186 protein-coding genes, 5 tRNA genes and 1 pseudogene (1 of these 192 running past the window's edge) are annotated in these 208,964 nt (G+C 60.7%); 97 read left to right on the top strand and 95 right to left on the bottom strand.

From position 1 onward, the window contains the following. The 3 genes from ASE80_RS24945 to ASE80_RS24955 form a co-directional block, all read right to left on the bottom strand. A protein-coding gene (locus tag ASE80_RS24945) for an endonuclease (RefSeq protein ID WP_056861270.1) crosses the window boundary here: on the bottom strand, window positions 1-313 show its beginning. It extends 377 nt beyond the left edge of the window; 313 of the gene's 690 nt are visible here — the first part of the coding sequence; it begins with the start codon at window positions 311-313; its stop codon lies beyond the left edge, outside the window. Window positions 314-317: 4 nt separating this feature from the next. Beyond that, window positions 318-566 (bottom strand): DUF1654 domain-containing protein, encoded by a 249-nt coding sequence (locus tag ASE80_RS24950; RefSeq protein ID WP_017138765.1) that lies wholly within the window; start codon window positions 564-566, stop codon window positions 318-320. A 186-nt stretch (window positions 567-752) separates the two neighbouring features. Further along, window positions 753-1,841 carry an asparaginase gene (locus tag ASE80_RS24955; protein WP_056861272.1) on the bottom strand — a complete coding sequence of 363 codons (1,089 nt, stop codon included), beginning with the start codon at window positions 1,839-1,841 and terminating at the stop codon, window positions 753-755. A gap of 494 nt (window positions 1,842-2,335) precedes the next feature. Between ASE80_RS24955 and ASE80_RS24960 the strand changes: the two genes are divergently transcribed. The 7 genes from ASE80_RS24960 to ASE80_RS24990 are packed head-to-tail and all read left to right on the top strand — an operon-like array spanning window position 2,336 to window position 9,303. Beyond that, window positions 2,336-3,295 carry a sugar ABC transporter substrate-binding protein gene (locus ASE80_RS24960; RefSeq protein ID WP_056861273.1) on the top strand — a complete coding sequence of 320 codons (960 nt, stop codon included), beginning with the start codon at window positions 2,336-2,338 and terminating at the stop codon, window positions 3,293-3,295. Window positions 3,296-3,352: 57 nt separating this feature from the next. Then, window positions 3,353-4,906: a sugar ABC transporter ATP-binding protein gene (locus ASE80_RS24965; RefSeq protein ID WP_017138768.1), complete on the top strand. Its 1,554-nt coding sequence runs from the start codon at window positions 3,353-3,355 to the stop codon at window positions 4,904-4,906. Next, window positions 4,903-5,880 (top strand): ABC transporter permease, encoded by a 978-nt coding sequence (locus ASE80_RS24970; RefSeq protein ID WP_017138769.1) that lies wholly within the window; start codon window positions 4,903-4,905, stop codon window positions 5,878-5,880. Before ASE80_RS24965 ends, ASE80_RS24970 begins: the two co-directional genes overlap by 4 nt. 3 nt (window positions 5,881-5,883) lie before the next feature. Next, window positions 5,884-6,906, top strand: a complete 1,023-nt coding sequence (locus tag ASE80_RS24975; protein ID WP_056861274.1) for a LacI family DNA-binding transcriptional regulator — start codon at window positions 5,884-5,886, stop codon at window positions 6,904-6,906. Window positions 6,907-6,929: 23 nt separating this feature from the next. After that, window positions 6,930-7,847, top strand: a complete 918-nt coding sequence (rbsK, locus tag ASE80_RS24980; protein ID WP_056861275.1) for a ribokinase — start codon at window positions 6,930-6,932, stop codon at window positions 7,845-7,847. Beyond that, the gene (gene rbsD / locus ASE80_RS24985; RefSeq protein ID WP_056861276.1) at window positions 7,844-8,248 is read left to right on the top strand and encodes a D-ribose pyranase; all 405 of its coding nucleotides are present in this window, start codon (window positions 7,844-7,846) and stop codon (window positions 8,246-8,248) included. The genes rbsK and rbsD overlap by 4 nt, the downstream gene beginning before the upstream one ends. 26 nt (window positions 8,249-8,274) lie before the next feature. After that, window positions 8,275-9,303: a nucleoside hydrolase gene (locus tag ASE80_RS24990; RefSeq protein WP_017138773.1), complete on the top strand. Its 1,029-nt coding sequence runs from the start codon at window positions 8,275-8,277 to the stop codon at window positions 9,301-9,303. A 33-nt stretch (window positions 9,304-9,336) separates the two neighbouring features. On the opposite strand, the gene ASE80_RS24995 is transcribed toward ASE80_RS24990, so the two are convergent. Then, complete coding sequence (locus tag ASE80_RS24995; protein ID WP_056861277.1) at window positions 9,337-9,549, bottom strand: hypothetical protein; 213 nt, start codon at window positions 9,547-9,549, stop codon at window positions 9,337-9,339. Between the two features lie 172 nt (window positions 9,550-9,721). On the opposite strand from ASE80_RS24995, the gene ASE80_RS25000 reads away from it, so the two are divergent. Together ASE80_RS25000 and ASE80_RS25005 are read left to right on the top strand one after the other, a co-directional pair. After that, window positions 9,722-10,030 (top strand): hypothetical protein, encoded by a 309-nt coding sequence (locus ASE80_RS25000; RefSeq protein ID WP_056861424.1) that lies wholly within the window; start codon window positions 9,722-9,724, stop codon window positions 10,028-10,030. Between the two features lie 143 nt (window positions 10,031-10,173). After that, window positions 10,174-10,494: an I78 family peptidase inhibitor gene (locus ASE80_RS25005; RefSeq protein ID WP_017138776.1), complete on the top strand. Its 321-nt coding sequence runs from the start codon at window positions 10,174-10,176 to the stop codon at window positions 10,492-10,494. Window positions 10,495-10,567: 73 nt separating this feature from the next. Here ASE80_RS25005 and ASE80_RS25010 read toward each other — a convergent pair whose 3' ends face one another. Beyond that, the gene (locus ASE80_RS25010; RefSeq protein ID WP_003234260.1) at window positions 10,568-10,780 is read right to left on the bottom strand and encodes a cold-shock protein; all 213 of its coding nucleotides are present in this window, start codon (window positions 10,778-10,780) and stop codon (window positions 10,568-10,570) included. A 289-nt stretch (window positions 10,781-11,069) separates the two neighbouring features. Continuing rightward, complete coding sequence (locus ASE80_RS25015) at window positions 11,070-11,384, bottom strand: hypothetical protein (protein ID WP_081321440.1); 315 nt, start codon at window positions 11,382-11,384, stop codon at window positions 11,070-11,072. Between the two features lie 365 nt (window positions 11,385-11,749). Here ASE80_RS25015 and thrS point away from each other — a divergent pair, with 365 nt between their 5' ends. From thrS to ASE80_RS25065, 10 genes are all read left to right on the top strand, one after another. Then, complete coding sequence (thrS, locus tag ASE80_RS25020) at window positions 11,750-13,672, top strand: threonine--tRNA ligase (RefSeq protein WP_056861278.1); 1,923 nt, start codon at window positions 11,750-11,752, stop codon at window positions 13,670-13,672. Next, a complete protein-coding gene (infC, locus tag ASE80_RS25025; protein ID WP_015884933.1) occupies window positions 13,672-14,223 on the top strand; it encodes a translation initiation factor IF-3 in 552 nt (183 codons plus the stop codon). Before thrS ends, infC begins: the two co-directional genes overlap by 1 nt. Before the next feature lie 59 nt (window positions 14,224-14,282). Next, a complete protein-coding gene (rpmI, locus tag ASE80_RS25030; protein ID WP_002553160.1) occupies window positions 14,283-14,477 on the top strand; it encodes a 50S ribosomal protein L35 in 195 nt (64 codons plus the stop codon). Between the two features lie 27 nt (window positions 14,478-14,504). After that, window positions 14,505-14,861, top strand: a complete 357-nt coding sequence (gene rplT / locus ASE80_RS25035; protein ID WP_003174975.1) for a 50S ribosomal protein L20 — start codon at window positions 14,505-14,507, stop codon at window positions 14,859-14,861. Window positions 14,862-14,970: 109 nt separating this feature from the next. After that, window positions 14,971-15,987 carry a phenylalanine--tRNA ligase subunit alpha gene (gene pheS / locus ASE80_RS25040; RefSeq protein WP_034117607.1) on the top strand — a complete coding sequence of 339 codons (1,017 nt, stop codon included), beginning with the start codon at window positions 14,971-14,973 and terminating at the stop codon, window positions 15,985-15,987. A gap of 26 nt (window positions 15,988-16,013) precedes the next feature. After that, on the top strand, window positions 16,014-18,392 hold the full coding sequence (gene pheT, locus ASE80_RS25045) for a phenylalanine--tRNA ligase subunit beta (protein ID WP_056861279.1): 2,379 nt from the start codon (window positions 16,014-16,016) through the stop codon (window positions 18,390-18,392). Between the two features lie 3 nt (window positions 18,393-18,395). Further along, complete coding sequence (gene ihfA / locus ASE80_RS25050; RefSeq protein WP_002553164.1) at window positions 18,396-18,698, top strand: integration host factor subunit alpha; 303 nt, start codon at window positions 18,396-18,398, stop codon at window positions 18,696-18,698. Continuing rightward, entirely contained in the window at window positions 18,679-19,035 is a 357-nt protein-coding gene (locus ASE80_RS25055) for a MerR family transcriptional regulator (protein ID WP_003174972.1), read from the top strand. Before ihfA ends, ASE80_RS25055 begins: the two co-directional genes overlap by 20 nt. Before the next feature lie 90 nt (window positions 19,036-19,125). Next, window positions 19,126-19,202 (top strand) — tRNA-Pro (locus ASE80_RS25060). A 212-nt stretch (window positions 19,203-19,414) separates the two neighbouring features. Then, entirely contained in the window at window positions 19,415-20,056 is a 642-nt protein-coding gene (locus ASE80_RS25065) for a glycoside hydrolase family 25 protein (protein WP_056861280.1), read from the top strand. 5 nt (window positions 20,057-20,061) lie between these two features. On the opposite strand, the gene ASE80_RS25070 is transcribed toward ASE80_RS25065, so the two are convergent. Further along, window positions 20,062-20,691, bottom strand: a complete 630-nt coding sequence (locus tag ASE80_RS25070) for a CatB-related O-acetyltransferase (RefSeq protein ID WP_056861281.1) — start codon at window positions 20,689-20,691, stop codon at window positions 20,062-20,064. A gap of 167 nt (window positions 20,692-20,858) precedes the next feature. Here ASE80_RS25070 and ASE80_RS25075 point away from each other — a divergent pair, with 167 nt between their 5' ends. The 13 genes and pseudogenes from ASE80_RS25075 (at window position 20,859) to ASE80_RS25130 (ending at window position 36,741) form a co-directional block, all read left to right on the top strand. Continuing rightward, on the top strand, window positions 20,859-23,264 hold the full coding sequence (locus ASE80_RS25075) for a TonB-dependent receptor (RefSeq protein WP_056861282.1): 2,406 nt from the start codon (window positions 20,859-20,861) through the stop codon (window positions 23,262-23,264). Window positions 23,265-23,530: 266 nt separating this feature from the next. Beyond that, window positions 23,531-24,445 (top strand): Fe(3+) dicitrate ABC transporter substrate-binding protein FecB, encoded by a 915-nt coding sequence (locus ASE80_RS25080; RefSeq protein WP_371920503.1) that lies wholly within the window; start codon window positions 23,531-23,533, stop codon window positions 24,443-24,445. Between the two features lie 2 nt (window positions 24,446-24,447). Continuing rightward, window positions 24,448-25,437 carry an iron-dicitrate ABC transporter permease FecC gene (fecC, locus tag ASE80_RS25085; protein WP_056861284.1) on the top strand — a complete coding sequence of 330 codons (990 nt, stop codon included), beginning with the start codon at window positions 24,448-24,450 and terminating at the stop codon, window positions 25,435-25,437. Continuing rightward, the gene (locus ASE80_RS25090; RefSeq protein WP_056861285.1) at window positions 25,434-26,402 is read left to right on the top strand and encodes a FecCD family ABC transporter permease; all 969 of its coding nucleotides are present in this window, start codon (window positions 25,434-25,436) and stop codon (window positions 26,400-26,402) included. The genes fecC and ASE80_RS25090 overlap by 4 nt, the downstream gene beginning before the upstream one ends. A gap of 4 nt (window positions 26,403-26,406) precedes the next feature. After that, complete coding sequence (fecE, locus tag ASE80_RS25095; protein WP_056861286.1) at window positions 26,407-27,192, top strand: Fe(3+) dicitrate ABC transporter ATP-binding protein FecE; 786 nt, start codon at window positions 26,407-26,409, stop codon at window positions 27,190-27,192. Between the two features lie 503 nt (window positions 27,193-27,695). Then, complete coding sequence (locus ASE80_RS25100; RefSeq protein ID WP_056861287.1) at window positions 27,696-30,089, top strand: TonB-dependent receptor plug domain-containing protein; 2,394 nt, start codon at window positions 27,696-27,698, stop codon at window positions 30,087-30,089. Between the two features lie 25 nt (window positions 30,090-30,114). Further along, on the top strand, window positions 30,115-31,080 hold the full coding sequence (locus ASE80_RS25105; protein WP_056861288.1) for an amino acid ABC transporter permease: 966 nt from the start codon (window positions 30,115-30,117) through the stop codon (window positions 31,078-31,080). Next, window positions 31,073-31,846 carry an amino acid ABC transporter ATP-binding protein gene (locus tag ASE80_RS25110; RefSeq protein WP_056861289.1) on the top strand — a complete coding sequence of 258 codons (774 nt, stop codon included), beginning with the start codon at window positions 31,073-31,075 and terminating at the stop codon, window positions 31,844-31,846. Before ASE80_RS25105 ends, ASE80_RS25110 begins: the two co-directional genes overlap by 8 nt. Window positions 31,847-31,864: 18 nt before the next feature. Then, window positions 31,865-32,788, top strand: coding sequence for an ABC transporter substrate-binding protein (locus ASE80_RS25115; protein ID WP_056861290.1), 924 nt, complete (start codon window positions 31,865-31,867; stop codon window positions 32,786-32,788). 10 nt (window positions 32,789-32,798) lie between these two features. Then, the gene (locus ASE80_RS25120) at window positions 32,799-34,382 is read left to right on the top strand and encodes a flavin monoamine oxidase family protein (protein ID WP_056861291.1); all 1,584 of its coding nucleotides are present in this window, start codon (window positions 32,799-32,801) and stop codon (window positions 34,380-34,382) included. Between the two features lie 11 nt (window positions 34,383-34,393). Further along, window positions 34,394-34,816 carry a RidA family protein gene (locus ASE80_RS25125; protein ID WP_056861292.1) on the top strand — a complete coding sequence of 141 codons (423 nt, stop codon included), beginning with the start codon at window positions 34,394-34,396 and terminating at the stop codon, window positions 34,814-34,816. A gap of 740 nt (window positions 34,817-35,556) precedes the next feature. Further along, a pseudogene (locus ASE80_RS31570) lies at window positions 35,557-35,760 on the top strand (response regulator); the annotation flags it as partial. 78 nt (window positions 35,761-35,838) lie between these two features. Beyond that, window positions 35,839-36,741, top strand: a complete 903-nt coding sequence (locus tag ASE80_RS25130) for an EAL domain-containing protein (protein ID WP_236708869.1) — start codon at window positions 35,839-35,841, stop codon at window positions 36,739-36,741. Between the two features lie 32 nt (window positions 36,742-36,773). Here ASE80_RS25130 and ASE80_RS25135 read toward each other — a convergent pair whose 3' ends face one another. Continuing rightward, complete coding sequence (locus ASE80_RS25135) at window positions 36,774-37,280, bottom strand: hypothetical protein (protein WP_056861294.1); 507 nt, start codon at window positions 37,278-37,280, stop codon at window positions 36,774-36,776. Between the two features lie 397 nt (window positions 37,281-37,677). Between ASE80_RS25135 and ASE80_RS25140 the strand changes: the two genes are divergently transcribed. Then, complete coding sequence (locus ASE80_RS25140) at window positions 37,678-38,166, top strand: Hcp family type VI secretion system effector (RefSeq protein WP_056861295.1); 489 nt, start codon at window positions 37,678-37,680, stop codon at window positions 38,164-38,166. A 15-nt stretch (window positions 38,167-38,181) separates the two neighbouring features. Here the strand turns inward: ASE80_RS25140 and ASE80_RS25145 are convergent, their stop codons facing one another. The 10 genes from ASE80_RS25145 to ASE80_RS25190 form a co-directional block, all read right to left on the bottom strand. Continuing rightward, a complete protein-coding gene (locus ASE80_RS25145; protein ID WP_056861296.1) occupies window positions 38,182-39,018 on the bottom strand; it encodes a 5'-nucleotidase, lipoprotein e(P4) family in 837 nt (278 codons plus the stop codon). Between the two features lie 195 nt (window positions 39,019-39,213). Next, window positions 39,214-41,724 carry a fimbria/pilus outer membrane usher protein gene (locus ASE80_RS25150; RefSeq protein WP_056861297.1) on the bottom strand — a complete coding sequence of 837 codons (2,511 nt, stop codon included), beginning with the start codon at window positions 41,722-41,724 and terminating at the stop codon, window positions 39,214-39,216. A gap of 85 nt (window positions 41,725-41,809) precedes the next feature. Continuing rightward, the gene (locus tag ASE80_RS25155) at window positions 41,810-42,550 is read right to left on the bottom strand and encodes a fimbrial biogenesis chaperone (RefSeq protein WP_056861298.1); all 741 of its coding nucleotides are present in this window, start codon (window positions 42,548-42,550) and stop codon (window positions 41,810-41,812) included. A gap of 75 nt (window positions 42,551-42,625) precedes the next feature. Next, window positions 42,626-43,228: a fimbrial protein gene (locus ASE80_RS25160; RefSeq protein WP_017139590.1), complete on the bottom strand. Its 603-nt coding sequence runs from the start codon at window positions 43,226-43,228 to the stop codon at window positions 42,626-42,628. Between the two features lie 193 nt (window positions 43,229-43,421). Continuing rightward, window positions 43,422-44,069 (bottom strand): response regulator, encoded by a 648-nt coding sequence (locus ASE80_RS25165; protein WP_056861299.1) that lies wholly within the window; start codon window positions 44,067-44,069, stop codon window positions 43,422-43,424. 23 nt (window positions 44,070-44,092) lie between these two features. Beyond that, window positions 44,093-47,266, bottom strand: coding sequence for a response regulator (locus tag ASE80_RS25170; protein WP_056861300.1), 3,174 nt, complete (start codon window positions 47,264-47,266; stop codon window positions 44,093-44,095). 83 nt (window positions 47,267-47,349) lie between these two features. After that, window positions 47,350-48,543, bottom strand: a complete 1,194-nt coding sequence (locus ASE80_RS25175) for an EAL domain-containing response regulator (protein ID WP_056861301.1) — start codon at window positions 48,541-48,543, stop codon at window positions 47,350-47,352. Further along, window positions 48,530-51,328: an ATP-binding protein gene (locus tag ASE80_RS25180; protein WP_056861426.1), complete on the bottom strand. Its 2,799-nt coding sequence runs from the start codon at window positions 51,326-51,328 to the stop codon at window positions 48,530-48,532. The genes ASE80_RS25175 and ASE80_RS25180 overlap by 14 nt, the downstream gene beginning before the upstream one ends. A gap of 59 nt (window positions 51,329-51,387) precedes the next feature. Continuing rightward, a complete protein-coding gene (locus tag ASE80_RS25185) occupies window positions 51,388-52,371 on the bottom strand; it encodes a fimbrial protein (RefSeq protein WP_026013883.1) in 984 nt (327 codons plus the stop codon). Between the two features lie 23 nt (window positions 52,372-52,394). After that, window positions 52,395-53,078, bottom strand: coding sequence for a fimbrial biogenesis chaperone (locus tag ASE80_RS25190; RefSeq protein ID WP_305891259.1), 684 nt, complete (start codon window positions 53,076-53,078; stop codon window positions 52,395-52,397). A 194-nt stretch (window positions 53,079-53,272) separates the two neighbouring features. Between ASE80_RS25190 and ASE80_RS25195 the strand changes: the two genes are divergently transcribed. Next, window positions 53,273-53,794 carry a hypothetical protein gene (locus ASE80_RS25195; RefSeq protein ID WP_056861303.1) on the top strand — a complete coding sequence of 174 codons (522 nt, stop codon included), beginning with the start codon at window positions 53,273-53,275 and terminating at the stop codon, window positions 53,792-53,794. A gap of 7 nt (window positions 53,795-53,801) precedes the next feature. On the opposite strand, the gene ASE80_RS25200 is transcribed toward ASE80_RS25195, so the two are convergent. After that, window positions 53,802-55,007, bottom strand: a complete 1,206-nt coding sequence (locus tag ASE80_RS25200) for a DUF1835 domain-containing protein (protein WP_056861304.1) — start codon at window positions 55,005-55,007, stop codon at window positions 53,802-53,804. Window positions 55,008-55,181: 174 nt separating this feature from the next. Here ASE80_RS25200 and ASE80_RS25205 point away from each other — a divergent pair, with 174 nt between their 5' ends. Together ASE80_RS25205 and ASE80_RS25210 are read left to right on the top strand one after the other, a co-directional pair. Beyond that, window positions 55,182-55,865: an ABC transporter ATP-binding protein gene (locus tag ASE80_RS25205; RefSeq protein WP_056861427.1), complete on the top strand. Its 684-nt coding sequence runs from the start codon at window positions 55,182-55,184 to the stop codon at window positions 55,863-55,865. Further along, window positions 55,862-56,656 (top strand): ABC transporter permease, encoded by a 795-nt coding sequence (locus tag ASE80_RS25210; protein ID WP_056861305.1) that lies wholly within the window; start codon window positions 55,862-55,864, stop codon window positions 56,654-56,656. The genes ASE80_RS25205 and ASE80_RS25210 overlap by 4 nt, the downstream gene beginning before the upstream one ends. A gap of 143 nt (window positions 56,657-56,799) precedes the next feature. Here the strand turns inward: ASE80_RS25210 and ASE80_RS25215 are convergent, their stop codons facing one another. Both ASE80_RS25215 and ASE80_RS25220 read right to left on the bottom strand, forming a co-directional pair. After that, window positions 56,800-57,846 (bottom strand): L-idonate 5-dehydrogenase, encoded by a 1,047-nt coding sequence (locus ASE80_RS25215; protein ID WP_056861306.1) that lies wholly within the window; start codon window positions 57,844-57,846, stop codon window positions 56,800-56,802. A gap of 13 nt (window positions 57,847-57,859) precedes the next feature. Next, the gene (locus ASE80_RS25220) at window positions 57,860-58,633 is read right to left on the bottom strand and encodes a glucose 1-dehydrogenase (RefSeq protein ID WP_056861307.1); all 774 of its coding nucleotides are present in this window, start codon (window positions 58,631-58,633) and stop codon (window positions 57,860-57,862) included. A gap of 293 nt (window positions 58,634-58,926) precedes the next feature. On the opposite strand from ASE80_RS25220, the gene ASE80_RS25225 reads away from it, so the two are divergent. The 9 genes from ASE80_RS25225 (at window position 58,927) to ASE80_RS25265 (ending at window position 65,802) form a co-directional block, all read left to right on the top strand. Further along, window positions 58,927-59,799 carry a LysR family transcriptional regulator gene (locus tag ASE80_RS25225; protein WP_056861308.1) on the top strand — a complete coding sequence of 291 codons (873 nt, stop codon included), beginning with the start codon at window positions 58,927-58,929 and terminating at the stop codon, window positions 59,797-59,799. 104 nt (window positions 59,800-59,903) lie between these two features. Further along, window positions 59,904-60,536, top strand: coding sequence for a glutathione S-transferase family protein (locus ASE80_RS25230; RefSeq protein ID WP_056861309.1), 633 nt, complete (start codon window positions 59,904-59,906; stop codon window positions 60,534-60,536). 18 nt (window positions 60,537-60,554) lie between these two features. Further along, window positions 60,555-61,475 carry a LysR family transcriptional regulator gene (locus ASE80_RS25235; RefSeq protein ID WP_056861310.1) on the top strand — a complete coding sequence of 307 codons (921 nt, stop codon included), beginning with the start codon at window positions 60,555-60,557 and terminating at the stop codon, window positions 61,473-61,475. Continuing rightward, window positions 61,475-62,362 (top strand): LysR family transcriptional regulator, encoded by an 888-nt coding sequence (locus tag ASE80_RS25240; protein WP_056861311.1) that lies wholly within the window; start codon window positions 61,475-61,477, stop codon window positions 62,360-62,362. The genes ASE80_RS25235 and ASE80_RS25240 overlap by 1 nt, the downstream gene beginning before the upstream one ends. A gap of 76 nt (window positions 62,363-62,438) precedes the next feature. Beyond that, a complete protein-coding gene (locus ASE80_RS25245) occupies window positions 62,439-63,332 on the top strand; it encodes a pyridoxamine 5'-phosphate oxidase family protein (protein WP_056861428.1) in 894 nt (297 codons plus the stop codon). Between the two features lie 222 nt (window positions 63,333-63,554). Continuing rightward, a complete protein-coding gene (locus ASE80_RS25250; RefSeq protein ID WP_056861312.1) occupies window positions 63,555-63,950 on the top strand; it encodes a RidA family protein in 396 nt (131 codons plus the stop codon). 207 nt (window positions 63,951-64,157) lie between these two features. Then, the gene (locus tag ASE80_RS25255; RefSeq protein ID WP_236708866.1) at window positions 64,158-64,784 is read left to right on the top strand and encodes a hypothetical protein; all 627 of its coding nucleotides are present in this window, start codon (window positions 64,158-64,160) and stop codon (window positions 64,782-64,784) included. Continuing rightward, window positions 64,781-65,299, top strand: a complete 519-nt coding sequence (locus ASE80_RS25260; RefSeq protein ID WP_056861314.1) for a hypothetical protein — start codon at window positions 64,781-64,783, stop codon at window positions 65,297-65,299. The genes ASE80_RS25255 and ASE80_RS25260 overlap by 4 nt, the downstream gene beginning before the upstream one ends. Then, the gene (locus tag ASE80_RS25265) at window positions 65,296-65,802 is read left to right on the top strand and encodes a hypothetical protein (protein ID WP_056861315.1); all 507 of its coding nucleotides are present in this window, start codon (window positions 65,296-65,298) and stop codon (window positions 65,800-65,802) included. Before ASE80_RS25260 ends, ASE80_RS25265 begins: the two co-directional genes overlap by 4 nt. A 42-nt stretch (window positions 65,803-65,844) precedes the next feature. On the opposite strand, the gene adeC is transcribed toward ASE80_RS25265, so the two are convergent. Continuing rightward, entirely contained in the window at window positions 65,845-67,314 is a 1,470-nt protein-coding gene (adeC, locus tag ASE80_RS25270) for an AdeC/AdeK/OprM family multidrug efflux complex outer membrane factor (RefSeq protein WP_056861429.1), read from the bottom strand. Then, the gene (locus ASE80_RS25275) at window positions 67,314-68,108 is read right to left on the bottom strand and encodes a helix-turn-helix transcriptional regulator (protein ID WP_056861316.1); all 795 of its coding nucleotides are present in this window, start codon (window positions 68,106-68,108) and stop codon (window positions 67,314-67,316) included. The genes adeC and ASE80_RS25275 overlap by 1 nt, the downstream gene beginning before the upstream one ends. A gap of 504 nt (window positions 68,109-68,612) precedes the next feature. Here ASE80_RS25275 and ASE80_RS25280 point away from each other — a divergent pair. Further along, window positions 68,613-74,870, top strand: coding sequence for a non-ribosomal peptide synthetase (locus tag ASE80_RS25280; protein WP_056861317.1), 6,258 nt, complete (start codon window positions 68,613-68,615; stop codon window positions 74,868-74,870). A 149-nt stretch (window positions 74,871-75,019) separates the two neighbouring features. On the opposite strand, the gene ASE80_RS25285 is transcribed toward ASE80_RS25280, so the two are convergent. Both ASE80_RS25285 and ASE80_RS25290 read right to left on the bottom strand, forming a co-directional pair. Further along, window positions 75,020-75,325 carry a DUF6124 family protein gene (locus ASE80_RS25285; RefSeq protein ID WP_056861318.1) on the bottom strand — a complete coding sequence of 102 codons (306 nt, stop codon included), beginning with the start codon at window positions 75,323-75,325 and terminating at the stop codon, window positions 75,020-75,022. A gap of 641 nt (window positions 75,326-75,966) precedes the next feature. Beyond that, entirely contained in the window at window positions 75,967-76,269 is a 303-nt protein-coding gene (locus ASE80_RS25290; RefSeq protein WP_056861319.1) for a DUF6124 family protein, read from the bottom strand. Window positions 76,270-76,765: 496 nt separating this feature from the next. Between ASE80_RS25290 and ASE80_RS25295 the strand changes: the two genes are divergently transcribed. After that, window positions 76,766-77,662, top strand: a complete 897-nt coding sequence (locus ASE80_RS25295) for a hypothetical protein (protein WP_133257314.1) — start codon at window positions 76,766-76,768, stop codon at window positions 77,660-77,662. 34 nt (window positions 77,663-77,696) lie between these two features. On the opposite strand, the gene ASE80_RS25300 is transcribed toward ASE80_RS25295, so the two are convergent. From ASE80_RS25300 to ASE80_RS25310, 3 genes are all read right to left on the bottom strand, one after another. Next, entirely contained in the window at window positions 77,697-79,214 is a 1,518-nt protein-coding gene (locus ASE80_RS25300; protein ID WP_056861321.1) for an ArnT family glycosyltransferase, read from the bottom strand. Window positions 79,215-79,240: 26 nt separating this feature from the next. Continuing rightward, the gene (gene arnT / locus ASE80_RS25305; RefSeq protein ID WP_056861322.1) at window positions 79,241-80,899 is read right to left on the bottom strand and encodes a lipid IV(A) 4-amino-4-deoxy-L-arabinosyltransferase; all 1,659 of its coding nucleotides are present in this window, start codon (window positions 80,897-80,899) and stop codon (window positions 79,241-79,243) included. A 187-nt stretch (window positions 80,900-81,086) separates the two neighbouring features. Then, entirely contained in the window at window positions 81,087-81,761 is a 675-nt protein-coding gene (locus ASE80_RS25310; RefSeq protein WP_056861323.1) for an Ais protein, read from the bottom strand. A gap of 275 nt (window positions 81,762-82,036) precedes the next feature. Between ASE80_RS25310 and ASE80_RS25315 the strand changes: the two genes are divergently transcribed. From ASE80_RS25315 to ASE80_RS25330, 4 genes are all read left to right on the top strand, one after another. Further along, the gene (locus ASE80_RS25315; protein WP_056861324.1) at window positions 82,037-82,693 is read left to right on the top strand and encodes an ABC transporter ATP-binding protein; all 657 of its coding nucleotides are present in this window, start codon (window positions 82,037-82,039) and stop codon (window positions 82,691-82,693) included. Between the two features lies 1 nt (window position 82,694). Continuing rightward, complete coding sequence (locus ASE80_RS25320) at window positions 82,695-85,157, top strand: ABC transporter permease (protein WP_056861325.1); 2,463 nt, start codon at window positions 82,695-82,697, stop codon at window positions 85,155-85,157. Further along, window positions 85,147-86,211: a lipocalin-like domain-containing protein gene (locus tag ASE80_RS25325; protein WP_056861326.1), complete on the top strand. Its 1,065-nt coding sequence runs from the start codon at window positions 85,147-85,149 to the stop codon at window positions 86,209-86,211. Before ASE80_RS25320 ends, ASE80_RS25325 begins: the two co-directional genes overlap by 11 nt. Before the next feature lie 218 nt (window positions 86,212-86,429). Beyond that, window positions 86,430-87,872, top strand: coding sequence for a hypothetical protein (locus ASE80_RS25330; protein WP_056861327.1), 1,443 nt, complete (start codon window positions 86,430-86,432; stop codon window positions 87,870-87,872). Window positions 87,873-87,922: 50 nt separating this feature from the next. On the opposite strand, the gene ASE80_RS25335 is transcribed toward ASE80_RS25330, so the two are convergent. Together ASE80_RS25335 and ASE80_RS25340 are read right to left on the bottom strand one after the other, a co-directional pair. Then, window positions 87,923-89,023, bottom strand: a complete 1,101-nt coding sequence (locus ASE80_RS25335; RefSeq protein WP_056861328.1) for an SMP-30/gluconolactonase/LRE family protein — start codon at window positions 89,021-89,023, stop codon at window positions 87,923-87,925. A 2-nt stretch (window positions 89,024-89,025) separates the two neighbouring features. After that, window positions 89,026-89,697, bottom strand: a complete 672-nt coding sequence (locus ASE80_RS25340; RefSeq protein WP_056861329.1) for a sterol desaturase family protein — start codon at window positions 89,695-89,697, stop codon at window positions 89,026-89,028. A gap of 338 nt (window positions 89,698-90,035) precedes the next feature. Here ASE80_RS25340 and ASE80_RS25345 point away from each other — a divergent pair, with 338 nt between their 5' ends. The 6 genes from ASE80_RS25345 (at window position 90,036) to ASE80_RS25370 (ending at window position 96,994) form a co-directional block, all read left to right on the top strand. Then, window positions 90,036-90,959 (top strand): substrate-binding domain-containing protein, encoded by a 924-nt coding sequence (locus tag ASE80_RS25345; protein ID WP_056861330.1) that lies wholly within the window; start codon window positions 90,036-90,038, stop codon window positions 90,957-90,959. 63 nt (window positions 90,960-91,022) lie between these two features. Then, complete coding sequence (locus ASE80_RS25350) at window positions 91,023-92,531, top strand: sugar ABC transporter ATP-binding protein (protein ID WP_056861331.1); 1,509 nt, start codon at window positions 91,023-91,025, stop codon at window positions 92,529-92,531. Beyond that, complete coding sequence (locus ASE80_RS25355) at window positions 92,497-93,489, top strand: ABC transporter permease (RefSeq protein WP_056861430.1); 993 nt, start codon at window positions 92,497-92,499, stop codon at window positions 93,487-93,489. Before ASE80_RS25350 ends, ASE80_RS25355 begins: the two co-directional genes overlap by 35 nt. Window positions 93,490-93,515: 26 nt before the next feature. Continuing rightward, window positions 93,516-94,595: an alcohol dehydrogenase catalytic domain-containing protein gene (locus ASE80_RS25360; protein ID WP_056861332.1), complete on the top strand. Its 1,080-nt coding sequence runs from the start codon at window positions 93,516-93,518 to the stop codon at window positions 94,593-94,595. Window positions 94,596-94,598: 3 nt separating this feature from the next. After that, complete coding sequence (locus ASE80_RS25365) at window positions 94,599-96,131, top strand: FGGY-family carbohydrate kinase (protein ID WP_056861333.1); 1,533 nt, start codon at window positions 94,599-94,601, stop codon at window positions 96,129-96,131. Between the two features lie 137 nt (window positions 96,132-96,268). Then, window positions 96,269-96,994 carry an SDR family oxidoreductase gene (locus ASE80_RS25370; protein ID WP_056861334.1) on the top strand — a complete coding sequence of 242 codons (726 nt, stop codon included), beginning with the start codon at window positions 96,269-96,271 and terminating at the stop codon, window positions 96,992-96,994. On the opposite strand, the gene ASE80_RS25375 is transcribed toward ASE80_RS25370, so the two are convergent. The 15 genes from ASE80_RS25375 to ASE80_RS25445 all read right to left on the bottom strand — a co-directional run bounded on the left by ASE80_RS25375 (window position 96,991) and on the right by ASE80_RS25445 (window position 114,172). Further along, window positions 96,991-97,995: a LacI family DNA-binding transcriptional regulator gene (locus tag ASE80_RS25375; protein WP_056861335.1), complete on the bottom strand. Its 1,005-nt coding sequence runs from the start codon at window positions 97,993-97,995 to the stop codon at window positions 96,991-96,993. The two genes, ASE80_RS25370 and ASE80_RS25375, sit on opposite strands and share 4 nt — an antisense overlap. Window positions 97,996-98,053: 58 nt before the next feature. Next, the gene (locus ASE80_RS25380; RefSeq protein WP_056861336.1) at window positions 98,054-98,917 is read right to left on the bottom strand and encodes a LysR family transcriptional regulator; all 864 of its coding nucleotides are present in this window, start codon (window positions 98,915-98,917) and stop codon (window positions 98,054-98,056) included. Between the two features lie 1,132 nt (window positions 98,918-100,049). After that, window positions 100,050-100,292, bottom strand: a complete 243-nt coding sequence (locus tag ASE80_RS25385) for a hypothetical protein (RefSeq protein WP_177336540.1) — start codon at window positions 100,290-100,292, stop codon at window positions 100,050-100,052. Between the two features lie 101 nt (window positions 100,293-100,393). Next, the gene (locus ASE80_RS25390; RefSeq protein WP_056861337.1) at window positions 100,394-101,794 is read right to left on the bottom strand and encodes an amidase; all 1,401 of its coding nucleotides are present in this window, start codon (window positions 101,792-101,794) and stop codon (window positions 100,394-100,396) included. Beyond that, window positions 101,791-103,059, bottom strand: coding sequence for a Zn-dependent hydrolase (locus ASE80_RS25395; protein ID WP_056861338.1), 1,269 nt, complete (start codon window positions 103,057-103,059; stop codon window positions 101,791-101,793). The genes ASE80_RS25390 and ASE80_RS25395 overlap by 4 nt, the downstream gene beginning before the upstream one ends. Window positions 103,060-103,073: 14 nt before the next feature. After that, window positions 103,074-103,769: an ABC transporter ATP-binding protein gene (locus tag ASE80_RS25400; protein WP_017136278.1), complete on the bottom strand. Its 696-nt coding sequence runs from the start codon at window positions 103,767-103,769 to the stop codon at window positions 103,074-103,076. Further along, window positions 103,769-104,518 carry an ABC transporter ATP-binding protein gene (locus tag ASE80_RS25405; protein WP_056861339.1) on the bottom strand — a complete coding sequence of 250 codons (750 nt, stop codon included), beginning with the start codon at window positions 104,516-104,518 and terminating at the stop codon, window positions 103,769-103,771. The genes ASE80_RS25400 and ASE80_RS25405 overlap by 1 nt, the downstream gene beginning before the upstream one ends. Continuing rightward, complete coding sequence (locus ASE80_RS25410; protein WP_056861340.1) at window positions 104,515-105,525, bottom strand: branched-chain amino acid ABC transporter permease; 1,011 nt, start codon at window positions 105,523-105,525, stop codon at window positions 104,515-104,517. Before ASE80_RS25410 ends, ASE80_RS25405 begins: the two co-directional genes overlap by 4 nt. Window position 105,526: 1 nt before the next feature. Beyond that, window positions 105,527-106,387 (bottom strand): branched-chain amino acid ABC transporter permease, encoded by an 861-nt coding sequence (locus ASE80_RS25415; RefSeq protein ID WP_056861341.1) that lies wholly within the window; start codon window positions 106,385-106,387, stop codon window positions 105,527-105,529. Window positions 106,388-106,444: 57 nt separating this feature from the next. Continuing rightward, on the bottom strand, window positions 106,445-107,647 hold the full coding sequence (locus ASE80_RS25420) for an ABC transporter substrate-binding protein (protein WP_056861342.1): 1,203 nt from the start codon (window positions 107,645-107,647) through the stop codon (window positions 106,445-106,447). Between the two features lie 245 nt (window positions 107,648-107,892). After that, window positions 107,893-108,660, bottom strand: a complete 768-nt coding sequence (locus tag ASE80_RS25425) for a FadR/GntR family transcriptional regulator (protein ID WP_017136273.1) — start codon at window positions 108,658-108,660, stop codon at window positions 107,893-107,895. Between the two features lie 109 nt (window positions 108,661-108,769). Beyond that, entirely contained in the window at window positions 108,770-109,528 is a 759-nt protein-coding gene (locus ASE80_RS25430) for an alpha/beta fold hydrolase (protein WP_056861343.1), read from the bottom strand. Between the two features lie 100 nt (window positions 109,529-109,628). Beyond that, window positions 109,629-111,032 carry an efflux transporter outer membrane subunit gene (locus ASE80_RS25435; protein ID WP_056861344.1) on the bottom strand — a complete coding sequence of 468 codons (1,404 nt, stop codon included), beginning with the start codon at window positions 111,030-111,032 and terminating at the stop codon, window positions 109,629-109,631. Continuing rightward, the gene (locus ASE80_RS25440) at window positions 111,025-112,998 is read right to left on the bottom strand and encodes a MacB family efflux pump subunit (protein WP_056861345.1); all 1,974 of its coding nucleotides are present in this window, start codon (window positions 112,996-112,998) and stop codon (window positions 111,025-111,027) included. Before ASE80_RS25440 ends, ASE80_RS25435 begins: the two co-directional genes overlap by 8 nt. Before the next feature lies 1 nt (window position 112,999). Continuing rightward, a complete protein-coding gene (locus ASE80_RS25445; RefSeq protein WP_056861346.1) occupies window positions 113,000-114,172 on the bottom strand; it encodes an efflux RND transporter periplasmic adaptor subunit in 1,173 nt (390 codons plus the stop codon). A gap of 256 nt (window positions 114,173-114,428) precedes the next feature. Between ASE80_RS25445 and ASE80_RS25450 the strand changes: the two genes are divergently transcribed. From ASE80_RS25450 to ASE80_RS25465, 4 genes are all read left to right on the top strand, one after another. Beyond that, entirely contained in the window at window positions 114,429-114,911 is a 483-nt protein-coding gene (locus tag ASE80_RS25450; protein WP_056861347.1) for a sigma-70 family RNA polymerase sigma factor, read from the top strand. A gap of 119 nt (window positions 114,912-115,030) precedes the next feature. After that, window positions 115,031-116,368 (top strand): lysine N(6)-hydroxylase/L-ornithine N(5)-oxygenase family protein, encoded by a 1,338-nt coding sequence (locus tag ASE80_RS25455; protein ID WP_056861348.1) that lies wholly within the window; start codon window positions 115,031-115,033, stop codon window positions 116,366-116,368. A 66-nt stretch (window positions 116,369-116,434) separates the two neighbouring features. After that, window positions 116,435-117,655: a putative DNA modification/repair radical SAM protein gene (locus ASE80_RS25460; protein WP_056861349.1), complete on the top strand. Its 1,221-nt coding sequence runs from the start codon at window positions 116,435-116,437 to the stop codon at window positions 117,653-117,655. Then, entirely contained in the window at window positions 117,652-118,485 is an 834-nt protein-coding gene (locus ASE80_RS25465; protein WP_056861350.1) for a TIGR03915 family putative DNA repair protein, read from the top strand. The genes ASE80_RS25460 and ASE80_RS25465 overlap by 4 nt, the downstream gene beginning before the upstream one ends. A gap of 521 nt (window positions 118,486-119,006) precedes the next feature. Here the strand turns inward: ASE80_RS25465 and ASE80_RS25470 are convergent. The 7 genes from ASE80_RS25470 to ctlX all read right to left on the bottom strand — a co-directional run bounded on the left by ASE80_RS25470 (window position 119,007) and on the right by ctlX (window position 124,836). Further along, window positions 119,007-119,504: an Lrp/AsnC family transcriptional regulator gene (locus ASE80_RS25470; protein WP_056861351.1), complete on the bottom strand. Its 498-nt coding sequence runs from the start codon at window positions 119,502-119,504 to the stop codon at window positions 119,007-119,009. 4 nt (window positions 119,505-119,508) lie between these two features. Beyond that, a complete protein-coding gene (locus tag ASE80_RS25475; RefSeq protein WP_056861352.1) occupies window positions 119,509-120,339 on the bottom strand; it encodes an ABC transporter ATP-binding protein in 831 nt (276 codons plus the stop codon). A 3-nt stretch (window positions 120,340-120,342) separates the two neighbouring features. Next, entirely contained in the window at window positions 120,343-121,056 is a 714-nt protein-coding gene (locus ASE80_RS25480) for an ABC transporter permease (RefSeq protein WP_056861353.1), read from the bottom strand. Then, entirely contained in the window at window positions 121,053-121,754 is a 702-nt protein-coding gene (locus tag ASE80_RS25485; protein ID WP_056861354.1) for an ABC transporter permease, read from the bottom strand. The genes ASE80_RS25480 and ASE80_RS25485 overlap by 4 nt, the downstream gene beginning before the upstream one ends. Before the next feature lie 91 nt (window positions 121,755-121,845). Beyond that, the gene (locus ASE80_RS25490; RefSeq protein ID WP_056861355.1) at window positions 121,846-122,625 is read right to left on the bottom strand and encodes an ABC transporter substrate-binding protein; all 780 of its coding nucleotides are present in this window, start codon (window positions 122,623-122,625) and stop codon (window positions 121,846-121,848) included. Window positions 122,626-122,851: 226 nt separating this feature from the next. Continuing rightward, window positions 122,852-123,898, bottom strand: coding sequence for an ornithine cyclodeaminase (locus tag ASE80_RS25495; RefSeq protein ID WP_056861356.1), 1,047 nt, complete (start codon window positions 123,896-123,898; stop codon window positions 122,852-122,854). Window positions 123,899-123,909: 11 nt separating this feature from the next. Further along, a complete protein-coding gene (gene ctlX, locus ASE80_RS25500; RefSeq protein ID WP_056861357.1) occupies window positions 123,910-124,836 on the bottom strand; it encodes a citrulline utilization hydrolase CtlX in 927 nt (308 codons plus the stop codon). Between the two features lie 284 nt (window positions 124,837-125,120). Here ctlX and ASE80_RS30470 point away from each other — a divergent pair, with 284 nt between their 5' ends. Next, the gene (locus ASE80_RS30470; RefSeq protein ID WP_082463678.1) at window positions 125,121-126,014 is read left to right on the top strand and encodes a GNAT family acetyltransferase; all 894 of its coding nucleotides are present in this window, start codon (window positions 125,121-125,123) and stop codon (window positions 126,012-126,014) included. A gap of 57 nt (window positions 126,015-126,071) precedes the next feature. Here ASE80_RS30470 and ASE80_RS25515 read toward each other — a convergent pair whose 3' ends face one another. The 5 genes from ASE80_RS25515 to ASE80_RS25535 form a co-directional block, all read right to left on the bottom strand. Continuing rightward, window positions 126,072-127,091 (bottom strand): branched-chain amino acid aminotransferase, encoded by a 1,020-nt coding sequence (locus ASE80_RS25515; protein WP_056861358.1) that lies wholly within the window; start codon window positions 127,089-127,091, stop codon window positions 126,072-126,074. 195 nt (window positions 127,092-127,286) lie between these two features. Next, a complete protein-coding gene (gene lpdA / locus ASE80_RS25520) occupies window positions 127,287-128,666 on the bottom strand; it encodes a dihydrolipoyl dehydrogenase (RefSeq protein ID WP_056861359.1) in 1,380 nt (459 codons plus the stop codon). Window positions 128,667-128,669: 3 nt separating this feature from the next. Next, a complete protein-coding gene (locus ASE80_RS25525) occupies window positions 128,670-129,929 on the bottom strand; it encodes a dihydrolipoamide acetyltransferase family protein (RefSeq protein WP_056861360.1) in 1,260 nt (419 codons plus the stop codon). Continuing rightward, the gene (locus ASE80_RS25530) at window positions 129,930-130,988 is read right to left on the bottom strand and encodes an alpha-ketoacid dehydrogenase subunit beta (RefSeq protein ID WP_017136257.1); all 1,059 of its coding nucleotides are present in this window, start codon (window positions 130,986-130,988) and stop codon (window positions 129,930-129,932) included. Between the two features lies 1 nt (window position 130,989). After that, window positions 130,990-132,225, bottom strand: coding sequence for a 3-methyl-2-oxobutanoate dehydrogenase (2-methylpropanoyl-transferring) subunit alpha (locus ASE80_RS25535; RefSeq protein WP_017136256.1), 1,236 nt, complete (start codon window positions 132,223-132,225; stop codon window positions 130,990-130,992). A 195-nt stretch (window positions 132,226-132,420) separates the two neighbouring features. Here ASE80_RS25535 and bkdR point away from each other — a divergent pair, with 195 nt between their 5' ends. Then, complete coding sequence (gene bkdR, locus ASE80_RS25540) at window positions 132,421-132,909, top strand: Bkd operon transcriptional regulator BkdR (protein ID WP_056861361.1); 489 nt, start codon at window positions 132,421-132,423, stop codon at window positions 132,907-132,909. A 119-nt stretch (window positions 132,910-133,028) separates the two neighbouring features. Here the strand turns inward: bkdR and ASE80_RS25545 are convergent, their stop codons facing one another. Continuing rightward, window positions 133,029-133,892 (bottom strand): MBL fold metallo-hydrolase, encoded by an 864-nt coding sequence (locus ASE80_RS25545; RefSeq protein WP_056861362.1) that lies wholly within the window; start codon window positions 133,890-133,892, stop codon window positions 133,029-133,031. A 94-nt stretch (window positions 133,893-133,986) separates the two neighbouring features. Here ASE80_RS25545 and ASE80_RS25550 point away from each other — a divergent pair, with 94 nt between their 5' ends. From ASE80_RS25550 to ASE80_RS25570, 5 genes are all read left to right on the top strand, one after another. Then, on the top strand, window positions 133,987-134,322 hold the full coding sequence (locus ASE80_RS25550; RefSeq protein ID WP_056861363.1) for an ArsR/SmtB family transcription factor: 336 nt from the start codon (window positions 133,987-133,989) through the stop codon (window positions 134,320-134,322). A gap of 51 nt (window positions 134,323-134,373) precedes the next feature. After that, window positions 134,374-135,618, top strand: coding sequence for an NAD(P)/FAD-dependent oxidoreductase (locus ASE80_RS25555; RefSeq protein WP_056861364.1), 1,245 nt, complete (start codon window positions 134,374-134,376; stop codon window positions 135,616-135,618). Beyond that, a complete protein-coding gene (locus ASE80_RS25560) occupies window positions 135,619-136,425 on the top strand; it encodes a sulfite exporter TauE/SafE family protein (RefSeq protein ID WP_017136251.1) in 807 nt (268 codons plus the stop codon). A gap of 1,299 nt (window positions 136,426-137,724) precedes the next feature. Next, window positions 137,725-139,371 carry an MFS transporter gene (locus ASE80_RS25565; protein WP_056861365.1) on the top strand — a complete coding sequence of 549 codons (1,647 nt, stop codon included), beginning with the start codon at window positions 137,725-137,727 and terminating at the stop codon, window positions 139,369-139,371. Then, window positions 139,368-140,516, top strand: a complete 1,149-nt coding sequence (locus tag ASE80_RS25570; protein ID WP_056861366.1) for an HlyD family secretion protein — start codon at window positions 139,368-139,370, stop codon at window positions 140,514-140,516. The genes ASE80_RS25565 and ASE80_RS25570 overlap by 4 nt, the downstream gene beginning before the upstream one ends. 121 nt (window positions 140,517-140,637) lie before the next feature. On the opposite strand, the gene ASE80_RS25575 is transcribed toward ASE80_RS25570, so the two are convergent. From ASE80_RS25575 to ASE80_RS25625, 11 genes are all read right to left on the bottom strand, one after another. After that, window positions 140,638-141,495, bottom strand: a complete 858-nt coding sequence (locus tag ASE80_RS25575; RefSeq protein WP_056861367.1) for an aldose 1-epimerase — start codon at window positions 141,493-141,495, stop codon at window positions 140,638-140,640. Next, a complete protein-coding gene (locus ASE80_RS25580) occupies window positions 141,495-142,775 on the bottom strand; it encodes a TRAP transporter large permease (RefSeq protein ID WP_056861368.1) in 1,281 nt (426 codons plus the stop codon). The genes ASE80_RS25575 and ASE80_RS25580 overlap by 1 nt, the downstream gene beginning before the upstream one ends. Further along, window positions 142,775-143,302 carry a TRAP transporter small permease gene (locus tag ASE80_RS25585; protein ID WP_056861369.1) on the bottom strand — a complete coding sequence of 176 codons (528 nt, stop codon included), beginning with the start codon at window positions 143,300-143,302 and terminating at the stop codon, window positions 142,775-142,777. Before ASE80_RS25585 ends, ASE80_RS25580 begins: the two co-directional genes overlap by 1 nt. A gap of 64 nt (window positions 143,303-143,366) precedes the next feature. Next, window positions 143,367-144,329 (bottom strand): TRAP transporter substrate-binding protein, encoded by a 963-nt coding sequence (locus ASE80_RS25590; protein WP_056861370.1) that lies wholly within the window; start codon window positions 144,327-144,329, stop codon window positions 143,367-143,369. A 51-nt stretch (window positions 144,330-144,380) separates the two neighbouring features. Further along, window positions 144,381-145,256: an SMP-30/gluconolactonase/LRE family protein gene (locus ASE80_RS25595; protein ID WP_056861371.1), complete on the bottom strand. Its 876-nt coding sequence runs from the start codon at window positions 145,254-145,256 to the stop codon at window positions 144,381-144,383. 30 nt (window positions 145,257-145,286) lie between these two features. Then, entirely contained in the window at window positions 145,287-146,105 is an 819-nt protein-coding gene (locus ASE80_RS25600; RefSeq protein WP_056861372.1) for an NAD-dependent epimerase/dehydratase family protein, read from the bottom strand. A 231-nt stretch (window positions 146,106-146,336) separates the two neighbouring features. Next, window positions 146,337-147,599, bottom strand: a complete 1,263-nt coding sequence (locus ASE80_RS25605) for an OprD family porin (protein ID WP_056861373.1) — start codon at window positions 147,597-147,599, stop codon at window positions 146,337-146,339. Window positions 147,600-147,859: 260 nt separating this feature from the next. Beyond that, window positions 147,860-148,717 (bottom strand): copper homeostasis membrane protein CopD, encoded by an 858-nt coding sequence (gene copD / locus ASE80_RS25610; RefSeq protein ID WP_056861374.1) that lies wholly within the window; start codon window positions 148,715-148,717, stop codon window positions 147,860-147,862. Window positions 148,718-148,720: 3 nt separating this feature from the next. After that, a complete protein-coding gene (gene copC / locus ASE80_RS25615; protein ID WP_056861375.1) occupies window positions 148,721-149,086 on the bottom strand; it encodes a copper homeostasis periplasmic binding protein CopC in 366 nt (121 codons plus the stop codon). A 17-nt stretch (window positions 149,087-149,103) separates the two neighbouring features. Further along, on the bottom strand, window positions 149,104-149,547 hold the full coding sequence (locus tag ASE80_RS25620) for a GNAT family N-acetyltransferase (RefSeq protein WP_056861376.1): 444 nt from the start codon (window positions 149,545-149,547) through the stop codon (window positions 149,104-149,106). A gap of 75 nt (window positions 149,548-149,622) precedes the next feature. After that, window positions 149,623-150,486 (bottom strand): GGDEF domain-containing protein, encoded by an 864-nt coding sequence (locus ASE80_RS25625; protein ID WP_056861377.1) that lies wholly within the window; start codon window positions 150,484-150,486, stop codon window positions 149,623-149,625. Window positions 150,487-150,674: 188 nt separating this feature from the next. Between ASE80_RS25625 and ASE80_RS25630 the strand changes: the two genes are divergently transcribed. Beyond that, window positions 150,675-151,295 (top strand): TetR/AcrR family transcriptional regulator, encoded by a 621-nt coding sequence (locus ASE80_RS25630; RefSeq protein WP_056861378.1) that lies wholly within the window; start codon window positions 150,675-150,677, stop codon window positions 151,293-151,295. Window positions 151,296-151,418: 123 nt separating this feature from the next. Here the strand turns inward: ASE80_RS25630 and preA are convergent, their stop codons facing one another. The 3 genes from preA to hydA all read right to left on the bottom strand — a co-directional run bounded on the left by preA (window position 151,419) and on the right by hydA (window position 155,645). Next, window positions 151,419-152,693, bottom strand: a complete 1,275-nt coding sequence (gene preA / locus ASE80_RS25635; protein ID WP_056861379.1) for an NAD-dependent dihydropyrimidine dehydrogenase subunit PreA — start codon at window positions 152,691-152,693, stop codon at window positions 151,419-151,421. Beyond that, window positions 152,693-154,060 carry an NAD(P)-dependent oxidoreductase gene (locus tag ASE80_RS25640; RefSeq protein WP_056861380.1) on the bottom strand — a complete coding sequence of 456 codons (1,368 nt, stop codon included), beginning with the start codon at window positions 154,058-154,060 and terminating at the stop codon, window positions 152,693-152,695. Before ASE80_RS25640 ends, preA begins: the two co-directional genes overlap by 1 nt. Window positions 154,061-154,205: 145 nt before the next feature. After that, window positions 154,206-155,645, bottom strand: a complete 1,440-nt coding sequence (gene hydA, locus ASE80_RS25645) for a dihydropyrimidinase (RefSeq protein WP_056861381.1) — start codon at window positions 155,643-155,645, stop codon at window positions 154,206-154,208. Window positions 155,646-156,238: 593 nt separating this feature from the next. On the opposite strand from hydA, the gene ASE80_RS25650 reads away from it, so the two are divergent. Beyond that, complete coding sequence (locus ASE80_RS25650) at window positions 156,239-157,726, top strand: NCS1 family nucleobase:cation symporter-1 (RefSeq protein ID WP_056861382.1); 1,488 nt, start codon at window positions 156,239-156,241, stop codon at window positions 157,724-157,726. 172 nt (window positions 157,727-157,898) lie between these two features. Further along, on the top strand, window positions 157,899-159,182 hold the full coding sequence (locus ASE80_RS25655) for a Zn-dependent hydrolase (RefSeq protein WP_056861383.1): 1,284 nt from the start codon (window positions 157,899-157,901) through the stop codon (window positions 159,180-159,182). Between the two features lie 344 nt (window positions 159,183-159,526). Here ASE80_RS25655 and ASE80_RS25660 read toward each other — a convergent pair whose 3' ends face one another. The 4 genes from ASE80_RS25660 to ASE80_RS25675 form a co-directional block, all read right to left on the bottom strand. After that, window positions 159,527-159,781: a DUF6124 family protein gene (locus ASE80_RS25660; RefSeq protein ID WP_056861384.1), complete on the bottom strand. Its 255-nt coding sequence runs from the start codon at window positions 159,779-159,781 to the stop codon at window positions 159,527-159,529. A gap of 429 nt (window positions 159,782-160,210) precedes the next feature. Continuing rightward, window positions 160,211-161,629 carry an efflux transporter outer membrane subunit gene (locus tag ASE80_RS25665; RefSeq protein ID WP_056861385.1) on the bottom strand — a complete coding sequence of 473 codons (1,419 nt, stop codon included), beginning with the start codon at window positions 161,627-161,629 and terminating at the stop codon, window positions 160,211-160,213. After that, window positions 161,613-162,779, bottom strand: coding sequence for an efflux RND transporter periplasmic adaptor subunit (locus ASE80_RS25670; protein WP_056861386.1), 1,167 nt, complete (start codon window positions 162,777-162,779; stop codon window positions 161,613-161,615). Before ASE80_RS25670 ends, ASE80_RS25665 begins: the two co-directional genes overlap by 17 nt. After that, window positions 162,769-165,990 carry an efflux RND transporter permease subunit gene (locus ASE80_RS25675; RefSeq protein ID WP_056861387.1) on the bottom strand — a complete coding sequence of 1,074 codons (3,222 nt, stop codon included), beginning with the start codon at window positions 165,988-165,990 and terminating at the stop codon, window positions 162,769-162,771. Before ASE80_RS25675 ends, ASE80_RS25670 begins: the two co-directional genes overlap by 11 nt. A 225-nt stretch (window positions 165,991-166,215) precedes the next feature. On the opposite strand from ASE80_RS25675, the gene ASE80_RS25680 reads away from it, so the two are divergent. After that, the gene (locus ASE80_RS25680; RefSeq protein ID WP_056861388.1) at window positions 166,216-166,626 is read left to right on the top strand and encodes a PA0061/PA0062 family lipoprotein; all 411 of its coding nucleotides are present in this window, start codon (window positions 166,216-166,218) and stop codon (window positions 166,624-166,626) included. Here the strand turns inward: ASE80_RS25680 and ASE80_RS31175 are convergent. Then, window positions 166,623-166,784, bottom strand: a complete 162-nt coding sequence (locus ASE80_RS31175; RefSeq protein ID WP_164488410.1) for a hypothetical protein — start codon at window positions 166,782-166,784, stop codon at window positions 166,623-166,625. The two genes, ASE80_RS25680 and ASE80_RS31175, sit on opposite strands and share 4 nt — an antisense overlap. Window positions 166,785-166,981: 197 nt before the next feature. Between ASE80_RS31175 and ASE80_RS25685 the strand changes: the two genes are divergently transcribed. Continuing rightward, complete coding sequence (locus ASE80_RS25685) at window positions 166,982-167,644, top strand: peptidase C39 family protein (RefSeq protein ID WP_056861389.1); 663 nt, start codon at window positions 166,982-166,984, stop codon at window positions 167,642-167,644. A 44-nt stretch (window positions 167,645-167,688) separates the two neighbouring features. Here the strand turns inward: ASE80_RS25685 and pbpG are convergent, their stop codons facing one another. After that, window positions 167,689-168,612: a D-alanyl-D-alanine endopeptidase gene (gene pbpG, locus ASE80_RS25690; protein WP_056861390.1), complete on the bottom strand. Its 924-nt coding sequence runs from the start codon at window positions 168,610-168,612 to the stop codon at window positions 167,689-167,691. 209 nt (window positions 168,613-168,821) lie between these two features. Next, entirely contained in the window at window positions 168,822-169,676 is an 855-nt protein-coding gene (gene folD / locus ASE80_RS25695) for a bifunctional methylenetetrahydrofolate dehydrogenase/methenyltetrahydrofolate cyclohydrolase FolD (protein ID WP_056861391.1), read from the bottom strand. 276 nt (window positions 169,677-169,952) lie between these two features. Here folD and ASE80_RS25700 point away from each other — a divergent pair. From ASE80_RS25700 to ASE80_RS25720, 5 genes are all read left to right on the top strand, one after another. Further along, window positions 169,953-170,029, top strand: a tRNA-Arg gene (locus ASE80_RS25700). 32 nt (window positions 170,030-170,061) lie between these two features. After that, window positions 170,062-170,137, top strand: a tRNA-His gene (locus tag ASE80_RS25705). A 55-nt stretch (window positions 170,138-170,192) separates the two neighbouring features. Next, a tRNA-Leu gene (locus tag ASE80_RS25710) sits at window positions 170,193-170,277 on the top strand. Between the two features lie 76 nt (window positions 170,278-170,353). After that, a tRNA-His gene (locus tag ASE80_RS25715) sits at window positions 170,354-170,429 on the top strand. A gap of 168 nt (window positions 170,430-170,597) precedes the next feature. Next, window positions 170,598-171,191: an RNA polymerase sigma factor gene (locus tag ASE80_RS25720; protein ID WP_056861392.1), complete on the top strand. Its 594-nt coding sequence runs from the start codon at window positions 170,598-170,600 to the stop codon at window positions 171,189-171,191. 2 nt (window positions 171,192-171,193) lie between these two features. On the opposite strand, the gene ASE80_RS25725 is transcribed toward ASE80_RS25720, so the two are convergent. Next, window positions 171,194-171,454, bottom strand: coding sequence for a hypothetical protein (locus ASE80_RS25725; RefSeq protein WP_056861393.1), 261 nt, complete (start codon window positions 171,452-171,454; stop codon window positions 171,194-171,196). A gap of 222 nt (window positions 171,455-171,676) precedes the next feature. Between ASE80_RS25725 and tig the strand changes: the two genes are divergently transcribed. From tig to ASE80_RS25755, 6 genes are all read left to right on the top strand, one after another. Further along, complete coding sequence (tig, locus tag ASE80_RS25730) at window positions 171,677-172,987, top strand: trigger factor (RefSeq protein WP_056861394.1); 1,311 nt, start codon at window positions 171,677-171,679, stop codon at window positions 172,985-172,987. Window positions 172,988-173,078: 91 nt separating this feature from the next. Beyond that, entirely contained in the window at window positions 173,079-173,714 is a 636-nt protein-coding gene (clpP, locus tag ASE80_RS25735; RefSeq protein ID WP_003174822.1) for an ATP-dependent Clp endopeptidase proteolytic subunit ClpP, read from the top strand. Between the two features lie 112 nt (window positions 173,715-173,826). Then, entirely contained in the window at window positions 173,827-175,110 is a 1,284-nt protein-coding gene (gene clpX, locus ASE80_RS25740; protein ID WP_017136464.1) for an ATP-dependent Clp protease ATP-binding subunit ClpX, read from the top strand. 199 nt (window positions 175,111-175,309) lie between these two features. Next, window positions 175,310-177,706, top strand: a complete 2,397-nt coding sequence (gene lon, locus ASE80_RS25745) for an endopeptidase La (RefSeq protein WP_017136465.1) — start codon at window positions 175,310-175,312, stop codon at window positions 177,704-177,706. Between the two features lie 148 nt (window positions 177,707-177,854). Beyond that, window positions 177,855-178,127 carry an HU family DNA-binding protein gene (locus ASE80_RS25750; RefSeq protein ID WP_003174819.1) on the top strand — a complete coding sequence of 91 codons (273 nt, stop codon included), beginning with the start codon at window positions 177,855-177,857 and terminating at the stop codon, window positions 178,125-178,127. Window positions 178,128-178,358: 231 nt separating this feature from the next. Next, window positions 178,359-180,233 carry a SurA N-terminal domain-containing protein gene (locus ASE80_RS25755; RefSeq protein ID WP_056861395.1) on the top strand — a complete coding sequence of 625 codons (1,875 nt, stop codon included), beginning with the start codon at window positions 178,359-178,361 and terminating at the stop codon, window positions 180,231-180,233. Window positions 180,234-180,396: 163 nt separating this feature from the next. Here the strand turns inward: ASE80_RS25755 and nhaA are convergent, their stop codons facing one another. From nhaA to ASE80_RS25770, 3 genes are all read right to left on the bottom strand, one after another. After that, window positions 180,397-181,725, bottom strand: a complete 1,329-nt coding sequence (gene nhaA / locus ASE80_RS25760) for a Na+/H+ antiporter NhaA (RefSeq protein ID WP_056861396.1) — start codon at window positions 181,723-181,725, stop codon at window positions 180,397-180,399. A gap of 122 nt (window positions 181,726-181,847) precedes the next feature. Next, on the bottom strand, window positions 181,848-183,149 hold the full coding sequence (locus ASE80_RS25765) for a chloride channel protein (RefSeq protein WP_056861433.1): 1,302 nt from the start codon (window positions 183,147-183,149) through the stop codon (window positions 181,848-181,850). A gap of 22 nt (window positions 183,150-183,171) precedes the next feature. Next, window positions 183,172-184,386, bottom strand: coding sequence for an MFS transporter (locus ASE80_RS25770; protein ID WP_056861397.1), 1,215 nt, complete (start codon window positions 184,384-184,386; stop codon window positions 183,172-183,174). A 116-nt stretch (window positions 184,387-184,502) separates the two neighbouring features. Here ASE80_RS25770 and ASE80_RS25775 point away from each other — a divergent pair, with 116 nt between their 5' ends. Both ASE80_RS25775 and ASE80_RS25780 read left to right on the top strand, forming a co-directional pair. Beyond that, window positions 184,503-185,399, top strand: coding sequence for a LysR family transcriptional regulator (locus ASE80_RS25775; protein WP_056861398.1), 897 nt, complete (start codon window positions 184,503-184,505; stop codon window positions 185,397-185,399). Window positions 185,400-185,491: 92 nt separating this feature from the next. Further along, entirely contained in the window at window positions 185,492-186,352 is an 861-nt protein-coding gene (locus tag ASE80_RS25780) for a DUF2242 domain-containing protein (RefSeq protein ID WP_056861399.1), read from the top strand. Window position 186,353: 1 nt separating this feature from the next. Here the strand turns inward: ASE80_RS25780 and aceE are convergent, their stop codons facing one another. After that, window positions 186,354-189,014 (bottom strand): pyruvate dehydrogenase (acetyl-transferring), homodimeric type, encoded by a 2,661-nt coding sequence (aceE, locus tag ASE80_RS25785; protein ID WP_056861400.1) that lies wholly within the window; start codon window positions 189,012-189,014, stop codon window positions 186,354-186,356. Between the two features lie 145 nt (window positions 189,015-189,159). Here aceE and ASE80_RS25790 point away from each other — a divergent pair, with 145 nt between their 5' ends. Then, window positions 189,160-189,633, top strand: coding sequence for a MarR family winged helix-turn-helix transcriptional regulator (locus ASE80_RS25790; protein WP_056861401.1), 474 nt, complete (start codon window positions 189,160-189,162; stop codon window positions 189,631-189,633). A gap of 125 nt (window positions 189,634-189,758) precedes the next feature. Here ASE80_RS25790 and ASE80_RS25795 read toward each other — a convergent pair whose 3' ends face one another. The 5 genes from ASE80_RS25795 to ASE80_RS30485 all read right to left on the bottom strand — a co-directional run bounded on the left by ASE80_RS25795 (window position 189,759) and on the right by ASE80_RS30485 (window position 194,295). After that, window positions 189,759-190,760, bottom strand: coding sequence for a transketolase-like TK C-terminal-containing protein (locus tag ASE80_RS25795; protein ID WP_056861402.1), 1,002 nt, complete (start codon window positions 190,758-190,760; stop codon window positions 189,759-189,761). Window positions 190,761-191,092: 332 nt separating this feature from the next. After that, a complete protein-coding gene (locus ASE80_RS25800) occupies window positions 191,093-192,127 on the bottom strand; it encodes an AraC family transcriptional regulator (protein ID WP_056861403.1) in 1,035 nt (344 codons plus the stop codon). 4 nt (window positions 192,128-192,131) lie between these two features. Then, entirely contained in the window at window positions 192,132-193,262 is a 1,131-nt protein-coding gene (locus ASE80_RS25805; RefSeq protein WP_056861404.1) for a carbon-nitrogen hydrolase family protein, read from the bottom strand. A 337-nt stretch (window positions 193,263-193,599) separates the two neighbouring features. Next, on the bottom strand, window positions 193,600-193,917 hold the full coding sequence (locus ASE80_RS25810) for a hypothetical protein (RefSeq protein WP_056861405.1): 318 nt from the start codon (window positions 193,915-193,917) through the stop codon (window positions 193,600-193,602). Between the two features lie 63 nt (window positions 193,918-193,980). Further along, window positions 193,981-194,295, bottom strand: a complete 315-nt coding sequence (locus ASE80_RS30485; RefSeq protein WP_236708867.1) for a zinc-binding dehydrogenase — start codon at window positions 194,293-194,295, stop codon at window positions 193,981-193,983. A 461-nt stretch (window positions 194,296-194,756) separates the two neighbouring features. Between ASE80_RS30485 and ASE80_RS25815 the strand changes: the two genes are divergently transcribed. Continuing rightward, on the top strand, window positions 194,757-195,194 hold the full coding sequence (locus ASE80_RS25815; RefSeq protein WP_056861406.1) for a GNAT family N-acetyltransferase: 438 nt from the start codon (window positions 194,757-194,759) through the stop codon (window positions 195,192-195,194). A gap of 71 nt (window positions 195,195-195,265) precedes the next feature. Here the strand turns inward: ASE80_RS25815 and ASE80_RS31975 are convergent, their stop codons facing one another. Beyond that, complete coding sequence (locus ASE80_RS31975) at window positions 195,266-195,562, bottom strand: hypothetical protein (protein WP_256577107.1); 297 nt, start codon at window positions 195,560-195,562, stop codon at window positions 195,266-195,268. On the opposite strand from ASE80_RS31975, the gene ASE80_RS25820 reads away from it, so the two are divergent. Next, window positions 195,542-196,249 (top strand): efflux RND transporter permease subunit, encoded by a 708-nt coding sequence (locus ASE80_RS25820; protein ID WP_056861407.1) that lies wholly within the window; start codon window positions 195,542-195,544, stop codon window positions 196,247-196,249. The two genes, ASE80_RS31975 and ASE80_RS25820, sit on opposite strands and share 21 nt — an antisense overlap. A 193-nt stretch (window positions 196,250-196,442) precedes the next feature. On the opposite strand, the gene ASE80_RS30490 is transcribed toward ASE80_RS25820, so the two are convergent. The 4 genes from ASE80_RS30490 to ASE80_RS25835 form a co-directional block, all read right to left on the bottom strand. Next, entirely contained in the window at window positions 196,443-196,811 is a 369-nt protein-coding gene (locus ASE80_RS30490) for a hypothetical protein (RefSeq protein WP_082463679.1), read from the bottom strand. A gap of 279 nt (window positions 196,812-197,090) precedes the next feature. Then, on the bottom strand, window positions 197,091-197,837 hold the full coding sequence (locus ASE80_RS25825; RefSeq protein ID WP_056861408.1) for an AAA family ATPase: 747 nt from the start codon (window positions 197,835-197,837) through the stop codon (window positions 197,091-197,093). A gap of 324 nt (window positions 197,838-198,161) precedes the next feature. Then, window positions 198,162-199,805 (bottom strand): GMC family oxidoreductase, encoded by a 1,644-nt coding sequence (locus ASE80_RS25830; RefSeq protein ID WP_056861409.1) that lies wholly within the window; start codon window positions 199,803-199,805, stop codon window positions 198,162-198,164. A gap of 256 nt (window positions 199,806-200,061) precedes the next feature. Next, window positions 200,062-201,021 (bottom strand): LysR substrate-binding domain-containing protein, encoded by a 960-nt coding sequence (locus tag ASE80_RS25835; RefSeq protein WP_236708868.1) that lies wholly within the window; start codon window positions 201,019-201,021, stop codon window positions 200,062-200,064. Between the two features lie 149 nt (window positions 201,022-201,170). On the opposite strand from ASE80_RS25835, the gene ASE80_RS25840 reads away from it, so the two are divergent. The 3 genes from ASE80_RS25840 (at window position 201,171) to ASE80_RS25850 (ending at window position 203,478) form a co-directional block, all read left to right on the top strand. Next, entirely contained in the window at window positions 201,171-202,028 is an 858-nt protein-coding gene (locus tag ASE80_RS25840; RefSeq protein WP_056861411.1) for an SDR family NAD(P)-dependent oxidoreductase, read from the top strand. Window positions 202,029-202,030: 2 nt separating this feature from the next. Continuing rightward, a complete protein-coding gene (locus ASE80_RS25845; protein ID WP_056861412.1) occupies window positions 202,031-202,774 on the top strand; it encodes an SDR family NAD(P)-dependent oxidoreductase in 744 nt (247 codons plus the stop codon). A gap of 122 nt (window positions 202,775-202,896) precedes the next feature. Beyond that, the gene (locus ASE80_RS25850; RefSeq protein WP_177336541.1) at window positions 202,897-203,478 is read left to right on the top strand and encodes an NADPH-dependent FMN reductase; all 582 of its coding nucleotides are present in this window, start codon (window positions 202,897-202,899) and stop codon (window positions 203,476-203,478) included. Window positions 203,479-203,725: 247 nt separating this feature from the next. Here the strand turns inward: ASE80_RS25850 and ASE80_RS25855 are convergent, their stop codons facing one another. Beyond that, window positions 203,726-205,345, bottom strand: a complete 1,620-nt coding sequence (locus ASE80_RS25855; RefSeq protein WP_056861413.1) for a methyl-accepting chemotaxis protein — start codon at window positions 205,343-205,345, stop codon at window positions 203,726-203,728. A 467-nt stretch (window positions 205,346-205,812) separates the two neighbouring features. Here ASE80_RS25855 and ASE80_RS25860 point away from each other — a divergent pair, with 467 nt between their 5' ends. From ASE80_RS25860 to ASE80_RS25880, 5 genes are all read left to right on the top strand, one after another. Next, the gene (locus tag ASE80_RS25860) at window positions 205,813-206,418 is read left to right on the top strand and encodes an RNA polymerase sigma factor (RefSeq protein ID WP_056861435.1); all 606 of its coding nucleotides are present in this window, start codon (window positions 205,813-205,815) and stop codon (window positions 206,416-206,418) included. A 247-nt stretch (window positions 206,419-206,665) separates the two neighbouring features. Continuing rightward, window positions 206,666-207,268, top strand: a complete 603-nt coding sequence (locus ASE80_RS25865; protein ID WP_015371108.1) for a hypothetical protein — start codon at window positions 206,666-206,668, stop codon at window positions 207,266-207,268. A gap of 29 nt (window positions 207,269-207,297) precedes the next feature. Beyond that, window positions 207,298-207,612, top strand: coding sequence for a hypothetical protein (locus tag ASE80_RS25870; RefSeq protein ID WP_015371109.1), 315 nt, complete (start codon window positions 207,298-207,300; stop codon window positions 207,610-207,612). A 99-nt stretch (window positions 207,613-207,711) separates the two neighbouring features. Then, on the top strand, window positions 207,712-207,918 hold the full coding sequence (locus ASE80_RS25875; protein WP_032883549.1) for a hypothetical protein: 207 nt from the start codon (window positions 207,712-207,714) through the stop codon (window positions 207,916-207,918). Between the two features lie 413 nt (window positions 207,919-208,331). Beyond that, on the top strand, window positions 208,332-208,889 hold the full coding sequence (locus ASE80_RS25880) for a hypothetical protein (RefSeq protein WP_082463683.1): 558 nt from the start codon (window positions 208,332-208,334) through the stop codon (window positions 208,887-208,889). The last annotated feature ends 75 nt before the right edge of the window (window positions 208,890-208,964 follow it).

Genomic DNA, 208,964 nt, shown 5'->3' on the forward strand with positions numbered 1-208,964 from the left:
CATCATCATGACGCGTGCAGTTTTTGCGCCCGCCGGCTTGCCAGCACTGGCGTTGATGCCCGATCTGCCAGGCCGGGACGATATGTTCCCATTCGATGCGTGCGGCACGGTTGGCATTTTTGCGCGGTACGTAACCGCAGGCTTTCAAATCCACGCGGTTGCCGGTGTATTTGCAGCCACAGTAGAACTCCGTGGATTGCGGGGCGTAGAGCTTCCAGGCGACTTTCTTGGCCTCGCTGAAGGTTCGAGGCGCCTGGGCGTGGGCTGTAACGGCAAAAAACAGGCAAAAAACAGCAATAAAACGGCCACTCATTGAATCAATCTTCCTTCGGCACAACCCAGAAAATCTGCACGCCGCCGTCATCCCGGTAGGCGAGGGTGACGTTGTCGTTCTCCGCAATCTCCTCCAGCAAGCGCGCCCATTCCTCCTCAGGCTCATCCGGCAAGCGAAAGATCAAGGCTGCCTTGGCTTTTTGGGCATTGGTCGAATTGATGATTTTTTGCACGCGAACGGCAAGGCGTGCGTACGCATCAGGGGTTGGCGCTGCAGAAGAGGACGTTGCCACGGAGTATTCCTTAGTGTGCTGTACGGGCATACAGTATTTAACTGTTACGATTTTCGCAACTGCTTAAAATTCAGGAGGTTTGTCTGGCAGCGTTTTCAGCGAGGTGGTGCAGCGCGGGGAGTTGTATCGAAGTGTAAGAGCAAAGGTAGAAGCGGGTGAGCCCGCCTCTACCTGTGTTTGCGGGGATCAGTATTCCCAGAACATCCGTTGCAGCTCTTTGCTGTCCTGGGTCTTGGTCAGGGCAACCATCGCCAGAATCCGGGCTTTTTGTGGGTTCAGGTCATGTGCGGCGACCCAGTCGTACTTGTCGTCAGGCTGTTCGGCATTGCGCAGAACGAAACCGCCGGCATTCACGTGGGAAGAACGAATGATCTGCACGCCTTGCTTGCGCAGTTCCTGCAGGGCCGGCACTACCTTGGAAGACACCGAACCATTGCCGGTACCGGCGTGGATGATGGCTTTGGCACCTGCCTGGGCCAGGGCTTTGACGGCGGTGTCGCTCACGTTGCCGTAACCGTAGGCGATTTCAACGTCCGGCAGGCTCTTGATGGTCTTGATGTCGAATTCGGAATCCATGGTGTGACGCTTGGCAGGCAAGCGGAACCAGTAGGATTTGCCTTCAACCACCATGCCCAGCGGGCCCCATGGGCTCTTGAACGCTTCAGTCTTGATGTTGATCATTTTGCTGACGTCGCGACCCGATTGGATCTCGTCGTTCATGGTCACCAGCACGCCCTTGCCGCGCGCGTCTTTGCTGCCGGCAACGGCCACGGCGTTGTACAGGTTGAGCATGCCGTCCGCCGACATGGCGGTGCCTGGGCGCATGGAGCCGACCACCACGATTGGCTTGTCGGTTTTTTCCACCAGGTTGAGGAAGTAAGCGGTTTCTTCCAGGGTGTCGGTGCCGTGGGTGATCACGATACCGTCCACGTCCTTGCTGTCGGCCAGCTCGGCAACACGGCGGCCCAGTTGCAGCAGGTTTTCGTTGTTGATGCTTTCGGACGCAATTTGCATCACTTGTTCGCCGCGTACGTTGGCGATCTGACTAAGCTCAGGAACGCCGGCGATCAGTTGTTCGATGCCGACTTTGGCCGCCTGGTACGTGGCACTGTTGGCCGCACTGGCGCCGGCGCCAGCAATGGTGCCGCCGGTGGCGAGGATCACCACGTTGGACAGTTTGGTCTTGGTTTCAACTTCCTTTGCCTGGGCGGCAACGGGGAACAGCAGCAGAAGGGCGAGGGCGCCCGGAACAAAAGTCTTCAGTGCAGATTTCATTATTTTTCTCTCTGGTTTTTGATGAGTGCTGTAGCAGGTTCATCGAGAACACCCGGGCCGTTCTGAATGCCGCGAGGTGCTTGGAAAGAGCAGGATTTGTACCAAGCCCATGATGTTCGCGGTCATAAATTAACGTGTTGATTTAAAACAACTTATATTGAATTTTAAGATGAGTGGGCAGCCTGCTCGTCCGGCATTCCGAACAGCAGGGTGGTATTGCGTTCGGTTGTCCGAAAACCATGATGGAATATCAACGGTGGGTGTGTGACTTGGGCGCCATAGCCTGTCGTTTTAGACAGCGACCGGGAGAAGCTGAGGTTCAATCCTGCGACCCGCAGGGTGTAAGGGAAGGTAACCGAGCGCCTGGATGAAAGACGCTTTTCACCCGTTGACAAATCTCGACAAGGTTCTCATAGTTTGAACAACGCAAACGTTTGCGAGATGTTTCACAGTGCAAGCGTTGCTCACAATAATCATAAGATCGGAGTGAACCCATGAAGCTGCCATTTGCTGGACGTCTTCTTGCTGTCGCTGTGCTTGCCGCCGCATCCGCTGCTCTGCCCCTTTCCTCTGCCTTTGCCGATGACGCCGCCGCCAAACCCAAGGTCGGCCTGGTGATGAAGTCCCTGGCCAACGAATTTTTCGTGACCATGCAGGACGGCGCCAAGACTTATCAGAAAGAACACGCTGCCGATTTCGACATGATCACCAACGGGATCAAGAACGAAACCGACACCAGCGCGCAGATCGATATCGTCAACCAGATGATCCTCGCCAAAGTGAACGCCATCGTGATCGCGCCGGCGGATTCCAAGGCGCTGGTCACCGTGTTGAAGAAAGCTTCCGATGCCGGCATCAAGGTCGTCAACATCGACAACCGCCTTGACCCGGACGTGCTCAAAAGCAAAAACCTCGATATTCCGTTCGTAGGTCCGGACAACCGTAAAGGCTCCAGGCTGGTGGGTGACTACCTGGCCAAGCAACTGACCTCGGGCGACAAAGTCGGCATCATCGAAGGCGTGCCGACCACCACCAATGCCCAGCAGCGCACCGCAGGCTACAAGGATGCGATGGACGCGGCAGGCATGAAGATTGTTTCCACCCAATCGGGTAACTGGGAAATCGACCAGGGCCAGAAAGTGGCGTCCGCCATGCTGAGCGAATACCCGGACCTCAAGGCGCTGTTGGCGGGTAACGACAACATGGCCCTGGGCGCTGTCTCCGCCGTACGTGCGGCAGGCAAGGCCGGCAAGGTACTGGTTGTTGGCTACGACAATATCGAAGCCATCAAGCCTATGCTGCAAGACGGTCGTGTGCTGGCGACCGCGGACCAAGCCGCCGCGCAGCAAGCGGTGTTCGGTATCCAGAACGCGCTCAAGCTGGTCAAGGGTGAAAAAGTCGAGTCCAAAGACGGCGTGATCGAAACCCCGGTCGAACTCGTCCTCAAGAAGTAATCCTGGCAGCACCCAACAGCGCCCGCTCGTCCTGAGCGGGCGCCCGGAGATTTTCCTATGTCATCTTCCGCCCCGAACGCTGTCCTCTCGGTCAGCGGTATCGGCAAGACCTATGCCCAACCGGTGCTGTCCGACATCACCCTGACGCTCAATCGTGGGGAAGTGCTGGCGCTGACCGGTGAGAACGGCGCAGGTAAAAGCACCTTGTCGAAAATCATCGGCGGGCTGGTCACGCCGACCACCGGGCACATGCAGTTCAATGGCCAGGATTACCGGCCCGGCAGCCGCACCCAGGCTGAAGAGCTGGGCGTGCGCATGGTCATGCAGGAACTAAACCTGCTGCCGACCCTGACCGTGGCCGAAAACCTGTTCCTGGACAACCTGCCCCGCAACTGTGGCTGGATCAACCGCAAGCAGCTGCGCAAGGCCGCGATCGAAGCCATGGCCCAGGTGGGCCTGGATGCGATCGACCCGGACACCCTGGTGGGGACGCTGGGCATTGGCCATCAACAGATGGTCGAGATCGCCCGCAACCTGATCGGCGACTGCCATGTACTGATTCTCGACGAGCCCACGGCCATGCTCACGGCCCGTGAAGTCGAGATGCTTTTTGAACAAATCACCCGCCTGCAGGCTCGGGGCGTGGCGATCATTTATATTTCCCACCGGCTCGAAGAACTCGCCCGTGTTGCCCAGCGCATTGCAGTACTGCGCGACGGCAAGCTGGTGTGCGTCGAGCCGATGGCCAACTACAACAGCGAGCAGTTGGTGACCTTGATGGTCGGCCGCGAGCTGGGTGAGCAGATCGACCTGGGGCCGCGCACCATCGGCGGCCCGGCCCTGACGGTCAAAGGCTTGACCCGCTCGGACAAGGTTCGCGATGTGTCCTTTGAGGTGCGTGCCGGTGAGATCTATGGCATTTCCGGCCTGATCGGCGCCGGCCGCACTGAATTGCTGCGTCTTATCTTCGGTGCCGACCTGGCCGACAGCGGCACCGTGGCCCTGGGTTCGCCAGCCCAGGTGGTGAGCATTCGCTCGCCGGTGGACGCAGTGGGCCATGGCATCGCGCTGATTACCGAAGACCGCAAGGGCGAAGGCCTGCTGCTGACCCAATCCATCAGCGCCAATATTGCCTTGGGCAACATGCCGGAAATCTCCGGTGGCGGCGTGGTCAACAGCCGCGACGAAACCGCCCTGGCCAAGCGCCAGATCGACGCCATGCGCATCCGCAGTTCCAGCCCGGCGCAGTTGGTGTCCGAGTTGTCGGGCGGCAACCAGCAGAAGGTCGTGATTGGCCGCTGGCTGGAGCGCGACTGCGCGGTCATGCTGTTCGATGAGCCAACCCGTGGCATCGACGTCGGCGCCAAGTTCGACATTTATGCCTTGCTCGGCGAATTGACGCGCCAGGGCAAAGCGCTGGTGGTGGTATCGAGTGACCTGCGCGAATTGATGCTGATCTGTGATCGCATCGGTGTGCTGTCCGCCGGGCGCCTGATCGAGACCTTTGAGCGCGACAGCTGGACCCAGGACGAATTGCTCGCCGCCGCCTTTGCCGGCTATCAGAAACGTGACGCGCTGCTCAACGACGCAGTGCTTAGGGAAACCCCATGAAAACCACCTCTTCCCCGGGCAAAACCGGCGGCAACTTCTACGGCCTGGGCACCTACCTGGGGCTGGCCGGCGCCTTGCTCGCGATGATTGCGCTGTTCTCGGTGCTCAGCGACCACTTCCTGTCCTATGACACCTTCAGCACCCTGGCCAACCAGATCCCGGACCTGATGGTGCTGGCCGTGGGCATGACGTTCATCCTGATCATCGGCGGCATCGACCTGTCGGTGGGCTCGGTACTGGCATTGGCTGCCTCGGCGGTCAGCGTGGCGATTCTCGGCTGGGGCTGGAGTGTGTTGCCGGCCGCGCTGCTGGGGATGGGCTGCGCCGCGCTGGCAGGTACCATCACCGGTTCGATTACCGTGGCGTGGCGCATCCCGTCGTTTATCGTGTCCCTTGGCGTGCTGGAAATGGCGCGTGGCGTGGCCTACCAGATGACCGGCTCGCGCACCGCCTATATCGGTGATTCCTATGCCTGGCTGTCGAACCCGGTGGCTTTCGGGATTTCGCCGTCGTTCATCATTGCCTTGTTGGTGATCATCGCCGCTCAGCTGGTGTTGACCCGAACCGTATTCGGCCGTTACCTGATCGGCATCGGCACCAACGAAGAAGCCGTGCGCCTGGCCGGTATCAACCCCAAGCCCTACAAGATCCTGGTGTTCAGCCTGATGGGCCTGTTGGCCGGGGTGGCGGCACTGTTCCAGATTTCCCGCCTGGAAGCGGCGGACCCGAATGCCGGCTCCGGCCTGGAGCTGCAAGTGATCGCCGCCGTGGTGATCGGCGGCACCAGCCTGATGGGTGGACGTGGTTCGGTTATCAGCACCTTCTTCGGTGTGCTGATTATTTCGGTGCTGGCCGCCGGCCTTGCGCAGATCGGTGCCACGGAGCCGACCAAACGCATCATTACCGGCGCCGTCATCGTGATTGCCGTGGTCCTCGACACCTACCGCAGCCAGCGCGCCAGTCGGCGGGGCTGAACCATGGCAACGATCAAGGATGTGGCCGCGCTTGCAGGTATTTCCTACACCACCGTGTCCCATGTGGTGAACAAGACGCGGCCGGTCAGCGAGCCTGTGCGCATCAAGGTGGAAGCGGCGATCAAGCAACTGGACTACGTGCCGAGTGCCGTCGCGCGCTCGCTCAAGGCCAAGACCACTGCGACCATCGGCCTACTGGTGCCCAACAGCCTCAACCCGTATTTTGCCGAGCTGGCGCGGGGTATCGAGGATTACTGCGAGCGTAATGGCTATTGCGTGATCCTCTGCAACTCCGACGATAACGCCGAAAAGCAGCGCAGCTACCTGCGCGTATTGCTCGAAAAGCGCATCGACGGCCTGATCGTAACCTCGGTGGGCGGCGACGACAGTGGCCTTGCCGCAGGCTTGAGCGCGGTGCGCACCCCCATGGTAATTGTCGACCGAGCACTGGACGGCATTGATGTCGACCTGGTGCGTATCGACCACGAACAAGGCGCCTACCTGGCGACCCGGCATTTGCTGGAGCTCGGTCACCGCGACATCGCCTGCATTGGCGGCCCCAGTCATACCCGCGTGGCGCAAATGCGCCTGGCCGGCTATCACCGCGCGCTGCGTGAGGCGGGGGTGGAAGTGGCAGCCAATCGCACCGAGGAAAGTGATTTCACCAGCATCGGTGGTTATGCCGCAGCGGTACAGCTGCTGTCGGAAAACCCGCCCAGCGCGATTTTCGCCAGTAACGATATGATTGGTTTCGGCGTGTTGCGTGCAGCAGCCGAACGCAATATCCGTGTGCCTGGCGAGCTGTCGGTGATTGGTTTTGATGACATTCAAATGGGCCGTTACGTGTACCCGGCGCTGACGACGGTCGGGCAGTCGATCGTGCAACTGGGCGAGACGGCGGCCGAGCTTTTACTGCGACGAATTGCAACACCCCAACTGCCGATCGATCAGCGCATCGTGACGCCGAGCATTGTTTTGCGTGAGTCGACGGCGCCGTTTGCCGGTGTGTTCGCCCAATACCGCTGAACCGAATTGATGAGTACTGATGTATGCCAGCAAAAGTAGTGGTAATAGGCAGCTTGAACATGGACCTGGTCACCCGCGCCAGTCGCTTGCCGCGCGCCGGTGAAACCCTGATCGGCCAGACGTTCTCCACCGTTCCGGGTGGCAAGGGCGCCAACCAGGCGGTGGCCTCTGCACGCCTTGGCGCTGAGGTGGCGATGATCGGCTGTGTGGGCACCGATGCCTACGGCGCGCAATTGCGTGATGCGCTGCTGGTGGAGGGTATCGATTGCCAGGCCGTCAGCACCGTGGATGGCTCCAGCGGCGTGGCGTTGATCGTGGTGGATGACAGCAGCCAGAACGCGATTGTGATCGTGGCCGGCAGCAACGGTGAGCTCACGCCTGCGTCGTTGCAGGCAGCTGATGCGGTCGTGCAGGCGGCAGACGTCATCGTCTGTCAGCTGGAAGTGCCGATGGACACGGTTGGTCAGGCGCTCAAGCGCGGTCGTGAACTGGGCAAGACCGTGATTCTCAACCCGGCACCGGCCAGTGGCCCGCTGCCGGAGGAATGGTATGCCTCGATCGATTACCTGATCCCCAACGAAAGCGAAGCCAGCGCCCTGAGCGGTGTGACGGTCGATTCCCTCGACAGCGCCAAGGTGGCTGCGACGCAGCTGCTCAAGGCGGGTGCCGGTAAAGTCATCATCACCCTGGGTGCCCAGGGCGCGTTGTTTGCCGATGGCAAAGGCTTCGAGCATTTGCAGGCGCCCAAGGTCAAGGCGGTGGACACCACGGCTGCCGGTGACACCTTTGTCGGTGGTTTTGCCGCGGCGCTGGCCAACGGCAAAAGCGAAGCCGAGGCCATCCGGTTCGGCCAGGTGGCTGCCGCGCTTTCGGTCACGCGGGCCGGTGCGCAACCCTCTATTCCTACGCTGCAGGACGTACAAGGTTTTATGCCCTCATGAAAAAGACACCATTGCTCAATATTGCGCTGTCGCGCGTGATCGCATCCCTCGGCCACGGTGACATCCTGGTGATCGGTGATGCCGGCTTGCCGGTGCCGCCAGGTGTCGAGTTGATCGACCTGGCGCTGACCCAGGGCATTCCGGATTTCATCAGCACCCTGCGCATTGTGCTCAGCGAGATGCAGGTGGAAAGCCACGTGCTGGCCGAGGAAATCCTGCTCAAGCAGCCGCCTGCGCTGACGCCACTCAATGTGTTGACCGAACAGGCCGCCCTGGGCGAGCGCCGTTTGGTCAGCCATGAAGACTTCAAGCAGCTCAGCCGCAAGGCCCGCGCGGTGGTGCGCACGGGCGAATGCCAGCCGTATTGCAATATCGCGCTGGTGTCCGGCGTTACCTTCTAGAGTTTCCCTACGACAAGGAGTGTTTCATGCAACGTGGTCTTCCAACCCTGAAGAATCTATTTCGGAGTGTCCTGCTTTTGTCCGCACTCACCGCAGCCAGCGCCCACGCGGCGGAAAAAATCGACCTGATCATCGACACCGACCCAGGCGCCGATGACGTCGTGGCGTTGCTGTTTGCCATGGCTTCCCCGCAGGAGCTGAGCATTCGTGCGCTGACCACCGTCGCCGGTAACGTGCGCCTCGACAAGACCTCCCGCAACGCGCGCCTGGCCCGCGAGTGGGCAGGGCGCGAGGACATCCCGGTATACGCCGGCGCGCCGAAACCCATGCTGCGCACGCCGATCTATGCGGAGAACATCCACGGCAAGGAAGGCATTTCCGGGGTCGCCGTGCATGAGCCGAAAAAAGGCCTGGCCGAAGGCAATGCCGTTGACTACCTGATCAAGACCCTGAGCACCGCCAAGCCTCACAGCATCACTATCGCCATGCTCGGTCCACAGACCAATCTGGCACTGGCGTTGACCCAGGCGCCGGAGATCACCCAAGGCATCAAGGAAGTGGTGGTGATGGGCGGGGCGCATTTTAATGGCGGCAATATCACCCCGGTGGCTGAGTTCAACCTGTTCGCAGACCCTGTCGCGGCTGAAATCGTGCTCAAGAGTGGCGTCAAGCTGACTTACCTGCCGCTGGACGTGACCCACAAGGTGCTGACCAGTGACGCGCGCCTGAAACAGATTGCCGACATCAAGAACAATGCGAGCAAGGTGGTGGGCGATATTCTCAATGAATACGTCAAGGGTGACATGGAGCACTACGGCATCCCCGGTGGCCCGGTGCATGACGCTACCGTGATTGCCTACCTGCTCAAGCCTTCCCTGTTCAGCGGCCGTGAAGTCAACGTGGTGATCGACAGCCGCGAAGGCCCTACCTTCGGCCAGACCGTCGTCGACTGGTATGACGGCCTCAAGCAGCCGAAGAACGCATTCTGGGTTGAGAACGGCGACGCCCAAGGCTTCTTCGATCTGCTGACCGAGCGCCTGGCACGTCTGAAGTAAGCTGTTTGCCGGTCGGCGTTCGCCGGCCGGGTCTTATTCGCGCTCGGGGTTGTGGGCGCCCATGTGGTCGGCCGGGTATTTCTCGAATACCTGGCCGATGAAGGCCTGTGCGGCCTGCGTGCCGAGTTCCTTGACCAGCAGGTCGATTCCGATGATGGCCAACTCCTCCGTGCTTCCGGGGCTGTAGGAGCTTTGTCCTTGAGGCCACTTGGCTTTGATGTCGGCTTGGAGGGTTACGGTACTCATGGTCGGGGCTCACGGGGCTGGAATGCTGGGCAGTGCGCTGGAGCGCGCTTTTAACCGGGGCAGTTAACCATTTTTGCGCGGCGTTTGGCAGTGCTACTTAGGCATGAGACGTTTCGGGATGAGGCCGATGCTGTGCGACACTGTTGGCCTATTCAACTACCGGGGACACCAGGTGCAGATCGATTTGAACAACCCCGAGAACCTCACGCTTAAGGCCGTGCGCGAATTGCTCGCGAGTGCCAGTGACGATGAACATACCCAACTGCGGGTGACCAAGGGCGGTATCGCCTATATCTCGTCCGGGAAGGCCGTAGGCGGAGTCGACATCGATGGCCTGCTGTTTCGCCTCGAGACCTGGGCCAAAGGTTCGGGTTATGTCGGTAACGTCGCCGCCAGTGATGAAGTCTGGGTCCGGCAGATTTTCAATGCGCTGCAGCAGAACTGGCCAAAGCCACCGTTTGACTACATCGACATCTACTGAATTCGTTCATATCTGGTGACGATTGATCGAGCGAATGCTCGCCGTGAGTCAGGCAGACTTACCCTTCGGCGATTTACGTCTTGAAACCAAACCGCCAGATCGCTGTCGCACGATCTCTGTCCATTTTTTTCATAGGAGGCTTCATGCCTTGGAAGCTCGCATCATTCGGTACTTTGTTGGCAGCACTCGCGTTGGCGGGTTGCAGCACCCCGGGTGCACCTGAGCCAGGCAAAGATGCCGCCGTTGCCGATGCAGGTCACACCCGCTGCGAATCGAAGGCCGCCGAATTCGCCATCGGCCAGAAAGCCTCGCCTCAATTGCTGGAGCAGGCGCGTACCCGTGCCGGCGCGCAGAACGCACGGATCCTCAAGCCTAACGACATGATCACCCTGGAGTACCGCTCCGACCGTCTGAACCTGAACACCGACGACAACCTGGTGATCACGCGGGTCAACTGCGGCTGATCGCCTTGCGGCTTTTGCAGCGCCCATAAAAAACCCCGTCACATGGACGGGGTTTTTTTAGCTCAGCGGAGAATTACTCGCCGCGAACCTGTGCAGCTTGCATACCCTTTTGGCCTTTCTCAGCCACGAAGGAAACGGTTTGGCCTTCTTTCAGGCTTTTGAAACCGTCGCTTTCGATAGCTTTGAAGTGTACGAACAGGTCGTCACCGCCACCTTGAGGAGTGATGAAGCCGAAGCCTTTTTCATCGTTGAACCATTTAACGGTGCCGGTTTGGCGATTAGACATGGTGTATCTCCAAGAAACATATATTTTCAGTAGTGCTGTGCTGCTCAGGCCAACTGGGCACACCGGGGTATCATAGTCGAAATGTTCGGCTTGTAAGCCCCCCCAAGGCATTGTTTGCTAATCAATAGCGTTGCGTTTAGTGCCTTGGTCGGCTGAAAGCCCCGATCTACGGGGCTTTGCTGCGAAATATCAGCTGTTAAAAAAAGCCGTAAAAGCTGCGTAATTTGTGCGAAATGGCAGTTTTCAGGCTGTTTTTTCAGTCAAATGGCCGTCTGATCAGGGGTCGTAGTTATTTTTTCTTCACGACTTTGCAGGACGAAATAGCGGTGACCGCTTTGGTTTTCAGCGCCTGACTGGCGTTCGGGTTGGTCATCAGTTCCTTGATTTCAGCAGTGCTCAATTCGGCATTGAGCTTGTCCGCGCCACATTCGCAATGGTCTTTGGCAGTTTTGGCATCAACGCTCTGCTGGGCTGATGAACTGCAGTCTGCGATAAAGCTGTCGCGCGCACCGGCTGGCCAGTTCGACGGGGCGGCAGCCTGTGCGCCAAGGGAAAGGAGGGTCAGGGAAGCGGCGAGAGCGAGGGTCGAGGTAAAGCGCATCATGAAGTGCTCCTTTGATTCGTGGGCAAACAGCGATTCTCAGCGGGTTTGAGGGCTTTCGTACAGCCCAAGTTCACTTTTGCAGGCATCAAACACGGGAATTTATGTTTCGCAGGGCAGGGCAGGCGCGATGACCGTTCATCTGTGCTAGCATCACCCGCTTGGCTATTTCCAGGCGCGCCCATTGCCGCCTTGCCACGTTTTTTGAGTTCACTCCAGTCACTCTGGTTCGATTATCGGTTGGCCGAAAGGCTCCTGCCGCTGTAAGGCAGGCGTTCATCACTGAACGGCCTGGTGTTGGATCTTGTACTGGCTCATCCCAACCCACGTGACCTTTGGTAGGGGTCACCACTAGGAGAGGAGGCGCCATGCCAACTATTACTCTTCCCGACGGCAGTCAACGTTCATTCGATCATTCGGTTTCCGTAGCCGAGGTCGCCGCATCCATTGGTGCAGGTCTTGCCAAGGCCACCGTGGCCGGCAAGGTCGACGGCAAGCTGGTGGACGCCAGCGACCTGATCACCGCTGATGCCAGCCTGCAAATCATCACGCCCAAGGATCAAGAGGGGCTGGAGATCATTCGCCACTCTTGCGCGCACCTGATTGGCCATGCGGTCAAGCAACTGTACCCGACGGCAAAAATGGTGATCGGCCCGGTCATTGACGAAGGCTTTTACTACGATATCGCCTATGAGCGTCCTTTCACTCCGGACGACCTGGCCGCTATCGAAGCGCGCATGCACGCGCTGATCGAAAAAGATTACGACGTGATCAAGAAGGTCACACCGCGCGCCGAAGTGATCGACGTGTTCACCGCCCGTGGCGAAGACTACAAGCTGCGTCTGGTGGAAGACATGCCGGACGAACAGGCCATGGGCCTGTATTACCACGAAGAATATGTCGACATGTGCCGTGGCCCGCACGTGCCGAACACACGCTTTCTCAAGTCGTTCAAGCTGACCAAGCTGTCGGGTGCCTACTGGCGCGGTGACGCGAAGAACGAACAATTGCAGCGGATCTACGGCACGGCCTGGGCTGACAAGAAGCAGCTGGCGGCCTACATCCAGCGCATCGAAGAAGCTGAAAAGCGCGACCACCGCAAGATCGGCAAGCGCCTGAACCTGTTTCACCTCCAGGAAGAAGCGCCGGGCATGGTGTTCTGGCACCCGAACGGCTGGACCCTGTACCAGGTGCTCGAGCAGTACATGCGCAAGGTTCAGCGAGACAACGGCTACCTGGAGATCAAGACGCCTCAGGTTGTTGACCGTAGCCTGTGGGAGAAATCCGGGCACTGGGCCAACTACGCCGACAACATGTTCACCACTCAGTCGGAAAACCGCGACTACGCCATCAAGCCGATGAACTGCCCGTGCCACGTGCAGGTGTTCAATCAGGGCCTGAAGAGCTACCGCGAGTTGCCGATGCGCCTGGCCGAGTTCGGTGCCTGCCACCGTAACGAGCCATCGGGTGCGCTGCACGGCATCATGCGTGTGCGTGGCTTCACCCAGGACGACGCCCACATTTTCTGCACCGAAGAGCAGATGCAGGCCGAATCCGCCGCGTTCATCAAGCTGACCATGGACGTTTACCGCGATTTCGGCTTCACCGAAGTCGAAATGAAGCTGTCCACTCGTCCGGAAAAACGTGTTGGCTCCGACGAGCTGTGGGATCGCGCTGAATCTGCACTGGCCGCTGCGCTAGACAGCGCGGGCCTTGCGTACGATCTGCAGCCGGGTGAGGGCGCCTTCTACGGTCCGAAGATCGAGTTCTCGCTGAAAGATTGCCTTGGTCGCGTCTGGCAGTGTGGTACCCTGCAGCTCGATTTTAACCTGCCGATCCGTTTGGGAGCCGAATACGTCTCCGAAGATAACAGCCGTAAGCACCCGGTTATGCTGCACCGGGCGATCCTCGGCTCGTTCGAACGGTTCGTCGGTATCCTGATCGAGCACTACGAGGGTGCATTCCCTGCGTGGCTGGCTCCGACCCAGGCAGTGATCATGAATATCACTGATAAACAGGCCGATTTTGCCGCTGAAGTTGAAAAAACTCTCAACGAAAGCGGATTTCGTGCCAAGTCCGACTTGAGAAATGAAAAGATCGGCTTTAAAATCCGTGAGCATACTTTGCTCAAGGTTCCCTATCTTTTGGTTATCGGAGATCGGGAAGTCGAGATGCAGACTGTCGCTGTGCGTACTCGTGAAGGTGCTGACCTGGGCTCGATGCCCGTCGCCCAGTTCGCTGAGTTCCTCGCGCAAGCGGTTTCCCGGCGTGGTCGCCCAGATTCGGAGTAATTATTATTAAGCGTGAAATGAGACAAGATAAACGAGCTGCACCGAAAGCCCCGATCAACGAGAATATCTCGGCACGCGAGGTTCGGTTAATTGGCGCTGACGGCGAGCAGATTGGCATCGTCTCGATTGATGAAGCGCTTCGTATTGCTGAAGAGTCCAAATTGGACCTGGTGGAAATCTCCGCCGATGCAATCCCACCTGTTTGTCGGGTGATGGACTACGGCAAATCGATCTTCGAGAAGAAGAAACAGGTTGCCGCAGCGAAGAAGAACCAGAAGCAGATTCAAGTAAAAGAAATCAAGTTTCGTCCAGGGACGGAGGAAGGGGATTACCAGGTAAAACTGCGCAACCTGGTACGTTTCCTGAGTGATGGGGACAGGGCCAAGGTATCCTTGCGATTCCGCGGCCGTGAGATGGCCCACCAGGAGCTGGGGATGGAACTCCTCAAGCGGGTTGAAGCTGACCTGCTCGAGTACGGTTCTGTCGAACAGCATCCTAAGATGGAAGGACGCCAGCTTATTATGGTCATCGCCCCGAAAAAGAAGAAGTAATCAACAGGGCACGGCAGGCCTTCTGATTATGTTTATCAACTGAATGCGGAGTACCGAACATGCCAAAGATGAAAACTAAAAGTGGTGCTGCTAAGCGGTTTCTGAAAACTGCTAACGGTATCAAGCACAAGCACGCTTTCAAGAGCCACATTCTGACCAAAATGTCGACCAAGCGTAAGCGTCAACTGCGCGGTAGCAGCTTGCTGCATCCGTCTGACGTGGCAAAAGTCGAGCGCATGCTGCGCCTTCGTTAATTTTAGTCAAGAATAGAGGAATAACTCATGGCTCGTGTAAAGCGTGGCGTCATTGCCCGTAAGCGTCACAAAAAAATTCTGAAACTTGCTAAAGGCTACTACGGCGCGCGTTCACGCGTATTCCGTGTTGCCAAGCAAGCGGTAATCAAGGCAGGCCAATACGCCTACCGCGACCGTCGTCAGAAAAAACGTCAGTTCCGCGCTCTGTGGATCGCTCGTATCAATGCTGGTGCACGTGTTAACGGTCTGTCCTACAGCCGTTTCATCGCTGGCCTGAAAAAAGCGTCCATCGAAATCGACCGTAAGGTTCTGGCTGAACTGGCCGTGAACGAAAAAGCGGTGTTTGCTGCGATTGTCGAGAAAGCTAAAGCCACCTTGGCTTAAGTACCCCCGACAGTCACCCTGGGCTGCTCCTGTAGCCCAAGGTGGTAAACGTCATAAATAGGGGAAGAGCCTTCAAGCTCTTCCCCTATTTTGTATCTGGAGTCTGTACATGGAAAACCTGGATGCGCTCGTTGCCCAAGCTCTTGAGGCTGTGCATAGCGCTGAAGATGTAAATGCCCTGGAGCAAATCCGGGTTCACTACCTTGGCAAAAAAGGTGAATTGACTCAGGTGATGAAGACCCTGGGGAATTTGCCGGCTGAAGAGCGCCCGCAAGTCGGCGCGCTGATCAACGTCGCCAAGGAGCGTGTCACCGAGGTGCTCAATGCGCGCAAGGCGTCGCTCGAGGAGGCCGATCTTGCGGCCAAGCTCGCCGCCGAGTCCATTGACGTCACCCTGCCTGGTCGTGGCCAGGCCTCGGGCGGTCTGCATCCGATCACCCGGACTCTGGAACGTATCGAGCAGTTCTTTACCCACATCGGCTACGGCATTGCCGAAGGCCCCGAGGTCGAAGACGACTATCACAACTTCGAGGCGCTCAACATCCCAGGCCATCACCCGGCCCGGTCGATGCACGACACCTTCTATTTCAACGCGAACATGCTGCTGCGCACCCATACCTCGCCGGTACAGGTCCGCACCATGGAAGCGAACAAGCCGCCGATCCGCATCGTCTGCCCAGGCCGTGTGTACCGTAGCGACTCGGATATCACTCACTCGCCGATGTTCCACCAGGTCGAAGGCCTGCTGGTCGATCGCGACATCAATTTCGCCGACCTCAAAGGCACCATCGAAGAGTTCCTGCGGGTGTTCTTCGAGAAAGAGCTGGCGGTGCGTTTCCGTCCATCGTTCTTCCCGTTCACTGAGCCATCTGCTGAAGTCGACATGGAATGCGTGATGTGCAGCGGCAAAGGCTGCCGCGTCTGCAAGCAGACCGGCTGGCTGGAAGTGATGGGCTGCGGCATGGTTCACCCTAACGTGCTGCGCATGTCCGGGATCGACCCGGAAGAGTTCTCGGGCTTTGCCTTCGGCATGGGCGTTGAGCGCCTGGCCATGCTGCGTTACGGCGTGAACGACTTGCGTCTGTTCTTCGACAACGACTTGCGGTTCCTCGCGCAATTTCGCTAGTCGTAACGAATCTTTAGGAGAGCAGGATGAAATTCAGTGAACAATGGCTGCGTGGCTGGGTAAGCCCGCAGGTAGATCGCGACGAGCTGGTTGCTCGTCTGTCGATGGCCGGCCTTGAGGTCGATAGCGTAACGCCGGCCGCCGGTGTTTTCACCGGCGTGGTGGTGGGTGAAGTGCTGAGCACCGAACAGCACCCCGATGCCGACAAGCTGCGCGTGTGCCAGGTCAGCAATGGCGTGGAAACCTTCCAGGTCGTGTGCGGAGCGCCAAACGTGCGCCCGGGCCTGAAGATTCCGTTTGCCATGATCGGCGCCGAACTGCCGGGCGACTTCAAGATCAAGAAAGCCAAGCTGCGTGGCGTTGAGTCCAACGGCATGCTGTGTTCCCAGGCCGAGCTGCAAGTCGGCGAGGGCAATGATGGCCTGATGGAACTGCCGGCCGATGCGCCAGTGGGCCAGGACATTCGCGTTTACCTGGAACTGGAAGATGCCAGCATCGAGGTCGACCTGACCCCGAACCGGGGTGACTGCCTGTCCCTCGCTGGCCTGGCCCGTGAAGTGGGCGCGCTGTACAACGCCCCGGTCACCCGCCCAGTGGTTGCCGCAGTCGCCGCAGTGCATGACGAAGTGCGCCCTGTCGACGTACTGGCGCCAAACGCCTGCCCACGCTATCTCGGTCGTGTGATCCGCAACGTCGACCTATCCAGGCCAACCCCGCTGTGGATGGTTGAGCGCCTGCGTCGCGCTGACGTGCGCAGCATCGATGCCGCCGTGGACATCACCAACTACGTGATGCTGGAGTTGGGCCAACCGCTGCACGCCTTCGATCTCGCCGAAATCAATGGCGGCATCCGCGTGCGCATGGCCGAAGAAGGCGAGAAGCTGGTATTGCTCGACGGCCAGGAAGTCAGCCTGCGCGCCGACACCCTGGTCATTGCCGACCATTCCCGCGCCCTGGCGATTGCCGGCGTGATGGGTGGCGAGCACAGCGGCGTGTCCGAAACCACCCGCGATATTTTCCTTGAGAGCGCGTTCTTCGACCAGATCGCCATCGCTGGCAAGGCCCGTTCCTACGGCCTGCACACCGATGCCTCGCACCGCTACGAGCGTGGCGTGGACTGGAAACTGGCCCGTGAAGCCATGGAGCGCGCCACTGGCCTGCTGCTGGAAATCACTGGCGGCGAAGCCGGCCCGATCACCGAAACCGTCAACGAGCAGTTCCTGCCGTCGATTGCACCGATTACCCTGCGTGCCAAAAGCGTCGAGCAAATGCTTGGCCTGGTGATTGAACCTGCGCAGATCGAGCAACTGCTGTCCGCACTCGGCCTGGGTATTTCCGCCGGTGGGGAAGGGCAGTGGCACGTAGAAGTGCCAAGCCATCGTTTCGACATCAGCCTGGAAGTCGACCTGATCGAAGAGCTGGCCCGCCTGTACGGCTACAACCGCCTGCCGGTTCGCTACCCGCAAGCGCGTCTGGCACCGCAACCCAAGGCCGAGGCGCGTGCGCACCTGCCGGAATTGCGTCGCCTGCTGGTTGCCCGTGGCTACCAGGAAGCGGTGACTTACAGCTTCATCGATCCAAAGCAGTTTGAGCTGTTCAACCCAGGCGTTGAGCCGTTGCTGCTGGCTAACCCGATCTCCAATGACATGGCGGCCATGCGTTCGTCGCTGTGGCCGGGTCTGGTCAAGGCACTGTCCCATAACCTGAACCGTCAGCAAGACCGCGTGCGCATGTTCGAAAGCGGCCTGCGTTTTGTCGGCCAACTCGACGGCCTCAAGCAAGAGCCGATGCTGGCGGGTGTTGTCTGCGGTAGCCGCCTGCCCGAAGGCTGGGCACAGGGCCGCGATGGCGTGGACTTCTTCGACGTTAAAGCCGATGTGGAAGCGGTGCTGGGCTTTGCCGGTGCACTGGATGACTTCACGTTTGTGCCGGGTAGCCACCCGGCGTTGCACCCGGGCCAGACTGCACGTATCGAGCGCGAAGGGCGTTTGGTGGGTTTTGTCGGTGCTATCCACCCTGAGCTGTCGAAAACCCTGGGTCTGGACCGTCCGGTCTTTGTTTTTGAGCTGGTTCTGGCTGAAGTGGCGTCGGGCAAGATGCCTAAATTCAGCGAGTTGTCGCGCTTCCCTGAAGTGCGTCGTGACCTCGCGCTGATCGCCGACCGTGAAGTGGCCGCCACTGCCGTTCTGGACGTAATCCGTGAAAATGCAGGGGAATGGCTGACAGACCTCAGGCTATTTGACGTCTATCAGGGTAAAGGCATTGATCCGCATAGAAAAAGCCTTGCAGTTGGCTTGACCTGGCAGCATCCATCGCGCACTCTTAATGACGATGAGGTGAATACCACGACACAAAATATCCTCACCTCGCTCGAACAAAGGTTGAACGCCACGTTAAGGAAGTGACGTATGGGGGCTTTGACGAAAGCTGAGATGGCGGAACGTCTGTACGAAGAGTTGGGTCTGAACAAACGCGAAGCCAAGGAATTGGTCGAGCTGTTCTTTGAAGAAATTCGGCACGCTCTGGAAGACAACGAACAGGTCAAATTGTCCGGTTTCGGCAATTTTGACCTGCGGGACAAACGCCAGCGGCCTGGCCGCAATCCAAAAACGGGAGAAGAAATCCCGATCACGGCTCGCCGTGTGGTCACCTTTCGTCCAGGGCAGAAGTTGAAGGCCCGAGTTGAGGCTTATGCTGGAACCAAGTCATAACGACGAACTACCCGTCATCCCAGGCAAACGCTACTTCACCATCGGTGAAGTCAGCGAGCTCTGTGCGGTCAAACCGCACGTGCTGCGCTATTGGGAGCAGGAGTTTCCTCAACTCAACCCCGTCAAACGCACCGGGAACCGTCGGTATTATCAGCGCCAGGACGTGCTGATGATCCGACAGATCCGTGCGTTGCTGTACGATCAGGGGTTCACCATCAGCGGCGCGCGCCAGCGTATGTCCGGTGATGAAGCCAAAGACGACACCACCCAATACAAACAACTGATCCGCCAGATGATCTCCGAACTCGAAGATGTGCTGGTGGTGTTGAAGAAGTGATACGAGCTTTTAAAATACTTCCACATTTCAAAAGCTTGCGGTATATTCCGGATCGCTTCATTACGAAGCAAACCCAGTAACACGCCTAGTCGGGGCGTAGCGCAGTCCGGTAGCGCACTAGCATGGGGTGCTAGGGGTCGAGTGTTCGAATCACTCCGTCCCGACCATATTATTCAATGACTTAGCCCAATCTGAAAAGGTTGGGCTTTTTCATGTGCGCGTTTTTTGGGGAACGCCCCAATTTTTCACCCTTGTACCGTCTGCCATACCCAAGCGTATCCCTAAGCAGGCAGTACTCTTATACGGTTTTTCGGCGCTTTAGAATGAAAGTATCCGAGATGAAAGGTTGCATAACGCACCCAGCGTCTTGGAGAAACTCATGAGTTGTGAACAGCAAACCCCTACCGCCCATGCACGTGGCATTGATGTATCGCGCTGGCAAGGAGAGATCGACTGGCGCCGCGTCGCGTCAGCCGGTGTCACCCATGCCATTGTGAAGATGACCGAAGGGGGCACCTACACTGACCCTCGGTTTGCAACAAACTTTGCCGGGATGCTGGCCCACGGTTTGACTGCGGGGGTTTACCACTACTTTCGTGCACTGAGCAGTACCCCTGGCGAACAACTGGCCAATATTCGGCAGCGGCTCTGCGAGGCCAACTTCGAGGTCGGGAAGCACATCCTGGCCATTGATGTAGAAACCTCGCGCAACGAAACGGCGAGCCCGGATCAGATGGCCGATGCCTTGCACGAACTGGTCACGCTGCTCAGCACGCAGGTGCTCGATGGCTCCCATCCCTACATCTACACGTCACCCAGCATCTGGGCTGACCGTGTGGCGTGGCGAAAGTACGATTTCAGCCCGTGCCCGTTGTGGATCGCCCACTGGGATGCCAAGCAGCCGACGGTGCCCGAAACCTGGAGTAGCCACGGCAAAAGCTGGCACTGGTGGCAGCACAGCAGTAAAGGTCAGGTTGATGGCATTCAAGGGGCGGTGGATCTGGATTGGATCAAGCGCTGAAGGCTTCAGCCAGCCGAACGCGCTCGCTGGCTGAGGTACTCTACAAACGGCCCGATATCCGTACTGCAGAGCAAATGCGCGACCTCACGCACCTCAGCCTCCGGCCAGTCCCACCAGCCGGATTGCTCAAGGATCAGCCGAGTCGGTTCATCAAAACGCCAGCGGATATGTTTGGCCGGGTTGCCGCCGACGATGGCGTAAGGCGCCACATCCTTGGTCACAATCGCGCCTGCCGCCACGACTGCGCCATTGCCGATGGTCACGCCCGACAGAATTTTCGCGTGGGAGCTGATCCAGCAATCATTGCCAATGATCACGTCGCCTTTGCTGCCACCAAAGTCGGTAATGTGCGCGAGGCTTTTCATCTTGGCGGGGAAGGGGTAACAACTGAGCCAGTCGGTGCGATGATGGCCGCCCAAATACACTTCCACATTGCCGGCAATCGAGGTGTAGGCGCCGACACGCAGCGTCGTGCCTTCATGCCAGTCGTGCACCTTCAAATCGCCGTAGGTGCCTATGCCAAAGCTGTAGTTTGGATAGCGGTTGCGCAGTTTTTGCGTAGAGCGCTCCAGCGGGGAGAGCGCGCGTATTGCCTTGCGCGCTTTTTTTTCGCGCCATTTACGCAATAACTTCATGCGGTGAGCCTTTATGCAGAGATTGAAATCAGGCGACATCGTGAGCAATGGCTGCTCTCTATGCAAGACGAAGGCTTTATCTGCTGAAAAAAATCGCCAACCCCTGTCCCTTTTTTGCGCCTCGCCTGTCATTCCAGGCAAGTGAACAAAATCGAGAGCTTCTCCCCATGCCCGCAGTCCGACCCATGCGCTTGCGCCCGTTGCTGAACCTGAGCCTGATGCTGAGCCTCAGTGCCAGCCCGTTATTTGTCCCGCTCAGCTATGCCGAAGACAGCACCGCCCGCCGCAGTTACCAGGTGCCGGCCGGTAGCCTGAGCGCCGCATTGACGCGCTTCGCCGGGCTCGCCGGGGTCAACCTGTCGGTAGACCCGGCGCTGGTCAGCGGTCGCAGCAGCGCCGGCTTGTCGGGTGAATACGGCGTGGAGGAGGGCTTTGCCCAGTTGCTGACGGGCTCGGGCCTGCAATTGCAACCGATGGGCGCGCAGGCCTATAGGCTGATGCCGGCGCCGGAAAGCGGCAGCCTGCAATTGGCTCCCACGTCCATCGTCGGCACTACTGGGTTGGCCGATGGCGATACCTACGCCGGTGGTCAGCTGGCGCGGCGTGGCTCGCAAGGCCTGCTCGGCTCGCGGGACTTTATGGAAACGCCGTTCAGCATGACCACCTACACCGCCGAGGCGGTCAAGAACCAACAGGCGCGTACCCTCGGCGACCTTGTCGCCAGCGACCCGTCGGTGCGCGCCACCAATCCGGCGGGCGGGCGCTACGAGCAGTTCACCATTCGCGGGTTCAGCCTGTTCAACAGTGATGTGGCCTACAACGGCCTCTATGGCGTACTGCCGACGTACACCATCGACATGGAAATGGCCGAGCGCGTCGACATCCTCAAAGGCCCGAGCCAGTTGATCAACGGCATCTCGCCGCGCGGCAGCGTGGGCGGCGGGATCAACGTGGTGCCCAAGCGCGCTACCGACAAGGACATCACCTCGCTGACCGGCACCTGGGCCTCCGGCAGCCAGGCCGGTGGCGCAGTAGATGTGGGGCGGCGCTTTGGTGAGGACAACAAATTCGGCATCCGTTTCAATGGCGTGAAGCAGTCCGGCGATACCGAATGGGATCACCAGAGCGTCGACCGTGAAATGGCGGTGCTGGGCCTGGATTTTCGCGGTGAGCGCCTGCGCCTTTCCACGGATGTCGGCCACACCGAGCGTGACACCGATGCGCCGCAGGAACGTGTACAAGTCGGCGCCAATGCCAGGGTGCCGAGCGCCAATGACGTACGGCATAACTACGCACAGCCCTGGAGCAAAGCCCGTACCGATGACACCTTCGGCACGGTTAACGGCGAGTTCGACCTCAGCGACAGCGTCATGCTGTATGGCGGCGTCGGCGCACGTAAAAGCAACCACGACTTCTTGCGTCACGCGGTGTCCGTCACCAACAACGCCGGGGATTTCAGCGTATTGCCACGGGATTTCACCCGCGATGAAAACGTGCGCACCGCCACCGCCGGGGTGCGCAGTTGGTTGCATACCGGGCCGGTCAGCCATGAGATCAACCTGGCGGCCAGCTACTTCTACATGGACTTTGAAAACGGCGGCTCCCGTTACGCGGCGGCGCCGAGCAACCTGTACAACCCGGTAGAAACCCCAACCCCTTCACGGCCAACACGCCTGGATTCCAAGGTCTACACCGAGAACCGCTTCAGTGGCGTGGCGCTGTCCGATACCCTGGGCTTTTTCGACGAGCGTTTATTGCTGACCCTCGGCGCGCGCTGGCAGCGGGTCAAGGTCGACGACTGGACCGACAACGTCAAAGGCGCTACGGCCTACGATGAGGAAAAAGTCTCGCCCTCCGGCGGCATCCTGTTTAAAGCCACCGACAAACTGTCGCTGTACGCCAACTACATGGAAGGCCTGAGCCAAGGCAAAATCGCGCCGTCGACCTCGATCAACGAAGATGAAATCTTCCCGCCGTTTGTCAGCCGCCAGGTTGAAGTGGGTGCCAAATACGACGCCGGCGCGTTTGCCGTGACGGCAGCGGTGTTCCGAATCAAGCAACCGGCCTACGAAACCAACGCCACTACGCGGGTGTTCGGGCCCAATGGCAAACGCCAGAACGACGGCGTAGAGCTGAGCGTGTTCGGCGAGCCGCTCAAGGGCGTGCGCCTGCTGGGTGGTGTGATGGTTATCGACAGCGAACTGACCCACACCACCAACGGTACTTTCGACGGCAACCGCGCCCCGGCCACGCCCAAGTACAACGTCAACCTGGGCGCCGAATGGGATGTGCCGACGGTGGAGGGCCTGACCCTGACCAGCCGGGGTATCTATTCCAGCTCGCAGTACCTTGACCAGTCCAACGTCAAGGAGATCGACGCGTGGACCCGCCTTGACGTCGGTGCGCGCTATGCCTTCAAGGTCGACGATAAGCACATCACTTTGCGAGCGAATGTCGAGAACGTCGCCGATAAACGCTACTGGAGTTCGGCCGGTGCTTCGGATGACAGTGAGCCGGGCCTGACCCTGTCCACGCCGCGCACCTATTTGCTGTCGGCCACGGTGGACTTCTAAACGCAGGGATTATGTGGGGAAGGCCAATGTTGGAGGGCCAATGTGGGAGCTGGCTTGCCTGCGATACAGACACCTCGGTCTGTCAGTAAGACCCGGTCGATGCTATCGCAGGCAAGCCAGCTCCCACACAAGCCAGACCACACCCTAAAATCGCTGCGTTAATAAGAATGTTTTTTGATTGCATCGCCTCAATATGGAATAGTACCCGCCGTTTTCCCCAGCCCGTCCAGCCGGGGTGTTTTAACGCCGAGGTCTTTGTCATGCGAATGCTGCGCTCCATCCCGACCCTTGCCGCCTGCCTCCTGGCGTTGTCTTGCAGCGTATTGAACGCCGCGCCCATCGACGTTAATGACGGCCAGCACACGGTGCACCTGCCGGATGCGCCCAAGCGCGTGGTGGTGCTGGAGTTTTCCTTTCTCGACAGCCTCGCCGCCGTTGACGTCACGCCAGTCGGTGCTGCGGACGATGGCGATGCCAACCGCGTACTGCCGCGTGTGCGCCAGGCCATCGGCCAATGGAAGTCGGTGGGCCTGCGTTCGCAACCGAGCATCGAAGAAATCGCCCGGCTCAAGCCGGACCTGATCGTTGCCGACCTCAATCGTCATCAGGCCCTGTACAGCGACTTGGCGAGCATCGCGCCGACCTTGTTGCTGCCATCACGTGGGGAAGATTACGAAGGCAGCCTCAAATCCGCCGAACTGATCGGCACGGCCCTGGGCAAAAGCCCGCAGATGCACGCGCGTATCGCCCAGAACCGTGAGCACTTGCAGGCGATTGCCAAGCAGATTCCGGCAGGTGCCAGCGTGTTGTTCGGGGTTGCCCGTGAAGACAGCTTTTCCGTGCACGGGCCCGACTCCTACGCCGGCAGCGTGCTGCAAGCCATCGGCCTGAAAGTGCCTTTGGTACGCGCAAAGGCCGCGCCGACTGAATTTGTCAGCCTGGAACAATTGCTCGCGCTTGACCCTGGCTGGTTGCTGGTCGGTCACTATCGCCGCCCAAGCATCGTCGACACCTGGAGCAAGCAGCCGTTGTGGCAAGTGCTCGGCGCGGTGCGTAATCATCAAGTGGCCGAGGTCGATGGCGACAGTTGGGCGCGTAACCGAGGTGTATTGGCGTCGGAGCAAATCGCTGAAGACACCCTGGCGATTCTCAAGGGCGGCAAAGCCGTATTGAGCCAATAACCGTGCAGCGCAGTTTCGCGGCGGCAAGCATTGTGCTGCTGGGGGCCGTGTTGTTCTGGTACTCGCTGTACAGCTGGTCGCCGTTCACCATCACTGCGACGGATGCCTGGAACGGCCTGGTTCATCAGGGCAGCGTGGGCGGCAATATGGCCTATATCGTGGCGCAGCTGCGCGTGCCCCGAGCGTTGTGCGCGGCGTTGGTCGGTGCCTGCCTGGGCCTGGCCGGAGCATTGATGCAAGGCATCACCCGCAACCGCTTGGCATCGCCTTCATTGTTTGGCGTGACGGCCGGCGCGGCATTGGGATTGGCCTTGTTTTCCACCGGTTTGGTCGCGCCGCCCTTTGCCGGTGGCGCCCTGTTGATGACCTGCCTGGGCGGCGCGCTGGCCTGGGTCACGGTGTTCAGCCTGGGCGGCGCGTGGTCGCCGACCACCGCGCAAGGTCGGTTGGTATTGGCCGGTGTGGCGGTTGCGGCGCTGTGTGCGGCCTTGACCCGGCTCACGGTGATTCTGGTCGAGGCCCAGGCCCAAAGCGTGCTGAACTGGCTGGCCGGGTCGCTGGCCAATGTGGGTGCGGCCCAGGTGCAACTGCTCTGGCCGTGCACGCTGATCGGCGGCGTGTGGGCGCTGTGGTGTGCGCCGCGCCTGAACCTGATCAACCTCGGCGAAGACGCCGCGCGCTCGTTGGGCGTCGGTATCGCCAGCCTGCGCTTGCAGGTGTTTGTCGCCAGCTTGCTGCTGGTGGGCGCCAGCGTGTGCGCGATCGGCCCCATTGGCTTTGTCGGGCTGATCGCGCCCAATATCATTCGCCAGTTTCTCGGTAACGACTACCGCTGGCTGATTCCGCTCAGCGCGGTGTTGGGCGCGGTGATCGTGCTGGGCGCCGACTTGCTCAGTCGCGCTGTGGCCTTTCCAGTGGAAACCCCGGCGGGCGTGGTCACTGCATTGATCGGCGCACCGTTCTTCCTGTTTCTTGCCAGGCGCACCCTATGATTCGGCCACGATTGCGCTTATGGCTGCTGCTGGGCTTGCTGCTGGTGGCACTGCTGGCGAGCCTCAGCGCCGGCACGGTGTGGCTTAAACCCGGCACCGTGCTGGAGCGCCTGCTGGCCCACGACGCCCTCGATTTTGAAGTGTGGAACCACCGCCTGCCACGCAGCCTGATCGCCATTCTGGCTGGCTGCGCCTTCGGCCTGGCCGGTGCGATTGTGCAGGGCGTGATCCGCAACCCGCTGGCCTCGCCGGAGATTCTCGGCGTGACCCAGGGCGCCGGGCTGGCGCTGACCGTGGCGATCATCAGTTGGCCACACCTACCGATGGCCTGGCTGCCACTGGTGGCCTGTCTGGGCGGCGCCGGTGGGGCCTTGCTGCTGGCGCTGTACAACACCGGCGTGAGTTTTTCCGGGGTGCGTTTTGCGCTGTCAGGTGTGGCGATTGCGGTGACCTTGTCCAGCGTCACCGAGTTTTTGATCCTGTCCCATCCGTTGGATATCAACACCGCGTTGCTCGCGCTGACGGGCAGTTTGTGGAGCCGCAATTGGCACCATGTGGCGCTGGTGCTGCCGTTCCTGCTGTTGATCCCGCTGGGCCTGTGCCTGGCTAAACCCCTGAACCTCATTGCTCTCGGCGATGAGGCCGCCCACAGCCTGGGCACTGCGCTGGGCCGCACCCGCTGGTGGGCGATGGCCTGTGCGGTGCTGCTCACCAGCCTGGGTGTCGGCGTGATCGGGCCGATTGGTTTTATCGGCCTGGTCGCACCGCACATGGCGCGGCGTCTGGTGGGTGGGCATCACCAGTACCTGCTGCCGGCTGCGATGCTGATTGGCGCGTTATTGCTGGTGCTGGCCGACACGCTTGGACGCACGTTGATTGCGCCCAGCGAAATCCCGGCGGGCGTGCTTACGGCGGTGATTGGTGCGCCGTATTTTCTTTGGTTGCTGGCACGGTTCAAGGGTTGATGACATGAGTATTTTGCAGGCACACCAACTCGACATCGGCTACGGCGCCACGCGCATTGTGCAGGGCCTTTCGTTCGCACCGCCGACAGGTCGCGTCACCGCGCTGATCGGCCCTAACGGCTGCGGCAAGTCGACTTTGCTCAAGGCGTTTGCGCGGATCCTCAAGCCGACCCAGGGCGAGTTGACCCTGGATGGCCACGCCTACGCCAGCTTGTCCGCACGCCAACTGGCGCGGCAGATCGCATTTTTACCGCAGGTATTGCCGGTGCCGGAAGGTGTCAGCGTGCGCCAGTTGGTCGCCTACGGCCGCAGCCCGCATAACTCGTTGTGGGGGCGCCTGAGTGGCAATGATCAAGCCCAGGTGACCCAAGCCATGCAGCGCCTGGAGCTGGACAGCCTGGGCGACCGCGTGTTGGCGGATTTGTCCGGCGGCCAGCGCCAACGAGCCTGGCTGGCCATGGTGCTGGCACAGAATGCGCCAGTGGTACTGCTCGACGAACCCACCACTTACCTCGACATCAGCCATCAGGTGGAACTGCTCGACCTGATGGGCGAACTGGCCGCCGAGGGCAAAACCGTGATCACCGTACTGCACGATATCAACCAGGCCTGCCGCTACGCCGATCACCTGGCGGTGATGCACGCCGGCAAGTTGGTGGCCGATGGCGCGCCAGCCCAGGTGATCAGCGCCGAGCTGATGCGCCAGGTGTTCGACGTGCAAGTGCAGATCCTGCAGGAGCCGGTTTCCGGCACGCCGATGTGCCTGGTGGAAAGAAGCACCCGCACCTGAACCTGCTCGCTCTCACGCACTAATGCTCGTTGCTCGTTCCCACGCTCCGCGTGGGAATGCCTCATGGGACGCTCCGCGTCCCGCCCTACGACAGGGAACCTTGCGACGCGGAGCGTCACGGGCTGCATTCCCACGCGGAGCGTGGGAACGATCAGTAAAAAAACATTATTTATATGAATAAAGTTATTAATTAATAATGAAAGTAGAGAATATTAGCTTATGCCCAAATAGCATTATATTTTTGAAATCCATTCCGTTATGTTTGATCGCAACAGCCTACCCCTGACCTCGGATGGTACCCAGCGTGATTCAGATTCTGCGCGCCATAACCGGGTAAAGACCCCGCGGCAGAATCGTTGGAAGGGAGATCAACGTATGTTGCCAATTCAAAACCCTCGCTCACTCCACATCTAGTTCCCCATCGCAGCGACACCCTTAAAAACGAGCACCGCGCCCGCCCGCGCGACTGCCCGACTTCGCGATTCGGAAAGCCTGGAGTGGTCATGAAGCAAGTTTTACCCCCCACCGCCGCACTCACGCTGGCCCTGTTTGCCGGCACTGCATCCGCCCAGGACGACAGCACCTTGTCCACCGTGGTGGTCACCGGCAACCGTGGCGCCGAGCAGCGCACCGTCACCAGCAGCCCGGTGCCGATCGACGTGGTCAGCGCCAGGCAACTGCAAAGCACCGGCAAGCCGGGCTTGATGGAAGCCTTGAGCGCGGTGATCCCGTCACTGACCCTGCCGGAAAAAACCGGCTGGGACGCCAGCGGCATTGCCCGTGCCCCCAACCTGCGCGGCTTGAGCGCCGCCGAAGTGCTGGTGCTGGTCAACGGCAAACGTCGTCACACCAGCGCCACGCTGAACATCAACGGCATCAACACCGGCGCGGCACCGGCTGACCTGGATCTGATCCCCATCAGTGCCATCGACCATGTGGAAGTGCTGCGCGACGGCGCCGCCGCCCAGTACGGCTCGGATGCCATCGCCGGGGTCATCAATGTGATCCTCAAGGCCGATACCAGCGGCACCGCCGTCACCAACGTCGGCCAGGGCTACGACGGCAAGAAGCAAACCGTGCAACAAAGCCTCAACAAGGGTTTTGAAATCGGCAACGGCGGCGTCGTGCAATTGGCCCTGGATGCCCGCAGCCAGAATGACGACAACAAAGCCAGCGCCAACGGCTACACCTATGAGCAAGCCTATAACCAGGCCGGCAGGTCGACCTACGGCGGTTACGGCACGCCCAAGACCAACCTGCTGACCCTGGGCTACAACGCCGAGCTGCCGATCGATGACAGCCTCAGCCTGTATTCCTTCACTACCTATTCGCGGCGCAAGGCCGAGCAGGGGCAGAACTACCGCCTGCCGACCATCACCAACACCATCACCACCGGGCCGAATGGTTATCCGGCCGGCTACACGCCGACCTGGTCCATCGACGAGGACGATTTCCAGGCCGCGTTCGGCGGCAAAGGCACCGTCGGCGCGTGGGACTGGGACCTGTCCACCACCTACGGGCGCAACGAGGCGGAGCAGGGCACTACCCACAACCAGAACCCGTCACTGGGCGAGTACACGCCCAACAGCTTCACCTCCGGCACCTGGATTTCCACCGAGCTGACCACCAACCTCGACTTCAAGCGCGGCTTTGATGTGGGCCTGCAAAAACCGTTGGACCTGTCCTACGGCTTCGAGCATCGGCGCGACACCTATGAGGTGCAGGCCGGTGACTACGCGTCCTATGCCAATGGCGGCTACTGCGTGGCGCCGGGCAACTGCGCGTCATCCGGGGCGCAAGTCACCAACGGCATTTCGCCGGATGAAGAAAGCAGCGCCTCGCGCAACAGTCTCGCCAGTTATGTCGATGTGGGCTTCAACCCGCTGCCGGACTGGTACATCGGCACGGCCTTTCGCTACGAGCATTACAACGAAGGCGTCGGCGCCACCCGCAGCGGCAAGCTGACCACGCGCTACGATTTCACCCCGCAATTTGCCGTGCGCGCCACCGTCAGCAATGGCTTCCGTGCGCCGTCCCTGGCCAACAGCCTGTTCAGCGCGCGCTCCACCACGTATGGCGTGGTCGATGGCGTGTATCAGTCGATCAACTACGGCGTATTGCCGGTGGGTTCGGCGGCGGCCAAGGCCCTCGGCGCCCAGGAGTTGAAACCCGAGCGCTCGACCAACTTCAGCCTGGGGTTCACCCTCACGCCCACTGACCGCCTGAACTTCACCGCCGATGCCTACGTGATCAACCTGCGCGACCGCATCACCCTGACCGGCACCTTGCTCGGCCCCGAAGTCAGCCAGGTACTGCAAAGCAACGGCATCAACTCCACCTCCGGCGGCCAGTACTTTATCAACGGCGCCGACACCCGCACCAAGGGCGTGGATCTGGTCAGCAACTACAACCAGGACCTCGGCCAGTTCGGCGCCTTGAAGTGGACCGCCGCGTTCAACTGGAACCAGACCAAGATCCTCAACTACAAGGCCTCCACCGACATCCTCGGCACGCCCTATGACCTGATGGACCGCCAGGCCCGTGGCCTGATCACCGATGTGCAGCCCAAGACCAAACTCATCCTCGGCGGCGACTGGAGCATCGACCGCTTCAACCTCAACCTGGCCCTGACCCGTTACGGTTCTTACAAAGAGGTCAACGTTTCTGCCGACCGCAGCCTCGACCGCGTCTACAGCGCCAAATGGATCACCGACCTCGACCTTGGCTACAACCTCACCAAAGCCCTCAACATTGCCGTCGGCGCCAAGAACCTGTTCGACCTTTACCCCAAGAAACAAGGCGTGCCGAGCAGCACCATGGTCGCCAGCTACGGCACTTATTCGCCCTACGGTTTTACCGGCGGGTACTACTACACCCGGCTGACTTACGCCTTCTAAGGCCGCAACCCGCGAGGAATAGAACATGCCCATTGTCGCCAAATCCTATGACCTGATCGACGAGGTCAGCCCGGTTCGCCAGCGCCGCGTCGCAACGCCGATCAAGGCCCTGCAAGTGGTGCCCGCCCGCCACCCGTGGCGCTGGGCCGGGTCGATCTTCGCCGCGCTGGTGCTGCTCGCCATCGTGCATTCACTGGCCACCAACCCGCGTTGGGAGTGGGGCGTGTTCGGCCAGTGGTTCTTTTCTGCCTCGGTGCTGCGCGGCCTCGGCCAGACGCTGCTGCTGACGCTGCTCAGCACCGTGTTCAGCATCCTCTTCGGTACGGCATTGGCGCTGGCAAGGCTGTCGGGTTCGCCATTGCTGGCGGCGTTGGCCTGGGGCTATATCTGGTTTTTCCGCTCGATGCCGGCGCTGCTGGTGCTGATCATCCTCTACAACTTTGCCTACCTGTATGACCACATCGTGCTCGGCGTACCGTTCACCAGCGTGGTGTTCGCCGAGTGGTCGACCGTGGATGTGCTCAGCCAATTCACCGTGGCGGTGTTGGGCCTGAGCCTGATGCAGGCCGCCTACGCGGCGGAGATCATTCGCGGCGGTTTGATAGGCGTGGACGCCGGCCAGCATGAAGCGGCGGCGGCCCTCGGTTTGCCGGCTTCGCGACGGATTTTTCGCATCATCCTGCCCCAGGCGCTGCGCTCGATTTTGCCGTCGGGTTTCAACGAAATCATCGGCCTGGTCAAGGGCACGTCCATCGTCTATGTGCTGGCCTTGCCGGAGCTGTTCTACACCGTGCAGGTCATCTACAACCGCACCCAGGCGGTGATCCCGCTGCTGGTGGTGGCGACCGTGTGGTACCTGATCATCACCACGGTGCTGACCAGCGCCCAGTACTACGTCGAGCGCCACTTTGCGCGCGGTACGGCGCGGGTGCTGCCGCCCACACCGCTGCAACGCCTGCGCGGCTGGCTAAAGGAGAAAACCCATGGCTGAAGCACGCGCCGGGCGCATTCAGATCCAGGGCGTGGGCAAACGCTTTGGCAACCAGCAGGTGTTGAAAGACATCGACCTGACCATCGACCCAGGCAAGGTCACGGTGATTCTCGGGCCGTCCGGCTCGGGCAAATCCACCTTGCTGCGCACCATCAACCACCTGGAAAAAATCGACAGCGGGCACATCACCATCGACGGTGAATACGTCGGCTATCGGCGCAAGGGTGACCTGCTCTACGAATTGAAAGAACGCGAGATTCTCAAGCGCCGCATCGACGTGGGTTTTGTGTTCCAGAACTTCAACCTGTTCCCGCACCTCACCGCCTGGGAAAACGTCGCCGAAGCACCGCTGGCCCACAAGCGCTGGAGCAAGGCCGAGGCACAGACCAAGGCATCCGAGCTGCTGGCCAAGGTCGGCCTGGCCGACAAGGTCGATGCCTACCCACGCCAGCTCTCCGGCGGCCAGCAACAGCGCGTGGCCATCGCCCGCGCCCTGGCGCTGGACCCCAAAGTGCTGCTGTTCGATGAACCCACCTCAGCCCTCGACCCGGAGCTGGTGGGCGAAGTACTCGACGTGATCAAGGGCCTGACCCAACTGGGCGTGACCCTGGTGATCGTCACCCACGAAATCGGGTTTGCCCGCGAAGTGGCCGACCACGTGGTGTTCCTGTGTGACGGCCAACTGATCGAAGAAGGCCCGCCCGAACAGATTTTTCGCCAACCCCGACATCCTCGCACCGTGGCCTTTCTGGGCAAGGTGCTTTAGTTCAAGGAGTGACTGCCCATGTTCATCAATACTGCCCGCGTGGCCTTGCTGACGCTTGCCGTCGGTGCTGCGCAAACCGCGTTCGCCGTGCAACAGGTGGATTTCAGCCCCGACCGCGTGCGCATCCATGTGCCGCGCAATGAAGCGGCGATCGCGCAGATCCCGCCGGGCTTCAAGTTCGCCCAGCCCGGTAAATTCACCGTCGCCGTGTCCGGCGTTGCCGGGCCGCCGCTGGCGCTGTTGGCCAACGACGACAAGACCACCATCGGCAGCGAAGCCGATACCGCGCAGCTGGTGGCCGACAGCCTCGGTCTGCAACTCAATGTGGTGCAGACCAGTTGGGAAGACTGGCCGCTGGGCGTCAGCTCCGGCAAGTACGACGCGGTGATCAGCAACGTCACCGTGACCGAGGCGCGCAAGAAGCGTTTTGACTTCGCCACCTATCGCCAGGATGTGCTCGGCTTTTACGTCAAGAGCACCAACAAAATTACCGAGATCAAACAGGCCGCCGACATTGCCGGGCTGAAGATCATCGTCGGCTCCGGCACCAACCAGGAGAAGGTGCTGCTGGCCTGGAACGAGGCCAATGAAAAGGCCGGTATCAAGCCTGCGCTCCTGCAATACATCGATGACCAGGCCGCCGCGCAACTGGCGGTGCAATCGGGTCGCAGCGATGCGCTGTTCGGGCCTAACTCGGTGTATGCCTATTCGGCGGCGGTCACTGGCGGCATCAAGTTGGTGGGCACGGTGAATGGCGGCTGGCCGTTGAAGGCGGATATCGCCGTGACCACCCGCAAGGACAACGGCCTGATCCAACCGATTCACACCGCCCTGCAAGGCGCGATTGCCGGCGGCCAGTACGAGCAGGTGCTGCAACGCTGGGGCCTGGACATCGAGCGCGTCGACACCTCGCTGATCAACCCACCGGGCCTGCCGGACTAGGAGAATCGACATGGGACTGACACGCCGTGAAGCGCTGTCGAGCATCGCCGCTGTAGGCGGTGAAAAGGCCGTCAAGGATGCACTGGCGGTATTGGGGTTGGGGCCGTCGTCACATCGACGCCCGCAGCCGCTGAAACTCAAGCCTGGTCTGGGGCAGGGCACTCGTGTACTGGTGCTGGGCGCCGGGATTGCCGGGTTGGTGACGGCGCTGGAACTGAGCCGCGCCGGCTTCAGCGTGCAAGTACTGGAGGCCCGCAACCGCGTGGGCGGGCGTACCTGGACCCTGCGTAATGGCGACCGTGTGGACTACAAGGATGGCCGTACGCAAACCGTAGCGTTTGATACAGGCCTGTATTTCAACGCCGGCCCCGCCAGGATTCCGAGCCAGCACCGCACGATTCTCGACTATTGCAGCGAACTGGGTGTGCCGCTGGAAGTGCTGGTCAACAGCAGCCACGGCGCCCAGGTGCGGCCCGATCTGCAACAGTCTGCGTTTACCGTCGGCCAGGCGATCAATGACACGCGCGGGCATCTGTCCGGCTTGCTGGCCAAAGCCGTGCAGCGCGATGCCCTCGATGATGTGTTGAGCAGTGAAGAGCGCACGCGTTTGCTGGCGTTCTTGCAGGTGTATGGCGACCTGTCCCAGGAATTGGCCTATGAAGGCAGCCTGCGCTCCGGCCACCTGGAATCGCCTGCCCACCCCGGCGCGCTGCCCGCCAGCCGCAGCCCGCTGGCGCTGGACCGGCTGCTGCATCCGGAGTTGTGGGGCGCGTTATTGCACACCGAATTCCCGGAATTTTCCGCCACCATGTTCCAACCCGTCGGCGGCATGGACCGCATCACCGATGCCTTCTACCAACGCGTGCGCGACCACGTGCAACTGGGCGCCCAGGTGCGGCAGATCCGCCAGCTTGAAGACGGCGTGGCGGTGACCTACCACGACCAGTTCAGCGGCCGCGAACAAGTGGTGCGCGCCGATTACCTGGTCTCGACCTTGCCGTTGCCGCTGCTGGCCAAACTCGACACCGACTTCAGCGACCCGGTCAAAGCCGCCTTGCTCAGCACCCGCAGTGATCAGGCGACCAAAGTGGCCTGGCAATCGCCGCGCTTCTGGGAAACCGACTACCGCACCTATGGCGGCCTGTCGTGGATCGAACACCCGGCGCGCCTGCTGTGGTACCCCAGCAACGACCTCAACACCCGCGACGGTTTGCTGGTGGCCGGCTACGTGACCGGGGAGGGCGCCGACGTGTTTGGCGCCAAGCCGTTCGACCAGCAGTACGCCACGTCCAAAGAAGCCGTGGAACTGCTGCATCCGGGTTATTCAAAACACCTGCGCCACCCGCTGGCGGTGTCCTGGGAACAGATCCCCTACAGCGAAGGCCCATGGCTGCAACGCGAACACTTCCCGGCCGATGCCAGTGCCTTGCTGGAGCAGGCTCACGGCCGCGTGTACTTCGCCGGCGACGGCCTGGTGCAAAGCGGCGTAGGCATCTGGCAGGAATCGGCGGCCAACTCGGCGCGCCATGTGATTGCGCAACTGGCTGAGCGCGTTACCCAACAACAACAGCGTGCGGCACTCGCCGCCTCCTGAGGAGCATCACCATGAGCGACAGTATTCAACGCACCAGCGTCGGCGATTTTCCCATCTCGCAAACCGTCACCGTACCGGCCTCGGCCAGCCTGATTTTCGTCAGCGGCACCTTGCCCGACCTGCTCGACCCGAACGTGCCTGGGGTTTACGGCAACACCGAAGTGCAGACGGTGTCGGTGTTCAACAAACTGCGCAAGATCCTCCAGCAGCAAGACCTGGACCTGGGCGATATCGTGCAATTGCGCGTGTTTCTGGTGGGTGCCGAAGAGACCGACGGCAAGCTCGATTTTGCCGGGTTGCAACGCGGTTACACGCAGTTCTTCGCCACGCCCGAGCAACCGAACAAGCCCACGCGCACGGCGTTGCAGGTGGTGGCATTGCCGTTGCCGGGGGCGCTGGTGGAAGTGGAGGCGATTGCGGCCAGAACGGCCTGATCCTGTTGAGTGCGCTGTTGTGGTGAACAGGCATGCTGTGGAGAGCAGGCTTGTTGCGGCCAGTGGGCTTGTTGTGGCGAGCAGGCTTGCCCTGCGTTGGGGCGCGCAGCGGCCCTGAAACCAGGCGCTGAGTTCCTTCAGGAGAACTCCAGTGTCTTTACTGGGGCTGCTGCGCAGCCCAACGCAGGGCAAGCCTGCTCGCCACAACAAGCCCACAGCCCACAACCAGCCCACAGCCCACAACAAGCTGCTTGCCACAATCAGCGATAGGCCTGTAAACAGATCATCGGATTGTCAGTAACCTGATGTCACTTTTTCGTCGCATGCAGTCTCTTCCTTGTCTTGAGCGTTTTTATCTCAAGCTCCCCAGGGATCGAACAGTGCCATGCCAACTCTCACGCGCCGCACCCTGCTGAAGGCCGCCGCCAGTTCGACCACTACTTCGGCACCTTGCCCGGTGTGCGCGGTTTCAGCGAGGGCGCAAGGTCTGGGAGCAACAGGGCAAAGGGCGTCGCGTAGCGGGGCGGGTGGAGACGGGGGCGCACAGTATCAGTGACCCGTTGATGGGCAAGCCGGTGTAGCAAACCCTGAGGCGGCGGATAGCGTTGAACCGATCCGCTGCCTTTGGCCGGCTGTTAGTATTTTGAGAAATATCCTACGTTCATAAAGGATTAAACATCCGCGCTTTTCCCTGGCAGTTTTAGACAATCGTTGGGTCCACCACCCACGAGCCCACGCCAATGACGAGCCAGCCTTTACGCATCCTGATCCTTGAGGAACACGCCTTTCAGCGCGCCGTCGTCGTGAGCCAGTTCAAACGGTTGGGGCATACGGTAATCGAGGCGACGCATGCCATTGAAGCCTTGGCCCTCCTGGAAGGTGTGGGTGGGGTGGATGTCGTATTGTGCGACTTGTCCATGTCCGGCATGGATGGTCTGGAGTTTTTGCAACATGCTGCGCAACGAGGGTGGCTGCATAGCGTGATTGTCAGCGGCCATCAGCCGCCTGGAATCAGCCAAGCCTTGCAACAGTTCACCCGCTTGCTCGGCGTGCGTTTGCTGGGCCATGTCGAAAAGCTGGCGCCCCTCAATCAGCTCGAAGCGGTCGTGCATCGTCATCAGTCTGCTGGGGCGATCGTGCCTGCGGTTTCACCTGCGCTGCCATTGTTTACTCAAACGCAAGTGTGTGACGCATTAGCTGCCGGCCAGTTGCACGCGTACTACCAACCCAAATTCAGCTTGTGGACCAACGAGATGACCGGTGTGGAAGTGTTGAGCCGCTGGCAGCACCCGCTCTATGGTCTGTTACCGGCAATGGCCTTCATGCCGGTGCTGGAGCGTTGCGGGCGGCTCGACGAATTGTTGTTTGCGCAGATGCACCAGGCCTTGACCCTGCAACAACACGTCAGGGCAAGCGGCATGGCCTTGAACCTGGCGTTCAACCTGCACGCTCAGCAACTGGCTCAGGGCGGCTTGAGCTTGCAGATCAAAGACATCATGGCGCCGTTCAAGGCTCCGCGCTCCAGCGTGACTTTCGAGCTGACCGAAAGCGGCATGCTGGAAGCCTCGGCGAGCAGCCTGGCATGCCTGATGCGTTTGCGCATGCTCGGTTGCAACCTGTCCCTGGATGACTTCGGCGCCGGGTTTTCATCCTTGCAGCGCCTGTGTCAGCTGCCGTTCAACGAGATCAAGCTGGATGCCGAGTTTGTGCGCGGCATGACCGCCGACCCACGTTGCCGCGCGGTGATCCACAGCACCCTGGCGCTGGGCGACCGCCTGGGCATGGCCGTAGTGGTGGAAGGCATCGAAACCCAGGAGCAGCAGCGGCAATTGCTGGCGATGGGCTGCAGGGTGGGCCAGGGTTATGTGTATGCGCAGGCGATGAGTGGCGAGCAGTTGTTGTGGCGGTTGCAGAACGTGGCTTGATGGGGGTTGAGCGAATGCAGGTGGCAGGGCGCTTACCACCATTTCCAGCGGCCCTGTTTTTTCAGGTTGGCGATGATGTTTTCGCGCTTGTGGCGGATTTCTAGCATCTTGTGGCGCAGTTCGCGGCAGCGGTTGCTGTTGAGGATCAGCAGGCCGGTCAGGGGGCCGAGAAGGGTCATGGAGTAGAGGTGGACGTTGGGGCGGTACGCGATCGCGGGAAGTGATACCAGCAGACATATGAGGTATATCGCGACGTTTAGCCAGACCCAGTGTATGCGGCCGTACAGCACTTGGTATTTGGCAATGGCATATACAGCGCCAAGCCCGGTCGCGCTGAAAAAAAATGTCTTGGCCGCAAAGCTTATGGGGTACGACGAAAGGTAAGTGAGCATTGTCAGGGTAGCCGTCAATGCTATCGAGGCGCATGCGACGAGAAGGTCGGCACTGATTACCAGCGTGTACCGTTTGATGATTTTCCAAGGGTTTTCAATAAAAGCACTGGAGTAATACGGGTTTTTCACTTCGCCCTTTTCGCTCACGGGTTGACCTCCTCGTAGACGCCGACTGCCAACGTCTTGAGATTTCCGCTGGTTGCACTGCTGGTAAAGCTGAGCGATGCAGCCAATACATCCATGATGTGGGTAGCGGTTGCATGCTGCATTTACTTACGCAGATCAATACTGCTTTCAATCCGCTGACGCGTGGTGCGGTGGGCCGAAGGGAATCCATCTTTGAGCAGGGAAGCCGTCATCCTTAACTCCTGTTTTTGCCGGAGTCGAGAGCGTAAAGATGAAGAGGTGCCGCTGAATGTCGGAAGGTTCGCCATTTAACGTCGGGTGCGTCTCTAACGGCTTTCTGCGTCTTGCGTGTACCGCTGCGGCTGAGGAAAAGTGCGCCCCACGTCACTACCGACGTATACCAAGGCAGGGAGCAAACATGGCAGTCGATATGTTTTTGAAGCTGGGTGATATCAAGGGCGAATCAAGGGACCAGGCCCATCGCGACGAGATAGACATTACCCAGTGGGCGTGGGGCATGTCGCAGTCGGGTTCGATGCACAGCGGTACGGGCGGCGGTGCGGGCAAGGTCAATATTGCCAACCTGAACCTGACCAAACCACTGGACAAATCCAGCCCCAACCTGATGATGGCCTGCGCCAGCGGCAAGCATTACCCCGAGGCCAGGTTGGTGGTACGCAAGGCCGGCGGTGCCAGCCCGGTGGAGTATCTGGTGATGACCCTGAAGGAAGTCATGGTGGTGTCCTACAGCACGAATGCTGAACACACCACCGACGTCGTACATGATAGCTTTGCCCTCAATTTTGCCACCGTCGACGTCAGCTACCAGCCGCAGAAGGCCGACGGCGCCAAGGACGGCGGGCCGGTGAAGTTTGGCTGGAACATTCGGCAGAACATCAAAGCCTGAGCCCCAGCCAGCCTCTTATTCTTCCAACTGCAATGCCTGCTGTTTGAGCTTGCGTTTTTGTTCAAACGGCAACTTCTCATCATCCCCATACGGCGCGCTGTACCAGTTGCCGTAACTCGGGTTCGGCAGCAGGAACCAGCGCTGCCCCAGCCAGCTCACATAGGGTTCCACCGCCTTGCGTTGGGCGGTGAGGGTATTGTGTTCGGCCTGCACGAAATCACCCAGCGAGTCCCCGGCCATCAGCAATACGCGGGCATGGCTGGCGACCCACTGGCGGCGACATGTCTTGCCGTAGCCGGCGCTTTCGCAATGGCCGATGGGCGTGCTGGCGGCCAGAACCTGTGCGTCGCTGGCCACCGGAAACCCGCGCAGGCGCAGGTTGGCGACAGTGGCCGCGACCTGGCTGTGTTCGCGGTTGGTGAGGTAGTAAACCTTGATGCCTTTTTGCTCGGCGGCGTGCAGGAAAGCCACTGCGCCCGGCAATGCCTGGGCCTTGGCCTGGTCGACCCAGGTGTTCCAGCGATCATAGGAATAGACTTGATTGTTGATGACGTCGCGAGCGTTCAGCGGCACGTTGTCCAGCAGGGTTTCGTCGATATCCACCACCACCGCTGGAGGTAAACCGTTCAGATTGCGGGGTGGAAAGGGCAGGGCATCCCAGGTCGGGTCGGCCAGGGCCACGTCGAGTTGGCGGGTGGCGTTGGCGAACAGCTGGCGGTAGATCAACTCGTGTTCGATGGAGGTCTGGGTCCAGAGCACGGCGTCGAGTTGGTCGTTGGCCGGCGGGGTCTGCTGGCAGCCGGTCAGGGCGGTGGTGAGCAGGCAGACGCTGGCGAAAATCAGGTGGCGCATGGGATGTCTCGGCGGTGGAAGCGTGTGGGCAGCACCTTAGCCTAATCAGGCTATACATCAATCCCGAATGTGGGAGCTGGCTTGTCGAATCGTCGCACCGCTGCGATGGCATCAACTCGGTGTACCTGATGCACCGAGGTGTCTGCATCGCAGGCAAGCCAGCTCCCACAGAAAAGCAGACTAGCCGCCACCCCCTCAAGGCCCACATACCAACGCCTGCCGCTCATAGTTCAGCGCCTTGTTCTGCGGCGGTAGCGCATAGCTTGCACTGCAACGCTGCTCGCCCCACTTGATGATCAGCGTGCCCTGATCCTGCTCCACCAGCGCCAGCGCATTCCCGTTCGGGTCTGCAATCGCCAGTTGCTTACCTGCCGAGTCTTCCAGCGAAGCCCCGAACGACAACGGTTTGTGCTGCGCATCAAACAGCTCGAACAACACCCGTCGCCCGGTGGTGCCGCTGTAACGCGCCACCACGATAGCGCCACGGCGCGGCACCAGTTGCTGGGTGGCGTTGGTGATTTCCACATCGCCGCCCAGGTCGCGGGTGTCCAGGCTAATCCAGTTCACCCGGTAAGGCTGCGCCGTGGGTATCACCGCATAGCCGTTGTAGCCGGTCTCGACGCCGCTGTAGCTGCCGATTTTAGCCCCCGAGATACCCGGCACTTCGGCCAGGGCGAAGGTTTCGCTGACGGTCTGCCCCAGGTTGATGCCGCCTGCGTGGGCAACCACCGAACCTGCGAGGTTAAGGTTCTGCGAGTTGTAGCCCTGTCCCTGGCTGTAGCCCAGGCTCACGTCCGCCATGGAGGTGCGGCTGTTGATATTCACCGAGCCGGAGTCGCCACTCGCATCACTATGGCCCGCCTGCACCGAATAGAAGGTGTCGCTGGTATCGGCGACGTAACCGTTGATACCGGCTTGTGTGGTGGTGTCGCCGCGCTGATGGCTGGTGGTGACAAAGGCTCGCGGCGCACGGGCCTGGCTGCCCAGCGGGAACGAGACGGACAGGTTCACCTGGGTGTCGCTGCTGGGCTCGCCATAGGTGACGATTTGCTGGGTGCGCGTCACGCCAAGGTTGTAGCTCAGGTCGCCCCAGTTACCGGTGTAACCCGCCGACAAACTGCGCGAGCCGCCACGGTTCCAGTAGCGCTGGTCGCTGGCGTTGACGTACAGGCTGCCGAACTGGCTGTTACGCCCCAGGCTCTGGTTGATGGTCAGGTCGGTACGGGTTTTCGAGTGGCCGGTGCGCACGCGCACGTCTTCACTGTTGTCTTCCACGTGGTCGGTGAGGGTGCGGTAGCCCTCGGTGGAATAACGGTAGGCGGCCAAAGTGAAGTTGGTGTCAGTGCCGGCAAAGGTCTTCGCGTACAACGCCCGCACGCTGCTGCCCTGGTGGGTTTGCCCGCGGGCCTTGCTGGACGAGTGTGTGGTGTCCAGGGAAAAGGCGCCGAACGCGGTGTTCCTGCCGGCGCCGATCGACAGCGCACTGTAGTCCTCGCTGGCTTGCATACCGACGATGCCGCTGAGGTTGCTGGTCAAGCCATACGCCAGCGTGCCGCTGAGAAAGCGCGGGCTGCCCAGGCCGTCGGCATTGCTTTTGAACGTGCCCGCCGAGAGGCTGTACTTGACCTGACCTTCACGCACCATGATCGGCAAACTGGAGAATGCCTGCATCGTCACTCGCCGGCTGCCGTCGGCTTCGATCACGGTGATTTGCAAGTCGCCGTTGGAGCCGCTGGGGTAGATGTCGTTGATCTCGAACGGGCCGGGCGCGACGTTGGCGGTGTAGAGGATGTAGTCGTTCTGGCGGATCTCTACGGTCGCGTTGGTCTGCGCCACGCCACGGATCACCGGCGCGTAGCCGCGCTCGCTGTCGGCGCGCATGCCGTCGTCGGAGGCCAGTTTGAGGCCGCGATAGCGCACGCTGTCGAACAGGTCGGTGTCGGAGAAAATCTCACCGGCGCTGAATTGGCCCTTGATCGCCGTCATGTCGTGCTGCACGTAAGTGCGGTTACTGGTGAAGGTGTTCGAGCGGTCGGTGCCGCTGCTCATGTTCGATTCGTTGCGCAGGCGCCAGGCGCCCAGGTTGATGCCGTTGCGCAGCCCGAGGTTATTAGCGATGCGGGTTTTATAGTCGCCGGCGGTGCGGCTGCTGTTGAGCTGGTAGTTGATGAACGCGGCCGGCACGCCGTCGTCCCACAACTGCGGGTCGACATACCCGCGCAGGCCGCGCTGCATGGCCACTTGCGGAATGCTCGCCAGCAGGCGCAGGCGGCTGCTGTCGTAACGCACGCTGGCGTCTTCGATCATGTCCGCGAGGGCATAACACTCTTGCGGCTGTTGCGGGTCGAGTTTGCCTTCGGCCTGCAAACGACTTATGTCGACGCCCAGTTGCTTGAGCAGGTCGAGGGTCAGGCAGGCTTCGACCCGGCCGTTTTTCGGGTTGCGCTTGAAGTCGATATCACGTCGGCCCACCAGAACTTCGTTGCTGTACAGGTCGACCCGGTAATTGCCCGGCAGCACGCTGTTGGCCGAGAGCAGTTGCTGCAAATCGACCGGCGACTGCGAGCCCTGCAGGAACGTGGTGTTGAAGCTTTGCGCTGCGTCATCGGCCACCGCCCAGGCCGGCAGGCTGGCAGCCATCGCGAGCGACAGCGTCTTCAACTTCAGTACGCCACGTGCGGGCCTGTTGCTGGAAAGAAAAGACATGCGAGGACCTATGACATCCCTGATTGACGGACAGCCGGGCACGCAAACACGCACGCGAAGTGAGCCTGTAGGTAGGCGAAAGTGCTTAGGGTTTCAGGCGCGATTCAGTCGCGTGCGCAGGTAGCGCAGCGCCGCTGGACAGGGGCGCGCTGTAGTGGTTTTGCGCGCCATAGTCATTGATGCTGGAAAACGACAGCTGCACCGGGCCGTTGGTAATTGCCGCGCTCAGCGGGAACTGTTTTTGCTCGCCAGGCGCGATCATGGTGGAATCGCTGGCCAGCACCGACTGCACTTTTATGTCGGCCATGGACACGTGGTACAGCGTCGGGTTTTTCACCTGCAACAGGTTCTGGCCGCCGTGTTTGGCCAGTGTCCACTCAAGTTGCGCAGGCGCTTGCAGCGCGCTGCCGGTAAGGCCGGCAGGGCGGTAAAAAATCTTGATGCGCTGGCGGATAGCTAACTGCAAGGTGTTCTCGGCGGCGCTGGCCTTGGGAATTTCCTGCACGTTAAGCCACACCACCGACTCTCGGTCCGTGGGCATGCCTTTGCCTTCGTACAGAATGCGCAGCAATTGCTGTTCCTTGGCGAATACCCGCGCCAGCGGCGGTGTGACGGCAAACGGCGCGCGGCTGGCGCTGGCGTCGTTCATGTCGACCCAGGATTGAATCAACACATCCTGGTTGCCGTTGCGCACGGTGATATTGGCTTCCTTGTGGTCGCCATCAAACACGATGCGGGTGGCATTCAATGAAATGCTGGCGGCGGCCTGGGCAGCCATAAGCAAGCCCAGCAGCCCCAAGCATGCGGCGATAGAACGAGGCGGCATGAGGGTTATCCGGTGTAATCAAAAGACAATGGCGAGGCCGCAGGGCCTCGCGCGTTCGGTGCCGGGGGCGCCGAGTTATTCGTATTGCAGGATGAACGGCAGGGTGGCATCACCGCGACCTGCGGTGGACGAACCGGCGGCTGCGGTGGTGACGTAGGCGGCCGCGAAGCTCAGGGTGGCGTCGCCGCCAGTAGTGCCGGCGCCGTGCATGGTGCTTTCGATGCGCGCGGTGCTGGAGGAGCTGAGGTCGATCAGGCTGCCTTTGCTGTCGAGCAGGGCGATACCGACGTTCTGTGCAGTGGCCGAACCCGGGTTCAGGGCCAGGACTTTTTTGCCGGTGACCAGGCCCGAACCGCCGTTGTTGGCGTCAAAGATCATCGCGACTTTGGTGCCCTGATTGCAGTTGACGTTCAGGTTGAAGTCTTTGGCGGTGACACGGCCTGCGGTTGGGTTTTCGGCAGTGCCCATGTCCTTGATCGACACATTGCCCATGTCCACCGAAATGGTGCGGTCGGAGTTGGCGCCGTCGACGGAGCAGGCATCGTTGTTGATCACGCCGGTGAAGGTGATTTTACCGCTGCCGCCCAGGGTCGGCGTCGGTGCCGGGTCGACGGCAAACGCACTGCCGGAAGCGGCGATAATGGCCGAGGCGATAACAGCCAGGGAAAACTTCTTCATGATGATGTCCGTTAGTGTTAGTTGGAAAAATGCTGTTGTTGAACTGCGAGAGGAGAATAGGCGGCGAGGGCGGGCAAGCGAATAAGACGATTCTTATAAGTCAGGAAGCAGTCGGTTTAGAGCGGCGGTAAGGCGCGTAAGGCACTGAAAATAAAGGACGAAGCCATTTTTTAAATGGCTTGCTAGTTGTGGGTTAGTTGAAGATATTACGCGCCAGGCAATAAGCGAGCAGGTCCTGGTCGCTGCTCACTTCAAGTTTGCGCATGGCCGATATTTTTTGCGCGCTGATGGTCTTTGAACTGCGGTTCTGACGACGAGCTATATCACTGACGCTCATGCCGGAAATAAATAAACGCAGGATCTCGAACTCTTTGGGCGACAAACTGGTAAAGCGCTCGTCAATAGCCGTAAGGGTCTCGACCACCGAGGTTTTTGGCGGTTCCAGGCTGCGATAGGCGCTTTGCTGGGCGATCGCCTTGAGCGCCAGTTGAATCTCGGTGTGCAACTGGCTTTTCTGGATGATGCCGACCACGCCCAGCTCTTGCAGGCGGGTGAGGATCAGGTGATTGGAAATCATCGTCAGGATCAGGATCTGCACCTGCGGAAAATGCCGCTTCAGGTACTCCACCAATTTGAGCCCGTCGCCGTAGGGTGAGTCGCCCGGCATGTTGTAGTCGGTGATCACGATGTCGGCACCCTGGTGCTGCAACAGCGCGATCAGGCCGGCCGAACACACGGCCTCGCCGACCACCTGGAAGCGTGTGTCGCGCTCCACCAACTCGCGAACACCCAGCAATACGATCGGGTGATCGTCCGCGATTACCACGTTGAATTTTTTCATAGAGGGCCGTCCGTAGTGCCAGTTCAAGTGAGTGAAGAGTGCCCGGGCTGGAGAGTCTCCAGAACGGCCGACAGACGCTGCATCACAGCCTTCACCTTGAGCTCAAGCGTTGTGTCGAGGCTGCCGCGGTTAAGTGCGCTTTCCAGTTCGATGCATGCCTGGGCCAGGCTGAGCGCCTGGACTGCGCCCAGGGCGCCGGCGACCGAATGCAGCAACTGGCCCAGGCAGTGGGCATCACGTTGCACCAGCGCGGCATCGATACGCTGCAAGTCCTGCTGCACGCTGCTGATGAACAGCGGGCGCATTTTGTCCGACAGTCGCACGCTGTCGTCGCAAGGCGCAGTGGCAGGCTCCGGCGCCGGCTTGACCTTGCACAGCTTGATCAGCTGGCCACGCAGGGTTTGCAGGCTTAACGGCTTGACGATCCAGGCCTTCATGCCCACCGCCAGGCAGCGCACGCCTTCCTCGCGCATGGCATTGGCGGTCACGCCGATAATCGGCAGGTGCGGGTCATGCTCGCGCAGCGTCCTGGCCAGTTCATAGCCATTCATTAGCGGCATGTTCACGTCGGTGAGCACCAGGTCAAAGGCCTGTGGTTGCCACAGTTGCAGCGCCTGCTCGCCGTTGGCGGCCAGGCTCACCGAACAGCCGAGGGCTTCGAGCTGTTCCTTGATGATCGCCTGGTTGACCGGGTTGTCCTCGGCCACCAGGATGCGTAACCCCAGCTGCCCGGCGAGTTGTGGCCGGGCCGCTGCGGGTTGCTCATGTTTGCCGTGCTGCGCCAGGGACACGGTGCTGGCGATGCTGCGCACATCGTGCAGGTCGACCACCCAGCCTTGCGCCGTGTGCAGCGGCGGGCTGTGTGCGCCCGGCAGGCACAGCACGCGCTGGCCGGCCCACGGTTTGGCGGGCTCGCCGGGCAGCAGGTCCACCAGCACCGCATGGCGGCTGTCTGGTTCCTGAGTGGTCGCTGCCAGCGCCGCCTCGATGCCCAGGCGATTGAGCCAGTCACTCATCGACTGCGCCAGTTCGCGCACCGGCGCCTGCACATACACCGGCGTCGGGCTGGGCTCGATCAACGGCAAATTGGTCAGCGCGCCGCAGCACAGCGGCAGGCGCATTTTCAGGGTGAAGCTGCTGCCCAGCCCCGGCTCGCTGACCACGCGGATTTCGCCGTCCATCATCTGCGCCAGCCAGCGGCAAATCGGCAACCCCAGCCCGGCGCCGCCTTCGCTGGCGGTGTCCGGCGCCTGGTAGAACAGGTCGAACAGCTTGGCTTGCTGTGCTTCGGGAATGCCGACGCCGGAGTCGGTCACTTGCCATTCCAGGTCGACATGCTCGGCCTCCAGCGCCATGACCCGGGCACGGATTACCACGCGCCCGATGTCGGTGAACTTGATCGCGTTGCTCACCAGGTTATTGAGGATCTGGCGAATGCGCATCGGGTCGCCCATCAGGCAGTCCGGTAAGCGCGGATCGATGCAGCTGTAGAGCTGCAAACCCTTGCGCTGGGCGAAAGCGGCGTAGGTGTGCAGGGTGTCTTCGAGCATGTCCAGCGGGCAGAAGTCCACGGCTTCTATCGCCATTTGCCCGGACTCGATCTTCGACACATCCAGCACATCGCTGATCAGCTGGAACAGCGTGGCGGACGAGCGCTGGATGGTGTGCAGGTAGGTTTTCTGAGGCGCGTCCAGGTCGGTCAGGCCGAGCAGTTCCAGGGTGCCGAGCACGCCATACAGCGGCGTGCGGATCTCGTGGCTCATGGTCGCCAGGAACAACGTCTTGGCCTCGTTGGCGGTATCGGCGGCGTGACGTGCCTCTTCCAGCGCCTGGGCGTCTTCGATGTGCCGGGTAATGTCGTTGAAGGCATACAGGCGCACGTTTTCGGCCTGATAGCGGGTCGATACAAAACCGATTTGCAGGTGCCGGCCTTCGATCTCCAAGTGGCTTTCGCCGCTCTCGGCGCTGTCATGTTGACCGGCCATGGCCGCCACCAGGCGTGCGGTGCCCGGCCATTGCTGGGCGCGCTGGTTTTCGATCAGGACCTTGCCGTCGCTGCGGCGCACCACGCACAAACCGGTGGGCGCGGTGTCGATGATCACGCGGCTGAACGCCACGCTTTCGGCTATGCGCTCGTGGGCCAGGCGCGCCGGGGTGATCACTTGGCGCCGATACCAGCGGCTGCCGGCCCAGCCCAGGGTTATCAGGCTGACCAGCAGCAGCGCCAGGGTGCTCAGCGGCCACAAAGCCGAGTGGAAGAAGTGCGAGTAGTTCAGGCCATAGACCGCGCTCCAGGGTTGGTCGCCGGCCTGGGTAATCTTGAATTCAAAGCCATTGGCCGTGAAGTGCACGCCATCGCTGAGCGACGCCTCGGTGGCTGGCCCGACCAAACGGCTGCCGTCGGGCGCAAACAGGGTGAAGCGATCAAAGGCCGAGTGATCCAGCGCGCGCTGCACATCGTCCACCTGCGACAGGTCGAGCAAGGTGCCGATCACCGACGGGCCTTGGCCGTCGAGTGACAGGCCGATGTAGGCCAGCAAATGTTCGGGCTCCGGCCCTGCTTTCCAGTACACCCAATCCTGCTCCAGCGGCTGCGGCGTCTGCGCGAGGGTTTGCTGCACAGCGTTGACCAGCGCCACCTGGTTGCCGGTCTCTTCAGTGTTTTCGCGACGCTGATAGCCCACGGAGGGAATGGTGATGGTGTAGTTCGTCTGACGATTGAACAGATACGTTTGCGGTGCCTCGTACGGTGACGAGGACCAGAAGGCGCTGTAGTAGCTGGTCAGGTGCGCGCCCAGGGCAAAAATCGGTGGCCGGGCAGCAACGCCGACCTGCTGCTCATCGAACTTGACGTCAAACGGTACCGAAAACGAGTACTTCTGACCTTCGTATAACGTGCGGCGGTTCTCGACCATGCGGCTCTTGAGGCTGACCTGCACGTGGGTGGCCCGCAGCAATTCGGCCTGGATGCCTGGGTGTGTCAGGCTCTTGAGATAGGTTTGCTGCTCGCTGAGGTTTTCCATCAGCCGCGCAAAATGAAAGCGCGTGGCGCCATAACGGGTTTCGATCCCGCGTTGCAGTGACCAGTAGTTGGTGAGGAGCAAAAGCAACGCGATTCCGATCAGCACCATCAGGCCTTTGTTCAGGCGTACGGAACTGCGGGTAAAGGCTTCGAGTATCGCGTTGTTGTGCTTCATCAGGGGTTTCCGCAGGCGCAGGACAAATCGGCACTGGATGCAGCTTGCTCCGTGTAAAAGAGCAAATAATCCGGGGCCTCCAGCTAGTGAGATGTCGCGGGGCCATCATTGTTCAGTAGCTGCTGAAATTGGTCCGAAGAGACCGCGTGGGAAATCAGGAAGCCTTGCACCTGATTGCAGTCGATTTTGCGCAGCAACGCCAATTGTTGAGGCGTTTCCACGCCTTCGGCGACCACCGTGAGGCCGAGTTTGCGGCCCAGCGCGATGATGCTCGCCAGCGCCTGGGCGATGCCTTCGTTGTCGTGGCTGCCCTGCACCAGCGCCTGGTCGATCTTCAGTTCGGTAAACGGTGTGGAGACCAGGTTGAGGTACGAGCTGTAGCCCTTGCCAAAATCATCCTGGGACAAGCCGAAGCCTTTGATGCGCAAGCGACAGGCGCCGGCGTAGAAGTTGCTGATGTCCTGGGGCACCGAGCATTCCATCAACTCGAAGCAGATCATCCCCGGGATGCCGTCGTGGTGCAGCACGAACTCCAGCAAGCGGTCCGCCAGGTCATGGCTGTTGAGCAGGTGCGTGGGCAAGTTGATCGCCACCGGGATTTCATAGCCGCGCTGGCGCCACTGCTCCTGGGCGTGAATCGCCTGTTTGAGTACCAGCCACAACAGCCGTTCTTCCAGCTCGAAGGCCTTGATCGCCGGCAGGAACGCGGCCGGCAGCATCACGCCTTGCTCGGGGTGCAACCAGCGCACCAGGGCTTCGGCGGCGACGATACGCCCGTTGGCGAGGGATTTTTTTGGCTGGAACCAGGCTTGCAGCTGGCCACTGCTCATGGCCTGCACCAGCGTCTGGCGGTCGATGTCCAGGTGTTCGGGCAGTTCGGGGGAGGGTTTGCGCACGGTGTTCCTGAGCTGATCGACCAGGTTGCGTAACGCGTCGGCGTTAACCGGCTTGGAGATCAGCCCGATCACTTGCACATCGAGGTTTTTCGCCACCAGGCTGGCGGCCATCAGCATGCGCCGCGAGGCGGCGCTCATGATCGCCAGGGCCGGCTTGCAGCGCAGGTTGGCCAGGCACTGGATAAATTGCACGCCGTCCATGCCGGGCATCAGCAGGTCGGTCAGGACCAGGTCGAAATCGCGCTGGCGCAAATGCTCCAGCGCTTGCTTGCCGTCCTCGGCGGTTTCCAGCCTGAAATCCCCCAACTCACTGAGCAAGTGCTGCAGGTAGATGTGCTGCAGGGGATGGTCCTCAACAATCAAAATACTAAGGGGCTTCATGGGTGATCCGTGCATAAGGCGCCAGGGAGTTGAATAGAGCCCGCAACGCAAAGGGTTTGACCAGGCAATGGTTCATGCCGGCGGCCAGGCACAGGTCGGCCTCGCCGCGCATGGCGTTGGCGGTGGCCCCGATAATCGGCAACGGGCAGCCTTGGCGGCGCAGTTCGCGCGCCAGTTCATAGCCGTTGATGTGGGGCATGTTCACGTCCGTCAACACCACGTCGAAGTTACCGGCGGTGTACAGCTGCAACGCTTCCTGACCATCGGCCGCCAGCTCCACGGTGCAGCCGAGTTCTTCGAGTTGGTCACGCAAAATCAGCTGGTTGATGATGTTGTCTTCGGCCACCAGCAGGTGCAGGTTGAGTTTGTTCAGGTCACGCTGGCGCGTGTGCTCATCGGCGCGGGCCACCCACAGCCCTTGCGCCTGGCTCACGGCCTGATGAATCGCACCCAGGTGGTTGAGGTTGACGTGCCAGGCACCGCCTTCGGCTTCCACGCTGGTGCAGGCATTGCTGCTCACGTGAATCACCGGCCCCGGCCATTCGGGCGCCAGCAGCGGGTCGACGCTGCCGGGGTGCACTTGCAGCAGCAGATGGGTGTCCGGCAATGTCGGCAGGCCGGCCTGGGCCCTGGCGCCCCAGCGGCGCAGCCAGCCGCTGACCGAGTTGGCCAGTTCCGGGATCGGCGACGTCACGTAGATGGTCTCGGGCAACAGCGCGGTCATCGGCGTGGTCGGCGCTTCTTCCAGCGGCAGGATCAGGCTGAAACTGCTGCCCAGGCCCAGTTCGCTGACCATGCGGATGTTGCCGTTCATCAACTCGGTCAGGCGCTGACAGATCGGCAGGCCCAGGCCGGTGCCGGCCACCACATTGGTGTTGCCTTCACTCTGGTAAAACGGCTCGAAAATCATCGCCTGGTCTTCCTGGGCGATGCCTTTGCCGGTGTCCGAGACCTGCCACAACAGGCTGGAGCGTTCACCGTCACGGCCCAGCACCTTGACCCGCAATACCACGCGGCCATAGTCGGTGAACTTCACCGCATTATTGAGCAGGTTATTCAGAATCTGGCGGATGCGCGTCACGTCGCCGATCAGCCGTTCGGGCAGCTTCGGGTCGAAGCAGGCATACAGCTGCAAACCTTTGCCCTGGGCGGCTGCGGCATAGCCCTGAATGATTTCATGCACCAGCTCCAGCGGTGAAAACTCGCTCATTTCCAACGCCAGCTGCCCGGCTTCGATCTTCGACACATCGAGCACGTCGCAGATCAGCTGCAACAAGGTCGACGACGAGCCTTCGATGGCATGCAAGTAGTCCCTTTGCTGCGCATCCAGTTGTGTGCGCGCCAGCAGTTCGAGGGTGCCGAGCACGCCATACAGCGGCGTGCGGATTTCATGGCTCATGGTCGCCAGGAACAGGGTCTTGGCGGCGTTGGCGGCGTCCGCCGACTGGCGTGCTTCTTCCAGCGCCGCTTCGACCTGCTTGCGCGCACTGATATCGCTGAATGCGCAAAACAACACGTCTTCGCCTTTATAGCGGGTGGGCGCACTGCTCAGGTACAGGTGGCGGCCGTCGATGGTTTCAAAGTAATCACTGCGTTCGCACGGGCCTTGGGTGAAGGCTTGCTCGATCCAGCCGGCCCGCAGCGCCTCGCGCTCGGGGCCGTTGCCCAGCCATTGCTGGGCCAGGGTATTTTCCAGCACCACCTGGCCGTCGGTGCGGCGCAGCACGCAAAGGGCCACGGGCGCGATCTGGATCACATCGCGGCCAAAGGCTTCGCTTTCGATCAACGCCTGGATGCGATGAATCGACGGAATAATGAAACGCTGGTCGACGCGGCGCATCACCAGCCAGATCAGGGTCAGGCTCATCAGGCAGAACAACAGCGAGCCGAGCAGCTGTTTCCACAGGCCGGTGACCACCGCACGCAGGTCGATGGAATACATCAGTTGCCATTCCGAGGACTTCAAGTGTTTGCGGATCACCAGGTGGTCGGGCAGCAAGCCGTTGCCGACAAAACCGAAAAAGCTTTCTTCGCCGGGCCGCAAATGTTGCTGTTTGAGCTGGGTGTCGGTGCTGTTGGTGAACACCAGCATGCCTTGGGAGTTGAGCATCATGAACTCACCGGCACTCTGGTCGCTGAGGGTGATGGACACTTCACGGCTCTCCATCTCCAGGCCCAGCCAGCCGGAGTCGGGGTCGTGTTCGTCGAGGCGGCTGAAGAGGTACAGGTGCGAATGGCCTTCGGTGTTGTCGCTCAGCCACAACTCGTTGAGCGTCGCCGTGTCGTTGTGCTGCAAGGCCTTGAGGCGGTTGAGCATGCACTTGGAAATCGGCAGTACCTGTGGGGTGGCGTCATACAGCCGCGTCACCTGTGGGCTGGGGCCGGCGTTCACATACAGCAGGTTGAGCTGCTTGGCCTTGAGGTAGTCGCGCATGCGTGCGGTCAGCCAGATGCTCCACTGGTTGCCGGGTGTGTTGCCCAGTTCCAGGTGTTGTTCTTCCGCGGAGGAGGGGTAGAGCCTGGACTGCTTGCGCACCGCCGACAGGCTCAAGCTTTGCAGCAGGGCCTCGCGGTTGGTGAAAAAGGTGTGGGCTTCGGCGATGGCGCTGCTCATGTAGCCGCGGCGCTGGGAAATGTCGTTGTTGAAGGTCGACAGCAGAAAGGTATAGACCCCGCTCAAGATGCCTACCAGCAGCACGCTCGCAAAAATACGAAGCAGCCTTCTGGCTGCTTCGGGTCGGGAGAGGACGGGGTTGATCTGGAGCAGGTAACTTTTCAATCGCATCGGCACAGAGTAGTGGCATATCGATGCCAACGGCATAAGACGATCCTTAAAGTCGTCGGCTACTTGTAAAACATGTCCACCACCACTGCGGCTTCAAAGGCCCCTGGAATCGGCAGGGTGCGCCAGCTCAGGTCGGCGCGAAAATCATTGCGTGCCTGGCCGGAGCCCATCAGTGTCTGCAACGTAAACCAGTCATTGAAGGGCAGGCGCTGATCGCTGTCGGCGCGAGACAATGAGATACCCACCGAGCTGTTGTTGGCCGGCACCAGCAAGCCGTTGATGACACTGCCGCCCCCCGGGGTGGTGGCGAAGCGTGCATTGACGGTGTAGGGCGTATCACAGACTTTGCGCAGGCTGAGGTTGAAGTTCGCGGTGCTGGCCACGGCGCCGACCTGCGCTTTGCGTGAGGGCGTGGGGAAGTTGACCACACTGGGGGTAATGGTCAGTTCCGGGGCGCAGGGCACGAAGCGGATGTCGTTCATGCCGGTGACGATGTAGTTGAGGTTGCTGTTGGGGTTGGTGTTGAGCCCGCGTACGCCGTCGAGCTGGAACACGCGATATTGCGCCAGGGTGCTGGCTTGACCGCTGGGCGGTGTCTTGCCGTATTTTTCGATGAATACACTGAAGTTCAGGGTAAAGCGTGCCTTGTCCCAGCCTGTGCAATTGGACCAGTTGCAACCGCGGTCCGAGTAAAAACCGGTGCCGACCTTGCCGGTGCTTTGGGTGATGGGCGCGTTGTTGTACCGGATGCCTACGCGGATGCCTTGGCCGATGCTGACGTTGGCCGGGTTGACGTAGAAATACACTTCTTCGCGGCCGTGATTGCGGTCGTCCTTGCACAACACATTCGTGGAGCGTGGGCCCGACTCCCAGATGATCGTGCCGTCCGGTGCATCAGCCGCAACCGCCAGTGAGGTGCCAAGCGGGTTGATATCGACATAGGCGCCGCTGCCATCTTCGACGCACGACAGCGCATAGCTTGTGGCGGGGAGGGCCGCGCAGCCGCACAGCAGCAGGGGCAGTAAACGTTTGGTGAGCGACATAAATGCAAGTTTCCTGCGATTGATCACTTGAGCACCGCGCTATGGCGGGCCTGCAAACCGATATCGTTGATGTCGGTGAAGTGAAGGGTGGACCCGGTAGGCAAGGCGGTCGCTGTACTCAGGCGCTTGCTCTCATGGGGTTTGAGCAGCAGGTAATCGCTGAGCGGCTGGGTGTCCGTTTGCACATTGATCAACGACAGGTGGAATGCGCTTGGGTTGTGGGCGATGACGCTGTGCCCATCGCTGCTCCACACCAACTGCTGCAGCGCCTCGGCCGAGCCACCCTTGAGCGCGGGTGGCCGATAGAACAGCTTGAGCCGTTGGCGTATCGCAAACTGCACGCTGTTGGGGTCGGCGGATTTGAGCGGAATCTCCATGATATTGAGCCAGAACAGCGATTCTCGATCGGCGGGCAGGCCTTCACCGGCATACAAGATGCGCAGCCTGTGATGCTCGCCGGCGCCCAGTTGCGCCAACGGCTCGGTGGCAGCAAACGGCACAGGGTTGCCAGGCGATTCGTCTTCAGCGGTGATCCAGGTTTGCACCACCACTTCTTGTGAGGCCGGGTTGACCACACTGATGCCGGCGGCCTTGTCCTGGCCGTAATAAATCAGGCGTGTGCCTTCGATCTTCAGCGCCGCGCTGGCCGGCGGTGGCGCGAGCACCAGCAGCCCGCCGGCCAGCAGCATCATTCTGAGTAAAAACATGAACACAAAAATTCCATGGCAGCGTGTGGGAACGCAGGCATGGTAGGGGCGGGTGAGTGCGAGGGCTTTGAGGCGATTCTTAAAAGTGCACAGTGGCCGTTTCAGAATCGCCTTAAAGGCATGTTCGAGCCCCGACAGTTACCGTGTTCGACGTTGAATGATCGACGCTGATGCCCAACTGTCAGGTTTACCCTATGTCCAATAAAGCCTTACGCCTTTTGATTGCCGATGCAGACCTGCTGCAGCGGATCAAGCTGGAGAATATGCTCAACCAGCTGGGCTACCACCGCATCGCCCCCTTGAGTTCGTTCGACGAATTGCAGGCGTTGACGCGCTCCGGTTGCGTGGCGTTCGACCTGTTGATCATCAATACGGCGCTGGTGCGTTCGCGGCAGGTCAACCTGTTGAAGTACTGCCATGACAACCCATTGATTCGCCATACGCTGATCTACGACGGGCAATGCGCACTGAGCTCGGTGGTGTCGGTGTCGGTGAGCCAGACCTTGCACCTGTCGCTGTCGCAATCGCCGGACTTCAACTCGCTGCGCCGCTGCATGGAGATTGTCGACCCCCAGCATAGCCTGCCGACGGTTGAGCGACCGATGTTGCGCGCCGTCGACAGCCGGGTCGCTGCACCCACGACGGCTGCGCGTAGCGTTTACCTGGGCGACCCGGCAGTGATGGCGTGCGCCGTCGGGTTATCGCCCAAGCGCTGAGCCGGCCTCAGGTGCGCCACACCGGCAGGTTGTCGTGGGCCAGTGCCCAATGCGGTTGACCAGGCTTGAGGCACACGCCGCCGACCCAGCGCTCATGCCCGGCATGGTCCAACCAATAAGCCTCGCCGCCCAGCACTCGATGCCCCAATGGCGTCAACGCCAACTCGCGGCGCGGCCAGTCGCGCTCGGTTGCGGTTTCGACCAGCAATGGGCCGGGGCCGTCGATCAATGGCCGCAACAGTGCATGGAACATCATGTCGCCCAGGAACGGCAGCGGCTCACGCTTGGCCATCAATTCGGCGAACACCCGGCCGAACGGTACCGGCCCGGCCTCGGCGATGTAGCGCAGCGACAAGCGTTCAGTCAGTGACAAGCCATCTTCAATGCCCGGCAATTCCTGTAGCTGACGCAGTAGCGCCGGGGCGAGAAGGGGCAGGGCCGGGTGGTTGCCTTGAGCCAATTGCGCAAGCTTGACCGGCGAGCTGTCGCAGTAAGCCGCCCAGGCCTGTCGGGCCAATTGCACCGCTGCGTCGTCGATCAAGCGACGCTGCGGCCATAACCACGCCAAGACATCGGGCGCCAGTTGGCCGATGCCGATAAAGCGTTCGACACCCGGAATACGGTCGACTTCGATCAGCTCGAGCTTTTTCGGCGCGCGCTCAAGACCGGCCAGCGCGCGGACCAGAAACAGCTGATCATAGGCGTCCGCTTCGCACCACAACACGCTGTGATCGGCGCTGGCCAGGACTTGCAGGTGGTTGTATTCATCATCGACGCGGTGCGCGACTTCAGCAGCGTCCAGCGCAAAGGCCTGGCTGATAAAGGCACTGCGCATCGCGCGGAAATCTTCACTGGGCAAATCGCGCACCGGCCCCATGCACAACGGATCGGTGAGCATGCGCAACTGCCCCTTGAACCCGGCCAGTTGCAGGCTGTGGGCAATGTCGCTGCCGCAGCGCCAGTGGGTGGTGCGGGCTTCATCGCTGGCCGCAAAGTCAGGGTGGCGGGCGGCGAAGTCGATGGCGTCGACATGCGCCTTGAGCTTGGGCCAACTGCTTAAGCCCAGCTGTTTGGCGACCTGCCATTGGGCCTGGGACAAGGTGGCGAGCGGGTCGAGGGTTTTCAGTTGCGACAACAGCTCCTTGGCGCGCTTGCGCTGCTGCTCAAGGTTGAGGCGGCCGTCGGTAGTCGAGGATGAGAGGCGTTGCGACATACGATCTCCTTGCACAAACCTTTTCCGCTTTCAGGTTGGGAGTCGTAGAAATGTGATATTCAGTCAGGATCCTGGGCGCAGCCCTTTCCGCGGAAGGTGGCGTGGAGTGCGCCAGGCACGAAATATAGGCAGTGGAGTTGTGGATTGCAAGCCGTCGAGCCGAGTACCGAGTTGATGACAGACACCGTATTGATTGAAACCCGCGCCCTCACGCGCAGGGACGAGCGGCGCCAAGTCGCGTTGCTGCAACCCACGGATTTCAGCCTGAAGCGCGCCGACCGCGTGTCCATCACCGGCTCCTCCGGCTCCGGTAAAAGCGTGTTCCTGCGCGCGCTGGCGTTGCTGGATGCACCCACTTCGGGGCAGATCCTGTGGAACCACCAGCCGATTGCGAATGCGCAGATTCCCCACTATCGCAGCCACATCAGCTACCTGTCGCAACGCCCGGCGCTGCTGGAGGGCACGGTGGAGGACAACCTGCGCTTTCCTTTCAGCCTCAAGACCCTGCGCACGCGCCGCTTCGACCTGCAAGCGGTGACGAAGCTGCTGGAACATGCCGGTAAAAGCCCGGACTTCCTGGGCAAAAACGCTGGCGACCTGTCCGGCGGAGAATCCCAGGTGGTGTCATTGATCCGCACCTTGCAACTGAACCCCGAAGTGCTGTTGCTGGATGAACCGACGGCCGCTCTAGACCCCACGTCCTCGCGCGATGTCGAGGCACTGATCAGCGCCTGGTATGCCGCCGACAACGCCCGCGCCTATATCTGGGTATCCCACGACCTCGACCAGGCCCGGCGCATGAGCGATATCCACCTGCACATGAGCGCCGGCGTTTTGAGTGGAGCGGGCCAGCCATGAATTATCAAAACCTCACCGCGCTCGACATGGGCATCGCCGCCTCGCTGATCCTCATCAACGGCGCGCTGTCGCTGTTGCTGCGTCTGGGCCTGGGCCGCCAATTGTTGTGGGCGGCCGTGCGTACCGTGGTGCAGCTGCTGGCCATCGGTTATCTGTTGGGCTGGGTGTTCGAGTTCGCCTACTGGTATGTGGTGCTGCCGCTGATGTGTGCGATGACCCTGATCGCCGGGCTTTCGGCAGCGGGGCGCGGGCGCCGCACTTACCGTGGGCAACGGGTCGACAGCATACTGTCGGTGTGGGGCAGTTCGTGGCTGGTCACCGCGGTGGGGTTGTTCGCGGTGATCCGCATCCACCCGTGGTACGAGCCGCAGTATGCGATTCCGATCCTCGGCATGATCCTCGGCAATACCCTCACCGGTGTGTCCTTGGGCATTGAGCGCATGACCCAGGAACTGACCTCGGGGCGCAATTGCATCGAGATGATCCTGGCGCTTGGCGGTTCACGCTGGGAAGCCGCCCAGGAGGCGATCCGCCAGGCCGTGCGCGCCGGGATGATCCCGACGCTGAACCAGATGACCGTGGTCGGCATCGTCAGCCTGCCCGGCATGATGACCGGCCAGGTGCTGGCCGGCGAAAGCCCGGTGGACGCGGTGCGTTACCAGATCGTGATCATGTTTCTGATCGCCGCCTCCTCGGCCTTGGGCACGGTAGGTGCGGTGCTGCTCACCTACCGTCGGTTGTTTTCCAGCAGCCATCGGTTCTTGCGCGATCGGCTAGAGGAACGCGCTTGAGCTTCAGGTGTTGGTCTGGCCGTCCTTCACATGGCGCTTTTCTGTGGGAGCTGGCTTGCCTGCGATACAGGCACCTCGGTACATCAGGTGCACAGAGGTGATGCCATCGCAGGCAAGCCAGCTCCCACATTTGCGAATCAAGCTCAGTCAGTCACACCAAAATCCAGCACCACTTTCATCGTCTGGGTCTTGTCCGCCGCCAGTTCAAACGCCTGCACCGCCTGTTCAAACGGCACGGTGTGGGAGATCACCGGTTTCACATCGATGATCCCGCGATTGAGCAAATCCACCGCCTGGGCAAACTCGCTGTGGAAACGGAAAGTACCGCGCAAGTCGATCTCGCGACTGACCAGCAGGTTCAACGGCAACGACACATCGCCGCCGAGTCCGACCGTCACCAACACACCCCGTGGCGCGATGCATTCCAGGCCATTGCGCAAGGCCTGGGCACTGCCGGAGACTTCGAACATCACCTCGAAATAGCCTTTTTCGGCGGTGTAGCGCTTGAGCGCATCCGCGCCGTCGGCAATGTTGTGAGTGCGCGTGGCGCCCATTTTTTCGGCGCAGGCGAGGGCGCTGGCGGACAGGTCCACGGCGACGATTTCACCGGCACCGGCGGCGCGCAGGCTGCCGATCAGCAGGTTGCCGATGGGGCCGCAACCGGTCACCAACACGCGTTTGCCGAACACCGCGCCGGCACGTTGAATTGCGTGCAAACCTACCGACAGTGGCTCGGCCAGCGCACCTTCGGCCAGGCTCACGTGGTCGGCCAGCCGATGCGCCTGATGCGTCTCGATCAGCAGGCTCTGGCGAAACGCGCCCTGAATATGCGGAAACGGCATCGCACTGCCGTAGAAGCGCATGTTCAGGCAATGATTCGGCAGGCCTTGATGGCAGTAGCGGCAACCGCCGCACGGGCGCGACGGCGATACGCTGATGCGCTGGCCAACCTTGAACAGCCCGGCGTCCGCACCCACGGCATCGATCACCGCTGACACTTCATGGCCGAGCACCATCGGTTCGCGCAGGCGCACGGTGCCGAAGCCGCCGTGCTGGTAGTAATGCAGGTCCGAGCCGCAGATGCCGCCACGCGCAATGCGCACGCGCAGTTGATCGGGGGCGAGGGTTTGCGGTTCGTCCTGGGGGTCGACCCGCAGGTCTTTGGAGGCGTGACAAACGATAGCGTGCATACAGTTCTCCGGTTTACAGCGACGCGGTGATACCACCGTCGACGTACAGAATATGGCCGTTGACGAAGCTGGCAGCGTCACTGGCAAGGAACACGGCGGCACCGGCCAGTTCGGCCACGTCGCCCCAACGACGACTCGGCGTGCGTTGCATCAGCCAGTCGCTGAACTCGGGGTTAGCCACCAGGTTGGCGTTCAACTCCGTTTTGAAATAGCCGGGGCCAATGCCATTGACCGTCAACCCATGGGGGCCCCAATCGATGGCCATGCCCTTGGTGAGCATCTTCAACGCGCCTTTGCTGGCCGCATACGGCGCGATGCCGGGGCGGCCCAGCTCACTTTGCACCGAACAGATATTGATAATGCGCCCACGCTTGCGCGGGATCATCGCCCGTGCCACGGCCTGGCCAACCAGAAAGGCGCTGTCCAGGTTCGTGCTGATCAACTCGCGCCAGTGTTGTTCGCTGTAGTCTTCCAGCGGCCCACGCCGTTGCATGCCGGCGTTGTTCACCAGAATCTCCAGTGGGCCGAGGCGCGCTTCGATATCCGCCACGGCGGCCTGGATCGCCGCGCTGTCGGTTACATCAAACGCCTGGGTGTGCACCGTCAACCCTTCGGCCGCCAGCAGCGCCGCCGCATCGCGCAAGGTGCTGCGGTTGCGCCCGTTGAGCACCACCTGCGCCCCGGCCTGGGCCAGGCCGCGGGCAATTGCCAGGCCGATACCGGCACTGGAACCGGTGACCAGCGCCAGCCGGCCATCAAGGCGGAAGTTGTCTAGAACGCTTTGCATGAGCTACCTCTCCTAACGCTTCACACTACCAACGACAGCAGCATGATGAACTCCAGGGCGACAAAGGGATGGACCTTGAGGTGGGTGATCAACAATATCTATCCGATAATCGTGACCCGCGCGACCAGCAGCCGATACGTGGGGTCCTTGTTCGGATTGTTATAGGCCACGCCCCGTCATATCGTGTATGAATTGGGCTTACTTCACCCCAGGCGCTGGGCAGCGTCCAATTTTCATTTGTGATCGGGTGATCACTCTTTGTGATAACCATTGCTGATAGCTGAGAGAATTTAATGGAGTTAAAGCACTTGCGCGCCTTCGTGGTGCTCGCCCAGGAGCTGCATTTCGGCCGGGCGGCGGCGCAGTTGTCGATCGTGCAGCCGGCGTTGAGCATGCAGATCAAGGTGCTGGAAAGCGGCCTGGGCGTGCGCCTGCTGGACCGTAACCGCCACTCGGTCACACTGACCGACGCGGGCCGTGCGTTTCTGCCTGAAGCCCAGGCCACCTTGCACCAGGCCGCTCGGGCGGCAGAGGCGGCGCGGGCGTCCAGCCGCGGTGAAATCGGCCGGGTGCGCCTGGGGTTTGTGTCATCGGTGCTGCCGCAATTGCTGCCGCAACTGATCCGTGCCGTGCACCAGCGTTACCCGCGTATCGAACTGGAACTCAAGGACATGCCCGGCCCCGACCAAGCAGCGGCGTTAAAAAATGGCCAGCTGGATTTCGGCCTGATGCGCCTGCCGGCCGCCCACCCCGGCGTGCAGACACGGGCGGTATTGCGTGAAAGTTTTTGCGTTGCGCTGCCGATGGATCACCCGTTGGCGGCCCTGGAATCCATCCAGCCTGCCGACCTGCTCGCGTTGCCGGTGTATATCCTCGCCAGGCGTTACGCGCCGGGGTTCTACGATGAGTTTATCCAGGCGGTCGGCATGCCCTTGGACATCGCCAGCGAACTGGGCGAGTTCACTACCATGCTCGCGCTGGTCTCCGCCGGGTTGGGCATCGGCGTATTGCCGCAGCAGGCGGCGCGGGCGTTGCCGGGCAATTGTGTGTCGCGGCCTTTGCAATTGGGCGGGTTTGAGGCCAGCACCGGGTTGGCCTGGATCGACTTGGACAGCGCGGTGAAGACCACCTTGTTCAACCTGATCGTGGAATTGTTTGGCGAGTGATTGTTTCATTGGGTGAAATGCTTGATTGTAAAGTCTGGTGATTCCATCGATCCGGGCAGCGGTGGAGTATGCGTGGTGTCAACCCCACCACTTTGGAGCCTCTCATGTCCCAGCCTGCGATCAAGCTTTATGGTTTCCCCTTGTCCGGCCATTCCCACCGGGTCGAGCTGATGTTGTCGCTGCTGGGTTTGCCCAGTGAATTTATCCTGGTCGACCTCAAGCAGGGCGCGCAGAAAGCGCCGGACTTTATTGCCAACCTCAACCGCTTCGGCCAGGTGCCGGTGATAGACGATAACGGCACGGTGTTGGCCGACGCCAACGCGATTCTGCTGTACCTCGCCAACCAATATGGCCACGGCCAATGGCTGCCGAGCGACCCCGTCGGCCAGGCTCGCGTGCAGCGCTGGCTATCGGCGGCTGCCGGGCAACTGCACGCCGGGCCCGCTGCTGCGCGGCTGGCGCTGGTGTTTGGTGCCGAAGTCGATACCGTCACGGCCATCAGCCGTTCCCATGCGCTGCTCAAGCTGGTGGAGGAGCAACTGAGCCAAAGCCGCTTTTTGGTCGGCGAGCGGCCGAGCATTGCCGATGTGGCGTTCTACACCTACGTGGCCCATGCGCCGGAAGGCAATGTCTCGCTGGCCGACTACCCTCATGTGCGGGCCTGGCTTGCCGGCATCGAGGCATTGCCGGGGTTTGTCGGCATGCCGCGCAGCGCCGTGGGTCTGCAATCAACGTAGTGTTCAAGAGGCGTGCCGATGGATCGATTTCATGAGATGCAAGTGTTCCTGGCGGTGGCCGAGGAAGAGGGTTTCGCCGCAGCTGCGCGGCGCCTGAACACCTCGCCGCCCAGCGTGACCCGAGCGATTGCCGCCATGGAGCAACGTATCGGCACGCAGTTGCTGGCACGCACCACCCGCAGCCTGCACCTGACCGAGGCCGGCCAGCGTTACCTGGAAGATTGCCGCCGTATCCTCGCCGAGCTCGATGAGGCCGAGGAAGCGGCGGCGGGCAGCTATGCCATCCCCGGCGGGCACTTGACGGTGACCGCGCCAGTGCTGTTCGGCGAGCTGTATGTGGCGCCGGTGCTGGGGGATTATCTGGATCGCTTTCCCTTGGTGAATATCAACGCCTTGCTGGTCGACCGCGTGGTCAACATGACCGACGAAGGCGTTGACGTGGCCGTGCGCATCGGCCATCTGCAGGCGCCGGGGCAGCAGGCGATAAAGGTCGGAGAAGTGCGGCGGGTGGTGTGTGCGTCGCCCGGTTACCTCGACCAGCACGGTCGGCCGCAGCGGCCTGAGCAATTGCGTGAAGCCAGGATTGTCACCTCATCATCCAGCCAACTGGTGAGTGAATGGGCCTTCGTCGACGCCGGGCGGCCATTGACGGTGCCCATCGAGCCGCGTCTGGTGGTCACGGCGAATAACGCGGCGATCAACCTGGCGCGCCTCGGCTGGGGCATGACACGGGTGCTGTCTTATCAGGTGGCGGCTGCGGTGGCGGCGGGGGAGTTGGAGGTTGTGCTGGAGGCTTTTGAGGCGCCACCGCTGCCGATCCAGGTGGTGTTCCAGAAAAGCGCCCGTGTGCCGGCCAAGGTCCACACCTTTGTGGATTTCCTCACCCATCGCCTCGGGCAGGACGCTGCTCTGAACCCGGCGATGAAGCGGCGCGGCTGATGCAACGCTATCGCGACATGCAGCTGTTTGCCGCGCTGGCCGATCAGCCCAGCCTGGCTTCGGCGGCGCGCCAGGCCCAGGTCTCCGGGCCGACCCTGATCCGCGCGGTTGCGCGCCTGGAAGCCCGCCTGCGGGTGCCGCTGTTGCAACGCAGCACACGCGGCGTGAGCCTGACCGCAGCAGGCAGCGCCTATCTGGCTGACTGTGTACGGTTGCTGGCAGCCGTCGATACCGCCGAGGCATCGGCCAAGGGCTTGCACGTGCAGGCCCAGGGCAACTTGCAGGTGTTCTTGCCGTTTCTGTTCAGCCGTTATGTGATGGCGCCGATATTGGCCAGCTACATGGACAGTTACCCCGACGTGCGCCTGGTGGCGCGCTACCACGACTATTACCCGAACCTGCACGAAGAAGGCTTGGACGTGGCGGTCCTGGTGGGCGAATTGCCCAGCTCATCGCTGATCGCCCGGCCGGTGGGGCAGGTGCGGCATATCCTGTGTGCCAGCCCCGGTTACCTCACCGCCCATGGCGAACCCCGGCATCCGGGTGAGCTTAAACAGCATCGGCTGATTGCCGGTGCCGACCCGGTGGCCTGGGATTTTCAAGGCTTGCAGCTCAAGGCCCGTGCGCGCTTGAGCTGCACCACCGTGCAAGGTGCAATCAATGCGGCGGTGCAGGGTGCAGGGGTGATTCGTTGCTTGAGTTACCCGGTTCACCAGCACCTGCTGAGTGGTGAGTTGCGCCGTGTGTTGCGTGACTTTGAACCGCCTCCGTTACCGGTGCATGTGGTGTACCGAGAGGGCCGCAACGCATCGATGCGCGTGCGCAGTTTTGTCGACCACTGTGTGGCGGCGCTGCGTGAGCATCCGGCATTTCAGTCGGTGAAATAGTGGATTGCCCAGTGTGGGCATTCTCACCCTGGCAGACAGGGCGCAGCATGGGCACATCCAACCCGAGGTGCTGACCATGAACCCCGTCGAACAATCTCCCTGGCACGCCGGCGAAAGGCATTTGCAAGCAAGCGCCGGCGCGGCTGAGCGTATGGCCGTGGTCGGGCTCAAGGTGATTCGCGATCACTTGCCGGAGCAGCATCGGGACTTTTACCCGCTATTGCCCTACCTGATACTCGGCGTGGTGGATGCCCAGGGCATGCCTTGGGCGACCATGCTTGAAGGCGCGCCGGGCTTTGCGCATTCACCCGACCCACACACCTTGCAGGTCGACAGCTTGCCGTCCAAAAGCGACCCGGCGCTTGCCGCCTTGCACACCGGCGCCAGCGTAGGTTTGCTCGGCATTGACCTGAATACCCGGCGGCGCAACCGCATGAACGGCCGCATCGGTGGTTTGGACCACGAAGGCTTTTCGGTCGACGTGGTGCACACCTATGGCAACTGCCCCAAATACATCCAGCTGCGCCCCGTCGACGGCATTGCTCGCAAGCCCGGCACCACGGTCGAGCGCCTCAGCGACCTGGACGCTGCGGCCCAAACACTGATCCGCAAGGCCGACACCTTCTTCGTCGCCAGTTACGCCGACGTGGATGGCGCACGCTCGGTGGACGTTTCACACAGAGGCGGCAATACCGGGTTTGTGCGGGTTGAAGGCAACCTGCTGACCATCCCGGATTTTGCCGGCAACCTGTTCTTCAATACCTTGGGCAATTTGCAGCTCAACCCGGTAGCGGGTTTGCTGTTTATCGATTTCGAGTCGGGCGATGTGTTGCAGGTTGCCGGGCGTACTTCGCTGATGCTTGAGGGGCCCGAGGTCGCTCGTTTCGAGGGTGCGCAGCGCTTGTGGACGGTGACGGTGGAGCAGGTCATACGCCGCCCGGCAGCATTGGCGTTGCGCTGGCAGAACTGATCGTTCCCACGCTCTGCGTGGGAATGCCGCCCCGGACGCTCCGCGTCCCGACGTCTGCGCATAGCTGAGCCTTGCGCGGTGTGACGCGGAGCGTCACGGGATGCATTCCCACGCGGAGCGTGGGAACGATCGGTCCGCCGAAATGTTGCTGGATGTTGAACTACCAGATTGAGCAGCATTCTTGGGTTAGCTTTGTTTGCCTACCGACAACAAGGACCTGTCATGCAACGCAAAGTCATCAATCCCACCTCCGTGTTCAACTCCCTGCAATACGGCTTCAGCCAGGCCCTTGAAGTGCCGCCAGGCCGGCGCATCATGCTCTCCGGGCAAGTGGGGGTGGACGCCGAGGAGCGTACCGTCGGCCCTGGCATCGCCGAGCAGACCACCACTGCCTTGGACAATATCGAAAAGGTGCTGGCCGAGGTCGGCGGCAAGCTGGCCGATGTGATCATGCTGCGCCTGTACATCGTCGAGTCCGCGCGTGAGCAGCAGGAGCCCATAGCCCAGGCGCTGCGTGAGCGCTTCCCGCACAACCCGCCGCCGTCTTCGTGGATTATCGTCAGCGGGTTGTCGTTGCCTGAGTGGTTGATCGAGATCGAGGCGGAAGCGGTGATTTGACAACGGTTTTTCGAATGGCGAGCGCTGTTGCTCGTCAGCAGTAGTCAAACCGCGAATGCCCCCGTACCATTCGCCCCCTCGCAGTGACGCGAGGTGCAGCGCCAGGAAGGCTCATCCCATGTTTGCCCTGACCGCCTGCAGTTATCTTTTTGCCCGTGTTCAGGATCCGACATGTTTTGTTTCCCCAGGCCTCAGGCCTTGTTCTTAATGGCATTAGCCTTGACGGGGTGCGGCACTCAGTCCGCGTCGCTGGTCAGTCAACCGCTGCAACCTGGCCCTCAGGAACCGGTGGCTTATCTGGTCGGGTCAATCGGCCCACAGAACTTCAACGCTTCCCCCGCACCTAACCAGCGCCTGCTGTTTCGCAAGCGCGGTTCTGAGTTCGGCGCTGCGGCGGTATGGGTCGGTATGGGGCAGCAAACGCCTCAGGATGTGAGAGACGCAGCCGGTGCCGCCAGCGTGTTCGTGCTGGCGCTCAAACCTGGAGATTATGAATTTTACGATTTTCAGTTCTTCTCCAGTAGCTATTCCCCCACCCTTGGCACCACCTACACCTCGGTCCAGGCGCGAGAAAAGTTCAACCTGCCGCTGCGCTTGCAGGCCGGCAAGGCCTATTACCTCGGAGAATTTCGTTCGCTGTGCCTCGGTGCTTCCCTGTGCGCCTTTCGTTGGCGCGATCAACAAGGCCGCGATGAACCCCTCGCGCGCCAATACGTTCCGGGCTTGCCGAGCCTGGAGGTAATGGCCCTGGATTATCGCAGCGCCGCCCCTTATATCATCGCGCCGTTACCTGTCGGCGCGGGCCAGAACACCCTGCACGAGACTCGTCCATGAACCGCCTTGTTACCCTCAGCGCCGTGGCGCTGCTGACGGGGTGTGCAACCACCCACACGCTGCCTGAGCGAGCTTTGCCTGACGGCAAGGAATACCTCAAGCCGATCCACGTCATGATCGATGACCCGCTCAATGCTGCGCAATTTCGTAACCAGCTGCGTGAAACCGGGGTGTTTCGCACCGTCGAAAGTGGCCGGGGCAACCCCGAGGACTACTCGGTGTGGGTCCGGTTCAATGTTCAGCGCGACATGCCGCCTTTTCCTCTGGTACTGCTGAGCGCGGCAACCCTGTTCCTGCTGCCCTTGTCGGTTAGCGTCGACACCACCACCGAGTTTTCCCTGCAACATAATGGCAAGCAGCTCAAGCAATACAGTTACCGCAACGTCACCCATAAATACTCTTGGCTGCTGGACGGCCCCGGCGCAATGGAGCAGCAAAACGTCCACCGCGTCGCACGCGCCTTTGCCGAAGATGTACAGCGCGACGGCCTGCTGCCTGAGGAGCATGCACAATGATCAGAGCTTCTGTGTTGGCTGTCGTGCTCGTGCTTGGCGGTTGCAGCACCGCCCTCAAACCATTGGATTACAAGGCCGAGCGCGCCTATGTACCGATGAGCGTCACTATGCCATCGCCCAAGTCGCGGTTTGAGCAGCAACAGCAGCGCGAAGTCATACAGCTCTTGCGTGATACCGGTGCCTTCAGCTTCCTTGATGGCGGCTTCAGCAAGACCGGCTATAGCCTGTTGGTGGATCAGGGCGGCGGTAAAGGGGCCGGCGTGCTACCGGCACTGCTCGGTGCGTTAACGCTGCTGACCGTGCCTGTGCCTTACACCTACGAGCGTCAGTTGCACGGCTCGTTGTACAAGGACGGTCAGCTGTTGAAGACCTACGCCTACAAGCGTGGTGGTTGGACGGCTACGACCTGGTACATCCCCATGACCGAGCCGCGCAGCGAAAGTGAAATGCTCAGTGAAATGATGCGCGACCTGGATCGGGATCACCTGATTCCCTATCAGTAATAACCGTTCGCTCGCACCACACCCGAACAACGACAGCGTATTTCAGCCGGCCTTTCCTTGGTTATGCGCAGGTGACACCGGGGGAATATCGGCTGCGACAGTCGGGCTTGGGTTAACGCTCCAGGCGCCGCCCAGTGCCGTGTACAGGTTGACCTCCGCGACCAGTTGCGCCAGCCGATCGACGATCAGCGCCTGCTGCGAACTGAATAACGAACGCTGTGCATCGAGGAACGTCAGGTTGCTGTCCACGCCGCTGCGGTACCGGTGCTGGGCCAGGTCGTAATAGGCCTGGTTGGCGGCGACGAAATCCCGTTGCGCGTCCAGCTGGTCGTTAAAGGTTTGCCGGGCGGCGAGGCCGTCGGCGACCTCCTGAAACGCCGTCTGGATCGATTTTTCGTACTGCGCCACCGTCATGTCTTTTTGCAGTTTGGCGTAGTCGAGGCTGGCGCGCAGGCTGCCGGCGTTGAAAATCGGCAGGTTGATCTGCGGCTGAAAGGTCCAGGTGCCCGCGCCGCCCTTGAACAAGCCCGACAACTCCTTGCTGGTGCTGCCGGCGTTGGCGGTGAGCGTCACCGACGGGAAAAACGCCGCCCGCGCCGCGCCGATATTGGCGTTGGCGGCTTGCAGCTGGTATTCGGCCTGGAGGATATCCGGGCGCCGTTGCAGCAGGTCGGAGGGCAAGCCTGCGGGCACGCGGGCCACCAAGTCATCGGCCAAAGGGCGCGACGGCAGATTTTCATCCACCGGGCCGCCCACCAGCAGGGCGAGGCTGTTGACGTCCTGGGCGACCTGGCGCTCATAGCGCGCCACGCTGGCGCGGGTGCTTTCCACCGCCGTGCGCGCTTGCACCACGTCCAGTGCCGAGGCCTTGCCTGCGGTTTTGCTGCGGCGGGTGAGCTGCCAGCTGTGGTCGTTGGCGGCCAGGGTCTGCTGCGCCAGGCTCAGCAACTCCTGGTCGGCGCGCCAGGTCAGGTAGGCATTGGCGACGTTGGCCACCAGGCTCAGTTGCGCACTGCGCCGCGCCTCTTCGGTGCCCAGGTACGTGAGCATCGCCTGCTCGCTGAGGCTGCGCACGCGCCCGAACAGGTCCAGCTCATAGGCGCTCAGGCCCAGGGTGGCCGAATAGTTGGAGGTGATCGCCGACTTGCCGGTGCCGGTCAGGTCGCCCGGTACTTTCTGGCGCTTGCCGGCGCCGCTGGCCGATATTGCCGGGAACAGGTCTGCCCGCTGGATACGGTACTGCGCCTGAAACGCCTGCACATTCAGCGCCGCGACCCGCAAGTCGCGGTTATTGGCCAGCGCTGCGCCAATCAGCTGTTGCAGCGCAGGGTCGTGAAACAGCTGCTGCCAGTCCGGTTTAACCGCCACAGTGCCGGCCTGTGCCAGGCTGTAGACGCCGCCCTGTGGGTACTGCAGCGGCACGGGCGCGGTGGGCCGCTGGTACTCGGGGATCAGCGAGCAACCGCCGAGCATCCAGGCCATGCCAACGGTGGTTAGGGTGAGTTTTTTCATCAGGCGCCAACCATCCATTTGGCCAGGCCATGGCGCCCACTCACGCCGAGCTTGGCGGCGGCGCGCTTGAGGTAGGTTTCGATCGAGCTGTTTTTCACACTGAGCTTTTCCGCCATTTGCGGCACGGTGCCGCCGGTCAACAGGCCCAGGCACACCTCCTGCTCACGCGCCGACAGGGTGATATCGCTGAGGGACAGACGTTTGTAGAACTCGCGCTGCAAGTGTGACTGTTCCAGCTGGCTGTGGGCCGGCTCGGCCTGGCTGTGGGGCGTCTGGCGCAAAATCTGCGCATGCCGTTCCATCAACGGCAACAGGGTGTCGGACAAGCACTTGAGAAACGACAGCTCAGCCAGGGAAAAGCCTTGTTGGGTCGGCGGGCGGTAGAACGAAATCACGCAGCGTCGGTTGCCCTGGCGCGACACCAGGTTGCACTGGTGCGAGGTGCCGCGCGGGTGCGCGCTGTTGGCCTTGGCCTTCATCTGGATCAGCAACGGGTCTTGCATGCGCAGCATTTCCCGCAGCAGCGGGTGGTCATTCAGCGCATGCACCGGCTGGGGCGCCGGCAGGTGTTTTTTCAACCCGGCGCTGCCCAGCAGCTGGATATCGACCGCGCTGTCACGCAGTTCGTCGAGGGTCCATTCACTCAGGTCGACCAAATGGATCGGTACCCATTTATCCACCAGATGCAGCATATTGGCGGCGAAAGTTTCCTGGCCGCTGTTTGAAATCAATTCACCCATTTCGGCGTAAAACTGCGGGCTGTGGGTGCCGTCAATACTAGAAGTCAGACTCATAGCCATCTCATCCTTGATGTCGAAAACCGTCAACGGGTGCCCTGGGTCTGTGTGGGGCGGCCCGTAATCCTTGAACGTGACTTTTCTTTAACGTCATTCGGCGTTCGAGATTTCATTTAGCCATAGCGATTTATCCTACGTATGTAGCGGAAACGAGGGACACAAGCTGCCATAAAAACCACGTCACTAATTCGACGTTTCACACAAGGTTTTCCGCCTACGAACAACCGGCGCTAAACATTAGATTTTTTTAACTAACTGATATTTAAAGTAAAAATAAATTATCCGCGACTTTCAGAAAACACTGACTACGAGCAGATGTAGCCAATTTCCTACAGCGCTTTAATCGTTTCAGCCGTCAACCATCAGCCAAGCCCGTTTCCACTCATTTGAATGTCCGGGTTTCGGGTGACAGACACCCTCGAACCTGCATGCTCAAATCCGGCAATTTTGGCGAAATGGGCCCGTGCGCGGCCGTGCCTGACTCCTATTGAGAAGGATCTTATGAAGCATTCCCCAAGCTTCCCCCTGACTGCCGCCCAGCAGGACATCTGGCTCGACCAACTGCGAACGGGCGACTCACCGTTGTACAACATTGGCGGCTATGTCGATTTTGCCGGCCCCTTGGTGCCGGAGCTGGTCCAGCGCGCCGTCGAGTTGCTGGTGGCCAGGCACGATGCCTTGCGCACCCAACTGCACAGCGATGCCGACGGCTTGCCGCGACAGACCTTCGACGCTGCGCTGACGGTGCAGGTACAGCTGCACGACTTCTGCGCGCTGCAAGACCCACAGGCGGCGAGCCAGGCGCTGATGCAGGCGCAAATGGCCCGGCCCTATGCAATGAGTGGCGAACCGCTGTTCCGGTTTTTCCTGGTCAAGCTCGATGATGATCACTACCGCCTCGGCACCCAGGCCCATCACCTGATCCTCGATGGCTGGGGGTTTGGCCAGATGCTGCAATCCCTGGCCCGCCTGTACACCGACCTCGAGCAGGGGCGGCAACCGGAGTCGTACGCACCGTCGTATATCGACTTTATCGACACCGACCAGCGTTACCAGGAGTCGGCCCGTTACGCCCGTGACCGCGCTTACTGGCTGGACAAATACCAGGTGTTGCCCGAGCCGTTACTGACGCCGCGCCACAACGCCCCGGCGCCGAGCAACACCTGGGTGGAGCCGTTTCCTGTGACGCTGCTCAATCGCATGGAACAAGTCGCCAACCGTTACCAGGCCTCGGCTTTCCATGTGCTGCTGGCGGCGCTTTACGTGTATTTCACCCGCACCAGCCAGCGTGATGAATGGGTGGTGGGGCTGCCGATCCTCAACCGTTCCAACGCACGTTTTCGTTCCACCGTGGGCTTGTTCACCCAGGTCAGTGCGGTGCGCTTTCAGTTCGCCGCGCACTTGCCGTTCAGCGCGCTGGTGCGCGGTGTGCGTGACCAGCTCAAGCAGGACTTTCGCCACCAGCGCTTTCCCCTGAGCGAGATGAACCGTGAGCTGGGCCTGCGCCGTACGGATCGCGGCCAGTTGTTTGATTTGTCGGTGTCCTTTGAGCAGGACGATCACGACCTGCGCTTCGGCCAGGTCCAGGCCCGCGCGATCAAGGTCTCCAACCACCACGAGCCACTGCCGATTGCCTTTCACCTACGCAGCAACCGTTATCAGGACACCGCTTGCCTGCACTGCGTGTACAACGAGGCGTGGTTTCGCGAGGACGAGGTGCAGGCGCTGGCGCAGCGCTTCACCTGGCTGCTGGAGCAGGGGTTGGCCAATACCGCGTTGCCACTGGCTGAATTCACTTTGGTGACGCCGGCCGAGCAGGCCCGGTTGCAGCAATGGAATGCCACCGCACACGCGCCTGCCAGCCCACAAACCCTGCATCGGCGCATCGAGGCGCAAGCGGTGCGCACGCCCGACGCCATCGCGGTGGCGCATCTGGGCCGGCAATTGACCTACGCCCAGCTCGATCAACAGGCCAATGCCCTGGCCCACCAACTGCTTGAACATGGCGTGCAGCCGGATGACCGCGTGGCGATTGTGGCGCGGCGCGGGCTCGACACCGTGGCCGGGTTGCTGGCGATCCTCAAGTCCGGCGCCTGCTACGTGCCGGTGGACCCGGCCCATCCGGCCGAGCGCCTGCACTACCTGCTGCACGACAGTTCCCCGGTGGCGGTGCTGACCCAGCACGACTTGCTGGCGCGCCTGCCGATGCTCGACGTGCCGATAATCCGCCTGGACCTGCCGACCCATGGCCGCAGCGACAGCCCACCGGTGGCGGTCACGCCGTCGAACCTGGCGTATGTGATCTACACCTCAGGCTCCACCGGTTTGCCCAAAGGCGTGATGGTCGAGCACCACACCGTGTCGAACCTGGTGGACTGGCACTGCCGCGCCTTCAACCTGCACGCGGGCAGCCATACGGCCAGCGTGGCCGGCTTCGGTTTTGACGCAATGGCCTGGGAAGTCTGGCCCGCGTTGTGCGTGGGCGCGACCTTGCACCTGGCGCCGGCCCAGGACGACGCCCAGGACATTGACGCGCTGCTCAACTGGTGGCGGGCGCAGCCGTTGGACGTGTGCTTCCTGCCGACCCCGGTGGCCGAGTACGCCTTCAGCCAGCGCCTGCAACACCCGACCTTGCACACCCTGCTGATCGGCGGCGACCGCCTGCGCAGCTTCAGCCGCGCGCAAACCTATGACGTGATCAACAACTACGGCCCCACCGAAGCCACGGTGGTCGCCACTTCCGGGCGTGTCGCGGCGGGCCAGGCGCTGCACATCGGCACGCCCATCGACAATGCCACGGTGTACGTGCTCGATGAGCAGCAGCGCCCGGTGCCGATTGGCGTGGCAGGGGAGCTGTATATCGGCGGCAAGGGTGTGGCGCGGGGTTACCTGAACCAGCCTGAACTGAGCGCCGAGCGCTTTGTGGATGACCCCTTCAACGCGGGCCGCATGTACCGCACCGGCGATTTGGCGCGCTGGCTGCCGGAGGGCAATATCGAGTACCTGGGCCGCAATGACGACCAGGTAAAAATTCGTGGCGTGCGCATCGAACTGGGGGAAATCGAAACCGCGCTGGCCAGCCATCCGGCGGTCCAGGAAGCCGTGGTGCAGTGTCGCGAAGGCCAACTATTGGCCTGGTTTGTGGCCCGGCACCGCGTCGAAATCGAAGTGTTGCGTGCCCATCTGCAAGCCTCGCTACCCGATTACATGCTGCCGGCGGCCTATGTGCAGTTGGACGCGATGCCGCTGACCGCCAACGGCAAGCTCGACCGCAAGGCGCTTCCCGCGCCCACGCAACACGCCTTTGCCACGCGTCAATTCGAGGCACCGTACGAAGGCGCGGAAACCCTGCTGGCGCAGATCTGGGCTGAGCTATTGCAGGTGCAGCACGTGGGGCGCCATGACCATTTCTTCGAACTGGGCGGCCACTCGCTGTTGGCGGTGCAGTTGGTGCAGCGCATGCGCCAGGTCGGCTTGCATGCCGATGTGCAGGTGTTGTTCGGCCAGCCGACGCTCGCCGCGCTGGCGGCGGTCAGTGGCGGCAGCGACGTCCAGGTGCCGGGCAATCGTATTGCGCCAGGTTGCAGCCACATCACGCCGGACATGCTCGCACTCGCCGAACTCGACCCGCCGAGCCTGGATCGTATCGTCGCCGGTATCCCCGGAGGCGCGGCCAATGTGCAGGAAATCTACCCGCTGGCGCCGTTGCAGGAGGGCTTGCTGTACCACCACCTCACGGACGAGCGCGACCCGTACCAGCAACATGCGCTGTTCAGTTTTGCCCGTCGCGAACAGGTGGAGGCGTTTGCCCAGGCGTTGCAGCAGGTGATCAACCGTCATGACATCCTGCGCACCAGCCTGGTGTGGGATGCGCTGGAACAGCCGATGCAAGTGGTGTGGCGCCAGGCGCAGTTGCGCGTCGGGCCGCTGCACGATCAGCACGCACCGCTGGATTTACGCCAGGCGCCGTTGATGGCCCTGGATTACGCCGAAGAGCCGCACAACCAGCGCTGGGTCGCCAAGTTGCGCTTCCATCACCTGGTCAATGACGCCACCTCGACCACCGTGCTGGTGGATGAGATTCGCGCCCACCTGCTGGGCCAGCAGGCGCAATTGCCGGAACCGGTGCCTTACCGCAACGTGGTCGCGCAAACCCGTTCGGCAGCGCGCCAGGCGGCCCATGAGGCGTTCTTTCGCGAGCGCCTGGCAGACGTTGACGAGCCGACCCTGGCGTTCGGCTTGCAGGAGCGCCAAGCCAATCGCGCCGACATCGAAGCGGCCGAACGGCCCCTGGCAGACGCCCTCAACCTGCGCCTGCGCGCTCTAGCGCGAGCGCTGGGGGTAAGTGCCGCGAGCCTGTTTCACCTGGCCTGGGCCCAGGTACTCAGCCGGGTCGCGGGCCGCGATGATGTGGTGTTCGGCACCGTTTTACTCGGCCGTTTACAAGCCGGCGAGGGCGCCGACCGGGCCTTGGGCATGTTCATCAACACCTTGCCGTTGCGCGTGCGCCTGGCCGGGCAAAGCGTGGTCGCGGCGCTGGCAGACACCCATGCGCAACTGAGCGCGCTGGTCGCCCACGAACAGGCTTCCCTGGCCCTGGCCCAGCGTTGCAGCGGGGCATCGCCGCTGTTCAACAGCCTGCTCAACTACCGGCACACGGCGGCCGATCGCGATTTGAACCTGGTGCCGGGCATTGCCCTGCTCAGCAGCGAAGACATCCTCAGCTACCCGCTGATGCTCACGGTCGACGACGTCGCCAGCGGCTTTCGCCTCACGGCCAAAGCGCCGCGCAAGGTCGGTGCCGAGCGGTTGCTGGATTACCTCGAGACGGTATTACATGGCCTGGCGGAAGCCCTTGAACAGGCGCCGACCACACCCCTGCGCGAGGTACAGGTGCTGCCGGCCAGCGAACTGAAAACGCTGTTGCTGGACTTTAATGCGACCCACACCGACTACCCCGAAACCCTCACCGTCCAAGCCCTGTTCGAAGCCCATGCGCGGCAGATCCCCGATGACATTGCGGTGCAGGCCGGCGAACGGCAGTTGACCTACCGCGAGCTCAACGAGCGTGCCAACCAGCTTGCCTTTCACCTGCGCGAGCGCGGCGTCCAGCCGGATTCGCGTGTGGCCCTGTGCGTCGAGCGCGGGCTGGAGCTGGTGGTGGGTTTGCTGGCGATCCTCAAGGCGGGTGGCGCCTATGTGCCGCTGGACCCGGGCTATCCGCGCGAACGCCTGGCCTACATGCTCAGCGACAGCCAGCCCGTGGCGTTACTGGTGCACGCGGCCACCCGTGACTTGCCCGGCGAGGTGTCGATGCCCGTAATCGACTTCGACCGCTGCGCCTGGAACCAGGCGCCTGGCGGCAACCCGTTGGTGCCCGGTTTGAGCGTCGCCAACCTGGCCTACGTGATGTACACCTCCGGCTCCACCGGCACGCCCAAAGGCGTGATGATCGAGCATCGCGGCCTAAGCAACCTCATGCACTGGGGCTCCCGGCTATGCCCGCATGCCCAGGGCGGCGCCTTGTTGCAACGTGCGCCGTTCAGCTTCGATGGCTCGGTGTGGGAGCTGTTCTGGCCGCTGACCAATGGCATGCGTCTGGTGCTCGCACGGCCCGATGGGCACCGTGAACCGGCGTACCTGGCCCAGGTGATCCGCGAGCAACAGATCAGCGTGATCAAGTTTGTGCCGGCGATGTTGCAGCAGTTTCTGGAGCTGGAAGAATCGGCGCTGTGCACCAGCCTCACCGACGTGCTGTGTGGCGGCGGTGAACTCACGGAAGCCCTGGCCCGAGGCGTGCAGGCGCGGCTGCCCAAGGTGCGCTTGCATAACGTCTACGGCCCCACCGAAGCCACGGTGGACAGCAGCGCCTGGACCCTGGAGCCCGGCGCTGCCGTGCCGGCCGTGCAACTGCCGATTGGTCGGGCGATCGACAACACCCGCCTGTATGTGCTGGATGAACATGACACGCCGGTGCCCATGGGCGTCAGCGGCCAACTGCACATCGGCGGCGTCGGTGTTGCGCGGGGGTATCTGGGCCTGGAGCAGATGACCGCCGAGCGCTTTATCGACAGCCCGTTTGTGGCCGGTGATCGGCTGTACCGCAGCGGCGATCTGGTGCGGTACTTGCCCGATGGCAACCTTGAGTTCCTGGGGCGCAATGACTTCCAGGTCAAGCTGCGGGGCGTGCGCCTGGAGCTGGGCGAAATCGAATCGCGCCTGGCCGCGCACCCGTCGCTGCGGGACGTGGCGGTGCTGATTCGTGATGAGCGTTTGGTGGCGTACTTTACCTTGCGTGGGCAAGCGCCCGGCCTGGAAGCCTTGCGTGCGTATGTGCTGGAACAGTTGCCTGAATACATGGTGCCGGCGGCGTTTGTGCAGCTGGAAGAATGGCCGCTTAACCCGGCTGGCAAGCTCGACCGCAAGGCCCTGCCGGCGCCCGGGTTGGAGGCGGTGGTGAGTCGCGCCTATGAGGCGCCGCTGGGTGAGGTGGAAACCCTGATGGCGGGCATCTGGGCCGACGTATTGAAGCTTGCGCGGGTAGGGCGTCACGACCACTTCTTCGAACTGGGCGGGCATTCATTGCTGGCGGTGACCCTGGTGGCGCGGATGCGCAAGGCAGGGTTGGAGGTGGATGCGCGCACCCTGTTCAGCCAGCCGACGTTGGCGCAATTGGCCGCCTGCACCACCGCCCAGGTACAGCGCGTGGAAGTGCCGCAAACCGCCATCCCCCAACTCAACCGCCGCCGCCGGATCTGATCGTGCCCACGCATGGGACCGATCTCAAAAGGGCAAATGCGGACAAATGTGGGAGCGGGCTTGCTCGCGAATGCGGTGCATCAGTTACAGATAAGTTGACTGACCCACCGCATTCGCGAGCAAGCCCGCTCCCACAGGGCTAATCGAGTTTATTCAGAGCGATGTTTTGGCGGGTTCAGGCACTCGATAGAGCGGTCCACCGTGGTCTTGGCCACTTCCAGCAAATGCCACACCGCCAGAATCTTCGCCCGCTGGGGGCTGGCCAGCAGATCACCGCAATTGAGCGCGGTCGCTGAAGCGCTGTCGAGCAAGCTGGCGGTGTAGAGCAGGGCATCTTCGAAGCTCAGGTCTTCGATTTGAACACCTTTGGAGGGCAGGTAATGGTCGATGGCGCGATTGAAGGCGGCGCGGTCTTTGTTGGCGTTGCGGGGTGGATCGGGGACGACTTTTTTCATGGTGTAACTCCGTGATGATTAGGAGTCGACACCCGTCGCGACTAAACGAATGGGTGGCGACTGTGCGCAGGTTAGTCGACCGGTCATCACGAAACCCGGCGCACCCGAAGGCGCCCCACGCACAGCCACCATAAAAATCGGCGGAAGACCGTGCGCGTGATGTTAGCGGGCGACTAAACCCGATCACTGATAAGCAGTGACGGATCGCAGACTAGCCATCGATTCCAACAGGCACAAGGCGGCAGGGATTGTCTAGGAAACGTCCTGCAAACGCCATCAACCGCAGTCTGATCGTTCCCATGCGCGTGGGAACGATCACTATGTGGGAGCCGGGCTTGCCCGCGATAGCGGTAGTTCAGGCAACGCCTCTGTTGCTGATACACCGCTATCGCAGCATGGGTAACTACACAACGTTTGAAGGCAGCCAATTTTTCCTGTGGCGAGCAGGCTTGTCCTGCGTTGGGCTGCGAAGCAGCCCCTAATCCAGGCGCTGAGTTCTTTCAGGAAAACTGCAGTGCCTTTACTGGGGCCGCTTCGCAGCCCAACGCAGGACAAGCCTGCTCGCCACAACAGCCCTAACCGGTTGTGTGGAAACCTATAGCTATCGCAGGCAAGCCAGCTCCCACACTTTTAGATCACAGTCAGACAGTTGGTTTTGAGGGGTTCAGGCACTCGATAGAGCGGTCCACCGTGGTCTTGGCCACTTCAAGCAAATGCCACACCGCCAGAATCTTCGCTCGCTGGGGGCTGGCCAGCAGATCACCGCAATTGAGCGCGGTCGCTGAAGCGCTGTCGAGCAAGCTGGCGGTGTAGAGCAGGGCGTCTTCGAAGCTCAAATCTTCGATTTGAACACCTTTGGAGGGCAGGTAATGGTCGATGGCGCGATTGAAGGCGGCGCGGTCTTTGGTGCTATTGCGAGGTGGGTCTGGAACAGTTTTTTTCATGGTGTAACTCCACATGGTTGGAGCTGACACCCGTCGCGACTAAACGAGGGTGGCGGCTGTACGCAGGTTAGTCGACCGGCCATATGGAAAACCGGCGCACCCGTAGGTGCCCTACGCACAGCCACCATAAAACTTCACGGAGGACCATGCGCCATATGAGACCCGAGCGACTAAACCCGATCACTGATAAGCAGTGACGGATCGCAGACTAGCCATCGATTCCAACAGGCACAAGGCGGCAGGGATTGTCTAGGAAACGTCCTGCACGCTCCGCGTGGGAATGCAGCCCGCGACGCTCCGCGTCGCACGTGCGCAATGGTGGAGGGACGCAGAGCGTCCCAATAGGCGTTCCTTTGCTGCGCGTGGGAACGATCGCCATCAACCGCAGGTTCCGATGGAACCTTTTGTGCCGTCACCACCAACACACTGTGCAGTTTCGCCTTAAACGTCGGTGTCAGCGTTTCGACGCCGTTGGATTTTGATGGACACCTGGCTCATGACCCCAACGCTTGGACACTTTCAGCCTTTCATACAGACGCGCGTGCCGACGTTGCCAGCCCCGCGCACTGAGGCCGACACCTCCAGCCTGCCGACGCGCGGGCAAACACGGCCGGCGGATGATCAACGCTCAGCGACGCAGATCTACAAGGACAACCCCATGCTGGGCACGGGCATCATGTCCCGCGCCTTTGGCTGGAACCCGCAAAGGCGTGAACGCCAAACCCGATTGATCACCCACTTGAAGCGACAGGTCGGCGACTTTACCGCCGCCAACCCGGACCCGGTGTCACGTGCCAACGCCATGTATCGCCTGGCGCGGGTGATTCACCACATTGACAACGACCCCTGCCTGCGCCGGGTCAAAGGCAGTTACCCAGGTGATGGGCGCCTGGACGTTCAGGGTGTAAAGGGTTATGCGTCCGAGGTGGACCGCCTGACTCAATTCGCCGAGCAAGGCTACCGCGTGCTCGGGGAGGGCGGTCGCGGGGTCATCTGGCCAAGGCCTTCCCGCCACGGCCGCGCAGCAGGTGACCGACGCTCGGTGCAGGCAATCACGGTGAATCCCTTGTTCAAGGCACTTGATAACGTGCTCGACGCGAACGAACGGCTCGCCTTCAAAGCGCTCGTAGGCGGTGACTGGAACGACCCCCGGTTACCCGCCGATGTTCGCGCAGCCAGTGCCGCGAATGCTGAACACGTCCTTGAATTCATCGACCAGCAAGGCGGCGCCCATTCCACAGCCAGTAACGGCGAAATAGACGGAAAGGTGGAAGACGTTCCTGATCTTCCTGCGCCTTACCTGACGCGTGAGCATTTCACGTACCCCGGCTCCGAAGCACGGCGGTTGTCGGATTTTGCTTATGTCGGTTATGCCGTGTTTGAGAAGCGCTAGCGGCATTCCAGGCAGGGTGACGCCGATAATGCCGTCAGCGTGGCGTGGGAACAAACGCCACACTGCCCCCCGAGCGCTTCTGGAACAACCGCTCGCCATTGTCCGGCTGCGTGGTAATCACCGTGTGATCCGCGCCCAGGTAGGCCAGCGGCGTCGGGTCTTCCTTGGAATACTGCGCGACGATAATGGTGCGTTGCGGGTCGAAGCCCTGGCCGCTGGTTTTTTCCAGCCAGGCCATCAAGGCGGCGCTGTCGCCCTGGTGGGGGAAGTCCTGGGTTTCGCTGACGTAGTAGAACGGTTTGCCGCCATTTTGCAGGTACATGGGTACCTTGTTGTCGACTTCTACCATCACCATCTGCCAGTGATTCCACGGTGCGCTTTTGGTCGCCTCGGCCTGTACATCGTCGGCGAAGCGGGTCACGCCGCCATTGCCGCTGACCCAGGGATAGATACCGCCGAGCACCAGCAACAGCAAGCCTGCGGTGAAGCCAAAGCCTTTTTGCCAACGTGGCCAACTGGCGGTTTTTTGCTCCAGGCGTTCACTCAACCACCAGGCGGCGAGGAGTTGGGCAAAGGGCACCAGCGGCAGCACGTAGTAGCTGCGCCGGCTGCCACTGGCGGTGAAGAACACGAACAGCAGGCCCAGGCCCCACACCAGCCAGCGCACGTTCGGTGGCGTTTGGCGCCAGTTGCGCAGTGCCAGCCACAGGCCCAGCAACCAGCACGGTGCCCAGGGCAAGGTGTAGGCGGGCAGGTAGATCAGGTAGGTGTAGATCGGCCCCATGTGGTCGAACGGGTCGAAGAAGCGCACCACGTTCTCCTTGAACACCAGTTCAAGGCCACTCTCGCCGTAAGTCGGCGCGCCGTAGAGGTGGGACAGCACGAAGGGAATCGCATAAAACGCCGCTGCAATCAGCATGGCCAGCAGCAGGCGCAGGTTGAGGTGGCGTTTGTAGCAGTGTTCGCTGAGCAGGTGCGGCAGCAGCACCAGGCCCGGCAGCACAAAACCGATCAGCCCTTTGAACAGCGAAGTGGCCGCCAGCAGCAGGAAAAATACCGTGTAACGCCCCAGCCGTGTGTCGTCCGGCCCGCGCCAATACCACCACACCGCCGCCAGCACGCCGCACACGGTGAGGATGTCGGCCGTGGCCACGCGCGCCCAGAACAGAAAGTAGAAGGTGGTGGCGAGCATCCAGCCGGCAATCAGCCCGGTGCCTTTGCGAAACAGGCGTTCGCCGATCAGATACACCAGCCAGATGCTCAGCCACGCTGCAATCACCGACGACAAGCGCAGTGACCAGGGGCCAAGCCCGCCCATCAGGTTGGCGAAGCCGGTGATCAGCCAGTAGGAGGGCAGGGGTTTGTCGTAGTAGGGCGCGCCCTTGAGGTAGGGGTCGAAGTAATCACCGCTTTGCAGCATCTGCAACGCGATGTTGGCCCAGCGGGTTTCCGGCCCCCACAAGTCGCGACTGCCCAGGCCCAGCAGCAGGAGCAGCGCCGAGACGCCCAGCAGCAACACCAGGGCGCCGCGTTCGGTTTTGAAGACACTCATGGGCGGCTCTCAAGGCAGACGTAACATTAAGGAAGCTGCGGATAAATAATCAAGAGCAGGGCGCCTTTGCGATAGCGTTTGCCCCCCGGTGGCAGTTGCCCTTCTTCGCGGTGTTCGCTGGTGCTGCGCACGCGCATCAGCACGCCGACCGAACCTTGCTGGCGCGCCTGCGCAAGCCAGCTCTGCACGCTGTCCAGGTCGACCTTGCGGTGCACCGAGTCGGCGTACTGGAGGCCATAACGCAGCTCGCCTTCGGTGTCGTAAAACGCCACTTCCGGGCGGCCCAGGCGCCAGGACAAGGCCGACGCCGAGCCCAGCTCGTTGCTGATCAAAGCATGGGTTTGTTGCAATTCATCCAGATGCTCAAGCACGAACTGGTCGGGCATTTCGGTGTCGGTGATCATCGCCGGCATGCCCGCCGGCAGTAACGCCACCAGCAAGCCGATGCCCAGCGCCGGCATTGCCCACAGGGTCAGCGGTCGCAGCGCTTGCAGCAGGTTGGCGAGGATCCACGCCAGCAACACGATAAACGCCAGGGACAGGCTGAACATCTCCGCGTGGCTGTTGCCGTACATCGGGTTGCTGATTTGCAGGTAGATCAACGCCACCATCGCGGCCAGGCCAATCACGGCGTTGACCAGCCCGTTGATCAGGATCGCGCGGGCCTTGCCTTGCTCGATCAAGTCGATCAGCGCATGGCCCATCAACAACGCCAATGGCAGCAGGCACGGCATGATGTAGGTCGGTAATTTGCCGCGGCTCATGCTGAAGAAGGCCAGGGGCAACAGCAACCACAGGGCCAGGAACACGATGGCCGGCTGGGCTTTGTCTTTCCAGGTCTTGATCAGTGTGGTCGGCAGCAACGCTGCCCAGGGCAGGCAGGCAACCACCATGATCGGCAGGAAGAACCACCAGGCCCGCGCATGCTGGGCATTGGCGGAAGAGAATCGACGGATATGCTCGTGCCAGAAGAAGAAGCGCCAGTAATCGGGCTCCTGCACGTGAATGGCCAGGGCCCACGGCACACACACGATGGCGGCGACCACAATCGCCAGCGGGCCGTAGCGCAGCAGTTCACCCAGGCGGCGCTGCCAGAGGATGTAGGGCACGGCGATCAGCACAGGCAACAGCCAGGCCAGAAAGCCCTTGGTCATAAAGCCCATGCCGCAGGCCATGCCCAGCACTGCCCAGGCACCCAGACGAGCACGCGGCGTGCGGCTGTCGAGGGCAAACCACAACGCCACCAGGCTGAGGTTGACCCAGAAGGTGAATTGCGGATCGAGGTTGGAATAACCTGCTTGCCCAGCCACCAGCCCGAAGCTCATGTAGAGCAGGGCGCAGGCGAAACTTTTGCGTGGGTCGTTCCACAAGCGGCGGGCGATGAGGTAGGCCAGCACCACGCTCAGGCCGGTGGTCAAGGCCGAAGCCACACGCACGCCGAACAGGTTTTCGCCGAACACCGCCTGCCCGAGGGCGATCAGCCAATAGCCGGCGGCGGGTTTTTCGAAATAGCGCACACCCATGAAGTGCGGTGCGACCCAATTGCCGCTCTGCAGCATTTCCTGGCTGATCTGGGCATAGCGGGTTTCATCCGGGATCCATAAACCATGCAGGCCCATGGGCAGTAGATAGAACACCGCGAAAGCCAGTAGCAACAGAGGTAAGGGTTTAAGCAGTCGAGTCATGAAAACGTCGCTCCTTGACGTTTAATGGTGAAGTAAGCAGGCATGTAAAAGTTTGTAGGAAGAATCACAAAGTTCACTAAGTCGATGAAAGTATTCATGACGTCCAATAGTAGCGGGCGCAGTTGAACATGCCAGAAAAGGGCTGTCGTTTTGCTGAACATGAAGAAAGTTATAGGTAAAAAAGTGTCTATAGCTTTTTAAGTACGGCGGACCAGGCGGGGCCTTTCATGATGCCAAGCGTCTCGAATTTGCCGTTGCCCAGTACGCGCACGAACAGGGCGCTGCCGTACTCGGCAAACGTTGCGCGGGGGTAGCCCAGGGCGCTTTCGAAGTCGGCAATACAGCCACTGTGGGTGACAAAAACGAGGTTGCGACCCGGTCGTTTGCGGCTGAGCAGTTCTTCATCGATGTCCTCGCCGCAGATGGTCTTTTCCCCTGGGGTCAGCTCGGCTTTGCCGAACATGAAGTGCGAGGTCTGTACCGTGCGCAAGGCCGGGCTGGCAACGATGTCGGTGTTTTCCAGGCCCATGAGTTTGAAGGCCTTGCCCACTTCTTCGGCACGTTGGGTGCCGACGGTCGTCAGGCCTTCAGGTGCGCCGAAGCAGGCATTGGCCGAGCGGTCGCAGCGCTCTTCGTGACGCACCAGCACGATCAGGTCGCCATCACGCCAGGCCGGCAGCACTTGCGAGGTCAGCAGGCGATTGCTGACGCTCAGGTCGCGCGGCGAGAACGGCCATAACAGGAAACCGGCGAGCAGCAAGCCGATAACGGCAAGGCCCGCCCACCACTTTCGCAGGCGCTTGAAATAGCCCCGGCGTGAGCGCGGTTTGGTCAGGGTAAGGTCAACCACATCATTCACCATGGGCACTGTCTTCAGTGTTTTATTCAAATAGGCGTAACGCACTGACGGATGCCCGTAGTTGAAGCGGAGCGTGTCATAGCGCTGCTGTCTTTTGGCTGAACATCCGACGGTTAAAAGTTGCCGTGGGCGGTAACTAACAAGTTGCCGTCTATCGACGCATGGCGGGCAATTTAGAGGGGCGAGGGTGGGCAAGCAGTGAAATCCATGTGAAAAATTTGCATGGGGCCGTCAACCAGCCGTTATGCTCGTTTGCAGTCCTTTAAACGAGCGTGTTTATGTTGCAGGTGCAAGGTGTTGTTAAAAGCTACGCCACCCCGCAAGGTCCACTGCCGGTGCTGGCGGGTGTCGACCTGTACCTGGGCGAACGTAGCAGCCTGGCGCTGATGGGCGAGTCGGGCAGTGGCAAAAGCACGTTGTTGCATCTGGTCGCCGGGCTCGACCGCGTGGACAGCGGCACTGTCCAGGTGGGCGAGCAGCGCCTGGACCAACTGAGCGAGGCGCAACTGGCCCATTGGCGGCGTACCCAAATCGGCCTGGTGTTCCAGCAGTTCAACCTGATCGGCAGCTTGCGTGTCGACGACAACCTGGCGTTCCAGGCCCGTCTGGCCGGGCGCTTCGACCCGCAATGGCAGGCGCAACTGGTGGAGCGCCTGGGCCTGGGCGACTTGCTCAAGCGTTATCCCGAACAACTCTCCGGCGGCCAACAGCAGCGGGTTGCGGTGGGCCGTGCGTTGGCCTCGCGCCCCGGCTTGTTGCTGGCGGATGAACCCACCGGCAACCTCGACGAGGCCACCAGCGATGACGTGCTGCAATTGCTGCTGGACCTGCTGCGAGACAGCCCCACCAGCCTGCTGATGGTGACCCACAGCCCGCGCATCGCCGCGCGCCTGGACCGCCAGGTGGTGTTGCGGCGTGGCCGTGTGGTCGCGTGAGATGAGGGTATTTTATTGGGCATTGCGCGCACTGTTGAGCCATTGGCGGCGGCACCCGGTGCAGTTCTTCAGCGTGCTCACCGGCTTGTGGCTGGCCACCGCACTGTTGACCGGCGTGCAAGCCCTTAACAGCCAGGCGCGCGACAGCTATGCACGTGCCAGCCAACTGATCGGCGGTGAACCCCAAGCCAGCCTGAGTGCGCCGGACGGTGCGAGTTTCCCCCAAGCGCTGTTTGCCGAACTGCGCCGTGCCGGCTGGCCGGTGTCGCCGGTGGTGCAGGGGCGGCTGCTGCTCAAGGGGCATGAAGAGCTGCGCTTGCAATTGATGGGCATCGAGCCGTTGTCGTTGCCCGGTGGCGGCGCGGTGGCGGGGCAGCGCTTGAGCCAGGCGCAGATGCTCGGGTTTTTCAACCCGCCGGGGCAAACCTGGATCGCTGCGCAAACCTTGCAGGCGTTGGGGGTGCAGGCCGGTGAGCAACCGCTGACAACCAGCGGGCAACGGCTGCCGCCGTTACAGGTTCAGCCCGACATGGCGCCCGGCCTGTTGCTGACCGATATCGGCTTCGCCCAGCCACTGTTGGATATGCCGGGGCGCCTGTCGCGCCTGCTGGTGGACAAGGCCTTTGCCGCCACCCATCCCACGCCGCCCGCCGCGCTGCAACTCAAGCAAGGCGAGGACAATAACCTCTCGCGCCTCACCGAAAGTTTTCACCTGAACCTTGATGCCTTGGGCTTTTTATCCTTTGTGGTCGGCCTGTTTATTGTCCACGCCGCCATCGGCCTGGCCCTGGAGCAACGCCGTGGATTGCTGCGCACCTTGCGTGCCTGTGGGGTCAGCGCGCGCCTGCTGATCGTCAGCCTGGCGGTTGAGCTGGGCGTGTTGTCGTTGCTGGGCGGCGTGCTGGGGGTGATCAGTGGTTACCTGCTGGCCAGTCTGTTGCTGCCGGACGTGGCCGCCAGCCTGCGCGGGCTGTATGGCGCCGAGGTGGCTGGCCAGTTGAACCTCAGCCCGTGGTGGTGGCTGGCCGGCTTGGCCTTGAGCCTGCTCGGCGCCCTGCTTGCCGGTGCCGGCAGCCTGTGGCGTGCGGCACGTTTGCCCTTGCTGGCCCTGGCCAATGCCCAGGCCTGGCACGAGGCGCATGGGCGCTGGCTGCGCCGTCAGGGTCGGGTGGCGGCTACCGCGCTGGCGATTGCAGTGCTGGCGTTGTGGTGGGGCAACAGCCTCGCCGCCGGGTTTGTGCTGATGGCCGCCTTGCTGCTGGGCGCGGCGCTCGGCCTGCCGGTGGTGCTCAATGGCCTGTTGACGACGGTGCTTGGACGCAGTCGTTCGGTATTGGGCCAGTGGTTCCTTGCCGACTGCCGCCAACAGTTGCCGGCCCTGAGCCTGGCGTTGATGGCGTTGCTGTTGGCGCTGGCGGCGAACATCGGCGCGGGCTCCATGACTTCGGGGTTTCGCCATACATTCAATAACTGGCTGGAACAACGCCTTACCGCCGAGCTGTACCTCAACCCGCAGAATCCGGCCCAGGCCGAGCAGCTTTCCAGCTGGTTGGCGCAGCAACCGCTGGTGCAGGCGGTGCTGCCCACCTGGCAGGTGGCGGTGCAATTGCAGGGCTGGCCGGCGGATGTGTTCGGTGTGGTCGATGACCCGACCTATCGCCAGCACTGGCCGTTGCTGCAAGCGGCGAGTGCGCCTTGGGACCAACTGCTGCAGGGCGATAGCGTGATGCTCAGCGAGCAATTGGCACGCCGCCTAAATGTGCGGCTGGGCGACGCCATCCAGCTCCCCACGCCGCAAGGCGTCTGGTCGCCAACAGTGGTGGGGGTTTACGCCGACTACGGCAACCCCAAGGGCCATCTGCTGGTTAATTCGCAACACCTGCTGGCGCACTGGCCGGGCCTGGCACCGGCACGCTTCAACCTGCGCGTACTGCCCGGCAATGTGCCGGCACTGGTGCAGGAGGTGCGGCGCGCCTTTGCCCTGGAGGACAGCCGCATCGTCGATCAGCAGCAGCTTAAAGGCTGGTCAAGCCAGGTGTTCGAACGCACCTTCGCCGCCACCGCCGCACTCAACAGCCTGACGTTGGGTGTCGCCGGTGTGGCGCTGTTTATCAGCCTGCTGACCCAGAGCCAAAGTCGCCTTGGCCAACTCGCACCGCTGTGGGCGCTGGGCGTGACGCGCCGGCAACTGATGCTGCTCAACCTCGGCCAAACCTGGCTGCTGGCGGTGTTGACGCTGGTACTCGCCTTGCCCTTGGGCCTGCTGCTGGCATGGTGCCTGGACGCGGTGATCAATGTGCAGGCGTTCGGCTGGCGCCTGCCCTTGCAAGTGTTCCCGTGGCAGCTGGCGCAATTGTTGGGGCTGGCCATGCTTGCCACGCTGTTGGCCTCGGCCTGGCCGCTGTGGCAGTTGTACCGCAGTCGCCCGGCGGATTTGCTGAGGACCTTTGCCAATGAAGATTAACCCCTGGTGCTGGGCCGCCATCTTGCTGTTGACGGCCTGCGACAAAGCCCCCGCGCCGCCGGAAAGCTTCGCCGGCCTTGGCAGCGAGGCGGCGGATTTTGCCCAGGTGGTGCCTGGCAAGGTCTTCAGCTTTCCCGAAGACCACGGCCCGCATCCAGGCTTTCGCATCGAATGGTGGTACGTCACCGCCAACCTCAAGGATGCCCAAGGCCGTGTGTTCGGCGTGCAATGGACGCTGTTTCGCAACGCGTTGAAGGCCGGGCCGGTGCTCGCGGGCTGGCGCGACTCGACGATCTGGCTGGGCCATGCCGCCGTCACGTCTGCCACTCGTCATTACGCTGCCGAGCGCTACGCCCGTGGCGGCGTTGGCCAGGCCGGCGCCCAGGCAGCGCCGTTCACGGCCTGGCTCGACGACTGGAGTTTCGCCACCCGGCCCGGTGCCGCCAGCGCCTTGGCCGATATGCAACTCAAGGCCACCGGCCCGCAGTTTGCCTACGATTTGCACCTGACCTCCAGCCGCCCATTGGTGCTGCAGGGTGATAACGGCTACAGCCGCAAATCCGACCAAGGCCAGGCGTCCTACTACTACAGCCAGCCGTTTTTCACGGCGACGGGCAGTGTCCGTATCGACGGCACCACCTACCAGGTCAGCGGCCCGGCCTGGCTCGACCGCGAATGGAGCAGCCAACCGCTGGCCGCCAGCCAGACCGGCTGGGACTGGTTCTCGCTGCACCTGGACCGTGGCGAGCAGTTGATGCTGTTCCGCGTGCGGCAAAAGGACGGCGCGGGTTACCTGACCGGCACCTGGATCGACCAGCAAGGGCACACCCAGACCCTGCATAACGCCGATATTCAACTCACACCGCTGGCCACCACCGAGGTTGACGGGCGCTCTGTCCCCACGCGCTGGTCATTGAAAATCCCCGGCAAACAACTGGACATTACGCCCCAGGCCGTCAACCCGAAGGCATGGATGAACCTCAGTATTCCGTACTGGGAAGGGCCGGTGCAGTTTGACGGTGGTGTGGGGTATCTGGAGATGACCGGGTATTAATCGCGGTTTTTTGTAGGCGATTTTTCTCTGCCGAGTAGGCAACTTCCCAAATGTGATTTCCCGCGCCTGGCATGTGTTCGGGCGCGCTGGCGCGTGCGTGCAAAATTTTTAGCAAAAGTACTGGTCATATATACAGTATTGTTCTACATTCCATCCCAGGTGACCGGATGTCACCGATCACCTGAAGCTTCAATTTTTTAACTATGGATGGATAAAAAATGAAACCAACCAAAGCCCTTATGCTGGGCGCGGCCATGATGGCCTCCTGCTTTATCTCGGCCTCTGCCCTGGCCGACCTGAACCTTCCCAAACTCACCCCTGGCACAGTCAGCCAAAGCGAGATTGACGCGCTTAAACCTGGCGGCACGCTCACTGCGGTGCCGATTTCGGAGGCGCTGCGGCAAAAGCTGCTGGAGGCACGGGACGGCAAGGCCAAGGCGGTTACCAAGGCTGCCAAATCCGCACCGTTCAACACCGTTATCGGCACGTTGAAAAAACCGAGCCAGAGCGAGCTGAAAAGTGCAGCGGTCGCCGACTTTGTTCCGCTGTTTCCGACCCTGGATATCAACACCCTCTACACCATCAGCGAAGTGCAAACGGGCCAGGATTTCCCTTACCACTTCAACCTGCCAAAAAGCGCGCGGGTGCTGGTGCAGTTGATCAACCAGAGTGCCGGCGCCGACATGTCGCTGAGCCTGTTCCGCGATGACGGCCAAGGCAACCTGCAGTTGCTGGCAACCGCCGATAACGCCGGCAATGCCGATGAATACATCGACGGTGTACTGCCGGCCGGTGACTACTACTGGTACATGGTGGCCAAGACCGCAACCAACGCGCAGTTCAGTTTTGGCGTGGCGGCAGACACCAACATCGATGCCTTCGAGCCCAACGACACGGCGCAAGACGCCTTTGCGCTGCCGGACACCATGAACAAGGTGAGCGGCAACCTCGACAACGCCAACGACGTCGATTACTTCGACTTCAAGGCCGTGCGTGGCCAGGCCGTGAGCATGTACTTGGCAGGCGATGACAGTGGCAGCCGTAACCAATGGATCTTCGAGCGCTTTGATGGCGTCAACTGGATCGTCGTACCGGCCGGCTCTACGTCCACCTACCCGAGTGTCACGCCGGGTACCACCGTCAAGGTGCGTGTGCGCGCCAACCCGGCCGTGACGCAGGACCCGAGCAAGTACTACCAGTTGAGCCTCGGCTCTGCGCCACGGCTGAACAGCTCGCAAGTGACAGGCGACAACATCGTGCGGGTGCCGGCATCGATATTCTGGATGGCGACTCAGGCGGGGCGCACATTGAACTGGACCACCAACTGGTCCGACTCCACGGGCGCGCCGCTGCTGGGCGTCACACCTGTGCTGCGTGTCGACAAGCGCTTTGAAGGCACCGAGTTCCATTGGACCGACTTCAAGGCCACCACCAACAGTGCCGGCACATCCCAGGCCAGTGCCGCGCTCGGTACCTGCTTTGGCGATAACCGCGTGCAGTACCCGGACAGCAGCACTGGCGTGCAGTACACCTGGGACACCACCTTCAACTTCGGCGGCTGGCGTATCGAGCTGGACGAGTTCCCGGGCGTGGGTGTCGGCGGTGACAATGTGCAATATGTGACCTTTGGGCACATCTGCACCCAAAACATCATCCATTGATACCGTGATGTAAATCAGAAGGGGCAGCCTGAACAGGCTGCCCCTTTTGGTTATTCGCCGGCCAGCGCCAGCTTCAACGGCAGGCGCGCCATGCTGGTGCTCGTGAGCGAGCCCAGGTACAACCAGTCGCCGTATTCGCGCGCGGTAGTGACCGGCGAGTAATTGCCCGCACTGCCATCCTGCAAGTTGGCGATGACCTTGCCATCGGTGTCCAGCCCCAGCACAAAGGCTTTGCGCTCGATGTGCTTGGGCACCACCATCAGTGCGCGCACCATCACCTTGCGCAACAGTGGGTAGCCGGCGAAACCGTCCAGCAACGGGTTGCGTGGCGAATAAAGGGCGACCCAGAAGCGATCGCGCCCGTTGAAACTGAGGTTGTCCGGCAGGCCCGGCAGGTTGTCGATAAACAGGTCGTGGGTGCCGCTGCGCTCGCCCTTGAGCCAGTAGCGACTGATGCGGTAGGCGCCGGTTTCATTCACCAGTACGTAGTTTTCATCCGGGCCCAGGGTCACGCCATTGGCAAATTGCAGCCGGTCCAGTAACACCTCGGTGCTGCCGGTGCTGAAGTCATAGCGCAGCAACCGGCCGTCGCCGCCATGCTCGATCACCGCTGTGCCGTCCTGGCCGTAGCCCCAGCGGCTCGTCGCATCGCTGAAGTAGGCATAGCGTCCGCCGGCATCGACGGTCACATCGTCGGTGAGACCAAAGGGTACGCCGTCAGCGCTGCTGCTCAACAGTTTGAGTTGACGGTTGGCATCCAAGGCAAGCAACCCCTTGACCCCATCGGCAATGATCAAGCGCCCATCCGGGTGTAACGCCAGGCCGAGCGGGCGGCCGCCGGTGTTGGCGAGCACTTCCAGGGTGTGGCTGTTTGGCGAGGTGCGGATAATGCGCCCGTCCTGCAGGCCGCTGATCAGAAAACCCTGGGGGTCGAGCAGCAAGGCTTCGGGGCCGGCGATGTCCTGGGCGCCGATTTTTTCAATGCCCTTGAGTCGCTGGTTCTCGGCGTAGGCGCCGTCTTTCAGCGAGGGCGCCGTGGGCGGCGACCAGTTCACCGGTTGCACTTTGGTCGGCATCAGCAGCAGAAAAGCGATGACGGCAAGCAGCAGTACGAAGAGCAAATGGCGCAGTTTTTTGGGGCGGGTACTCATGACTATTCCTGGTTGTCGTGGGCGTTCGGCTCCCAGTGCAGGGTGCCGAACAGGTAATCCATCAGGGGTAGGACGATATTGAAATTGCGCCCCTGCATCAGCTCACGGCGGTGGTGCAGGACGTGCAACTGATGCATCTGGCGAATCCAGGGCAGGCGCGCCACCGGGTGCTCGGCGGGCAGGTGTTCGCAGGCGTGAAACACTTCGTAAAGTAAATACCCAAGGATCATGCACCCGGCAAACAACCCGGCGACGTTGGGGCTCAATTGTTTGAGCAGCCACCAAGCGGGCAGGGTGATCGCCAGGCTGTGCAGCACGATCAGCCAGGCCGGAAACAGAATCACGCGCCAGTCTCGCGGGCTGTCGTAGGTCATGTGGCCGGGGGTAAAAAAGCTGTGGTGGTCACCTGTATGCCGCGCATAGAACAGCCGGGCCAGGCTGTGTTTGTGATGGCCCAGGTGGCGGTGCACGAGGTAGATGCACAGGTTGAAGAACACCAGCGTCAGCGGCACGGTCAGCCACTGGAGCGCGGTGATGTGCGTGGTGGAGGACCAGGCCAGGGCGATGCAGATGATGCCGTAGCCCATCACGAAACTGGCGTGCAGCCAGGGGTTGTAACGGGCGCTCACGGCGGCGCGGTAGCGGGCGCGGAAGGTCTCGGTGGGATGGGCCATGGCGGCACGCTCGGGTTTTTTTGTTGGAGCCTGAGCTTAGTTGGTACGCGAGATAGTGCGAGTTTTTGCGCAGTCCGCAGCTCAAATGTGGGAGCAGGCTTGTGTGGAAACAGGCTTTGGTGGGAGCTGGCTTGCCTGCGATGCAGGCACCTCGGGGTGTCAGGTAGACCGAGCAGATGCTATCGCAGGCAAGCCAGCTCCCACACAAGCCAGCTCCCACACTTGAACCGTGGGCGACCAACGGGGGCTTGCACAGCCCCCATTTACTTGCTAGCTTCTCGCAAAATGTTAACGATAACATTTGCTCTAAAAATAAAAACAAAACAGAGAACCACGCCATGAAAATGCTCCCGAAAACCCTGTGTTTACTGGCTGTCAGCATCACCCTCGGCGCCACCACTACAGCCTTTGCCGACGCCGCCAAACCGATCCGCATCGGCGCTTCCTTCCAGGAAATCAACAACCCCTATTTCGTCACCATGAAAAACGCCCTGGAAGAAGCCGGCGCGACTATCGGTGCGAAGCTGATCATCACCGATGCCCGCCATGACGTGTCCAAGCAGGTCAGCGATGTCGAAGACATGCTGCAAAAAGGCATCGATATCCTGCTGATCAACCCCACCGACTCGGTGGGCGTGCAATCGGCGGTCAAATCTGCCCACGCTGCGGGTGTGGTCGTGGTCGCAGTGGACGCCCAGGCCGACGGCCCGTTGGACTCCTTTGTCGGTTCAAAAAACTTCGACGCCGGCTTCCAGGCCTGTGAATACCTGGCCAAGAACATCGGCGACAAAGGCAATATCGCCATCCTCGACGGCATCGCCGTGGTGCCGATCCTGGAGCGTGTGCGCGGCTGCAAAGAGGCGGTGGCCAAGCACCCGGACATCAAGATTGTCAGTATCCAGAACGGCAAGCAGGAACGTGACCAGGCGCTGACCGTCACCGAAAACATGCTGCAGGCCCAGCCGGGTCTCAAGGGCATTTTCAGCGTGAATGACAACGGCTCCCTCGGCGCCCTGTCGGCCATCGAAGCCAGCGGCCTGGACGTAAAACTGGTCAGCGTCGACGGTGCACCGGAAGCCATCAAGGCGATCCAGAAGCCCGGCAGCAAGTTCATCGCCACCTCGGCGCAATACCCGCGCGATCAGATCCGCCTGGCTCTGGGCATCGCCCTCGCCAAGAAGTGGGGCTCGCAAGTGCCGGCCACCATTCCCGTCGATATCACTTTGATCGACCAGGCCAAGGCCAAGGACTTCAGCTGGTAAATCGCTCAAGCCCCACGTCAACCGTGGGGCTTGAGGTCTCCTTCTGAATACGAGGTCGGCGGTATGAGCAGTCTTCTGAAGCTGGAAAATATCTGTAAGCGCTACCCGGGCGTACAAGCCCTCAAGTCCATCAACCTGCAGGTCGAGCGCGGCGAAATCCATGCGTTGCTGGGGGAAAATGGCGCGGGCAAATCGACCCTGATGAAGATCCTCGGCGGTGTCGAGCATCAGGACGAAGGGCAGATTTTGATCGACGGCCAGGCGCAAAAGTTTGCCACTTACCGCGACGCGATCGCCGCCGGTATTGGCATCGTGTTCCAGGAATTCAGCCTGATTCCCTATCTCACGGCGGTGGAAAACATCTTCCTCGGCCATGAGCTCAGCAACCGCTTCGGCCTGCTGCGCAAACGCGAAATGGTCGAAGCCAGCCAGGCGTTATTCCAGCGCCTGGGTGTGAGTATCAACCTGCAGTGTGCGGTCAAGCACCTGAGCGTGGCCGAACAGCAATTCGTTGAGATCGCCAAGGCCCTGGCCCTGGATGCGCGCCTGTTGGTACTCGATGAACCGACCGCCACCCTCACGCCCAGCGAGGCTGAGCTGTTGTTCGAGATCATGCGCGAACTCAAGCGCCAGGGCGTGGCGGTGATCTTTATCTCTCACCACCTGGAGGAGATTTTCCAGGTGTGCGACCGCATCAGCGTGCTGCGCGATGGCGGTAACGTGGGCGTGACCGACGTGGCCGACAGTGATATCGACCGGCTGGTCGAGATGATGGTCGGCCGGCGCCTGGAAAACAGCTTTCCACCCAAACCCACGAAAGACCGTGGTCCGTTGTTGCTGGAGGTCAAGGACATCCAGTTGGTGCGCAATGGCCCGCGCAACAGCTTTCAGCTGCACAAGGGCGAGATCCTCGGCTTTGCCGGGCTGGTCGGCTCCGGTCGTACCGAGCTGGCGCTGGGCATGATGGGCGCGCTGCCGTCGGTGAGCAAAGACGTGTGGTTGCGCGGCGAGAAAGTCACCCTCGATGACCCGGCGCAGGCTCTGGCCCACGGCATTGGCCTGCTGCCGGAAAGCCGCAAGAGCGAAGGGCTGATCACCGATTTCAGCATTCGCGAAAACATCTCTTTGAACAACCTGCCCAAGTACCAGAACGCCTCGGGCCTGATCGACAAGGCCAAGGAATGCGCCAGCGTCGACGCGTTGATGCGCCAGCTGTCGATCAAGGCGCCCAGCGGCGAAAGCCGGGTGTTCAACCTCAGCGGCGGCAACCAGCAAAAGGTTGTGATTGCACGCTGGATCAACCACCACTGCGACGTGCTGGTGTTCGATGAACCCACACGCGGCATCGACGTCGGCGCCAAGGCGCAGATCTACGCCCTGATGCGCAGCCTCACCGAACAAGGCTACGCGATCATCATGATTTCTTCCGAACTGCCCGAAGTCATCGGCATGTGCGACCGCGTCGCCGTGTTCCACAAGGGCGCCATCGTCAAGCTGCTGGAATCGGCCGCCGTCAACCCACAAGAGGTCATGCGCCATGCAACAGGGGGCTCAAGTGAACAGGTCCATTAATACCGGCGACACCAGCCGACTGCGCCTGAACCTGGCGCGGCTGGTGCGCTCGCCGGCGTTTTATCCCTTCGTGGGGTTGGTGGTGGTGACCCTGGTGATGATCTTTGCCAGCGATAACTTCCTCACCACCAGCAACCTGTCGAACATTGCGCGCCAGGTGTCGATCAACGCGATTATCGCGGTGGGCATGACCTGCGTGATTCTCACCGGTGGCATCGACCTGTCGGTGGGGCCGGTGATGGCGCTGTCCGGAACCTTGACCGCAGGGCTGATGGTCGCGGGCCTGCCGCCGGGCCTGGCGATTGGCGCCGGCATGCTGATCGGCGTGGCCTTCGGCATCGGCAATGGCGTGTTCGTCGCCTACCTGCACATGCCGCCGATCATCGTCACCCTGGCGACCATGGGCATCGCCCGTGGCCTGGGCCTGATGTACACCGACGGCTACCCGATTTCGGGGTTGCCGGAGTGGTTCGGTTTCTTCGGCCGCCAAAGCCTGTTCGGCGTCGACGTGCCGATCCTGATCATGCTCGTCACCTACTTTGCCGCCTATGTGTTGCTGCAACACACGCGCATCGGCCGCTACATCTATGCCATCGGTGGCAATGAAGAAGCGGTGCGTTTGTCGGGCGTGCGGGCGGCGCGCTTCAAGTTGCTGGTGTACGGCATCAGCGGCCTGACCGCGGCGATTGCCGGGCTGGTGCTCACCTCACGCTTGATGAGCGGCCAGCCGAATGCCGGCGTGTCGTTCGAGCTGGATGCGATTGCGGCGGTGGTACTCGGCGGTGCGTCGATTGCCGGCGGGCGCGGGGTGATTGTTGGCACCTTGCTCGGCGCCATGCTGCTGGGCGTACTCAATAACGGCTTGAACATGCTCGGGGTCTCGCCCTACGTCCAGAGCGTGATCAAGGGCGGGATCATTTTGCTGGCGATTTTCATCAGCCGTCAGCGCCATAAATAAACACCTGACAAGAAAGGACCGAACCCATGGACAAGCACACCGAGATGCAAGCCGTCGTCTGCCACGGCCCCAAAGACTACCGCCTGGAACGCATCGGCAAACCCAAGGCGCGCCCCAATGAACTGGTGATCCGCATTGCCGCCTGCGGCATCTGCGCCAGTGATTGCAAATGCCATTCCGGCGCGGCGATGTTCTGGGGCGGCGACAACCCGTGGGTCAAGGCGCCGGTGGTGCCGGGCCATGAGTTTTTCGGCTACGTGGAAGAAGTGGGCGAGGGCGCCGGCGAGCACTTTGAAGTGGCGGTGGGCGACAAGGTGATCGCCGAGCAGATCGTGCCGTGCGGCAAGTGCCGCTTCTGCAAGTCGGGCAAGTACTGGATGTGTGAAGTGCACAATATCTTCGGCTTCCAGCGTGAAGTCGCCGAAGGCGGCATGGCCCAGTACATGCGCATTCCCAAGACCGCCATCGTGCACAAGATTCCCGAGTCGGTGTCGCTGGAAGACTCGGCGCTGGTGGAGCCGATGGCGTGCTCAATCCACACCGTCAACCGTGGCGAAATCCAGCTCGACGACGTGGTGGTGATCGCCGGTGCCGGGACGCTGGGGCTGTGCATGGTCCAGGTGGCTGCGCTGAAAACCCCGAAAAAACTGGTGGTGATCGACATGGTCGACGAGCGTTTGGAACTGGCCAAGCAGTTTGGCGCCGACGTGGTGATCAACCCGTCCCGCGACAATGCCCGCGAGATCATCAACGGCCTCACCGATAACTATGGTTGCGACGTGTACATCGAAACCACGGGCGTGCCGGCGGGCGTGACCCAGGGGCTGGACCTGATCCGCAAGCTCGGGCGTTTTGTCGAGTTCAGTGTGTTTGGCGCCGAAACCAGCGTCGACTGGTCGATCATCGGCGACCGCAAGGAGCTGGATGTGCGCGGCGCGCACCTGGGCCCGTATTGCTACCCGATCGCTATCGACCTGTTCGAGCGTGGCCTGGTGACGTCCAAGGGCATCGTGACCCATGACTTCCCGCTGGATGATTTTGCCGAGGCCTTTGCGTTGGCCAACTCGACCAAATCGATCAAGGTGCTGTTGAAACCGGTGATTTGATCTATGAACTATGTAATGGGTGTCGATATAGGAACCCAGAGCACCAAGGCGCTGCTGGTGGATGGTCAAGGTACGATCATCGCCCAGCACAGCCAGGGGTATCGCGTCGATACCCCGAAAGTGCGCTGGGCCGAGCAATGGCCGCAGGTGTGGCTGGCGGCGGTCGAGGCGTGTGTGGCGCAGTGTATGGCCGCATCCGGCGTGGCGGCCGGGCAGGTCAAGGCGCTGTGCATCAGCAGCCTGTACGGCGGTTCGGGAATTGCCGTGGACGCGCAGATGACGCCGCTGCACCCGTGCCTGATCTGGATGGACCGCCGCGCCGGCGAGCAGGTGGCGTGGGTGCGTGAGCACCTGAACCTGGAGCGCTTGTTCGAAGTCACCGGCAACTCGGTGGACAGCTACTACGGTTTCACCAAGATGCTCTGGCTCAAGCAGCATCAGCCGCAGGTGTGGGCCGACACGCGCTACCTGCTACCGCCCAACAGCTATATCAACTGGTGCCTTACCGGCGAATTGGCGGTGGACCATAGCAGCGCCGGCAATATCGGTGGGGTTTACGACGTGAAAGCGCGCGGCTGGTCCGTCGAGATGCTCGATGCGCTGGGCATTCCACAGGCCATGATGCCCGAGCGGTTGGTGTACTCCGGTGACGTGGTGGGCGGTTTGCTCGAAAGCTGGGCCACGCGCCTGGGGTTACAGGCCGGTACGCCGATCCTGGCCGGCGGTGTGGATGCGGCGATGGCGACGCTGGCGGCGGGTGTTACGCAGCCGGGTAACCATGTGGCGATGATCGGCACCAGCATGTGCTGGGGGTATTTGAACCAGCACGTGGACGCACACCACGGCCTGGTGAGCATGCCTCACGTCTACAACGGCCATCGAGACCTGTACATCTTTGGCGGTGCGATCACCGCCGGGGCGTCGGTCAGCTGGTTTCGCGAACAGTTCTGTCAGGCCGAAGAACAGCAGGCCCAGGCCAGCGGCCAGGACAGCCTGGTGTTGCTGGAGCAGAGCGCCACCCAGGTTCCGGCGGGCAGCGAAGGTTTGTTGTTTTTGCCGTACCTGATGGGCGAACGCAGCCCGGTGTGGGATGACCGCGCCAGTGGCAGTTTCGTCGGGCTGAACCTGTATCACAGCCGTATTCACCTGTACCGCGCGGTGCTTGAAGGCGTGAGTTTTGCCCTGCGCCACAACATTGAAGCCGGTACCCAGGGCGCACATTCGCTGGACCCACGCCTGATCGTGGTGGGCGGCGCGAGCCATTCGGATTTGTGGATGCAGATTATTGCCGATGTTACGCGTTACCCGGTTTACACCATCGTGCAGGAGGTGGAAGCGGCCTTGGGCGCGGCGTTGCTGGCGGCGCATACGGTGGGGTTGGTGAGTGATGGCGAGATGGACAAAGGCTGGGTGCAGCTGGAACTGCGGGCGCAGCCCAAACGCGAAAATGTCATGACGTATGACCGGGCGTTTGCCGAGTACCTGAAGCTGTATCCCGCCCTCAAGCCGATCATGCACAACCTGCAAACCAACTGACCCAACACAGATCAAAAATGTGGGAGCTGGCTTGCCTGCGATAGCGGTGTATCAGTGCCATATGTGCTGACTGACCCACCGTCATCGCAGGCAAGCCAGCTCCCACAGGGATCTTCATTGTTTATCGAGAAGTGACCATGACCACCACCTTCAACTTCACCCGCCAGCGCATTCTCGTCACCGGCGCCAGCAGCGGCATCGGTCGCGAAATCGCTCAACAGCTGATTGCCGCCGGTGCCGAAGTCTTTGCCCTTGGCCGCGACGCGCAAGCCTTGGCACAGTTGGGCTGCAACAGTCTATGCCTAGACATCGCCGACAGCATCGCCCTGGATAAAGCCCTGGCCGACTTGCCGCCACTGCATGGCCTGGTCAACTGCGCCGGCATCTCACGCCTGGAACCCGCCGCCGCCATCAGTGCGGAGGCGTTCGATCAGGTCATGCAGGTCAACGCCCGCGCCGCCGCACAGGTCGCCAGCCGAGTGGCGGCAAAAATGATCGAAGCCAACATCCCCGGCAGCATCGTCAATGTCTCCAGCCAAGCCTCGCTGGTGGCGCTGGACGATCACCTCGGTTACTGCGCTTCAAAGGCTGCACTGGACGCGATCACCCGCGTGCAGTGCGCCGAGTGGGGGCGCTTTGGCATTCGTGTGAACAGCGTCAACCCCACGGTCACACTCACGCCCATGGCAACCAAGGCCTGGTCCGACCCCGCCAAACGCGACCCGGCGCTGGCGGCCATTCCGCTGGGGCGTTTCGCACAAACCGTGGAAGTCGCGCTGCCGGTGCTGTTCCTGCTCAGCGATGCCGCCAGCATGATCAGCGGCGTGAGCCTGCCGATCGATGGTGGCTACACCAGCCGCTAACCGTTTTCCAGCACGCCGGCGATCACCACTTTGTCCCGTGGCTTGTGCGGGTCCTGCAAGCGGTCAAGCAGCAGGCGTACCGCGCTGCTGCCGGCCAGTGAGGCGTCGTGGGCCACGCAGGCGATCGGCACGCCGAAGATATCGGCGAAGGGCAGGCGGTCGATGCCGCAAATGGTCAGGCTGTCGTGGGCGATGTTGTGCATGCGCAATGCACGCAGGGCGCCGAGGGTGATCAACTGGTTAAAGCCCATGATCGCATCGGGCGCCGAGTGCTCGGCCAGGTAGTCGAGAGTGTGCAGGTAAGACGGCATCAGCGTGTAGTCACCGGCCTGCACTTCGACGTGGATATGGGGGTGCTCAGCCAGCACTTCGCGCAGGCCCTTGAGGCGCTCCACGGTGATACGTGAATGCTCCGGGCCGGTCAGTACCAGCAGGCGCTTGAGCTCGGGTGTGTGGCGCAGCAGGTAGTGCGCGGCCTGGATGCCGCTGTGGTAGTTGTCGAGCACCACGCGGCTGAACGGGCTGTCGTGGAGCGTGCGGTCGAGCAACACCACCGGGGTTTTGCCGTTGCCCAGGCGCTCCAGATAGTCGGGCTGGTAGCTGGGCTCGTCGGATACCGGCGACAAGATGATGCCCGCGACGCGATAGCCCAGCAGGGTATCGACGGCCTTGCTTTCGAGTTCTTCCAGCTCATCGGTGTCCACCAGCATGATGGTGTAGCCGTGCTTTTTCGCCTCGCGGGAAATCGCCTTGATCATCTCACTGTAAAACGGGTTGTCGACGGAGGCGGTGATCACGCCGATGATCAGGCTTTCACTGCGCTTGAGCCCGCGTGCGAAGGCATTGGGCACGTAGTCCAGCTCACGCGCCACCTCGAGAATGCGCGCCAGGGTGGCGGGCTTGACCAGGTCGGGCTTGCTCAGTGCGCGGGACACCGTGATGGTGGTCATGCCCACCCGTTTGGCGATGTCGCTGATGGTGACGGACTTTTTCTTGTTCATCGGTAAGGCTGCGCTGGGAAACATCCGCAGGCTAGCATGCGCGCGGGCGTAGGGTGATTCAAATCAGCGGGTCCCAGCGTTGTGACCAGTCGCTTTCGGCCTTGACCACTTCGCGCAGCAGCCCCAGCGCCTGCTGCAATACCGCCGAATCCCGCGCCCGTGAGTAGACCAGATAGGTCGGGAAGCTGAATTCCGGCGCTTTCGGCACGCGCTGCATGACGCCGCTGTCCAGGTAGCTTTGCACCACCCGCGTGCGGAAGTACCCGGCGCCACCGTTCTCCAGGATGTACTGCAAGGCCAGCGGCCCGAGGTTGAAACTCAGCGCGGCGCGGGCCTTGTCGGGCAGCGCGGCGTCGTGTTGCTGGCGAAAGCCCTGGCCCCAGTCGATATACACGTAAGGGGCGGGATTGCTGGTTAACTGCACCAGGATCAGTTTTTCTTCCAGTACTTGTTCGACCTGCAGGCCTGGCCAGTATTGCGGCTGGAATACCAGCGCGGCATCGAGTACGCCCAGTTCCAGTTGGCGCAACAGGTATTCACCTTCACGCACTTCGGTGCGCAGCGCATGGCCGGGGATCTGTTCGCGCAAGGCCTTTGCCCAGCCGAGCATCAACGGGTTGCACAGGCTGACCTCGCCGCCGATATGCAGCACATTGCGGTAGCCATCGGGCAGCGGCAGGTCGCGCTTGGCGGCTTCCCAGGTTTGCAGCAGTTGGTTAGCGTACACCACAAACGCCTCGCCATCGGCGGTGAGCCTGGCGCCTGCGCGGTTGCGCACAAACAGCGTGCTGCCAAACTGGCTCTCCAGGCTTTTGACCCGTGCGGTGATGGCGGTCTGGGTGACGTGCAGTTTCTCGGCGGCCGCGGCCAGGCTGCCGCAGCGGGTGATTTCGAGGAAAGTGCGTGCCAGTTCGATGTCCATGAAGCCCCCGGGGATGAATGGGGGACAGTGTAATGGAATGTGCTCAAGGTGGTGGTTGGTGGTTGGTGTGTATATCCGTTGGCTTGGTAACGGCTACTTAGGGGGCCGCCCTGACGGCGGGTCACTTTTGGCAAACGCCCGGAATGCCGGCCCAGCCAAAAGTAACCAAAAGGTCTGTGCCCCACCACTTGGTGCCTCGCCTAGGCTCGGCATGCCCTCACTCCGGCTTGAATCCGTGGGCCGCCGCGATGGGCCATCCTTGGCCCAGCGCGGCTAACCCGGCGTCCTGCCGGGTTACCCTGACGGGGCGCCTCAGATCAAAAGCAGATCAAGATCAAAAGCAGAGCACGGCGGCCTGAAAGCCGACCTGAGTGGTTGAAGCAAGAGCCAGATCAAGTGCAAGGCAAAAGTCTATCTAGCTGATGCAACGCGGTCTAAATGTGGGAGCGGGCTTGCTCGCGAATGCGGTGTGTCAGTCAATTCATCTGTAACTGACCCACCGCATTCGCGAGCAAGCCCGCTCCCACAGTTGACCGCATGCAGTTTTGAATGTGAGGCCGGCTGCGGATTTGCATACACTGAAGAGCTGCTTTTCTGTGGGAGCTGGCTTGCCTGCGATGCAGACACCTTGGTACATCAGGCACACCGAGTTGATGCCATCGCAGGCAAGCCAGCTCCCACCTTTGACCGAGTATGGCTCTGCTGTTGCTGTTGCTGTTGCTCCAGCCCTTACATCCTTTTCGATGACGAAGTCAGCGGTCTTTTGATCTGCGCTTTTGATCTTGATCTGAAATCGCCCCGTCAAACACGATGGCCGGAATTCGACAGGGATTTGGGGGGTAAACCGGCAGGGATGCCGGTTTAGCCGCCCCGCGCCATGGATGGCGCGTGGCGGCGGCCCCCCAAATCACTGGCGGATTGCGGGCATGCCGAGCCATAGCGAGGCACCGAGTGTTGGGGCGAAGGCCTTTTGCTTACTTTTGGGCCTTTCCAAAAGTGAGCCGCCGTCAGGGCGGAACCCTAAGCCGCCGTTACCGCAGCAACGGATATGTACACCACCAACAAACCGCTACCGCAGGCAAGCCAGCTCCCACAGTTGATGATCGCATTTCAGCTCAAGGCAGGCCGAACCCTAGTGAATCCCGATGGACCAACTTTGCGTGGTCTGGTCTTCGTGCCGCTGCTCCAGGTCATCCTCATACTGACAACGCGGCCCCTTGCACTTGTACTCAAACGTCACCGGCGCCTGGGTCTGAACCGGAAACAGCGATTTGGCCGTCGCCGGCGCATCGTGTGGCACCGCCTCAAGCACAGGCGCTTCGTAGCTCAAGTCCAACGCTGTGGCATGGGCCATAACCGGCAGGACGGCGAGCACTGCACTCGCCAGAAAAGTCCTTGTAAATCGCATCTAAAACAATCCGCGCAACAAAAAATGAAGCGCGGATTATAAGCCGGATGCCACCGCACATGCACGGTTCAGAGCCCGCGCGGCGCCTCAAGGTGTTCGGTAGGGAAGGCTTTGGCATAGACCTGACACACCCTCAACACCTGCTCATCCGCAAACCGCGCACCCACCACATGCAAGCCCACCGGCAAGCCATTCGCCGCCAACCCGCAGGGCACCGAGGCCGCCGGTTGCTGCGTCAAATTGAACGGATAAGTAAACGGCGTCCACTCCATCCATTCTTTCATCGAAGAACCCGGCGGCACGTTGTGCCCAGCTTCAAACGCTGTAATCGGCATCATCGGCGAGACCAATATGTCGTAGTGCTCATGAAACGCCGCCATCCTCGCCACCAACGCCGCGCGTGCTTCAAGGGCGTCGTTGAAAGCGCCGAGGCTCAACTGCTGGCCGTGTTGGGCGATGCGCAGCAAACCGGGGTCCAGCCATTGTTTTTGCGCATCGCTCATGGAGGCGGTCAGGCGCGCCGCACCGGCCGCCCACAAGGTGCTGAACACCTCCAACGGGTCGCTGAAGCCTGGGTCGATCTGCTCGACATGAGCCCCCAGCTGAACCAGACCCTCAACCGCACGGGCAACCACTTTGGCCACCTGCGGATCCACATCCACATACCCGAACGTGGGGCTGTAGGCCACACGCAACCCCGTCAAATCCGTTGCGCCCGACAACCACGGCGTACTGCGCGGCGCCCCGATCAGGCCATCGCGCGCATCCGGTTGCGCCACGGTTTGCAGCATCAGCACGGTGTCTTCCACGGTGCGGGTCATCGGCCCCAGGTGCGACAAAATTGTCATGGAACTGGCCGGCCACTGCGGCACATAGCCGAAGGTCGGCTTGATGCCGAACGTACCGGTGAACGCACAGGGAATGCGTATTGAGCCACCGGCATCGCTGCCCTGGTGCAGCACGCCCAGGTTCAGCGCCGCCGCCGCACCGGCGCCACCCGACGAACCGCCCGCTGTGGTGCGCGTGTCCCACGGGTTGCGCGTGATGCCGTACAGCGGGTTATCGGTGACGCCTTTCCAGCCGAATTCCGGCGTGGTGGTTTTACCCAGCAACACCGCGCCGGCCTTGCGCATCAAGGCCGAGAAGGGCGCATCCACCTCCCACGGGCCTTCGGCAGAGGTGGTGCGCGAACCCTTACGCGTCGGCATGCCAATGGTCAGCGTCAGGTCTTTGATCGAGGCAGGCACGCCGTCCAGTGCGCCGCAGGGTTCACCTTTCAACCAGCGTTGTTCCGAGGCCCGCGCAGCGTTCAATGCGCCTTCAGGGTCTACGTGGCAATAGGCGTTCACCACCGGGTTATAGCGCTCGATCCGCAGCAGAGCGTCTTCAGTGACGTCTACCGGTGACAGGGTCTTGTCGCGAAAATGCTGCAGCAGTTGCACCGCCGTCAGTTGGCCAATCTCACTCATGCCACCTCTCCCTGTGCCGCGTTGACCATGGCGCGCAGCAACACCGCGCAGCCCGCTGCCAGGTCATCCGGCGCGGCGTTTTCGATTTCGTTATGGCTGATGCCACCTTCGCACGGCACAAAGATCATCCCGGCCGGGCCGAGTTCGGCGACAAAAATCGCGTCATGCCCGGCGCCGCTGACGATGTCCATATGGCTCAAGCCCAGCGCTTGGGCGCCATCACGCACCGCGTTGACGCAGGCGGGGTTGAAGTCCAGCGGCGGGAAGTCGGCGGTGGGTGTCAGTTCAAAGCTCAGGCCATGCCGGGCACAGGTGGCTTCGATCACGCCGCGCACTTCATCGACCATCGCTTGCAACTTGTCGGCATGCAGGTGGCGCAGGTCGAGGGTCATGTGTACCTGGCCGGGAATCACATTGCGCGAGCCGGGGTGCAGGTTCAGGCAACCAACCGTACCGCAGGCGTGCGGTTGCTGTTGATGGGCGATGCGGTTGACCGCGCTGACCACCTCGGCGGCGCCCACCAGGGCGTCCTTGCGCAGGTGCATGGGCGTCGGGCCGGCGTGGGCTTCGACGCCGGTAAGGGTCAGGTCGAACCATTTCTGGCCCAGGCAACCCATGACCACGCCGATGGTGGTGGCGCGGTCTTCCAGCACCGGGCCTTGCTCGATATGCGCCTCGAAATATGCGCCGACCGGGTGGCCAAGCACCGCGCGGGAGCCGGCGTAGCCGATGCGCTGCAATTCGGCGCCCACCGACAGGCCCTGGTCATCGAGTTTGTCGAGGGTGTCCTGCAAGTCGAACTTGCCGGCAAACACCCCGGAACCCATCATGCACGGCGGGAAGCGCGAGCCTTCTTCGTTGGTCCACACCACCACCTCAATGGGGGCTTGGGTCTGGATATTCAGGTCATTCAAGGTGCGAATCACTTCCAGCCCGGCCATCACGCCGTAGCAGCCATCGAACTTGCCGCCGGTGGGCTGCGTGTCGATATGGCTGCCGGTCATCACCGGGGGCAGGGCGGGATTGCGTCCGGCACGTCGCGCAAAGATATTGCCGATGGCGTCGACACTGACGCTGCACCCGGCAGCCTCGCACCATTGCACAAACAGGTCGCGGGCCTGGCGGTCGAGGTCGGTAAGGGCCAGGCGGCACACGCCGCCTTTGACCGTAGCGCCAAGCTGGGCCAGGTCCATCAACGATTGCCACAAGCGGTCGCGGTTGATCAGCGGGGCATTGCTCTTGAGCGGTTGCGCAAAACTATTCATGTGCAAATCTCCGGTCAGGCACTCAGGGCCAGGTAGCGGTTCTTGATGGTCGGGTCGGCGCGGAAGTCAGCGGCGCTGCCCTCGTACACCACGCGGCCCTGTTCGAGCACGTAATGGCGGTCGGCAAGCTTGTCGCAGACCATCAGGTTCTGTTCCACCAGCAACACCGGCAGGCCGTCGTCCTTGACCTTGCGCAGGATCTTCACCAGCTCGTCGACGATCACCGGCGCCAGGCCTTCGGTGGGCTCGTCGAGGATCAGCAGCTTGGGGTCGTTGAGCAGCGCACGGGCGATGGCGAGCATCTGTTGCTCGCCGCCAGACAGCGCGTGGCCGGCGTTTTTACGCCGCTCCTTGAGGCGCGGGAACATGCCGTACACGTCTTCAAGCTGCCAGCGGCTGGTCTTGCGCACGGCGATACGCAGGTTTTCCTCGACGGTCAGCAGGCGGAAAATCCCGCGGTTCTCCGGCACCAGCGCCAAACCCTGACGGGCGATTTCAAAGATCTTCTGGCCCACCAGCGCCTGGCCGTTGAAGTGAATCTGGCCCTGGCGCGGGCAGATAATCCCGAGGATGCTGCGCAGCGTGGTGGTCTTGCCCGCGCCATTGCGGCCGAGCAGCGTCACCAGTTCACCGGGATTGACCGTGAGCGACACGCCTTCGAGCACATGGCTCTTGTCATAGTAGGAATGGATATTCTCGACAATCAGCATCAGGCAGCCTCCCCAAGATAAGCCGTACGCACACGCTCATCGGCACGCACGAATTCCGGCGTGCCTTCCACCAGGATCTGCCCGTGACTCATCACGGTGATGCGTTGGCTGATGGACATGACAATGCTCATGTTGTGTTCGATCAACAGCACCGTGTGGTCGCGGCCAAGGTCGCTGATCAACTGGGTCATGATCGGAATGTCATCGATGCCCATGCCCGAAGTGGGTTCGTCGAGCATCAGCAGTTTGGGTTTGGAGCAGATCGACATACCGACCTCCAGCACCCGTTGCTGGCCGTGGGACAACTCGCCCGCCAGGGTGTCGGCGCGACGGGTGAGTTGCAGGCGCTCCAACACTTGATCGGCCATCTCCAGATGCTCACGCTTGCTGTCGACGCGGCGCCAGAAGTTCAGCGCCCGCGCGCCGTCGCGGCCTTGGGCGGCCAGGCGCAGGTTTTCGCGCACGCTGAGGTTCTGGAACAGGCTGGTGAGCTGGAACGAGCGCGCCATGCCCAGGCCGACGCGGCCGTGATCCGGTTTGCGCATCAGGTTCTTGCCGTCAAAATGAATCGCCCCGGCGGTGGCCTGGCGCTCGCCGGTGAGGCAGTGAAACAGGCTGGTCTTGCCCGCACCGTTGGGGCCAATGATGGTGTGAATGGTGCCGGCTTCGACCTTGAGGTTGACGCCGTTGACCGCATGGAACGCGCCATAGGCCAGTTCCAGGTCTTTGGTTTCCAGCAGGATGCTCATAGCCCTTCCTCCTTGGCGACGACGGCGCTCTTGCGGCTGCCGCGTACCCGTTCGAACAACGACGCGAGGCCGCCCCACAAACCACCGCGCATAAAGATCACCACGAAGATCAGGATCAAGCCGAGCAACATCAGCCAGCGCGGCCACAGATCGGAGAGGAAGTCCCCCAACAGCACGATGGAACCTGCGCCCAGCAATGAGCCGAACAGCGAGCCGGTGCCGCCGACGATGGTCATGATCAGAATGTTCTCGGACATCGCCAGGTCGATGTTCGACAGCGGCACAAAGTGCAGCAGCATCGCGTACAGCGCCCCGGCGATGCCGGTGACCGCGCCGGACAGCACAAACACCAGGATCTTGAAATGCCGCGTGTCATAGCCGATGGCCGAGGCGCGGGTTTCGTTTTCGCGGATCGCCATCAAGGTGCTGCCGAACGGCGAGGCGATCACCCGGCGCGCGCCGATAAAGATCAGCAGGAACAGCACCGCGACAAAGCCATAGAACACTCGGGCGTCGGCCAGCGACAGCAGCACGGTGTCACCGATACGGATCTCCGGGCGCGGCACGCTGAGCAGGCCGTTGTCGCCACCGGTCCAGTCGCTCAAGGTGTAGGCGACAAAGTAGGCCATCTGGCTGAACGCCAACGTGAGCATCACGAAGTAAATGCCGGTGCGCCGGATCGCCAGCGCACCGACCAGAAACGCCAGGAAACCGCCGGCAAGGGCGGCGCCGAGCAATGCGCTGAACAAGCCCAGTTGCAAGTGAATCATCAGCAGCGCCGCGCAATACGCACCGGCCCCAAAGAAGATGCCTTGGCCGAACGACAACAGCCCGGTGTAGCCCAGCAACAGGTTGCAGGCCAGCGCGGCGAGGGCAAAGATCAGGATCTCGGTGGCCAGGGTTGCCGAGGGCAGAATCAACGGCAAGCCGATCAGCACCGCCAGCACCCACAGCAACATGGCCTTGGATTGGGTCTTGGCAAACGGCAGGGGGTTTTTCTCGCTCATGTCAGGCTCTCCCGAACAGGCCGTAAGGGCGTACCAGAATCACCACGGCCATTGCGCCGTAGATCATCAGGCTCGCGCCTTGGGGCCAGAGTGTGGTCATCAGGCTTTGCACCACGCCCACCAGTAAACCGCCGACCAGCGCACCGCTGAACGAGCCCATGCCGCCGATCACCACCACCACGAAGGCCACGCCGAGGATCTCCGGGCCGACAAAGGGTTGCGCGCCGCGCAAGGGCGCAAACAGCACACCCGCAACACCGGCCAGGGCCACGCCGAGGGCAAAGGTCATGGAAAACAGACGGAAGATATTGGTGCCCAGCAGCGACACGGTTTCGGTGCTTTCACTGCCGGCGCGTACCAGGGCGCCGAAGCGCGTGCGCTCCAGCAGCAGCCACAAGGCCAGGCCGATCAGCGCGGAAAACACGATGAGGAACAGGCGGTAGTAGGGGTAGACGAAGTCACCCACCACCAGCACCCCGCGCAGCAGTTCCGGCACGGCGACGCTTTTGCCCACCGGGCCCCAGATCATCACACTGGCTTCCTGGATGATCAGCGCGATCCCCAGGGTTACCAGGATCTGGAACATGTGCGGCAAGTGGTAAATCCGCTGGATCAATAGTCGCTCGATCACCCACGCCAGCGCGGCCACCACCAGCGGTGCAATGAGCAGCGCCAGCCAGAAGTTGCCGGTGAGGCTCACGGCGGTGTAGCAGATATACGCACCCAGCAGAAAGAATGCGCCGTGGGCGAAGTTGACGAAGTTGAGCAGGCCGAAAATGATCGTCAACCCGACCGCAATCAGGAAGTAGATCATCCCCAACCCTAGGCCGTTGAGGATCTGGAACAGGTAAAGATTAAGCATGCAGAAACCCTCGGCAGGCAGCCGCTCGCGCGGCCCTGCGCTAAGCAATTCAGAGGATCAGGCGAGCGTGCAGCCCGTCGCCTCGACCGGCGGGAACGATTGCCCGGCGCTGAGCACCTTGGCCAGGTCGTCCTTGTCGGCCATGTCGCCGGCGGCTTTGCCGATCAGCAGGTAGTAATCCTTGATCACCTGATGGTCTCCGGCGCGGATTGACTCCTTGCCGGTCGGGCCTTCGTAGCTCAAGCCTTGCAGGGCTTTGGCCACGGTCGGGCCGTCGAAGTTGCCGGTGCTGATGATGGTTTCCAGCATGACTTTGGTGCTGATGTAATCAGCCGCCAGCGGGTAGGTGGGGTTGATGCCGTATTTGGCCTGGGTGAGCTTGACCAGTTCACGGTTGAGCGGGGTGTCGACCTGGTGCCAATACTGGGCGCCGAGGTACACGCCTTCGAGCACGTCGCTGCCCAGTTCCTGGAACTGGTCGAGCCCGGCGGACCATACCAGCAGCACTTTCATGCGCTCCTTGATCCCGAAGTTCACCGCCTGGCGCAGGGTGTTGGACGACTGGCTGCCGAAGTTGAGCAGCACCAGTACATCGGGCCTGGCGGCGATGGCGTTGGTCAGGTAGCCGGAGAATTCCTGTTCCTGCAGCGAGTGGTAGCTGTTGCCAACATGTTCCAGGCCATTGTCCTTGAGCACGGTTTTTGCGCCTTCGAGCAAGGCTTCGCCAAACACGTATTGCGGCGTAATGGTGTACCAGCGCTTGGCGTCGGGCAGCAGCTTGATCAGCGGCAACATCGTTTCGCGGATCGCGCCGTAGGTGGGCACCGACCAGCGGAAGGTCGCCTTGTTGCAGTCTTTGCCGGTGACTTCATCGGCGCCTACCGGGGTCATGAACACGCCGCCGACCTTGTCGACTTCCTTGGCCACCGCCAGCGCCGAGGACGACAGCGTGCAGCCCTGGAAGAACCGTGCGCCGTCCTGCTGGATCGCCTCCTGGACCTTGCGCACGGCTTTGCCGGCATTGCCTTCGGTGTCGATGACCTTGTAGTTGAGCGGGCGACCGAGAATCTCGGGGTGCTGTTCCACCGCCAGGCGCGAACCCATGTCGGCAAACTTGCCATAGCTGGCAAACGCGCCGGACATGGACTTGAGGCCGTAAAAGGTAAAAGGCTCGGCGGCGAATGCAGAGCGCACACTCAGCGGAAGGCTGAGCGCGGCGGCGGCGGTAAGACTGGCTTTCAACAACGTACGACGCTGCATGGGGTGACTCCCTGGTTTAGTTATTGGCAGGAGCGGCAAGGGCGATACGGTGGAGCAAGGGCCTGTGGGCAGGCCTGTTATTGAATTGGGTGAAACGGTCTAGCGGTTGAAACTGGGTCAAAATGTGGGAGCTGGCTTGCCTGCGATGGCATCAGCCAGGTTCAACTGATACACCGAGGTGTCTGCATCGCAGGCAAGCCAGCTCCCACATGGAATGGGTGTGCAGTTTGGGATCCTGGGTGTTCTTAAGAGTGATCAAACTCCAGCAAAAAGTGCGGGCTGACCTCGCCTTCCAGCGCCGTCATGTGGTGTTCGGCGTCGCACATATGTTCATGCATCAGGTTACGCACGGCAGTTTCATCCCCGGCGCGAAAGGCCAGCAGCAACTGCTTGTGATAGTCCAGGTTGGCCGCGTCAAACTGTTTGCGCTTGGGCTTGTAGGCTTTTTTCAGCACCACCAGGTCGCGCAGCAGGTCGTTGAGAAACTGCGCCATAAAACTCAGCAGCGGGTTGGGGCAGGCCTTGGCCAGCAGGTTGTGAAACTCCAACTCGGCCAGGCGCTGTTCGCGTTGGCCGGCTTCGCTGTCTTCGGGGGCGCTGCAAAAATCCACGTTGTCTTGCAGGGCTTGATAGTCGTCTTCGCTCAAGCGCCCCAGCACCGACACTGCCAGTTCTACCTCGATGACCTTGCGCAGTTGGTACACCTGCTCGCCATCCAGGTGCTGGAAGTGCAGGTAGTTACGCAACGCGCGGCTGGCCGGTTCTGTGCCGGCCTGGTTCAGGTACGCGCCACCACTGGGGCCGGTGCGTGTGCTCACCAAGCCTTCCACCTCCAGGGCCTTGAGCGCTTCACGGGCCGAGCCTTTGGAGCACTGGAAACTTTCCATCAACTCGCGCTCGGTAGGCAGGCGGTCGCCGGGCTTGAGCGCATCGGTGACGATCGAGCGTTTGACCGACTCGACAATCACATCGGAAAGCTTCTGGCGTTTGCGTCGTAGCGGGCGGCTGAGCATGCTGTTCTATTGATCCTATTAATGCGGATTAATAGCACTTAATAACGATTGAGCCGGAGCGTCAACGCGAGGTGTCGTTTTCGGCCTGAAGTGGTCGCAAATGCGCGGGTTATTCCCAGCTGCCGAGGTCGAGGCAGCGTGTGGAAGCAGGCGGCTGTTTGCCGAATACGAGAAAATCGCCGACCCAGCGGTTGATGCACCCGGCGCCGGTGCCAGGGCGGGCCGGCTCCTTGAGCAGCAATTGCTCGATGCCGGCGGCGACCGGCTCGGCCTGCTCGGCATTGACCAGCACCATGCGTGCGACGCGCTCGGGAAACAGCGCGGCATAACGACTGCCAAGGCGGGTGGCCTGGGCGTTGCCGAGGTAATTGAGTTGGGCCTCGCCGAGTTGGGCGCGCACATACTCCATGTCGCGCGCCGCTTGCTCAACGCCATTGGCCTGGCTCAGGTCACGGGGGCTCAGTTCGATCACGTCATAGCGGTTGGTCAGGGTGCGATAGGCCTGGGTTGAATAGGACTCCCAGCGGCTGGTCAGGTGCAGGGCGAAGGTTGCGCCCTGGCTGTTTGGCGGCTCGCCGCCCTGGATAAACACAACACCTTCACGGCTGAGCGGCTGGCGGGCGCCCACGCGGGTCAGGGCCAGGCGCACGCTGCCGCGTTTGGGCGCGGCATGATCGCGTGGCACGCTCACACTGGCGCATTGGGTGCGTTCCAGCACCTCGGGGTCTGGCCGCTCCTGGGCGGGGAAGGGGCAATCCAGCAGCCAGTCGATCGCGGTGGGCGCGATCAGCGGCTCGGCCAACGCCTGGCTCGCGACCAGCCAGAGGCCGATACACGCCAGGTTTTTTACCAGAACGCTGGGTTTCATCAAGAGGGTCCGGGCTGCCGTGTGAGGGCGGCTTTTTTACCAAGGACCCAGGGTCAAAGAATGTAGGGCGAATAAACGCTTTGTGTAGGAGTTTACAGTTTTATTGTCGGAGTTCCGTATTCCAGCCGCCGCCCAGCGCTTTGTACAAGGCAATGCTGGCTTGCAGCCGTGACAGCCGCAGCTGCACGTTCAAGTCCTGGGCGGCGTACAAGGTGCGTTGGGTTTCCAGCACCGTCAGCAAGTCCTCGGCGCCTGCCTGGTAGCGGCTCTCGGAGATCTGGAAGGCGGCTTGGGCCTGTTGCAGTTCTTCGGCCTGCCATTGGCGTTGCTGGTCCAGGCGCGTGATGCTGCTGAGGGCTTTCTCCACATCGGCAAAGCCGTTGATGATGGCGCCGCGATAGGTTTGCAGCAGCTCGTCCTGGCGGGCGCGGGCCTTGTCGCGCTCGGCGCTTAAACGGCCATTGTTGAAGATCGGCGCCACCAGCCCCGAGGTCAGGTTGTAGAACGGGCTGCGCAGGATGTCTTCGGCCTTATAGGCGCCGGAGCCGACTGTCGCGCCCAAGGTCACGCTGGGCAGCATCGCCGCGCGTGCCACGGTGACGTCGGCACTGGCCGCCGCCAGTTGCGCCTCGGCGCGGGCCAGGTCGGGGCGGCGGCTGAGCAATTGGCTCGGCACGCCGGGGCCAATGGTTGGCCAGGTCAGCGCCTGGAACGGCTCGGTGCCCAGGTCCAGGGCTTGTACGGGTTGACCGAGCAGGGCGGCGAGGGTGATCCGCGATTCTTCGGCCACTTGCGCAATCAGCGGCAATTGCCGTTGTTGGCCGGCCACCAGGCTTTTCTGTTGGGCCAGCTCCAGGGCGGTGGCTGCGCCTGCGTCGTAGCGGGTTTGCACCAGGTTCAGCACACTGCGCGCATTCGCCAGGTTCAGCTCGGCGATCTGCTGGCGTTGCTGCGCGGCGAGGGTTTGCGCGTAGCGGTCGGCGACGTTGCTGAGCAGGGTCAGTTCCACGGTGGCCTGGTCGAACTCACTGGCGCGCAGGCTTTGCAGGGCGCTGTCGCGGGCGGCAACGCGGCCGCCCCAGAAGTCCAGTTCATAGCTGGCGGTGAGGTTGGCACCGAAACTGTCGACGGTCTTGTTGCTGTCGGTGGCGTCCAACGAGGCATTGCCACTGCCGCGCAGCAGCTTTTCACGGCTGGCGGTGAGGTTGAACTTGACCTCAGGCAGCAACGGCGCACCGGCAATCACCGCACTCGCCTGGGCCTGGCGCACCCGTGCCATGGCGGCGGCCACGTCATAACTGTCGCGTCGTGCCTGGTCGATCAGGCGGTTGAGCGGCGGGCTGGCGAAGTGTGTCCACCAGCGTTGGTTGGTCGCCTGGGTGGCATCGCGTTCGGCGTACTGCCAGGCGGGCGGCGCCGCGAGGCCGCTGTCGACACTCGGCGGGTTGCCGGTGCAGGCGTTGAGCAACAGGCACACGCCCAGCAGGGAAGATCGTTTATTCACTGGTCAACGCCTTAACCGGATCGAGCCGGGCAGCTTTACGGGCCGGCATAAAGCCGAATACGACACCGGTGACCAGCGCACAGCCAAACGCGCCAAACACCGCCACCAGGGAAAATTGCACCGCCACCTCGGCCAGTATCAGCACGCCGCCCACCAGCAGCGCGAGGGCGATGCCGAACAGGCCGCCGACCACCGAGAGCATCACCGCCTCGGTGAGGAACTGGCGCAGGATGTCGCGCTGGCGCGCGCCGGTGGCCATGCGAATGCCGATTTCGCGGGTGCGTTCACGCACCGTCATCAGCATGATGTTCATCACACCGATCCCGCCCACCAGCAGGGAAATCGCCGCAATCGAACCGAGCATCAGCGACAGCGTGTTGGCCGTGCGGGCTTCGGCCTGGATCATCGCGGCGTTGTTGGTCAACTGGTAGTCACGCTTACCGTTGTGCAGCTTGAGCATCAGCTGATCAATGGCCATTTCAGCCTCATGGACCTTGCGTGCATCGGCGGCGGCGATCGCCACGTATTCGGGGTTGTACGTGCCGAACAGGCGCACGCTGGCGGCGGTGTAGGGGATCGCTACGCGGTCATCGCTGTCTTTATTGCCGGAGGCGGAGCCTTTTTCGGCGAGCACGCCAATGACCTGGAAGGGCACGTTTTCGATCAGGATGTATTGGCCGATGGGGCTGGCGACGTTTTTGAACAGCTTTTCGCGGATACGGTGGCCGATCACCGCGACGGTCGCGCCGACGCGCTCGTCTTCCTGGGTGAAATAGCTGCCTTCGACCACCGGCCAATTGAAAATGTCGGGGAAGTTGACGTCGTTGCCACCCACATAGGCCAGGTAGTCCAGGTTGCCGAAACGAACCCCGGCGTCGTTGCCGTTGACCGGCATGATGCGCTTGACCTGGGGCAACATCGCCAGTGCCGCGACATCGTTGAGGGTCACGATACCCGGCGGCGTGCGCGGGTTGGGCGAGGAGCCGCTGAGGTAAATGATATTGGAGCCGAACGCGCCCATCTGCGCCATCACCTGGCGCTTGCTGCCTTCGCCGACGGCCAGCATCACCACCACGGACGCCACGCCAATCACGATTCCCAGCAGCGTCAGCGCGGTGCGAAAACGATTGATCCACATCACCCGCCAGGCTGCGCGTATGGCATCGAGCAGTTCGGCTTTCCAGGCACCATTGTGCTCGGCACCGTCGGCCAGGCGCTGGCGCAGGTCGACGGCTTGCAGCGCGTCGCTGTTGGCGGTGACCGGCACATGGGTGTCACTGTGCGCCGAGTCGCTGATGATCAGGCCGTCGCGGATCTCGATGATGCGGTTGGCCCGCGCCGCCACTTCGCGGTCGTGGGTAATCAGGATCACCACATGGCCCTGGTTCGCCAGTTCGTCCAGCAGGGTCATCACCTCGGCGCCGCTGTGGCTGTCGAGGGCGCCGGTGGGTTCGTCGGCTAGGATGATATGCCCGCCGTTCATCAGCGCGCGCGCGATCGACACCCGTTGCTGCTGACCGCCGGAAAGTTGGTGCGGGCGGTTGGCGGTGCGGTCGGCCAGGCCCAGGCGCGTGAGCAGGGCTTTGGCTCGGGCATGTCGCTCGGTGGCGCTGATACCGGCATAGATCGCCGGCATCTCGACGTTTTCCTGGGCCGAACCGGACGGAATCAGGTGGTAGCCCTGGAACACAAAACCAAAGGCTTCGCGGCGCAGCCAGGCCAGTTCGTCGCTGCCCAGGTGCGCGACGTTTTCGCCGGCGAACAGGTAGTCACCCTCGGAAGGGCGGTCGAGGCAGCCGAGGATGTTCATCAACGTGGATTTGCCGGAGCCGGAGGCGCCGACGATGGCGACGAATTCCCCGGCATGGATCGACAGGTCGATCCCGCGCAGCACGTCGACCTGCGGGCTGTCGCCGCCGCCGTAGGATTTGCGGATGTTCTTGAGTTCGATCAGCGGCGTGGTCAACTCAACCCCCGTTGCCGTCGGCTGGGCCGATCAACACGTGATCGCCCTCGCTGAGGCCGTCCAGCACTTCGACGCGCAAACGGTCACTGATGCCCAGGCGCACGTCGCGCGCTTCGATCGAGCCGTTTTTTGCCACCACGCGGGCGGTTTGCTTGTCGGTGCCGTGGCTGCCGAGCAAGGCCGCGACCGGCACGGTGAGCACATCCTTGACCTGGCTTGCGACAAAAAACACCTGGGTGGTCATTTCGGCCATCAGGGCATTGTCGGCGTTGTCCACATCCAGCAGCACCGTGTACAGCACCACGCGGCCGCTGCCGCTTTTGCTGGTGCTGTTGGGGCTGCCGTTGCCCTGGCTGGTTTCATTCAGGGGTTTGGGCGGGATCGGCAGGATCTGGCGCACGGTGCTGGTCCAGCGCCGGCCGCCGCCGCTGAGCGTGGTGAAATAGGCCGTCATGCCGGGTTTGACGTGACCGATATCGGCTTCGGAAACCTCGGCCCATACAGTCATCGGCGACAGCTTGGCGATGCGCAGGATCAGCGGGGTTTGCTGCTGGGCGTTGAGGGTCTGGCCGACGCGCGCATCTACCGCCACCACCGTGCCGCTCATCGGCGCGAAGATGCGGGTATAGCCCAGTTCGGCCTCGTCGCTGCGCAGGCTGGCCTGGGCCTGGCGGATCTGCGCCTGGAACATGTCGACCCGTGCCTGGGTGGCGCTCAGCTCGGCCTTGGCGGTTTGCACGTCTTCTTCGCGGGTGGCGTTACCGGCCACCAGGCGTTGCTGGCGCTGGTACTTTTGGCGCGCCAGTTCGTGCTGGGCTTTTTGCTCCTGCAACTGGGCCTTGAGGTTGTCGATGGCATAGCGGCTGGCGTCGAGCTTGGCCTGTTGCGTGGCGGGGTCGATTTCTACCAGCAACTGGCCTTCTTTGACCTGGTCACCGGCCTCGACATGGATTTTGCGGATTTGCCCGGATGCCTGTGCGCCCACGTCGACATAGCGGCGTGGTTGCAGGGTGCCCAGCGCCGTGACGCTGTTTTCGATATTGCCACGGGTGACGGTGACGGTGGCGAGGCTGTCGCGGCCCGGCGGCAGTATCTGCCAGGCCGCCAGCGCAGCGATGGGAATCAGGCACGCGACAACCAGCAGGGCGCGTCGGGCGGGGCGAGGGCGTTTCATGCGTTGTGTCCAGCCGGGAATAGGGGCCGCAGTTGCGGAGGGCTGACAGTTATACGAGGAAATTGCCCGACAATTTAGGCGCTTACACAGGTAGTAACAGCTCTGTCGAATAAAAAAATCGACGGTTGATGCAAGACTTCTTTAAAAGTAGATGAGAATTACTATAAATTGCACGCACTCAAACTGCCATCATCCATGGCCTGTCGTCGTTAGCACTCAAGGATCAGATGCCGTCCCCCCAGGACGGTCGGGAGTCATGTTGGAAAACTACTATCGCGAGCTGGTGTGTTTCCTCAACGCCAAGCTGGGCAACCGTCAGGTGGCCGAAGATGTGGTGCATGACGCCTATGTGCGGGTGCTGGAGCGCGCCAGCGATACGCCGATCGAACAGCCGCGCGCATTTTTGTACCGTACCGCGCTGAACCTGGTGATCGACGGCCATCGGCGCAATGCCTTGCGCCAATCCGAGCCCCTGGAGGTGCTGGACAGTGAAGAGCGCTTCGCCACCTGTTCGCCCCACGCCAGTCACGATCAGGCCCAGCGCCTGGCCCTGCTCGAGCGTGCCCTGGCGGAGCTGCCCAGCGCCTGCCGCGACAGCTTCCTATTGCGCAAGCTCGACGGCCTTTCTCACCTGCAAATCGCCGAACGCCTGAGCATTTCCCGCAGCCTGGTGGAAAAACATATCGTTAATGCCATGAAGCATTGCCGGGTGCGCATGCGCGAGTGGGACGCGCACTGATCGCAGATTAGTTAAATTTTATTTCATTGTCCTCGTTTCCTATCAACACATGGCCTGTTGTTCAGGCTTTGCAGGTATTCCCGCCCCACCGCCAAGGGGCTTATCCAGAGGACACTGGAATGACACAGGCAATTGCTTCGCCCGCGGTTCACGACCTGATCGGGATCGGTTTCGGCCCTTCGAACCTGGCGCTGGCCATCGCCCTGCAGGAGCGTGAAAAAGCCCAGGGCAAACTGGACGTGGTGTTTCTCGACAAGCAGGCCGACTACCGCTGGCACGGCAATACCCTGGTGACCCAGAGCGAACTGCAGATTTCGTTCCTCAAGGATCTGGTGACGCTGCGCAACCCCACCAGCCCTTACTCGTTCGTCAATTACCTGAAGGCCCACGACCGCCTGGTGGATTTCATTAACCTGGGCACCTTTTACCCCTGCCGCATGGAGTACAACGACTACCTGCGCTGGGTCGCCGTGCAGTTCCAGGCTCAGGCGCGGTATGGCGAGGAAGTGCTGGCCATCGAGCCGATCCTGCACCAGCAGCAGGTTGAAGCGTTGCGCGTGATCTCCCGTGACGCCCAGGGCGAACAGCATGTGCGCACCACCCGCTCGGTGGTGGTCAGCGCCGGCGGCACGCCACGCGTGCCGGAAGCGTTCAGCGCGCTCAGGGATGACGGCCGGGTGTTCCACCATTCCCAGTACCTCGAACGCATGGCCCGGCAGCCGTGCGTGGAGGGCAAGCCTATGCGCATTGCCATCATCGGCGGCGGGCAGAGCGCGGCCGAAGCCTTTATCGACCTCAACGACAGCTTCCCGTCGGTGCAGGTGGACATGATCCTGCGCGGTTCGGCGCTCAAACCGGCGGATGACAGCCCGTTCGTCAACGAAGTGTTCTCGCCGGCCTTTACCGACCTGGTGTTCCAGCAAGTCGGCGCCGAGCGTGAGCGCCTGGTGGCCGAGTACCAGAACACCAACTATTCGGTGGTCGACCTGGACCTGATCGAGCGCATCTACGGGATTTTCTACCGCCAGAAAGTCTCCGGTATCAACCGCCAGGCCTTCCGCACCATGACCGTGGTCGAGAAAGCCACGGCCGGGCCGCTGGGCATCGAACTGGTGCTGCGCAACAACGCCAACGGCGACACCAGCGTCAGCCATTACGACGCTGTGATCCTGGCCACCGGCTACGAGCGCCAGATGCACCGCGAGCTGCTGGCGCCCCTGCAAGCCTATATGGGCGACTTCGAAGTGGCCCGCGACTATCGGATCGTCACCGACGAGCGCTGCAAGGCCGGTATCTATATCCAGGGCTTCAGCCAGGCCAGCCATGGGTTGAGCGACACCTTGCTGTCGGTACTGCCGATTCGGGCCGATGAGATTGCCGCCTCGCTGTATGAAAACGATCGTCACCGTGGCAAAGCGCGCTCGGTGCAGGATTTGCTGCTGGCCACCGCCAGCTGACAAGCTGTACTTGTGACATGTGGGGCTGCCTGATACTGTACAAAAAACCAGTATCGGTAGCCCTTCATGCAGTTGATCGAAAAACTCAGCATCCTCGCCGACGCCGCCAAGTACGACGCCTCCTGCGCCAGCAGTGGTGCGCCCAAGCGCAGCTCCGAGGGCAAGGCCGGGCTGGGTTCTACCGATGGCATGGGCATTTGCCACAGCTACACGCCGGACGGGCGTTGCGTGTCGTTGCTCAAGGTATTGCTCACCAACTTCTGCCTGTACGACTGCCAATACTGCGTCAACCGCCGCTCCAGCGACGTGCCCCGTGCGCGTTTCAGCCCGGAGGAGGTGGTCACCCTGACCCTGGACTTTTACAAACGCAATTGCGTCAGCGGGCTGTTTCTGAGCTCCGGCATCATTCGTTCGGCCGACTACACCATGGAGCAGTTGGTTCGGGTCGCCAAACTGTTGCGCGAAGAGCATGACTTTCGCGGTTACATCCACCTCAAGACCATTCCCGAAGCCGACCCTGCGCTGATCGCCGAAGCCGGGCGTTATGCCGATCGCCTCAGCGTGAACATCGAGTTGCCCACCGACGCCAGCCTGCAAACCCTGGCGCCGGAGAAGCAGATCGGCTCGATCAAGCAAGCCATGCAGACCATCTACACCGGCGAGCAGACGGTGTTCAACGAGCCGCGCGCACCGCGTTTTGCACCGGCGGGGCAGAGCACGCAGATGATCGTCGGCGCCGATGACACCGACGACAGCACCATCCTGCATGGTGCCGAGGCGCTGTATGGCAACTACAAGCTGCGGCGCGTGTATTACTCGGCGTTCAGCCCCATTCCCAACAGCCCCAAAAGTGTGCCGCTGGCCGCGCCGCCGCTGATGCGTGAACACCGCCTGTACCAGGCCGACTTTCTGCTGCGCAGTTACGGTTTCAGCGCCAATGAACTGTTCGAAGGCCCAGGCCATCTGGCCCTGGATATCGACCCCAAGCTGGCCTGGGCGCTGGAGCACCGCGAGGTGTTCCCATTGGACCTGAACCGCGCCGAACCCACGCTGATCGCGCGTATCCCCGGCATTGGCCTGCGCACCACCCAGCGCCTGGTCGACCTGCGCCGCGAACGCAAGATCCGTTTCGAAGACCTGGCCCGCATGCGCTGCGTGCTGGCCAAGGCCAAGCCGTTTTTCATCACCAGCGACTACCATCCGCAACAGGCGGACAGCACCAGCGTGTTGCTGCGCGAGCAACTGCGCGACCGACCGCAGCCGCAACAGATGGGGCTGTGGGGATGATCAGCCTGGAATGCGACAACCTCTTCAGCACCTGGCGCGAGCAGGCGCGCTGGCTGCTCAGCCATCAGGTCGACCCCAGCCAGGTGAGCTGGGGCGAGGCCGAAGTGGCGGACCTGTTTGCCACGGACGAGCCTGTACCCGAGCAGCTCGGGCCGTTTCAGGCGCGCATTCCCAAGGCGTTGCTGGAGTTGTTGGAATCGGCCGCCTGTTACCACGGTGATCAGCGCTGGAGCCTGTTGTACGAGGTGTTGTGGCGTGTCAGCCACGGCGACCGCACCGCGATGCTGGCCGGGGACAAGCTGGGCAGTGAGTTGCAACGGCGCATCAAGCAGGTCAGCCGCGAAGCCCATCACCTGCATGCGTTTGTGCGGTTTATTGCCCTGCCTGCGGAGGCTGGGCCACAGCTGCCGGAGTATGTGGCGTGGCATGAGCCGGCCCATGACATCTTGAAGTCCGCCAGCCAGCATTTTGTCGGGCGCATGGGCCGCCATCGCTGGATGATCGCAACACCCCTGGACGGCGTGTATTACGACGGTGAGCAGTTGATTCATCAACGCCAGTGCCCCGAAGCCTGGCAACAGCTGGCGCAGAATGTCGAAGACCCCCACAGCGCGATGTGGCTGACCTACTACAGCCATATCTTCAACCCGGCGCGGTTGAACCCCAAGGTGATGGAAGGGCATTTGCCCAGCCGGTTCTGGAAGAATCTGCCGGAGGGCAAGTTGATACCGGGGCTGATCAGCGAGGCGCGCACGGGCAAGCAGAAGGATGGGCAGGCGAAGCTGATCGGGGCCAGGCCGGGCAAGAAAATCTCAAGCGGGCACGCTTAAAAATGTGGGAGCTGGCTCGATGATCGTTCCCACGCTCTGAGCTGATCGGGGCCAGGCCGGGCAAGAAAATCTCAAGCGGGCACGCTTAAAAATGTGGGAGCTGGCTCGATGATCGTTCCCACGCTCTGCGTGGGAATGCCGCCCTGGACGCTCCGCGTCTGCTTTGAGGTCGTGACGCGGAGCGTCACTGGATGCATTCCCACGCGGAGCGTGGGAACGATCTATGGGCAGGCGAAGCTGATCGGGGCCAGGCCGGGCAAGAAAATCTCAAGCGGGCACGCTTAAAAATGTGGGAGCTGGCTCGATGATCGTTCCCACGCTCTGAGCTGATCGGGGCCAGGCCGGGCAAGAAAATCTCAAGCGGGCACGCTTAAAAATGTGGGAGCTGGCTCGATGATCGTTCCCACGCTCTGCGTGGGAATGCCGCCCTGGACGCTCCGCGTCCGCTTTGACGCCGTGACGCGGAGCGTCACGGGATGCATTCCCACGCGGAGCGTGGGAACGATCTACGATCTATCGCTCTATGCCAGTTCGGTCGCGGTGTTTTTGACCACCGCCAACTCCGGATGCGCCACCAACTTATCAATGTGCAACTCATCATTATTCAACCAAGTCTCCGTCAGCACCCGGTAATGCTCCATATCCCGGCAGCGCATGCGCAGGCTGTAGTCGAACGGCCCGCTGATCAGTTGGCACTCGAACACCTGCGGGCAGGCTTTGACGCACGCCTCAAAGGCCTTCTGCGCCGAGCGCCCGCTCTGATTGGACAAGGCCACCAGCACCAGCAGCGACAGCCCCGGCGAGACCATCTGCACATCGATGATCGCCCCATAACCACGGATCACCCCGCGTCGCTCCAGCTTGCGCACCCGCTCCAGGCACGGCCTGGGTGTCAGGTGCACCAGCGATGAAAGCTTTTCGTAGGTGATACGCCCCTGGTGACGCAACACGTCGATGATGGCCTCGTCGATGCGGTCCAGCGAGGGGGAAGAATGGGGTCCGTGGGCCTTGGTATCCATGAGTTCACTTCAAACGGTTGGAAAGAAATTGCTGCAAGCGTTCGCTGTTGGGGTGGTCGAGAATTTCGGCGCCGCCTTGTTCTTCGACCCGGCCCTGATGCAAAAACAGCACTTGGCTGGACACCTGGCGGGCAAAGCCCATTTCGTGGGTGACCATCAGCATGGTACGACCTTCCTCGGCCAACGTCTGTATGACTTTGAGGACTTCTCCTACAAGTTCCGGGTCCAGCGCTGAGGTCGGTTCATCGAACAGAATAATTTCCGGCTCCATCGCCAATGCCCGTGCGATGGCCACGCGTTGTTGCTGGCCGCCGGACAGAAACGCCGGGTATTGATCGGCCACGCGGCCGGGCAGGCCGACCTTGTCCAGATACAGGCGTGCGCGCTTTTCCGCTTCGGCCGCGCTGACGTCCAACACCCGGCGCGGCGCCATGGTGATGTTTTCCAGCACGGTCATGTGGCTCCACAGGTTGAAGTGCTGGAACACCATGGCCAGGCGCGTGCGCAAATTCTGCAGTTGTTCCTGGTGCGGCGCGCGAGTGCCGGCGCGGCCCTGTCGCATTTCGATGCTGATGCCGTCCAGGGTGATGACCCCGGCATCCGGCTGTTCGAGAAAGTTGATGCAGCGCAGCATCGTGCTTTTGCCCGAGCCGCTGGCGCCGATCAGGCTGATGACGTCGCCGTTGCGTGCGTTGAGGGACACGCCCTTGAGCACTTCGTGGTCGCCGTAACGTTTGTGGATGCCTTCGACTTGAAGCTTGATCGCAGCGGTTGCCGGTTGGGCAACGGGTTCGTCAACAGGGTAAGCGGCCAGGGCCTGCGCGGACTGATTCATGGGTTAGCCTCGGGTAGGAACAAGAAAACGCATCCAGCGACGTTCGGCCAGTCGGAACAGGCCCACCAGTGCAAAGGACAGCAGCATGTAGAGCAGGGCGGCGATGCCAAAAGCCTGGAACGTCAGGAACGTTTCGGCATTCGCGTCACGGGCGACCTTGAGGATATCGGCGACGGTGGCGGTAAACGCCAGCGAAGTGGCGTGCAACATCAGGATCATTTCATTGCTGTAGGCCGGCAGCGCACGGCGCAGCGCGGCGGGCACCACCACAAACAGGTTGAGGCGCCAGCCGTGCAGGCCATAGGCACGCGCGGCTTCGATTTCGCCGTGGGGAATGTTGCGGATCGCCCCGGCGAAGATTTCCACCGTGTAGGCGCAGGTGTTGAGCACAAACGCCAGCAGGGTGCAGTTGAGCGCATTACGGAAAAACTGATTGAGCAGCGCGTTGTCCTGCACCACCTCCAGGCTGTACAGCCCGGTGTAGCAAATCAGCAACTGGATATACAGCGGCGTGCCGCGAAACAGATAGGTGTAGACCTCCACCGGCCAGCGCAGCCAGACGTGCTGCGAGACGCGCGCCAGCGCCAGCGGGATCGACAGCACAAAACCTGCGACCACCGAGATGATAAACAGCCACAACGTCATGGCGACCCCGGACAACCCTGTGCCATCGCTGAACAGGTAGGCCAGGCCGTATTGCTGGAACAGTTCGATCATCGCGCCATCCCCTTGATGCCGAGGTTGTAGCGCCGTTCGAGGCGCTTGAAGAGGCGGTTGGAGAGGGTGGTGATCAGCAGGTACACCAGGCCCGCGAGGATCAGGAAGTACAGGGGCTCATTGGTGGTCTTGCCGGCGTTTTGCGCAGCCTTGACCAGGTCCGACAGGCCAATGATCGACACCAGCGCCGTGGACTTGAGCAGCACCAGCCAGTTGTTGCCCAGGCCCGGCAAGGCAAAGCGCATCAGTTGCGGGAACAGCACCAGGTGAAAGCGCTGCCAGCGGCTCAGGCCGTAGGCGGTGGCGGCTTCCAGTTGCCCGGCCGGCACACTGAGAATCGCGCCGCGAAAGTTCTCGGTGAAATACGCGCCGTAGATAAACCCCAGAGTGATCACCCCGGCGGTAAACGGGTCGATTTCAAAGTAATTCCAGCCGAACACTTCGCTCAGGTCGTTGAGCCACAGTTGCAGGCTGTAGAAGATCAACAGGATCAGCACCAGGTCCGGCACGCTGCGTATCAGCGTGGTGTACAGGGTGGCGGGCACGCGCAGCCATTTGGCGCTCGAAAGCTTGGCGCCGGCGGCGATCAGGCCCAGGGCGAGGCTCAGGGTCAGCGCCAGCAACGCCAGCTTGAGCGTCATCCAGGCACCCTGGGCCAGCATCGGGCCGTAGCCTTGCAGGTTGAGGAGTTCGTTCATTGAGGAGATCTCGATCAAGCACAGAGATTAACGGTGGGAGCTGGCTTGTGTGGGAGCTGGCAAGCCAGCTCCCACAGGCGCCGGGGTGGGCCTATTCGTTGTAGATATCCTGATCGCCGAAGTACTTCTTCTGGATCTGCGCGTAGGTGCCATCGGCCTGCACGGCGGCGATGCCTTTATTGATCAGCGCACGCAGGTCGGCGTCGTTCTTGCGCAGCCCCATGGCGATATCCAGCGGCAAGGTCGGGTCCTTGAAGGCCGGGCCGCTCTTGTAGTCGGCGCCTTCAGGCTTGGACAGAAAGTTGAGTTGGGCTTCGAGCTTGTCGGTCAGGGTGGCGTCGAGGCGGCCGTTTTGCAGGTCGGCGTAGTTCTGCTCCTGGGACTGGTACGCCTTGATCTGCGCGCCAAGCCTGGCCAGGTGCGCACGTGCATAGGCTTCCTGCAGTGAACCTTGCAGCACGCCCACCTGCTTGCCTTTGAGCGACTCCGGCGTGTCGCCGAAGTCGGCGTTTTTACGGGTGATCACCGAGGTAGGGCTGAGGAACAGGCGGTCGCTGAAGTCGATGACTTTCTCACGCGCCGGGGTCACGGCCATGGACGACATGATCGCGTCGAACTTGCGCGCGCGCAGGGCCGGGATCATGCCGTCGAATTCGTTGTGCACCCAGGTGCATTTGACTTCGAGCTTGGCGCAGATGGCGTTGCCCAGCTCGATATCAAAGCCTTGCAGGCTGCCGTCGGCGGCGACGGACTCAAAGGGTGGGTATTCGGGGAAGACGCCGAAGCGGATTTCTTTCCAATCCTGGGCGTGGGCAGCGCTGGCGCACAGTGGCAACAGCAACGCGGCGAAGAGTGATCGCAATGGAGTCATGTGACAGTCCCTATATTTTGTAATTGATGTCAGGGCGGTGAATCGCTGGGAGCAGAGAATGCTTCATGGTGGTGCGTTTTTTGTGTCGTTTACCCCGTGCATAAAGCGCAAATTGCGCTGTTAAAAAGCGCAATGCAGCGGATTCGGCTGCTTGACCCGCGAAATCGGCTTTTCAGTGATGAAAGTCTGGCCCGCCCTCAGCGCAAAGCGGCAGGCCAGAGCGGTTTCAAGCGCGCTTTTTGTGCTGCGCGCGGGGCTGTTGGGCCAGGCGCGCAAACAGGTCTTTCGGGTCGGCGAGGTCCGGCACCAGTTCAAGTGTGCTGCCCACATCCAGCGCCTTGGCCACGTCCAGCACGTAACGCAGGGCCGAGTAGTCTTCGATGGCAAAACCCACCGAGTCGAACAGCGTGACCTGGCGCGCGTTCTCGCGGCCGGGCTGCTGGCCATTGATCACTTGCCACAGCTCGGTCACCGGCGAATCGTGCGGCATGTGCTGGATTTCACCTTCGATGCGGCTTTGCGGTTCGTACTCGACGATCACCCGGGCGCGCTCGACGATGCGGCGGTCCAGCTCGGTTTTACCGGGGCAGTCGCCCCCCACGGCATTCAGGTGCATGCCCGGCTCGATCATGTCGTCGGTGAGGATGGTGGCGTACGCCTTGTCGGCCGTCACGGTGGTGACAATGTCCGCGCCTTTGACCGCTTCGGCCACGCTGGCGGCCAGGATCACCTTGATCGCCGGGAACGCCTTGAGGTTGGCCGCCAGCTTGGCAGTAGCCTTGGCGTCGATATCGAACAGGCGGATTTCGGTGATGCCGAGCATGGCGTGGAAGGCCAGGGCCTGGAACTCGCTTTGCGAGCCGTTGCCGATCAACGCCATGCTGCGGCTGTTGTCGCGCGCCAGGTAGCGGGCCACCAGGGCCGAGGTGGCGGCGGTACGGATCGCGGTGGTGAGGGTCATTTCTGCCAGCAGCACCGGCTTGCCCGTGTCGACATCGCCGAGGGCGCCGAAAGCCATCACCGTGAGCATGCCGGCCAGGGTGTTTTTCGGGTGGCCGTTCACGTATTTGAAGGCGTACAGCGAGGCGTCGGAGACCGGCATCAGCTCGATCACGCCGTCCGGCGAATGGTTGGCCAGGCGCGCGCATTTTTCGAAGTCCTGCCAGCGCAGGTAGTCGGCACGGATGTATTCGGCCATCTCGCTGATGCAGGTTTGCAGGCCTTTTTGTGAAACCAGGTAGCTGAGGTCGTTGACGTCGATATAACGGGTCATGGCAAGACTCCTTATTGAAATGAGGTGCGGGCGGGCAGGTGTACTTCCGCCAGCATGCAGCGGGCACTGCCGCCGCCGATGCGTTCGATGTTGTCGATGTTCACCACCACCGGGCGGGTGTGGCGTTCTACATGCGTGCGCTGGGCCGGGTGCAGGGCGATCCAGGCGCTGGCCGACATCACCAGCAGCGGTTGGCCGTCACGGTCGTGGACTTCGAGCATGTTGCCGGCGAAGGCTTCGAGCTGGTCGAAGTCGAGGGCAAGGATGTCTTTGCCGGTGTCGCGCAATGAGCGTTCCAGGGCCAGGCGTTCGCCGGCATCGGGCAGGGCTTGCAGGCACACCACCGAAAGATCACGGCCGACACTCATCATCACGTTGCTGTGGTAGATCGGCGCGTGGTGGCGGTCGACGGCGTGGAAGACGCAGAGTTGGTAGTCGAGGCGTTCGGCGAACTGGCGCAAGGCGTCTTGGTGGGTACGCCCGGAGTGGCAGGCATAGCTGATGCGGTGCTGGCGGTCGAGCACCATGCTGCCGGTGCCTTCGAGGAAGATGTTCTGTTGTTCGAGGTGGCTCAGGTCGATGGTGCTATGGATCGCGAAACGCTGCTCCAGCACTTGCAGCACGCCTTTGTTGCGCTCCAGTCGTCGGTTCTGGCCTTCCATCGGGTACAGCACCAGGCTGCCATCGGCGTGGCTGCTCCACCAGTTGTTGGGGAAGATCGAGTCGGGCGTGTGCGGGGCCGGAGTGTCCTGTACCACCAGCACTTCCACGCCATGTTGGCGCAGGGTGTCGACATAGCCGTCGAACTCTTGCAGCGCTTTTTGCTGCGCGCTCAGTGGATCAAGTGGCGGGCGTTGGAAGCGGTTGTTGATCGCGGTGTCCGGGTTGAAGGCAAAGCGCGCCGGGCGAATCATCAAGACGGTGTTGGTGGTTTGCATGGGTGCACGAATCCATGGGGTGAGCTGTGGGGCTATTTTGTGCGCTGTGGTGGGTCAATCCCGGCTGATATGGTGGGGCGGCTCAGCCGGGAAAGCTGAAAAGTGAGGTGGCGCAGCCGAATCGGCTGGCGAGTTGAAATGCAATCAAACTGTGGGAGCTGGCTTGCCTGCGATGGCAGTCTATCCGTGCCAGATGCGCTGACTGACAGACCGCTATCGCAGGCAAGCCAGCTCCCACATTAGTATGGTGGCGGTCGTGAAACCCGAGCCAGGAAGGAGAATGCATGTCTACCGCTGTTCGTCTTGCCCAACCCACCGACGCCGAGGGCATCAGCCAGGTCATCCTGGCGGCCTTGCACAGCAGCAATGCGCGGGACTACCCGGCGCAGGTGATCGCTCGGGTTGCCAGCAACTTTACGCCTGACGCCGTGCTGGCGTTGTTGCAGCGCCGGGTGGTGCTGGTGGCGATTCAGGATCAGGTGATCGTCGCCACCGCCGCCCTCGATGGCAATGTGGTGCGCTCGGTGTTCGTCAACCCGGCGATGCAAGGGCAGGGCATTGGCCGGCTGCTGATGATCGAGGTTGAACTGCGTGCCGTTGAAGCCGGGGTGACGGTCCTGAGCGTGCCGTCCTCGCTGACGGCCGAGCCGTTTTATACCAAGCTGGGTTTTCACACGGTGCGCGACGTTTACCATGGCAATGAGCGCACGCTGGTGATGGAAAAGGCCTTGTTATCGCGCCATCCCATTGGGCCGTATCGCGATCGTCCGCACCGATCCCAGGTGGTAGCGTTGTGGCAGCAGGCGTTTGGTTATGACACTGCGCATAACCTGCCGAGCCTGGCAATCGACAAGAAGCTGGCGGTCAACGATGGGCTGTTCTTTGTGGCGACGGATAAAAAGGCCGTGATCGGCACCATTCTGGCCGGCTACGACGGGCATCGCGGCTGGCTGTATTCGGTGGCGGTGCACAGCGATTATCGCCGGCAGGGCTTGGGTGCTTCGCTGGTGCGCTATGCCGAGCAGGCGTTGACTGCGTTGGGTTGCATGAAGATCAACCTGCAGATTACGGGCGGCAATGACGCGGTGGTGGGGTTCTACGAGGCGTTGGGGTATGGGGTGGAGCCGAGGATCAGTATGGGCAAGAAGATTGCGGTGAATATTCCCAAGGACGTGTGAGCACACCGAAATCAAATGTGGGAGCTGGCTCCCACATTGGGTTTCGCGTTTTCTGAGTCAGACCTTGACGATCCAACCCGCTGGCGCTTCAACGTCGCCGGTCTGCACGCCGGTCAGCTCTTTGTAGAGCGCCTGGGTGATCGGGCCCACTTCGGTTTCGCTGTAGAACACGTGCAGCTTGCCGTCGTACTGGATGCCGCCGATTGGCGAGATCACGGCAGCGGTGCCGCAGGCGCCGGCTTCCTTGAACTGGTCCAGTTTGTCGATGAACACGTCGCCCTCGACCACTTTCAGGCCCAGGCGAGTCTCGGCCAGTTCGATCAGCGACAGGCGGGTGATGCCTGGCAGCACCGAAGGCGACTTCGGCGTGATGAACTGGTTGTCGCGGGTGATACCAAAGAAGTTGGCCGAACCGACTTCCTCGATTTTCGAGTGGGTCATCGGGTCCAGGTAGATCGCGTCGGCGAAACCGGATTTGCGTGCTTCAGCGCCCGGCATCAGGCTGGCGGCATAGTTGCCACCGACCTTGGCGGCGCCGGTGCCTTGTGGCGCGGCGCGGTCGAACGTGGAGATCTGGAAGTTGTGGGGCACCAGGCCGCCCTTGAAGTAGGCGCCGACCGGGATGGCGAATACCGAGAAGATAAATTCCGGTGCGCTACGCACGCCGATGTTTTCACCGGTGCCGATCACGAACGGGCGCAGGTACAGCGCGCCGCCACTGCCGTACGGCGGGATGAACCGCTCGTTGGCCTTGACCACTTGTTTGCAGGCTTCGATGAAGTCTTCGGTGGTCACATGCGGCATCAGCAAGCGTGCGCAGCTGCGTTGCATACGGGCGGCGTTCTGGTCCGGGCGGAACAGGTTGATCGAGCCGTCCTTGCAGCGGTAGGCCTTGAGGCCTTCAAAGCACTGCTGGCCATAGTGCAGGGCGGTCGAGCCCTCGCTGATGTGCAGCACGTTGTCGTCGGTCAGGGTGCCCGCTTGCCACTCGCCGTTTTTCCAGGTTTGGAGAAACCGCTTGTCGGTCTTGATGTAGTCAAAACCCAGCTTGTCCCAATTGATGCTTTCGTTACCCATGACACCCTCTATCTCTGGTCAACCGCCTGGTCGAAGGCAGGCTTGTCGGTTTTTTACTGGATGGGCGCAACAATACTTCATTCTTGCTTTATGTGGGAGCGGGCTTGCTCGCGAATGCAGTGTGTCAGTCAACACATAGGTGACTGATACACTGCATTCGCGAGCAAGCCCGCTCCCACAGGGGAATGCGGCAGTTTACAGGTGCAGCGCGTGGCCCAATGCTCTTAAAGCCGCTTCCTGAACCGCTTCGCCGAGGGTCGGATGCGCATGAATGGTGCCCGCCACATCTTCCAGGCGCGAACCCATCTCCAGGCTCAGGCCAAAGGCCGTAGACAACTCAGACACACCAGCGCCCACCGCCTGCCAGCCGACAATCAGGTGGTTGTCACGCCGCGCGACCACGCGCACAAAGCCGGTTTTCGACTCCAGGGTCATCGCCCGGCCATTGGCCGCAAACGGGAAGCTCGACACGATGCAGTCCAGGCCGGCCGCCTTGGCTTCGTCCGGGGTCTTGCCGACCACCACCAGTTCCGGGTCGGTAAAACACACCGCCGGGATGGCGGCCGGGTTGAATTCGCGGTGTTTGCCGCTGATCAGTTCGGCGACCATCTCGCCCTGGGCCATGGCCCGGTGCGCGAGCATCGGCTCGCCGCTCAGGTCGCCGATGGCGTACACATTGCGCATGCTGGTCTGGCAACGGTTGTCGATCTGGATCGCCGCACCGTTCATCGCCAGGTTAAGCGCTTCGAGGTTCCAGCCCTGGGTGTTGGGTTTGCGGCCCACCGCCACCAGCACCTGATCGGTTTCCAGCGACAGCGTTTCCCCGTTCGGGTCTCGCACCTGCAGGCGGTTGTTTTCGAAACCGGTGACGCTGTGGCTAAGGTACAGCTTGACCCCCAACTGCTTGAGCGATTCGGCCACCGGCAGTGTCAGCTCGCCATCGTAGGCGGGCAGGATACGCTCCTGCGCCTCGACCACACTGACCTCGGCGCCGAGCTTGCGGTAGGCAATGCCCAGCTCCAGGCCGATGTAACCGCCACCCACCACAATCAGGCGCTTGGGCAAGCGGGTCGGGGCCAGCGCTTCGGTTGACGAGATGATCGGCCCGCCAATCGGCAGCATTGGCAGGTTGACACTTTTCGAGCCGGTGGCCAGCAGCAGGTGCTCGCACTGAATGCGCTGGTCGCCGACGTCGACGGTCTTGCCGTCGACCACCTTGGCCCAGCCGTGGATCACCTGCACTTTGTGTTTTTTGAGCAAGGCGGCCACGCCGGTGGTCAGGCGGTCAACAATGCCGTCTTTCCATTCCACGCTCTTGCGGATGTCCAGGGTCGGCACATCCACTTCAATGCCCAGTTGCGACCCTTGGCTGTGGTGCACGGTTTGCTGGAACTGTTCGGCCACGTGGATCAAGGCTTTGGAGGGAATGCAGCCGATGTTCAGGCAGGTGCCGCCCAGCGCCTGGCCCTCGACCAGAATGGTCGGGATGCCCAACTGGCCGGCACGGATCGCCGCCACATAACCGCCAGGGCCGCCGCCGATAATCAGCAGCGTGGTGTTCAATGTCTGAGGCATGCCTTACTCCAAAAACAGGCTGGCGGGTTGTTCGAGCAAGCCACGAATGGCCTGGATGAATTGCGCCGCGTCCATGCCGTCGACCACACGGTGATCGAAGGAGCTGGAGAGGTTCATCATTTTGCGCACCACGATCTGGCCTTTGATCACCATCGGCCGTTCAACGATGCGGTTGACGCCGACGATGGCGACTTCCGGCAGGTTCAGCACCGGCGTGCTGACGATGCCGCCCAACGCGCCGAGGCTGGTCAGGGTGATAGTCGAGCCCGACAGCTCATCACGACTGGCCTTGCCATTGCGTGCGGCGCTGGCCAAACGTGCGATTTCCTCGGCGTTGCCCCACAGGCTGCGGGCTTCGGCGTGACGTACCACCGGCACCATCAGGCCCACATCGCTTTGGGTGGCGACGCCCACATGCACCGCGCCCAGGCGGGCGATGACTTGGGCTTCGTCGTCGTAACGGGCGTTGATCTGCGGGAAGTCGCGCAACGCCACGACCATGGCGCGCACGATAAACGGCAGCAAGGTCAGCTTGCCGCGGGTGGCGCCGTGCTTTTCATTGAGGTGCACGCGCAACTCGTCCAGCGCGGTGACGTCGATTTCTTCCACGTAGCTGAAATGCGCAGCGCGGCGGGTGGCGTCCTGCATGCGCTGGGCGATCTTGCGGCGCATGCCGATCACCGGGATCTGTTCTTCGCTGTTGCGTTCAGCGTAAGGGTTGGCGGTGCCCGAAGGCTGGGCTGCACCTTGTTGCAGGTAAGCGTCCAGATCTTCGTGCAGCACCCGACCCGCCGGGCCGCTGCCCTGTACCAGGCGCAGTTGAATCCCGGCGTCCAGCGCGTGCTTGCGCACGGCAGGCGACGCCAACGGGCGTTCGTTTGCGTCACGCGCAACCGGTGCCGCAGCAGGTTTGGCGGCTGGCTTTGCTTCGGCCACTGGCGTTGGTTTGGCTTCAACCACCGGCGCTGGTGCAGCTTTAACCGGCTCAGCCACCACCGGCGCATCCTTGGCATTCCCGGCGCCTTCGACTTCAATGCTGATTAAAATACTGCCCACCGCCATGACTTCGCCGGGCTCGCCGCCCAGAGAAATCACTTTGCCGTGCACCGGCGAGGGAATGTCCACCATCGCCTTGTCGGTCATCACATCCGCCAGCACCTGGTCTTCAACCACCAGGTCGCCGACCTTGACATGCCATACCGACAGTTCAACTTCTGCGATGCCTTCGCCAATGTCCGGCATCTTGATAACGTGCGTGCCCATTCAGACCTCCATGACCCGTTTCAACGCCGCGCCCACACGGGACGGCCCTGGGAAATACGCCCACTCTTGCGCGTGCGGGTAGGGGGTGTCCCAACCGGTGACGCGTTCGATCGGCGCTTCCAGGTGATGGAAGCAATGCTCTTGCACCAGCGACACCAGCTCGGCACCAAAGCCGCAGGTGCGAGTGGCTTCGTGCACCACCACGCAACGGCCGGTCTTTTTCACGGAGTTGACGATGGTTTCCAGGTCCAGCGGCCACAGGCTGCGCAGGTCGATGACCTCGGCGTCGATGCCGGTTTCTTCGGCGGCGACTTGCGACACGTACACGGTGGTGCCGTAGGTCAGCACCGTCACGGCCGAGCCCGGGCGCACGATGGCGGCCACGTCCAGCGGCACGGTGTAGTAACCGTCCGGCACTTGCGCTTGCGGGTGTTTGGACCAGGGTGTGACCGGGCGATCGTGGTGGCCATCGAACGGGCCGTTGTACAGGCGTTTAGGCTCGAGGAAGATCACCGGGTCGTCGTTTTCGATCGAGGCGATCAACAGGCCCTTGGCGTCATACGGGTTGGACGGCATCACCGTGCGCAGGCCGCAGACCTGGGTGAACACCGCTTCAATGCTCTGGCTGTGGGTCTGGCCGCCGTAGATGCCGCCGCCGCACGGCATGCGCATGGTCAAGGGGGCGGTGAACTGGCCCGCCGAGCGATAACGCAGGCGGGCGGCTTCGGAGATGATCTGGTCGGTGGCCGGGTACACGTAGTCGGCGAATTGAATCTCGGCGACCGGGCGCAGGCCGTAGGCACCCATGCCCACGGCAACGCCGACGATGCCGCTTTCGGAGATCGGCGCGTCAAACACCCGCGAGCTGCCGTACTTGGTCTGCAAACCTTCGGTGCAACGGAACACGCCGCCGAAGTAGCCGACATCCTGGCCGAACACCACCACGTTATCGTCACGCTCAAGCATCACATCCATGGCCGAGCGCAGGGCCTGGATCATGGTCATGGTGGTGGTGGTCATGGCGGTTTCCAATTCGATGCTGTTGTTGTGATCGTTCATGTCAGACCCCCAACTCTTGACGCTGGCGCTTCAAGTGCTCCGGCATCTCTTTATAAACGTCTTCGAACATGGTCGCGGCGCTTGGAATCTGGCCGCCGGCCAGGGTGCCGTACTGTTCGGCTTCTTTCTGCGCCTTGACCACTTCGGCCTCAAGCTCGGCACTGACCGCCGTGTGCTCCTCTTCGGACCACTGGCCAATCTTGATCAGGTGCTGTTTGAGGCGCGCAATCGGGTCGCCGAGCGGGAAGTGGCTCCAGTCATCGGCCGGGCGGTATTTGGACGGATCGTCCGAGGTGGAGTGCGGGCCGGCGCGGTAGGTGACCCACTCGATCAGGGTTGGCCCAAGGTTGCGGCGCGCACGCTCGGCGGCCCAGGCAGACGCCGCATACACGGCGATAAAGTCGTTGCCGTCCACACGCAGGGAAGCGATGCCGCAACCCACGCCGCGTCCGGCGAAGGTGGTGGCTTCACCGCCGGCGATGGCCTGGAAGGTGGAGATGGCCCACTGGTTGTTGACCACGTTGAGAATCACCGGCGCGCGGTACACGTGGGCGAAGGTGAGGGCGGTGTGGAAGTCCGATTCGGCGGTGGCGCCGTCGCCGATCCAGGCCGAGGCAATCTTGGTGTCGCCCTTGATCGCCGAGGCCATGCCCCAGCCCACGCCTTGCACGAATTGGGTGGCGAGGTTGCCGGAAATGGTGAAGAACCCGGCGTCCTTGACCGAATACATGATTGGCAACTGACGGCCCTTGAGCGGGTCGCGCTCGTTGGACAGCAGTTGGCAGATCAGGTCCACCAGCGGCACTTCGCGGGCCATCAGGATGCTTTGCTGGCGGTAGGTGGGGAAGCACATGTCGTCAATGTTCAAGGCCAGGGCCTGGGCGCTGCCGATGGCTTCTTCGCCAAGGCTTTGCATGTAGAACGACATTTTTTTCTGACGCTGGGCGACCACCATGCGGTTGTCGAAGATGCGCGTCTTGAGCATGGCGCGCATGCCTTTGCGCATGATCTCGGCGGATACGCCTTCAGCCCACGGGCCAAGGGCCTGGCCCTGGTCGTCGAGCACGCGGATCAGGCCCTTGGCGAGGTCGGCGGTGTCGGCGGGTTCTACGTCGATGGCGGGTTTGCGCACCGTACCTGCGTCAGTCAGGCGCAGGTAGGTAAAGTCGGTCTTGCAGCCTGGGCGGCCCGAGGGTTCGGGAACGTGCAGGCGCAGTGGTGCATACGGCTGGTTCATGGCTTTCTACGCTCGATCTTGTGAATTTCTTGTAGTGGGCGCGCTAGCTGACAGTCAGTCTCCGGGTAAGAGAAATCCTGTCCTACAAACATCATAGGCGTGGCGTAGAAGAATATTTATCTGTGTTTCATTGCGCTCAAGACCATTTGCGGATAAAAAAACTGCATAAACATAATAAACAGGTGATTTTGTCTCATGCGCAAACTGGACCGTACCGATATCGGCATTCTCAACGCCCTGCAGGAGAACGCCCGTATCACCAACGCCGACCTGGCCCGCTCGGTCAACCTGTCGCCCACGCCGTGCTTTAACCGGGTGAAGGCCATGGAGGAATTGGGGCTTATCCGCGATCAGGTGACGTTGCTGGACGCCGACCTGCTGGGGCTGCACGTGAATGTGTTCATCCACGTGAGCCTGGAAAAGCAGAACGAGCTGGCATTGCAGCAGTTCGAGGGCGCGATCTCGGACCGGCCGGAAGTGATGGAGTGTTACTTGATGGCGGGCGACCCGGATTATCTGATTCGGGTACTGGTGCCGACGATCCAGTCGCTGGAGCGTTTCATGATGGACTTTCTGACCAAGGTGCCGGGCGTGGCCAATATCCGCTCAAGCTTTGCGCTCAAGCAGGTGCGCTACAAGACCGCGCTGCCGTTGCCGGCCAATGGCATCAGCCTGGGCAACTGAATCACACAAACCCATGTGGGAGCTGGCTTGCCTGCGATAGCGGTGGGCCAGTTGACACATGGGTTACTGATACACCGCTATCGCAGGCAAGCCAGCTCCCACAAGGGAATCGGCGTTTTTTACAGTTGATTGAGTGGGATCTTCAGGTAAAACACGCCATTGTCTTCCGCCGGCGGCATATTCCCCGCCCGCACATTCACCTGAATCGCCGGCAGCAACAGCGTCGGCATTCCCAACCCGGCATCACGCTCGGTGCGCATCTGCACAAACGCTGCCTCATCCACCCCGTCATGCACATGAATATTGCCCGCACGCTGCTCGGCGACCGTAGTCAGGCATTTGGCTTCGCGACCTTCAGGCGGGTAGTCATGGCACACATACAGTTCCGTCTCCAATGGAAAGGCCAGCAGCTTGCGCATCGAGGCATACAACTGCCGCGCATCGCCGCCAGGGAAGTCGCAACGTGCAGTGCCCACATCCGGCATGAACAGCGTGTCGCCCACCAGAATCAGCCGACCGTCGATCAGGTACGCCATGTCGGCGGGAGTGTGGCCGGGCACATGCAGCGCCTGGGCCTTCAAGTTACCGATATGAAAGATTTCATCCGGCGCAAACAGGTGGTCGAACTGCGAGCCATCGACGCGAAATTCCGGCTCCAGGTTGAACAAGCGCTTGAACACATCCTGGACCTTGCTGATGGAGTGGCCGATGGCGATTTTGCCGCCGAGCGTGCGGCGCAGGTAAGGCGCAGCGGACAGGTGATCGGCATGCGCATGGGTTTCCAGCAGCCACTGCACCTGCAAGCCGTGCTCACGCACGAACGCTATGACTTTATCGGCCTGGGTGGTTTCAGTGCGTCCGGACGCGGGATCGTAATTGAGTACCGAATCGACGATGGCGCACGGGCCGCCATCGTGTTCATAGATGACGTAGGTGAAGGTCGACGATGCCTCGTCCAGAAAGGCTTGAATCAACGCTGGCATGGCGGCGGTCCCCGGAAGCGAAAAAAGTGGTTACAATCAGTTTACGTTTACACATAATGTTTTGAGCTTAAGTGACATAAAGGACCCGAGGCAAATGGAATCTACTCTGAGTGAGGGCGAAGTCGCCCAGCTGCGTGCATCGGCGTCCAAGGCCTGCTCCTTGCTCAAGGCACTGGCCAATGAGGACCGCCTGTTGATCCTGTGCCAGTTGACCCAGGGCGAGCGTAATGTCGGCGAGCTGGAAACCATGACCGGCGTGCGTCAGCCCACCCTGTCACAACAGTTGGGCATTTTGCGTGACGAAGGGTTGGTCGCCACCCGTCGGGAAGGTAAATACATTTTCTACGGGCTGGCCAGCCACGAAGTGATTCGAGTGATGAAGACCTTGTCGGGCTTGTACTGCGGCGCGGTCATAAAAAGCTGGGCGTGACGCCATACGGCAGCGACCCTTGTGTGCATTGACGATAAAAGGCAAAAGACCATGACCGAGCAACACTGTGGACCGACCATCAGTGGCGACATCGTAGTCATCGGCGGCGGCTCGGCGGGCATCGGCCTGCTGGCCAGCCTGCTCAAACGCGACCCGCAGCTGAACATCACCCTCATCGAACCTAACGACTACCACTGCTATCAGCCGGCCTGGACGCTGGTCGGTGGCGGCGCCTACGACCTGAAAAAGACCCGACAGCCGTTGGCCGACGTACTGCCCAATGGCGTCGCCTGGGTGCAGGCCGCTGTCGCCGAGTTGTTGCCCGACGAGCAAAGCCTGGTGCTCGACAACGGCCAGCGCGTGACCTGGAACAACCTGATCGTGTGCCCTGGCCTGCGCCTGGCCTGGGAAAAAATCGACGGCCTGGAACAGACCCTTGGCCAGAACGGCGTCACCTCCAATTACAGCTACGAGCACGCGGCCTACACCTGGCAGTTGGTGCAGCAACTCAAGAGCGGCAAGGCGATCTTCACCCAGCCGGCCATGCCGATCAAATGCGCAGGCGCGCCGCAAAAGGCCATGTACCTGTCCTGCGATCACTGGCTCAAGCAGGGCAACCTGAAAAACATCGACGTCGAATTCAACCTGGCCGGCGCCGCGCTGTTTGGGGTGGCGACCTTTGTGCCGCCGTTGATGAAGTACGTGGAAAAATACAACGCCCGTCTGGCGTTCAATGCCAACCTGGTCAAGGTCGATGGCCCGGCGCGCAAAGCCTGGTTTGAAGTCAAAGACGCCGAAGGCAAGGCCACCGTCGAAGAAAAATCCTTCGACCTGTTGCACGTGGTGCCGCCGCAGGTTGCCCCGGATTTTATCCGCCAGAGCCCGTTGGCCGACCCCGCCGGTTGGTGCGAGGTGAACCCGCACAGCCTGCAACACCTGCGCTACCCGCACATCTTCGGCCTCGGCGATGTGTGCGGCACCCCCAACGCCAAGACCGCTGCCGCCGTGCGCAAGCAGATCGTGGTGGTGGCCGAAAACCTGCTGGCCCTGCGCAAACAGGCACCGCTGCCGCTCAAGTACGACGGCTATGGTTCCTGCCCGTTGACGGTGGAGAAGGGCAAGGTGGTGCTGGCCGAATTCGGCTATGGCGGCAAGCTGCTGCCGACCTTTCCGCTGGACCCGACCCAGGCACGCCGCTCGATGTGGTTCCTCAAGGCCACGCTGCTGCCGTGGTTCTACTGGAACGGCATGCTCAAGGGCCGCGAGTGGCTGACCCGCCTGAGTAAGGTGGATTAAATGCTGCTGGCAAGTCTGTTGGGTTTATTGATGGGCCTGGTCATGGGCCTGACCGGTGCGGGCGGCGGCATTCTCGGGGTGCCGGCGTTGGTGCTGGGGCTTGGCCTGACCATGACCCAGGCGGCGCCGGTGTCGTTGCTCGCCGTGGGTGCAGCGGCGGCGGTCGGTGCCATTGACGGGTTGCGCCATGGCCTGGTGCGCTACCGCGCCGCACTATTGATCGCCTTACTCGGCGCGCTGTTCTCGCCGCTGGGCGTATTTATCGCGCACCAGTTGCCCGAACACCTGCTGATGGGCCTGTTCAGCGCCTTGATGGTGCTGGTGGCCTGGCGCATGTTGCAACGCGAAAAGGTCGAGGCCGGGCCCAGCGACCATGGCGCCGCGTCCTGGGGCCAGAAAAACTGCATGCTCAACCAGCAGACCGGGCGCCTGGCCTGGACCGCCAAATGCAGTGCCACGTTGGCGGCTTTGGGGGCCGTGACTGGCGCGGTGTCGGGCTTGCTCGGCGTGGGCGGTGGCTTCCTGATCGTGCCGGCGTTCAAGCAACTGACCGATGTGCAGATGCGCGGGATCGTCGCCACCTCGTTGATGGTCATCAGCCTGATTTCGCTGATCGGCGTGGCTGGGTCGATGCAGGCCGGTGTGAGTATTGAGCCCATGGGCTGGGTGTTTATCGGTGCGAGTATTGTCGGCATGTTGGCCGGTCGGCGTTTGTGTTCGGTGATCCCGGCGCGGGCGTTGCAGGTGGGGTTTGCCAGCCTGTGTGTGGTGGTGGCTGCGGGGATGTTGGTCAAGGCTGCGCTCTGATCCGAATGTGCAATACATTCCAACTGTGGGAGCTGGCTTGCCTGCGATGGCGGCTTGTTGGTGGTGTACATATCCGTTATTTGGGTGATGGCGACTTAGGGTTCCGCCCTGACGGCGGGTCACTTTTGTAAAGACACAAAAGTAACCAAAAAGTCTTCGCCCCAACACTCGGTGCCTCGCTGTGGCTCGGCATGCCCGCAATCCGACACTGATTTGGGGGGCCGCCGCCACGCGCCATCCATGGCGCGGGGCGGCTAAACCGGCATCCCTGCCGGTTTACCCCCCAAATCAGTGTCGAATTGCGGCCATCGTGTTTGACGGGGCGATTTCAGATCAAGATCAAAAGCGCAGATCAAAAGACCGCTGACTTCGTCATCGAAAAGGATGTAAGGGCCAGAGCAACAGCAACAGCAACAGCAGCAGCAACAGCAGCAGCAACAGCAGAGCCATACTCGGTCAAAGGTGGGAGCTGGCTTGCCTGCGATGGCATCAACTCGGTGTGCCTGATGTACCAAGGTGTCTGCATCGCAGGCAAGCCAGCTCCCACAGAAAAGCAGCTCTTCAGTGTATGCAAATCCGCTTAAGGTTGGATGCGGTCAACTGTGGGAGCGGGCTTGCTCGCGAATGCGGTGGGTCAGTCAATTTATCTGTCACTGATACACCGCATTCGCGAGCAAGCCAGCTCCCACATTCAGACCGCGTTGAGTCCGGTACATAGGCTTTTGCTTTGCACTTGATCTGGCTTTTGATTCAACCACTCAGGTCGGCTACTAGGCCGCCGTGCTCTGCTTTTGATCTTGCTTTTGATCTGAGGCGCCCCGTTAACCACGCTGGCCGAACGCAGGCTTGAATCCGTGGGTAACCCGGCAGGACGCCGGGTTAGCCGCGCTGGGCCAAGGATGGCCCATCGCGGCGGCCCACGGATTCTTGAATCCGTGGGTAACCCGGCAGGACGCCGGGTTAGCCGCGCTGGGCCAAGGATGGCCCATCGCGGCGGCCCACGGATTCAAGCCGGAGTGAGGGCACACCGAGCCACAGCGAGGTGCCGAGTGGTGGGGCGAGGACCTTTTGGTTACTTTTGCGTCCTTGCAAAAGTGACCCGCCGTCAGGGCGGAACCCTAAGCAGCCGTTACCGCAGCAACGGATATGTACACCAACAAACCGCCACAGCAAGCAACCCAGCTCCCACAGTTTTGACCATGCCCGCACGAGACATGGCAAGATGAACGCCTCTCAGGTTTACTGGTCCCTGAGTAACGGATTCACCGACCTTGCACGTCGGCTCATCAAGGTCATGCGATGGATAAATACACCCCCCACACCTGGCAACCCCACGAGCGGCCGAGCCTGCCTGGCTCGCCGTCGACGCCGTTGCACCCGACGCACAAGCGCTGGCTGTTTGCGTTGGTCGGGATCCTGGTGGCAATTACCGGCGGGCTCGGCAACGCGCTGGTGATCGCCAACCTGCAATATCTGCAAGGCGCACTGGGCGCCACCACCGCAGAAATGGCCTGGCTGCCGGCCGCCTATGTGATGACCAACGTGTGCATGAACCTGCTGCTGGTGAAGTTTCGCCAGCAGTTCGGCCTGCGGGCGTTTACCGAGGTGTTCCTGGTGCTGTATGCGCTGGTGACCTTCGGCCATTTGTTCGTCAATGACTTGAGTTCGGCGATTGCAGTGCGGGCCGCTCACGGCATGGTCGGCGCGGCGCTGAGTTCGTTGGGCTTGTACTACATGATCCAGGCGTTCCCGGCCAAGTGGCGGCTTAAAGCCCTAGTGCTGGGCTTGGGCACCGCGCAGTTGGCGCTGCCATTGGCGCGCTTGTTCTCCGAAGACTTGCTGCAAATTGCCGAATGGCGCGGGCTGTACCTGTTCGAACTAGGCATGGCGTTGATCTGCCTGGGCTGCGTGTTCATGCTCAAACTGCCGCCCGGCGACCGTTTCAAAACCTTTGAAAAACTCGACTTTCTCACCTTTGCCATCCTCGCCAGCGGCGTGGCATTGCTCTGTGCGGTGCTGTCGTTGGGGCGTATCGACTGGTGGCTGGAAGCGCCCTGGATCGGCGTGGCTTCGGCCTGTTCGCTGGTGCTGATCATGGCCGGCCTGGCCATCGAGCATAACCGCGCCAACCCGATGTTGATGACGCGCTGGCTCGGCAGCGGGGCGATGATTCGCCTGGCGCTGGCGGTGGTGCTGATTCGCATGGTGCTGTCCGAGCAGTCCACCGGCGCGGTGGGCTTTATGCAGATGCTGAACATGAGCTACCAGCAGATGCACACCCTTTACGTAGTGATGCTGGCCGGGGCGATTGCCGGGCTGGTGGTCAGCGCGCTGACGATCAACCCGGCGCACCTGCTGATGCCGTTGATCATCTCCCTGGCGCTGATGGCCACAGGCTCCGTGATGGACAGTTTCTCCAGCAATCTGACCCGCCCGCAAAACCTGTATATCAGCCAGTTCCTGCTAGGCTTTGGCGGCACCTTCTTCCTGGGGCCGACCATGGTGCTGGGCACTAAAAACGTACTGACCAACCCGCGCAACCTGGTGAGTTTCTCGGTGATGTTCGGCATCTGCCAGAACCTCGGCGGCCTGATTGGTGCGGCGTTGCTGGGCACGTTCCAGATCGTGCGGGAGAAATACCATTCCAGCATGATCGTCGAACACCTGACCTTGATCGACCCACGCGTGGCGGCGCGGGTGCAGAGCGGCGGCTCGGCCTACGGCGGTGTGATTGCCGACCCGGAATTGCGCAACCTCATGGGCATTCGCAGCCTGGCCACGGCGGCCACGCGCGAGGCGAATGTGATGGCCTACAACGATGTGTTCATGCTGATCGCGATCATCGCAATCCTCACCATGCTCTGGATCTTCACCCGCAGCCTGTGGCTGATGAGTACCACCAAAACAGCAGCCCCTCCCGTTCAACCCAGCGGCGTTACTTCATGACCGAAACCACCACCACAACCACGACCAACGCCATTGCCTCCACCCCGGAAGGCACGCCACCACCGGGCTCGACCGTTACCGAGCCGCGCTCGCTGCGGGTGCGCATCGTCTCGTCGCTGGGCTTTGCCGCGATTGCCATCGTCGGTGTGTTGATCGTGCTGTATGCCTGGCAATTGCCGCCGTTCAGCAGTGCGGTGGAAACCACCGAGAACGCCCTGGTACGTGGCCAGGTGACGATTATTGGCCCGCAACTGAGCGGCTATGTGTATGAAGTGCCGGTGCAGGACTTCCAGTACGTCAAGGCCGGCGACCTGCTGGTGCGCCTGGATGATCGCATCTACAAGCAGCGTCTTGACCAGGCGCTGGCGCAATTGGCGGTGCAGAAAGCCTCCTTGGCCAATGTGGTGCAGCAGCGCAACAGCGCCGAAGCCACCATCAAACTGCGCCAGGCGGCGCTGGTGGACAGCCAGGCCCAGGCACGCAAAAGCACCGCGGACCTGCGCCGTAATGAAGAGTTGATCAGCGATGGCTCGGTGTCCAGGCGCGAGCTGGACGTGACCCGCGCCGCGAACGCGCAGACCATCGCAGCGGTGACCCAGGCCCAGGCCAACCTGGAAATCGCCCGCCAGGACCTGCAAACCGTGATCGTCAATCGCGGCTCCCTCGAAGCGGCGGTGGCCAGTGCCGATGCGGCCGTGGAGCTGGCGCGTATCGACCTGTCCAACACCCGCATCATTGCGCCGCGTGACGGCCAGCTGGGGCAGATCGGCGTGCGCCTGGGCGCCTACGTCAACTCCGGCGCGCAGTTGATGGCGCTGGTGCCGCCGCAGCTGTGGGTGATCGCCAATATGAAAGAAACCCAGATGGACAATGTGCAGGTCGGCCAGCCGGTAACGTTCACCGTGGACGCGCTCAACCACCGCAAGTTTCACGGCACGGTGCAGCATATTTCCCCGGCGACCGGCTCGGAGTTCAGCCTGTTGCAGGCGGATAACTCCACCGGCAACTTTGTGAAGATCGCCCAGCGGGTGCCGGTGCGGATTACGGTGGACCCGGATCAGGCCGAGAGCGAGCGCCTGCGGCCGGGGTTGTCGGTGGTGGTGAGTATCGACACGGCGGGCCGCCTGAAAAACAGCCCGCCTTGACACCATGCTGATCAAAAATGTGGGAGCTGGCTTGCCTGCGATAGCGGTTTGTCAGGTCCAGGTGTGCAGGCTGACACACCGCCATCGCGGGCAAGCCCGGCTCCCACAGGGTTTTTTGGGGTTATAAAGGTTGGTATTTCAGGTTGAAATTGAGGTGAGTTGACTGGCCTTTTTCCAGCAGCTTCAGGCCGGGCCTGCCCGGCAGGTGATGTGCATTCACCGGATGACTCACCGGCTCGATGCAAAAGAACCCCAACCCCGGCGGGCAGAACAGCAGGAAGTAATCGGCGCCGCTGGCCTGGCATTCCAGTGCATAGCCCAACTCCGGCTGTTCGATGCGGCAACGCCCGTCCCACTGGCAAAACCCATTGTCCACCAGGCCTTGTGGCAACCCCTTGAGCTGAGTGAAATCCCATTCGGCAGGCACCGGCGCCAACTCGGTCGGCAGCTTGGACGCATCACTCATCCACACCTGCGACGCCTTGGCCTGCAACCGCGTGCCCGGCCTGCGCGGTAAATACGGATGCAACCCCAGGCCGTGCCACGCGGCGTCTTCGGCCAGGTGCGTCACGCGTAACTCGATACTCAGTTCGCCGCCACGTAAGCGAAACCGCTGCTCGGCGCGATAGGCAAACGGCGTCTCGCACGCCACCGCCAGCACCACTTCATCCGCCGTCTGGCTTACCACCTGCCACGCCTGTTGCCAGGCCGAACCGTGAATCGGCAGCGGGTCGAGCGGGCTGTTGGGCGTGAGTGCCAGCCAGCCGCCGGGGTTATCGAAACCGCCTTGGGCCACTCGATTGGACCACGGCGCCAGCGGGTAACACGCCAGCTTGCCCGGCAGCCCGGTGTTCAGCGCCGCTTCGTCGCTAGGGCGCAACAGCGGCTGCCCGGTGGCGCGCACCGTCCAGTTGACGATGCTGCCACCAACGGCCGGGGCGAGGGTGAGCTGAGTCAGGTTGTCTTCAAGTTCAATCATCAGAGCACCAGATGCGGCAACCAAAGTGACAGAGCGGGAATGTAGGTCACCGCCATCAAGACCAGGAACAGTACCGCATAAAACGGCAGCAGCGCCGCCACGGTTTTCTCGATACTGACCTTGCCCACCGCCGCGCCCACAAACAGCACTGCGCCCACTGGCGGAGTGATCAGGCCGATGCCCAGGTTCACCAGCATGATCATGCCGAAGTGCACCGGGTCGACGCCGATACCGAGCACCACCGGCAGCAGGATCGGCGTGAGGATCAAAATCAGCGGCGCCATGTCCATCACCGTGCCGAGCATCAACAGCATGACGTTGATGCACATCAGGATCACGTAGCGGTTGTCCGACAGGGTCAGGAACAGCGTGGTGATCTTCGCCGGAATCTGCATCAGGGTCATGATGTAGCCGAAGCTGGCGGCGAAGGCGATCAGGATCATCACAATGGAAATGGTGCGCACCGTGCGGTGCATCAGCTTGGGCAGCTCGCGCCATTTGTAGTCGCGGTAGATGAACATGGTCACGAAAAATGCCCAGAGCACGGCAATCGCGGCCGACTCGGTGGCAGTGAAAATGCCCGAGAGGATGCCGCCGAGAATGATCACCATGGCCATCAAGCCCCAGAGTGCATCGGCGCAGATTTTCAGCGCCTGTTTGAGCGGGATGACCTCGCCCTTGGGGTAATTGCGCTTTTTCGCGAAGATCAGGCACAGCACCATCAGGCACGCGCTCATCAGCAGCCCAGGCACTACGCCCGCCATAAACAACGAGGCGATCGAGACCGTGCCACCGGCCGCCAGGGAGTAGAGCACCGAGTTATGGCTGGGCGGCGTCAGCAGGGCCTGCACCGAGCCGCTGACCGTGACGGCGGTGGAGAACTCGCGTGGATAACCCTGGCGCTCCATTTCCGGGATCAGCACCGAACCGACCGAGGCGGTGTCGGCCACCGACGAGCCGGAAATCGCGCCAAAAAACGTCGACGCCACGATGTTCACCAACGACAGGCCACCGCGCACAAACCCCACCAGCACCCCGGCAAACGCGACCAGGCGGCGTGACATGCCGCCCTCGGCCATGATCGCCCCGGCCAGCACAAAGAACGGAATCGCCATCAGCGAAAACTTGTTCACCCCGCCCGCCACCTGAATCATCAGGGCCTGGAACGGGATGTCGATCCACCACGCGCCGATCAGCGCCGACAACCCGAGGGCGTAGGCCACCGGCATGCCGATCAGGATCAAGGCGATAAAACTGCCCAGCAGCATCAATGCGTCCATCAGGCAGCCCCTTCGTTTTCTTCAACCAGGTCGAAGCGCACCACACGGCGCTGGCTCTGGTCACCGAGCAAGAGTTTTTCCAGCACGAACACCAGCGTCAGCAGCCCGCCAACCGGGATCGGCATATAGGTGATGCCCACACGCAGGGTGGGGATCGCGCTCATGAACTGGTTCCAGGTGGACAGGCACAGCTTGCTGCCCCAGACGGTCATGAACAGGCAGATGGTGGCCATCAGCAGTTGCGTGATAACACCGACGATTTGCCGTTGGCGCGGTGGCAGGCGGTCGGTGACCACGGCCACCGACATATGCGCGCCGGCACGGTAACTGGCCGCCGCGCCGACAAACGTGAACACCAGCATCAGCAGGATGGCGGTGGGCTCCGGCCAGCTTGCGCCGGTGCCGAGGATGTAGCGGGCGAAGATGCCCCAGGGAATGATCAGCGCGACCCCGAGCACCGAGAGGCCAGCGACCCAGATGCAGGTCATGTAAATGCGGTCGTTGATGCGCAGCAATAAATTCTTCATGGCGTTCACCGTAACCGGGCGCGTCAATGCGGACCGCGCCGGGCCTGACTAAAGGGAAGGGTGATTACTCGACCGCGTCGATGCGCTTGATGATGTCGGCGTAAGCCGCACCGTACTTGGCGCGAACCGCTGCGGTGGCGTCATAGAAGGGTTTTTTGTCGACAGTGATGAACTCGACGCCGGCCTTCTTGAGCTTTTCCTCGCTGCTGGCGGACTTGGCGTCCCATAGCGCGCGCTCATCTTTCTGGGCGAGCTTGGCGGCTTCTTTCACCATGTCTTGCTGGGCGGGCGTGAGTTTGTTCCAGGTGATTTTTGACATCACGATGGGTTCGGGCAGGATCAAGTGTTCGGTGAGCGTGTAGTACTTGGCGTTCTGGAAGTGGTTGTGCTCCAGCAACGTCGGCGGGTTGTTTTCTGCGCCGTCGATGACGCCGGTCTGCAAGGCGCTGAAGATTTCGCCGGTGTCCATGGCAATGCCGTTGGCGCCCATCGCATTGAAGGCTTCGATGAAGATCGGGTTGCCCTGAACGCGAATTTTCATGCCTTTGAGGTCTTCGATCTTGCGCACCGGCTTCTTGGTGTAGAGGTTGCGCGTGCCCCCGTCCATCCAGGCCAGGGCCACCAGGCCGAACTCGGAGTCGGTGATCTTGGCGAGGATTTCATCGCCGATCTCGCCGTCGATGATTTTGCGCATATGCGCCTGGTCGCGGAACACGAACGGCAAGTTGAACACGTTCACGTCCGGCACCACCGGCCCGACGATACCGAGGCTGACGCGGGTCATCTGCACCGCGCCGACCTGAGCCTGTTCAACCACTTCTTTTTCGGAGCCCAGCACACCGCCCGGGAAGTATTTGAAGGTCAGTTCGCCGTTGCTTGCCTCAGTCAGGGCCTTGCCCATGTTCTGTTCAGCAACGACGGTGGGGTAGCCGGCGGGGTGGATATCGGCGAATTTGATTTCCAGCGCGTGGGCGGCGGTGCTGAGGGTAAAGAATGCAGCGGCGAGCAAAGTGCGTTTGAAGTCCATGGGGTGTCACTCCTGTCTTATTGTTGTTGTATTCAAGGCACAGCGATGCAGCTAGAGGGTGAACGTGGGCTCCGGCAATCCGCTGACGCCGGGGTTGAGGGCAAACACGCCGCCGGCGACCGACTGCTCACTGTGGTCATCACGGATCGAGGTGACGAACAAGGTGTCCAGCCGGCTGCCGCCGAAGGCGCACATGGTGGGTTTTTTGACCGGCACATTGAGGGAACGGTCCAGGCGGCCATCCGGGGTGAAGCGGTGAATCAGCCCGGCGTCGTTGGCGCAGATCCAGTAGCAGCCGTCAGCGTCGACTGCCGCGCCATCGGGGCGCCCGAGGAATTGATGCATGTCGACAAATACCCGGCGGTTGGACGGCGTGCCGGTGTCGATGTCGTAATCGAACGCCCAGATTTGCTGCACCAGCGAGTGAGAATCGGAGGCGTACATCGTGCGGCCGTCCGGGCTGAAGGCCAGGCCGTTGAGGGTGATGAACCCGTTCAGTTGCGCATGGGGCGCGGCGCCTGACGCATAGCGGTAAAGGGTGCCTTCGGCCGCATTCAAGCCCATGTTCAGCACCATGCTGCCGGCCCAGAAGCGGCCCTGGCGATCACAGCGGCCATCGTTGAGGCGCATGTCCGGGCGCGGGTGCTCGACACTCGCCAGAGGCGTGGTGTCGAGGCTGCCGTCGTGATGCGGGGTGAGTTGGAAAAACCCGCTTTCCATGCCTGCGAGCCAATTGCCCGCGTCGGTGCGGGCAATACAGGCAAGCATCTGCGGGGCTTTCCAGGCGGCGACGTGGCCGGTGGCGGCGTTCCAGCGTTGCAGGCTGCCGTTGGGGATGTCCACCCAGTACAGCGCGTTTTCCTGCGGCACCCACACCGGGCATTCGCCCACGGCATTGCGGGCATCGACGATCAATTCAGCAGTCATGGCAACTCATTCCCTTGGGTTGATGTGCGTTCAGTCACCAAACGGCCCCGCCGCGCAGAACGCGCCGCCCTGGTAGACTGCGGCCGGGTCGTCGGCGGCCACTGGCGGCTGGGCTTCGACCTTGGCGCGGAACACTTCGGAGCTGTCCTTGGGCGCAAAACCCAGGTGCGCGGCGTAGCGGTTGTCCCACCAGGTATCGAGGTTATCCGACATGCCGTAGACCACGGTGTGGCCGACATTCGGCGTGTACAGCGAGCGCTCGAGCAGTTGGGTCAGGTCATCGAAACTCAGCCAGGTGTGCATCATCCGGCGGTTCTGGGGTTCCGGGAACGAGGAGCCGATACGGATGCTCACAGTCTCGATGCCGTAGCGATCGAAGTAGAAGCTGGCCATGTCTTCGCCATAGGATTTGGACAAGCCGTAGTAGCTGTCCGGGCGACGTGGGGAGTGGGCGTCGATGTGTTCGTCCTGCTTGTAAAAGCCGATCACATGGTTGGAGCTGGCGAAGATCACGCGTTTCACGCCATGGCGGCGGGCGGCTTCGTAGATATGGAAAATGCCGCTGATGTTGGCGCCCAGCACCTCTTCGAAAGAGCGCTCCACCGACACACCGCCGAAATGCAGGATGGCATCGACGCCTTCCACCAAGTGGTGCACGGCTTGTTTGTCGGCCAGGTCGCAGGGTTGCACTTCTTCGAACTCACCGGCCGCCGGGGCCATGTTGGCGATGTCCGACAGGCGCAATACCTGGGCATAAGGGCGCATGCGTTCGCGCAAGACTTTGCCCAGGCCGCCGGCAGCACCGGTGAGCAGCAGGCGGTTGAAGGGAGCAGGCGTGGTGGTGGTCATGGGAATTCCATTGTTGTTGTAGGTTGTCGTATGACTTGGTGGAAGTATCGTTTTGGACTCCCTGGGTTGTCAACGCCCTTGCAGGCCAGTGGCGCTCAAAAGGTGGGAGCTGGCTTGCCTGCGATTGCGGTCCGCCAACTGACATATCTTTTGCTGATAGTCCGCTATCGCAGGCAAGCCAGCTCCCACACAAGGGCGCTGCCACACATGTCGGTTCCTGCAGGGGGCGCGTTACAGCAACGAGATCGGGTAGCTGACAAAGATCCGATTCTCATCAAACTCGTTGTTGCTGAAATCCCGACGCATGGTCGAGTTGCGCCAGCGCACATTCAAATCCTTCAGTGAGCCGCTCTGCACCGTGTAGGCCAGTTCCGACTCGCGGCCCCATTCCTTGCCATCGGTGATGGCGCCGGTGTGTACGTTATTGCCGCTGATGTAGCGGTTCATCATGGTCAGCCCCGGAATGCCGAGCACCACGAAGTTGAAGTCATGGCGTATCTGCCAGGATTTTTCCTTGGCATTGTCGTAGCTGGCGTTGTAGCTGTCGTTGGCCAGGGTGCCGCCGCTGGTGCCGTTGACCCGCATCCACACGCTGTCGCCGGTGAGTTTTTGCAGGCCCACATAGAAGGCGTTGCCTTTGTATTTGGCCGAGAGCAGGGCGGAATAGGTTTTGTTGTCGAGGTTACCGGCCAGCGCGCTGCCGTCTTCCTTGCCATTGAAGAACCCGAGGTTGGCGCCAAAGGTCCAGTCGCCGACCGGCTGGCTGTGGGTCAGGTTCAGGTATTGCTGCTGGTAGATGTCTGTGAGTTCGGCGTACCACACGCCGACCTGGGTGCGTTTGTCGTTGAAGGTGTATTCGCCGCCACCGAAGTTGAAACGGTCGGAGGTGAACGCCGCTTTGCCGTTCATGAACATGTCTTCCATGCTCCCGTCGTTGCGCGGGCTGTTGCCGCGAAACTGGCCGCCGTAGAGCGTCAGCCCGGCGAATTCATTGGAAGTCACCTGACCGCCACGGAAGGTTTGCGGCAACGAACGGCCGTCGTCCGAGCGCAGGATCGGCAGCACCGGCATCCATTCGCCGACTTTCAGTTCGGTCTTCGACAGCCGGGTTTTCAGCGCCACGCCCAAGCGCCCTAAGTTGTCGGCGGGGCGGCCATCGCGGTCGAGTGGCAACAGCTGGGTACCGCCGGTACCTTTGCCACCATCGAGCTTCTGCGAAAACAAGCCCAGCACGTCAATCCCGAAGCCGACGGTGCCTTGGGTGAAGCCGGATTTGGCGTCGAGGATGAAGTTCTGCGTCCATTCCTCGGCCTTGCCCTGTGGATACGTGGGGTTGGTGAAGTTGCGATTGAAGTAGGCGTTGCGCAGGTTGAGCGTGGCTTTGGCATCGTCGATAAAGCCTTCCGCCTGGGCGCTGAGGGGCAGGGCGAGTGCCAGGCTGCTGAAGCTGATAAGACCGAGACGCGAGGAGGAATTGCGGGCGAATTGAGGCACAGTGAAGCTCCCTTTCGTTTTGTTGTTTTTATTATTTGTTATACGTTGTCGTACAACATTGCGAGGGATATTTGCGGGGTTTTCGGGGTCTGTCAAGCAGAAGTTATACGATGACTAGGTGTGCATCGGTCAAAAGTGAGCACGGTCCATGTGGGAGCTGGCTTGCCTGCGATGGCATCAACGCTGTGACCTGTGGGACCGCGGCGTCTGCATCGCAGGCAAGCCAGCTCCCACAGTTGACCGTGTCTGGAAAGAGATCTTCAGCCAGCCATCACCATCGGTGGCAAGGTGCCCAGCAGGGACACCGCGGCTACTGCTGCAATGCCCAGCACCCATTCGAGCATCACACTGGCCTTCAAACTGCCCACTCGCTCCTCACAGCGCTCGATACGCAACCGGTTCAACAGCGCCAGCGCCAACATACCCAGCACCAGCAGCACCTTGATCAACAGAATCAATGCAAACCCATTAAACAGGGGCGTGGGCCACAGCTGCCCGGTCAGTACCCGAACATTGATCAAGCCCGTCACCAGCAAACCGGCAACCAGGCCATAACCCACACCGCTGAAGCGCTTGAGGATCGGCTCCAGTCCAGGCTTTGGCGACAGCCGCAGGATCAGCACCAGCAGCAGCAACCCGCCCAGCCAGGCGCCGACGCACACCAGGTGCACCACTTGATTGAGGATCAGCAATTGCCCGCTCAGCCCATTGAGCATCGCGCCATGGCCGACCGGGGCCAAGGTCGCCAATAGCAGTGCGGTCAACGGCAGGCGCAAGGCCGGCCAGGGTTTGATCAATACCACCACCAGCAGCAGGTTCAGCAACAAATGCCAGACCCACACCTGGCCAAAAAAGGTTTTGCCCAGCACCAACTGCACGGTGGCCGGTTGCAGCGCCGCGTCCCAACTGCCCGCCATGCTGGCGGTGATCAACAGCAACCAGGCCACGCCGGAGAACAACCCCAGCCAGGCCAGGGCGCGGGTGATGCGCAGCAGTTGCCGGTCGAGTGCCGGTTGCACTTCTTTGCCAAGCAGCCAGGGCCTGAAGGCACAGGCCCCGAACATCAACAGCACGACGATGAAATGCACGAAGCGGCACAGCACCAGCAGGGTTGCCATGGGTTATTGGCCGACCTTGAAGCTGTATTCACCGTTGCTCTTGTGAGTGTCGACCGAGACGGCGTTCCACACCACCTTGTAGTTGCCGGCCGCCAGCGGCGCGGCGGGTGTGACGACCAGGGTTTTCTTGTCGGCGTCCGGAGTTTCCAGGCCTTTGATGGCGACTTCGGTGCCGTCTTTGCTCAGGGACACTTTGGTGAAGGTGGCTTCGACGCCTTCGCTGAAGGTCAGGCGCAGGTCGGCAGGCGCGGCAACCGTGCTGTCGGCCGCCGGTGTCGAGCTTTTAAGGTGGGCGTGGGCGAATGCTGCCGAGGCACCCAGCAGGGAGGCGAGCAGGGTGACGGTGGTCAGGGCTTTCTTGATCAACATTGTTCAGTACCTTCAAGTCAGGGAGTAGGTAACGCCATGTGCAACAAGGGAAAGGGTTTGCCTTCGCCATCCAGCGGCGAGCGCGCGACCTGGATAAAACCATAATGCCGATAGAAACCCACGGCCTGGGGGTTTTGTTCGTTGACGTCCACGGTCAGCGTGTCGTGACGGGCGCGGGCGTGGTCGAGCAATTGGCGGCCGATGCCCTGGCCACGGCGCGCGGGGTCGATAAACAGCATTTCGACGTTATGCCCGCCAGTGCCGATAAAACCGGCGATACCGTGGTGGTCTTCATACACCCACACGTCGAGGGCCGGCATCGGCAGGTAAGCGTCGCGCACCAGTGGCAGCAAACGCTGAATGTCATCCTCGGGGAGGAAGTCATGGGTGGCCCGCACCGAGCGCTCCCACAGTGCTCCCAGCACCGGGTCGTCGGCGGCCACGCGAGGTCGAATAGTCATTGCAATGATCCTTCAAGTGGACCGCGATCCTAACCAATCCGTTTTTGGCGGGAAAGGTTCGCGCAGGAAGTTTCATCACTTGGCGGCCAACCGCAGTCTTTTTATCCGATACATATCGCTGTCTGCGTGGCTGAGCAGGGTATCGGCGTCTGCGCCGTCGGCCGGGTAAAACGCCACGCCCACACTGCACGACGGCATCTTGACCGGGCCAAACTCAGCGCCCAACGGCTCGGCCATGGCCGCGAGTATCTGCGCCACTTTGCTGCTGACCGCTTCGTGTGACTGCACGTCGGTCAGCAACACCGTGAATTCATCACCGCCCATGCGTGCCACCAGGTCGCTTTCACGCACGCAGCGTTCCAGCCGCCGTGCAATCACGCAGAGCACACGGTCGCCCACGGCGTGGCCATGCACATCGTTGATGCCCTTGAAGTCATTGACGTCCAGAAACAGCAACGCCAGCCGGGTGTTATCACGCCGTGCGGTGTGCAGGGCCGACGCCAGTCCATCGTTGAACAACGAGCGGTTGGTGAGGGCCGTCAATGGGTCATGGTGGGCGAGGAAGCGCAGTTCCTCCTCGGCCTGGGTGAGCGCCGTCACGTCCCGCGCCACGCCGATGCGCGCGCCGACTTCTTCGGACCAGAAGGCTGCCCACAGGATGTGCACCACGCTGCCATCCTTGCGCAGATAGCGGTTGCGAAAGTCCACATGGGGCCGGCCATTCATGACCCGCACAATCGAGGCCCGCGTGCGCGCCAGGTCTTCGGGGTGCATGTAGTCGGTAATGGGCGTGCCGGTCAGTTCATCGGCGCGGTAACCGAGCAGGGCTTCGCAGGCATCGCTGACAAACACGATCAGGTTGTCACTGTCGACCACGAAGACCGTGTCCAGCATCAGGTGGATCAATTTCGGGTAGAGGGCGTGCAGGTCAACGGCCATAGGTCTGGGGTGTCCGGTTCAGATGCGCCGATCATAGCCCGATCACGCAGGCTGACGCCTTGGAATACTGCGGGCTTTGCAGCGCAGGCGCTGATCACGCGATCAACGGCGTGTATCCTAATGAAGCGGTTCATGATGTGATGCTTGAAAATGAATTGTATTTAAAAGTGACTGGGGCTCCACCATCCATGGGCAATCACAAGATCGGCATCCGGCGCAGCAACGTCGAGAAAATCCTGTTGGCGGCGGAGAAAGTCTTCGCCGAGAAGGGCTATGGCAGCACCGCCATGGCCGACATTGCCGAAGAAGTGCAACTGCCGCGCTCCAACCTGCATTACTACTTCAGCACCAAAAGCGAGCTTTACAGCGCCGTGCTGTTCGACCTGCTGGACCTGTGGAAGCAGGACGCCCTGAGCTTTGAAACCTTCGACGACCCACGGGTTGTGCTCAGCAGTTACATCCGCGCCAAGATGCAGCGCTCGCGCACGCGGCCCTATGGTTCGAAAGTCTGGGCGAATGAAATCATCCACGGCGCGCCGACCCTCGGTGAAGCGCTGGATGAAAGCCTGTACGACTGGGCCAAGATGAAGGAGGCGAAAATTCGTCAGTGGGTGGAAGACAAACGCATCCTGCCGGTGGAGCCGTCAAGCCTGCTGTATTTGATTTGGGCCTCGACCCAGCACTATGCGGATTTTGATCATCAGGTGAAAATCTTGAATGATCACCAGCCGTTGTCGGATATGCAGTTCGAGAAGGCGATCCAGACGGTGACCAGTGTGATTTTGCGTGGGATTGGCTTGGAGCCTTGATGATCGTTCCCACGCTCTGCGTGGGAATGCCTCACTGGACGCTCTGCGTCCGCTCTTGGGACGCGGAGCGTCCCTGGCTGCATTCCCACGCGGAGCGTGGGAACGATCATTTCAAAAGGTAACTTACACAGCTTCGCGGTAAGGGTTACGCGGATCCTGCGTCCAGTTCAAAAACGGCTTGCCCGTTTCTATTGGCACCATCTCGATGCAATCGGCCACCGGGCAGGTGATCTGGCACAAATTGCAGCCGACGCACTCATCATCGATCACCTCGTATTTATGCGTGCCATCCGCCTGTTTCAAGCTGGCAATCGCCTGGTGCGAGGTGTCCTCACAGGCAATATGGCAACGCCCACAGCCGATACACGCCTCCTGATCGATCTTGGCAATTACCTGATAGTTGATGTCCAGGTACTTCCAGTCCGTGGTATTGCCCACCGCCCGCCCGGAAAAGGCCTGCAGGTTGGCGTAGCCCTGGCTGTCCATCCACCGCGACAGCCCGTCCTTCATCTCTTCCACAATCCGAAACCCATGCAGCATCGCCGCCGTGCACACCTGCACCGCGCCGCAGCCCAGGGCGACAAATTCCGCCGCATCACGCCAATTGCCGATGCCGCCGATGCCGCAGATCGGCAGCCCTTGGGTCTGCGGGTCGCGCGCGATTTCGGCGACCATGTTCAACGCAATCGGCTTGACCGCCGAGCCGCAATAACCGCCATGGGTACTTTGCGTGCCGACCACCGGCAGGGCGACCATGCGTTCCAGGTCCACGCTGGTGATGGAGTTGATGGTGTTGATCAGCGACACCGCATCCGCGCCGCCGCGATACGCCGCACGCGCCGCCACGCGAATGTCGGTGATGTTCGGCGTGAGCTTGACGATCACCGGCAGCGAGCAGTACGTCTTGCACCAGCGCGTCACCTGTTCCACATACTCCGGCACCTGGCCGACCGCTGCGCCCATGCCGCGCTCGGGCATGCCGTGGGGGCAGCCGAAGTTCAGCTCGATACCATCGCAGCCGGTGGCCTCTACCAACGGCAGGATGTTTTTCCAGGATTCTTCAACACACGGCACCATCAGCGACACGATCAGGGCGCGGTCGGGCCAGTCTTTTTTCACCTGGGTGATTTCCTTGAGATTGATCTCCAGGGAGCGGTCGGTGATCAGCTCGATATTGTTGATACCCAATACTTCACGGTTGGCACCGTAGTGCGCTGAATAACGTGACGAGACGTTGACCGCCGCCGGGTCTTCACCGAGGGTTTTCCACACCACGCCGCCCCAGCCGGCTTCAAAGGCGCGGACCACGTTGTAGGCTTTGTCGGTGGGCGGCGCGGAGGCCAGCCAGAACGGGTTGGGGGCTTTGATACCGGCGAATACAATCGAGAGATCGGCCATTACGCAGCCTCCACGTTCAGCATGAGTTGGGCGTGCATGGCCTCGGCGGCCAGCTTGCCGTGTTGCACCGCCTGCACGGTGAGGTCCTGGCCGAGGCTGACGCAATCGCCGCCGGCATAGATGCCCGGGATGCTGGTTTGCAGTTGTTCGTCGACGAAGATGCGCTCGCCCACGCGGTGCAGTTGCTGGGCCAACGGATCGTGCAGCGCCTCGTTGTCAAAACCCTGGCCGATGGCTTTGAAGATTGCGTCGCAGGCCAGTTCAAACGCCTCACCGGTGGGCTGCAGGCGACCGCTTTCCATGCGCGTGCGCAAAAAGCGCATGCCGCGCACACGGCCTTGATCATCCAGCAACACTTCATCCGGTTGAGCCCAGGTCAGCAGCCGCACCTGATTGGCCTTGGCGATCTCTTGTTCATGGTGAGTGGCGCCCATATCGGCCAGGCCACGGCGGTACACCAGGTTGACATCGCGGGCGCCCAGGCGGGCCATTTGCACAGCCATGTCGATGGCGGTATTGCCGGCACCGAGCACGATGCAGCGGTCGGCCAAGGGCAGTTGACTGAGGTCATCGGCCTGGCGCAGTTCGCGGATATAGTCGGTGGCGGCGAGCAGGCCGGGCGCGTCTTCATGGGGCAAGCCCAGCTGTTTGCTGGCAGCGAGGCCAAGGCCCAAAAATACCGAATCGAATTGCTGGTGCAGGTCGCTCAAGGTCAGGTTGCCACCCAGGCGCTGGCCGTGGCGGATCTCGATGCCGCCGATCTGCAACAGGAAATCCAGTTCCTTCTGGGCGAAGTCATCCACCAGCTTGTACTTGGCGATCCCGTATTCATTCAGGCCGCCGGCTTTTTCCCGGGCTTCGAAAATCACCACGTCATGGCCATGCAGGGCGGCGCGGTGGGCGCAGGCCAAGCCCGCAGGCCCGGCGCCGACCACGGCGATGCGTTTGCCCGTGGGTGCCGCGCGCTGGAACGGGTGTTCGCGAAAGTGCGCGTTGTCGATGGCGTAGCGCTGCAACAGGCCGATCAGCACCGGCGCACATTCTTCGGCGTTGTTACGCACGCAGGCTTGCTGGCACAGAATCTCGGTGGGGCAAACGCGAGCGCAGCTGCCGCCGAGGATATTGGCCGAGAGGATTTTCTGCGCGGCGCCTTGCACGTTCTCGGTGTGGATATTGCGGATGAACGACGGGATATCGATTTCGCTGGGGCACGCATTCACGCAGGGCGCGTCGTAGCAATACAGGCAGCGCGAGGCTTCCAGTTGGGCCTGGCGGGCGTTGAGAGGCGGCGCCAGGTCGGTGAAGTGGCTGGCGAGTGTCGGCCCATCTTCATGGGGATGGGGGAGGTGGGTCAGGGTCTGGATCACGGTTTTGGCCTCACGGTTTTTTTGGGATTGCCTCTGGCGGGCATTTTTGTTGCCTGTACCGGCCTCATCGCAGGCAAGCCAGCTCCCACATTTGAATGTGTTCGCACATCAACATGTGGGAGCTGGCTTGCCTGCGATAGCGGTCTCAGCGCTTTACAGCAGTGGGCCTGGAATGCTCGGCCCGCTTGCTCAACTGCTCAAACACCGCCGGGTACGCCGGCCGTTCCACATACCGCCCGGCACCGCGCTCGGCGCGCAAATCACCGTCGGCCCACACCAGCTTGCCCTGGCTGATGGTGTGGCTCGGCACGCCGCGCACGGTCTTGCCTTCGAAGATGTTGAAGTCGACCTTCTGATGGTGGGTCTTGGCCGAAATCGTGCGCGTGCCCTCGGGATCCCACAGCACCAGGTCTGCATCGGCACCCACGCGGATCGCGCCTTTGCGCGGGTAGAGATTGAAGATCTTCGCGGTGTTGGTCGACGTCAGCGCAACAAATTCCTGCATCGACAAACGCCCGGTGTTCACGCCTTCGTGCCACAGCAGCGCCATGCGGTCTTCGATGCCGGCGGTGCCGTTGGGGATCTTGCTGAAGTCGTCGCGGCCGGCGGCTTTTTGCTCGGCGCAGAAGCAGCAGTGGTCGGTGGCGGTGGTGTGCAGGTTGCCCGACTGCAAGCCGTGCCAGAGTGCTTCCTGATGCCCACGCGGACGGAACGGCGGGCTCATCACGTAACCGGCGGCGGTTTGCCAGTCGGGGTGCTGGTACACGCTGTCATCCAGCAGCAGGTGCCCGGCCAGCACTTCGCCGTAGACCGGCTGGCCTTTGCCACGGGCATAGGTGATTTCGTCGAGTGCTTCCTGGGTTGATACGTGCACCAGATACAACGGCGTGCCGATGGTCTCGGCGATGCGAATGGCGCGGCTGGCTGCTTCGCCTTCCACCTGGGACGGACGCGACAGCGGATGCGCTTCCGGCCCGGTAATGCCCTGGGCCATCAGCTTGCGTTGCAGGTGATACACCAGCTCGCCGTTCTCCGCGTGTACCGTCGGCACCGCGCCCAGTTCCAGGCAGCGCTCGAAGCTGGCGACCAGGGTGTCGTCCGCCGCCATGATCGCGTTTTTGTAGGCCATGAAGTGCTTGAAGCTGTTGATGCCATGGTGGCTGACCAACTCGGCCATCTCCTCGCGCACCTGCTCGCTCCACCAGGTGATCGCCACGTGAAAACCGTAATCGGAGGCGGATTTTTCCGCCCAGCCGCGCCACTGGTGAAAAGCCTCCATCAGCGATTGCTGCGGGTTGGGAATTACGAAGTCGATGATCGAGGTGGTGCCACCTGCCAGACCCGCCGCCGTGCCACTGAAAAAGTCTTCACTGGCCACAGTGCCCATGAAGGGCAGTTGCATGTGCGTATGCGGGTCGATGCCGCCGGGCATCAAGTATTGGCCACTGCCATCGAGTGTTTCAGTGCCGGCGGGAACGTCCAGATTCGTGCCAATAGCGCGAATTAGACCGTCTGCGCATAACACATCAGCGCGGTAACTTTCATCATGGGTAATAACGGTGGCGCCACGGATCAACAGCGACATGTCGAGTTCCTCACAGGCTTGACCGGCTTGTGCCAGTTCTAAGTGTTGTAATGCTGCTTGCCGATGGAAGGTTTAATCCTGTCATCGGTGACAGGAATAGAAACTAGCCCGAGTTTTTCGAATGAGCAAGAAGATTTTTCTTAAGCTTATAACGATTTTATCTTCATGATTTTAAAGGTAAAAAACTAAAAATACCCAAAATGTAGCGGCCGCTCACCATTTTGACGCACTTGACAGGTTCTTAAATTGAGCAACATTTCTTATTGCAAATCAGACGCTTGAGACATGCCACTTGACGGCATGAGTAAATAAAAATAATTGTGTTGCACCAGATTGAGTCCTGACAGTTCGGGCAACTTTCGCGTTATTTAGCCTGAGTAAGGCGACAAGTACCCAGGGCACAATCGGAAAGCTGATAAACATCAGCGAGTTATATAAGCGGTGCGGGTTCCGATGCGGTTGTCGGCACGGATTTTGAGTGCAGTGGCGGCTGGCCGAGCCCGTGATGTCATGTTGTTTACGAGGTACTCCGGCCATCCGGCGCCACGCGCTGGATGAGCAACAATAATTTTAAAAAAAACCGTGGAGCGGCCATGCAACAGAACAGATCGCAAGTCATTGAACGCAACGGCCTGTATGAACTCGACGCCGGCCCCGACGTCCTCGACAGCCCGCGCTACAACCACGACATGGCACCGACCAAGGTGCATGAACGCACCTGGAACAAGTGGCACATCACTGCGCTGTGGGTTGGTATGTCGATCTGCGTGCCGACCTACACCCTGGGCGGCGTGCTCACCGCCTATTTCGGGCTGTCGGTGGGCGAGGCGCTGATGGCGATTTTGCTGGCCAATATCGTGGTGCTGATCCCCCTGACCCTTAACGCCTTCCCGGGCACCAAGTACGGCATTCCGTTTCCGGTGCTGTTGCGCTCCTCCTTCGGCATCCTCGGCTCCAACGTGCCGTGCCTGATCCGGGCGCTGGTGGCCTGTGGCTGGTTTGGCATCCAGACGATGTTCGGCGGGCTGGCGATTCACCTGTTCCTGGGTTCGATTTTCGAAGGCTGGAAATCCCTCGGCGGCACCGGTGAAGTGATCGGCTTCATGATTTTCTGGACCTTGAACCTGTGGGTGGTGCTGCGTGGCGCCGAGTCGATCAAGCGCCTGGAAACCCTGTCCGCGCCTTTGCTGGTGGCGGTGGGAATTGGCTTACTGGTGTGGGCGATGCCGAATGTGTCCCTCAGCGAGTTGATGGCAATCCCACCCAAGCGCCCCGAAGGCGCGAGCCTCACCGGTTACTTTATGGCCGGGCTGACGGCCATGGTCGGCTTCTGGGCCACCTTGTCGCTGAATATTCCCGACTTCAGCCGCTACGCCAACAGCCAGAAGGACCAGATTCTCGGGCAGATTTTCGGCCTGCCGCTGACCATGTTCCTGTTCGCCGCCCTCGGCGTGATCATGACCGCGGCGTCGGTGAAGCTGGTGGGCGTCAGCGTCTCCGATCCCGTCACCCTGATCGGGCACATTCAGAGTCCGGTGTGGGTGGCTATCGCCATGGCGCTGATCATCATCGCCACCTTGTCCACCAACACCGCCGCGAACATCGTCTCGCCCACCAACGACTTCCAGAACATCGCGCCCAAGCTGATCAACCGCACCACGGCGGTGATCCTCACCGGCCTGGTCGGGCTGGCATTGATGGCCCACGAACTGCTGAAAAAACTCGGGCTGATTGTCTCGGATGTGAGCCTGGAAACCGTGTATTCCAACTGGTTGCTGGGCTATTCCAGCCTACTCGGCCCGATTGCCGGGATCATGGTGGTGGACTATTTCATTACGCGCAAACAGCAACTGGACCTGGCCGGTTTGTATCGCGACGACGTGTACCCGGCATGGAACTGGAGCGGCTTTGTGGCCTTCGGCGTACCGGTGGTGCTGACCTTGCTGTCGCTGGGCAGTGATGCGTTCAGCTGGTTTTACAGCTACGGCTGGTTCACCGGCTCGGCGTTGGGTGGGTTGTTGTATTACGGCTTGAATGTCAAGCGCCGTATCAGCCCGGTCGCCGCCAAATCACCTGTGTAAATGCGGTCACTGTGGGAGCTGGCTTGTCGAGTCGTCGCACCGCTGCGATTGCATCACCTCGGTTCGGCGGGAATACCGAGTCGCCTGTATCGCAGGCAAGCCAGCTCCCACACAAGCTCGGTTCACATTGGATCGAGTTAAATCATAAGAACCACAGCCTGAGGAGATCCCCATGAACGCTGCCCTGGACGTTCTGCAATCGACCCATCAGCACATCAACCGCGACCGCCTGTGGCAGTCGCTGATGGACCTGGCCAAACTCGGTGCCACGCCCAAGGGCGGTGTCTGCCGCCTGGCCCTCACCGACCTCGACCGCAAGGCCCGCGACCTGTTTGTGCAGTGGTGTGAAGACGCGGGTTGCACCGTGACCATCGATGGCATCGGCAATATTTTCGCCCGGCGCCCTGGCCGCAACCCCAAGCTGCCGCCGGTGATGACCGGCAGCCATATCGACACCCAGCCTACGGGCGGCAAGTTCGACGGCTGCTTCGGCGTGCTGGCGGGCGTGGAAGTGCTGCGCACCCTCAATGACCTCAAGATCGAAACCGAAGCGCCGCTGGAAGTGGTGGTGTGGACCAACGAAGAAGGCTCGCGCTTCCCGCCGTGCATGATGGGCTCGGGTGTGTTTGCCGAGAAGTTCACCCTGGCCGATACCTTGGCCAAGGTCGATGTGGATGGCGTCAGCGTGGGCGATGCGTTGAACGCGATTGGCTATGCGGGCACGCGTGCTGTCAGTGGCCACAAGGTGGGCGCGTATTTTGAAGCGCATATCGAACAAGGCCCGATTCTTGAGGACGAGAAGAAAACCATCGGCGTCGTGCTGGGAGCATTGGGGCAAAAGTGGTTTGACCTGAAACTGCGTGGCGTTGAAGCCCACGCGGGGCCGACGCCGATGCACCTGCGCAAGGATGCGCTGGTGGGCGCGGCCGCTGTGGTAGCGGCGGTGAATGCCGCGGCGTTGGGGCATCAACCCCATGCGTGCGGCACTGTCGGTTGCCTGCAGGCCTACCCAGGTTCACGCAATGTGATCCCCGGTGAAGTGCGCATGACCCTGGACTTCCGCCACCTGGAACCGGCGCGTCTGGATTCGATGATTGCCCAGGTGCGCAAGGTGATCGACGAGACCTGTGCCAAGCATGGGCTGACATTCGAACTGGAGCCCACTGCTGACTTCCCGCCGTTGTACTTCGACAAAGGTTGCGTGGACGCCGTGCGTGATGCGGCGAATGGGTTGGGGTTGTCGAACATGGATATTGTCAGCGGGGCAGGGCACGACGCTATCTTTGTCGCTGAACTGGGCCCGGCCGGGATGATCTTCGTGCCGTGTGAAGGCGGCATCAGCCATAACGAAATCGAGAATGCCGCGCCGGATGATCTGGCGGCAGGGTGTGCGGTGTTGCTGCGGGCGATGGTGGCGGCGTCGGCGGCGATTGCCAGTGGGAAGCTTGCTGCCTGATAGGGTGCTATCGCAGTACAGATATCTAAGCAACTTCTGTTGAATACAAAGTCTGTGGCAAGCGGGCTGTTGTGGCGAGCAGGCTTGCCCTGCGTTGGGCTGCGCAGCAGCCCCAAAAAACAGACGCAGAGTTCTTTCAGGAGTATCTCGGTGTCTACATTGGGGCTGCTGCGCAGCCCAACGCAGGGCAAGCCTGCTCGCCACAGAGGAATGTGGCAGCTTTAAAAAGGTGGGTAGATCCCTATGCTCATCGCAGGCAAGCCAGCTCCCATCTTTTGGTCTGTGAATACATTCCAAATGTGGGAGCTGGCTTGCCTGCGATGAGGCCCTGACAGGCGACGCCGTTACTGCACGCGTGCCTCGCCGCTTCCCTCTACGACCCGATCAACCAGCAACTGCACACCCTCCACCATCCGACAAATCCCCAGTACCACGCTGCGTTGCGGACCTTCAACTTCAAAAGCCAGGTTCGCCGCGATGGCAGTGATGGATTCCAGATCCTGAGAGGCATTGACCAGCAAGGTTTCGGTGTCGAGGTTGGGGCGGAGGGTGAAGAGCAGGTTTGAGTCGGAAGGTGGGTTTGGACTGTCTTTGATCATGAGGTAACTCCAAGGGGATGGAGCCATCACCCGGTCTTTCTCACAGACATGGGTGGCAGCTGTACGCGAGGTGAGAAAACCAAGTCCCCATTGGCTTGGCCACGCCGAAACGTGCCCGCGCACAGCCGCCATAACAGCAAGCACTTAAAAAGCGCCTGCACTGTATAGGGCGGGCGCTTATGCGCCTAGGGGAAAAATTCGGATTTCTCACGTCCGATCGCTGAATTGGCAGCGACCGGTGAAGACTAGTCAGCGCAGTTCCGAGCAGCAACCCTAAACACTTGTAGGAGATTTCCCGGATGCAGATCGTTCCCACGCTCCGCGTGGGAATGCCGCTCTGGACGCTCTGCGTCCGCCCTTAAAGTCGTGACGCGGAGCGTCACCGGCTGCATGCCCACGCGGAGCGTGGGAACGATCTACAGGGGAGATTCAGGCACCGGGTTGCCAGCCACCGCCGAGCGCAGTGACTAACCCCACACTCGCCTGCAACTGCCGGGTCTGCACGGCCTGCAAGGTTCGCTGCGCCTGCAACGCCGCCGTTTGCGCGGTCACCACATCCAGATAGCTCACGGCCCCGGCCTGATAGCTGTTCGTCGCCAACGACTGCGTATGTTCTGCTGCGTCCGCCGCCGCTTGCTCGTCCTGGGCTTCCTGCTGCAAATCCCGCAGTTGCGCCAGGTTATCTTCCACCTCTCGCACCGCTTTGAGCACATGGCTGCGGTACTGCGCCGACGCTTCTTCAAACTCGGCCTTGGCCTGCCGCTCATTGGCGCTCAGCCGCCCACCCTCAAAGATCGGCAGATTCACCAACGGCCCCAGCGCCCAGTAGCGGTTACCGGCAGACAGCAGGTTGCCAACCCCTTGAGTCTGCCCGCCTATCAACCCGGTGAGACTGAAATCCGGATACCACGCCGCCTTGGCCACGCCAATATTGGCATTGGCCGCAAACACCCGCCGTTCCGCCGCGGCAATGTCCGGACGACGTTGCAGCAGGTGGCTCGGCAGTTGCGAGGGGATGCCCGGCAAGGCAATCAATTGCTGGCTCGGCGGCAGCGTGAAGTTGCTGGCCGCCACACCCACCAGCTCACCAATGGCGTGCTCGGTGAGGTTGCGTTGCCCGCGCACTTCATCCAGTTGAGCCTTGGCTTCGGCCAGTTGGTTTTGCGCACGGGTGAGGTCCAGTTCCGAAGCAATCTGGCCTTCGTATCGGCTGCGGGTCAGTTGCAGCGCCTGGCTGAAATCCTCCAGCGAGCTGTTGAGGATCCGGCTCTGCGCATCCAGGCCGTTGAGCTGCACGTACAAGGTCGCCAGCTGATGCTGCAGGCTCAGGCGCGCCACCGCCAGGTCATCCCCGGAGGCTTGCGCCTGGGCATCACCGGCCGCGACCTGGTTGCGGATCTTGCCCCACAGGTCCAGGTCGTAGCTCAGCGAAAACGCTGCGGTATTGCTGTTGTACACCGACGGCTGCGTATCGCCGCGCAGTGGCCGCGAATCCGATTGCCGCTGGCGCAATGGCTGCGCACTGGCGGTGATTTGCGGGAACAGCCCGGCATGCAATTGGCTGGCATACGCCTGGGACGCATCAAAGTGCGCCAGCGCCGCCGCCAGGTCCGGGTTGGCGTTGAGCAGTTGCTGTTGCAGGTCATTGAGGTGCGGGTCGTTGTAGAGCTTCCACCATTGGGGTGCCAGTTGGTCGGACGGTTGCGCGCTGTGCCACGGGCCATCGCTGGTCTGTTCGCGGTAGCCGGCGGGCAGGTCAACCGAGGGCACCTTGTAGGTGGGCGCCATCGAGCAACCCTGCAAGGCCAGCAGCACCAGCGCCGCGAGAGGGTTAAACCTTATGCGCATGCGCACCTCCGGCTTGGGCAAGCGCTACCGGGTCGCCTTCGCGCAGCGCGTCGGGCGGGTTGTCGACCACGCGGTCGGCGGGTTTGAGGCCTTGGTCGATCACCAGACGCTCGCCCAGGTCCAGGCCGATGTGGATGTCTTGCAGGTGCACGTGGTTCTGCGCATCCAGCACCGCCACTTGGGTGCCTTGGGCGCGGAAGATCAAGGCGCTGGCCGGGATGCTCACGCCGTGGGTGTCGGCCGGGATTGGCAGGGTGGCTTCGGCGTAGTCGCCGGGCAGCAATTCGCCGTTGGGGTTGTCGGCGACGAATTGCGCAAGCAGGGTGCCGGAACGGCGGTCGATGGCGGTGGAGTCGCCGATCAGGCGCGCCTTGAAGTGCTCGCCAGGGTGCTCGGGCACGGTCAGCTCGGCCTCAAGCCCAGGATGGATCACCGACGCATAGTTCTGCGGCACCGGCACGTACAGGCGCAGTTGGTGGGTGTCGGCGATGTTGAACAGTTCCGGGTCGCTGTCGGTGTCGGCCTTGATCAACTGGCCGATATCGGTGTTGCGCGCGGTGATGGTGCCGGCGAACGGCGCGCGGAGGGTCTTGTAGCTTTCCAGTGCCGACAGCCGCGCGTAGTCGGCAGCAGCGGCCTCGGCGTTGGCTTTGGCCGCGGCAGCGTTGGAGGTTTTTTCATCCGCCTCCTGACGCGACACCGAATGGCTGGCGAGCAGGTTCTGCCAGCGTGTGGCGGTGGTTGCGGCCAGGCGTGCATTGGCCTGTTCCTGGAGCAGGCGGGCGTGGGTTTGCGCCAGCTGCTGGTCGAGGTCCGGGCTGTCGATTTCGGCGAGGATTTGCCCGGCTTTCACCTGGCTGCCGATGTCGACTTTCCAGTCCTTGAGGTAGCCGCTCACCCGCGCATGAATCGGCGCCTTGCTCCAGGCGTCGAGGTGCGCGGGCAGGCGCAGGGTATCGCCGGCCGCGTTGAGCTTGGGCTGGAATACCATCACCTGGGGGATGGCGGCGGTTTCGGTCCAGGCCGTCACCGCTTCTTCGTGGGTGGTGCGGGCGTGCAGGCCGTTGGCGACCAACAGGGCGGCCAATGTCAGGCCGCCGACACCCAGGAGCATCAGACGCTTGCGCGAGGGTTTGTGATCAGACGACATGGGGGGTTTCTCCAGCAACTTCGCGAGTAGGGTGACGACCGTGGACCAGGCTGAAGACCACGGGTACAAACAACAATGTGGCGATGGTGGCGAAGATCAAGCCACCGATGACGGCGCGGCCGAGCGGGGCGTTCTGCTCTTCGGAAATCGCCAGCGGCAACATGCCGATGATCATCGCCAGGGCGGTCATGCACACTGGGCGAAAACGCGTGTAACCGGCTTCCATGGCGGCCTTCAACGCATCGCCATGTTCGGCCAGGCGTTCACGGCAGAAGCTCACCACCAGGATCGAGTTGGCGGTGGCCACGCCCATACAGAGGATGGCGCCGGTGAGTGCCGGCACCGACAACGAGGTGCCGCTGAGGAACAGCATCCACACAATCCCCGCCAGTGCGGCCGGCAGCGCGGTGATGATCACAAACGGGTCAGCCCACGACTGGAAGTTGACCACGATCAGCAGGTAGATCAGCACCACGGCGCCGAGCAAGCCGAAGCTCAACCCGCTGAAGGCTTCATGCAGCGCATCGATCTGCCCGTGCAGGCTGATCACCGCGCCTTTGGGGCGCATGGAGGCGGTGTCATCCAGTACTTTTTGCACGTCACGGGCCACGCCGCCGAGGTCGCGGCCTTGCACGTTGGCGTACAGGTCCAGGGTCGGCTCGATGTTGTAGTGGGTCACCACCGCCGGGCTTTGCACGCGGGAGATGCTCGCCACGCCGCCGAGGATTTGCGATTGCCCATCGGCACCGGTCACCGGCAAGGCTTCCAGTGACGGCAAGCTGTCGAGGCGGTATTGCGGGGTGGCGGCGACGATGGAGTAGGACACGCCGTTGGCCGGGTTAAGCCAGAACGTTGGCGCCACCTGGGAGCTGCCGGCCAGCGAGGCGACCATGCTGTTGGTGACGTCACGCTCGGTGATGCCCAGGCCATTGGCGCGCATACGGTCGACGTTCACCTGCAACGATGGGTAGCCGGTGGACTGCTGGATGCGCAGGTCGGCGATGCCCGGAATATGTTGCAGGCGGCGCTCCAGTTCGATGGCGTAGGCGCGGTTTTCTGCATCGCTGCGCCCGGAGATTTTCACGTCCAGCGGCGCCGGGGCACCGAAGTTGAGGATCTGGCTGCTGATGTCGGCAGGCAGGAACGCAAAGTGGCTGCCGGGGAAGCTTTGCGGCAAGGCTTCACGCAGTTTTTTCACGTAGTCGGCGGTCGGCGCATGGTCCTTTTTCAAGCTGACCTGGATGTCGCCATCCTGCGGGCCGATGGTGCCGCTGCTGCTGTAGGCCATGTCGATGCCGCTGAGCGGGATGCCGATGTTGTCGACGATGGTGTCGAGCTCTGCGGCGGGGATCACTTCACGAATCCGCGCTTCAATGCGGTCGAACGCCGCCGCGCTTTCTTCAATACGCGTGCCCAATGGCAAGCGCACGTGCAGGGCAAGCGCACCGGCGTCGGTGGCCGGGAAGAAGTCCTGGCCCAGGCTCGGCAGCAGCAGGAACGAGGCCAGCACGCAGGCCAGGAAGCCGACGATAAAGCGCTTGCGTGCGCCCAGCGCCAGGGTCAGCAGGCCGTGGTAGGTGTCGCGGATATTCGAGAAGTGCCGCTCGAAACCCTGCTGGAAATTCAGCACCGATTGCAGCACGCGATTGCGCGGCTTCTTGTGCTGTTCACCTTCGTGATGGTTGATGAACTCATCTTCCGGGTGATGCCCAGGCCCTTGCTCCGGCACGTGCGGCTTGAGCAAAAACATCGCCAGGGTCGGCACCAGGGTGCGCGAGAGAATGAACGAGCTGGCCATGGCGAAAATCACCGCCAGCGCCATCGGCCGGAACAGGTAACCGGCAATGCCTTGCAGCAGGAACATCGGCACAAACACGATGCAGATACACAGCAGCGACACAAACGCCGGGCCGACGATCTGCGCGGCGCCGTCGAGGATCGCGGTCTTCACCGCCTTGCCTTGTTCCAGGTGCCAATTGATGTTTTCGATGGTCACCGTGGCATCGTCGACCAGAATCCCCACCGCCAATGCGAGCCCGCCGAGGGTCATCACGTTGAGGGTTTGCCCGGTGGCCGCCAGCAACGCAATGGCCGACAACACTGCCAGCGGAATCGAGGCGGCGATGATCAAGGTGGAGCGCCAGCTGCCGAGGAACAGCAGGATCATCGCACTGGTCAGCAATGCGGCAATGATGCCTTCCTGGGCCACGCTGCCCACCGATTGTTTAACGAACACCGAGGCGTCGCCCAGCAGTGAGGTCTTCAGCGACGGCGGCAGGGTTTCGTTGATACGCGGCAGCATCTGGCGAATGCCGTCGATGATCGACAGGGTAGAGATGCTGCCGTTTTTCAACGCCGGCATCAGCACCGCACGGTGGCCGTCGACGCGCACGATGTTGGTCTGCGGCGGCGAGCCGTCACGCACGTGGGCCACCTGGCCGATGGTGATGATTGCGCCGTCGACCGTCTTGATCGGCAGGTCGTTGAGCTCATCAATCGCCTTGGGGCTGTTGTTGAGCAGGATCGTGTATTCGTTGGGGCCGAGTTTGGCGGTGCCCACTGGAATGATCTGGTTTTGCAGTGCCAGCGCGTTGCCCACGTCCTGTGCCGACAAGCCTTTGGCGGCCAGCGCCTGGGGGTCGAGGTCGAGGGTGATCTGGCGTTGCTTGCCGCCCATTGGCGTGGGCATGGCCAGGCCGGGCAGGGCGCTCAGGGGCAGGCGGATATTGTTCTGCACCAGGTCGCGGATCTTGGCTTCCGAGAGGCTGGGGCTGGAAAACGCCAGTTGCAGGATCGGCACCGTGGAAGCGCTGTAGTTGAGGATCAGCGGCGGCGTGATGCCGGGTGGCATCTGCTTGAGCACGGTTTGTGACACGGCCGTGACTTGGGCGTTGGCGGTGCGGATATCCACGCCGGGCTGGAAGAAGATCTTGACGATGCCCATGCCGGGCAGCGATTGCGATTCGATGTGTTCGATGTCGTTAACGGTGGTGCTCAAGGAGCGTTCGTAGGTGTAGATCACCCGACCGGCCATGGCGTCCGGTGACAGGCCGTTGTACTGCCAGACCACAGCGACGACGGGGATGCCGATATCGGGAAAAACATCCGTGGGGGTTCGCAGGGCCGCCATCGGCCCGATGATGCAGATGAATATGGCCAACACGATAAACGTGTAGGGCTTTTGCAGTGCGGTCTTTACCAGCCCGAGCATGCGTGAACCTCCGAGGGAGCAGGATTGCAAACCCCGGCAGTCTTGCCCGACCCACCTAACACGCACCTTTCAGCCAGGTGAAGGAACATTTAGTTAACGGCTGAAGATCGTTTCATATGTATTCATTTGTTCTACATAAGGCCGCTCTCCAAGCTTGTAACCCATCGGCGGCGATACAGTTGAATCGCTTCCAGCCTTTTTACTGAAGCCCTTTGGAGCCCTGCCATGTCACTCAAACCTTTGTTGTTGATCCCCGCACTGGGTGTTGTTTTGTTGTTGTCGGCCTGCGCCGGCCCCCTCCCTAAAGCTGACCCGAGCGAAGCGTGGATCGGTCTGAAGGAAGAAGCGCCAAATGACCTGATGGCCGAGCGCGTCGACGGCCACCGCGTGGACGACGGTCGTTATTTTGAAGTGACGCCGGGGGACCATCGTTTGGATGTGACACTGTTTGAAGAAGAGCCGGGCGACGACAACCAGCAAGACTGCCAGGGCCGGGTCGAGTACAAGAATTTCAAGGCGGGTGAGCACTACACGCTGGTGGAATCCAGCCTGGGCACTACCGTGCGTGCCGTGCTCAAGGACGGTCGCGGCAAGGAAGTGGCCGCGACTCAGGACTTCAATTGCATGCCTGGTTAGGCGTGATGCACCTCGGCCTTGTGCGGCTTGGCCGGTGCAGCAGGTGTGACATGGGGGTGGTGATGCCGACGCGTTACGCGCATCACACCCCACAACATGGCGGCGGCTACTGCCAGCCAACCACACACCAACATGAAAATCGTTGTTGCAAGGCTCATTCCGGCCTCCTTTCGCCCCGCTGGGGGCACACACAGTCTTCTCAATGGACAGTCTAGTCAGCTGACGGTTGCGTGCTATTGACCAATGGTCGAATCGGTCCAACTTGTTGGCTATATCAGCGCGCTGTCACTGCTCCCTGAACGCGATTGGGCTATGATCTGGGCCCTTACCGGCCGTTGATCAAGAGAGTAAAAAATTGCGCTTACGCTCGAACGTTAAAACCTCCTTGTTGCTGGCGTGCGCCCTCGGGTTGGCGGCGTGTTCCGGGCACCCGTCGAAACTGGCGGGCTTGCCGGAGCGCGTTGAACTCACGGGCGTGCCGGCGTATCGCAGCGAGGCCTATCAGAGCGGTCCTTCAGCATTAGCCAGCATGCTGTCGCAACAAGGCATTGTCATGACACCCGGCTTGCTCGACAAACCCCTGCACTTGCCGGGCGGCGAGGCGAACCTTGAGCGCAACATGCAGGTGCTGGCGCGTGAATACGGGCTGATGGTGTACCCGCTGGACAGCCAGTTGACGGCCGTGCTGGCGCAAGTGGCGGCGGGTTACCCGGTGATGGCACGGATTAATCCGAGCATGTGGTCGGGTACGCGCTACGTGGTGGTGGTGGGGTTCAATCAGCAGAAGAGCACGGTGTTGCTGCGTTCGGGCCTGGACCGGCGGTTGTTGATGAGCTTCAGTGATTTTGAGTCGGCGTGGAAGAACGCGGGGCACTGGGCGATTTTGACCCAGCGCCCGAGCCAGTTGCCGGCGAATGTGGATGGGCAGCGCTGGCGTGATTCTGCCAATGCCACGGCGCAGGCCGGGCAAGAGCAGGCGGCGGCGCAGGCGCTCAAGGTGTTGGCGGAAAGAAAGTAAAAACGCTGAAGGCTATAGCCTGTGGGAGCTGGCTCCCACATTATTCAGCGGCGTACTTCAGCGGCGTTCGGGCGACTCTTCAGGTTCTTGTCGGCCTTGTAGCGCAACGCCACGTCCGGCACCGAACCGCTGCGGCCGGTTTCGACCCAGTTGCGGATACGGGTGGCATCGGCGAAGTGGGTGAACTTGCCGAACGCATCAAGGATCACCAGCGAGACCGGGCGGTTGCCCATGCTGGTCACCAGCACCAGGCAATGGCCGGCCTGGTTGGTGAAGCCGGTCTTGGTCAGCTTGATATCCCAGTTGGCGCGGTTGATCAGGTGGTCGGTGTTGGAGAAACCCAAGGTGTAGTTGGGCTTGCGGAACGCCACGGTCTTTTCCTTGGTGGTGCTCAGTTGGCTCAGCATCGGGTATTTACGCGCGGCGGCCAGCAGCTTGCTCAGGTCGCGGGCGGTGGACACGTTGTGAATCGACAGGCCGGTAGGTTCCACGTAGTGCGTGCTGGTCATGCCCAGCGCCTTGGCCTTGGCATTCATCGCTGCAATAAACGCCGGGTAGCCGCCTGGGTAGTGGTGGGCCAGGCTGGCGGCGGCGCGGTTTTCCGAGGACATCAAGGCAATCAGCAGCATTTCCTTGCGCGGCATTTCGCTGCCGATTTTCACCCGGGAGAACACGCCTTTCATCTCCGGCGTGTCCTTGATGTTGATGTCGATGTACTCATCCATGTTCTGTTTGGCTTCGAGCACGATCAGGCCGGTCATCAGCTTGCTGACGGAGGCAATCGGCACTACCACATCGGGGTTGCTGGCGTAGATGACTTTATTGGTCTGCAGGTCGACCAATATGGCGCTGCCGGAAGCGATCTGCAGTTTGGAGTTATCACGCGGGGCCAGAGTGGTTTCGGCAGCGTGTGCGAAGGTGCCTGTAAATGCAAACAATAGGCTGACAAGAGAGAGACGAATTTTCACGCGGGTGAACTCGCTAAAAAAGTAAGGAAAATGCCGTTCGAAAACGGTTTTTTGATAAATGCCGTTACATTTTAGGAGTATGGACGAAGAACTGTCGAATGTTCTTCTAGAACCAGACGAAAGTACTTAAAAACTAAGAAAAAAAGGGTTTTTAGCCGCGCAATAAAAAGCCCTGCGATAAGGCAGGGCTTTTTCAGTACCACTGGTTATTAGTCGTGCAGGGTTTCTGCCGCGTACAGGGTATTTTCCAGCAGGCACGCACGGGTCATCGGGCCGACACCGCCGGGTACCGGGGTGATCCAGCCGGCGCGGGGCAGGGCGGTTTCGTACACCACGTCGCCGACCAGCTTGCCGTCATCCTGACGGTTGATGCCTACGTCGATGACGATGGCGCCTTCCTTGATCCACTCGCCCTTGACCAGGCCCGGCTTGCCGGCGGCAACCACCACCAGGTCGGCGCGGCCAACATGGCCGGCGAGGTCCTTGGTGAAACGGTGGGTCACAGTCACGGTGCAGCCGGCCAGCAGCAGTTCCATGGCCATCGGGCGACCGACGATGTTGGAGGCGCCGACCACTACCGCATCGAGGCCGTACAGATCGACGCCGGTGCTTTCCAGCAGGGTCATGATGCCCTTCGGGGTGCACGGGCGCAGCAGCGGAATACGCTGGGCCAGGCGGCCGACGTTATACGGGTGGAAGCCGTCGACGTCTTTGTCCGGGCGGATGCGCTCGAGCAGTTTGGAGGCGTCCAGGTGCTCGGGCAGCGGCAATTGCAGCAGGATGCCGTCGATGGCCGGATCGTCGTTGAGGCCGTCGATCAGGTCGGTAAGCGCCTGCTGGGTGGTCTCGGAAGGCAAGTCGTAGGCCTTGGAAATAAAGCCGACCTCTTCACAGTCTTTACGCTTGTGCGAGACATAAACCTGAGAGGCAGGATCGCTGCCGACCAGGATCACCGCGAGGCCAGGCGTGCGCAGGCCTTGCAGGCGGCGCTCGGTGACTCGTTTGGCGATCTGCTGGCGCAGGCTGGCGGCGATTGATTTGCCGTCGATAAGTTGTGCAGTCATTACGCGTGATTAACCATCGAGAGGGGGAAGAAAAGTGCGCGCATTCTCGCACGCCATGACGTGAGGGCAAAGGCGCTTGGTCTGCAAATTGCCCTAACCCCTTAAATAAAATCAGTTTTTTTCAAAAAAGATTTGACGGGTATCAAGGCCGTCTATACTATTCGTCGCACTTGTCGGGCACAGCCTAGCACTGGTTAAGAAGGTCGAGCAGATAGAGCTGTTCTGCAAGGCTGGAAGCACTTAGTTTGTAATCTTCAACGAGTACAGATTAATAAGGCGCCCGTAGCTCAGCTGGATAGAGCATCCGCCTTCTAAGCGGATGGTCGCAGGTTCGAGTCCTGCCGGGTGCGCCATTAGGCAGCTTTGGCACAAGTAGCGCTAGATGGTGGGCGTAGCTCAGTTGGTAGAGCACGGGATTGTGACTCCCGTTGTCGAGGGTTCGATCCCCTTCGTCCACCCCATATTTAAAAGGCGCCAGATTAATCGTCTGGCGCCTTTGCTTTAAGAGCTTCAAGCGCGGATGTGGTGGAATTGGTAGACACACTGGATTTAGGTTCCAGCGCCGCGAGGCGTAAGAGTTCGAGTCTCTTCATCCGCACCAATTAAGCGTCATTCAGCCATCAGGCAGGGTGGGGCCAGACAAGGAAGGTGTTCGAGTTTCTTGTTGATGCAATATGGTGGGCGTAGCTCAGTTGGTAGAGCACGGGATTGTGACTCCCGTTGTCGAGGGTTCGATCCCCTTCGTCCACCCCATATTCCAAAAAGCGCCAGATCAATGATCTGGCGCTTTTTTTTGCATCCGAAAAATGCCCGGCCGCGTATGTATTGACGAGGATGGCCGTGGACGGGCCTGGATCCTCATCCGCTGCTACGTGGAGGGTCTGAAAAATGTTGGCACAACAGCAGGATCACAGTCAGGGAATGGCGGTTGGCGAGGCGCACTTGCTCGGGCGCCTGCTGTTGGGGGAGCAATCGGCGTATTGCGATCTGGTCAACACCCATCAGGGCGCCATGCGCGCGGTGGCTTCGGCGATTGCCGGGCATCGGCATGTCGATGATGTGGTGCAGGACGCCTGGTTGGCAATTGTGCGCGGGCTGAGTGGTTTTCAGGGGCGCTCCAGCCTCAAGACCTGGGTGCTGACGATTACGGCCAATAAAGCCAAGGGCCGCTATGGTCGGAATCGGCGTGAAGTGTTTTTCGACGACGCTTTGGGTCAGGAGCGCTTTTGCGCCGCCAGCGGTCAATGGTTGTCGGCACCGGCTGGCTGGCACGAAGATACGCCTGAGGCGCTGGTCAGTGAGGACGAACTGCGTGCCTGTATCGAGCGCACGTTGCAGGAGCTGCCGACACTTCAGAGCGCCGCCCTTGTGCTGCGTGAGCGTGTAGGGCTTGAGCTCGAGGAGATTGCCGAGTTGCTGGGCGTCAGTCTGTGCAACGCGCGGGTGTTGCTGCACCGGGCGCGCAGTCGTGTTTTTGCCGCCATCGACCGGCACCAGGCCTGTGGCCTTGATTGACGTCAAGAAAAAACAAGCATTCTCAATGCCTTGGCGTTAGAATCGTTGCCGGTTTTGAGCGTGTAGAACTGATCCGCGGCTATATAAGGGTCAGTACAGCTATTTAATAGCGAATAACGGCGCAGTACCTGAAAAAGGGCTGTGCCGTTTTTGTTTGAGTGTTTTGAGTTTCCGGGGTGGGGCGTTTCATCGTATTTGTGTTTCTCGATGCTGCCGCCACACCCTTCGACCTTGCTTGCAGGGTCGCTCGCCGGGGTGTGCATCCGGCTCTTCTATATATTGAAGGGCTGGCCTAGAGCCCTGGCGTGATGCGCTGTATTTGCTAACGGGATGAGGTGCATGCGTGCACTTGAACCTATAAATGGCCTGCTGTTTTTCCACCCGTTTTCAGTAGGGTGACTTCTTGAGTTTGACCCACTAGAATGCATGCCCTTGATTCTGGGGTCGGAAACGGCCGGCTAACGTCTGTGCAACGAGGAATATCCATGCAAGTTTCTGTTGAAAATACTACTGCCATCGAGCGCCGCCTGAGCATCACCGTTCCGGCAGAGCGTATTGAGACTGCGGTCAACAAGCGTCTGCAGCAGACTGCCCAAAAGGCCAAGATCGCTGGTTTCCGTCCAGGCAAAGTGCCAATGAGCGAAATCAAGCGTCGTTTTGGTGCCGATGCGCGTCAGGAAGCTGTGGGTGACGTGATCCAGGCTTCCTTTTACGAAGCTGTTGTCGAGCACAAGCTGAATCCAGCGGGTTCGCCTTCGATCGAGCCTAAATCCCTGGAAGCCGGTAAAGACCTGGAATACGTTGCCGTATTCGAAGTGTTCCCGGAATTCACCGTTGCCGGTTTCGAAGACATCGCCGTTGAGCGCCTGAGCGCTGACGTGGCGGATGCCGACCTGGACAACATGCTGGAAATCCTGCGCAAGCAGAACACTCGTTTCGAAGTGGCCGAACGTGCCGCCCAGAACGAAGACCAGCTGAACATCGATTTCGTTGGCAAGGTTGACGGCGAAGCATTCGCTGGCGGCTCCGCCAAGGGCACCCAGCTGGTGCTGGGTTCCAACCGCATGATCCCGGGCTTCGAAGACGGCCTGGTTGGCGCCAAGGCCGGTGAAGAACGCGTTCTGAGCCTGACTTTCCCGGCTGACTACCAGAACCTGGACCTGGCCGGCAAAGCCGCCGAGTTCACCGTGACCGTCAACAGCGTTTCCGAGCCTAAGCTGCCTGAGCTGAACGAAGAGTTCTTCGCCCAGTTCGGTATCAAGGAAACCGGCATCGACGGTTTCCGCACCGAAGTTCGCAAGAACATGGAGCGTGAACTGCGTCAGGCCATCAAGTCCAAGGTCAAGAACCAGGTAATGGATGGTCTGCTGGCCGCCAACCCGATCGAAGTGCCCAAGGCCTTGCTGTCCAACGAAGTGGATCGCCTGCGCGTTCAAGCGGTTCAGCAGTTCGGTGGCAACATCAAGCCTGACCAACTGCCGGCCGAGCTGTTCGAAGAGCAAGCCAAGCGCCGCGTTGTACTGGGTCTGGTCGTGGCTGAAGTGGTCAAGCAATTCGACCTCAAGCCTGACGAAGATCGCGTTCGCGAAATGATCCAGGAAATGGCTTCGGCCTACCAGGAGCCTGAGCAGGTCGTGGCTTGGTACTACAAGAACGACCAGCAACTGAACGAAGTACGTTCGGTTGTGCTGGAAGAACAAGTTGTGGATACTGTTCTGCAGAAGGCTAAGGTGACCGACAAAGCGGTCTCTTACGAAGAAGCAGTCAAACCGGCGGAAGCAGCACAAGCCGACTGATTGTCCAACTCGTTCGAAATATAACCATAAGCCAGCCTCGCGCTGGCTTATGCGTTTTCAAGACATGACTATTTGGGAGTAACTGCAGAGCATGTTCCGTAATTCCTATATTCAGCAGAACTCTGATATCCAGGCCGCTGGCGGCCTGGTCCCGATGGTTGTCGAGCAATCTGCTCGTGGCGAACGCGCCTATGACATCTACTCGCGCCTGCTCAAGGAACGAGTGATTTTTCTGGTCGGCCCGGTAGAGGACTACATGGCCAACCTGATCTGCGCGCAACTGCTGTTCCTTGAAGCGGAAAACCCGGACAAGGACATCCATCTTTACATCAACTCCCCGGGCGGCTCGGTCACTGCAGGCATGTCGATCTACGACACCATGCAGTTCATCAAGCCAAACGTGTCGACCACGTGCATCGGCCAGGCCTGCAGCATGGGCGCGTTCCTGCTGACCGCAGGTGCCGAGGGCAAGCGTTACTGCCTGCCGAACTCGCGCGTGATGATTCACCAGCCGTTGGGCGGTTTCCAGGGCCAGGCATCGGACATCGAAATCCACGCCAAGGAAATCCTGTTTATTCGTGAGCGTCTGAACACGCTGATGGCCAAACACAGCGGGCACACCCTGGAAGAAATCGAGCGTGATACCAACCGCGACAATTTCATGAGCGCTGAAGCCGCTCGTGAATACGGGTTGATCGACGCAGTGATCGAAAAGCGCCCCGCTTAATATAAGCACCTCAAAATAAGGCTGGTCGGCATGTCCGACCACCGGCGGGCTTGAAAAAGCCCGCATAAGCCTTCATCTTGTGTTGCAAGCCTATCGGATTTGGATCGAACGAATGACTGACACCCGCAACGGCGAGGACAACGGCAAGCTGCTCTATTGCTCCTTCTGCGGCAAAAGCCAGCATGAAGTACGCAAATTGATTGCCGGCCCCTCGGTGTTTATCTGCGACGAGTGCGTCGACCTGTGCAATGACATCATCCGCGAGGAGGTGCAGGAAGCCCAGGCCGAGAGCAGCGCGCATAAATTGCCTTCGCCTAAAGAAATCAGCGGCATCCTTGACCAGTATGTGATTGGTCAAGAGCGTGCAAAAAAGGTTTTGGCGGTAGCGGTGTACAACCACTACAAGCGCTTGAACCAGCGTGACAAGAAAGGCGACGAAGTCGAACTCGGCAAGAGCAACATCTTGCTGATCGGTCCTACAGGCTCGGGTAAAACCCTGCTTGCAGAAACCCTCGCTCGCCTGCTGAACGTTCCGTTCACCATCGCCGACGCCACCACCCTCACCGAGGCTGGCTACGTGGGTGAAGATGTCGAGAACATCATTCAGAAGCTGCTGCAGAAGTGTGACTACGACGTAGAGAAGGCCCAGATGGGTATTGTCTACATCGACGAAATCGACAAGATTTCGCGCAAGTCCGACAACCCGTCGATCACCCGGGACGTTTCCGGTGAAGGCGTGCAGCAAGCCCTGTTGAAACTGATCGAAGGCACGGTTGCTTCCGTACCGCCACAAGGCGGCCGCAAGCACCCGCAGCAGGAATTCCTTCAGGTTGATACGCGCAACATCCTGTTCATCTGTGGCGGTGCATTCTCGGGGCTGGAAAAGGTTATTCAGCAACGTTCCACCCGTGGCGGCATTGGTTTCGGTGCAGAAGTGCGCAGCAAGGAAGAAGGCAAGAAGGTGGGCGAATCCCTGCGTGAAGTCGAGCCTGACGATTTGGTCAAGTTCGGTCTGATCCCGGAATTCGTTGGCCGTCTACCGGTCCTGGCCACGTTGGACGAACTGGATGAGGCTGCTCTGATTCAGATCCTCACCGAGCCGAAAAACGCCCTGACCAAGCAATACGCCAAGCTGTTCGAGATGGAAGGTGTAGACCTCGAGTTCCGTACCGATGCACTCAAATCAGTGGCCAAGCGGGCACTGGAGCGCAAGACCGGTGCACGTGGCCTGCGTTCGATCCTCGAAGGCGTATTGCTCGACACCATGTACGAAATCCCCTCGCAATCCGAAGTGAGCAAGGTGGTGATCGACGAAAGCGTTATCGAAGGCAAGTCCAAGCCACTGTATATCTACGAAAACAGTGAGCCGGCTGCCAAGGCTGCACCTGACGCGTAAGCGTCAAGCCGTCGCAGTACAAGCAAGGGCCTTTCGAGGCCCTTTCTTTTTATGTGGCGGTTTTTCGGGGCGGTTTGTGTTTTGCGGTTAAATTCGCGTTTATTCATGCGTTTAACTGCTGGCATTGAGCTTGTTTTTTTTGCGTACAGCCCCCATCTTGGTTTCAAGCTAATTTTTCAACTGTCATAGAGGCGAAATCATGAAGACAACCATTGAATTGCCTCTCCTGCCGTTGCGTGATGTCGTCGTCTATCCGCACATGGTTATCCCGCTGTTCGTGGGGCGCGAGAAGTCTATCGAAGCCCTCGAGGCTGCGATGACGGGCGACAAGCAAATCCTGCTGTTAGCCCAGAAGAATCCTGCTGATGATGATCCAGGCGAAGACGCCCTGTATCGCGTCGGCACCGTTGCGACTGTTCTGCAATTGCTCAAATTGCCCGATGGCACTGTCAAGGTGCTGGTTGAAGGCGAGCAGCGTGGTGCGGTCGAGCGCTTCATGGAGGTGGACGGTCATCTGCGCGCCGAAGTGGCGCTGATCGACGAAGTCGAAGCCCCTGAGCGAGAATCCGAAGTGTTTGTGCGCAGCCTGCTCTCGCAGTTCGAGCAGTATGTGCAGTTGGGCAAGAAAGTCCCGGCTGAAGTGCTGTCTTCCCTCAACAGCATCGATGAGCCAAGCCGCCTGGTCGACACCATGGCCGCGCACATGGCGCTCAAGATCGAGCAGAAGCAGGACATCCTCGAAATCATCGACCTGCCGGCCCGTGTCGAACACGTGCTGGCGCTGCTGGATGGCGAAATCGACCTGCTGCAGGTTGAGAAGCGCATCCGTGGTCGCGTGAAGAAACAAATGGAGCGCAGCCAGCGCGAGTACTACCTGAATGAGCAGATGAAGGCCATTCAGAAAGAACTCGGCGACAGCGAAGAAGGCCACAACGAAGTCGAAGAGCTGAAAAAGCGCATCGACGCCGCCGGCTTGCCTAAAGACGCCCTGACCAAGGCCATGGCTGAGCTGAACAAGCTCAAGCAAATGTCGCCAATGTCGGCCGAAGCCACCGTGGTGCGTTCCTACATCGACTGGCTGGTGCAGGTGCCGTGGAAGGCTCAGACCAAAGTGCGCCTGGACCTGGCCCGTGCCGAAGAGATCCTTGACGCCGACCACTACGGCCTCGAAGAAGTCAAAGAACGCATCCTCGAATACCTCGCCGTGCAAAAGCGCGTGAAGAAAATTCGTGGCCCGGTGTTGTGCCTGGTCGGCCCTCCCGGTGTAGGTAAAACCTCCCTGGCCGAGTCGATTGCCAGTGCCACCAACCGTAAATTTGTGCGCATGGCCCTTGGCGGTGTGCGTGATGAAGCGGAAATTCGTGGCCATCGCCGTACTTACATCGGTTCGATGCCGGGAAGATTGATTCAAAAAATGACAAAGGTGGGTGTGCGCAACCCGCTGTTCCTGCTCGATGAAATCGACAAAATGGGCAGCGACATGCGTGGCGATCCGGCCTCGGCGTTGCTCGAAGTGCTCGACCCCGAGCAGAACCACAATTTCAACGACCATTACCTGGAAGTCGACTACGACTTGTCCGACGTAATGTTCCTGTGCACCTCCAACTCCATGAACATCCCGCCAGCCCTGCTGGACCGGATGGAGGTGATTCGTCTGCCGGGTTACACCGAAGACGAGAAGATCAACATCGCCGTCAAATACCTCGCGCCCAAGCAAATTTCGGCCAATGGCCTGAAAAAAGGCGAGATCGAATTTGACGTCGAAGCAATCCGCGACATCGTGCGTTACTACACCCGCGAAGCCGGCGTGCGTGGCCTTGAGCGTCAGATTGCGAAGATCTGCCGCAAAGCGGTCAAGGAGCACTCGCTGGAAAAACGCTTCTCGGTGAAGGTGGTTGCCGATTCCCTGGAGCACTTCCTGGGCGTGAAGAAATTCCGTTACGGCCTGGCTGAGCAGCAGGATCAGGTAGGGCAGGTGACTGGCCTGGCGTGGACCCAGGTGGGCGGCGAACTGCTGACCATCGAAGCTGCGGTGATCCCGGGCAAAGGCCAGCTTATCAAGACCGGTTCGCTGGGTGATGTGATGGTCGAATCGATCACCGCCGCGCAGACCGTGGTGCGCAGCCGCGCCAAGAGCCTGGGGATCCCCCTGGACTTCCACGAGAAGCACGACACCCACATCCACATGCCGGAAGGGGCGACCCCCAAAGACGGCCCTAGCGCCGGTGTAGGCATGTGCACGGCACTGGTGTCGGCACTGACGGGCATTCCTGTGCGTGCCGATGTGGCGATGACCGGGGAAATTACCCTGCGTGGTCAGGTATTGGCCATCGGTGGCCTGAAAGAGAAATTGCTCGCTGCACACCGGGGTGGTATCAAGACCGTGATCATTCCGGAAGAGAATGTTCGCGACTTGAAGGAAATTCCTGACAATATCAAGCAGGATCTTCAGATTAAACCGGTTAAATGGATTGACGAGGTCCTGCAAATTGCGCTGCAATACGCGCCGGAGCCCTTGCCGGATGTAGCTCCGGAGATTGTCGCGAAGGACGAAAAACGCGAGTCCGATTCCAAGGAAAGAATTAGCACGCATTAATGCGATTAAGCCTGGGGGCTTCCTTGACAGCTTTTTAGAGCCCTTGTTATAAAGCGGCTCTTAAGTGTCTGTAGGCCATTCAGCACTGGTTTTTGCTTTCACCAAAAAACTTAGAATCATACTCAATAGATATATAAGGGGACTTAGAGTGAACAAGTCGGAACTGATTGATGCTATCGCCGCATCCGCTGATATCCCGAAAGCTGCTGCTGGCCGTGCGCTGGACGCAGTAATCGAATCCGTCACTGGCGCTCTGAAGGCCGGCGACTCCGTGGTACTGGTAGGCTTCGGTACTTTCTCTGTGACTGACCGCCCAGCTCGCACTGGCCGTAACCCACAGACTGGCAAAGCACTGCAAATCGCTGCTGCCAAAAAACCAGGTTTCAAAGCCGGTAAAGCCCTGAAAGAAGCGGTTAACTAAGCTTCGTTCAAGCCTTGCTTACCCGGGTCAGACGCAGGTCTGACCTGGCAGCGGAGCGGCAGCTGACCCACGTATCCATCGGGTCGCCAGGGCCTGGGGTGTGGTTCAAAACCCCGTCCGCTCCGCCAGTTACGAGAAGGCGCATCCTCGGATGCGCCTTTCTTCTATCCGGACTCTACCCACGCTCCACGGTTGCCTAATTTTTGAAGATCAACCGTTTCTGGGGGACGCATGCTGCAAAATATCAGGGACAATTCACAAGGCTGGATTGCCAAGACCATTATCGGGATCATCGTCGCATTGATGGCGTTCACCGGTATCGAGGCCATTTTCCAGGCTTCGGGTAACAACAAGCAGGACGTGGCCAAGGTCAACGGTGAAGAAATCACCCAGACCGAACTGGGCCAGGCCGTCGATATGCAACGTCGCCAGCTGATGCAACAGCTGGGCAAGGATTTCGATGCTTCGCTGCTGGACGAAAAACTGCTGCGCGAAGCGGCTCTGAAGGGCTTGATCGATCGCAAGCTGTTGCTGCAAGGCGCCGCAGATTCCAAGTTCGGCTTCTCTGAAGCTGCGCTGGACCAGGTGATCCTGCAGACGCCGGAATTCCAGGTCGACGGCAAGTTCAGTGCCGAACGCTTTGACCAGGTGATCCGTCAGCTGGGCTACACCCGTATGCAATTCCGTCAGATGCTGACCCAGGAAATGCTGATCGGCCAGGTTCGCGCAGGCATCGCCGGCAGCGGTTTTGTCACCGACGCCGAAGTGCTGGCTTTCGCCCGTCTGGAAAAACAGACCCGCGATTTTGCCACCGTCAAGATCAAGACCGACCCTGCGGCCGTGAAGCTTACCGACGATGAGGTCAAGGCTTACTACGACCAGCACGCCAAAGAGTTCATGACCCCGGATCAAGTGGTCATCGATTACCTGGAACTGAAGAAGTCGTCCTTCTTCGACCAGGTCACCGTCAAGGACGAAGAGCTGCAGGCGGCCTATCAGAAAGAAACCGCCAACCTGGCTGAACAGCGTCGTGCTGCGCACATCCTGATTGAAGTCAACGACAAGACCACCGACGCGCAAGCCAAGGCCAAGATCGAAGACATCCAGGCACGCCTGGCCAAGGGCGAGAAGTTCGAAGCCCTGGCCAAGGAGTTCTCCCAGGATCCAGGTTCGGCCAACAATGGCGGTGACTTGGGCTTTGCCGGCCCTGGCGTCTACGACCCGGACTTCGAAACCGCCCTGTATGCCTTGAACAAGGATCAGGTGTCGGCGCCGGTGCGTACCACCTTCGGTTGGCACTTGATCAAGCTGTTGGGCGTTGAAGCACCAGAAGTGCCATCGTTTGCCAGCCTGAAAGACAAGCTGACCCGTGAACTCAAGACCCAGCAGGTCGAGCAGCGTTATGTCGAGGCGACCAAGCAATTGGAAGACGCGGCATTCGAAGCCTCCGACCTGGCTCAGCCGGCGTCCGACCTGAAGCTGACCGTGCACACGTCCGCGCCGTTTGGCCGTGAAGGTGGCGAAGGTGTTGCGGCCAACCGTGCCGTGGTCACTGCTGCGTTCAGCCCGGAAGTGCTGGATGAAGGTGCCAACAGCAGCGCTATCGAGCTGGACCCGGAAACCATCATCGTGCTGCGTGCCAAAGAGCATCTGAAGCCAACGCAACTGCCGCTGGAAAGCGTATCGGCGGCGATCCGCACCCAGATGACCAAAGAGCGCGCCATCGCGGCTGCCAAAACCCATGCCGACGAGTTGATCGCCAGCCTGCGTGATGGCAAGACCCCGTTGAACCAGCCGATCGACGGTCAGGCCTGGAAGGTGACTGAAGCGGCAACCCGTAACGCTGAAGCGGTCGAGCCGGCCGTGCTGCAAGCCTTGTTCCGCATGCCTAAGCCTGCGGCCAAGGACAAGCCGACCTTCACCACCGTGACCCTGGCTGACGGTAGCCTGGTGATCGTGCGCTTGAACGGCGTCAACGAAGCTGCAGCCCCTACCGACGAAGAAAAGGCGCAATACCGCCGCTTCCTCGCCTCGCGTATTGGCCAGCAGGACTTTGCTGCCTACCGCAAGCAGTTGGAAACCAAGGCTGACATCAAGAAGTTCTGATGTTGGTTTGAATAGAAAAGCCCCCGGTCCGAAAGACCGGGGGCTTTTTTTTGCGCAATGTCCGGCTCAGAACTGATCGTTCCCACGCTCTGCGTGGTAATGCATCCCGTGACGCTCTGCGTCACCCGCACGCAAGTGCAGAAAGCGGGCCGCGCAGACCGGCTCAGAACTTCAGCTTGCCCCAGCTCAACCCAATCACCGCTGCCACTGTCGACGCCGTCAGCACACTCAGTTTGGCCGCTGCCAGCAGTTCCGGGTCGGAGAAGGCCAGGGACGAGATAAAGATCGACATGGTAAAGCCAATCCCCGCCAGCAGGCCGACCAGGCCGACACCGCTCCACGTGACACCGTCAGGCAGCTTGCAGATATTGAGTTTGACCAGCGTGACACTCGCCAGCATCACGCCCAACGGCTTGCCGATCACCAAGGCGACGATCACGCCCATGAACACGCCGTGGGGCAGCGGGTGCTCAAGGTTCAGGCCCTGCAGGCTCACGCCGGCATTGGCCAGGGCGAACAATGGCATCACACCGAATGCGACCCACGGGTGCAACGCCGATTGCACGCGCTGCACCGGCGGCATCAGCTCGCGCTGGGCTTCGCGCAGTTGCTTGAGCGGCTTGGCAACCTGGTGCGCGTCTTCGGCCGGATGCGAAAGGCGATCCATCAGCTCGTTGAAGGTACGACCGATGGTGTCCAGGGGGCGTTCGGTGGTCGGTTTGGAACTCACCGGCGTCATCAGGCCCAGGATCACCCCGGCGAGGGTCGGGTGCACGCCGGTCTTGAGCAGGCCGAACCAGACAATCGCCCCCGGCAGCAGATAGATCGCCGCCTTGCTGATGCCCATCCGCTGGAACACCAGCACTAAGGCCAAGCCACCTGCGGCCACCACCAGGCCCATGTAGTCCAGGCTGGCAGTGAAGAACACGGCAATGATCAGGATCGCCACGATGTCATCGATGATGGCCAGTGCCAGCAGCAGCACACGCACACCGCTGGGGATCGATTTGCCCAACAGCGCCAGCACGCCGACGGCAAAGGCAATGTCGGTGGCAGTGGGCACGGCCCAGCCACTGGCGGCGGCGGTGCCATGATTGAGCGCGGTGTAGAGGATGGCGGGCATCAATACGCCACCCAGTGCGGCGCCCAGCGGCAGGGTCGCAAGTTTCAGGTTGGCGAGTGCGCCGTCCTTTATTTCCTGGCGGATCTCGGCGCCAACCACCAGGAAGAAGATGGTCATCAGGCCGTCATTGACCAGAAAGTGCAGTGAACGCGACACACTGAAGTCGCCCAGCCCGAGGGTGATCGGGGTGTTCCAGAAGTGTTCGTAGGACGCCGCGGCGGGGCTGTTGGCCCAGATCAACGCGGCAATGGCCGCCAGCAGCAGGACGATGCCGCTGACCGCCTCGATGCGTGAAAACCGCTCAAGGGCCGACAGTGCGCCCTCGGTCAATGCCTGGGGACGAGGGATGGCAGGGTGTTTTTTGGGCACGACAAGTCTCCATTGGCGGCCCGACCAATGCTTTGCTTTAACCTGCGTTGTGCCCTATGCAGTCACGCACCCAGGGCGATGATAGGAAGTTGATGAATAAGTTGTAAACAATGTTGTCAGGGTTACGGGCTTTTTGTCGGCGGGTGCAGAAAACCGCGCGCCAATTGCTGGTACAACTCCGGCCCCATTCGCGAACTGACGGCCTTGGCAATCAGCGCCACCGCCATCAGGCTGATCACCATCCCGTGGCTGTCGATCATCTCCATCACGATGATCGCCGAGGTGATCGGCGATTGGGTCACGGCCGCCAGAAAGCCCACCATGCACAGCGCAATGATCGGTTGCGCTGCCAGCGCGAAAAGCTCGGCGGCGTTGGCGCCCACGGCCGCGCCGACGGCCAGCGACGGGGCAAAGATGCCGCCGGGAATCCCGGAAAAATAGGTGACCACCGTGGCCAGAAAACGCGTGACCGGCGCATGCCACGGCAAGCCGACATCGGCAGCAATGATCTGCGAAGTAATCCCGTAGCCGCTGCCGAAGGACATTCCGCCGCTGAGCCAGCCCAGGATTGCCACTACCAGCCCACACGCCCCGGCGAACCACACCGGGTGGGCACGCCGCCATTCCCAGACCACAAACCTGTGGTGGCGCTGGGGCCACAGCAGCATGCGGCTGAACAGCCCGCCGAGCAGGCCGCAGCCGATGCCTGCCGCCAGCACCGGAATAATGATGTCGAGTTTGATCTCCTCAACGTCCAGGTGGCCGAAATAGTTGTAATTGCCCTGCAGGGCGATGGCGACCATCCCCGACAAAATAATCGTGCTGAGCAAGACACCGCTGGTGCGGGTTTCGAGCTTGCGTCCCAGCTCCTCAACTGCGAAGGCGATGCCGGCCAACGGCGTATTGAACGCCGCGGCGATACCGGCGGCGCCGCCGGCCAGGATCAAGTCTTCGCTGCGGATGATGCGGGCATTGGGCAGGTAGCGATGGAAGAAGTGCATGATCGACGCCGCCACCTGCACGGACGGCCCTTCGCGCCCGGCAGAAAAGCCGCCGGTCAACGCCAATGTACCGAGGCCTATCTTGGCGAAGGCGATGCGCAGGGACACCAGCTTGCTGACGTCCTGCCCCTTGTTGGCCAGGCGGGTGGCGGCGATGACCTGGGGAATGCCGCTGCCTTGGGCACCGGCAAAAAAGCGTGTGGTCAGCCACACCACCAACATGCCCACCAGCGGTGTATAGAGAAAGGGCAGCCACGGATGGGCGCTGGATTGCTCGGCGAACTGAGTGAGCGCCATGTCAGCCAGGCGCGCAAACATCACCACCATCAGCCCGGCGATGGTGGCACCGGCCCACAGGGTGATCCGGGTGCGCCAGCGCAGTGAGGTAAAGCGGCGGCGCAGTGAAATGAACGGTTTGATCACCCAGGTGAATTCCAAATAAGTTTCAGGGTGTTTCAAGGTTAACCGTATATCCAGCGCTTGTCCTCGCGATGCGCCGTGTCGCCGCCAATGCCAACAGCACCAATCCGCCCACCGCCCAGGGGAACACGCCAACCCCCGATGTTTGCAGCAACAGGCCGCCCGCCAACCCGCCGCCGGCAATTCCCAGGTTCCAGACCGTCACCAGCATCGATTGCGCGGCATCGGCCGAGTCACCGGCGGACTTGGCCAGCGCCGTCTGCAGCAGCGCCGGCAAGCCACCAAAGGCCAGGCCCCACAGCGCCACGCTGGCATACACCGCACGGGTGGAGGTCATCCACACGCCCAGTGCCAGGGCCGCTACCGCGAACATCACGCAACTGATGATCAGCAGGCGCTGCAAGTGTTGATCAATCAGCACGCCCGTCAGCCAGATGCTCAGCAAGGCCGCGAGACCGAACACCAGCAAGATCCGGTCGATGTCGGCGACTATCCCGGCAGGCACCAGCAGTGGCGCGATGTAGGTGTACAAAATGTTGTGCGCCAGTACGTAGGTAAACGTCACCCACAGCACCGGACGAATGCCTGGCAGGTTAAACACTTGGCGCAAACCCAAGCGCTTTTGCGCCGCTTGCCCGGCGAAGTCCGGCAGTTGCCAGCGTGCCCACACCAACAGCAACAGCGTCAGCCCAGTCATGATGGCAAAGCTCAGGCGCCAGCCCACCGCGGTGCCAAGGAAAGTGCCGGCGGGTACACCCAGCGACAACGCCAGCGGTGCGCCGAGCATGGCCACAGCAATCGCTCGGCCTTGCAGGCGCGGGGCCACCATCCGGCTCGCATACCCGGCCAGCAACGCCCAAAGCAACCCGGCGAATACGCCGGCAAAAAACCGCGCTACCAGGGTCAGCCCGTAATGGGTGGAGAGTGCCGTGACGCTGTTGACCAGGGCAAAGCCGCCGATGGCAATCAGCAGCAACGGACGCCGCCGCCAGCCTTGGGTCAATAAGGTCAGGGGAATGGCCGCGAGCAATGAACCGAGGGCATACAGGGTCACCAGTTGGCCGACCAACGCCTGCGAAACCTGCAGCCCTTCGCTCATTTGCGGCAGCAGCCCGGCCGGCATGGCCTCGGTCAGAATCGTGATAAACCCGGCGCACGCCAAGGCCAGCAAGCCGCCGAGGGGCAGTGCGTCCTTTTCGGTCGTGACGGCCGGGTTGGCAATCGAGGGGCAGTCGCTCATGTTCCGTCTCCATGCAAAAGTCAGGGAGGCAGAGTAGGGGGCTGTGGGTTGCGGAAAAACAGGCTAAGGTTCCGAACTTATCGGACATCAAAGTCCGCAATCGATAAAGGTGGGCGATGGACAGTCTGAGTAGCCTTGCGGTGTTCGTGCAGGTTGCGGAAACCCGCAGCTTTACCGCTGCTGGCCGCGTGCTGGGGGTGTCGTCTTCGGCCGTGGGCAAAAGCATCGCGCGCATGGAAGAACGCCTGGGCGTGCGGCTGTTTCATCGCAGCACACGCAGCGTCACCCTGACCGGCGAAGGCGCGCTGTTCCTGGAGCGCTCGCGACGGATTCTGGCTGAGGTGGAAGCGGCCGAGCAGGAATTGACTGAGGCTGGCGCCACGCCCCGAGGCACATTGCGCATCAGCTTGCCGCAAGTGCGTGGCCTGTTGATGCCGGTGCTCAGCGACTTTATGCGCGCCTACCCGGACATTGAACTGGATGTGGATTTTTCCGACCGCATGGTCGACGTGATCGAGGAGGGGTTTGATGCGGTGATTCGTACCGGCAAGCCGGAAGATTCGCGGCTGATGGCACGTCATCTGGGGCACTACCAACTGGTCCTGGTGGCCTCGCCAGACTACCTGGCGCAATACGGCACCCCGCAACAGCCGCAGGATTTGAGCGGCCATGCCTGCCTGCGCCACAAGTTCTGCGCCACCGGCAAGCTGGAGCCCTGGCCACTGCGCCATGTGCCCGGCGTGGCGGAGCCGGTGTTACGTGCGCCGCTGATCAGCACCACCATCGAGTCCCTCAGCTATGTGGTACACGAAGGGCTGGGCATCGCCTGCCTGCCGGACTTCATGGTCAAGGAGGCGGTGCGCCAGGGGCGTCTGCAACGGGTGCTGGATGAGCATCTGGTCCACCGTGGCAGTTTCTGGATGCTGTGGCCCTCGAGTCGCTTCGCCTCGGCCAAGCTGCGGGTGTTTATCGACCATATGTGTGCCGGGCTTTTCCCTGCGCAGGCGGTGTAATAACGCTGTGACGTTTTACCGACAGGAATGTGCGCGCCAACCCTGCGTTCTGTTGCACAATAGCGCCCTGACTGTTTTCCTCAGGATTTTCGATGTCGACATCATTTCACTTGCGTGGCCTCGGGTTGGCGCTGGTGCTGGCGGGCGCTGCGGGCTGCTCGTCACCCAAGACCGCTATTTATGAACATGAGAATTTCGACGACTCCGGCACGTTCTCCCGTGATTACCCGGTCAGCGATGTGGCGGCCTGTGAAGCGGCGCGACGTGCGCTGTTGAGCCAGGGTTACATCATCACCAGCAGCGACCCCAAGCTGGTGGTGGGTAACAAGAGTTTCCAGCAAACCGGCGAAACCCATCTGCAAATCAGCTTCAACGTGGTGTGTGCCGATGATGGCAAAGGCGCCAAGCACTCAACCATGTTCGCCAACGCCTTGCAGGACCGCTACGCGCTGAAAAAGGTCAACAACTCCGCCAGCCTCGGCGTGGGTGTGTTGGGCTCGGTGTCGATGCCGATCGGCTCAACCGATGATTCGATGGTCAAGGTGGCCAGCGAGACGGTGACGGCCCCGAAGTTTTACGATCGCTATTTCTCGCTGGTGGATGTGTTCCTGCCCCAGGACGTGAAGGCGGCCGAGCATATTCCAGAGAAGCCGAAGGCTGAGCTGGGCGTGCCGGAGCCGAAAGCGGCTGCGCCTGCTGATAAGCCTGCGCCTGCCGATAAGGTAGCGCCTGCCGATAAGGTCGACGCGCCCAAGGACGCACCGGTAGCGCCCGCCGTGTCGGAACCGCTGGCACCGCCGCCAGAGGCGGCACCGATTGCGCCACAGGCCGAGCCGGCGCCGACCACTGCGCCAACACCTGCACCGGCTGCGGAACCAGCGCCAGCGCCGACCAACCCGAACCTGCCGGCGCCGACAGAGGCGATCCCACCGCTGCCAACGCCTGGGCAGTAACTCAGACCGCTACGGGGTTCGTCTTGTCGACGTTGATCCCGTAGCGGCTGATGGCCTCGCTCACCTTGTCACGCCCGATCACGCCGTCGTCGGCCAGCGCCTTCAGCGCCGCCAGCACGATGAAGTGGCGGTCCACCTCAAAGAATTCGCGCAGGGTTTCGCGGGTGTCCGATTGCCCAAAGCCATCGGTGCCCAGCGCCACAAAACGGCGGCCGTGTACAAACGGGCGGATCTGGTCGGCGAATAACTTCATATAGTCCGTCGCCACTACCACCGGCCCGCTGTGTCCGGCCAGGCTGGTTTCCACGTAGCTCGCACGCGGTTCGTCCTGCGGATGCAGCAGGTTCCAGCGCTCCACCGCGTGCCCGTCACGGCGCAATTCGGTCAGGCTGGTTGCGCTCCAGACATTACTGGCTACGCCAAAGTCCTTGTCGAGCAGTTGCGCTGCGGCAATCACCTCGCGCAGGATCGAGCCGCTGCCCATCAATTGCACCTGCGCCTGCGGGGACGTGCTCAGCGGATACAAGCCTTTGAGAATCCCGTCCTCCACGCCTTCGGGCATGGCCGGGTGCGGGTAGTTCTCGTTGAGCAGGGTGATGTAGTAGTAAATGTCCTCCTGTTCGACGTACATGCGCCGCATGCCTTCGCGAATGATCACCGCCAGCTCGTAGGCAAAGGTCGGGTCATAGGCGACGCAGCAGGGGATCACCGACGCCAGGATGTGGCTGTGGCCGTCGTCATGCTGCAAGCCTTCGCCCATCAGCGTGGTGCGGCCGGCCGTGGCGCCCAGCAGAAAGCCACGAGCGCGGGCATCGCCGGCGGCCCAGGCCAGGTCACCGACGCGCTGGAAACCGAACATCGAATAGAAAATGTAGAACGGCACGGTCATCAAGCCGTGATTGCTGTAGGACGTGCTCGCCGCAATCCACGAAGAAATGGCCCCGGATTCATTCAGGCCTTCCTGCATGATCTGTCCGTCTTTGCTCTCTTTGTAGTAGCTCAATTGCCCGGCGTCTTGTGGGGTGTAGAGCTGGCCGACAGCGGAGTGAATGCCGATCTGGCGGAACAGGCTCTCCATGCCGAAGGTGCGCGACTCGTCCGGCACGATGGGTACGATCAGCTTGCCCAGGTGCGGGTCTTTCAACAACGTGCCGAGGATGCGCACAAACGCCATGGTGGTGGAGATGGCGCGCTCGCCGGTGTCTTTGAGTTGGGTGGCAAACGCGCTCAGTTCGGGAATCTGCAAGGCCTCGACCGCAGTGTGTCGTGCTGGCACATAGCCGCCCAACGCTTGGCGACGGGCAGCGAAGTAGCGGGCTTCTTCGCTGTCGGCAGCGGGCTTGAGGTAAGGGATTTCGTCGAGCTGGTCATCGGCCACTTCCAGGCCGAAGCGGTCGCGAAAGGCTTTTACGGCATCAGCGCCCATCTTCTTCAACTGGTGATTGATGTTCTGGCCTTCGCCCGCTTCGCCCATGCCGAAGCCCTTTACGGTTTTGGCCAGGATCACCGTCGGTTGGCCCTTGTGGCGCACGGCAGCGGCGTAGGCGTTGTAGACCTTGTCCGGGTCGTGGCCACCGCGTGAGAGTTTCCAGATATCGTCGTCGGACATGTCGGCAACCAGCGCCAGTAATTGCGGGTATTTGCCGAAGAAATGTTCACGCACATAGGCGCCGTTCTGGGATTTGTAGTTCTGATAATCGCCGTCCACACATTCCATCATGCGTTGGCGCAACAGGCCGCTCTGGTCCTTTTCCAGCAGCGCATCCCAGCCGCCGCCCCAGATCACCTTGATCACATTCCAGCCGGCGGCGCGGTACAGGCTTTCGAACTCCTGGATCACCTTGGCATTGCCACGCACCGGGCCGTCCAGGCGCTGCAGGTTGCAGTTGACCACAAAGATCAGGTTGTCGAGCTTCTCGCGGCCGGCCAGGGAGATGGCCGCCAGGGATTCCGGCTGGTCCATTTCGCCGTCGCCCAGGAATGCCCAGACCTTGCGGCCTTGGTGTTGCTTGAGGTCACGGAACTCCAGGTAGCGCATAAAGCGCGCCTGGTAGGCGGCGGTAATCGGGCCAAGGCCCATCGAAACTGTCGGGAACTGCCAGAAGTCCGGCATCAGCCGTGGGTGCGGGTAGGAGGACAAGCCCTCGCCACCGGCCTCGCGGCGGAAGTTGTCCAGTTGCGCTTCGCTGATGCGGCCTTCGAGGTAGGCGCGGCCGTAAATGCCCGGGGAGGAGTGGCCCTGGATGTACACCAGGTCGCCGTCGAAGCTATCGGTTCGGCCACGGAAGAAGTGGTCGAAACCTACGTCGTAGAGGACGGCGGCCGACGCGTAGGTCGCAATATGCCCACCAACACCCGAGTGTTTACCCGCACGCAGCACCATCGCCATGGCATTCCAGCGAATAAACGCATTGGTGCGCCGCTCGATGGCCAGGTTGCCGGGGTAGGGCAGTTGGCGGTCAACCGCGATGGTGTTGACGTAAGGCGTGGTCACCCGCCCGTAGAAGTCACCATGGCGCGCAACGTCGAAATCCAGCAACTGATCAATCAGGTAGTGGGCACGCGGGCGGCCTTCGGTGGACAGCACCGATTCGATGGACTCCAGCCACTCGCGGGTTTCCTGTGGATCGTCGTCCAGTCTTACTGCGTTATTGGGGGTCATGTGAGGCTCCAGGGTAGGCGGGTTTCAAGCAGCGGGCTCCTTGTGGGAGTTGCGCGAATGTAATTGCAATTGCAACTACATGACTGAATCTAGCGCGGGATGAGCTACTATTGCAACCTTCTTGAAATTCCCCGGATGGTGTTGCATGTCGTCGAAAGAGCCAGATGTATGGTTCCGTTTTGTCAGGGCCCACAGGACGGTCATCCGCGAAATCGAACGCCGCCTGGCTGCAGCAGATCTGCCGCCCTACGCCTGGTATGACGCGTTATGGGGCCTGGAAAGCGGCCCCGACGGCACACGGCGCATGCACGAGCTGGCCGATGTGCTGGCGATTGAGCGCTACAACCTCACACGCCTGGTAGACCGCCTGGAAAAGGACGGCCTGGTAGTGCGTTCACGCTCCGACGGCGACGGCCGCGCAGCGTTTGCCTCGATCACCGACGCTGGCCGGGTGTTGCGTAAAAAGATGTGGAAAATCTACGAAAGCACGGTGGATGAGCTGTTCCTGTCGCAAATCGAGCCTGAGCAACGCCAGCTGTTTGCCGATACCTTGGAGCGCACGGCGGGGTTGGCGGTGGAGGCGGGCGTGCAAACCCGAAGCCGACGCAAGATCTACTAGGCGATGAAGGTCCAATGTGGGAGCGGGCTTGCTCGCGAATGCGATCTGTCAGACACATAGAGGCTGACTGACCCACCGCATTCGCGAGCAAGCCCGCTCCCACATTTTGATCGTATTGCCAGCTATCACAGTGGATACCGACGCATCGCCGCTTCGACATGCTCAACACCAATACGGCCTTCATCGGCCAACGCCCGCAGCGCACACACCACAATCCAATACCGACTGGGCGCAGACGCCTGCACCGACCCCGCCCCCAACCCGACAAACCGCGCCTGCACATACGCCGCCAACTGATCGACAATCACCTGCGGATAACCGGTCACGGCAATTACCGGCGCGCTGCTCCCGGCCAGGCACTCATGCAGATGGCAGCTTTGCCTGGCAGCCATCGGGTGCAGGCGATTCCAACGCTCGGCCGCCGCTGCTTCACGGGCCAGCCGCGTGTAGCTTGGGCAACTCCATACCTGCGCCGTCACTCCCCAGTCCTGTTCGAGCAATTGCGCCGCGTGGGTCACGTCCTCGAGCGCTCGGCCCGCGCCCAGCAAGCGCACCTCTCCCGTGTGAGTACGCTGGAACGGGTACATACCCTTGAGCGCGTCTTCACGATCCTGCTTATCCAGCTTCGCTGCGCGCTGTTGATCATGCAGCGCGAGGTAATAAAACCCCGGCTTGCCGTCGACATACAGCGCGTGAATCCCGGCCAGCACAATCGCCCGTGCTTCTTCGCCGGACGCCGGGTCATACGGTGTGCAGTGCGGGTTGGTCGCCAGCCACAACGGTAGCGACGGTTGCGCGCCCCTGGGCCAGGCAGAGGGCTGGTTCTCGACGTCGTTGCAGAGGATGCCGCGCTGCGTGGCAGCCTGCGACAGCCCACATAACTGCGCCGACGATGCTGCACGGTGCAGGTACAGCATGGGTTTTTCGCCGGTATTGCGCGCAAACCAACTGGGCCAGTTGCCCACACGGCGGCTGCGTGACTGGCCACGAATCACCCAGGCCTGTCGGCTGAATTCCAGGGTATTGGCCATGTTCATGACCGTGTACAGCGGCGAGCCGGGAGGCGGCGCGGCACTGCTCAGCGCATCGATACAGCGCTGCGCGGCTTGAGCGGTTGAGACAGGCATGGGGCGAGGCTCCTGGCGACAGAGGTTCCTACCCTAATGGAAAATGGCATGTGATTGCAATTGCAATGATTGCAATCGCGCCTCGATCTCGCAGTGCTAAATCGATCCAACCCTGCTACGTTTTATCTTGAAGTGCAGGAACGTCATGGCGCCGACATTTTTTCGTCATCACGGCACTTTAGGCTGGGTGTGCAGGTCATTTATTTGCAACCGCTTTTAACCAAGAAGGAGTCCACCATGGACGAATACCAGGAAGAACTGCTGGAGTACCACGCGTTTGAACTGGATCCGCTGGATCCGGCCGATGACGCCACCGAGCTGTAACACCGACTTCAGGCGGAATGCCGCTGACTGCGGCGAAATTCCCCTGGGGTCTGGTTGTTCCACCGCCTGAAGGCCCGCTGAAAGGCTTGGGCTGAGGCAAAACCGAGCAAGTAGGCGATCTCGCCGAACGCCAGTTCCGTGTCGCGAATGTAGGTCATGGCCAGATCGCGGCGGGTATCGTTGAGAATTGCGCGAAACTGCGTGCCTTCGTCGGCCAGTTTGCGCCGCAGTGTCCAGGTTGGCAGCTTCAGGCGTGCCGCCACTTCTTCCAGGTCGGGTTCCCGGCCGCCATTGAGCATCGGCCCGAGCAACCTTGTAATGCGCTCGCGCAGGCTGCGGGTGCGGGTGAGTTGCTCCAACTCCTGTTCACATAATTTCAACAGTAACTGCCAGGTGCTGGGGCAATGCTGCGGGTTACGCAGGCCCAAGGTTGGCTGGTTGAGGCGCAGCTGGTTGGCGTCGGCACCGAAATGCACGGGGCTATCACCCAGCACGCTGTACTGTTCGCTGTACTCCGGGGCTTCAAACTCGATGTCGATGCGCTGCGCCTGCACCGGTTGTTGGGCCAGGCTCGACAATTGCTGCAACCAGCCGGCGATGATCGAGTCCACCACAAAGCGGTTGTAGGCGTTGTAGGGGCTGATGGAATAGAAGCGCAGCCAGGCGCCTTCGGCGTCCTCGTGAAAGCTCGACTGCCCGCGATAGTTGGAGCCGTACAGCGCTTCAAACCGCGTCAGTGCCCGCGCCGCTTCGCGCACGTTGGGCGCCTGTGCGGCGGTAACGCCGGCCAATCCCGCCTGGCTCAGACGGCTCAATTGACCCATGCGCAAGCCCAGGCCGGGGTCGCCGGTCAGTTGGATGGCGGCATGGCCCAGGCGCATGTAGCGCGGGATCGACAGGCGTGCTCCGGCTTCGGCAAGCCGTGCCGGGTCCAGGCCGTATTGCAGCAGCAGCGGTTGCGGGTCCAGGCCATGGCTTTGCACGGCGTCGGCCAGGGACTGCACAAAGCCCACCGACAAATCCCCAAGGCGCACCGGCTTCACGGCGTTACAGCCAGATATTCAGCAGGCGCGCGCCACGGGCGTCATTGCCCGCGGTGACGTGCCCTTCATTGCTGAGGAAGCTGTGCCCGGCGGTGCCCAGGTCCCAGAACTGCCCACGCAGAAACACACTCATGCCGGCGCTGGCCTGACTGATCGGCTGTTGGCTGATCAGGGTGAGGCGGCGCCAGGCTTCGCCTTCGCTGAGTTCTTCGGGCTTGAGGCTGATTTCGGGCGGCGTGGACACGCTTTTAAAGCCGCGCCATGGGCGGTCCCAGGTATCGCGGCCGGTGACGAAGGCCGGCACGGCCACCAGTTGCGCACCTTGCTCGTTAAGCTTGCGGTAGTTGTCCGGGTACCAGCTGTCGCTGCCGATCAGGATGCCCAGGCGGCCGGCCGGCGTGTCGACCACGCTGACGATATTTTCGTCACCCGGTGCGATAAACCCGCGCTCATCGTAAATGGGGTACAGCTGGCGCTGTGGGTCGCCGATGGGCAGGCCATCCGCCGCAAACACCACACTGGCGTTGTACAGGGCGCCATGGCCGATGTGCAGTTGGCCCTGGCTGACACTGGGGTTGGGCAGCGCGATGGAGCCGGCCACCAGGGTCACGCCGAATTCTTTGGCCAGGCCGCCGAACAGCACTTGATAGTCGCGGGCCATGGCCGGTGCCTTCATGCGCAGGTAAGCGTCGTCCATGCGGTTATCGCCTTTGGCACTGATCCAGGCGCGGGCAAACTGCAACGGGTTGCTGGCCGACAGCCAATTCATCGCGTCCTTGAGGTGAGTGGCCTGGTACAGCTCATTCTTTTCGCCGCTGAGCATCAGCCAGGTGCCGATATGTTCCGGCAGCACGACGACGGTCTTGGGGTTGATCAAACCTTGGTCGCGGGCCTTTTGCAGGTAGGCCGAGAGTTTCAGGTGCAGGCGTTCCAGGCTCTGGTAATCGGCCGGGAACAGCTCGGGCTGGATGCCCAACAGGTTGCCACGGTCGGCGGGCTCGCCTTCGTTGACGGCCAGGGTGATACGCAGGTCCGACAGGTAATGCGCCACAGGGCGCTCCTGGGTCCAGACCAGATACGCGGCGACGGCGGCAACCAGGGCCATGGAGACGGTGAACGCTAGAAGTTTACGCATGGGGCAACAGACAACAGACCGTGTGCAGGCGTGGGTAATCACTCATTATGAGATTTTGCCCGACGGCATATCAATCAGTTACGGCTAATCTTTCAGATTAAGTGAGTTTTTTTTTGCAGCTACTCTGACTTTCTCGCCGAACTTGAGCTTCACTTATGGAATTCGCAGTGATTACGGGATCTCAAATGACACAAGCTCCAGAAGCCCTCGCACGCAGTTGTTGCCTAAGGCTCATCGCCTCTCGATAGGCCGACTTTTCGGTCCAGTGCCTCACGCAACCAAAGTCGCCGGTTGCTTTTTGAAGTGGAAAAGGCGCTACAGCCAAAACAACCGATGCTCAGTACGGGAAATATTCAGCGCCCAGTTCTGTGCCCAAACGCTCTTTAAAAGCTGAAGAAAGTTTGTTTACCGCGCTCAACGGACCGTGGTGAACGCCAACGGCGACGATTTCTCCTTCCAAGCCTCGTGTCAGTGTCACCACACCGTGCACGGCGACGTTGCCGAACGCCTGCGCCTCATATTCGAACAGTTCCCGATTCCCGAAGCTGGCACTGAAGGTAACCGAGTGAGTCTCATACAGCGCGCCAGCGGCCTGTATGACTTTGATGATCGCATCCCTCCCTACGACCGTACGTTCGAGTACTGACGAAATCATGGTCGCGTCGGTCGCTAACTGGTTTAACCACGGGGGGAGTTAGCGACGGGTTGGATGGCGCGCTCATGGTGTGACCCTCAGCACGACCTTGCCCGATGTGCTTCCTTGCTCCACCAGCGCATGCGCCTGTGCGCCTTCGCTAAGTGGCAATTCGTGGCTAACGTGTGGCGTCAATTGGCCGGACCCCACCCACGCCGCCAACTGTTGCAGACCCGCTCCATCTGGCTCTACCGCAACGCTAGAAAAGCGCAATCCGGAAGCAGCCGCCAACGCGGGCATGTGAGCATGACTGAGGCCCATTGACGTCACTACGATGCCGTTCGGCTTGAGCACCGACAACGAACGCTCGGCATACCCATTGCCAACGGTATCGAACACCAAAGCATGCCCTCAGATGTGCCCCCAATGTAGCAATCCACTGGAAGTGAATGGAGCTCCATGGTTTGTGGAGGGGCAAAAATGATCAGATGAACAGCCAGCCCGACGAGGCCTAAAGACTCCCAGGATAGCCAAAAAACATTTTTACTAGGCTCTAAAGCGGTATTTACAGCCAGAAAAAATAGAATCATGCCCCCATTTTTGCCCCCATTTGCACTGGGTGTGCGAGCGATCGCGAGTGGCGATTTATGACATGGATCTGGGTGGCAGTGGCTGGTATTCAGTGCGCCTCCGGATACTGGATGAGCAACCCGAATGTGGCAGGTCCGTGGTCGTTCGGAAACTGCCGACACAGCGGGCAAGTGAGATTGGGGAGTTGTTGCCACACGATTGGAGCCACCCTTGATAGCCCAGATATGTAAGGATGCTTTCATCACACGGATGGAAAAAAGGAAGATGCCATGGACGCAGTAATCCGGCTTGCCAAACTTGCCGATATCGATGCGATTTTTAAGATTCGAACCAGTGTTCGGGAAAATCACTTATCTCAAGATCAGTTAACGGAGATAGGCATAACGCCTGAAGCTATAAGTCAGGCAATTTCAGAGAATCCGTGCGCTTGGGTCGCGGAGGTCAGTGGCGTTCCAGTCGGTTTTTCGATGGTCGATATTGAAGATGGTTGCGTATTCGCGGTCTTCGTCTTGCCGGAATTCGAAGGGTACGGGTTGGGGCGCAATCTGATGCACAAAGCAGAGTCTTTTCTATTTCAACGCCATCAGAAGATATGGTTAGAAACCGCTGAAGCAAGCCGTGCGAGCGGATTCTATAGAAGCCTTGGCTGGCAGCCCGTGAAGAACCTACCGGAAGGTGACATTCGTTTTGAGAAGCAACTGAAGTAAAGCGAGAATAAAGGTATCGAGACGGTTAGATGGGCGCCCGGCCAATTGCGCAAGGTGTGTTTGGCGGACGCTTACGAAGCAGCAACAGGCCATCGCCCAATCGACCCTGGTAATCCACCGTCCCACGGCTGGGCGTAAAGGTGCAGGCCATCGACGACGTGCTTTACGACGCCTTCGGTCAGCGACAGATTGCGATAATTTTTACCCAGCTTGATCAGAACCACGTGTTCCTTGAACTCGACCCGAGCTGGTAAACATCCGCCGCCACTCTTGAACATTTGTTTGTCCGCGCAAGTTCCGGCGCCATGGTGCCACTGAGCCTGCTGGCCAGCGTCAAGACCGAATAAGTGCCGATCATCATCAACCATCAGGGCGTGTTCCCGGCCATTACCCTGTCGTTCGACCTCGCGCCCGGCCATGCCCTGAGTGAAGCGGTCACGGCGATCAATCAGGCGTCCCTGGCCGTCGCAATGCCCGATACCGTGCTGGGTAGTTTCCAGGGCGCCGCTCAGGCCTTCCAGGATTCATTAAAGTCACAACCCTGGCTGATTCTCGAGGCGATCCTCACGGTTTACATCGTATTGGGTGTGCTGTACGAGAATGCTATTCACCCGTTAACCATCATATCTACCTTGCCGTCAGCTGGTTTCGGGGCACTGCTGGTATTGATGCTCTGTGGTCAGGATCTATCGGTGCTGGGGATGATCGGCATGATTTTGCTGATTGGTATCGTCAAAAAGAACGCGATCATGATCGTCGACTTCACGTTGCAGGCCCAGCAGCAGGGCCTGTCGCCCCGAGATGCGGTGCGCGAAGGTTACCTGTTGCGCTTGCGGCCGATTCTGATGACCTCACTGTCTGCCTTGCTGGGTGCCTTGCCGCTGGCGTTCGGGCACGGTGCCGGCTCCGAGTTGCGCCAGCCATTGGGCATCGCAATTGCCGGTGGCCTGGCGGTGTCACAGATTCTGACGCTGTACACTACGCCGGTGGTTTATCTATGGTTTGAACGCTGGCGTCGAAAAACACTGCTCGACCGCGCTGAGGTTACGTTTTGAAACCCTCAACTGCCCAAAAAACTCTGCACCCGGTCGGGGTTTTGCAATTAAAGCCATTCTGACTTGTAACAACCAACCCATAGTTAGCGGTGACGAAAGGCAGAAATCGGCCAAAAGCAGTCGTTCACGGGAGGCGGCTCTCGACCCACAGCAGTAATCTCGCATTGATTTAAAGCAATGCCTCCTGCCCATCCTAAAATCGTGATGGCAGTTCATTTCCGGCCTGGGCATCCGAAAAGACCTCATCTGGATCTGCCTGACACCAATATCTGAAAAGTAGGCGAGGCTCGATATTTCCGAAATATTGATCCACGATGCTCTCGGGGCGCACGACCAATTTAGGTTCTGGCCATTGCTGGGCTAAAACACCTAATGGTTTGCCAGATGAATAAACAACCCAAGTGGCCTTGCCTCCACTGATACGAGGTAGGTAGTCCATATCTTGTATCACTTCGATCAAGGTGCGCAGTGTTGCTGATTGATCGAATGTGATCGATATTGCATGACTTTCCAGATCATCTCCCGCATGAACGCTATCTCGATCAACGGCAACTACCAACATGACTGCTCCTTTTAGTGGTGTGCTTTCACCAGATCGATCAGCGTATAGACATCAGCGGCTAACTGTCGAGTGCGCTTCTAGCCGAAACCTGCCGTACCAGGCTACCGCTTTCGGCAAGAAGTGGCCATTCTCCTCAAAATCGGCGGCATCTCGATCTACGCTAAACAAGGCAATAATGCCGTCGTACTTATTAAGCCGCGATCGGCAACAATTCATTTTTTTGCGCCAGCGATCTTGATAAACGCTCTAGCCATCGATGCTCTTCAGTGCCTGAACTAACTAAAAATCATGCTTCTCATCAAATAGTTTGCTCATAAAGCTTTCAGGGTTAGCAAAGTAACTTTTCATAATTAGGTAGTTTTCAGTTTCTGAATATTCCTTCTCTACCAGTCCACTATTGGTAAACTCCCAAATTCTGGCGCCCGGGTAAGCAATTAAAATTGGTGAGTGAGTTGCAATTATGAACTGCGAATTTTGTTTTGCGAGTTCCGCTATACGTACCAGCAGAGATAATTGGCGTTGGGGAGATAGCGCAGATTCAGGCTCGTCTAGTAAATACAATCCGTTTCCTCCGAATCGATGTAAAATCATATCCATAAAAGCCTCCCCATGAGACCTCGTATGAAGATCGTTTCCCCCGTATGAGTCCTTAATAGCTGGCCCGCCAGGTCCGCAATCCAACTTATTCATCTCTGTAATTACATTATAAAAACTTTCTGCGCGATAAAAATAGCCATCTCGAGGTCGCTTTGCTGTGCGTGACAAGCGCAATGCCTTGGACAGTAGGGATTTTTCATCGCTGGAAGAAAACTTGAAATTCTTACTGCCTCCCTCATGATTAAAGCCACATGAAACTGCAATAGCCTCTAAGAGGGTTGACTTACCGCTACCGTTTTCTCCAACGAAAAAATTTATCACGGGATGAAGCTCGATTTTGCTAATTGATTGAATTGAAGGCAAATAGAAGGGGAAATTATTCTCTTCTCTATAGTTCTCTAAGATTTCAATTCTCTTAATGTAAGGCATTAACTTCCTGGCTTTATTTATCTTATTTAATGGTTATAGTTATATGTGTGATACTTAGGGTAATTATAAATAGTCTTTCTGTAGTTTGGCTCTTTTTTATAAGCACTAGATATGTCCGACATAAAAATAAACCATTCTTGGCTCGCGCCGCAGTTGCGGCGCTGTTTCGGCCAAACTTCTAATTTGCAATTTATCGTCTATTGACGGCGTTTGCTCAACGGTCTCCGTATATTTTATTCAATTTCAGATTATGGTTCTTATTGCAGAGTTCGGCTTTAGCGATCCAATCATTGATGCTCCAGTTTTACGCTGCGTTCGGGGAAATTATCGAGTCAGGTGGGCACCAATGCGTTCGGCTAGCATGATAGTAGTAAGATTTGTCGCCACCGATGGGATATCCGGGATGATAGAGGCATCCACAACACGCAGTGCCGCGATACCTCGCACCGCGCCCCAATTGTTGACTACGGCGGCCTTGTCACCGTCCGCGCCCATCGGCACGCTCGACGTGGGGTGCTGATAGCCGGCGACATTGTTTACGATGTTTTGTCGCAAAGCCTTGCCTTCAAGTACGCTGCTACCCGGTGTCATTTCATGGTCAACCAAGTCAGCAAACGGTGCACTGCGGCCAATCTTGCGAGACAGTTCTACAGCTTCGACCATGCGATCCAAGTCATTTTCCTGTTCAAAAAAGTTGTACCGAATGTTCGGCGCAACTCGGGGGTCACGGCTGGTCAAGCGTACGCTACCGTTGGATTTAGGTAATGTGACGGCGCATGCCAGCACTATCGCACCGCCGGTAGGGCTTGCCTTTGGGTCGATCAGGTGTGTACCGGAGATATGTAAGTCCAGATCGTCCGGTGCGGCGTGTTGCGAACGAGTCCAGGCGATGGCGCCGCCGGCTGGGGTCATAGCAATTGCGGAGGTCTTCAGCGCGTAGACGTTGAAGAAAAACGGATGTTCTTGCAACCGTTCACCTACCGGTAGATCAGCGACGGTGGCGATTCCCATCTCGCGAAGATGGCCTTGTGGGCCGATACCGGAGCGTAGCAGGATAGCGGGGCTGCCTATGGCACCGGCCGACAAGATTACTTCGCCGGCTGGAACTATCTCGCCGTCTACTAGCAATACACCTATGGCGCGTTCTCGTTCTATCAGGACGCGGTCGGCTTCAGCGTGGCCGCGGATAGTGAGGTTGGCGCGAGCCCGCACGTCTGCACTCAGGTAAGCCATGCCGGTATTGATTCGGGTGCCGTTGATGACATTCAACGGGTAGGGACCTACGCCGTGCTGGCGCGCGCCGTTGAAGTCATCCACGAGCGGCAGTCCAACTGACTCGGCAGCCGCCACGAAAGCACGCATTGAGATAGTATTCTGCGCAGCAGTGCGCTGACGCACTGGAAATGGGCCGGTACGGCCATGCCATGCATCTTCGCCAGTTGGCGTGTTTTCCATCGCTCGGTAGGCGGACAGCACTTCCGGCCAAGCCCAACCTTCGATTCCGCGTCCGGCCCAGCGCGCAAAGTCGGCAGGACGCGCACGCATCGCCACAGCAGCATTGACCGCGGAGCTACCACCGATCACTCGGCCGCGTGGGATGGCTATGTCGTGACCTATCCGAGCTGAGTCGTCACTATGGTAATGCCAGTCGTATTCGGGAGAGGCGGCAACTAGGTCGGCGTTCGTCAGCACTGCTGGATACCGGTCGGGCGCAAAGTCGGGACCTGCGTCGAGCAGCAGCACACTGCGCAGCGGGTCGGCACTGAGACGTGCTGCAAGGACGGCACCGGCAGATCCACCACCGACGATCACCACGTCAAACTGCTTGCCAGTCCGAGGGGTCTCTTTAGTTTTACTGGAGCTGCGCGTTGCACTAGAGGCAAACGTAGCAGCGCCTGCCGTCATTGCAACCAGCACTGCCTGTGCTCCCAAAGCTATCGCGCCGCGTCGTGTGATTGTCAAAGTCATAGATTCCAGATCAGGTATCGTTAGTGCCGTCGAGGATGAGAGGCAAGAAACCATGGTAGGAACGCGTACCTGACCCAGCAAGACGGGGTTTCTGGAATCTGTGTCCGGTGGAATGGACGTCGAGAACTCCCCCTATCTTCGGCGCCTACCCGCTCGGTAGTGCCGCCGTAGTTGCTGTATTCGGTAAAAAAATGTGCTGTATTCACGGAGAAGCCGCTGCAACGATTTGCCCAGCGTATTAAGGATGGCTTTACAGCTAGAGGATCTTGGGAAACTCCGAAGCCAAGTGATCCAAGAAAACACGTACTGACGGCAGTAATCCTTTGCGGGAAGGTACCAGTGCAGTGATCCTGGCATCGCCAGCTATCCATTCGGGCAGAACTCGATGAAGCTCACCACGCGCAACGGCCGCCCGCGCGATGTAACTCGGCAGGGCCACAATCCCAAGCCCGCTGATAGCTGCATGTTGCAGGCTGAGCATGTCCTCGCTTTGCAGCCGCGGCATGATGGGCACAGCAATTTCTTCGATCGATAAAGTGACATGGCGCAACCGCCAGTTCATGGGGGCATTAGCTCGCGCAAAGAAAATCGAGGCGTGGCTGCTTAGCTCCGCTGGCGTGGCCGGTGCGCCATGTTCGGCCAGATAGCTTGATCCGGCGAACAGAAACCAGGGAGCGACCCCGAGCATGCGCTGGACAAGATCGGAGTCCGGCAATGGAGCCTCATGCGCCCGGATGGCGACGTCGTAATTTTCGCCAACAATATCGATGGTTCGATCGGCTGCATGAGCGACCATATTGATCTTGGGATAGACACGAAGGAATTCAGCGATCATGCCCGCCATGGCGAAATTCATGGTCGCGACTCCAGCGGTACACCGGATGGTCCCGACGGGCTCCAACAACCGCTGACGCACTGACATTTCTGCCATCTCCGCTTCTCGCAGCGCGGCCAGCGCGTGCTGGTAAAACTCTTCTCCTGCCTCGGTCATACCGAAGCGACGCGACGTTCGGCTGAGCAAACGCACACCTAATTCGCCCTCCAATTGTTGCATGCGGTGGCTAAGCGTTGACTTGGGCATACCGGTACTTGCAACTGCGGCAGTAAACCCACCGCGATCGACCACATTGACAAAAATAAACAGATCGTTCAGGTCCAGCCGATTCACGTATGGCCCAATCATAGGAAGGCAATTTTTAATCTTGAAGAGTTCCAAGGGTACCGTCTAGAACTATGTGGTTATTTGGCAATGTTTCGCTGGGAAGGAGCGTCCAATGAGCGGGAAGTTGAATCTGGCCAAACCGGCTTGTTGGGGGGAGGCCCAATACCTAACATCCGGTGAATAGCCAAACCCCGGAGCAGAGAATGAAATCAATAAATGGCAAAGTCGTCCTCGTTACTGGTGCCTCATCGGGATTGGGGCGCGAGTTAGTGCATCAACTGCTGGAAAAAGGTGCGCTAGTCGCAGCCACCTTTCGCAAGCAAGAAGAAGTGGATTTCTATAACGGTAAACATGCTGCGCAGGGCATGGGCGTTTTGGTAGACGTGACAGACGATGTGGCGGTCAAAACGGGTGTGGCCCAGGTGCTGGATCACTTTGGACGTATCGACATTGTCGCCAACTGTGCGGGTGCTGGCACAGTGGGTGCAGTTGAAGAAATGACGGATCGAGAAGCGCGGCGTGTATTCGATCTGAATTTCTTTGGCGGCCTGAACATCATTCGCGCTGTAACCCCTGCGATGCGCAAGCAGCGCAGCGGGCACATCATTCAATTCTCCGCAATCGGTGGCTTCATTGGCTACCCGGGCATGGGCGTGTACTCGGCCGCTAAGGGCGCTACTGACATCCTGGGGGAAGCACTGGCAGGTGAACTTGCACCCTTTAACATCGCCACGACTGTGTTGACCATCGGTGTATTCGAGACCCAATTTGCGGGTCGCTCACTGGCTTACGTCGAGCAAAAAATCGATGACTATGAAGGCACACCCGTCGGTAAGTTCCGTGTAGCTATAGGTGGTCTGCAAGGTAAGCAGCCGAATGTTCCAGGAAAAGGGGCTTTGGCGATTATCAACCTGATGGAGGCGGATCATCCACCCGTACACGCGGCCTTGGGTGCCGATGCGATGGGCGGAATGCGTGCAAAAATGGCCAAAGTCGAGCAGGAACTTGTCCAGTGGCAGGGCAACGCAACCTCTACAGAACGCAGCATCAACGGAATCTGATCATGCGAATGACCAACAAAGTTGTACTGATTACCGGCGCATCGCGCGGGCTCGGATTATCCCTGGCACGTCGTTTTGCCAGAGAGGGGGCTTCCGTTGCGTTGACGTACAACACTGACGCTGCCGCAGCCGACCGAAATGTCGAGGCTCTCGTTGCTGAGGGCGCTCAAGCAATGGCCATCGGGGGAGACATCAGCGACCCGGACGCTGTCAAAGCCATATTCGCAGCAGTGCTGGCTCGATTTGGGCGCATCGATATTGTCGTGGCCAATGCCGGGCGGGAGCTTATCGACACACCGATCACGGAAATCGATAACGCGATGTTCGAGGCTGTCACCAAAACCAATGTGTTTGGCACCTTCTATACGCTTCGCGAAAGTGCGCGCCATGTTACCGATGGTGGACGCATCATCGTGATTTCGTCCACTACGACGATCGTACCGAACGCAGGCTTCACCGCGTATGCCGGAAGCAAAGCCGCCGGCCGGCTTTACGTTGAATGTCTCGCGCAGGAAATGGGCAAGCGTAACGTCACGGTGAACGGTGTGGTACCGGGGCCGCTACGTGACGCCGGTGTCATCGCAAACCTTCAGGAAAATGACTATCAGGCATTGGCACAGTTGTCGCCATTTGCGCGCTTGGGCTCTGTCGCCGATGTCGAAGGCGCCGTGCTTTTCCTGGCAAGTGACGATGCAGCTTGGATTTCCGGTCATCACCTGGTTGTCAACGGCGCCGCCAAAGTATAGGGCAGACCCACATGACCAGGCGGTGGGGCAGTCCTCATCGTTCGGCCACCGTTCGACGTCCGTTTTTTTGTTCTTTTCAAATTGATTACCCCCTTTAAAGCCACTTAAATCAAGGTCCCATCATGTTGCCTAAAAAGATTGCCGTCATTGTCGGCAGCCTGCGCAAAGAGTCGTTGAACCGCCTATTTGCTCAAGAAGTAATCGCGCTTGCGCCACCGAGCCTTTTATTAGAAATAGTCGAGATCAATGAACTGAATCTGTTTAACCAAGACTTGGAAGAAAACGGTAAGAGTGCCCCTGAAGCCTGGACTCGTTTTCGCCAAAATATGGCGTCGAAAGATGGAGTACTGTTTTTCACTCCCGAATACAACAGGTCAGTTCCTGGTGTATTGAAGAACGCCATTGATATTGGTTCTCGCCCTTACGGCGAGTCTGTGTGGGCAGGCAAACCCGCAGCTATCGTAAGCGTATCGCCCGGTGCCAGCGGCGGCTTCGGTGCTAACCATCATTTACGTCAGTCTATGGTATTTCTGGACATGCCACTTTTGCAGCAGCCGGAAGCGTATATCGGTGGGGCGACAAGGCTACTGGGGCCAGGCGGAAATTTGAATGACGACGGAACTACTCAGTTCTTGAAAAAATTCATTGACGCCTTTGCTGCATGGGTCGAAATCAATACCGCCAAGTCAACGGGTTTAATCTAGGGTGCTAGAAACTCTCTGCTTTGGCTGATCTAAGGCGTTGTATGAGTCGTCTCAGGTTTCACGTACGGCCTTAGTGTCCGCTAATGGCCGATTGCCGCCCTTCGCAACGGGCAGCAATCGGCCAAAAGCGGAAGTTCGGTTTATAGGAGTTGCCTGGTGTTGCGACGATTGCAGCAATTTAGGCTACTCAACCTGTCATTGAGTGGCTAGTCTGAAGCTAACCATCAGCGCCCCCAAAAAGCCTTTGTCACACGACAAATCGGTTAACTAACTGATTCAGGTTAACCGCTAGCTTTGACATCTCACCACAGGCACTCGCAGTTTGGGCGGCTCCAGCAGCACTCTGTGTTGCAAGTTCACGAATGCTGACCAGGTTTCGATCAACTTCCCTAGCGACGTGAGATTGCTCTTCAGAGGCTGTCGCGATCATTAGGTTGCGTTCGTTAATTTGAATAATGCCCGTTGATATTTGATCCAGTGAGGTACTGGCCTCTTGGGCAACACCAAGAGATTCGGTGGCCAGGTCTCTGCTTGTATTCATCGCCTTCACGGCTAGGTCAGAATCACTCTGAATAGCAGCAATCATCTGCTCAATTTCCTGAGTCGACACTTGGGTGCGGTGGGCTAATGCCCTTACTTCATCAGCGACCACTGCAAATCCACGACCTTGCTCGCCAGCTCGCGCGGCCTCGATAGCGGCGTTTAACGCCAACAGGTTGGTTTGCTCTGCAATTGCCCGAATCACCTCGACTACTTTAGTGATGCTTTGGGCACGATCTGACAACCCTTGAATCTGTTGGCTTGTGTTTTCGACGTTACCGTTCAGCTTTTGAATTGACTTTAACGTCTGAGCCACACGCGCCAAACCTACCTCAGTGTAACCCTGGGTCCGCTTTGACTCTTCGGAAGCTGACTCCGCGTTGCGAGCGACCTCATCAACTGCCGCACTCATTTCTGTGACCGCTGTTGCAGCCTGATTGACTTCATCGTTCTGGGAAACAAGGCCCCGGCTTGACTCTTCAGTAACCACTGTCATCTCCTCCGAAGCTGAGGCCAACTGGGTGGAAGAATCGGATATCTGCATAATTGTGGCACGCAGGTTTGCCTGCATCTGCGCCAGAGCTTTCAACAGTCTCCCAGCCTCATCAGTACCGCTGACCAATACCTCTTTGGAGAGATCACTAGCCGCGATACGCTCTGCCACAGACAGGGCATCGTTAATCGGAGAGGTAATACTTTTCGTGAGTACAAAAGCCAACCCTGCCGTCAAAATAACCACGCCCGTTATAAGTCCGATAACAAGCCAGAAACCATTGCTATAGAGATCGGTTGCGGTTTGCCCTGCCTGCGCTGCGCCTTCGTTATTAAAGTTGGTCAAGTCTTTAATTTGCTGCTCCATTGTATTCGTGAGCGGGCGAATGCTTGTACTTACTAGATTGACCGCTGTGGCGACGTCACCTTGCCTCATCAAAGGTTCGAGAATATCTAGTTGTTTGGAATATGCATCGGCGCTGTTTTTTACCGGTGTGTAAAACGAGCGCTCTTTATCACTTGCTATCAGAGGATCATAGTTTGCCACCGCATCGGTTAACGCCTTGCGATAGCCGGCGAAGCTTTCAATGTTCTTTTGAATGGACTGAGGATCGGCAATGGCTCGCTGGGTTTCGAGCCTCAGGCGAAGTGTCGCTTTGTCCATCAAAGCCGTTTGTCGGATACTGGCCATCCAATTGAGTTCAACGTCTTTTTCGGCATCCCTAAGCTTGCCCATTTGCAGGACTGCGAATACGCCGAGTACAAAAACAAGAACGATGATTGAAGCGAAAAACAGGGCAGCTCGTGGAGCTAAATTGAGGTTTCTGACGCGCATACGACGTTCCTGCTTTCCAATGATTGTTGAGATACTCAAAAGGCTATCGACCCAAAGCTGAAAACTTGAAGCGCGTCGTCGAAAGGTGAAGTGAATGGTCCCTAGTTTCTTAGACACCTATGAGCAGATGCTTTTGGCCGGTTTCTGCCTATGCTGGCGGCGGGAGGGATACCGTCACTACACGACCCAAAGCTGACGGTGGGCTTAGGCAGAGATCGGCCAAAAGCAGCTGCCAGCCGCATGCGTCTTGACAAGCAGCGGCGCTTCACTCCTTCCACATTTAATTATCTTCGCTGTGCATCTAGTGAATGGGTTGATCCGTATGTGCTCTTGAGGGCTCGAGTGCGATGAGTATTCGAGATTAGCAAGCGGTGCAGTGCGATGAGCGGTTAGGTATTTCATGATCCGAACCGTCATCTCTGCCAAGGACAGCTACGATCATGATACGACCACAGTTAGGTACTGCCATGAACGCCAAGGATGACGCTCATTTTTTGGACCGCCTATTGCGCGGAGAACAAGACGCATATCGTGATTTGGTGTGCACGCATCAGGGAGCCATGAAGGCCATAGCTTATGGAATCGTGGGGCGGCACCATGCAGATGACGTAGTGCAAGAGGCATGGCTAGCGATTGTGAAAGGCATAGGCAAATTTCAAAGACGATCTAGCTTAAGAACCTGGATGATGGCCGTCACGTCCAATACGGCGAAGTGCCGATATAAAGCTCGGCGAAGTGAGTCGAATTGTATTCCATGTACCTCGTTGATTGAGGGAGGAGGCGTTTTAGTCGTAGGTGATTATTTCTACACTCCTTCCGTGGTATCGCATGAAGATAGCCCTGAAGCGCTTCTGAGCGAATCCGAGCTATATGCTCGCATCAACATTGCTCTCGAGACTCTACCGCAATTGCAGAGAAGCGTATTGATATTGAGGGAGCGCTCTGGGTTGGATCTAAACGAAATTTCTACGCTTCTTGGGATATCGCTGACTAACGTAAGAGTGCTATTGCACCGAGCTCGTTTAAAAATTTTTTCTGCAATAGCGAAGTACCAGTCCGCTATTGATATGTGAGCATTAGGAGGATTTTTCCAATGGTCTGGATGACTGATTGAATCGCCCCGATTTTCATAGACGCTTTCAAGTTTCTAGGAAGGGCTGCTAACCCTGCGTAACTGTCCGCTTTTGGCCGATTTCTGCCTGTCGCGACCGGTTGAAACCGATATCGCCGCGACGATTCAGCCACAAAATTTTCAGCCTTTACGCAATGCGCCTCCTCTTTTGCTGTCTGTAACCCTGACTCCGCAAAAGGAAAGGCTTCATGTCGATACGCCCTCTGCTCTGCCTGCTTGCATTGCCGTTGTTCGCAGGCTGCCAGTTTTTGCCCCATACCAACTACTTTACCGCGCCCGAAAACGAGCCCAACCCTGCCTGGGTACGTATCGTCGACTACACGCAGCACGCCGAAATTTACCAATACGAAAACGGCAAACGTTCGGGCGGCGCCGTTCGCACCGGCCCCCTGCCGTTCACCCACACACAGGACGTGGGCATGCCAAAGGCAGGGCAAGACCTTACATGGGACTATTACGAAACGCAGATCCGACCCGGTATCGAAACGCAAGTGGATCTATTCTGGGAGGGGACACGCACTCGTTCCTGCTATGTCTCGACTAAGTTCACGCCCCAAGCCGGACGCTATTACCAGTTCAGGCTGACATCCGGCTCATCAGGCAACTGTAGGTTATACGCATCACTGATCGAGCGCGACAAGGAAGGAAGCGGTTGGCATCTCACGCCAAACCCGCAGGTGACCTATAACGGCGATGGACCGACGGCCAAAACCCATTACGAGAACAGCCGCTTTGAGAACCCCAATTATCGTCCACCCGCGGATCTCTATCCGGGGATAGACGTTTACTAAACAGGTAAACGACTACAAGGAATCGTTGATTGGCTAGCGCAAAATACTTCCGAATGATCGGTGAGCGAGCCTCAGAGGATCTGTTTGCATGGTCGGCATTTGTCGTGCAAACAGAATTCCTATGGCAAGACACGGCGTCAGTCCAGGACGCCGTCGCTTGGCAGCGTGTTTGGTTCGAGCTGGAAATACTCAACGGGCTTGCATTGGCGCAATGGGAGGATGAGGGAAAGCCTGATAACTGGTCGTGCCGCTGGAACGCCGACTATCGACAAGAAGCGGCGGTCCTGGCGAATGAGTTGTTGGAGCTGCTGTGCGATGCAGTCTGTTCAAAACATGCCGAATAGAAACTCGGCTGCTCAATGAACCTTTGTCTTTGGGGACTTGTCATTACGAAAATGGGCATGACCCGGTATATCCGGCTAGACCTGTCGCAAGGTGAGTATATGGAAGACATAGATGATTTTAGATTTAGATGCCACGAGCTACTAGTTGAGCTTGATGCCGCCAATACCAAAATGATGATGATGGTGGTCTCGAAGAGAGTTTCAGGGCCTGATTGGGATGAGGAAGTCAAAAAGCATCATGAAGCATACAAGGCCTGGAACTCTTTTCTTCATCCCGTTACCGTCCCTCCAGACGATCAGCATTAGTTCTTATTAAGTGGCCAGAAGGTTCCCGAACAATGGGGCTGGGCACGACCAAGTGTTGTAAATGCTTCTATCGTATCGGGCCGGAATCAGTCTGGGGTATCGCCATTGCCAGCTTTGAGTCGAAAGCGGCTTTTAGTAAATGGCGGCTAATGGCCCAGAGTGTGTAAAAACGCTTCACCAAAATTTAAGTGTCCGCGTCTACGTCAAATCTGAAATTTATCGGTACGTCAGCAGATGTGGATTTTGCGTAGAAACGCGATTTTCGGTTCGGTTTTGAGTACCTGTCGCGCTCAAAAACGTTTTTCCACAGCCTCGGCCAAAAGCAGCCATTCATAGTCCCTTAAGGTATAGGGATGCTAACCTCGCTAGGCCAAACTGAGGCAAGGCAACTGAGAGATTCCGGGGATCAAAAAATGGAAGAAACACTCTCCTCTACATTTATGCGCACCAAAGGGAAGCCCATAAGTTTCAATGGAAAAACTATCGTTGCGATAATGGAGATCAAGATCACAGAACCCAGAACCGTCTTTTCAGTTCGTCGATTGGGCGCTACGAACGGTCGAGTGCAAGGATTGGCATTAAAGATGATGGGCGGGMAAATCGTCGTCGAAGGCTYTGGCAACGGCTGTCCCGAAATAGTTTTGTGGTCTGATACCAGTCCCGATGCTTTGGAGATAGAAGTGTTTTCTAAAGGTGGAAACGTTCTAAAAATCTGGACTGGCAACGGCTGTCCCGAAATAGTTTTGTGGTCTGATACCAGTCCCGATGCTTTGGAGATAGAAGTGTTTTCTAAAGGTGGAAACGTTCTAAAAATCTGGAACGTCTGGAAGAGCGCTTTTGGCATGAATGCATGGGTTGGCAATGCTGGAATTCACGTCCACGGGACCGATGGCACGATGACGTTGGAATGTAGCGACGGGGTGGGTGATGTCGACTTCTCCGATTATGTGGTTGTTGTGGAAAAACGATAATGCACGGAGTTATGTCGGCTTTGGGTCGTCTTCGGCCCGTCGCGAGATGGAAGAAAACGACCCAATACAGCCGGC

This window comes from Pseudomonas sp. Leaf15 (genome assembly GCF_001421425.1).
In the GTDB taxonomy this organism is placed as follows: Bacteria; Pseudomonadota; Gammaproteobacteria; order Pseudomonadales; family Pseudomonadaceae; genus Aquipseudomonas; species Aquipseudomonas salomonii.

Bases quoted from the DNA above. Each gene is read 5' to 3' on its own strand.
- ASE80_RS25400 (WP_017136278.1), bottom strand. From the start codon at position 103,769: ATGCTGATTGTCGAGAATATCCATTCCTACTATGACAAGAGCCATGTG.
- ASE80_RS25625 (WP_056861377.1), bottom strand. From the start codon at position 150,486: ATGGCCGTTGACCTGCACGCCCTCTACCCGAAATTGATCCACCTGATG.
- ASE80_RS25100 (WP_056861287.1), top strand. From the start codon at position 27,696: ATGAAGCAAGTTTTACCCCCCACCGCCGCACTCACGCTGGCCCTGTTT.
- ihfA (WP_002553164.1), top strand. From the start codon at position 18,396: ATGGGGGCTTTGACGAAAGCTGAGATGGCGGAACGTCTGTACGAAGAG.
- ASE80_RS25075 (WP_056861282.1), top strand. From the start codon at position 20,859: ATGCCCGCAGTCCGACCCATGCGCTTGCGCCCGTTGCTGAACCTGAGC.
- ASE80_RS25575 (WP_056861367.1), bottom strand. From the start codon at position 141,495: ATGATTGAACTTGAAGACAACCTGACTCAGCTCACCCTCGCCCCGGCC.
- ASE80_RS25155 (WP_056861298.1), bottom strand. From the start codon at position 42,550: ATGCCGCCTCGTTCTATCGCCGCATGCTTGGGGCTGCTGGGCTTGCTT.
- ASE80_RS25600 (WP_056861372.1), bottom strand. From the start codon at position 146,105: ATGACCACCACCACGCCTGCTCCCTTCAACCGCCTGCTGCTCACCGGT.
- ASE80_RS25805 (WP_056861404.1), bottom strand. From the start codon at position 193,262: ATGCGTAAACTTCTAGCGTTCACCGTCTCCATGGCCCTGGTTGCCGCC.
- ASE80_RS25475 (WP_056861352.1), bottom strand. From the start codon at position 120,339: ATGAATCAGTCCGCGCAGGCCCTGGCCGCTTACCCTGTTGACGAACCC.
- ASE80_RS25655 (WP_056861383.1), top strand. From the start codon at position 157,899: ATGAACGCTGCCCTGGACGTTCTGCAATCGACCCATCAGCACATCAAC.
- ASE80_RS25550 (WP_056861363.1), top strand. From the start codon at position 133,987: ATGGAATCTACTCTGAGTGAGGGCGAAGTCGCCCAGCTGCGTGCATCG.
- ASE80_RS31975 (WP_256577107.1), bottom strand. From the start codon at position 195,562: ATGGTTGATGATGATCGGCACTTATTCGGTCTTGACGCTGGCCAGCAG.
- ASE80_RS25260 (WP_056861314.1), top strand. From the start codon at position 64,781: ATGAACCGCCTTGTTACCCTCAGCGCCGTGGCGCTGCTGACGGGGTGT.
- ASE80_RS25205 (WP_056861427.1), top strand. From the start codon at position 55,182: ATGACAGACACCGTATTGATTGAAACCCGCGCCCTCACGCGCAGGGAC.
- ASE80_RS25185 (WP_026013883.1), bottom strand. From the start codon at position 52,371: ATGTCGCTCACCAAACGTTTACTGCCCCTGCTGCTGTGCGGCTGCGCG.
- ASE80_RS25680 (WP_056861388.1), top strand. From the start codon at position 166,216: ATGTCACTCAAACCTTTGTTGTTGATCCCCGCACTGGGTGTTGTTTTG.
- ASE80_RS25790 (WP_056861401.1), top strand. From the start codon at position 189,160: ATGTCGTCGAAAGAGCCAGATGTATGGTTCCGTTTTGTCAGGGCCCAC.
- ASE80_RS25405 (WP_056861339.1), bottom strand. From the start codon at position 104,518: ATGAGCATCCTGCTGGAAACCAAAGACCTGGAACTGGCCTATGGCGCG.
- ASE80_RS25360 (WP_056861332.1), top strand. From the start codon at position 93,516: ATGGACAAGCACACCGAGATGCAAGCCGTCGTCTGCCACGGCCCCAAA.
- ASE80_RS25380 (WP_056861336.1), bottom strand. From the start codon at position 98,917: ATGGACATCGAACTGGCACGCACTTTCCTCGAAATCACCCGCTGCGGC.
- ASE80_RS25720 (WP_056861392.1), top strand. From the start codon at position 170,598: ATGGCGGTTGGCGAGGCGCACTTGCTCGGGCGCCTGCTGTTGGGGGAG.
- ASE80_RS25375 (WP_056861335.1), bottom strand. From the start codon at position 97,995: ATGAACAAGAAAAAGTCCGTCACCATCAGCGACATCGCCAAACGGGTG.
- ASE80_RS25215 (WP_056861306.1), bottom strand. From the start codon at position 57,846: ATGCACGCTATCGTTTGTCACGCCTCCAAAGACCTGCGGGTCGACCCC.
- ASE80_RS25210 (WP_056861305.1), top strand. From the start codon at position 55,862: ATGAATTATCAAAACCTCACCGCGCTCGACATGGGCATCGCCGCCTCG.
- ASE80_RS25455 (WP_056861348.1), top strand. From the start codon at position 115,031: ATGACACAGGCAATTGCTTCGCCCGCGGTTCACGACCTGATCGGGATC.
- ctlX (WP_056861357.1), bottom strand. From the start codon at position 124,836: ATGCAAACCACCAACACCGTCTTGATGATTCGCCCGGCGCGCTTTGCC.
- ASE80_RS25855 (WP_056861413.1), bottom strand. From the start codon at position 205,345: ATGCGCGTCAGAAACCTCAATTTAGCTCCACGAGCTGCCCTGTTTTTC.
- ASE80_RS25330 (WP_056861327.1), top strand. From the start codon at position 86,430: ATGAAACCAACCAAAGCCCTTATGCTGGGCGCGGCCATGATGGCCTCC.
- ASE80_RS25315 (WP_056861324.1), top strand. From the start codon at position 82,037: ATGTTGCAGGTGCAAGGTGTTGTTAAAAGCTACGCCACCCCGCAAGGT.
- ASE80_RS25140 (WP_056861295.1), top strand. From the start codon at position 37,678: ATGGCAGTCGATATGTTTTTGAAGCTGGGTGATATCAAGGGCGAATCA.
- ASE80_RS24975 (WP_056861274.1), top strand. From the start codon at position 5,884: ATGGCAACGATCAAGGATGTGGCCGCGCTTGCAGGTATTTCCTACACC.
- ASE80_RS25080 (WP_371920503.1), top strand. From the start codon at position 23,531: ATGCTGCGCTCCATCCCGACCCTTGCCGCCTGCCTCCTGGCGTTGTCT.
- ASE80_RS25390 (WP_056861337.1), bottom strand. From the start codon at position 101,794: ATGAGTGAGATTGGCCAACTGACGGCGGTGCAACTGCTGCAGCATTTT.
- ASE80_RS24965 (WP_017138768.1), top strand. From the start codon at position 3,353: ATGTCATCTTCCGCCCCGAACGCTGTCCTCTCGGTCAGCGGTATCGGC.
- ASE80_RS25780 (WP_056861399.1), top strand. From the start codon at position 185,492: ATGTCGACATCATTTCACTTGCGTGGCCTCGGGTTGGCGCTGGTGCTG.
- ASE80_RS25335 (WP_056861328.1), bottom strand. From the start codon at position 89,023: ATGAGTACCCGCCCCAAAAAACTGCGCCATTTGCTCTTCGTACTGCTG.
- fecE (WP_056861286.1), top strand. From the start codon at position 26,407: ATGAGTATTTTGCAGGCACACCAACTCGACATCGGCTACGGCGCCACG.
- ASE80_RS30490 (WP_082463679.1), bottom strand. From the start codon at position 196,811: ATGTTGGTAGTTGCCGTTGATCGAGATAGCGTTCATGCGGGAGATGAT.
- ASE80_RS25675 (WP_056861387.1), bottom strand. From the start codon at position 165,990: ATGCTCGGGCTGGTAAAGACCGCACTGCAAAAGCCCTACACGTTTATC.
- ASE80_RS25250 (WP_056861312.1), top strand. From the start codon at position 63,555: ATGCAACGCAAAGTCATCAATCCCACCTCCGTGTTCAACTCCCTGCAA.
- ASE80_RS25770 (WP_056861397.1), bottom strand. From the start codon at position 184,386: ATGAGCGACTGCCCCTCGATTGCCAACCCGGCCGTCACGACCGAAAAG.
- ASE80_RS25340 (WP_056861329.1), bottom strand. From the start codon at position 89,697: ATGGCCCATCCCACCGAGACCTTCCGCGCCCGCTACCGCGCCGCCGTG.
- ASE80_RS25170 (WP_056861300.1), bottom strand. From the start codon at position 47,266: ATGAAGCACAACAACGCGATACTCGAAGCCTTTACCCGCAGTTCCGTA.
- ASE80_RS25815 (WP_056861406.1), top strand. From the start codon at position 194,757: ATGGACGCAGTAATCCGGCTTGCCAAACTTGCCGATATCGATGCGATT.
- ASE80_RS25445 (WP_056861346.1), bottom strand. From the start codon at position 114,172: ATGAAACGCCCTCGCCCCGCCCGACGCGCCCTGCTGGTTGTCGCGTGC.
- tig (WP_056861394.1), top strand. From the start codon at position 171,677: ATGCAAGTTTCTGTTGAAAATACTACTGCCATCGAGCGCCGCCTGAGC.
- ASE80_RS25875 (WP_032883549.1), top strand. From the start codon at position 207,712: ATGGAAGACATAGATGATTTTAGATTTAGATGCCACGAGCTACTAGTT.
- ASE80_RS25180 (WP_056861426.1), bottom strand. From the start codon at position 51,328: ATGCGATTGAAAAGTTACCTGCTCCAGATCAACCCCGTCCTCTCCCGA.
- ASE80_RS25220 (WP_056861307.1), bottom strand. From the start codon at position 58,633: ATGCAAAGCGTTCTAGACAACTTCCGCCTTGATGGCCGGCTGGCGCTG.
- ASE80_RS25325 (WP_056861326.1), top strand. From the start codon at position 85,147: ATGAAGATTAACCCCTGGTGCTGGGCCGCCATCTTGCTGTTGACGGCC.
- ASE80_RS25590 (WP_056861370.1), bottom strand. From the start codon at position 144,329: ATGGACTTCAAACGCACTTTGCTCGCCGCTGCATTCTTTACCCTCAGC.
- rplT (WP_003174975.1), top strand. From the start codon at position 14,505: ATGGCTCGTGTAAAGCGTGGCGTCATTGCCCGTAAGCGTCACAAAAAA.
- preA (WP_056861379.1), bottom strand. From the start codon at position 152,693: ATGGCCGATCTCTCGATTGTATTCGCCGGTATCAAAGCCCCCAACCCG.
- ASE80_RS25525 (WP_056861360.1), bottom strand. From the start codon at position 129,929: ATGGGCACGCACGTTATCAAGATGCCGGACATTGGCGAAGGCATCGCA.
- ASE80_RS25795 (WP_056861402.1), bottom strand. From the start codon at position 190,760: ATGCCTGTCTCAACCGCTCAAGCCGCGCAGCGCTGTATCGATGCGCTG.
- ASE80_RS25310 (WP_056861323.1), bottom strand. From the start codon at position 81,761: ATGGTGAATGATGTGGTTGACCTTACCCTGACCAAACCGCGCTCACGC.
- ASE80_RS25245 (WP_056861428.1), top strand. From the start codon at position 62,439: ATGAACCCCGTCGAACAATCTCCCTGGCACGCCGGCGAAAGGCATTTG.
- clpX (WP_017136464.1), top strand. From the start codon at position 173,827: ATGACTGACACCCGCAACGGCGAGGACAACGGCAAGCTGCTCTATTGC.
- ASE80_RS25650 (WP_056861382.1), top strand. From the start codon at position 156,239: ATGCAACAGAACAGATCGCAAGTCATTGAACGCAACGGCCTGTATGAA.
- ASE80_RS25125 (WP_056861292.1), top strand. From the start codon at position 34,394: ATGAGCGACAGTATTCAACGCACCAGCGTCGGCGATTTTCCCATCTCG.
- ASE80_RS25420 (WP_056861342.1), bottom strand. From the start codon at position 107,647: ATGCAGCGTCGTACGTTGTTGAAAGCCAGTCTTACCGCCGCCGCCGCG.
- ASE80_RS25195 (WP_056861303.1), top strand. From the start codon at position 53,273: ATGTCCAATAAAGCCTTACGCCTTTTGATTGCCGATGCAGACCTGCTG.
- ASE80_RS25005 (WP_017138776.1), top strand. From the start codon at position 10,174: ATGCCTTGGAAGCTCGCATCATTCGGTACTTTGTTGGCAGCACTCGCG.
- ASE80_RS25410 (WP_056861340.1), bottom strand. From the start codon at position 105,525: ATGAGCGAGAAAAACCCCCTGCCGTTTGCCAAGACCCAATCCAAGGCC.
- clpP (WP_003174822.1), top strand. From the start codon at position 173,079: ATGTTCCGTAATTCCTATATTCAGCAGAACTCTGATATCCAGGCCGCT.
- ASE80_RS25485 (WP_056861354.1), bottom strand. From the start codon at position 121,754: ATGAACGAACTCCTCAACCTGCAAGGCTACGGCCCGATGCTGGCCCAG.
- ASE80_RS25065 (WP_056861280.1), top strand. From the start codon at position 19,415: ATGAGTTGTGAACAGCAAACCCCTACCGCCCATGCACGTGGCATTGAT.
- ASE80_RS25580 (WP_056861368.1), bottom strand. From the start codon at position 142,775: ATGGACGCATTGATGCTGCTGGGCAGTTTTATCGCCTTGATCCTGATC.
- ASE80_RS25545 (WP_056861362.1), bottom strand. From the start codon at position 133,892: ATGCCAGCGTTGATTCAAGCCTTTCTGGACGAGGCATCGTCGACCTTC.
- ASE80_RS24960 (WP_056861273.1), top strand. From the start codon at position 2,336: ATGAAGCTGCCATTTGCTGGACGTCTTCTTGCTGTCGCTGTGCTTGCC.
- ASE80_RS25850 (WP_177336541.1), top strand. From the start codon at position 202,897: ATGTTGCCTAAAAAGATTGCCGTCATTGTCGGCAGCCTGCGCAAAGAG.
- ASE80_RS25010 (WP_003234260.1), bottom strand. From the start codon at position 10,780: ATGTCTAATCGCCAAACCGGCACCGTTAAATGGTTCAACGATGAAAAA.
- ASE80_RS25515 (WP_056861358.1), bottom strand. From the start codon at position 127,091: ATGGGTAACGAAAGCATCAATTGGGACAAGCTGGGTTTTGACTACATC.
- ASE80_RS25555 (WP_056861364.1), top strand. From the start codon at position 134,374: ATGACCGAGCAACACTGTGGACCGACCATCAGTGGCGACATCGTAGTC.
- ASE80_RS25425 (WP_017136273.1), bottom strand. From the start codon at position 108,660: ATGCTCAGCCGCCCGCTACGACGCAAACGCCAGAAGCTTTCCGATGTG.
- thrS (WP_056861278.1), top strand. From the start codon at position 11,750: ATGCCAACTATTACTCTTCCCGACGGCAGTCAACGTTCATTCGATCAT.
- pheT (WP_056861279.1), top strand. From the start codon at position 16,014: ATGAAATTCAGTGAACAATGGCTGCGTGGCTGGGTAAGCCCGCAGGTA.
- ASE80_RS25530 (WP_017136257.1), bottom strand. From the start codon at position 130,988: ATGAACGATCACAACAACAGCATCGAATTGGAAACCGCCATGACCACC.
- ASE80_RS25755 (WP_056861395.1), top strand. From the start codon at position 178,359: ATGCTGCAAAATATCAGGGACAATTCACAAGGCTGGATTGCCAAGACC.
- ASE80_RS25070 (WP_056861281.1), bottom strand. From the start codon at position 20,691: ATGAAGTTATTGCGTAAATGGCGCGAAAAAAAAGCGCGCAAGGCAATA.
- ASE80_RS25660 (WP_056861384.1), bottom strand. From the start codon at position 159,781: ATGATCAAAGACAGTCCAAACCCACCTTCCGACTCAAACCTGCTCTTC.
- ASE80_RS25235 (WP_056861310.1), top strand. From the start codon at position 60,555: ATGGATCGATTTCATGAGATGCAAGTGTTCCTGGCGGTGGCCGAGGAA.
- hydA (WP_056861381.1), bottom strand. From the start codon at position 155,645: ATGTCGCTGTTGATCCGTGGCGCCACCGTTATTACCCATGATGAAAGT.
- ASE80_RS24995 (WP_056861277.1), bottom strand. From the start codon at position 9,549: ATGAGTACCGTAACCCTCCAAGCCGACATCAAAGCCAAGTGGCCTCAA.
- ASE80_RS25460 (WP_056861349.1), top strand. From the start codon at position 116,435: ATGCAGTTGATCGAAAAACTCAGCATCCTCGCCGACGCCGCCAAGTAC.
- ASE80_RS25535 (WP_017136256.1), bottom strand. From the start codon at position 132,225: ATGAACCAGCCGTATGCACCACTGCGCCTGCACGTTCCCGAACCCTCG.
- arnT (WP_056861322.1), bottom strand. From the start codon at position 80,899: ATGACTCGACTGCTTAAACCCTTACCTCTGTTGCTACTGGCTTTCGCG.
- ASE80_RS25265 (WP_056861315.1), top strand. From the start codon at position 65,296: ATGATCAGAGCTTCTGTGTTGGCTGTCGTGCTCGTGCTTGGCGGTTGC.
- ASE80_RS25480 (WP_056861353.1), bottom strand. From the start codon at position 121,056: ATGATCGAACTGTTCCAGCAATACGGCCTGGCCTACCTGTTCAGCGAT.
- ASE80_RS25665 (WP_056861385.1), bottom strand. From the start codon at position 161,629: ATGCGCATAAGGTTTAACCCTCTCGCGGCGCTGGTGCTGCTGGCCTTG.
- rbsD (WP_056861276.1), top strand. From the start codon at position 7,844: ATGAAAAAGACACCATTGCTCAATATTGCGCTGTCGCGCGTGATCGCA.
- aceE (WP_056861400.1), bottom strand. From the start codon at position 189,014: ATGACCCCCAATAACGCAGTAAGACTGGACGACGATCCACAGGAAACC.
- ASE80_RS25190 (WP_305891259.1), bottom strand. From the start codon at position 53,078: ATGTTTTTACTCAGAATGATGCTGCTGGCCGGCGGGCTGCTGGTGCTC.
- ASE80_RS25495 (WP_056861356.1), bottom strand. From the start codon at position 123,898: ATGACCCGTTATATCGACGTCAACGACCTCAGCTACCTGGTTTCACAA.
- ASE80_RS25150 (WP_056861297.1), bottom strand. From the start codon at position 41,724: ATGTCTTTTCTTTCCAGCAACAGGCCCGCACGTGGCGTACTGAAGTTG.
- ASE80_RS25775 (WP_056861398.1), top strand. From the start codon at position 184,503: ATGGACAGTCTGAGTAGCCTTGCGGTGTTCGTGCAGGTTGCGGAAACC.
- ASE80_RS25365 (WP_056861333.1), top strand. From the start codon at position 94,599: ATGAACTATGTAATGGGTGTCGATATAGGAACCCAGAGCACCAAGGCG.
- ASE80_RS31175 (WP_164488410.1), bottom strand. From the start codon at position 166,784: ATGAGCCTTGCAACAACGATTTTCATGTTGGTGTGTGGTTGGCTGGCA.
- ASE80_RS25465 (WP_056861350.1), top strand. From the start codon at position 117,652: ATGATCAGCCTGGAATGCGACAACCTCTTCAGCACCTGGCGCGAGCAG.
- ASE80_RS25595 (WP_056861371.1), bottom strand. From the start codon at position 145,256: ATGACTGCTGAATTGATCGTCGATGCCCGCAATGCCGTGGGCGAATGC.
- ASE80_RS25105 (WP_056861288.1), top strand. From the start codon at position 30,115: ATGCCCATTGTCGCCAAATCCTATGACCTGATCGACGAGGTCAGCCCG.
- ASE80_RS25350 (WP_056861331.1), top strand. From the start codon at position 91,023: ATGAGCAGTCTTCTGAAGCTGGAAAATATCTGTAAGCGCTACCCGGGC.
- ASE80_RS25430 (WP_056861343.1), bottom strand. From the start codon at position 109,528: ATGAAACCCAGCGTTCTGGTAAAAAACCTGGCGTGTATCGGCCTCTGG.
- pheS (WP_034117607.1), top strand. From the start codon at position 14,971: ATGGAAAACCTGGATGCGCTCGTTGCCCAAGCTCTTGAGGCTGTGCAT.
- ASE80_RS25225 (WP_056861308.1), top strand. From the start codon at position 58,927: ATGGAGTTAAAGCACTTGCGCGCCTTCGTGGTGCTCGCCCAGGAGCTG.
- ASE80_RS25825 (WP_056861408.1), bottom strand. From the start codon at position 197,837: ATGCCTTACATTAAGAGAATTGAAATCTTAGAGAACTATAGAGAAGAG.
- ASE80_RS24990 (WP_017138773.1), top strand. From the start codon at position 8,275: ATGCAACGTGGTCTTCCAACCCTGAAGAATCTATTTCGGAGTGTCCTG.
- ASE80_RS25275 (WP_056861316.1), bottom strand. From the start codon at position 68,108: ATGAGTCTGACTTCTAGTATTGACGGCACCCACAGCCCGCAGTTTTAC.
- ASE80_RS25145 (WP_056861296.1), bottom strand. From the start codon at position 39,018: ATGCGCCACCTGATTTTCGCCAGCGTCTGCCTGCTCACCACCGCCCTG.
- ASE80_RS25055 (WP_003174972.1), top strand. From the start codon at position 18,679: ATGCTGGAACCAAGTCATAACGACGAACTACCCGTCATCCCAGGCAAA.
- ASE80_RS25865 (WP_015371108.1), top strand. From the start codon at position 206,666: ATGTCGATACGCCCTCTGCTCTGCCTGCTTGCATTGCCGTTGTTCGCA.
- ASE80_RS25370 (WP_056861334.1), top strand. From the start codon at position 96,269: ATGACCACCACCTTCAACTTCACCCGCCAGCGCATTCTCGTCACCGGC.
- ASE80_RS25630 (WP_056861378.1), top strand. From the start codon at position 150,675: ATGGGCAATCACAAGATCGGCATCCGGCGCAGCAACGTCGAGAAAATC.
- copC (WP_056861375.1), bottom strand. From the start codon at position 149,086: ATGTTGATCAAGAAAGCCCTGACCACCGTCACCCTGCTCGCCTCCCTG.
- ASE80_RS25415 (WP_056861341.1), bottom strand. From the start codon at position 106,387: ATGCTTAATCTTTACCTGTTCCAGATCCTCAACGGCCTAGGGTTGGGG.
- ASE80_RS25725 (WP_056861393.1), bottom strand. From the start codon at position 171,454: ATGCACACCCCGGCGAGCGACCCTGCAAGCAAGGTCGAAGGGTGTGGC.
- ASE80_RS25175 (WP_056861301.1), bottom strand. From the start codon at position 48,543: ATGAAGCCCCTTAGTATTTTGATTGTTGAGGACCATCCCCTGCAGCAC.
- ASE80_RS25240 (WP_056861311.1), top strand. From the start codon at position 61,475: ATGCAACGCTATCGCGACATGCAGCTGTTTGCCGCGCTGGCCGATCAG.
- lpdA (WP_056861359.1), bottom strand. From the start codon at position 128,666: ATGCCTCAGACATTGAACACCACGCTGCTGATTATCGGCGGCGGCCCT.
- ASE80_RS25285 (WP_056861318.1), bottom strand. From the start codon at position 75,325: ATGAAAAAAGTCGTCCCCGATCCACCCCGCAACGCCAACAAAGACCGC.
- folD (WP_056861391.1), bottom strand. From the start codon at position 169,676: ATGACTGCACAACTTATCGACGGCAAATCAATCGCCGCCAGCCTGCGC.
- ASE80_RS25165 (WP_056861299.1), bottom strand. From the start codon at position 44,069: ATGAAAAAATTCAACGTGGTAATCGCGGACGATCACCCGATCGTATTG.
- ASE80_RS25620 (WP_056861376.1), bottom strand. From the start codon at position 149,547: ATGACTATTCGACCTCGCGTGGCCGCCGACGACCCGGTGCTGGGAGCA.
- ASE80_RS25395 (WP_056861338.1), bottom strand. From the start codon at position 103,059: ATGAATAGTTTTGCGCAACCGCTCAAGAGCAATGCCCCGCTGATCAAC.
- ASE80_RS25300 (WP_056861321.1), bottom strand. From the start codon at position 79,214: ATGAGTGTCTTCAAAACCGAACGCGGCGCCCTGGTGTTGCTGCTGGGC.
- ASE80_RS25200 (WP_056861304.1), bottom strand. From the start codon at position 55,007: ATGTCGCAACGCCTCTCATCCTCGACTACCGACGGCCGCCTCAACCTT.
- ASE80_RS25120 (WP_056861291.1), top strand. From the start codon at position 32,799: ATGGGACTGACACGCCGTGAAGCGCTGTCGAGCATCGCCGCTGTAGGC.
- ASE80_RS25090 (WP_056861285.1), top strand. From the start codon at position 25,434: ATGATTCGGCCACGATTGCGCTTATGGCTGCTGCTGGGCTTGCTGCTG.
- ASE80_RS25490 (WP_056861355.1), bottom strand. From the start codon at position 122,625: ATGACTCCATTGCGATCACTCTTCGCCGCGTTGCTGTTGCCACTGTGC.
- ASE80_RS25295 (WP_133257314.1), top strand. From the start codon at position 76,766: ATGACCCCAACGCTTGGACACTTTCAGCCTTTCATACAGACGCGCGTG.
- bkdR (WP_056861361.1), top strand. From the start codon at position 132,421: ATGCGCAAACTGGACCGTACCGATATCGGCATTCTCAACGCCCTGCAG.
- rpmI (WP_002553160.1), top strand. From the start codon at position 14,283: ATGCCAAAGATGAAAACTAAAAGTGGTGCTGCTAAGCGGTTTCTGAAA.
- ASE80_RS24955 (WP_056861272.1), bottom strand. From the start codon at position 1,841: ATGAAATCTGCACTGAAGACTTTTGTTCCGGGCGCCCTCGCCCTTCTG.
- ASE80_RS25115 (WP_056861290.1), top strand. From the start codon at position 31,865: ATGTTCATCAATACTGCCCGCGTGGCCTTGCTGACGCTTGCCGTCGGT.
- ASE80_RS25355 (WP_056861430.1), top strand. From the start codon at position 92,497: ATGCAACAGGGGGCTCAAGTGAACAGGTCCATTAATACCGGCGACACC.
- ASE80_RS25560 (WP_017136251.1), top strand. From the start codon at position 135,619: ATGCTGCTGGCAAGTCTGTTGGGTTTATTGATGGGCCTGGTCATGGGC.
- ASE80_RS25470 (WP_056861351.1), bottom strand. From the start codon at position 119,504: ATGGATACCAAGGCCCACGGACCCCATTCTTCCCCCTCGCTGGACCGC.
- ASE80_RS25230 (WP_056861309.1), top strand. From the start codon at position 59,904: ATGTCCCAGCCTGCGATCAAGCTTTATGGTTTCCCCTTGTCCGGCCAT.
- ASE80_RS25585 (WP_056861369.1), bottom strand. From the start codon at position 143,302: ATGAAGAATTTATTGCTGCGCATCAACGACCGCATTTACATGACCTGC.
- ASE80_RS25345 (WP_056861330.1), top strand. From the start codon at position 90,036: ATGAAAATGCTCCCGAAAACCCTGTGTTTACTGGCTGTCAGCATCACC.
- ASE80_RS25670 (WP_056861386.1), bottom strand. From the start codon at position 162,779: ATGTCGTCTGATCACAAACCCTCGCGCAAGCGTCTGATGCTCCTGGGT.
- ASE80_RS25570 (WP_056861366.1), top strand. From the start codon at position 139,368: ATGACCGAAACCACCACCACAACCACGACCAACGCCATTGCCTCCACC.
- ASE80_RS25160 (WP_017139590.1), bottom strand. From the start codon at position 43,228: ATGAAGAAGTTTTCCCTGGCTGTTATCGCCTCGGCCATTATCGCCGCT.
- ASE80_RS25810 (WP_056861405.1), bottom strand. From the start codon at position 193,917: ATGATTTCGTCAGTACTCGAACGTACGGTCGTAGGGAGGGATGCGATC.
- ASE80_RS25565 (WP_056861365.1), top strand. From the start codon at position 137,725: ATGGATAAATACACCCCCCACACCTGGCAACCCCACGAGCGGCCGAGC.
- ASE80_RS25290 (WP_056861319.1), bottom strand. From the start codon at position 76,269: ATGAAAAAAACTGTTCCAGACCCACCTCGCAATAGCACCAAAGACCGC.
- ASE80_RS25845 (WP_056861412.1), top strand. From the start codon at position 202,031: ATGCGAATGACCAACAAAGTTGTACTGATTACCGGCGCATCGCGCGGG.
- ASE80_RS25830 (WP_056861409.1), bottom strand. From the start codon at position 199,805: ATGACTTTGACAATCACACGACGCGGCGCGATAGCTTTGGGAGCACAG.
- ASE80_RS24970 (WP_017138769.1), top strand. From the start codon at position 4,903: ATGAAAACCACCTCTTCCCCGGGCAAAACCGGCGGCAACTTCTACGGC.
- ASE80_RS25860 (WP_056861435.1), top strand. From the start codon at position 205,813: ATGAACGCCAAGGATGACGCTCATTTTTTGGACCGCCTATTGCGCGGA.
- copD (WP_056861374.1), bottom strand. From the start codon at position 148,717: ATGGCAACCCTGCTGGTGCTGTGCCGCTTCGTGCATTTCATCGTCGTG.
- ASE80_RS25015 (WP_081321440.1), bottom strand. From the start codon at position 11,384: ATGATGCGCTTTACCTCGACCCTCGCTCTCGCCGCTTCCCTGACCCTC.
- adeC (WP_056861429.1), bottom strand. From the start codon at position 67,314: ATGAAAAAACTCACCCTAACCACCGTTGGCATGGCCTGGATGCTCGGC.
- ASE80_RS25450 (WP_056861347.1), top strand. From the start codon at position 114,429: ATGTTGGAAAACTACTATCGCGAGCTGGTGTGTTTCCTCAACGCCAAG.
- ASE80_RS25280 (WP_056861317.1), top strand. From the start codon at position 68,613: ATGAAGCATTCCCCAAGCTTCCCCCTGACTGCCGCCCAGCAGGACATC.
- ASE80_RS25320 (WP_056861325.1), top strand. From the start codon at position 82,695: ATGAGGGTATTTTATTGGGCATTGCGCGCACTGTTGAGCCATTGGCGG.
- rbsK (WP_056861275.1), top strand. From the start codon at position 6,930: ATGCCAGCAAAAGTAGTGGTAATAGGCAGCTTGAACATGGACCTGGTC.
- lon (WP_017136465.1), top strand. From the start codon at position 175,310: ATGAAGACAACCATTGAATTGCCTCTCCTGCCGTTGCGTGATGTCGTC.
- ASE80_RS25110 (WP_056861289.1), top strand. From the start codon at position 31,073: ATGGCTGAAGCACGCGCCGGGCGCATTCAGATCCAGGGCGTGGGCAAA.
- ASE80_RS25840 (WP_056861411.1), top strand. From the start codon at position 201,171: ATGAAATCAATAAATGGCAAAGTCGTCCTCGTTACTGGTGCCTCATCG.
- ASE80_RS25255 (WP_236708866.1), top strand. From the start codon at position 64,158: ATGGCATTAGCCTTGACGGGGTGCGGCACTCAGTCCGCGTCGCTGGTC.
- ASE80_RS30470 (WP_082463678.1), top strand. From the start codon at position 125,121: ATGTCTACCGCTGTTCGTCTTGCCCAACCCACCGACGCCGAGGGCATC.